The sequence below is a fragment of the Anaerobacillus sp. 63XJN7_4_ISO-PGPR-S23-413 genome (genome assembly GCF_056173725.1).
The window spans coordinates 3,566,640-3,797,325 of the sequence record NZ_CM149688.1; the positions used below are offsets into that span (position 1 = coordinate 3,566,640).

The following is a 230,686-nucleotide window of genomic DNA, read 5'->3' on the forward strand; positions in this document are numbered from 1 at the left end:
AATCGTCATTTCTGTTCCACCATAAGCGTGAGCGTGAGTAATTTTATCCTCAATCCCTTTACCAACAATCTCTACTCTCGAATCTCTAGGGATACTTAGTAATTTGACTTTTTTTGAATCTGGATCAATAGTCGCTACCATTAGCGTATCGGTCCGACCATTTTCGCCGCCTGTAGAATAATCCTCTATTCCCATGATTAATATCGAAATTGGATCCTTCGTTACTGCAACCTCCGCATCACGAAGGGCTGATTTTTCTCCTCGAGATAATCCCTGATAGGAGCCAGATGCTGCATCATAGGCATTATAGGCAAGATAAGCACCATAACCAATAAGGACAAGAACGATCAACAGTACAAACGTTAACAGTCTGCGAAATAAGCTTTTCTTCCGCCTTCTTTTTATTCTTGATTGCTTTTTCATTAAAATTCCCCGCTTCTTTCAAGCTTCTCCAATTTCACCGCTACCTTGTTAATAAAGCATGGTAAAATTCAAGCAGTTTTTTTTCCTCGCAAGACCAATTGTACGTGTTTTCAAAGGCTCTTCTGGCATTTTCACCGAGCTCTTTTGTTTTACTCGGGGAACTAAGAAGTTGAGTTAGTTTCATGGCTATATCTTTAGGATCTTCGGGATTAATAACTAAGCCACCCTGACTATTCTCGATTACTTTCGCATAGTGCGAGAAATTTGATGCGATAATAGCATTACTAGCAGCCATATATTCAAATAACTTGTTAGGAAGGGCAACAAGATGGTTGGGGTAAGGTAGATACGGAAGAACCCCAATGGCAGAACGTTCGACATATGCCGATATCTGTTCGTATGGTACCCTGCTGATGAACGTTACATTCAGATCAATACCCAACTTGTTTATAAGTTGATCTACTTCCTCTTTAAATGCAGTCGATTCAAAACTACCAAGAAAGAGCAATTTCGCATAAGGAGCTTTTTTCACAACTTCTCCAAAACCTTCAAGCAGCTGCAATACCCCCCTAATTTTCGTAATTCCCCCCAAATAGATAATTTGGTTTTTATCTTTTTCTTTAGCTGCTTCTGGAAACATTTGTTTGAGAGGGTAATTTTCAATCTTACACCCATTATAGTGGCGATAACGACGACCAATTTCTTCTGTGGTATAAATCACACCGCTCATTTTCATTAACGCCAATTTTTCAATGCCAACATAGGCATATTTCATAGGGACTTTCACTAAAGAAGGAATATATTCCCTCCCCATGATTGTATTCGGGTAATGCTCATGCACATCATAAATAACTGGCTTTTTAAGAAACACCTCGATCATAACCCCTACAATCATAAGCTCAGGGTCGTGAAAATGATAAAGATCCGCCTTTGTTTTTTTCGCAAGTTTATACAAATGAAAAGTTGACTTAAGACGCTCCTTTACACCTGAAGGACGTTTAAAGGTAATGAGAGGAATTTCTTCAGATTCAGCCACCTCAGGCTCTGGAGCAATTAACACAACGTCATAGCCTGCTCTTTTTAAGCTTTTGCATTGCTTATGATAAATACGTCCATCATATGGAGAATGAATAGACGTGATGACACACACTTTTTTCATTGCGACCAACCTTTTACATTGTCCTGAGTAGATTCTAATAAGTGAGCCAGGTTCTTGGATAGCTCCTGACGATTATATTTTAACAACATTTTACTTCGTACATCTTTCTCTAATAACTCCATAATTTTAGGATTAGAAGTCGCTTCTAACACAACGTTCGCAAGCGACTCAGCATTTTCTGGTTCAAAAAATAGTCCAGCATTTAAACTTTTGACAATTTCTTTTGACTCTCCACCAATTCCTAATAGAATCGGTTTATTCATAGCCAAACAATCAAATAGTTTTGAAGGAATCGTAATTTCAAACAGAGGATGATTCTTTAAAATAACAAGACATAAATCAGCAGCCGCATAAAAGCCGTTCAATTCCTGTTTGGCACGGCTGTCGAGGATCAGAACATTCTGAAGAGCTTTATCCTTTTGATACTGTTGCAAACGTTCTTTCTCAGCCCCTTCACCAATAAGAACAAAGGTAATCGAAGAGACATCTTTCAGAAAATTTGCCGCTTCAAGTACAGTTTTCAAGCCTTGAGCAATTCCCATGTTACCCGCATATAAAATAATGAACTGATTCTCCAGACCGTGCTCAGCACGAATCCTCATTCCCTCTTCAGGTACTAGAACTCCTGTCTCAGTTGGATTAACACCGTTAGTAATCACATCGATTTTATTTTCAGGGATCCCCTTTTCAATAAGGTATTGTTTGTACCCATGCGTAACTACAACAATATGATCAGCTTGCTTAAAAAGAAACCATTCTAATTTCCGAGCCAGCGTTAATAATTTTTTATTATTAATTTGATTTAAAACTTCTGCAAAATCCACCCATAAATCTCGAACTTCAATCACGAATTTGGCACGTTTCAGTTTACTTAATACATAACCGGAAAGCCCAACAAAAAGTTGAGGGGTAGTAGCAAAGACGACGTCAGGTTTTTTAGCAAATAATCCGGCTATGATAGAGGTTGTCATAAATGAAAAGTAATTCAGCATTCTTCTGAGCTTGCTCTTTTTTGTATCTTGTACGACAAAAGTACGAATAACATTTAAACCAAGATGCTTGCTCGATTGAAATATTTTTTTGGAAGAAACATGATTAGGAAATGATGTAACTACTGTTACATCGCAGCCTTCTTCTACCAAGTTCATTGACATATCATAGGCGCGCGCCTGAGCTGCACCTATCTCGGGCGGGAAATGTTGAGATATATATAAAATCTTCATAATGAATCCTTTCCCTCTTAACCAGAATACGACATAAAAACACTTCTTTCATTATACTTCGTTATGATTCGAAAGAAAAGTTGATTGAGGAATGGATCAGAAGTGTAAACAAAAATTTACACTCAGTTCATAATTCCTATTGTTAAATTTGTTCCATCCACTATTGTCGCTAACAACAATAGCTATTTACGAGTAGAAGTGGACGACATACAAAAAGCCCGGTATTTTACCAGACTTTTTGAACAGTAGATAATGTTTGAAGTAGCTCAAAGTATTGGGTGACGACTTGATTAATTGAATAGTGTTTTTGTACCTTTTGAATTCCCTTTTGAATTTGCTCATTTCGTTCCTTTTCATTATCAAGGAGACTATCCACAATAGACTCACACGCTACCAAATCGTGTAATTCATATGTTAGGCGCCCTAAATCCCCCAGATATATTTCAGGAATAGCTCCAACCCTCGGTGCTACTGCAGGGCATCCACAAGCCATCGCTTCAATCAAACTCATCCCAAACGATTCTCCTTTGGAAGTGCTCACTGTACAACCACCGCTTTTGGACACCATTGCATACAGCTTTGGCATTTCACTATACTCCATCCGGTCTATCCAGTGAATACTGAGCTCTCGCTTGTTTGCTTCCTGAAAAAGGTGCTTAGTTGCTTTTGACGAAGCAGTCTCTCCACCGACAATCCAAAAAACGCAGTCATCTCTCTTCTGAGAAATTCGTGCTGCGAGGTCCAAAAAACCTTGCCAATTTTTATGATCATTGAGTTTTCCAACCCAACAAATGATCTTTTTATTTGTAATCGGTTCTACTTCTTTGGGGGAAAACAATGTCGTATCTAGACAGTTTGGAATGACATATGTTCGCTCTTCGGGTGCAGAATAATCTTCTATAATTCTGTTTTTACTATAATTCGAAGGCACAATATACCCCTGGAAATGGCGTTGATCCTCTTCTACTAAATAATTTAGCTTATAAGATATACCATGTACTTCTTGAATAATGGGGGTCTTGCAATGAACTTCTATTAAGTAGTCCGTTATTTCCTTCGTGTCAATTGCAATAATTAAATCGAAATCATGTTCTTTTATATACTGATAGATGGTCAATGGTTCTGTCATAACATGGATTTTCTCGTAATCTCCAAAGGCAGTCTGTCCCCCATGATCGGATAGAAAGATAAAGTGGGGATCACTAATCGATTTTAGAAACCCAAGTCTATTCGCAAGTTGTGTCGTCACTCCACCTAGTAATAAATAGCGATAAATATAGAGGATTTTCAACGAGCGTTCCTCCCCTCTAAGTGTAAGACAGCTTCCTCTAACAAGACACTGACTTTCTCTCCACTACCATAAGAAATAACTTCCTGATCTTCTAGTGGAGCACTCCATTCTTTAATATGAAATATAGGAATGCCTAAGCTTTCCATCTTTACAAGCGCGGAGGTTGACGCCGAATATCGAAATGGAAGGATGCCACCTGTCCATCTTCCGACTCTTTTCATTAAATCAACATCGTTTGCATACTCTCTGATCGTAAGTCTTTTCGAGTTGATAGGCTTTGAATCTGGTAGATTGTACCCTATTAACTCTATACCTAGACCTTTGTTTTCCACGAGCAAATCTTTCATTGCTTGATAATCAATGCAGTCTTTTCCAAGATCACCAACAAAACCGATTACAATACGAGAAGATTCATTAGTTAATGTGTTCACTACAGGATTTTCTTCCCTTAATTTAATGGGATGCATGCGTCCCATTGACACTAGAAAGTGACTTGGATCAAGACTATTCATCAGAAATAAGTGAGCTTCACGATCTACTATCTTTTCTGGTAAATAGAAGATACTCCATTTCTTCCACTGCAATCGCCCCATTCTTTTGGCTATTTGGAGATCAGAATGAGTAATATACATTTCTGGCTCTTCAAATAAATGGAGGCTTCTCCAGAATTCAGAAGTTGAAATTTGTAAGAACCTCGATCCATCAAGGTGAATGGGATTTATCAATTCGTTTTCCTCTTCATAGACGTAAACGACATTTTTACCCCTATTCCTCAGTGTTTCCACTAACTGATGTGCAAGCTTAAGACTATTTTTTCTAAATACTTCGGAATCCCAATAGACAATTGTCATTTTTCCTAACGTTGAAAAATGAGCTAATTGCTCTTCAGGTCTCATTTTGTTAAGTTTCACTATCGTTTCTTCCGGCTCTTGAAGAATGCGCTTTTTCTCATCACTCGTTAACTGGATTTGATCAATTCGCGCTTCGTGCTTTTTCTTGATAATAGGGAGCAGCATAAGAAGTTTATTCTTTTCTTCAAGCCTAACTACTTCCTCATTTCTTTTCGTTTCTAGCTCTTTTTGTAACAAGGCAGCACGCTTAGCTTTCTTTTTCACTATGACTTTTCTTATTTCTTCAAGAAAAGCTTTCCCTGCCTCCCCATAATCTGTAGGGGGATTTACAACATTTCGTCCAACCCAACTCACGTAGTGTTCATCAATGCGCATATCAATTTCTTCAAAGTTATGAAATAGTGTTTCCCACTCATCTCTTAATTCTCCTGCATGTTCTAATGCTTCAGTTACAATTATTTTCCCATTCGGTTTAAGTAATCTCTGGACTTCTTTATTCTGCGAAGACATAACTTCGATTAACGTGTCTTCCGTAATAATGGCATCGAAGTAATTCATAGGAAAAGGAATCTCGCTCTTCAAATCCCCCGACCAAAAGGTACTTACACAATCTTTACTTAGTGGATGAGTAAGAACTACCGAGTCTTCACTAGCGAAAATATTTACAACATCTAGCTGAGGATCTTGATTAATGATCGAGAGAATACCTGGTTTTTGACTAATGTGAAGTATATGTTGCCCTGAAGCTCTAGACCCACACCACCTTAGTCTGGAGCGTTGAGATTCAGGAATGGTAAATGACTCATTTTGTAAATGTGTTAATTGATTTTTCAACATACCATTCTCCTGATTCTACTGCCAAAGCAGCTGATTAATTGAATACCATTTATTTGAATTATATATGATTCCACATGATCAAAAAAGGATTAAATGGTAAATTTCGAATGTTTTACATCTTTCCTTAAAGCTACTGTTAAAAAATGAGGTGGCATTCTTTATTATGAAATCAATCGCATGAAGGGTTCTTGCTTCTATTTACAAATAAGCTTCCACTTATTTTATCGCTATTTTCTAAGTCGCTTTCATTTAGCGCATAAACACCAAGAACTATTAGTAAAAAAAGCCGTCGGCACAACCCGACAGCTTTTCATACAAACGTTTATCCCCAGAAATTACGGAGAATTTGATTTTTTTCATTCTCATCTTCAACTAATCCATCGATGTAGCGATTTTCAAATGATGTAGACATATTATTCGAGTGAATAACTTGCACATAGTTTCTTGGCTTTAACAATTCATGTTTCAGGCTGTGCACCGATAAATGCCCTTTTACAGGGTGGCGCTTTCCTTCTAAATATTCAGCAACGTTATAAATAAGTGTATAAAAAGGTGGTGATTTGATTTTGGCAGTTGCTACTTTATCTGAATACTCGTCATAAAAATAGCCATACTGGTTGATAAGTGCCTCAGTACCTTCAACTGGCTGATGATCTTTTAGAAAATCAAAATAACCTTTGTGGTACATATCATCAGAATCAATGCGGGCGAAGTACACTTCATCATAGTCCTGAATTTCACGTTCTAATGTTTTGTTATAGGCATTCTTAGGCACGAATCTAATATTATCTGGAAGTGGATCGTGCTGTTTAAGAGCGTTCATCACATGCTCTTCTGAACGCTGATCATACTGAAGAATTGTAGTGAAATCCTGGTTCGTTTGGGCTTTAAGACTTTTGCATGTGTATTTCATGAAAATCTCCATACGATGGTCAATCCATTCTTTCGTTAAACGACTCTCATTCACATCTGTTAAAGCCCAGTTATTAAATGCGATTGGCACTAGAATTTTTCGTTTCATCATCTTCACTCTCCCAAATCCAATTCTATTTATTAGCTGCTACATTCTGAACAATCATTTCAGCCATTTGCTGTGCTCCATTCTCCTTCATAAGTGAAAGAGCACTTTTCCTCATATTTCGATTGTTCTCTTCATCAAGAGCTTCTTGAATCGCTTTTTCAAAATCAGTAGCGCCTGGATCTCTTAAGACGATTGCAGCCCCAGCGTCTCCAGCGATCATGGCTCTTGCCACCTGATCATCTGTTTTTGTATTCTCATTGGGAATTAAGATCGATGGCACTCCAAAATACATCACTTCGTGGAATGTATTATAGCCAGTAGCTGTAACGATGAGATCAAAAGCATTGAAGTAAATCGAATTCGGATAGTCTCTTAGTGTCAGAACACGATCCATTTTTAAATCCATTCGATTACCAATAATGGATTCCCCAATTACCACGAAAACATCATCTCTCTTTAGCAGTTCATTAAGAAGAATAGAAATCGTTGAATGAATGTCATTGATTTTACCTGCTCCAAGCTGAACATACACCATCTTCATACCTTCTGGGATATTCCATTGTCGACGAACACTCTCACGATCCTTTAGCTCTTCTCGATCAAGATATAACACTGGCTCACAGTACGTTTTCATTCCTTCTTTTCGCATACTGTTTTCCCCACCAGCTTCACCTGGAACATAAACCTCGTCGAATTCTGCTTCTTTCGATTCCACTAACTCTGCTTTACCTTCTTTATGCTGTCCTCGCTTCACCCAGATCTTTCTCAATCCGTCTTTTTTACGCATTGAGGCAACAAGACCCGCATAAGGAAACGCACCATCAAAAACAATCGTTTCTGGCTGGTGAATACTAATAACCGTTTCAAGATGATCACGTAGCATCGCATTCCACTGCTTTGCGCTCATTTCTTTAGGAAAGAGCATTTTGGAAGGTAAGTGGTAACCTAGAAACCCTTCTTGCAATATCAAGTGCATGGCTGAACTCGTCGTATGAAAAATAATTTTCTTAGATGGGTCAATACGCTTTACTCGTCTTGCAATAGCCAGTAATCTCGTGAGATGTCCAAGACCCGCCCCGTTAGTTGGTACAAAGAGAATGGCATTTCCATCATCGATCGGTTCAATCTCAAATGATCCAGAACCATTCTTAATTCGACCTAATTTACCATTTTTAGCGTCCCTGTAAATTTGAACAAGTCGCTTCGGAAGTCGAATGGCTCGACCGAATGATTTTGTTGATCCCATGACAGCATCACCAATTAAATATCTAGCCGACGCATTTGAATCCAAGTGGTTTACGATGTGCTGAGCACGGTTGTATTTCTTTGTGATCTGAGTAATCTGTTTTTCTTTCTTTTTTGAATCATTTTTAAGAACCTTAAGCTGTTCACTAAGCTCTCGAATTTGAAACTGTTGCTGAATCATTTGATCAAGATTCTGATTTGCCACCGCTTTTGCAATCTCATCATTTTCTTGATTGTCACTCTTTTCTTGGACCACAGGATGACTTTGATTCAACTTTTGGAGTGCTTTCTCAAGTTTCAAAATCGCAGCTAGTAGGCCACTTGTAACCTCTTGCTTGATCCGTTCTTCAGGAAGTGCAGTCCGGGGTTCTCCCAGGAAAAAGAAATAACCCTCTTCAAACCCCATAGAAGTTGCTATGAAAAATTGGTTTAAGCAAAGAACAACTTCTGAAATGTCCTCTGTAATTTCTTCATTCATTGGTAATTTGACTGCAATCGTACCATTGATGTCTTCGGAAACTAAACCATGTAACGTTCCAAGAAAAGTTTCTTCAAAGAACCTTTTTGTAAAGCTTCCTTCTAAAAGCACCATGTCTGTTTGGTATGAGCTTAACTCTTCTGAATGATAAAAATTCGCTTTTTGAATTATGATATTTTCCTGAAGCTCTCGTGGCAGTGATTGATATGACTCACTCTTTCGTTGCAGTTCCTCATCAAAACGAACAAGTTCCTTCACACGTTGATCAAGTCTCGCTAGTTCTAATGAAGCTTGTGTTTCCCCATTACCAGAAAGAATAAGAAGGGAATTTGCTTTTCTTCCGCTTGCGATCATTTTGTTGTTTAAGCAACCCTCATTAATAGAAACCTCGATATTTTCTGTATAAAATGGGCTAACATCAAATTTCATGTAGAATTCTCCTTTTACTTCAATTACTTAGGATTCACACTTGAGTTTTCTTCAACATTCGTCGGTAGATCAAAGTTCTGCTGTCCACCTAGTAGCGTCACTTTACCTTTCGAATCTTTGTAGTTCTTTGTTACATTCCGTGTGTCATAAATGAGCTTAGAACGATCAATGACATAATCATAATCTACTGTTGTGTGATCAGTCGCGATGACAACTAGATCAGCGTCATCAAGGTTCTGGTCGTTGAGCTCAACGGAATAAACAACTTCTTCTCCATTCTTAAAGCTTGAAACAAACGGATCATGATAGTACACGTGTGCTCCCTTATCTTCAAGAAGGCGATAAATTTCAAGTGCTGGAGATTCACGTAGGTCATCGATGTTTTTCTTATATGCCATACCTAAAATAAAGATTTTAGATCCTTTAATGGACTTCTCATTATCATTTAAAATATCTGCAGCTTGATTAAGCGCATAGCGTGGCATGTTTCCATTCACATCACTTGCAAGTTCAATGAAACGGTTATAGAAATTAAACATCTTTGCTTTCCACGAAAGATAAGCTGGATCAAGCGGAATACAGTGTCCACCAATTCCTGGACCAGGATAGAAAGGCATATAGCCAAATGGCTTCGTAGCTGCTGCATCAATAACTTCCCAAGCATTGATTCCCATTCGATCACACATCATCGTTAGCTCGTTCACAAGACCGATATTAACGCTACGGAAAGTGTTTTCAAGAAGCTTAACCATTTCAGCAACGCTTGTTGAGCTAACAGGAACGATGTTTTCAAGGAACGAGCTATAAAGAGAGACTCCGAGTTCAAGACATGGCTTTGTTGCACCACCGAGCACTTTAGGTGTGTTTTTTGTATTAAACTGCTGGTTACCTGGATCGACACGCTCAGGTGAGAAACAAAGGAAGAAATCTTCACCCGCACGGAAAGAAGTCTTTTCTTCAATGACAGCTTTAATCAATTCATCTGTTGTTCCTGGATAAGTTGTACTTTCAAGAACAACTAGCGTTCCTTCTGTCATAAACTCAACCAATTTTTCTACAACGGCATTGATGTAAGAAACGTCTGGCTCTTTTGTTTTAGCAAGAGGTGTTGGGACACAAATACTAACAGCATCCAATTTAGAGATAACTGAAAAATCATCTCCAGGGAAGAAGTTCTTACCAATAATGGCCTCTACTTGGTTATCAGAAATGTCCATTACATAACTCTTCCCGTTATTTAGAATGTCCATTTTTTCTTTAGATACATCGATTCCATATACTTCAAAACCCTTTTGTGCCATTTCAACCGCAAGGGGAAGTCCTACATAGCCAAGTCCAATAACTCCTACACGTGCATTACCTGTTTCAAACTTCGTTAACAATGCTTCCTTCATCTCATTCATCCTTTATAAATGTAATAAATTCGTGTTGATTTGGGATTCCCCTACTTTTTCATAACGGAAGCCAGCACTCTCTGCCTGCTCCTTATTTATTAAATTCTTCGTATCATAAAGCAACGTATGACGCATCAAAGGAGCTAGAGATTTAAGGTCTAACGCCTTATATTCATTATGATCTGTTAAAATAATGAGACAATCTGAATGGTGTACAGTTTCTTCTACTGTATCAAATTGGTTTTTGATCCGCTTATCGACTACGTATGGATCATGAACTGCACACTCAACTTCCATATCTTCAAGTTCCTGCAATATAGTCAGTGATGGACTTTCACGCGCATCACCAATATTTCCTTTATAAGCAAGTCCAAGTAAAGATACTTTTGGGTTTGCAACTCCTTCAGTTCGCTCCTTAATTTGATTAGCAATCCTTTTCGGAACATCATCATTGATTGCTCGCGCTGTTTGAATCAATTTAGCATCTCCTGGACTTGCTTCAACTAGAAACCAAGGATCAACCGCGATGCAGTGCCCCCCAACTCCAGGGCCAGGTGAGTGTACGTTAACCCGCGGATGGCAGTTAGCCAGCTCGACAGCTTTCCAAATATCGCACCCTACCTGTTCTGCAATACGCGCCAATTCGTTAGCTAACGCAATATTCACATCCCGATACGTATTCTCCATTAATTTTACCATTTCTGCCGTAGTTGCATCAGTCTGGTGAATCATTCCTTTTACAAAGATTTTGTAAATTCTCTCTGTCATGATACTCGAATCAGCATTCACGCCGCCTACTATTCGATTATTATGAACAAGTTCATCCAGTAATTTACCCGGCAATACCCGCTCTGGAGAATAAGCAACATACAAATCTTTTCCGACCTTTAAGCCCGATGACTCTAGAATAGGTGACAGCACCTTCAGCGTCGTGCCAGGAGGGCTTGTTGATTCAAGAATGACCAGGTTCCCTTCCTTTAGTAAAGGCTGAATCATTTTAGCCGCCGATCGCACATAATTTAAGTTCGCCGTTTTATCAGGATTAACTGGCGTTGGTACAGCAATAATAAAACCATCTGCTGACACCGGTTCTGTTCCAAAAGTTAAATGGCCTGAATCAATTGCTTCAACCAGCATCTCACCTAGACCAGGCTCTTCAATGTGAAGCGTCTTATTTTTTAACGTTTCGATCACGTGCTCATTAATATCCACGCCATGCACTTGAACGCCGTGCCTTGCAAACATGACAGCAGTCGGTAACCCGATGTATCCAAGGCCCATTACGACAAGATTCATAATTACAACTCCTCACTCACAGTAACTTCAGAAATTAAGATCTACGAATTCTCCTTACTTACTTCGAAAATAATTCACCATACATTTGAATTAACTTTCGGGATTCATTCGGCCAATTCAATACTTTACTCGCTTCATTACATTTTTGTACGTAATAATCGCTTCTTTGCTGAATAGCTTCAATACCTTTTACAATGGCTAGTTCATCTTCTGCAACAGGTAAACCAAAGTCATATTCTTCTAATAAATAGGCTTTCCCTGGATGGTTAGAAGATACTACTGGAAGCCCCATTAACATATATTCGAATATTTTATTCGGTGTAGAATAATAGTTATTTTCGCTTACATTTTCGTACATCACGAGTCCAATGTCTGCTTCCTTTGTTAGTGAAAGTATTTCTGAAGGCGGTACTTTAGGATGAAAATGCACTCTTGAGGTGAGCTTCTGTTCGTCCACTAAACGCTCAAGTGCTCCCTTTATATCGCCATCGCCAAGCAAAACAAGGTGATACGGATCAGGCAAATGATTCATGGCTCTGACACAAAGATCAATTCCGCGATTTTTCGAGAACCCTCCTTGATATAGAAGAATGATCTTATCAGTAGGTATCCCAAAAAGATGATGAAAATAATGATCATTTTTACGCTCTTGTTCCAAACGAAGGAGCGGTATATTCTGCAAATAAATTGAGGGTGGTAGTTCGCCATAGCGTTTATTGAATTTATCGATCAAAAACGGATTTACGGTAATAAAACGATCAACATGTTTCATTAACTTGCCTTCCAAATAATAACCAAAACGTCGATCAAGCGGATTGCGACCGGTCATTTCATTAAAAAGTTCATGGGAGTCGTAAATCAACTTGCTATGAAAATGTTCTGCTAAACGCTTACCGGTATCGAGCGTATTTAAATCGTGACAGTGAATCGCATGAATGGTTTCAGAAGCCATCGTTCCCTTTACTTTTTTGTAAAACTCGTAGCTGGCATATTGATCCTTCGCCAGCTTCACGGCTGGATTTCTAACCATTTTCGCTACAACAGATGGTTTTCGCGACGGTCCAGTAGCCATTCCCTTCTTTGCCTGTTTTGTTGAAATGGCTAGCTTATTAATCTTGATCAATTCATGCAAAAAAGGCGGATCAGTATCAAATTCATTTAAACAGCAAATGGTTACCTGATAGCCACTTTCGGCAAGCGCAATGGCTTCACGTTGAACCCGTGCATCGTAATCAATGTCTTTAAAAAGAACCATTAAGATGTGCTTCATTTTTTCTTAGCCTTCATAAATTCATCATACTGCTCGACAATTTCTTTCGTATCTCCAACCGCTTTTTGCTCACCGCGGTGAATCCAGACAACCCGATCACAGATCTGCTTCACAAGACCTGATGAATGCGTAACGAGAATAACGGTCCGATCCTGTTGGATTTTCTCTAATATGGCATCTTTACATTTTTTCTGGAACGCAGAGTCCCCTACCCCGAGAACTTCATCAATCAATAGAATTTCTGGGTCAAGCATAATAGCAGTAGAGAACGCAAGTCTTGCTCTCATACCGGATGAATACGTTCTTACCGGTTTATAAATAAAGTCGTCTAGCTCGGAAAATTCAATAATCGCTTCAAGGTTATCATCGATTTTCTTTTTGCGATTTCCTAACAGAAGGGCATTTAGGTAAATATTCTCGATTCCGGATAACTCAGGTTGAAACCCTGCACCAAGAGAGAGTAGCATCGGCCGCTTCCCTTCAACATGATAAGCTCCCTGATCTGGTTCAATTAAGCCACTCATTAGCTTTAAAAGGGTACTCTTTCCTGAGCCATTTCGACCAATAATACCAAGAACTTCACCTTTCTTTACAGTGAAATCTAGACCCTTTAATGCCCAAAACTGCTTTTTTTCTTTGCTAAGCAATTGTTTCAATGGATTATCTGAATGCTCAGGATAAGAAACCCAAATATCTTTAAGTTCAATAATGTCCTTTTTCAATTAAATCACCTTGGCATATTGTTTGTCGTATTTGTTCAAAATGCGTAGTCCAATAAACAATAGGACTAGTGAAATCGCTAATATGATGAAGAGATTATCCCACAGTGGCTGGCCTTTATAAAGTAAGATACTTCTATAGGAAACTAGAAAATCTGTAAAAGGATTTAAGTAAAGAAGACCTCTTATATTTTCAGGCACCGATTCCATTCGAAAGAGTACTGGAGATAGATAAAGCAATGTGCGCGAAATGTATTGCATCATGTTCTTAATATCTTTTAAGTACACGCCAATATGAGCCATAATAATCATGATTGGTAGCAATAAAAGAAGGTTCAATACGATTAATATAAAGAAATTCAATGCGTTAACTGTCAACTCCACTCCACTAAAGTAGAGGAACAAAATCATAATGACAGAGCTCACAAGAAACTTAAATGTGTTAACACCAAGTCTCACTAGAATAAAGGTTAGCTTCGGCACATAGACCTGCTGCAAAATTCGCGCTTTTGAAGAAATCGCCGTAGTCGCATCTACCATACAAGCGGTTGCCCATTTAAGCGGGATTAAACCTGTAAAAAGATAAACAGCGTAATCGTCTCCACCTCGATCTAACACAATCCCTACGAGAAAATAATAAATCGCCATATACAGAATCGGATCGACAATCCACCATAATGTTCCAAGATATGTTCTAGCTGTATTCGATTTCAGCTCGGATACGGTTAGGTGATAAAGCAAATCTTTGTTGTTTCGCCAATCATTAAGTAATTTTTTAATCATTCGCTTGTTAACTCCTAATCTAACTGCATTTATATTTCCAAACGTCATATTATATTTTATATAATTCCGCTCCTGTCGTCTACCAATATCAGAAGCGTGGCATCCTAGGTAATAACCCTTGCTATATCGACTTTTCTCTACACTTTTTCGCTCATCTCCCCCTTTATTCAACCGTAATTTACAAAATCTTAACGTTTCTCAAAAAGTAGAAACGATTAACTTATTCTTTCATAATTCAACCTGAATTGCCATCTTTTGTCGAATAACTTTTGGAGTTCTCCCACAATAAAAAAGCAGCCCAGTCGGCTGCTTTTTATTGTCTTATTCGATTTTGGTTAATTCCGCTATTTCTCTTTCAGCGTTTTCTTCTGTTGTTTCATATACTTGCTTAATCATTCCCACACTTTTTGCATAGAAAATCGTCATGATCATTTGATCTTGCCTTTTAGTAACTTGAATTACGTCATGAAAGCTGCCATAAGGAACTTCAACTTTATCCACCGTTGTTATTTCTATTCCATCTTGTTTTTCGGAACGATCGAACAGCGTCTCTACTTCCTCTAATGACTCGTATCCATTTAGTACACTTTCCTTACTACTTGATTGACTTTCTTCTACGATGGAAGCTCGATCTTTCGTCCATTGAACTACCTGAGTCGTTTCCATGTCACCAAGGGTAATAACTCTTTGAATATATTCTTCATTTTGATCAACAATGTATTCTGTAAAGAGCTGTTTCCCTTGTGACTTGAACGTTTTTGTTACACCTGTTTCAGGTCGATACATCATAAAATTCATTTCGCTACTTTCGCTCGTTTCTCCGCTGACCTTACTCGTTTCACTTGAGCCATTTTTCAATGACGCTGTCCCACACCCAGTCGTAAGAAGTATCACTAGAAGTAAACTTATTCCTATTTTTTTCATATCGGCCTCCATACTTAAAATAACTATAAAAGTCCTTAATTAGTACAATCGATTAGCCACCTGGTTTTTAGGCTTATCCTGAACTTTTCCACCTACAGTGAACAGTGATGTTACCCGATTCTTCATTCCAAATTCAAATAGAGCATCTTGAACAGATGAATTCAATTCATCGTGTACAAGTATTAGCGGCGAACCTTTTTGTGAAGCAATCGCGGAAGAAACCAGGGCATCCGGGAAGTCCTGACCTATTGAAAGGAGCACGGTGTCTGATGCCATTTCATCACTGAATTCATTTAAAATAGCAGAAAGCGTTTCATATCTTGTTTCGCCAGCCAAACGCTTCACAGTAGTGCCATTCAAGTTTCTCAACTGTTCTTCTAGATTTGAAGAAATTGCAGCTTCGCCACCAAGGATAGCTGTTCTCTTTCCTTTTACATACGAGAGAGCTTCCGCTGTTATTTTTTTCTTATCAGTTAGAATAATCGCCCAATCGGTTGATGAAGCGATTGGTGCGCTTGCCAGCGCATCTGCATAGCTCAAGCCATTCGCTACAAACACACCTTCAACATGATCAAGTTTCTCATTAATCATAGAGTTTGTTTCATACCGATCGATTCCACCAATTCGTTCTACTGATACCCCTAATTGTTTCACTTGCGTTTCAACCTTATCTGAAATCGCATTTTCTCCACCAACCAAAAGGGCTTTATTAGCACCCAATCGATTGATTTCTTTTTCGGAAAAGGGGTCAAGTGAAGAGCCTCTAGTTAACAGGATAGGCGCGTTTCCTAGTTGGGCAGCAAGAGGGCCAACAGAAAGGGCATCTGCATAACCTAATCCATTCGTAAGGACAACTGTCTTTTCTTCTTTACTACTTTTAAATCCATTAGGATAAATTTCTTTTGATATTTTTACAGCTGTTTCAAATCGGTCGCTTCCAAAGAGGGCTTTACTATTAAGAGTCTTTGTAACATTTTCTCCGGAAATGTTCGTCCAAAGAATATCAGAAGACGATCGATTGATCACTTTTACATTTTTCATTACTTTAGCCGCTGCAATGGCCTGACCCTTTTCATAATAATTACCGTGACTTGAGCCATCGTTGCTCTGGATTTGATAAGGGCGCGTTAAATAATTCGACCACTCGACCGTGCCTTGCTTCTTATCAATCACTTTCGTATTTTTTCGCTCTTTTGCATAAATAATGGCATCCGAAAGCTCAGTAAAAGACTCAGCTTCGGCTTTTCCTTTACTAAACACCTCATAGTTTACTTTAGTAGAATCATAGATCGTTTCCTGCTTATCTTTATCAAATACCGTGACATTCTTAAGCGTCTTAGCGAAGGTTATCGCATCATCTCGTGAAGTGAATTGCTTAATTTCATTTCCGCTACTGTCTTTCACTTCAAACACTTTAAAGAATTTAATTGCAGCCTGAGCAAGCGCATCAGCTGCATCATTTTGGAAACGGGTTGTTTTGATCAGATTTTCTTCTGAAGGATTCGACATATAGCCAAGTTCTACGAGCACAGACGGCATCTGTGCATTTCGAATAACAAAGAAAGCCTGATCATTTTGGATACCCTTATCGAGCAACCCGGTTTTACTCAGCACTTGCGGGTGAACGATACTCGCTAACCTGCGACTTTCGGATTCAAAGTTAACTTGAATGGGATCTGGTGGGTATTCCTCATCCCATGCTGCCGCTTTACTATAATAGTAGGTTTCATATCCTTTTACGAGCGTGCTAAAAGGGTAGGCATTGTGATGAATGGAGATAAAAAGTGAATTGTCATTATTCCCCTTTACGTAATTGTTTGCGATTTTCGTTCTTTCAATCAAATCTTCCTTTGAATCTTGCGCAAAATCTCGATCCGTTTGTCTTGTCATAAATACCTTGATATCGGTTCCTTGCAATTTTTCTTTTAGTTTTAAACCGATTTCAAGTGTCCCAACTTTTTCATAAAAGCCTGTTTGGTCCCCAGAATAACCAGACGTACCTGTAAAACGTCCCCCATGTCCAGGATCAATAACTATGTATTTTTCTGCTGCAGCAAATGACGGACTGAACAAAAACACGATCAACAAAAGAAAAAAATGAACAATTAACCTTTTCTTCATATCCCACTCTCCTATCATGGTAATCTATTACATTTTATTATAGTATGACTGGAACTTCTATGCTCCTTGACAAATTATTCTAAAATGTGTGATTTGGACGATATAACATTAGCATCAAAAAAGCCTTTCTGCACTCTAAGCAGAAAGGCTTTTCATCATTTATTCAACAAATGGGGCGGGCTTCGTTTCAGATACTCCATAATAATATAAAATCGCTTCAACGATTCGCTTAGATGCTTCACCGTCTCCATAAGGATTAGATGCTTGAGACATTTTGTAATACTCTTCCTTACTTGTGAGAAGAGTTGATGCCGTGGAATAGATCGTCTCTTCATCCGTTCCAACAAGTTTTAGTGTACCCGCTGATACGCCTTCAGGTCTTTCCGTATTTTCTCTTAATACAAGAACAGGTGAACCAAGAGATGGAGCTTCTTCTTGCACACCACCCGAATCCGTTAAGATCAACGTAGCTCTTGATGCAAAATTATGAAAATCAATCACATCAAGAGGTTCAGTTAAATGAACACGTGACTGTCCACCTAGCACTTCATCCGCTAACTGTCTAATAGCTGGATTTAAATGAACAGGAAATACCACATGCACATCATCATATTCATTTATAATGCGGCGAACTGCTTGAAAAATATTCCTCATTGGTTCTCCATGATTTTCACGTCGGTGTGAAGTAAGCAGGATCATTCTCTTGCCATCAATTTGTTCTAAAAGTGGATGAGAATAATCCTCTTTCACAGTATGCTTCAAAGCGTCAATTGCTGTATTTCCAGTAATATAAATACGTTCTGTTACTTTTCCTTCATTATATAAATTATCAAATGCTCGCATCGTCGGTGCAAAATGCAAATCAGCAAGTACACCGGTCATCATACGATTCATTTCTTCTGGATATGGCGACATCTTATTAAAAGACCTTAGACCAGCTTCCACGTGACCGACAGCTACTTGATTGTAAAAAGCAGCTAGGCTTGCAGCAAACGTCGTCGTGGTATCACCATGAACAAGTACGAGATCGGGCTTTTCTTCCTTCATGATTGAATCTAGACCATTTAAGGCTCTCGTTGTAATATCAGCAAGCGTCTGTTTGCTTTTCATGATATTGAGATCATAATCTGGCTCTATCTCAAAGATAGATAAAACTTGATCAAGCATTTCTCGATGTTGCGCTGTTACAGCAACAAGTGGCGTAATAAATTGTGGATGCTTTTTTAATTCGTTCACTAGCGGCGCCATTTTTATCGCTTCAGGTCTTGTCCCAAATACACTCATTACTTTAACAGGTGCCATGTTGACTCTCCTTTTGGTCGAATGATGGTGCATGTTCAGTACCATCTTATTAAAACACACATAAAAAAGCAAAAGCCTTCCTATTCATAAGGAAGGCTACCTATTTAGTGACCACTGAAATAATCCACGATAAATTCTCCCCAAACTTCAAAGCCTTTATCATTTGGCCTTGAGTCTACTAAATAGTCTTCTATTTCTGTACTATCAACAGCTGGCCAGACTGACCAGTGATCTAAATAAATGAGGTCATTCGCTTCAGCATAATTTCCTAACGCATTGATTTGAATATTATAATAGCCGGGGTCCGCAATTGGGTTAGAGGGCATTAGCATAATGCTCACACCAGGTAACGACTCGTTTAACTCTGACATAACAGTCGAAAGATTCTGGTGCCCTTCATCAATAATAACCTTCCCATTGTCATTTAACGTAAAGGCTTCTAATACAACAATATCTGGATTTTCGTCGATAACATCATCATATAACTCATCCTGAACAATCGTCTTTGTTGTGGCTTCTTCAAAGGTGAACGCCTTCACAGTAAAAGCCCCTTTCCAAAACGACTCTTCCAAACCTTTTTCAACGCTTTGCTTGAGTCCATTTTTCTTTGTTCCAATCGATTCAGACCCAACAATAGCGACTGAAATCGGATCAATAGAAGACATTATTTTTTCCTGTACCTGCTCTGGAAAATTGGAAACAAGTTTTTCTAAATCCTTATCACTTACCGGCTTTTCATTAAGTTCACTATTTCGAGTATCTAAATTCGAGTTTGAATCGACTTCTGCACTAACACTCTCACCTGTTTGAGCAATCTTATCGTCCCAATGAAATTTTCCTGATATTACAAGTGCTAGACACCCAATGATCGCAATCAATAATACTACATTCTTCATACATTCCCCCCCCTGAAATCTGTCGAATAATGGTATCTATTAATATTATTGTAATAAAGGGAAAATGATTGCAAGTATAAATTAAAAAAGCCGCTCTTTTTTAGGAGAGCGGCTTTTTGGGATAATTACTTATTTAACCATTTGTTTAGTTGATTCTTCACATCTTTGTTCACGGCATTTTCTCCACCAAGAACTTTAGCTCCAGATACATCCGTTGTTGTAAAGTACTTAACAAGATAAGATTCAATCTCTTTCGGGATTTCATCACTCTTCACAAGGAACATACTACCTTGATCTTTCACAACAAGTGGTGCAGCTGCAAGTGCATCCGGGAAGTTCATTCCATTAGCAACAAACAGTTGATCTGTATTTGTACCTAGTTCTTTATGAATTTCAACAAGCGTACCAAAACGGTTTGCTCCGGCAAGGCGTTTTGTCGTAAGCGATAGTTCATCAGTCATATCAACTACCTCATCTGAGATTACCGCGTCTCCACCAAGAACATATACTTGCTTACCTTTCATTAGCTTTTTCGCATCTTCAGTAAGCGTTTTTCCATCAGTCAGTACAATTGGCATATCGTTAGCACCAGCAATGGAAGCTGCACTTAGGGCGTCTGCGAAGTTTTTACCAGTAGCAAGGAAGACCGCTTTACTAGTTGAACCTTTTTCAGCAAGCTTATTAATAATTTGAACGTTCGTATCATAACGAGTGTCTCCGCTAAGGCGCTCGATATCAGCTGTACTTACGCCTATGTTTGCAAGCTGCGTGTTTACTTTCTTCGAGATTGCATTTTCGCCACCAAGAATCATCACATTTTTAGCTTTTAGGCGAGAAATTTCGTTTAGAACTTCATCTGAAAGCATACCATCTTTATTAGCAAGTAAAATTGGTGCATCGTAAGCACTTGCTAATGGTCCAGCAGATAGTGCATCCGGGAAATTAAATCCAGTTGCGATGAATACTGTATCAGCAGTAGTTCCTTCTGGGTACATTTGCTTTGATACTTCAATAGCCGTTTCAAAGCGATTGTCCCCTGCTACCACTTCTACCATATCGCCATCTGTTTCAACAGGCACGATTGAAAGAACTTCACCAGTCGCTTTATCTTTCAAGAATACTCCAGCTGTATATTTACCACTATTTTCTGGTGTCGTAATTTTCACATCCGTCGTTGCTTTCTTACCTACCCCTAAATCAAAGCTAGACTTACCAGTAACTTCAATCTTACCGGCACCTTTTTCACCAGCTTCAAGCACCTTCGCTTCTGTAACAGAGAGGTCGAAATCTGTAGTATCTCCAACCGTTGAATAACCTTCTACACGGATTGTATATTCACCATCTGGAAGATTTTTAACAGAGAACGATTCTTCAGAATCTCCGTCTGCATCAATGGCAATATAATCCCCAATCGTTTTACCATCTTTTGAACGATAAAGGTAAAGATCAAGATCATCGCCCGCATCACTCGTATTGCCGATTGCTACATCGAGAGAAATATTATTCTTCAAGGTCATTGTCTTATCATAGACGCCGCCCTCACCTTTGACTGTTTCACGGCTTTTCATTGTTTCAGGCTTACTAAATGCGCCGCCTACTACTTCTACTGAGCGTTTCGTAGATAAGTAGTTTTCAAATGTGACAGATTTAGATACTTCACTTCCCGGCATAGCGCTACCAAGCGCAATTCTTCCTGGGCTAGATACAATATCCTGAACGAATGCTTCTAGTTTAAATTTGTTCATATCAAGGTCGTCTTTTGGAGCTGCAGTACCATAGACCGCTACTTCCCAAACACCAGACTTAGGACTTTTCGCAACATAGTCTTCTACGCCAATACCATCATAACCAGCATACCCCTGGAATGCGTTAACCTGATCGCCATCAGGATTCATAACAAGCATGCGAACACGTCCCTGGAATTCATCGTTTTCTTTAAGAGCTTCCAAGGCAAATCGCACTTCTTGTGCGCCTTCTTCAACGTTAAAGAAATAACTCTTCGTCTTCGAAGACTGCACTTCATCTTCATGTGTTAAACGGAAACGATCTTCAGAAGTAAAGTCTTCTCCAAGTATGATGGTTTGGAAAGAACGTGCTTCTGCATAAGCGGTATCTGGATCATCGATCAAAAGTGTGCCTGCATTAACACCAATATTCATCTTGCTCTTATCATACTTCACAGTCATTTCCTTAAATTCACCTGGTGCAAGTTTGATGCTTTTCACAGAAGGAGTAAACCAATCAGAGTTTGATGAAATATTAAGGTTTTTCGTCTCATCTGTTGGGTTTTCTACCGTTACTTTAACTTCTTCAGGTACTTCTTTGTTTCGAACATAAAGTCCTGGTCCACCAGAAACTTTCTCACCGTGGTAAACCGTTACATTGACTTCTTTTACTTCATTAATAAAATGCTTGCGAATGTATTCATAGGCTGCGGGTACATCAATTAGACCAGCACCTTCTTGAACACGCGTGTAGCCGTCCACATGAACAGCTGTTTGAATAAGTGCTTCACGAGCAAGCTCGTAATCGAACGGAATGCGATCTTTAAGGGCAGCTTGCTTTAGTGTTGCTACCGCTCCAGCTACATATGGAGAAGACATACTTGTTCCTTGAAGAACTTCGTAATTACCTAAATGCTCTGGGAAAGAAGCATAAGCAGATCCTGGTGCTACGAAGTCTGGTTTTTGTTGACCGTCTTCAGTTGGACCGTTTGCTGAGAAGTACCATAGACCTTCACCTTGTACTGGAGATCCATCTGCATTTTTCCCATATGGGTAGTATCCATACTCAGTTGCCCACATCTTACTGTTAATGTATGCTCCAATCGAAAGAGCTTTCACTCCATCACCAGGAGCACCTACAGAATCCACGCCGGGTCCATCATTACCAGCAGAAGTGACATAAATCGTATCGAATAGCTCGCCCATATCTTCAATGATTTTCGCATAAGCACCGGATCCATCATTAAGGTCTGGTGAGGAGCCAAGACTCATGTTTACGACATCTGTACCAAATCCACCTAACTCTTCAGGTACAGCAGCAAGATACATTGCATTCGCAATACTCCAGCCGTAAGTTCTGCCGGCGGAGTCAAATACTTTTAGACCGTATAGATCTGCCCCAGGTGCTACACCTTCAGCTGCTACAGCGCCAGTTTCATTTTCTCGGTCTGGCCCATTTGCAGCCGTAATACCAGATACGTGTGTACCATGACCGTCACCATCAAAGAAAATTGTCGCAACTGGGAATGGATACAATGTTGAATCCGGGAATTGATGACCTTGATAAGTAGGACTAGGACTTGCAATTCTAAAGTTAGCACCAGCTACTTTGTCTTCGGGGTTAAGGTCCATGTTATCAACATCGCCCTCGCCATATGCTTTTTCGTCAGTGAAATCTTTGTCCTGATCGATATCGATATAGACTTTGTCATCTACGAGAAGAACATCGAAATTAGCATCTCCTGTTCCATCTCCATTTAAGTCTCTATACAACGGCTTGCCTTTTCCATCTACATCATAAGATGCTGGATTCAACGTACCGAAATAATATGTATCGTCTTCCGCATCAATACCTTCTGTTTTATATGTGTCTTCTTCTACAGTAATAGAGTCGCCTTCAGCTGCTTCCTGCTGAAACCACACGTCTCCTTCTCCTACTGTATCTACGACGCCTTTAATTTTAGAAGAAATAATTTCGCCTTTTTCATTATATTGAGTAAAGGCTTCGTGGCCTGGATCGACACCAGTGTCAATAATCCCTACTTTCACTCCTGATCCATCGTACTTGTCGTGGAATTCATCAACACCGGTTGCTGAGTGAGTTTCTTCGGTTGCAGGTTTAACAACATCTTCAGGGTTTTTCACTTTCGGTTTAAGATCAGTATCTTCTTTCGGACCTTCATCCAGCACGATTTCATTGTTCGCCCCGAGCATACCAACAGAGTCTAAACGATATACCTGTAGAACTTTATTTGTTGGAACTTCAGCAAGATACAAATAGTTGTTTGTATTCTTCTTTACTTTCACTCCAAGTTTTTCAAGCTCTTTTGTAAGATCAGCCCCACCGTGTTCTTTTGCAACAATAATTAATTCCTGTTTTGATTGTTCACTTGCAGCAAGTGAGGCAATCTCCTGTGTGACAGGAAGCTTAAATTTCTTCGTTTCTGTTAAAGCAGCCTCAGCTTTTTCTGGATTATACGTCATTCCCGCGAATGAAGAAGCAACAAGAGAAGCGCCCGCAACAATAGTCAGGACTTTTTTCTTAAACGTCATTTAATTAAATCCCCCTTAGTAATTTGTGAAGTTCCTGCAATCGACCCTCCTTATGAGTGGAATTATTATAATAATTCACTATTTTCAGTTTAATTATAAAGAGATTAAGAGTCAATCTTTAACTGTTAAAATTGTGAAATTTTTTGATAATTTGTAGATATTTTAGGACTTTTGTCCATAAAAGCTTAATAATGACGTAGTGAATAAATCCTCTCAAACGCTCAGTTAACTAGATAACATAAAAAGAAGCGTCAGTATTTTCACTGACGCTTCTTTTTTATTGAACAAGCATTTGATCAATATCCCAAGCTTTTGTTTGATTTATGGCTGCTGGACCACCTAGAATCCGATATTGATTTATTCCTTGATTATTCAAATAGAGAATGGACTTCTCTAAAGCATTATTCTCTCTAGTAGGGTGAACCAAAATAATAGAATGACCTGATAACGATGCAGCCGCCCCGCCAGTTAAAGCATCTGGAAACTTAAGACCAGTAGCAAAGTAAACTCCCTCACTATTTTCTGCTACTCCAAACCTTAGCAATACTTTGAAGTTTGTATCAAAGCGGTCTTCTCCCCCAATTCTCTCCGTATTGGAAGATGGGATTTGAGAGTAGACTCTCTTACCTATGATCGATTCTCCACCAATAACATAAGCTTTGTCTGGATCAAAATCGTTCAAAAAACCCTTCGTTTCAGCTGGTAAAAAATCACTTTTCGTAAAAAGAACAGGGGCTCCGAACCTTGATGCAAAAGATGAAATAGACAAAGCATCTGGGAACTTTTCACCAGAAACGATGAATGCTTCTTTTGTCTTTTCACTACCGACGATATTCGCAATTTTAGTCGCTGTTTCATAGCGGTTATCTCCTGCAATGCGTGTACTCGATATCCCTTCCGCTTTAAGCTGTTCTGTAATTGCTTCAGGAATTGCATTATTCCCACCTATAACTAAAACATGATTAGCAGATAACCTACTAAGTTCCCTCATTACATTGATAGATAGACTATTTTTTTTCGTGAGTAGAATCGGACTACCAAGCATAGAAGCAAGCGGAGAAGCGGCTAAGCTATCAGGAAATTCATCTGAGCGAGCAAGTACTACGAAGCGACCTTTCTTGTTATCGCCTCCAATGGATAGCGTTTGTTCCTCCAACGTAGTCCAATTATTTTTGGAAATTTCGATTGCTGTATCAATTGCAGTGTCACCATAGATACGGTTAAACTCTGTTACTCCGTTAATAGCTCCTTCCATATTTAACACGCCACTTCCAAGGTCGTATGAACTAGTCAGAGCACTAGCCGTTTGCTTTAATAATTTAAACGTTTGCTTATTCGTTAAATATGGAGCATATTCCTTTAGTAAAACACCTGATGAAGCGACAATTGGCGCAGACATACTTGTACCTTTGTCAAAAGCATATTCTCCATTCAATGAAGTACTATAAATGTCCGTGCCAGGAGCAGCAATATCAACTAATGATCCATAATTTGAAAAGGAAGCTTTTTCTTCAGTTCCTGTTTTAACAGAGGCTACGGCTAAAACGTCAGGATAAGCCGCTGGAAAAACCACTCCTGAATCATTATCATTACCGGCTGCACCTACGATAAGAATATTTTTTGAAATCGCTTCTTCAATTACAGTTCTTAGAGCAAACGAGTTATTATAGTTTCCTAAACTTAAATTAATTACATCTGCATCGTGATCAATTGCATAACGAATACCTTGAACAACGGTTGATAAATTGCCAGTACCATTTTCTGTAACTTTAATTGGCATAATCGAAGTTCCACGCGAAGGAGAAACTACCCCTAGTTGATTGTTCGTTACAGCTCCAATAAGTCCAGAAACTTTTGTACCATGACCATCAATATCCTGAACCGATTTAGACGGTTCCACTAGGTTAATCCCATCTACAAGATTTGGTTTTAAATCTGGATGAGTCAGATCAACTCCTGAATCAATTACCGCAACCTTTAATGAACTTGATTCAACATTAGCAAGCTCCCACCCTTTTATGAGATGAATCTGGTCGATCCATGGCTTTTGATATGATAAAAAAGTGTCATTGGGTTGTACTGAATCCATTAAATAAACTGGTTGGTCCATTTCGACATGCTGAACATCTTTATTTGCTTCAAACTGTTCAATCATTTTATCTACTTCATTGACAGGTACATTAATGACTTCTACTTTGGTAGAAAGTTTCGAATCTCTTGATGGACTTTTAGTCTGTTCATATGTAACAAGAATACGCTCTGTCTCATTATCAGATTCCGCTTCTGATAATTCAGGATTTACTGAAAAGAAGAAACTGCATAATAACAATAGAAAAATAGTTTTTGACTTCAGTTGTGACACCTCTCCCATGATTGAATAACTTCATTTCTGCTATCTCTAGTCTATAACGAATTTTTCGACAAATCACTAGAATAGTATCACAATAAGAGTTAGAAAAAAATGGTTTAGGGGGAGTAAAGTCGCATATATTTGGGAGTTTTATCGCTGAAAAAGGGGTTAAACACGTTCATGTAGAAGGTTTTGGTGTTGTTGCTGGATTGCCTGGAGTTTTTCTTCGAGGTTATGTTGTTCTTTCCGCATACTTCCAATAATTTGAATCAAACTCGTGATCATTGTTTCTACGCGTTCTAACCGATCTTCTTGCATTTTCGACACCTCCTTTTCATTTTCATCATTTTACCATATAATGGTCAGTATCGTTCGAAAATTCTTTCGACAAACTCATGTTGGGAAAACTACGTCGAAAATAGGCATTTAAACCCTATAAATTCGTTTATATTTCCCAACCTCAAAACTATTCTCTTTTCTGAGAATTTTTAGTAAACTGTAATCAAATAGTTCTAGGAGAAAGGGAGCAAAGAATGATTGGAGCAAAAATCCGATACTTCAGACAAATGAAAGGCATCACTCAAGAACAACTTGCTTCCGGTATCTGTTCTATTCCTTATCTAAGTAAAATTGAACACGGACTTGCCCAGCCAAGTGAAGAACTTGTCGAACATCTATGTAATGAGCTAGGTGTCTCTTTAGAACAGGTTGATGATGAAGATAAAATGAAAAAACTTCATCTTGATCTTGATGCCTGGTACAAAGAAATGCGTCTTCGTAATTTTGAAGAAGTGATAAATTTTAAAAACCGTATTGATGAAGAGATTGATGGTGTAGAAGATCCAGATATGCTCACAAAATATCTTCTTTTAACATTTAGATATTATATTTTGTTCAGAGAAACTGACAAAGCAAATGATATTCTTGAACGACTTTACCATGTTCAAGAACGACTATCTGAAAATCTCGAGTACTTTTACTTCTATTTTCTTGGACTATATTATTATCAAAATCGTAAGTTTCGTGAAGCTGGAGAAAAGTACAAAAAAGCTAATAAACTATTAATGTCTATGAAATCGAACAATGCTGAATGGGCAGAATTCTATTATCAACAAGCCCTCGTGCACAATCGACTTAGCCAAATTACCTTATCAAATAACCTATCAATTAAGTGTCTCGATTTATTTAATAAAGAATATAATTTCAAACGTGCTGCTGATACCGAAATTTTATTAGGAGTCAATAACCGAGTCATATTGAATTATGGGGAAGCGGAACATCACTTTCAAAATGCTTTAAAGTACGCCGAATCCTTTAACGATAAACGTCTCAAAAGCATTATATACCATGACCTTGGTTATGTATATTCCTGTCAGAATGAATCTGAAAAGGCACTGGAATATTATCATTCTGGTCTTCAGAATAATGAAGATCACGAAATAGAAGATCGAGCAAAAACAGTCTATCTTATAGCAACTGAGTATCTTAAAATAAATGATACTAAACTGGCAAAACACTGGATTGACGAAGGTATGAGAATTGTTAAAAAAACCGAATTTCTTGAGTATATATACCACTACAACGTTCTTGAGTTAAAACTCAATAATATTGAAGATGAATATACAGAATTAGCATTAAAAGATGCTGTAAACTATTTCGAGGACAAGAATTATTGGAATTATGTTTCTGAATATGGGGAAATGCTGGCAGATTACTATTTTAATAGTGGTCAATATAAAAATTCCAGCTTTTACTTTAAACTAGCCAATGATGCTAGAAAAAAAATTATGAATTAGAAAGGAAGAAGCTCCTATGAAGAAATTTCTTATTAATGTACTATTAGTTACTGGTTTAGTAGGGATGATCATCGTTCCAAATCATGACAAAGTACCTGATTCACACGACAAAGTACCTGACTCAAGCCCAGCAAAAGCTGAAGTACACATCTAATAACCAAAACCCGGCTCAGTTTGAGTCGGGTTTTTTATTTGCCCTTCCATCCTCCCCAACGCTATACTAGTCATAATTTAATTCGAATAGGAGAGTGCTAATATGGCTTTTTATATGTTTGATGTTGATGGCGTTCTAACAGATGAGAATGCTAGACCAGATAAAGAAGTTGTTAAGATGATTGAAAAGCTAGCTACAGAGGGACATATTCTTTCTTTCGTCACAGGGCGTTCTAGAGGCTGGCTTTCCGATCACCTCTTCCCTCTATTTGATGATGAAATTGATTGGTCTTCCCTATATTGTGTTTCTGAGCACGGGGCGATAAAAGGGCGCGGAACCGATATTTCTTCCTGGGAGCTAGATGAGGAATATGTGATCGCGGATGAGGTAAAAGATAAACTATATAAAGTTAGTCAAAAAGAACAATATGATGGTCTTATTCAATGGGATCAGACAAAAGAATCTATGGGTACGGTTGAAGCTGTTCATGGTGATCCTGGTAATAAAGAGCACTTAAAGAAAACACGAGAAGCTCTACAGGAATACGCAGATGATGTAGGTTCGATTTCTTCTAAATCTGGTAATAAAACAGTCGTTTCCACTTATGGGGTCGATGTGATTCATCCAGATTTGTCTAAAAAAATTGGAGCGACGTGGATTATTGATGAAATCCAATCTGCCGATAAAGTGTTTGTTTTTGGAGATAGCGGCGGCGATATGGTTATGGCTGTAACTGCTAGAGAGCATGAATTAGATAACATTACGTTTCATTGGGTTGGAGAAGGTGAAACACCAGAAGAAAAGAATATCACTTCTATTTCAAGCAAGAAGTCCTATTCAGAAGGAACGAAGGAACTTCTAGAAAAGCACATTGGCTAATCCAATGTGCTTTTTTTATTATACTAGCTCAACTGGTTGATTTTTATCAATAGATTCATAGCAAGCTTCTATCGTTTTCAAATTATTTACTGTCGCTTCGCCGGAATATGATGGTGTATGCTGGTTTTCAACACAACGCGTGAAATGTTCAACCATAAGTGTATACTGCTCACCTTCAGCCATTTCTTCTCTCACGTTGCCTTCGCTATTTTTAATTCGAATTAAACCACCAGCTCCAGGCGCGTCTGGACGGTATGCAAATGGAACATGAATACTTCCTTTTGTACCAAGAATTTCATAGGAATTGCTCATTTGTCGTTCAAAGCTACAATCAAATGAAGCTGTTACTCCATTTGCAAACGTAAAGATTCCTGCAGCCGAAAGATCTACGCCAACTTCCTTAGGAATGGAAGCCTGAGCGTAAACTTTTAATGGTTCGCTTCCAATAATGAACCTAGAGGAGTGAATACAGTAACATCCCACATCCCAGATGCTGCCACCACCTAGTTCACTGTTGAGACGGATGTTATTTGGTTTGTCACCGATATAAAATGAAAAATTAGTACGCATATGCTTGACGTCACCAATTTCACCTGAAGCAATCACTTCTCTTACAATTTCATGTTGGGGATGGAATTGATACATAAATGCTTCCATAAAAATAACACCGTTGTCTTCACAGGCTTGCACCATTTGCATGGCATCACGGGCTGTAATGGCAGCAGGCTTTTCGCATAGTACGTGCTTTCCTTTTTGAGCCGCTGCAATTGTCCATTTTTTGTGTAATGTATTGGGAAGTGGAATGTAAACCGCATCGATTGATTGATCATCTAGCATCGCTTCATAACTGTCATGATAATGCTCAATACCCATTTCTGCTGCAAATTCTCTTGCTCGACCACTACCGCTAGCAACACTTACCACTTCAGCACCTTGAGCATTTTGAATAGCTGGAATAACAGCTTTTCTAGCAATATTGGCTGTTCCCATAATACCAAATCTAATTCCCATATTTAGCACTCCCTTTCTAAGTATACTCGTATGATTTTACCATATTATCCCACGAAGAGAACTGTATCAAATTCTTTCATTCTTCCTACCATTCTACCCCCAGCGTAATAGCGTATAAACCGAAACATTAAGTAATCCCTTTAATCCCCCCTTTTGATTATAAGGAAAACAAGAGCCGTACTCGTTATGACGAGTACGGCTCTTTTAATTAGTGATTCTTACATAGTAAGTTTTCATTTATATTAGCAACTAATCTACGAGCTTCTCTAGCAGTAACAAAGCAATTGACTCAATCTACAAATCGCTTGATCACTTCCATAAGCTCAGGACGAATATGATGCTCTAAATCTTTAATTTGAGATTGGTTACGGTATTTTTTTTCAATAAGATCTCGCTGCTTACTATTTTCTAGCAACCAGTGCAACCAGTGCTTATCATCCGTTTCCGTAAACGCTTCTGTTTTTTCGTACTTGTTATGTAGATCTTTCAACAAATGACCGAGACTTTTCTCTGGATGTTCATTCCAATATGTTCGTAAAGCATCGCACAGTATTTCAATTTCTTTTTCCTGGTGCAAGACATCACATCCTTATCTGAGTTTATTTTGCTATATGTCTCTCGTTATGTCCACGTTCTTATAAAAATGAAATTACCCATTTTAATTATAATAACATAAAACACCTCTCTATTTTTAAGAGAGGTGTCCATTGCTAATTTGATAGTTTATCAACTGTTTCTTCAACAGGTTTACTAATAGCAGCTTCCCCGCCCAAGAAGTAGTATTCTCTACTCATTGATTTCTTAACATACTGTTCAGCTTCATTCGATAGTTTATTTTGCTTCGTTAAAATGACTGGTGCGCTCATAGCAGCAGCAAAGGGCGATCCAGGAAGTGCATCAATAAATACATCTCCATTTGCAAAGAAAACACTCTTATTTTCAAAATCAAATGTTTCTGCAATCTTCACGCTTGTTTCGTAACGATTATCGCCAGCAACTCGTTTGACCGTTGAAGTTGTAGCAAGTTTGTCCTCAACAACACTTGAAACCGCATTTTGCCCACCGATAATCGTAGCCGCAACAGGTTTCGTTGTATTCATATACGAACCAGTAGCTTCACTTAACTTTTCACTATTAGTCAATAAGATTGGAATTTGCTTTGAAGCTGCATAAGGAGCGATTGATAGAGCATCAGGGGAAGTGTCATCTCCTGTTGTCACGATCACTTGATTACTATTCCCTACTTCATTAGCAACTGCGATTGACGTTTCATATCGATTTTGACCGCTTATTCTTTCTACATCAGAAATATATCCTTTAGTAGAAAGTTGATCAATTACCTTCTCTGAAATGGCTGCTGGTCCACCTAGAATATAAATCTTTTCAGGTTGTAAACGATCTAATTCTTCCTCAACGACAGAAGGCAGTCCCTCACTTTTTGTTAAAAGTAATGGAGCATTGTACTTCTTAGCAAGAACGCTTCCCGTAAGAGCATCTACTGAAAGATCTCCTCTTCCAAGTACAACAACATCTGAGGAATGCTTCCACCCATCTTTTGATATAGCTACGCTAGTTTCATATCTATTATTTCCTGCAAGTCGTGTAATCAAGTTTGTTTCAAATGATTCTTTGACTAATTCTGTCCCAGGATAATAGAATGATAGAATTTGTTCGTAATTACGTCCATCTTTGGACTGTTGATAAGCTCCGTATTGGCTCATTCCAATACCATGCCCAAACCCACTACCTGAGACGACAAATGAATTACTCGTTTGTTTAATTTCTTTCACATAAGGACTTTTCATAATCGTTGTACCAATCATAAATCGGATATTATAAGAAGTATCCTCGATTTTCATCGTATGCTTTTTCAATTCCCCATTTGTATCCATAACAAATCCATCTTTGCTTTTTAAAAAATACTGAATCTCGACACTACCTCTTAATACTTCATCAGATTTAAATGGTGGAACTGTGAAATTAATATTCGAAATATCGGTGATTTTTATTTCATCTGTAGATTTAATTTTCCCTTTAGATAATAGCCATGACTTCATATTCTTTATTTCTGTTACGTTTGAACTTAGCTCAGTCACGTTAGACCACCAGGACTCAGGCTTTTTCAAATCTAGTTTTTTAGTGTCAATTTGTTGCTTTCCTAATGTATAGTCCCAATAATCAAAGCTTGTTATCATCTTCTCATCATATGGATCTACTTTCGTCTGCAAATATGGAATCCAACTACTTCCCCACGAGTTCGTATTGGACATAACCATTCCACCATTTGTGGAAGAATAAAAGGCACCTATGTACTTCCCGTTATACTTTAGTGCTTTTCCAGCAGTTGCATCTACCGCTTCGTTTGTCGTTTGATACCAGTCATAACCTTTATAAACTTGACTGGATTGACTATCCATTAGAGAATCTTTCTGTGGTAAAGCGAAAGTCCTAGCAGCGATTGCCTGGGCTTTTAATGCTTCCATTCCACCATTATTTCCCCAGTAGGCCGGCATTTCGCTTGGCACTACCCCTTTTAAATATTCCTCAATAGAGAGCGTATTTATCGGACGGATGTACTTTCCATCAATTGCAAATTTCATTTCTCCGAGATATTTTTTGTCACCTATTCCCACATAGCTGTCCATCGCTTTGGATATTGTTGGAACAATCGTCATAGAGTCCCCGAAATCTTCAAGCTGGGTATTGCCTCGATAAAGGACCACTTTACCCGCTTCAGCTTTTACACTGTATTCATCAGCCTGGGAACTGTCTATTTTAATGCTACTACTTTCAATCTGATAACTGCCTGTCACATTAAATTTGATTACGGTCGTATCCTTAATATAGTTTACTAGTTTAACCGTAACTGACTCTCCTGCAGCCTGAACACCATTCATGGATAAAGAAAATGCTAAAATGCCAATCAAAAATGACGTAAAAAGTTTCAAATCTTTTCCCCCTAAGATTTTTTAAGAAAATATTAGTTCTATTCTCCCTTTTTAACACTTTAGCATAAATTTTACATTAAAATATCATCCAAATGACGAATATTACAAAAATAACATAGAATACCCAGGTACATTGTCGAATCTATAGGTTATTTTTACTATAAAAATAATAGTAGTGATTTTTGAAAGAGTATATGTTAATGAGAAATGTTGCATTTTGCTTCTACGCTCTGTTCCAAAACTCAACAGTATAAGCTGAGCTTTCACATTAAAAAAGCTCCCGCTATGCGAGAGCTTTTAAGATGGAGTAATGCCATATTTTATAAAGGATAACGCTATGTAGGCATCCAGCAAGATCCACAATCACATCAGTGATTAACGCTGTCCTTTCTGGTAAAAAAGCTTGAATAAATTCATCCGTCACAGCAAAAATAGCTACAACAATAATGACAATGAATGTACGAAAAACAGATGATTCCCCTTTAAATAGCTGTAGTAAAACTAATGCTATGAAACTGTAAACAAAGAAGTGACCTAGCTTACGAACGACAAAATGTGCCAATCCTAGTTCTCCGTTTTTTTCTAAACTTAACGTCAAAGGTCCGTATTGGAACTCCCTAGACTGGATAATGGAGGATACACTATCCACAATGAAGGGAGATGGTTCATGCCCTATTAGTGTAAGCATTGCCATACATGAAATCAAAAAACCGATTCCTAACCAGCACTGAATACAAACCGAAACGATAGTCCGAGACACCGACATGATTGTCTCCTCCCTAAATAAGCTCTCTTAAGTATCGCCTAATGGGGAAAAGGTTATTCCGTTCGTTCAGCCATTTTCTTTAATTCAAGGGCTCTCTTTTCTAGCAGATTTTTCATATACTTTTTTAAAAACAAAAGGTTTGCGATGCTACCAATTAAACCAAACGGAGCTTCATAACTAAATTCATCGATCATTAACGTTACATCATCGATTTCCTCAAAACGATGAGAATGAACAAAAGATTTAAATGCTCCCTTTGTCATTTCATCAATAAACCAATCTGGTTCCTGCATCCCAGTGATTTTGGCAGTTAATTTTTGCTTAATGCCAAAGTGAGTCGCTTCCCATGTAACGGCATCACCATTGCCTAGCAATCCTTCCGTAACCCCGCTTACTGCTTTCTCATTTGTTTGCTCTGTGCTTTTCATATGTGCTTCAACACTTCTTGCGTAATTGAAGCAGATTTCAATAGGAGCTTCAATCAAAGTTTCCAGGTAAATAACAGGCATCTATCAACACCTCCATAATTCCTTAGACCTTATTATCTTCCATTATATTGAATAAAAACGGGCCATAAAGATTATTTCTTAAAATTCGACATTTAAGGCTAAATTATTTAAACAAATGAACCGATAATAAAAATAAACGAGATTTCACTTTCACACGCATTATACATTATTGGAAAGTGACGTTACTGGGCGGATTCATATGAGACGAAACTGGAAAACTCCTGAAGAAATTCAATTTCAAAAAAAACGCAGGGAAAAGATCCTTTTCCTTGCCATACCTATCCTATCCATCCTGTTAGGTGTTGTTATTGCGATAGCCGCTAATAGCGGATTTTAATTGTGTTATTCTGTTTTCTTTTTTCTGCTTCGTTTTCTGTTTTCAAAGGGTGGAAGGCTCTCTATAGGAGTTCGATTATTTGTTATTTTAGCGTTTGCTTTACGCTTTCTCAATAAAACCTGGCTTTACGAAATCTTCGAAAGAAAGCATTCACGCTTTAAATATGACATTGGGAAACCTGCTCTACAGAATCTTTATTTGATAAAACAAATTAAATGCACTTTCCCAATATACATCGTTTCCAGAATAAGCTATACTTGAAACTGTAGTCATTTTTCGACAATTTTTAATTTTTTATGACTTCGTTTTCTTATTTTTATATGCTACTAATCGTACGAGAATGGCAAAATCATTGAAAAATGATGACGCAAAGCTATAGGGACTTCGCGGACTGATTTCCGACAGTCAGCCAGCTGCCGAATACGGCCTCCACTGCGATTGTTGCAAGAACCAAGGGGGATATGAATGATGAGAGAATCATGGCTAACGCCAGAGGAAATCCAGTACAGACGACAACGTAAAGAGAAGATGGTTTATCTTCTTCTACCCGTTTCAGCTATTGTGATTGGAGCAGCTATTGCTTTCCTTACACAAATGACATATTAAAACCGGGGAAGGGGAGCGAATCGTAGCTCTCCTATTTTATTGATCTTTTTTGAACAAAATAAAAAAGACAACCCTCACTTCAGGTCATCTACTTCGCATCGCTCTTATTTGCTACTGATTTACGTAGCTTTTTTATACCAATTAAAATGAGGCGTATGACCACATATATTATGAATAACACAATAAAGCCCTGCAATCCAACAACAGCGTCTGCAAACTCCATATTTCCTCTTCCGGTGATTTTCTGTTGAATTTCAATGGCAAAAACGACTACAAGCAATACAGTTACCGTATAAATAAACGAAATCGCTGTGATACTCCAATTTGCAAGTATACGGAACAAGAATTGCACAACAATAAATCCTGCCATCCCTAGTAAGCCAATCACCCAAAAGTGTAGTTCTTTATCTGTGACCGAAAAGCCAAGGCTATACATTAATGTAATGACAATATCATGAAGCTCATTAACAATGGCAACGATTAACTTGATAAACTCTCCCATATCACACTATCCTTTTAAGTCGAATATTCATTATTCTAGGCGTCTTTCATTCAGGTGACAAGTACCACTAACCATCACCCAGAGCTTTTCACGCAAAGCTCGTCCTAAAGAAAATAAGTAGGTCCATTATAGGTTATTTCTTCTCTACTACTGCCTTATAAAGGTAGTCCTCATTGTTCACTTGAATTTCCGTTAAATCTTTTCCACAATATGGACAAATCCATTCTCCTTGATAATTACTGCTATAAGAAGGTTTTTGACATTTATCACACGTTTTCTCTACCATTTCACCACTCCATTCAATCTTTTTTATTTCATTCAGAAATCCTAGTTGTCTCCATAAAGTGTACTGACAAACATATTTTACCAAAGTGGATGGTTTTTTCAAGTAAAAATATTCTGAACTCGAGATATTTTTGATCTGTTATTAAAATTTCAAGCTATGTTATCTTACAAATTTAGATCTCGATTTTTGCTCATTTGAGTAAAATTTTTGTATAAAGAAGCTTCCTGGAGCGAGCCCCCCCCTCAGTAAGAATGTTTACGTAAATAGCTCAATATAAAAAGTTCAAAAAAAATTCGACGAACAGCTAAGGCTGCTTTGTCGAATTATTAAACCGTTGAAGAGACTTGTAATTGATTAATGGTGGGCCGACCTATAGAGATATAGTGTAGTGGATATTTCGCCGTATCTTCTAATGAATAACAATTCCTTCCGTCTATCACAATGGGAGAAGTCATTCGTTTCACATATACATCTAAATCTAGCTCTTTAATTTCTTTCCATTCTGTTATGATGAGTGCCGCATCTGCTCCAGTTAAAACCTCTATTAAGGATTCTTTAAAGATCACTTCTTTAGGCAAGTGGCCTTTAGCATTCGATATCGCAATGGGATCATAAGCAAGAACTTCTGCTCCTTCTTCTACTAAAGAGCGAGCAATTGGGATAGAGGCCGCCTCACGCATATCGTCTGTATTAGGTTTGAAAGCTAAACCGAGTAACGCTACTCTTTTCCCTTGAAGTGGTCCAACTACCTCTTTCGCTTTTTGAATAAGCTTATTTTGCTGAGTATTGTTGACCTCGATAACAGATTTCAACAACTGAAAGTTATGTTGGTTATTACCTGCAATTTGTACTAGAGCGTTTGTATCTTTTGGAAAACACGAGCCCCCATAGCCAATCCCAGCTTGTAGGAATTGATCCCCAATTCTCTTATCCTTTCCCATTCCAAGAGCCACATCATCTACATTTGCCCCAACTTTTTCACAAATAGCTGATATTTCATTTATAAAGCTTATCTTCGTTGCTAGAAATGCGTTAGACGCATATTTAATTAGTTCAGCGCTTTTCCGATCCGTATGATAAATTGGAATGCCAAAAGGCTGATTAATGTCTTCTAATACTGCGGCGGCTGTTTTATTCTCTGATCCAATAACAATTCGATCTCCATGAAACGTGTCATATACAGCTGAACCTTCTCGTAAGAATTCTGGATTTGAAACAACTTCTACTTTAATGTTCGACCTTAACGTTTGCTCAATCCACTTTTGTATCAGTTCATTTGTTCCTACGGGGACCGTACTTTTCGTTACAACGATACTATCCTGCTGAAGTGATGTCCCAATATGTCGGGCAGCTTGCTGGATGTATTGAAGGTCGGACGTTCCATCAGATCGTTGTGGTGTACCGACCGCAATATAGATCACCTCCACCGTTGCCAATGCTTCCTGATGAGCTGTTGTAAAGTGAAGCCGACCATCCAATAAATTTCTTTTCATTAACTTCTCTAAATCAGGTTCGAAAATAGGCGAATAGCCGTCAGTCATCATCGCAATTTTCTTGTGGTCGACGTCAACGCACGTTACTTGATGGCCGATTTCAGCTAGGCATACTCCTGTTACTAGACCGACATAACCGGTACCGATGACAGCAATCTTCATCTTATATCTCCTTTCTCTTTCATCTATTTTCTATTATAAGTGAGCAGAAATAATTTCAGATCCCCTTCACTCGATCAACACAAAATCTTAATATTTCTTTGGAAAACCACTCCCTATTATGCACGAAATTCGGTATGATAGGGACTAAACTGCTTAAGAAAGAAAGTGAAAAATGCATGAAATGGTTCGATAAGCGAAAATGGTTTAGCCTCGCACTCTTAATGATGATCATACTTTTCATCTCCTCTAATACCCCTTATCAAAAACAGGATATGAAACCGTTCTTTAAAGGAATGATTTCGATCCAAGAAGAGGATTTACCCCCAATTGAATTCACCTATGATGGTGCACTTGTTACACCTTCAGCGCCATATCAATATGTTGAATTTTTTCTTAGGAAAGGAGCCCATGTTGCCTCGTTCGGTTTACTAGCTTTTTTATGTATCATGGCATGGAAAGAAAGCAATCGAAAAGCATCCCTTATCCTAGGCTCATTAACAGCTTTTCTCTATGCATTATTTGATGAATACCATCAAAGTCACGTTGAGGGTAGAACGGGACATTTAATTGATGTGCTTGTACCAGATTCATTAGGTATAGTGCTTACGTTTATGGCCTTTGTCATCATCTCACAAAGAAAAAGTAAAGCTGCACGCTGAAAAGCCCCGCTCAATTTGCGGGGCTTTTCAGCGAAATTATAGAAAGTTAAAGATCCTGTCTCGCCTCAGAGGACTGTGATTTATCGGTCATTTGCTCTTCGTTCTCAATATCTTTCCCCATCCCTTTCAAAAAAGTGATTAGAATGGTTAAAGATCGATTAATCTCCGGATCTTTTAGTGCGCGAAGAAGACTCAGATAACTAGTCTTCTCGTTGTCTTCAGAATGCTCAGCAACATTCTCAATACCTGAGTTTACCTTTAAAAGCAATGGCTCAAGATCCTGAACATTAATCTTTCCTGCTGCTCCAAAGAGAAGCATCAGATTTTTTAACGCCGTTGTATTTTCCGGAACATTTAATAGATCGACGATGACCTTCAGAACGCGGTCGCCTTCTCCAAAAAGACCGTTTAAAAGCGTTAAGATGCCTCGATCTTTCATCCCACCTACAACGCTTAATGTTTCAAGAAGGGCATCTTTATTTTCAATCAAAGCATCTTCAATCTCTCTAAGATCACTCGCGCGTTTCTCTTCTTCAGAAACTTCAATACGTTTGATTTGCTTAATGGCTTTTGCCATAGTTAATGCCCTCCTTTTTCACCATATCTCCAGGGAAGAGATAATCTTTTCTAGCCCATTTCCGCTCAACCATGACCCCTTTTTGAGGCTGTGGATTTCCATAGCGATGATTGATCTTTGGAAGTGGTGAAGTCCCTTTGTCTTTCAAAATTTCCATCTTCGCTTTCACTTCTTTATAAACAGGTGTGTCAGTATCTTTATCCGCCTTGCTACTTGTAAGTAAGTTAATCGCCGCATCATCTTGATCATTTAGCGGAATGTATACTTCTTTTCCTTGCACACGGTCTGTTACAAGACATTTAATCTTAACAGCTCCATATGGTGACACAAGTCTAACTAACGTTCCGTCAGATAACCCTCTTTCTTCTGCTAATTCAGGAGAAACTTCAACGAACGTACTTGGTGTTTTCGATTTAATGCCTTCATTTCGATACGTCATATTTCCTTCATGAAAATGCTCTAGCAAACGCCCATTATTAACATGAAGATCGTACTGCTCATCGTACTCGAGTGGTTTTGTCCATTCGACTGGGAATAGTCTTGCTTTTCCATCCGGAAACGGAAATTCTTCTGTAAAGAGTAGTGGTGAATCCGTGCCATCTGCCGCAACTGGCCACTGCTGACTCTTATATCCTTCAAGACGTTCATAAGAAACCCCAGCAAACATGTCAGCAAGCTGAACAGCCTCAGCCATAATGTCACTCGGACTGTCATAATCCCAACCTGCTCCCATTTCGTTTGCGATTTCCATGATGATTTTCCAGTCGGGTTTCGAATCACCAAGTGGTTCTAATGCCTGATAGAGACGTTGAAAACGGCGTTCCGTGTTTGTAAACGTTCCTTCTTTTTCAAGGCTTGGACTCGCTGGAAGTACGACATCTGCAAACTGCGCTGTCTTCGTAAGGAAAAGATCTTGCACGACGAAGAAGTCTAGCTTCTCAAATGCAGCGTGAACATGGTTAATGTTAGAATCGACAATTCCCATGTCTTCTCCTTTTAAATACATCGCTTTTAATTTTCCTTCATGAATATGTTCGACCATTTCATGATTATTTAAGCCGACTTCTTCAGGAAGTGGCGTTCCCCATGCTTTTTCATACTTATCACGCACTTTTTGATCGGTCACATTTTCGTAACCAGGCATTTTATCAGGCATGCTTCCAAAGTCACTCGCACCCTGGACATTATTATGACCTCGAAGTGGATAGGCACCTGCTCCTGGTTTGCCATAATTTCCAGTAACAAGAAGTAAATTTGAGATGGCAGTACTCGTATCTGACCCGCCACTATGTTGTGTGACGCCCATTGCCCATAGCGCTACAGTTGTCTTTGCTTCATGGATCATTTCAGCGATTTGGATTAATTCCGCCTCTTTAATCCCTGTTACTTCAGATGCATAGCTCATAGTGTACTTCTCAAGACTGGCGATATAGTCATCAAGACCATTCACGCGATCCTTCAAGAAAGCCTCATCAGCCCACCCCTGATCAATAATATACTTCGTTACGGCAGAGAGCCAAACAAGATCAGAACCTGAAGAAGGACGAATAAATAAATCAGAGCGTTCAGCCATTTCATGTTTTCTCAAATCGGATACGATGAGTTTTTGACCGTTCAATTTATTCGAACGCTTTACCCTTGTTGATAAAACAGGATGAGATTCCGAAGTGTTCGATCCAATAACAATGACAAGCTCAGACATTTCGATATCTTTTATCGATCCAGCATCACCACCGTGGCCTACTGTACGGAATAACCCTACTGTTGCTGGAGTTTGGCAATAGCGAGAGCAGTTATCAATGTTATTTGTTCCAATGACACTTCTTCCTAGCTTCTGCATTAAATACGATTCTTCATTTGTACACTTGGAAGAACTAATAAAGGAAAGAGCATTTGCACCATAATCTTTTTTCACCTCAAAAAACTTTCGGCTAATGAGTTTAAGTGCCTCTTCCCATTCTGCTTCTCTAAATGAATCACCTTCTCGAATAAGTGGTTTTGTTAAACGTTCTTCACTATTTACGTAATCCCAGCCAAATTTCCCTTTTACACAAGTAGAAATCCCGTTCGCTGGAGCTTCTACTTGTGGCTCTACTTTTAAGATATCTCTCCCTTTTGTCCAAATGTCAAAACTACATCCTACACCGCAATACGTACATACGGTTTTTGTTTTTTTAATTTCATTTTCACGCATGGACGATTCCATATCAGATATCGCAAGAATAGAATTATACCCAGTTTCCACGTTTTTTGTTAATTCGATCATAGGGCGAAGCGTATCCTGTTGAATACCAGTTAAAAAGCCAGCCTCACCTTCCATGCCTTTCTCCATCATGGCATTACAAGGACACACGGTTGAGCAATGTCCACAAGAAACACAAGAAGATTCATTAATATCAACGTCATTATCCCAGATGACGCGCGGACGTTCTCTCTCCCAATCAATTGTTAACGTCTCTGTTACCTGCACATCCTGGCAAGCTTCGACGCAGCGTCCGCAAAGAATACACTGATCTGGATCGTATCGATAGAAAGGATTTGAATTATCAACAGGGTCTGGTTTTTGTTCAAAAGGAATCGCCTGATGATTCATCTTCATTTGTTTCACCGTATTATGTACTTCACACGTGCCGTTATTGTAATCACAGACAGTACAATAAAGCTCGTGATTATGAAGAATACGATCCATTGCAATATTCTGAGCTTCCTTTACGTGAGAAGCTGTTGTGTTAATGCTATCTCCATTTGAGAGAGTCGTTGAACAACCTCTTACAACTTCTCCGTTTACTTCCACCATACATGTGTCACAAGTTTCGATAGCTCCAAGACTTGGATGATAACATATGCTCGGCAAGTCTAGATTATGATCATTAAGTGCTTGAAGCACACTTTTCTCACTTGAAATCTGTTCACTTTTACCATTAATCGTTACATGGATGGAATCCGACAAATGACATCACCCTTTATCATAATTTTCAGTATTACTAATTATTTCTTTCCCTACTTATTATTGGTTTAGACAATATTTTCTAAAAAATATTTATTAACCTATTAAAATATTTAAATGCTCTTGCTTTTCGTAAGATATTAAGGCTTCTAGTGTTGATTATCACATTTAAGTAAAATCAAAAAAACACAGCTCATATCGAGCTGTGCTTCAGTTGATTTTTTAAATGATGGAGAAAAGAATCTTTCATTGGTAAATCAACTTTTCCAGTTACGCCATCCACCATATAAACTTCTCTTCTATTTCCTTTGATATAGCCTACCCAATAAGGCAAATACAGTTTGGATGGTTCCTCTAAAGAAATGTTGATCTGTTTTTTCTTTTTTTCTTTTCCAAACGCTTCCCAATATAACGCATGTTTTGCTTTATCTGGATCTGGAGAACAATGGGTAAACATTTCCCCAGGAACCTTCCCTTCTTTAAGAGGGTAGTCCACTGGTAGAATAGCTGCTTGTTCAGAGATTGACTCGATTGCAATTCTTCCGGTAATTCCTTCTTTTAATGAGGTTGTTTTTAGATGATACTCATACATCCAAAAAGGGAGATAAACGAGTTCACTCGATTCAATCCTTTTTTTATTTTCAACGATGCGCAGCAGCAGACTAGAGGTATATTGTTTCATCGCTTTCAAAGCTTTCTGCCGATCAATTGTTGGTTCAATATAATAAGTCATCTTCTATAACCTCCTTTAGATCAGGCCTATGAGATAGAGCACAATCATAACGACAACGAAATACCCAACTAAATAAATCGGCCATCTTGACGTACGGCGTTCTTCTTCAATTTCTTCATCACTTAGAGACGACGCTGCTTCAGAACGTGCTTTTAACACTTCTTGTATATCGTCATCTAAATCAAACAGCGTAAGCCCTGCTAGTTTCTCAGCTTTAGGTTTTGCTCCAATAAAGCTAACAACATATCCAACCCCTACTGAAACAATCGCCCCTACGAAATTATTGTATAACCATGATACTTCAGCAAACTGAGTAACGCCCCAAACAGAAAGCATCCCCGCTATAATACCAGTCACTGCACCTACGCCGTTTGTTCGCTTTGTAAAAATGGCGAGGATAAACACACCCAGAAGTGCACCATAGAAATAGGAGCCTATCTTATTTACAGCTTCAATAACCGGACCAAGATTAGCTGCAAAGAAAGCGAAAATTGTTGCGTAAATTCCCCAAAAAATTGTAGCCCATCGCGATGCTTTTAAATAATGCTGATCCGATGCATTCTTTTTAACGAATTGACCATAGAAATCTCGAATCGACACGGCTGACAATGAATTAAGAGCAGAGTCCAGGCTAGACATAGCGGCTGCAAACACCCCTGCAATAATAAGACCCGAAATTCCTGCTGGTAATTGGTTTACAACGAATAGTGGAAATAGTTCATTCAAGTTATCAACATTTGGGTCACCAAATGTTTGATAGAATGCAAACAAAAGTATACCGATAAAAAGGAAAAGCAGCATTTGCGGGATTAATAGAACTCCACTTAGAACGAGTGAAAGTTTACTTTCGCGTATTGACTTACTTGTTAAAACACGCTGAATTTGACTTTGGTCTGTTCCAAAGTAAGCAGCATGAAGGAAGAAGCCGCCAATCACACCAGCCCATACGCTATATTCAATGGAAAGGTCAAAGGAGAAATTGAGCGATTGGAGCATACCTGCGTCTGAAGCGCTGGCAAGAATACTAGTCATTCCGCCCGGAACTTTCACTAAAATAACTACGATACTAATAGCCGCACCTAACCATAATACGAACATTTGGATTACGTCAGTCCAGATAACGGCACTGATCCCACCAAGCACGGTATATGATACCGCTATCACAGCCATTAAAATAATCGTTATCTTAATATCCCATCCAGTTACAACGGATAGTACTAATGCTGGGGCATAAAGAACGACACCTGTCGCAAGTCCTCGAGCCACTAAGAAGAGGGCGGCGGATAATGTTCGTGTTCCCGTTCCGAAGCGTCTCTCTAAATACTCATAAGCCGTATAAACTTCTGCTCGATAGAAAAAAGGGACAATTGTAGCGATAAGAAAAGCCATTGCAAGCGGCACATTAATAAACGTGTTAATGCGCTCTAGTCCACCTTCATATCCCCAACCAGGTGCACCTATAAATGTGATCGCACTCGCTTGTGTTGCCATAACTGAAAGCCCGATTGCCCACCACGGAATGCTTCTTCCGCCAAGAAAGTAATCCTTTGTCGTGTTTTGATTCTTTCCAAAACGCGCTCCAAACCAAGCAATCCCAAGAATATAAACAACAAGAACCACGTAATCTAGCATTGTGAATTGGCTCATTTTCTATTCTCCCTTCCCCTCATTAATCCATTGATAAAGCGTCATAAAGCGCTTGCTTGCACGGTACAATAACTCTGGTCCTCGAGTCATGGCTTCTTTCAATTCCATTGGCTCATCAATAATAGGTAGAACGGTCATAATGCCCATCTCCCTATCTTCTAGAATCGTAGAAGTACCAGCGAAAGCGATCGCAGGAACATTAACAGATTTAGCTAGCCGAGAAATACCCGAAGGCACTTTACCATATAACGTTTGGGCATCTAGCTTTCCTTCTCCCGTAATCACTAAGTGACTCGACTTCATTTGTTCTTTTAAACAGCTATGCTCAGCAAGTAAAGAGAAGCCGCTCATAAAAATTGGATCTAAGTAGGCTAGTAGGCTAAAACCAAACCCGCCAGCTGCTCCGCTTCCATCGCTGTTCTCCAGATTCATGCCAAATTTTTCACTCACTCTATTCGCATAGTTTTTCATTCCAGCTTCAAATCTACTAATATCGTTTACACCCTTTTGTGGACCGAACACAGAAATAGCGCCTTCCTTCCCAAGTAAAGGATTCGTTACATCAGACGCTACTACAACTTCTACGTCATTCAGACGAGAATCTAATGCTGTAAGGTCGATAGAAGAAATACGAGCAAGAGATGCTCCATCTGCCTTTATTCTTTCACCTTTCTGATCGAGAAACCGAACCCCGAGCGCTTCAAAACAACCAGTTCCTGCATCAACAGTTGCGCTACCACCTAAACCGAGTATGATTTTTCGTGCCTTCTTATTCAGAGCATGCTCAATTAACTGTCCTGTCCCATAAGTAGAGGCTTGATGCGGATCGAGTTCACTTTCTTTAAGAAGAGGGAGACCTGAAGCAGATGCTGTTTCAATAATCGCAGTAGATGTTGATTCTAACCAACTATATGTCGCCCTAATTGGCCGGCCAAGAGGATCACTGATGCCTTCAACGGCGATCTCTTGCCCATTAAGAATAGTAGCTAATGCATCTACTGTTCCTTCTCCACCATCTGCCATTGGTATGAGAATCGTTTCTGCATCAGGAATAACTTCCTTTATCCCACGATTAATGGCGTGGGCGGCATTAAGACTACTCATAGATCCTTTAAAAGAATCAGGAGCTATAACGATTCTCATTCACTCACCTCCGATGTTGCACACACCCAAAGAACTTCATAAGGAGATAACGTTATATTCGAAGAAATTTCACACTCGGAAATGAGATCGAAAGCAGTACCATCAAAATAAAGATCAAGTATTTCTCGTTTGAGCGTAACGGTGTCATCCGAAACATTTGTAATCGCTACAACTCTGTCTCCCGTCTGTTCATTCGTACGAACAACAGAGAAAATGCGCTGATCCATTTCCAACACTTCTTGAGAAGCATTGGGATGAAAAGCTTTAGTTGATTTGCGCGTTCTGATAAGCTTCTTAAGATCATTGAAAACTAGATTCCGTAAGCTTCCTTCCTTTTGAAGTTCATCTTCAAGCGTTGATCGTGTTAGCTTCTCTCGATTAATCGAGCGGTATCGTCCTGTTTCATCGACGCCACTTTGATCATTTTGAGAGCCTAGCAAACTATGAACGTAGATACCAGGTACGCCCATCAATGAAAGCAGGACTGATTGAGCTGCAATAAACCGCTTTGCCTTTTTCTCATTCGATTCTCCATTATTTGAAATCGCATCTAAATAATTAATGTTCAATTCATATGGACTCTTTGTTCCATCACCATTATTTTTATAAGATACGTAACCACCATTCTCTTGAACTTTATCCGCCATTCTCTGCACTTCAGATGCTGATAGGATACCTTCTACAGGTCGAACACCTACTCCATCATGGGAAGCTAAAAAGTTAAAATAAGTGGTTGTTTCCGTAGTAGCTTCAAGGGATTTGGCCCATTTCGTTAACTCCGATGCATCGCCAGTTTGAAAGGAATGGAGCGTCAATGGAGGTAAAGGGAATTGATAAACAAGATGGGCTTCGTTTGAACCGTCCCCAAAATAACTAATGTTATCTTTATGGGGAACGTTGGTTTCTGTAATTACGATCGTTCCCGGTGCTGCTTCTTCAAGTACTTCTCTCATAACCTGCACTAGCAAATGAGTTTCCTCCAGGTGAATCGATGTCGTACCTAGTTTTTTCCACATAAAGCCAATCGCATCTAATCTTAAAAAGCGTGCTCCTTTCTCAACATAAGTGAGAAGAATATCAAGGACTTCAAAGAGCACACGATCACTTTCGTAATTTAAATCAATTTGATCTTCACTAAACGTCGTCCAAATGTGCTTCTCTCCATTGTTCGTTTCAACTTTTGTTAAAAGAGGAAGTGCGCGAGGACGCGTCACTTTGCTATAATCCGCTTCAGGATCAGCTTCAATAAAGTAATCCTGATAAGCCTCGTTTCCTTTCAAATATTCTTTAAACCAATTACTTTCACTTGAAATATGATTTATAACAGCGTCAAACATTAGATCCGTTTGATTAGAAAGCGCTTGAATATCGTCCCAATTACCAAGCTCTTCATTTATTGTTTTATAATCCATTACTGAAAATCCGTCATCGCTCGTATAAGGATAGAAAGGAAGAATATGCACCGCATTGATTTCATTAGTAAGGTGATCAGATAAAAATTCTCGAAGCGTTCTAAGAGGAACTTCCCCCTCTTCTTTTATAGAATCACCATAAGTAATCATCATAATATCTTTTTCATCTACCCATTTTTTCTCAGGCTCTATTTGCTTTCGCTTATATGATTTAATTAGTTCCATTACTTCAGATGTCACAGAAAGCGCTCTTTGTTCTCCGTATAGTCGCTCTAACTTGTTGTATATGCTCCCTTGAATTGATGTTCTCATCTGTTATGCCTCCCGAATTATGTTCTACTATTAGTTTATTAAATCTCACGAAAGCTTTCTATGTTACAGAGAACTAAAAAAATGCGTATTACACATATGTTTTTAGTACACATAATAAAAGACACTTTTTTCAAAGTGTCTTTTACGTAGGGTTGGATTTATAAAAAGCAAGAGCTACTTGCAGAAGAACAGCATCCTCATAATTTCTAGGGTCATATCCAGTAAATTCACTAATTTTCTTTAAGCGGTACTGAAGAGTGTTCTTATGGATATATAAATCACTCGATGCTTTTTGAATGGAGCCATTTGCTTTATAGAAAGCTTCAAGCGTTTCAATCATTTGATCTTTTTTCTCTAATTGTTCTAAAGGGAGAACCCGTTCAACAAAATCTAATCTCACTTCTGGGGCGAGATCATACACAAAAGATTCAATGCCAAGTTGATCATAGAAAAACAAATTACTCTGCTTTCTGGAATGAAGCAAGGCTTTCTCTGCTTCTTGTACAGACCTTGATATTTCTCGTGGCGTTGTATACATCCTTCCAATACCCGCAGCCATTGTGAAGGGGTAAGAAGATTCGATAGCTTGCTGGATTTGTTCCAGTCGAAATTGAATCTTTCCTTTACGATTCACCTCGGCCACTTGATCATTAACGGATAATAAAAGAATATAACGTGTACTTCCTGTTGGTATGATCACATGCTGACTATTGGGTGGAAACCTCGATTGAATCTCTTGAAGAATATCTCGACGAAAACGCTGAATTTCAAGTTCTCCTTTAACATCAGCTTGGTAGCTTGATAATTTATTATAAATAAGATCATTCATCCCGATCATATCAAGAATGACAGCGACTCTCGGAATATGGACATTGATGCCAAGAATCCATCCTCTTGATGCAAATAATTTATCATTTTCCCACTTTCCATCGATCCATTCATCAATAAACGCTTCTTTCGCTCGATCTTCTAGTTCGAGCTGTTCATCAAAGTAAGCTTCCTTTACAAGAATTTCAGTCATTTTTTGGATTACCTCGCCCATCTGTTTGATTTCTTCAGGGGCTCCGGTAATACCGATCACACCAATAATCTGGTCATGCAAAAAAACGGGGAGGTTTATGCCTTTTCTCGTTCCTTCTAACTCATCATCCTCTTCGATCACTAAACTTTGTTGCCGTTGCAGAACATTATAGGCTCCTTCATGGAAGTGCCCGATACGATTTGGATCAGTACTAGCAATAATTTTTCCTTCACTATCCATAAAATTAATATTGCGACTAATGATCCTCTCTGTTTCTTCTACGATTGATTGAGCTAGCGGAGGTGAAATAATCAACCATTGTCGCCTCTTTTCTGTTTGATTAGCGGTAAAGGTATCGCTTAAGAAAAAAATATCTAATAAACAAAACCTTACATGAATGCTACTACTATTTCCATGCTTTCAAGCTGTTTTAGTGATGGAAGAATTTCTAATATAAAAAACGGGCAGCTTCTTACCCGCTGACCCGTTCTTCTAGATTCTTTACACCTACACTAACGTTAAGCGTGTGAGCTCCGCCGATATATACCCCTTTTAGAGGAGAAATATCACGATAGTCTCGGCCTACTGCAATCCGAATGTGCTGTTCGCGAGCTACGGCATTATTCGTTGGATCAAGGCCAATCCAGGCTAGGCCCGGCACTTTTACTTCAAGCCACGCATGAGTTGCCGCGTCCCCACGGTAAGCGGAATTCTCCCCAATATAAATATATCCACTAACATAGCGAGCTGGAATTCCTCGATGCCTACAGAGCGCAAGCATTAGATGAGTATAATCCTGACAAACGCCTGTACGATGAGTGAGAATTTTTTCAGCGGTCGTTTCAACATTTGTGGCTCCTGACACGTACTCCATCGTGTTATAAATATGTTCATTAAGCTTCACTGCGAAGTCAAGTTCATCTCTAGCATTTGCCCAAAGCTCTCGCGTTTCTTCTTCCATCACGTGCTTGGAGATTGTCGTATAATCCGTTTCGATCATATATTCGGCATGTGCTTGCTTAAAAGATTCTGAATGAAGTTCAGCTAGCTGGTTATCCGTAAGTGGTAAAGTAACATCCAGCGCAAGTGGATGAATTTCAATCGTTGAAATCGTTTCAATTTCAAGATCTTGATGTTCACCCCATAGATAGAACGTTTCAACATAGTTGCCCCAATAGTCGGTATGTCCGTAAGTCTTACTTTCAGGTTGGATGCGAACGCGATAGTCATGAAGCGTTTGTTGCACATCATGAAGTGGTCGCAATCTGAACTGATTAATACTCTGCCTTACTGGCAGCTCATAGTGATAAGTGTTCGTTTGGGTAACTTCATATTTCATGGTATCACAACTTCCCCCAGGTAGTAGGTTTTCGTAATGTGCATGCCGATCGTCATACATCTGTGTTGAAAACTCTGAAGAAACGCATGAGCTCCTTGATTCAAAATTTCTTCGATTGAAAAATCATAAAGATCATTGGCAAGGTGCTCGAGCTCTTGTGCAAGTGATTCTGAATAATGTTCGACATGACCATCTTCAAGCGCGACAAATGCATTTCGCACTTTTTGAATACAGTACATCATTGACCTCGGAAACTCAGCATTTAAAATGAAAAACTCAGCGACATTGCGACTTTTAATCAACGGTCGATACGTTTTAATGTAAGCTTCATGTCCACTCACAGATTGAAGAACTGACCACCAGTGATGATACTCCACAATTTCTGTATTCTGGTAGCTCTCTAAATTTTTGTGATAATAAACATCTAATATGCGAGCTGCCTTCTCAGCTCTTTCCAGGTGTTTACCCATCTCCATGAAAAGATAAGCATCTCCTCGCGGCATTGTTGCTTCAACAATCCCCTGAAATAGAAGAGATTCCTTCTTAACAAATTCACAAATATCGCTAACTTCTTCCATCGTCCATGGCGTGTGGCTTTGTTGCTTTAATTTTAAATAAAAAGAATTAATACTTTCCCATAGTTCATTGGGAATAATTTCTCGAACGGCGCGTGCATTTTCCCTAGCAATAGTTATTGTATTGAGTACTGAATTAGGATTTTTTCCTGAAAACAGTAGAAACTCCATCACATTTCGATCCATCGATCGATCATGTTCTTCATCAAAAACTTCTTGAAATCCGCTTATTTCAATCAGTTCATACCAGTTCTGATTCGTCTCTTCGATTGGATTGGCATTCTCAAGACGACTCGTTAACTTAACCGCGATCAATCGCGCATTATTCTCTGCTCGTTCGACATTTCGGGTTAACCAATAAAGCGAATCAGCTACTCTGCTTAGCATGGTTGTCACTCCCCCCCGTTACAATTGGATTCTCTTCTAGTACCCACGTATCTTTCGCTCCGCCTCCTTGTGAAGAATTGACAACAAGAGACCCTTCCTTGAGAGCGACACGTGTTAACCCACCAGGAAATACGTGAGTCTTCTCTCCACCAAATATAAACACGCGAAGATCAACGTGACATGCAGCAAAGCGGTCTTCTTTAAATGCTGGGAGGCGAGATAATTTAATTGTCGGTTGAGCAATAAATTCAGATGGATTTTTTAAAATTTGCGCTCGATAGGCTTCAATCTCCTCTTCCGTAGCATGAGGACCGATGAGCATGTTATAACCGCCTGAAGCGTTCGTGTGTTTGACGACTAACTCTGACAAATGATCAAGAACATATTCCAACTGATCGTCATATCTCAGAAGATATGTATCGACATTTTTCACTAGTGGCTCTTCCTTTAAATAATAGCGAATCATATCAGGAACAAAATGATAGATCGCTTTATCATCGGCAACTCCATTACCAATACCATTTAATATCGAAACATTTCCCGCACGATACACATCAATGAGCCCTGGAACCCCAAGAAGCGAATCTTCACGAAATTCCAGTGGGTCAAGAAACTCGTCGTCTATTCTACGATAGATCACATCTACCTTCTTCAATCCACGAGCAGTTTTCATAAACACCTGTCGCTCCCTCACAACAAGGTCTCTGCCTTCTACGAGTTCAATTCCTGTTCGCTGAGCAATAAAAGAGTGGTCGTAGTATGCTGAATTATGAACACCAGGTGTTAATAATACAATCGTCGGTGATGTGCTATCATCAGGAGCAAGCGAGGCCATTGCTGAGTGAAGATATGAAAATTGCTGTTCAAGAGATTGAACAGAATATTGATTGAAAAATTCAGGGTAAACTTTTCTCATTACATAACGGTTTTGAAAAACATAAGAGAGGCCAGAGGGATTACGAAGATTATCTTCTAGAACGCGATACTCCCCATTATCATCCCGAATTAAATCAATTCCTGCCATAAAAATATGCTGCCTTCTCGGAAGATCAATCCCTGCCACTTGTTCGAAAAAATGCTGGCAATTGACGATCAGATCCCGTGGAATAATGCCGTCTTTAAGAATGTTTTGTTCGTGATAGACGTCATCAAGAAAAGCATTGAGCGCATCAAATCGCTGCATGAGTCCTCGCTCAAGATGTTGCCATTCGTCTGGTGGAATTATTTTGGGAACAAAATCAAATGGCATTGTCCGTTCTGTACCCTCATTGTCACTATAAACGGTAAACGTAATGCCCTGGCGAAGAAAATCGCTTTGCGCTAGTTCATACCTCGACTGTAATTCTTCCGGAGCTACCTCGTTTAATTTCTCATGGAACGGTTTGCAATGTCCCCTTGGTTTCTTGCCTTCTTCAAGCATTTCATCAAAGTAACCATCTACTTTATACGAATGAAACATCAGCACTCCCCCTCCACTATTATAAGATCACTTATTAATTTTACCATTTTTCTAACTATTCTAACAAATTTCAAGATAAAGCATCGAAATCCCTCTATTTAAGACACTCATTCAAATAAAAATAGCAATGTTATCTCATGATGTTGTTTTCTCGATTTTTGAATCATCCATGTGAAAGGTCATCACAGAACGTAAATGAGTAAAAAAAAGAACAGCATGAGCTGCTCTTATCAAAAGTGGATTTCACCCTTTTACTGATCCCGCAAGTAATCCTTTTACAAAAAACTTACCTAAGAAAATATAAACGAGTAGAGTTGGCAGTGCAGCAAGGAGTGCACCTGCCATTTGTACATTCCATTGAACGATTTGACTGCCGGATAAATTCTGAAGAGCAACCATAACAGGTTGTTGATCAGATGTTGTGATCGTGACAGCAAATAAAAATTCATTCCAGATGTTCGTAAACTGCCAGATTGCGACTACAACAAACCCTGTAATTGATAAAGGCATCATGATGAAACGGTAAATTCCGATAAACCCTGCCCCATCTATTTTGGCAGATTCAATCATCGAATCAGGAATGCTAGCATAGAAATTGCGAAACATAAGTGTCGTAATCGGAATCCCATACACAACGTGAACAAAGATAAGCCCTGCAATAGAATTATATAATCCGATTTCTCTAAGAAACTGAATGAGCGGGATAAGGATACTTTGATAGGGTATAAACATTCCGAACAAAATAACCGTAAATAGCGTATTTGCGCCTTTAAACTTCCACTTTGAAAGTACGTAGCCGTTAAGTGATCCTAATAACGCTGATAGCAATGTAGCTGGGATAACAAGATAGAAACTATTTAATAAGTTTGGAGCAAGCTTCGTAAACGCTACTGAATAACTACTAAAATCAAGTGTTGAAGGTAACTGCCACATTTGACTTAAGGTCACTTCTTCAAGAGGCTTCAGGCTCGTTATGATCATGACGTAAACTGGCATTAAATAAAAGCATGATAAAGCAATAAGGAGAGCATAAAGAAGCGGACGGGTGATCGTTCTAATCGCCATCAAGTTTCCCCCTTTCGACTCGACCACAGATATGGAACGATAAAGATAGCAACAGCGAGAAGCATGACCACAGCAATGGCTGCTCCGTTTGCGTAATAATTACCACGGAACGTCGTTTCGTACATATATACACCTGGAACATCGGTTACAAAGTTCGCTCCAGGACCTGTCATTGCGTAAATCAAATCGAAAATTTTAAGTGAAATATGAGCCATAATAATAATGACACTAACCGTAATCGGGCGAAGGATCGGCATGATGATTTTCCAATATACTTGGAATTCATTCGCTCCATCCATTCTCGCTGCTTCTCGCACTTCTTCAGGCACCCCACGTAAACCGGCAAGATACATGGCAACAGAGAAGCCCGTCATTTGCCATACTGCAGCAATCACAACGGCAATCATCGCTACCGGAATCCCGAATTCAATCTTTCCCCATCCAATTGCAGGGAAAATGGTTGTATCCGTGTACCATTTTGAATCAAGACCAATCTTTTCAAGAAATAGGTTAACACCTGTCGAAGGGTTTAATAGCCATTGCCAAACTACACCCGTTACAACAAACGAAAGCGCCATCGGAAAGAAAAAGATATTTCGAAAGAGTGACTCCTGCTGGATTTTTTGATCAAGAAGAATGGCAAGAAACTGCCCCACCACAATCACGACTAGAATGAAGAGAATCGTAAAAAATAGTGTATTTCGTAAGTCAGCTTGAAAACGAAAATCACTAAACAAGTAGATGTAATTTTTCAATCCAACAAATGAAAAGTCTGGTACAAGTGAATTCCAATTACTCAAAGAGACATAGCCAGTCCATCCGATAAAACCATAAACAAAAACACCTACTAATAGGATGGATGGAATAAGGAATGCAATGGCGATTATGTGATCTTTCGTAAGTGAACGTCTTTTTCGAGTTGTTACAGCTTTAACAGATTGGTTTATCATTGTTTCAGTCTTCATCCTCATCCCCCTTACGATAGAAAAAGGGAGAAGAGCAATCCCTCTCCCCCCATCCTCTTTTACTTAAGATCGCCTGAAGCATCTTCTAGCGAACTAATAAATTGATCCACATCCTGCTGTGTAACAAAGATATTAATCGCCTGGTTCACTTTTGTGACAAAGCCTTCAGGTGCAGCCGATCCGTGGGCAAGACTTGGAGCAAGACTAGCATTTTTAAAGTCTTCAATTGTTTCTTTCCCATACTCATCATAGTTCGAGAGATCGGCATCAACACGAGCTGGAATAGAGCCTTTTAATGGGTTGAACGCATCCTGTCCTTCAACAGAACCAAGAACAGATAAGAATTTCTTAACGTCTTCAGGATTTGAAACTCCCTTTGGTAGACCAAATGTATCTGTAATGACCATAAACATACCGTCTGTTCCAGGTGTTGCCACCCAACCAAAGTCTTCTTTCACCTTTAAGTTAAGGTCGTTCACAAAATAACCCTTTGCCCAGTCTCCCATAACGTTCATCGCCGCTTCTCCATCTGCAACAAGCTGGGAAGCATCCTGCCAATTTCGTGAGCTATGGTCTTCATTCACATAGCTGAGCATCTTCTTAAAGTTCTCAGCGGCTTCCTTTACTTTCGGATCACTAAACGACATTTCTCCAGTGAAAAGCTTTTTGTAATCATCTGCTCCAAGCGTTCCTAAGAGCGCAGTCTCAAACAAATGAGTTGCTGTCCAGGGCTCTTTGTCTCCAAGAGCAAGCGGCGTAACACCAGCTTCTTGTAATTGGTCAGCAGCAGCGAAGAATTCATCAAACGTCGCTGGCGGCTCGACACCGTTCTCTTCAAAAATGCTCGTGTTATACCAAAGAACATTTCCGCGATGAATATTCACAGGAACCGAATAGATATCTCCATCTTTACTAACAAGATCAATTAAATCTTCAGGAAACTTATCTCCCCAACCTTCGGATTCATACAGGTCGTTAAGCGTTTCCATTTTGTCAGCCGCAACCCATCCATCGTTCAATTCAGAACCACCATGAACCTGGAACGTTGCTGGTGGATCATCACCCTGCATGCGACTTGCAAGCACGGCTTTCGCGTTCGTTCCTGCTCCGCCCGCAACTGCTGCGTTTTCTACTTCAATATCAGGGTATTCTTCTTTAAATAAGTCAATTAGCGCATTCAATCCATCCTCTTCACCAGCACCTGTCCACCAGCTAAAAATATCAAGCGTTTCTTCTTTACTAGCACTTCCTTCACTACTGCTATTCGTTTCCCCAGAGTTTGAACAAGCAGAAAGTGGTACAAGAGCGAGGACAAGAACGAGAATCCATCCCGTAAGTTTTTTCAACGTTCCCTTCATACAATCAATCCCCCCGTTTCTTTTATTATATTTACTTTATCAAATTGAATGGCTCCCAACCCATGTAAGCGCCTTCATATTTTTGTTGTTATCTTCACTTTTTTGTGGTCTTGCTCATAAGCTAGTACAGAACTACGAAAGAAAGGATCTCTTGATTAAAAGGAGAAGAGAGTTACTAAGAAATGTCCTAACGAGGTGAAAGAGAAATGATGTTTTCTGAAGTTAATCTGGACAATCTCTCAAGGCAACAAATTACTTCTTTCATGTTCGATAGCATTGTAGATGATGGAAAAGAGGGAGAGTGCATTCTCGTTTTTGGTGCAAAAACGATCCATCGCGTTCAAAAAGCAGCCAGACTATATCATAACGAGCGCGCTCCAAAAATTTTAGTTTCCGGATCTGCAGCAAGATGGGGTAAAGAAGAAGAGTCAGAAGCCATTTGGATGAAAAACCACTTACTTAACTTTGGCGTACCCGAGGAAGATATTCTTCTCGAACTCGAAGCAGCGAATACGACAGAAAACGTCATTGCTTCACTTATGGTACTTCAACGCTCATTTGGGCTGAATCACATCAATAGACTTCTAATTGTGAGCTCCCCCTATCACATGAAAAGGTGTCACTTAACTCTCACCACCTATATGCCGGACTGGATCTCCTATACTCTCTGCCCCGATGACAGAGAATCTGGACAGGGAGACAACTGGTGGAAGAATGATAGAGAAAACGCTAGAGTCATGAAAGAACTTCACTCCATGCAGAAGTATATACAGAAAGGCATTTTGAAGGATCTACCATTCCAATAACAAAAAACCGCTAGTCGGTTTCTTTTTTTGTCATACGTGCAATTGTTCACGGTACTGAGATGGTGAAAAACCTGCTTTTCGTTTAAACACTCGACTAAAATAATTTGGGTCCTTATAACCAACATTGAAACAAATTTCTTTCAAGCTCTTTGAAGGATCAAGCATTTCTCGTTTCGCTGCTGTAATTCTAACTTCTGTAACATAATCTATAAACGTCATACCACTTTTGTCTTTAAATAATTTACTTACATAATAAGGACTAAGATCAACATGCTCAGCTGCTTCTTCGAGTGTTAGCTGCTCATGATAATGTGTGTGAATGTATTGCTTCACCTGTTCAAGACGATCTCCTCCATGAAGCGAACGCCATGTTTGCACACTCTCATTCAATTTCCGAAGCTTTGCTCTGGCTAGATTTCTTGCCTCATTTTCGCTTTCCGCTTGAATGTACTTGTAGGAAGTTAAGAAAATTCCGTTATTTTGTAAAATTCGTTCTGCAACAAGAAAGAGCTCGTTCACCTTTTGAACAAATATAGCAGGCTGTTCACCTGAGATCATACCAAGATACACTTCAAGTTCTTGCATCGCTTTGGTGAAATCACCATTATTAATGGCGTTGATCACGATAGACTCCTGCTCCTGAGTTCCGCTCTGGCGCGGTACGTTAGGAATCTTGCTTTCTTGATAAAAGGCATATGTGACCTCTCGTTGAAAGTCTAGTGTGTTTACAGCATGAAGCGCTTCGCGATAAGATTCAACAAATTGATCAGCTTTCTGATAAGGTCTGCCAACGCCGATACATACGACCTCTCGGAAATCCTGATAAAATTCATGAAGAAGTTGTCTTAACGTAGGCTGTAACTTCGCTTTTAATCGTTTATCCTTCTCCAGAAGATCTTCACTAAAAAGAAAGCAGGGTAAATACGTATCATCCCTCACTCCAATCATCGCCTCACCAGGCACGTTGGATTTCATTTTTTCTTTTACCCACTGAACCATTTCATTGACGATCGCTTTTCTTTCCTCAGGAAATTTAAAGATAACCGCATACCCAACTGTCGTCTGAAAGCCTAACAGCTCACTCCACTCTGAAGGACTAAACTCTGTGACGTGATCCATTAGGATCGCGTTCATCCACTCTCCTTCTAGAAGATGAACAGCTTTTGTCAGCTGTGCTTGTACATGATCTTGCTTCTCAGCTTCTACTCGTTCATTTTCAATTTCGGCTGAGAGACGGGTAATGGCGGAAAAGATCTCTTGCTTTCCCCCTGGCTTTAGTAAATACTCTTTCACTCCCTGCTTCATCACTTCGCGGGCATAGTCAAACGTATCGAACGCGGATAGCATGATAAATTTTATTTCGGGTTGATTTCTCTTTATCGTTTTCACTGCTTCTACCCCATCGATACCTGGCATTTTAATATCCATAAAGACAATCTCGGGCTGAAACTTTTCGGCAAATTCAATGGCTTCTCGTCCATTTTTCGCTTTCTGAATGGTGACTTGATCTCCATATTCTCTTTTAATCATCAATTCGACCGCTTCACGCTCTAACTGCTCGTCATCTACAACCATAATCCTAAGCAAGCTGTTCATCTCCTCTCATCTTCGTATAAGGTAAATTCAGACGAACGGTCGTACCTGAACCTTTTGTGGATTCCACCGTCATCGTGCCTGTTTCCTGATAGTATAATTCAATTCTTTTTTTTACATTTTGCATGCCAAGCCCCGTCGAATGTCCTTGTCTCTTCTCAGAAACCGATCGGCCGTCATTGAAGAGAAGCTGTGTTAGTCTTGCTTTATCAATTCCAACACCATTGTCTGCCACCTCCACAACAACATCATTTTGATCAGAATAGACCCGAATGACGATTTCTCCCCCTTCTTCATACGACTCCACTCCATGTATAAACGCATTTTCCACGATCGGCTGAAGCGTTAAGACAGGGATCATGCAATCAAGAACCTCTTCATCTGCCACTACGTTAAACGTAACCCTTTCACCAAATCGTGACTGCTGGATAAAGAAATATTCTCGAACAATATTCAGTTCTTCTTTTAATGTGACATCCTTCGCTAAATTTCCTAGATTGTAACGAAGAAGTGCGGCAACAGATTCAATGAGCTCACTCGTTTGATCCGCGCCTTCGATATAGGCACGTCTCGAAATCGTATTTAGCGTATTAAAAAGAAAATGTGGGTTGATCTGACTTTGAAGACTTTTGAGCTCCATTTCTTTCAACAGCTGATCTAACTCTGATTTCTGTTTTATCTCTTTAATTAATCCTCGGATGTTCTCTTGCATGCGATAAAAAGTATCCGCTAGTAGCTGTAGCTCATTTCTAGATCTCACAACTACTCTATTCGCCGTAAAGTCCCCTTTCGATAGCTTCTTAGCTGCTGCTGCAAGCTCGTGTATGGGCCTTGTGATACCTCTTGAGAACCAAAATGCCATCAACAAACTAAATAAAATCATCGAAACGAATAATGATATGCCCATCCACTGCAAATACGTACTCTTTTCCTCCATCTGGTTGTAAAACATGCGATAATCCGTTAGCTCAGAATTAATTAATGTTAGCGTCGTTTCTTGGATAAATGCTGAGATTTGGGCTGCTTCATTTAAATGACCTGAATATTGATTAATATCCTGTCGTTGAAAAGCTTGCACTGTAATATCACATTCAAGCAGGAAGCTTTCGATCATCTTTTCATAATTCGTGACGGTTTGATCGTTCGCTTCATTTTTTACCGAGCTAAGAAGCTCGTCTTTTTCTTCAGAGAGAATCTTTCTCTCCATGGCGTATGCTTCTAATTCTTTCTGTGTCCGTTCTGTTAGAAAGGTATTCATCGCCTCATACACTTTATTTGTTTGCTGTGATATTTCGTTCAGCACGATAAAGCGTTCAAAGCTCGTATGGTAATCATCAATAGTTCGTTGACTGCTATGAAACAAATAGAAAGCGACACCATTCATTAAAATGACGAGCATGGTAAAAAAGAGAATAAATTTGCCCTGGATTTTCATGGTAGTTTAATCCCTCCCGGCGTCGTTCTTTCTAGTTGCTTTAAGTCTTTTTTTCTCAATACTTCTGTCATCGTATGATGATACGTTGAAACATCCTTTCCTTCGATAATTTGTATCATTAATTCCACCGCGTTATATCCCATCTCATATGGCTTTTGTTCAACTGTTGCTTCTAATTTTCCATCTTTAAGTAGCTGCATCGTCTCAGGAAGCACATCAAAACCAATAACATAAACCTGGTCGGTCATCCCGATGCTTTCAAGAACCTGCACGATACCGATCGCATCAAGAGCGCTCGTCCCATAAAAAGCATTGATTTCAGGATGTGCTTTTATCATTTCGTACGTTTTCTCCGCTGCTTGTATTCGCGTAATTTGTGAGGCATCGATGGCAACAACATCGACGCGATCGCTATTTTTAATAGCATCTTTAAACCCTTCTACACGAAGCTTTTGATTCGCTGAATCAAACCTTCCCGTAATAATCCCAACCTTTACTTCGTCATTTGTATCTTTAAGAAGCGCCTGACCTGCGAGAAATCCAGCGTAATAATTATCTGTGCCTACATATGCCACACGCTTACTATCAGGAGCATCTGTGTCCACTGTGAGAAAAGGAATTCCTTTCTCTGTGACACGATTGATAATTGTCGCGGATACGTCTTGATTTAATCCCTGTGCCATAATGCCATCAGGTTTAGATGCCGCTGCCATCTCAATCGTTTTGATATGTTCTTCAAGGTTCGCTTGTTTTGGCCCTGTGTATTCAAGTGAAACATTGTAGTTTGTAGCCGCTTCCCGCGCTCCTTCCTCCACAAGTCGCCAGTAATCGTTATCGATCTCCTCCGTTACAAGAACGAAACGATAATCCGGTGCTTTATAGGAGGCAGAAGGGCGATCAGGCGTAATATTGAAAGCCCTTACAGAATAGAAGATAAAAAAAGAAAATGACAAAATCACTAAAAAACCCCCAACAACGTAAATCCAGCGTGCCATCGCTCAACCTCCTTTTTTTGATGGGGGTCAGGTACGTACCTGACCCCCTCAAAAGACACCTGTCCTCGCTCACAAGACTCTCTTACCTTTACGTCATTATATATCGTAGTAGCTTCATAGAATCAACTTGTTTTTCATATAAGATTAGCAGCAAAACAAAAAACTGCCTCTATAAACGGTTCTAAAACACGTTGATAGAAACAGCTTTTGTTCTTTAACGCCATTGCTTCCACTTTTCCATAAACTGTTGTTTTTTTAACTGAAGTAGTGTATTTCCTTCTTTATCTTTATTTTGCTTCTGCCATTCGTAGAAACTTGCAACAGTAATGAGTGTAGCTCCTGCGATTAATAGGTAGGCCCACCATGGCATATTCCCCCAATAAGGTCGCGTTTGCAGAAGAAGGTTCAAAAGAAGAACGCTACATCCGATGACAAAGTATGATTTAATGCGATAGTAAAAACCTGCAAGCATGGAACCAAGGGATAGCCCACCAGCTATGATCGCATCATATATTGTATTACTCATCAAAGCATCACCTACAAGAACTGCTGCTACGATTGAAAGAATGCTCCATTCTATGAAACTCATGATTTGCTTGCTTTGATTCCACGTACGCTTTGATAAATAAATCGTTAACGCAATCCATGGCAATACATAAACTTCTGTCACAATATACTTATTGATTTCAATGTGATGAAGGAGCGTGTAATAAGGGACTAATAATGACAGGGCAGTAATGCTTTTCATTACTTTTGCAGCCAAACCAGTCGGCACTCTCCTTACTTGAAGTGCGAAAAAAACAAAGATAAACAGTGCTCGTAACTCATCAGCCCAGAAAGAGTCGAATGTAAGCTCTTGATAAAGATTAAGTACTGTTAAAAGAGCTGTTACGGAGTACCAATCAATATGCTTTTCCTTCAGTTGCTTTACTCTAAAGGAATAGAGCCTTTTATGAATAAGGAAGCCCGCAGTTAACATCCCTACTGCCACTCCTACAAAAAGAAGCGTTCGCATCTCCATTGTCTCAACGGGGAGAAGAAATACCAGCGTTTGAACGAATAGGAGAGGGATAATCGTGATGATCTGCCAATCAGATTGGTGAATCAAGTAAAGCAGCAGAATCGCATAGAGTAGACCAACACTAAAAGGCACAGAACTGATTTCACTGTATTCGGTTATAAAAGGAAGAAATCCTAAGATAGCAAATGGAACCGCATACCACTTAATCCTCTCTTTCCACCTTCCACCAAGGAAAAACCAAAGCGCAAACATAATGATACTTGATGCAAATCCTGTATACGTGTATGCCTCACCGTCTAAATCAAAAGTATCAACTAACGCCATGTAGAGAAAAGGAAGAACGGTAAAACCTGCATAAAGAAACGTTCGAACCTCCCATTCGATTTTCCTTGTTAGAACGGAATAAGCATAAACGAAAAGGCCAACGATATATAAGACTGGCTCATTCCCCTGCTCTAAAATGGTATAAATGAGAGCGATCGGCAAATAGACATGTCCTAAATAAAAATAACTACGCTGTATAACAACGTCTTTTTTTCCAAGCGTGTCAGCAATCAGGATCAGCAGAACCGCCCCGATGATCCACTGAAACATTCCTTGAATAGGAAATGCTTCCGCAACAGAAAGATAAGCACCCAAAGTAAATACACTGATCACTGGCCATAACGTCTCTTCCTCTGTGCGCTTAAAGATCAGATAGAGTACGCCAATAGCTCCTACCAACAGTCCCGAGCGAACAAATAATTCCTCTACCGTCGCGCCGAACAAGAGAAGCAATGCCAATCCATAGAAGCTGACACCGGTCCAAAAAGCCATTTCCTCCAGGTCTTTTACATTCCTTTTTTGCCAAATAAAATGAGTACCGATAATGAGTAGCGCTGCAATCGCCGTATGGAATGGCGCACCCAAGCTATCTTCATAGAAATCATTTTTCGCCAATAAAGGATAAAGCGCCAACAGCGCAGTTCCCCATGAAATAGAATGCAGTAACGCTCCCGTTTGACGAAGCCATTTCCACTTCCCTTTTCGATAGATCGATAGATGAACAATTCCTAACATGAATAATAGTATACTTTCTAGCCACCATAGCTCGCTAAGAAGACCAAGCAATAGGGAGAGCATCATAGGACCTAAAGAAACGAAGAGCGATCCAGTTTGAATTCTTTTTGTCGCGCTCCATGTATTCAAATAATAGCCACCCACATATATCGTTACGCCAGTAAAAAACAAATGAAGCATCACTGTTTCAACCGATGGATTCGTATAAAGTAAACTTATCGCATACAGTCCTGCAGCAGCTAGAAATAGTGGAGCCAAAAAACCAAAAATTCGATAGCGTGATAGATTAGCAAGGTATATATAATTAAGACTAATGAGCAAGTAACCAATCACAAGCAACCAGGACGGATCATCAAAGTGCAAAACCAAGCCTTTGTATGTGATAAAAAAGAATGCACATAGTGATACAGCACCACTTGTCAGTTGGAATGCTTTTCTCATATATGGATTTTGAAGACGATCCACCGACTGTAAGCCAATAAAAATAAAGCCGACAAGTGCGTATAACATAACGTCCGCAGCTTCAAGGAACGAGTGCTCAATAAGCTGATAAATGCCATACACAAGTAAGAACGTAAAGACAAAATGATATTCCTTTTGTTTTCCAATAAAAATCATAGAAAGATAAAGAAAAGCCGTCACGATCACATTAAAACTATAAAAAACGTCACTTTCATAAAAGAATAGTAGGAGCAGCGTTGAGAGAATAAGATTCCCCTGCGCATAGATAGGAAGTTCTTTCGTAAAAAGAGCGAAACTCTTTATATTTTTTGTTTGAGCATAGATTAGGAGCAACAGTCCATTAAAGATCACGATTCCAAGATAAAAGAGATCTACTTGCGGGTTGAATACCTGGATAAAAAAGGCCGCACCGATGCTTAACGTCACAAAAGAAAACCAAACAAATAAACGTGATTGTTGCCGATTTGCTTGCAGGAAATAGAGAGGCAAACAAACCAAAACACCAATAAGACCAAGCACTTCATTCCCATCGCCTCTCACAGATAACCAATCTCCAAAAAGTTGAAAATAACCTGCTGAAAATACGACGATAGGCAGAAATAGGCTTCCGAGAACTAAAAAGGAGAAGGCAGTCTTCTCAATGCGAAGCTTATGTCCACTGAGCCAGCTAATCCCAAAGAACACAGCCGCAATTCCGCCAATGAGCGCGGTCTTCATGATCGATGTCATCACATCCCACGTACTAGTGGCAAGTACCAGCGCACCAAGTAACAAGAACACCACACCAATAACCAAAATCCATGTTAAATTTCGATCTCTAAGCTCCTGTGTTGATTTCACTTTCTTTTCTTTTACAGGATTTGGCGCCTCTGACTTAGTTGGAACTATTTCTCGTGGGACAATTACTTCCTCATGCTTTTCCTCCGCTTCTATAGCCTCATCCATCATTTTTTGATACGCGTTCGAAACAGTACCGTATGTCTGCTCTGATATGTAATCTTTCACCCTGAGCTTTTGCAGCTCAGATTGAAATGCTTTTTCCCTCTCTTCCTCATTCATTTTTCACACCTCCAATGATTAACAACATTTTCCTAATTTGTTTCTTGCTCTTAGTTTACTCATACTCATTTCTTCCTTGCAATATGATTCCTTCCATTTTTCTGTTTATTCACAAAACAAAGCGATTATCCATGTATGGTGGACAATCGCTTTGTTTTGTCTTTGAGGGGGGTCAGGTACCGACCTGACCCCACAAATAACCTTTCTGCTCTAACAATTCTTCATGTGTGCCCTTTTCAATGATTTCACCATGATCGAGGGCGATAATTTGATCTGCTCGTTGAATGGTATTTAGGCGATGCGCGATAATAAAGCTCGTTCTACCTTCCATTAACGCCCAGAGCGCTTTTTGGATTTGAATTTCAGTTCGTGTGTCAATGCTACTCGTGGCTTCATCGAGAATTAAAATCGCTGGATCGGCAAGCACCGCTCTTGCGATGGAGAGAAGCTGTCTTTGACCATGACTAATTCCCCCTCCATCCTGGTTCAATACAGTATCATATCCTTCTGATAACCTGGAAATAAACGTATGAGCATTAGCGACCTGCGCTGCTTTTTCTACTTCTTCATCGCTTGCATCCAGTCTCCCGTAGCGGATGTTTTCCCGAACCGTTCCGTTGAAAAGAAACGTGTCCTGAAGAACGAATCCCATGTTTTGTCGCAAGCTTTCTCTTGTCACTTTCGTAACATCATGATTATCCACTTCAATCGTGCCACCATTCAGTTCATAGAAGCGCATCAACAAGTTTACGATGGTAGTTTTTCCTGCACCAGTTGGCCCAATAATCGCAATCGATTCACCTGGCTTCGCTTCAAAAGAAATATCCGTAAGCGTCGAACCTTCATTATCATAGCCAAATGAAACATTTCGAAACGCCACTTTTCCTTTCGCCTGCTTCAGTGCTACTGCATTTTCCTCATCCGGACGCTCTTCTTTCTCATCCAAAATAGTAAAAACACGCTCAGCACCTGCAACCGCGGATAGTATCGTATTAAACTGATTCGCAAGATCGTTTAGAGGTCTGGTGAAAAGTCGAGAGTATTGGATAAAGGCTACAATCACACCGATCGAAACCATTCCTTTAAGTGACAGCCACCCCCCTGCCGCTGCTATGAGTAAAAAGCTTAAGTTATTTAACACGTTCATCAATTTCGGTATAAAACCAGAATAGGTCATCGCCCAGAATCCCGACGTGCGTAGCGCTTCATTTTTTTGATCTAACTGCTTTAGCACGCGCTGTTCTTGAGAAAATGATTTGATAATTTGCTGCCCCGAGAGTGTCTCTTCAATAACACTGTTCATCTCACCAAGATTACGCTGCTGTTCTTTAAAATAATGACCAGTCCGGTTCGTGATCCACTTCATTCCGAGAAACATAAGAGGAATGATGGTGAACGTAATCAGCGTTAAAAGCGGACTTAACCACAACATCAGCCCTACCGTACCGACAAGAGTGAGCACACTTGAAAAGATCTGGATCACTGAACTATTTAACGTTCGACTGACATTTTCTATGTCATTTGTTAATCGGCTCATTAACTCTCCGTGCGTCTTCTTATCGAAGAATGGAATCGGTAAACGATGCAGGTGATGAAATAGATCTTTCCGCATTCGATAGACCGTTTCTTGTGCAATCCCAATCATCCAGTAGTTTTGGAGAAAAGTAGCGGCAGATTGTAATACGTACACACCGACTAATAGTCCGAGAATAAGCAGTAATCCATTTAAATCGGCTGGTACAAGATATTCATCAATTGCAATGCTCGTTAGATAAGGCCCAAGAAGACTAAATCCTGAACTAAAAAGAACCATCACAATGACGAGGAAAAGCAATCCTTTTTGCATCGATAAATAGCGCCAGATGCGCGCAACAGTTCCCTTCAAATCATCTGGTCGCTTTCTCGCTTTTTTCTTAGAGGGTTTGTTGTTTGAACTCATTGGACGCCTCCTCTCCGTACTGAGACACATAAATCTCACGATAAACGTCATTGTTCCGAAGAAGTTGCTCGTGAGTCCCTTCTCCAATAATTGCGCCATCTTCAAGCAAAATAATTTTATCCGCCTCTTTAATTGAACTGATTTTCTGAGCAATTAATAAAATCATGCTTTCACGATGCCTTAACGCTTTTTGTAACTCAGCTTCTGTTTTTAGATCAAGTGCACTTGTACTGTCGTCAAGAATAAGGATTTCCGGATTACGGATAAGGGCACGCGCAATCGATAAACGCTGTTTCTGCCCTCCAGAAAGGTTAATTCCTTTTTGTCCAAGTACCGTTTCATATTGATTAGGAAGCGTCTTAATAAACGAATGGATTTGGGCTGCTTTAGCCGCTTCTTCAACCTCTTTTGCGGTAGCATCTTCCTTTCCCCAGCGAATATTCTCAGCAATGGTGCCGCTGAATAACACAACTTCTTGAGGAACCACTCCCATACGGCTCCTTAATTCATCAATACCGATATCCGTCTCATCCTGTCCGTTGAACGTAATGTGACCTTCTACAGGTTCATACAATCTTGGAATAAGCTGAACCATGGATGACTTACCTGAACCTGTCGCACCCATGACACCAATGAATTGTCCTTTCTCTGCAGTGAAATTTATATCTCGCAGCACATCGTCCTCTGAATCGGGATAACGAAAGCTCACATGGTGAAACTGAAGTTTCTCTAACGCTAATGGCTGAACACCTGATGCTTCTTTGGAAGACGTATTTGTATCCAACACTTCCTCCATCCGATAGGCAGAAGCTCTTGCTCGTGAAAGAAGCATCAAAATAAACGAAAACATGGTTAGCGCTACTGTAATCCGTGTGCCATATGTAATGATGGCTGAAATTTCACCAACCTGAGCTGTTCCACCGACCACTTTCACTCCGCCAAACCAGATTACGGCAACAATTGCCACGTTCATAAGAATCAACAGTACCGGCGTAGCAAGTTCAATCAAACGAAGAGATGTTACCGTTTGATTCATTAAATTCTCGTTCACTTTTTTAAACCTTTGTTGCTCATGCTTACTTCGAAGATAAGCTTTAATGAGTCTAACGCCAACTAGATTTTCTCTCATCACTCCATTAACTCGATCAAGTTTTTCCTGTACTGAGCTGAAAAGCGGAACTCCCTTTTTCATCACAAAATAAAGAAAGACAATGACTAAAGGAATCGCTGCTGTTAAAAGAAGGGCGAGCTGTACATCGACAACAAAGGCCATGATTACCCCACCAACCACAAGCAGCGGGGCTCGAACCATAATACGGAGTCCCATAAATACTACGAGCTGCACCTGATTCACATCATTCGTTAGTCTTGTTAAAAGAGATGAAGTGGGGAAGCGGTTAAAGTCAGCAAAAGCGAAAGACTGTACCTTTTCAAAGAGAGCTTTTCTGAGGTCAAAGCCGAAATGTTGACTAACGTATGAAGCAAGGTAAGTATTAACGATCGAAGCAATAAATGAGACAACCGTTAAAACAAGCATCCAGATCCCCAGTTCAGTAATGACACTAAGGTTTTCCTTCGCAATACCGTTATCAATAATATCCGCCATAAATAGCGGTAGCCAAAGTTCAACGGCTAATTCAACAAGCATTAAAAGGGCCGCTACAATCGCCGCCACCTTGTATGGTTTAATAAAGGATAGTACTTTTTGCATGGCATCCTCCCTCATCCTACATCCTTTTTCTTAATTTTATATTATACAGGATATTTAGGGCCTCGAACAAAAATGAGCTTTTTCATAATCCCTACGAATATTCATCGGAAATAATAAAGGCCAGCTCACTTTCGAGCTGGCTTAGAACTATGCTTTATTACTTTTAGAAATAATCATTTCAAGATCGCCTTCTAGCTTACAATCTTTCATTGTGGCAGGGATGATTAGATGGTCTCCCTGCTTAACAGAGTGAGAGGTTTCTGAAGATATAATCATGCCTTCTCCACTCAGCACACTAACAAGTAAATAAGGATGATCTTGCGAAAGAGAATATTCTCCATCAAGTTCCCATTTATAAACCGTGAAATATTCCGATGATACAAGCTCAACCTGGTTTAATCCTTCTTCTTCCGTTACGACAGGTGAGAACGGCGGATCTTCATGCGGAATCGTGGATACATCAACCGAGCGTTCAATATGAAGCTCACGTGTGTTTCCATTTACGTCTGTACGATCATAGTCGTACACGCGATAAGTTGTGTCAGAGCTTTGCTGAGTCTCAAGAATCATCGTTCCGGCACCGATTGCGTGAATGGTTCCGCTTGGTACAAAATAAAATTCACCTGGCTCAATCGGAACACGACGTAGTAAACTGTCCCATTCACCCTTTGCAATCATTTCTTCAAAAGACTCTTTTGACTGTGCATGATGGCCAAAGATCAGTTCTGAACCTGGATCACAATCAATAATATACCAGCACTCGGTTTTCCCATAGGCTTCACCTTCTACTTCTCTTGCATATGTATCACCAGGGTGAACCTGAACAGAAAGATCACGATCGGCATCCAGAATTTTAATCAAAAGTGGAAAATGCTCTCCGTCTTCATTCCCGAACAATTCACGATGACTATCCCAAACTTCATTTAACTTCTTTCCTGCAAGCGGACCATTTCTTACCTCACTTGGCCCATTCTGATGAGCTGAAATTCCCCAGCATTCTCCAGTCGTTTCTGTTGGAATCGTATAGCCGAATACATCTCTCAGTTTTGTGCCGCCCCAAAGACGATCCTTAAATTCTGGCGTTAGAAAAAGTGGTTCATGTTGGTACATACTATGTGCCCCCTAATTTTCTTTATATTTTTCATTTTCAAAATTCTGCCGGCCATGCATAGCGGCACCAATTATCCCAGCCTTATCATGCAGATGTACTGGTTCAATCTCTATTTTCCCACGTAGTCCTTCGTATACATAAGAATCTACTTTTTCTTTAAGAAGTGGTAGAATCATATCCTTTGCCTGCATCACGCCACCGCCCAGTATAATAACAGATGGATCAATAGAATGAACGATGTTCGCAATGCCTATCGCTAGTGCATCCATAGCTTCGTCAATAATAGCAACAGCTTCCTCATTTTCTTGTTCCGCAAGCTCAAAAACTTCTTCAGCACCACCCGAAATTTCAAGTCGTGCCTTACCTTCTCTTGCAATCGACGTCCCAGAAGCAAGTGCTTCAAGAGATCCTGCGTTCATGTTGGCATGCTTTTGACCTCCAGGCTTAATGATCATATTACCGACCTCAGCACTGTAGCCATGCTCGCCTTGAATAAGGCGATTATTTTGAACGTAACCCCCACCGATCCCCGTACTTACAGTTATGTAAAATGAGCTTTCGCGACCCTTTCCTCCTCCATACAATGCTTCACCAAGAGCAGCAGCGTCAGCATCATTCACAAGATACGTAGGGATACCAATCGCTTCCTCTACCATTTCTGTAATCGGAACATCTTGCCAACCTGGAAGATTAGGCGGTGATACAACAACTCCATCAAAAGGATTAAGCGGCCCGGGTGAACCAATCCCAATAGATACAGCTGAATACGCTTTTTTTACTTCTTTTATTAGTTCAACCATTCTAGTTATAATCGATTCGTAACCTAAGCTTGCCTCTGTAGGTATTTGTTTTACTTGTAGTATTCGTCCGCTCTCGTCTACGAGACCGACGCGGAGATTTGTACCGCCAAGGTCAACTCCTATATATACATTTTCCAACATCCTACCTCCCAAACTTTCTTTTCTATATATTATCACGAATTTTCACTTTATAAGAAACGAAACAGCGATTACGATAGAATCTCCAATTTTAGATATGAAAGAACTAGAATGAAGACAAAGTTATAAGATGGCTATATCAATGATCCAAGCATTAAGAAATCAACAATATTAACGCACCTAGTCTAACAGATTGGAAATTAATATATTATTTCAGAAAATTCTTCCTAATCATCCAAACCTCTGCTAAACTATTAATAAAACTACACAAATCGGGTGACTCAATGGTTTTTGACGGCATTTTATTATCTATTCTTGTCGGGTACCTACGCAAAGGTAGCTTAAAAGGCTTTGCTTTTCTTTCCTTTAAAGCAGGTTGGATCTTCCCCCTGTTGCTTCTTATTGAAATTGGCATTTTCACATTCCAATCTTCCTATTCCTGGCTCGGCACGCTGAGCGCACCACTCTTTATGGTTATTTATATTGTAGGACTCATTTTTCTTTGGTTAAATCGTAAAATGAACATCGGCATTATGCTTCTTTTCATAGGAGTGCTCCTTAACTTTATCGTAATGGCGATCAATGGAGGGCGAATGCCGGTATCACTTGAAGCGGCAAATATACTTGATCCCGCATATGCAGAAGCCATCAAAAATGGTCTCTATGGAAAACATGCAGTCCTAACCGACAGTACTGCCTTTGGGTTTCTCGGTGACATCATTCCTATTACTGATCCTTATCCAAAAGATCAAGTCATTAGTATTGGCGACATCATTATGAACATTGGTATTTTTATTTTCATCCAGCGCGTTATGGTTAAGTCCAAACATCCAGAAGACCTCATCAAATCACCTGCGCCTCAAAAAGGAATATGAAGGGAGGTGACGTTCATGGAACGTAAAGAGGGCATTAAGCTAACAGGCATCCTTGTGAATATCGCTATCATTACTACTGCTGTTATCGCACTAACTTCTGGATTTAAATTGGTTTAATCAAGATGGAGAGGCATTGCTTCTCCTAAAAAACTAAATTTAAATGAGAGTGATCGAGACATGAAGGGCATATTTCAGAAATTCACTAATGTTGTAAGCGTGTATATTACACTGGCATCTATCACAGGGATTTCTTTATTTCTCACTCAGTACTTCTTGACATATACACCTCTTAACTGGAGTCTGGCCTTCACGTTTGTAGCGGCAATTTTACTATTGAATCACTATACAATTCTATTGCCACCAAGCGGCAATTCCCTATCAATGGATTCAGCGATCTATTTGGCAGTCCTATTTGTATTTGGTATTCATATGGCGCTAACCATCTTGTTACTAACCTCGATCATCTATGCTCTTTATAAAAAAAGCGTTGTTTGGTGGAAGCATTTATTTAATTTCTCTATTTATAGCATCATGATTATTGGAACGTATGAAGCTTTCTTTCTATTTGGTGGAACTATCGGAACACTATCATTTTTTAATGTAACTTCGTATATGCTTTCGCTTAGCGTTTATTTTCTGCTGAACGTGTTATTCATTGGGTTTTTCTTTGTTTTAACCGCCACCGAGAATCTTCTTCAAATTGTTAAAGGAATGTTAAAGGAAACCATCTCAAGTTATTTAATCACGTTAATTCTTTCCTTGAATCTTGTCCTACTCATGAAGCAGCAAATTATACTTGGCGTTCTATTATTTCTAACTGTAGCCGTGCTACTCTCCATTTCCTTCAAACAATATTTTGAGCTCTATCAAGAAGTATCCCAAAAAGCGGACATTGATCATCTAACAGAACTATACAATCATGGCTATTTCAAATCTCTTTTGGAAGAAGAAATCAAAACAGCAAAACTAGCAAATCAGCCTCTATCAATCGGTTTGATCGACCTTGATGACTTCAAGAAATACAATGATCAGCACGGGCACCTTCAAGGAGATAAGCTTCTTAAACACTTCGGAGCAGAATTGAAAAAGAGTGCGAGCGACGCGTTTACAGCTGCTCGCTATGGAGGAGAAGAGTTTGCACTGCTAATGCCTGGTAAGACGGAACTCGAAGCCTATCAATTCATCAATCATTTTCGAAAAGACATCAATGATCAATATTTCGAAGGAGTCGAAGTGCTTCCACACGGCTGTCTCTCGTTTTCTGCAGGAATCATCCAATACAACCAGGACATGTACGATTCCTCAGAAGTCCTTGAAAAAGCCGATCAAGCGATGTACTATGCCAAGACTAAAGGAAAGAACAACGTTTGTATTTTTGACGCTGATAATGTACCTGCTAAAACCTTTTATAATAACAAAGAAATGGAATTATTGGAGCAGCAGCTAAAAATCTTTCTTTATAAAGATGTGTACACGTACAAACATAGCAGAAGAGTTTATGAATATGCGATTGAGTTCAGCAACAAGCTTAACTTGAATAGCAATGATCAGAAAATACTTGTCATGGGAGCACTCATTCATGACATCGGAAAGCTTGAGATTCCTCGTGACGTTATCAACAAAAAAGGAAAGCTTACGAAGGATGAGTGGGAGATGGTTCAGAAACATGTCATTTGGGGGAGGGAAATTGTATCAACAAACCGCGAGCTAGCTGATCTTCTTCCACTCGTTGAACTTCATCACGAACGTTATGACGGGAAAGGCTATCCGTACGGATTAAGCGGAAAAGAAATCCCTCGACTTGTTCGCATGTTAACAATTATCGATTCCTTTGATGCCATGACGACTGAGCGCCCCTATCAAAAAACAAAGTCAATTAGTGAAGCGATAGACGAATTACAAAAATGTGCTGAAACGCAGTTTGATCCCGAACTTGTTCATGCGTTTATTGAGGTGATTCATTCAAGTCCACTGCACAAGCATTCAATTGAACAACCAAACAAAATCAGCATTTAAAAAAGCGAATGTGGCCGCATTCGCTTTTTTGTTTCCGTTAGAAACGCTTCACATTTTATTTTCGCTACCATAACGGCTCATTATGATCAGTTACTTCAAAAAAATATGGAAGAATGAAGACCGTACCAACCGCCATCACGACTTCGATTGGGATAATGACTGAAATGGGAACTTGGAATGCGATCATTGGTAACCATAGAAGCGCAACAATACTTGGAATAACAGATAAGTTATTCCTTGCCCGACGTGTTAAATACTGTTCCCTATCACAATAGGGACAGACAACAGCTTTTTTAAACGAAAACAACATAAGGAACGATTCTTTCCACGTCCACTCCGAATGACATTGCTGACAAGTTGTCATTTTTATGACCCCCATACTACTTATACGAACTCAACGTCATGAGAGTTTCAAAATTCTGTTAATCTCCTTCTAAATCCGATAAAGCATGAATCATAATCTTAATGGCGTCTCGTATGCTAGTGAACGGAAAACCAGTATGTGCTGAATGATGGAGCGTCATCTCGAATGTAGGTGGAACATGAACGAATCCTGCTGGGATATCGATGTCTTTTTGTTCAAGTGCATACAAAACGCTATACATCACGTTGTTACATAAATAAGTTCCAGCTGTATTGGATATTTCTGCAGGTATACCATTTTGTACAAGTGCCTCAGTCATCTTTTTAATAGGAAGAGTTGAGAAATAAGCTGCCGGTCCACCTTCCACGATTGGCTGATCTTCCGGCGCACGCCCCACATTATCTTCTACACTATCATTCACATTAATTGCAATTCGCTCAGGCGTTACTTTTGTTCGGTCAGCGGCAAGTCCAAGCATGATCACAGCAATCGGTTCACATTGTTCAACATACTCAATCAGCATTTCTGATGCTCGCTCATAATCAACAGGAAGAACACGTGAGATAATTTCATAGCCTCCTATCACTTCCTCATCCAATTCCTTGACGATTTGCTCAGTTGGATTATGACGATGTTCAAGAAAAGGCTCAAAACCAGTCAACAATAGCGGTCTCATTCTCTTCTCCCCTTTCGCTTAATAACAAATTACTCCAAATAATCTGAACACTTATCTTTCTATTACCTCTTTCAAACCGGTTTAACCTTCAAATTATAGTCATTTTTTACCACCTTTTCATTTTCTTCACAAGCGTTGAATGATCAATCCTTAATTCCTTAGCTGCAGAACGAAGAGATGGATGTTGTTGAATCGTATCTAATATGATTCTCTTTTCAAAACTTCCTACTCGCTCTTTCAATGAAAGTGGTTCGCTCCCTTTTATACGATAATCCGTAATATGGACTGGTAAATGATGCGGTTCAATAGAGATGGTAGGAACAGATACGACAAGGCTTTCAATCATATTTTTCAGTTCTCGAACGTTTCCAGGCCAGCGATAAGTAAGCAAGGCGCTACGTGTTTCCTTAGTCATCCGTTTTTCAATATGATATTTCGAACAGAAATAAGAAAAGAAATGATCTACCAATACTTCAATATCATGGACACGATCAGCTAACGGAGGAATAGAAATCTCAATAACTTGAAGCCTGTAATAAAAATCTTCGCGAAATGAACCTTTCTCGATTTCTTCTAACAACTGTTTATTTGTAGCAGAGATGATCCGAATATCAAGTTTAATCGGTTTATTTCCACCAATCCGATAAAACTCGCTCTCTTGTAAAACTCTGAGAAGTTTCACTTGGAGAGAAACAGGCATCTCCCCTACTTCATCAAGCATAACCGTCCCACCCTGGGCCAATTCGAGCAAACCGATTTTTCCTTCCTTACGCGCTCCAGTGAACGCGCCTGACTCATAACCAAATAACTCTGATTCTAATAAATGTTCAGGGATAGCTCCACAGTTCACTTTAATAAAAGGCTTGTCCTTCCGATCACTTTCATAGTGAATTAAATTAGCCACAACTTCTTTACCTACGCCTGATTCTCCAGTTAATAATATGCTTGTAGGGTATGGAGCTACCTGTTGTACTTTCTCGTAAATGAGGCCCATTTCTTTACTTCGAAAAACAACCTTGTCAGCTACCCCTTTCAATTGAAGGGAATACCTATTTTGATTCAACTCGGAGAAAGTTTTGGCACGATCAAGCTCAGAGCGCAAACCGTTTAATTGTGTGATATCTCTTACGCTTGTTACCACCAATTCGATCTCGTGATTCTCATCAAAAACCGGACTTCCCGTCACGATAACGTCCTTCTTACCCCCGATTTTTTGTAGAATGGACACCCGCTCTTTTTCTTTTAGTACAAGCAAAGAAACGGACTGATCGATATACCCTTCTTGCATTAAATCTTTCATATGTCGCCCAATTAATTCAGAGCGCGGAAAGCCGGTCATTTCTTCATATGCTGAGTTAACGTAAATCGTCGTTCCCTCTTTATCCACAACATATAATCCGTCTGTCGAAAACTCAATAATTGATTCAAACTGTCGCAGCAAATCGCGGTAGTGTTTCACTTCCGTAATATCCTGAATGATACTAATGACGCCAATAAGCTCTTCGTCCTGATATAGAGGCGTTCGATTGACAACACATTCACGATCAAACAGATGCAGACGTTCACCTATTAAACTATGCTCGTTTTCAAGTACTTCGCTGATTCTTGAATTTGGAACGAAAGCACGAATAGTTGCCCCTTTCCAATGCTGTACACGAAGAAGGTCTTCAGCTGATCCATTCATGTAAATAATTCGTTCTTCTCGATCTATCATAACAACCCCATTGTGTAAGGAAGAAAAGACCTCTTCCCAACCAGTTGTTTTGGCTACATTCAGCATAAAACCCACCTTTCAAATGGTGAAATTTATCAACTTATGGTGAACTACGTCACCACTTTATATTCAATCTATTCAGACAAATACCTGCCTACTGGTGAAAAAAATCACCTAACAATTGATGATTTGTCTAAAAAGGCTATGTTGTCAGCTTTTAAAAGTTGGCACCAAACTTGCATCACTAAAAGTCGTAAGGAAAGAGCTAACTGTGCTATCTGAACGCACCCACACCAGACCATTACTTAAGAAAGAAGTATTCCAAAGATCATCTGTATGGTCTCAATACCCTTAGCGTTAAAAAGCTAGCGTCTCAGCCCTTGAATGAAATTTTTCACAATTTATACCAACATAATAGGAGGAATATGAATGAACATTATTAACAAACACCCGAAATTGTACGTAATGGATAATGGGCGTATGAGTATGGATAAAAACTGGATGATTGCGATGCACAATCCCGCTACGATTACGAATCCCAATGCCCAAACTGAATTTGTTGAATTCCCTATTTACACAGTTCTAATCGATCACCCGGCCGGCAAGATCCTTTTTGATACAGCTTGTAATCCAAATTCGATGGGACCAGAAGGCCGTTGGACAGAAGCGACACAGCAAACTTTCCCCTATAAAGCTAGTGAGGAATGCTACCTTCATAACCGCCTGGAGCAGCTGAATGTACGTCCTGAAGACATTAAATTCGTTGTCGCTTCTCATCTCCACCTTGACCATGCAGGATGTCTTGAGATGTTTACGAACGCTACCATTATTGTTCATGAAGATGAATTGAACGGAACCCTTCAGTCCTATGCGCGTAATCAGAAAGAAGGCGCCTATATTTGGGGGGATATTGATGCATGGATTAAAAACAATCTTCAGTGGCAAACCATTAAGCGAAATGAAGACAATGTGCAACTTGCAGAAGGTATTAAAGTATTAAACTTTGGCAGTGGACACGCCTGGGGAATGATTGGTCTGCATATTCAGATGCCGGAAACCGGTGGAATCATTCTCGCCTCAGATGCCGTCTATACAGCCGAAAGTTTTGGGCCACCTATCAAACCACCTGGCATTATCTATGATTCTCTCGGCTACGCAGCATCAGTAGAAAAAATCCGACGACTCGCAAAGGAAACGAATAGTCAGGTATGGTTCGGTCATGACTCAAACCAGTTTAATAATTTCCGTAAATCAACAGAAGGCTACTACGAATAAAAGGAGGATTTGAATGACTTTTTCCAAACTCGTCTTCACCCCACTAAGCTACACTGGCTGGGGATCACTTGCACAGCTCTTACCTGAAGTTGAAAAGTATGCTGTAAAGCGAATTTTGGTCGTAACTGACCCTGTATTAAATGATATCGGTATCGTAGATCGCGTCAGCATTCCTTTAAAAGAGGCCGGATATTCAGTCGATATATATACTGATATACAGCCAGAGCCACCGCTTGCCATCGGCGAAAGACTCGTCAACTATACGAAAGAAAATGCATTTGACCTCGTTATAGGACTCGGAGGAGGAAGTGCGCTAGATCTCGCGAAATTAACAGCTGTTCTGTCAGTACATGAAGGTTCTGTTTCTGACTACCTCAACTTATCAGGAAGCAGACAGATAACCGATAAAGGTTTGCCAAAAATATTAATTCCAACAACTGCCGGTACCGGGTCAGAGGTTACAAATATATCTGTTCTTTCACTCGAAAGCACAAAAGATGTCGTCACACACGACTATCTTCTAGCTGATGCAGCCATCGTTGATCCCGAGTTAACCGTTTCCGTTCCAGCAAAAGTGACCGCAGCAACCGGTGTCGATGCGCTTACCCATGCGATTGAGGCTTATGTCTCGATTAACGCTAGCCCGACAACGGATGGCCTCGCTCTCCAAGCAATTAGGTTAATTAGTCGCTCGATCAGACGTGCTGTTTCGGATGGAGAAGACCGCGAAGCACGAATCGATATGAGTAACGGAAGTTATATCGCTGGCCTTGCCTTTTTTAATGCTGGCGTAGCAGGAGTTCATGCTCTTGCCTATCCTCTTGGCGGGCAATTTCATATCGCTCATGGTGATTCCAATGCCGTTCTTCTTCCTTACGTGATGGGATATATTCGAAAAAGTTGTACGAAACGAATGGGAGATATTCTGAATGCACTTGGCGGTAACTCACAATTCCTTTCAGAAGAAGAAGCCTCGTATGAGTGCGTACGAATGCTAGAAAGACTCGTTCAAGACGTTGGCATCCCCATTACTCTTGGTGGATTCGAAATTCCAGCTAACGCCCTGGAGTCCTTAACAGAAGATGGCCTGAAACAAAAAAGACTGCTTGCAAGAAGCCCTCTTCCTCTTCATAAGGATGATATTCGCGCAATCTATCAATCAGCATTTAAGGGAGAAATTGTTGAAGCATCCCCTACTACTATTCAACATCCATAAAGTCATTCAATTATAAAGCCCGCTTACGCAGCGGGCTTTATGATTGATTTCACCTTTCATAGGGAACAACAATTAAAAACGAATTAGGTGGTGTCACTCTTGGGTTACTTCTTACTTCTTATACTTTCGGTTACCATCATGATTTTTCTTATACGAGTACCGCTAACCGATCGCTTCCCTCCTGCTATTCGCAAAATGGGCGTGATCTTTCTTGGATTAATCTCGCTTATCTTTCTCGCATTATTGATTGCTTCATTTATTTGATGATCAAAAAGGCGAAAGTGTCCGCTGTGAGTGGACACTTTCGCCTTTTTTGTTTGTAGTGGGGGTCAGGCTCGCGCCTGACCCCCACTTTATACAAACGTCGTCGCTAAATAAATGACCACCGGCATCGTCGCTAAGCTCGACACGGTGGAAACAAGCGTTGCGCTTGAAACGTTTTGAGGTTCAGTATGAAACTGAATCGCGTACATTGTCGTGTTCGCGGCAGTTGGGGTAGCAGCCATTATTATCATAATTTGCTTTGTTAATGGATCAACAGGCATAAGAAGCACAATGCCAGCGGCAATCAGCGGAGCAACCATAAGCTTAAGTGATAATGCCGTTGATAGCTTGCGCCAGTCAATCGCCCGAATACGAATGTTCGCAAGCTGCATACCAAGCGTCACCATAATAACGGGAATAGCCGCATCCGCAATTAAATCCACGCCATCACTTATTGTACCCAAAGGAAGATGTAACCATTGAAACAACAGCCCGACAATGGCGCCGTAAACCATCGGCATTTTCCTAACAGCTTTTAAAGCTGCCTTTATCCCATCGTGGTCCGGACTTCCCTTTGCGGCATAATATACGCCAAGTGTGCTCATTAACAGTTGCTGCAACACCATTAAAACAATCGCTGTTTCCATCCCGACTGCCCCAAACAGAAAGAGAACAAGCGGAGTTCCGTAATTTCCGTTATTCATAAACGCGCTCGATAAAACCAATCCGCATCGTTCTGATTCGGTATAGCCATATAGTTTAGAGAGAATGCTCACGATCCCAATAAGCGCAAAGCAAAGTCCAAGCATGTAGATCGACAAATAACCATAGGAGGAATCAATTTCTTGCTCATAAAATGTTCGAAAAACGAGAAGCGGAACGAGGACATATAAAGCGAGGTTTGAAAGCACCTTTGTCTCCAAGTTAAGAAAACGTTGCGCAATATATCCGACTCCAAATACGAAGAAGATCGGCAGCAATATGGTTATGATCGACATCTTCATTCTCCTTCAGCTTCTTAAAAGGATAGCGTGCCCTGGAATACGAATAAAACAGGATGAAAGGGAACTGATAAAATCACCCCCCTTTCTTCACTTATCCGTTAAAAACGATAATTTTTTCTTCTGTCATTTCTTCAATCGCATAGCGTGGACCTTCTTTTCCCGTTCCGCTTTTCTTCACACCACCATATGGCATATGGTCAACGCGATAACCTGACGTATCGTTAATAATCAGTCCACCCACATGTACCTCATTGATCGCTTTTAACGTAAACGCTAGGTCGTTCGTGAATAGGCCAGCTTGAAGGCCATATTCTGAATCATTCACTCTCGCAATCACTTCATCTGTGGAACGGTACGTGCTTACTGCAACGACTGGGCCAAAAACTTCCTGACGACATACTTTCATATTATCATTTACATTTGAAAGAATAGTAGGTTGGTAGAAGACGCCATTTCTTTCTCCGCCTGTTTCAACAGTAGCTCCCTGCTCAACCGCTTCGTTCACCCAACTTTCTACACGAATGGCTTCACGCTCAGCAATCATCGGCCCAACATCGGTTGCCTGATCCATTGGATCTCCTAAAACAAGGCCTTCTGTTACTTCCTTCATTTTTGCAAGGAACGGCTCATAAACATCTTCATGAACATAAACGCGTTGAACAGAAATACAAACCTGGCCAGCGTTATTAAAACTTTTCTGTGCGGACTGAGTAGCAGCTGTTTCAACATCTGCATCGTGATGCACAATTGTTGCGGAGTTATTTCCTAACTCAAGCGCTACTTTACGTAAACCAGCTTTTTCGCGAATATGCTGACCAACGCGAGGGCTTCCCGTAAATGTAAACATGTTCACGTCCTGGTTAGATAGAAGCCATTCACCTACTGTAGCCCCGTCCCCAGTGAGAAGGTTCAGGCGGCCTGCCGGAAGACCTGCTTCTTCCATAATCTCTGTTAACAGAATCGCACAAACCGGCGTAACTTCAGCTGGTTTTAGTACAACGCTATTCCCGGCGGCTAGCGCTGGGCCAATTTTGTGGCAAACAAGATTTAGCGGCACGTTAAACGGCGTAATCGCTGCGACAACACCAATCGGAAACCGTCTCGTATAAGCTTGACGCTGTTCCGACCCTGGCGCTGACTCCACTGGGATTCCTTCGCCGTGGATCCGTTTGGCTTCCTCTGCTGAAACTTCCAAAGTTAAAGCAGCTCTTCCTACTTCACCCTTACACTCGGCTAATGGCTTACCAACTTCTTTCGCCAGCACTTCACCTAGTTCATCTTGACGAGCTCTGAGCACTGCAGCTGCTTTAATAAGTACCGTATATCGTTCATAAGGAGAAAAAGTGGTTTTCAAAGCTTCTTTGGCAGCTTGGACCGCATCTTTTACATCTTGTTCTTCAGCGGCAGCCGTTTTGGCCGTTATTTCTTGGGTATATTTATTTAGCACATCATCCGTTGTCGTTTTATCTCGCCATTCTCCGTTAATGTATAATCCGTACGTTCGTACTGAAGTTTGCGTTGTCACTTTAACATCATCCTCCCTTTTTATAACGTTACTACCTTTTTCTCTGACAAAAGTTCTTCTGCTTTTCCTTGACTTCCAAATACGCGAATTTTTTCTTGTACTTTTTCCTTCATTCGTAAACGGCCAAGACCAAGTGAGCTCGCGAGCACAATGTCATTTTGATTTTCGCCAAAAGCTTCTTGCACGCCTCTAGTGAAAGCTTGACGTAGCTCAGTATCAACATTGATTTTCGCAATACCTAGAGAGATCGCGCGCTGTACTTGCTCATCTGGCACATCTGAACCGCCGTGAAGAACGACAGGGCGCTCGACTGCCGCCACAATTTCTTTCAGTCGTTCGAACCGAAGATTTGGCGTTTCTTTATAAATACCGTGTGCTGTTCCAATTGATACAGCGAGATAATCAACATCTGTCGCTTCTACAAAAGCAACAGCTTCTTCAGTAGTTGTAATAAGGGCGTCCTTTTCATCAACGGTAATATCATCTTCCGTTCCACCGATTTTACCAATCTCACCTTCAGAACCAATGCCTAGTGCTCTTGCAATGTCGACCACTTTCCTCGTTGTCGCCGTATTTTCTTCAAACGATAAACCTGAACCATCGAACATAACGGATTGGAAGCCCATTTGAACAGCTTGCATCGTTTGTTCGAACTGACGACTATGATCAAGGTGAATCGCAACAGGAACATCAAATTCTTTTTCGTACGTATCAATTAGACCTTTTAATGCTTCCATACCTAGCGTTTGAATCACCTTTTGTCCAACTTGAATCATAATTGGTGCTTTTTCCTCAGCAGCTGCTTCAAAAATTGCTAGCACTGTTTCCGCATTATGGGCGCTAAAAGCACCTACCCCATATCCGTTTTGAAAAGCATGATCCAGCATTGTTTTTCCGTTAATAAATGGCATAACCATTTCTCCCTTCTATCGCTTCAATTCAATATTGTAGTGGTACTGATCACTTCGGTATTTCGTTTTGGTGTATTCTATTAGATGGTCATTCAGTCCATAGCTGAGACGTGTCATTTCCAGTAGCGCTTCACCCGGCCGTATCGCCAAAGAATCCGCTTCATCCAACGTCGCATTAATCGCTGCAATTCGCTCCTGTGCTTTGTTTAAATAAATTTGATAGTTTTCGAGTATTTCATAGTATTTCGCTTCATTTAAATCATGTTGAATTAGTAGCTTGCCAATCGATTCTGGCCAGCATGTGCGTTCAAGCGCAACTGGCGTCTCATCAGCAAATCGTATTCGTTCTACAAGTAGAATCGGTGACCCCTCTGCCACTTGAAGCATTTCACTTTCATGGAAAAGGTTATACTTGAATTCAGCTCGGATAACTTTTGACGAAGGAACTTGACCTTTTTCCATTACTTCTTCCGCAAAACCTTTCAGCTGCCCAAGATTCCCAACCAATTGATGAGGCTTGACTATGGTCCCATGGCCCTGCTTTTTCTCAAGCAGTCCATTCTGAACGAGAATCGTAATCGCCTGACGAATTGTTGTTCGACTCACACCGAATTCCTTAATGAGCGCTTGCTCTGTTGGAATGAGCGTATTCGATTTCCACGCACCAGTCTGAATGCGCTCAATAAGGACATCTTTGATTTGGAGGTAAAGAGCATCCCCATTTGGATCTATCTGATTAATCGACATAGATCTCATTCCCCTTTATAGGTGGTGGATACGTCGCAAGATCTTCTCCAATGAGCGGCTTCAACCATTCATAGTAAGCCTTCTTATTTTGAATGAACGCATCAGGCAACACCCGTTCACCAGCTGCGACAACTTTTTCAAGTTCAATCGGAAGCATTCTCACCGAATAACGATGATGAGCATTCCTTTGAATTGAAACCATAACGTTTGATAATCCTTCACGAATCCATTCAGCGCCAACTCTTCCAACCGTATAAGCTTCTTCTCGATCAACATCTGATATGACTGCGGAGAAGCTTCGCTGATTCATTCCTAGGAGTTCAGCCCTTGTCATAACGCTTAGCTCATTTTTTAAAAAGTGAGCCACTTGACTTGAAATGCCACCCAGTATTGTTCTGCCATCCACATTTCCTCTCTCAACCTGACCACTATTCCCAAATAAAACACCTTCACTTACAACGACTGTTGCGTAACCAAACCGGTTCAAAGCCGTATTTACATTCTCAAGAAGGACTTCTTTTTTTATAGGGCGCTCAGGTATAGCGATAAAATGAGGGCCTTCTTCTTCATATTCTTGTAATAACCCTGACGCTGCGGAAAGCCAGCCGGCATTTCTTCCCATCGTTTCAAGAACCCTGACCTTTTCAAAGTTCTGCATCGACGCGAGATCCCGGCTCATATCTCTTGTGGCCTGGGCGACATATCGTGCTGAGCTTCCAAAACCTGGCGCATGATCCGTCCCTCCAAGGTCATTATCAACCGTTTTAGGGAGTCCAAGAACCTGAAGCGAAACGTTTTGCCTTCTCGCTTCGGCTTCTACTTTGGCTAGCGCCTCCATCGTTCCATTACCACCGATAAAAACAAGCACATCGACACCCTGCGCCTGAAGCAAGCGCACACCATTTTCAATATGCTCATCTGTTAACGGAAAGCGTCCAGAACCAAGGCACGCACCCGGGACATCCTGATGTAGATGAACGCGACTAAGCATCGCACTATCTCCGTCAAGATACATTCCGTGCGCCAGTCCTTCATAACCATTTTGAATAAAAAGCAGGGCATGATCTCGTTCGATTTCCTTCACAAACCCTGCGAGGGTAGCATTAATGACGGCCGTAGGTCCCCCGGCCTGGCCAATGGCGACCTTTTTCATGCAACTGTCTCCCTTCAGTTCTTCGTATAGATCGTCGTCTCAAGCCCAAGCTGCTTACCAAGTTCAACAAGCTCATCCGCAACATCATCATAAATAATGGCGTAATGTGGTTCGAAGCCCTCTTCCATTAAGCCGTATAGCGTATCATTTATTTCCGTTTCCAGTTCCACTTCGACAGACGTACCATTGAAGCGCTGCGGCGTATCCAATGCGTTCCCCCTCATAACCAACAAGCGATAACCTTCTGGCGTATAACCAACTCGGAACATCGTTACGCGACCTGGCTTTAAACCGAATTCCATCGTAAAGCCGAGCTTACGGTTTGGATGAACGCCAGGTCGAGCGCCTTGATCAGGATGTGCAAGCGAATACGCGCCTGCGCCGCAATGCCAGAACACAACTGAATTACTCGCCTCGTTCACGTGAACCATATCACCAAGGTATGGGGCGCTTCCTGTTAGCTGCTGAAGAATAAACATCGAAACGGAACCATGAATATCCGATTCACACGATGAAACCACACCGTCTTCTGTAAATTGAGAAAGAGTTGAGCATGCTGCAGCGCCAAGTTCATTGAAAAAGTCAGGCCAACAACGTATCGCAAGCGCCGAAACATCTTCCGCATCAATTTGCTCCTGCACGTACGTTGTAAACTGAGCAAATCGCTGAACGGTTTCTTCGTTACGATTTAGGCCAATCACCTGCTGCTCCGCTCGTTCAATCGCGCCTTCCCATCTTTCCCGAGGGAGCTTCACACATTCCTCAAACGCTTTGTTTAAATCAAAGTTTTTCACTGTCACACCAAGCTGTTTTTGCAAGGCTTCTTCATCCGTTCCTGAAAAGAAAAAGCCTGGAGGATGCTCCCCGATCACACCAATGGTGAGACCTTTGAGATCTTCAATCACCTTTTGAACCTTTAGCTGAATCTTGATTCTCTTTTGCACCTGCGCTTCATCGCCATTCCCAAATACAAAGCTAAATGGATGATTCGCACATCGAAGCACATGACTTGTGCTATTGCCGCCGGTTAAGGAGTTTAAGCGAAGTCTCCCGCCAACACTTGGTTCACGAACGGACCAGACGATCACTGGCGCTTCTACTTTTTTAATGAGGGCCTCAATGAATTCACCGTCCGCAAACGTGACGCTTTGATAAATACTAGCAACAATGTCTTCGCTGTTAACGTTTTCAAGAAAAGCTTCTAGATCTTCAGGTGATGTGATGATCTCTTCAGGCTCAATCACATTTGCCGTCACACTATGAAGAAATTCTGAACTTTTCTTTCTTTGTAGTTCCCCCGCTTCAAGATCAAACGTTTTTCTACCAATTGGTACATATAGAATGCTTGTTTTAGCCACGATTGGTCACAACCTTTCTCCTCTGTTTGTTACAAATACTATATCATACATTATTATGTTTTAAAATAGGTAGTAACCTTTATATTTACTTTCTTATTTTAACTCAAGGGCTGCTTTTTGGAATACGTCTGCATAAGAAGAACCCTTTCGATAGAAAACAGGAGTTTCTCCGATTGGAGCCTTTACTTCAACTTGTCCTCCACCCATCTCTTTGCCACTCCATAAATGAACCCATTCATCTTCAGGTAAGTACACGGACCAGTTTTCTTTTCCTTCTTCATAAACCGGGGCGACAACCATATCTGATCCAAGCATATATTGATATTGAATGTCATAAGAGGCTAGATCATTCTCATATTCCATAAACAATGGACGTTGCATCGGTATTCCTTTTTCAGCATTTTCTTTGCTCAGCTCTTTAAGATAAGGCTTAAGTGCTGTATAAACGTTCGTCATTTTGACAAAATGCTCAAGCGTCTCTTCGTCTTGATCAAACTGGAAGCAATCGTCAGGACGGTTGCCTTCGTGCGTTCGCATGACGGGAGTGAATGCCGCCATATCAACCCAGCGAAGCAACAGTTCTTTGTTCCGCTTGTTCCCATGAAGACTTGTATATCCGCCGATATCACTATGGTGAACGCCATTCCCGCTCATTCCAGCAGATAAAGCGGCTGGAATAACAGATGCAAGACCATCGTCAAGGCTCCAATCGACACTTTGATCACCAGCCCATAGAAGTGGACAATACCCCTGACTTCCTGAGTATCCTGCGCGCATAAAGTAAACAACATCGCCCCATCGTCCAGCTTTCTTTACAGCATTGTGATTCACTTTTGCCCACATCACTGGCCACGCATTGTGCATTTTTGTAGCAGATTCACCATTGTGAAGTTTCAGATCAGTCGGCAAGTACTCACCAAAATCGGCCATCCATCCGTCCATACCAAAATCAATCATGTTCTTTTGAATGACATCTTCGTACCATTCACATGCTGCTTCGTTTGTAAAGTCGACCACGCCGCAATAAAACTCACCAAAGTCAACGATATAATCACCGCCATCTAACGCTGTAGCAAGATAGCCGTTGTCATAAGCTTCACGGTAAAGATCACCTTCCACAGCGACATAGGGGTTAATATAGCCCATAAAACGAATCCCTTTTTGCTTCCATTCTTTTACTTTTTGGTCAAGCTCCGGGTATTCCTCCGGATTCCATTTCCAATTCCACATCAACCGCTTACCGAATGACGTCACACGCTTTCCCTGCCAGTCCTGACACCAAACAGCACCGATTTTCAATCCTTTTTCAATAGCACGATCAAGCTTATTTTGTACTCGTTCTGTTCCTCCTTGCATTCCGAGCCAGATGCCATTATACGTCCACTCGGGAAGCTCGGGCTGTCTACCGAGACGAGAAGTTAGTTTTTCAACGAGATCCTTATATGTTTGTCCCGTTTCAAAAAGAATCGAGGCTGGCGCTTCCCAGATATGCAGCTCATGAAAATCGTCTCTTTGAAAATCAAAGTCTGCAAATGCTGTTGTCTCTACATGGCAATAATATTTATTCGTAGATACATAGGTTGGTTGCGGATAATTCGTATTGTAATAGTCACCACCAGCTTGATCTTTCACGTCGGCCTGCCAAGTTGTATACGTAGATTTATTCCGCCCCACACCAGGTTCAGATGTCCATAAAGGGAAATTCTTTCCCCTTAAATTAAAGTAGGAAAGCTGTTCCCCACAACCATAAATCTTCTCATCTGCATCGGCTACAACGCGAACCCAGAAGCGATTAAAGAGTGGATCGACGAGCTCGAAAGAAACGCGAAGTCCATCTTTGTCCTGCTTTAATACCATTGTTAGTAATTCATGATCATGAGAGAAGTGACGAAAGCCAATTCGACACGTCTCTCCTTCATACCGCACTGTGGCATAACGAAGAGCTACTCGTTCCACTACATAATCCTTTATTTTAAAATTCCCTCTATACATATCAATCGTTTCTTCACCGCTACCAATGAAAATAAACGGGCGGGCAGGTGAATGCCGAAACAATAAGCGACGGTCAAAATAAACTTCGAATTCTTCTCCATTTTGCTTCGCTTCAAAACCAGGTTTAGTCTTTAGTGTATTCAATGTAATTCCCCCTACGTACTTTTTGTTTAAGCACTTCTAAATTTTTTCTCAGCGTTTACCGCTTCTTCATGTTTTCTTGTTACAAAACCTGAGTATTTTTTATTCCAGGATTTTAATGCGAAAAGATAACAAAGCGTTCCGACTACAGCCGCACCTAGTATTGATGGCCAGAACCATGCTGAAACCATTCCACCCGCATAAGCAAGTCCAATAGGTGAGAATAGGATATAAACCATAACAACTAGACTAATCAGAACAACAGAGACTGGAATCGTAAACTTCCATGGAACCATATCAACCTTAGGGTTTGCTCTAAATTCATACGCTTCAGGAAGAGGACTAATGCGACCGACGACCATCATGATAGCGACTTCAATAAGGAAAAGAATCGCCGAGATATGAATAAAGTTCATCGTAATCTCAATGCTAAATAGCTGGTTTAATCCCCATACAAGCATGTAGTACGTAATCACATGGAAGATAATCGCGATTTTTGCACCAAGCGCAGGAATGCGTTTGGAAACTATCCCCACAAGAACAATCGCAATGATCGGTATGTTAAAGAATCCTGTAAAACGGCGAATCAAATCCCATAATCCATCAGGTGCGTTCATCAGCATTGGCGCAATGAAAAAAGAGACAAGTGCGAGAACGCTTCCAAAATACTTACTGACATTGATTAGTTGTCGATCTGTTGCATTTTTATTAATACCTGCTTTGTATACATCAAGCGCAAACATCGTAGCCGCACTATTTAATAGAGAGTTAAAACTTGAGAACACGGCACCAAGAAGCACAGCTAGAAAGAGTCCAGACATAAATGTAGGTAGCAAATTTGATACAACCGTTGGATAAGCTAGATCAACAGGATCCATTGAACTGCCATAAAGGTGAAAGGCAATAACACCTGGAATCATCATCATAAACGGAACAGTTAATTTATAGAATCCTGATAAAAGAACTCCTTTTTGTCCTTCAGCAAGGTTTTTCGCCCCAAGCGTTCGTTGAATCACGTACTGGTTTGTTCCCCAGTAGAACATATTCATAAAAATCATACCGGTAAAAATCGTTGAAAACGGAACAGAATCCGTACTTGAGCCAATTGCATTTAATTTCTCAGGGTTTTCTGTCGTAATGGTTTTTATCCCATCTAACATGTCGCCATTTCCAAGTGCTATAAAACCTAGTACTGGAACAATTAATCCAATAAAGAGAAGACCAATTCCGTTCAGGGTATCGGAGACTGCCACCGCTTTTAATCCTCCGAAGATCGCATAGATGGCACCGATAATACCAATAACCCAAATCACGAGCCAGACAGAGGATTGAAAGGAGATACCGAGTAGCTCTGGTACATCAAAAAGTCGAAGAATAGCAAGCGCTCCTGAATACAGTACTGATGGAATGGTTACAAACATATAACCAAGCATAAACAGAATAACTGTATACCTGCGAACGCTTTCATCGTATCGTTTACTTAAAAACTCAGGTAATGTTGAGAAGGCTCCGCCAAGATAGCGCGGCAGCAAAATTAATGCCATAATGACAATTGCAAAAGCCGCCGTTACTTCCCAGGCCATGTTGGAAAGATTTGTTCTATAGGCCTGTCCATTCAAACCAATTAACTGTTCTGCTGATAAGTTTGTGAGCAAAAGAGATCCTGCAATAAATCCTCCTGTTAACCCACGACCTGCGAGAAAGTAACCATCCGAGTCATTAACTGAATTTCTTGTTTTTAAGTATGAAACCCAAGCAACAAGTGCCATGAAAAAGACGCACGATACTAATGTGAATGTAATACCAGACATGAGCTTGTCCTCCTTTATAGCTTGCTGTAAGCAACTGTTATATTTTCACCGACTATTCCTTCGTGTGCGCCCTGTGCCATAAAACGTTCATGTTCACGATGAGCAAGAAGCCATTTATTTTTCATGAATAGAAGCGGATCGTGCCCTCTTTGCGATTGCGCTAATGGTAAATTTGTGCCTTCAGGTAAGATCACCGTACATTTAAATCCTTCATCACTTACTTTACAAGGAGCAAGGTGAAGCGTCGTTTGGTACATTTCAATCGCGGTGCCCTCTGGAACATAAAATACCTGGATGTTCTTCACATCGTATGTATGATCCACAACGTCATTCATATGTCCTAGTAGGAGCACAAAATCCGTCACTGCCACGTTTATCTCGCTGCCCTTATGAAACTCAAGTCCTCCAAGAGAAGAATTATTCCCGTTGCAGTACCCAATTTGGACCGGCATCCCTCCATAGTAGCTGTTCTCGATGAACTTTTTGATACGATCATCCTCAAGTTCTTCTTTTGAAGGAACGTACTGATTTCCTTGTTCAGGAATAACCGTTTCCCTCATTAACTCCGACATCTGTTCATATGGGAAATCATGAAGAATTCTGCCATACGTCTTAAAAGCTGCCGAGTCAACCGACTGCACATCCAGATTTGGATTCCGTTCCTTTACTATTTCAATCATAGCCGAACCTCCGATATAAGTAGTAATGTTTATTTAAACATCATAACCTTTTATAACATTATATTGTAAACGTATTCATGATTGCAATGGTTTTTTTGAAATTATCAGTAATTTATATCACAGAGGTGGTCAGGTACGCGCCTGACCCCCTCTGCGATACCACTTTAATATACCACAGCATTTGTTAAATCGATGTTATTCACTTCTTCTCGACTATCAATCAACCATTCCCCTCCGCTTTTTACAAGTTTATAATGAAACGCACTTGAGGTTACCTCTGTCTTCACATTGCTCTCGCCTCGGTCATGGTTCGCTGAATCCATCGTAATGAGAACGTCGATTTCTGCTTTCTTTCCGGAAGAATCGATGTAGAGGCTGTCGAGGTCAAAAGCTGCTTCTAACACTTCTCCCGTAAAGGCCGCATTATTTTCTTTCACAGAAATAAAGCGATCTTCAAAATACGAATTTAGCTCAGGTGTTAGATTTGAAAAGTAGCCCGTATCTAAATTCTCATAAGCCATTATCCAGTCATATAAATACGTGTTTACTGCCGCTATTACTGCATTCGACTCATCATGATCAGTCTCTGGAACATCGATTGCCACTTCCTTCTCGATCACTACAGGCTCTTGTTCACTATAATCAATAACGAAATAAACATCATCACCTTCAAATTGAACGGAAGGACTTTTAACTACGCCAGCTTCGAAGTTTTTTTCTGCATGCATCACAACCGAACCGTCTGTTGGATAGGGACCTATTTGACCGGTTTTGCTAATCGTTTCCCCGGTATCTTTCCCATTAATAAACAAGCGAGCATCCTCATAATTGGAATCAGGTGTTAGAAACGCACCGTTTACAGGAAGGTCCACTTCTAAATGTTTGCCCGGTTTAATCAATTCTACTTCCGCTTCTCCCCGCATCTTATAACCTTCATTTTCTAACTTTGTTTCAAAATGATAGTTCCCTGGAAGGAACGGACCCATTTTCTTCCCCTTTTCTCCAATTGTGCCGCTATCTTCTTCGTTAATAAATAGAGCTGTTTTAGAGAATTGTGTATGAAGCTGTACGTAAATAGGTACAGGTGAAATGACATAATCATTGAAAAGATAAAAAGTTTTCCCTTCCTCTACTAATTCCAATTGGATAAGCAAGTCTTCGTTCCGACTCAGGAGTGTATGGTCCTCTATCGCTCTTGCTTGTCGTTCTAAATCTTGAAGCAATAGCGTCCGTTGATCTGGATGATTCTTTAATAACGATACAAAACTCGCAATCTCAGCTTCATGCGAAAGGACAGGATTAACCTTTGGAATAGCTTCCCCGATCGCTTCATAATCCTCTTGCAACAGAGCCTCTCGAAATTGATCAACTGCACGTTCAGGAGAAGATATCCAACTTAATGTAAAAAAACTGCCTATTAGTACGATCATAATTCCTACAACGATTGCTCCCCATAACAGCCACCCATTTTTCTTTACCTGTGCAGGAGCTGTTCTTGTTACCTTTTGTCCACATTTTACACAAAATGCACCGGCCTCTTCCCTGTTGCAGTGATGACACCAATTCATCTTCCCACCTCCACCCATTATTCCAAATCATATGGGAGAGATTTCTAATTATGACCACTTTTCCCTACTATTTTCCTATGCATTTTTTAACATGATTAAGGACTTTGTACATAACTATGAAAAAGTACGTGAAAAGCACAAGCTCCCTGAAAATCCTGACAAGAAACTTTTATTTCACTTAATAAGGAGGAATGATAATGTCAGATTTGCAAACTAAAATAGGCGGAGGACTATCAAAACTTCAAGATGGTCTTCAGCAAGGAAAAAGCAAGCTTCAAACAGCTCAGGAAGTTTCACAACTTAAGAAAAACGCGAGCGATGCTGCCACAAACCGAACAAGAATCATTAGTCAGCTTGGCGAACTCACCTATCGTTTGATCCGTAAAGGGGAGATCCAACAACCCGAATTAAATGAACAAGCTGAGCGCCTTCTTCAATATGATCTAGAACTCTATCAAGCGAACAGAGCTTTAGAGAGTCAATTGCGAAAGGAACCGGGTGGTGACGTATGTGAGTGCGGAGCAGCCGTTAATGAAGAGGATACGTTTTGCGGCAGCTGTGGCAATCGAGTTCAATTATCAGAAGCACCAATACCAGTACCGACAGTTCAATGTACCACCTGCAAGGAAGAAATCCCTGAGACGGCTTTATTTTGTGGGTGTTGTGGTTCGAAAAACGGCTAGGAGGTGATCAAAGTCATGTACTGTACAACGTGTGGTAACGAAGTTCCGTTTGGTGATAATTATTGCCCCTTTGATGGGACATTTCAGCTTCACACAGAACATCACACCGTCACGACTGCATCACCAAAGTTTTGTTCAGATTGTGGTACATCGAATACTTGTGATCATCCCTACTGTATTCAGTGCGGTTCTTTTCAACTCACTCTCATTCCATTTAAAGTAGAACGCGTAAAAGAAAAAGTAGCAGCTCCCTCGCACGCGATACCAGATCTTAGCGCCATTAATAAAAAGCTTGCGATACTATGCGGTTTTCTCGCATTTCTAGTTGTTGGTATTATGTCGTTTATTGTATCGGAGGGATTTCAGCAACAAGCCGCTACTTTTCAGCAAACCCTTGAAGAATTCACTGAGTTAGGTCCAACGGAAGTAATCAATGATTTTTATTATTACTTTGGCAACGAAAATTCCCAGTTAACTGTAGAACCTTTTTATGGAATGACAGACTACTGGATGTCAGCTCACCTTCTCAATTCAACCCTTTCTTTCAACACGCAAGGGGCGGGAAATTTATTGAGCGGAGAGATCGAACTCCATTCAGGAATGCTCATTCTTTTATTACTACCTCTCGTTGCACTACTGCTTGCTGGATATATGTATGGACGAAAAACAACGTGTACCCTCCAGCAATACTGGCTTTCTTCACTTCTTATCGGAATGATTTACGGATTACTGACAGCGATGATCGCTCTTTTCGCTGGATTCAACTTTGAAGCTTCTGCACAAGAGGGTGGAATCGTTTCGAGTTTATCAATTGAAAATAACTATCCGCTTTTGAAAGCTTTATTTGGTGGTTTATTCCTTGGAACAATCTTTTCGTTTATTGGTAGTTTGTACGGCAGTCGTTCAATGAAAGAATTAACTTCTTCTCCCCTTAAAGAAGGAGTGCGCACACTCACACTAGGGGTCTCCATCTCAATCGTCTTGATGATTCTCTTCCTTTATCGCTTTATGTTCGAAGATAACTCACTTATTAGCTTTCAAGATATTCCGGCGAGTTATTTTCTTATCATCGTTTTTCAAGGAGGGTTTCTTCTATGGAACACACTGAACCTTTCTTCCCTTACCTTCGATATAAATATTCCAGGCGAGAAATTTCAAATGATCTATTCAGTACTTGGTGGGATGAAGATCGAAACAAATGAATCTATTTCTATTTTCACCTACTTATTTAGCGACCCAGGTAACACGAAGATCTACATGATGATTGGTTTGCTGATTCCACTATGTTTATTCATTTCGGCAGGTTATCGGATGCACCAGGAAGGAGCGATTCAGTTCCACCGCATGATTATCTTCGGCTTGCTATACGCCTTTATGATGTCGCTATTAGCAGCAGGCTTGAATACAGGATTCACCTTTAATTTGGAGAGCTTCGCCGGAGAAATTAGCGACATAACAGAAGTCCCGTTTCTATTCATTGGTTTCTCGGCAATTGCTACATTTTTTAAGTGCTTTATCTACTCAACTCTCCTAGCCATTTGTGGCGCCTATTGGAAGAGATACCGAACACAATAAAAAGGGACTTTCTTTCGTTCCTATTCAGTCCTCTGAGGGTGGACATTTCCTTCTTTTTGTCTTTTTAGGGGGTCAGGCTCGCGCCTGACCCCCTTACATTTTCCCCTCACTCATATCCATTCGGATTATTTTGATGCCAGCTCCAGGCATGAGATACAATCTGCGCGAGCTCTGGGTATACTGGCTTCCAGCCAAGTGCGCTCATTGCTTTCGACGAAGAGGCTATCAGTGTCGCTGGATCTCCGGCACGGCGTGGCGCTACTTCTGCTTCGATCGTTTTTTCTGTCACGATTCGACACGTATCAATCACTTCTTTAACCGTAAACCCTTTTCCATTTCCAAGATTGTATACGCCGCTCTCATTCGTTTCTTTCATCTTTTTCAAAGCAAGGTAGTGAGCCTGCGCAAGGTCAAGCACATGAATATAATCGCGCACACACGTGCCATCCTTCGTATCATAATCATTACCGAAAATAGATACCTTTTCTCTTTGACCAAGTGCAGCTTGTAGAACAATTGGTATAAGATGAGACTCGGGTTGATGATCTTCCCCAATTCTTCCTTCCGGATCAGCACCAGCAGCATTAAAGTAGCGAAGAGAGGTTGATTTAAGCCCATAAGCATCATCACACCAGCGAAGCATCTTCTCAATCGCTAGCTTTGTTTCGCCATATGGATTTGTTGGATTGGTAGCGTCACTCTCTTGAATCGGCGTACGTTCTGGATTCCCATAGGTGGCCGCTGTCGAAGAGAACACAATGTACTTTACATCGTGTTCAACTAACTTTGAAACAAGCGCCTGAGAACCCGCTACGTTATTTCGATAATATTCAAGCGGATTCGAAACACTTTCTCCAACTAGCGAGCTCGCAGCAAAGTGAATGACAGAATCGATCGAATGATCGGCGAAAATTTGATCAATCACTTTCCCATCTGTTAAGTCCCCTTTATACAAAGGAACGTCAAGCACAGCTTGCTCGTGACCTTTTGTTAGATTATCCAGCACGACTACGTCTTCTTTTTGCTCACGCAAGTACATAACCGTATGGCTACCAATATAACCGGCTCCACCAGTAACTAAAATCGCCATGTTATTCCCTCCATTTAGTAAAACTTCGTCGATATCCATCGTTATTTCCCGGAAAATACTAATTAAGCTTTAGTACAGACGATCCAAGCGGTTTAATAGACATTTCTCCACTAAATTCATCATGAGAAACGGCATCTACCCAGGTTCCTTTCGGCAATGTTAGCGAACCTTTTTCGTCCGTCGAATGATTCACAACACATAAGAATACCGCCCCGTCTTGTCCTGTACGTGTGACAGCTTCTACGTTTTCACTTGAACCGATCGTTGTTACGTCTGTTTCTTGGAAAACTTCTGCATAAAGAGCATCCATTATTTCCTCTTGGAGTGCAGAGCCAATGTAATAGACCGTGCCTTTTCCATATGTGTTTTTTGTAATCGCCGCCGTTTTTTCGTAGAAGCAAGAGCGATATTCAGCAAGTACTTCCGCAGTTGTCGGCTCAACAAGATCACACCAGATGGAAGCAACGGAGCTCATACCTTTCATTGCACCTTGAACGCCTTCAACCTCGTTGTTTTGTCCGAGCTGAAGTGATTCATATTCATTAATTTCTACTCCTGCAAGCTCACGTAATGCGCCTGGCAACGTATCTTCTACAACAAAGTTATTCTGTTCCTTCACACCGGCGCGATAGGATAAGATCACCGTTCCACCTTGCTCAGCAAAACGTGAAATTTTGTCGTTTACAACTGGGTCTGTAAGGAAATAAACCGGTACAACGAGCACTTTGTACCCATCCAGCTTGCTTTCTTTCGTCACAATGTCCGTCATGGCATTCATACGGTGCGCAGGGCTATAGAAGCGGAGGAATTCTCGCTTGTATTCAAATGCATTGCTTTGTGGCTGAATACCCCATGCCCAGGCGTTCTCTACATCATAATACACAGCGACATCCGCCTGGTACTTAGACGCAATCCAATCATCTCCAAACACGCTAAGAGAATCGATTACTTCTTTTACTTCATTATATTTACGCTTTGGCTTACCATCATGATCGAGCACACCATGGCAAAACTCTTCCGTCCCAAAGCGTGCCGCACGCCAGCGGAAATAAACAATTGCTTCCGCTCCACGAGCAATCGCCTGATACGTCCAAAGTTTAATATGACCTGGACGAGGTAAGTAACCGATGCGACTCCACCCTTGCGCTCCTGAAAGTTCTTCCATTACCCAGAAGCCTTTTCCACCCTTTGAAGAGCGACAAAGGTCGTGTTGATGTGCGATCGCAGCAGGCGCAATCGGTTCTGGTAAACCGCCCCATACCGGATAGTTATCAAATGAAATGAAGTCAAGATCCTTTGCCATATCCCATTGATTAATCGCTAAGTCTGTAAATACGAAGTTATGCGTAATCCACTGATCCGAGCGAATATGTTTACGAAGAATGTCAGTTTGAATCTTATTATAAGACGTATACGCATCCGCACAGAAACGATCAAAATCAAGAAGCAAGCTTGGATTATGTTCCTGTAATACTTTACGAGGCACAGGAATTTGTGACCACGCTGTATACGTTTGACTCCAGAAAACCGTACCCCAAGCTTCATTTAAAGCATCAAGCGTTTCGTATTTTTGCTGTAGCCAAATTTGGAATGCTTTTTGATCCACTTCTCCATAGCTTCGATCAGATTTTTCATGACCGTATTCATTGTCTACTTGCCAGCCAATAATTCCTTCGTGCTGACCATAGCGTTTCGCCATTTTCTCAACAATCTTTGCTGTCAATTCTTGATATACTTCACTGTTCACGGTATAGTGACGTCTCGCTCCGAATGAAATGACTGTCCCGTTAGGATCCACAGGTAAAATTTCTGGATACTTTTCAACCATCCACGCAGGCGGCGTGGCCGTTGGTGTCCCAAGAACTACCTCGATGCCGTTACTTGTCATTAGGTCGATCGCTTCATCATAAAGCGAGAAATCAAACGTTCCCTCCTCAGGCTCCATCAGCTGCCAGCCGAATTCAGCAATTCGAACGACATTCACACCGAGTTCTTTCATCAATCGTACATCTTCTGTCCAACGCTCTTTCGGCCATTGTTCCGGGTAATAATCAACACCTACATACATCATGTTAGCTCCTTTTACCGATCTATTTTTTGAGTATTACATCAATGAGAAAAGAAGCCCGCCAGAATCGGCAAGCTCTTATTGGTTTAAATGGTTGTTAAACTCATGTGTAAAGCGGTCAAATGCTTCCTGACCTGAAGCCGTTCGTTTAAAAACGCCTGCATGGCTTAAAATATTGGAGAAGATCAACCCAACCTCATGACGCAATCGTCCCTGTACATTCGATGAATTCAGGTCTGAATACTTCTTAAGAAGAGAATCAGCCCATGTAACATGTTTCTGAATGCGATCATCTTGCTTAATACTTTCTAGCGGATTTTCACTTATAAGAGATTCACCAAGCAAGTGAAGCTCTTCTTGTAATCTACCAGGAAGCACAGCTAGCCCCATTACTTCAATTAAACCGATATTCTCTTTTTTTATATGATGCACTTCTCCATGGGGGTGAAAAAGTCCCATTGGATGCTGTTTCGTTGTTCGATTGTTCCGGAGTACAAGATCAAGCTCATAGCGCTCGCCATTTCGACGAGCTATAGGTGTAATCGTGTTATGAGACTCATTACCTGTAACCGCGCGAACATCAACACTCTCATCACTATATCCCTTCCAGAATTGAAGAATCGCATCAGCCAGTTCACCAAGTTCATCTCGATCGTTGCTTTGAAGTCGTAGCACAGACATCGGCCACTTCACAATGCCTGCCTTCACGTTCGGATAAGCTGATAGAACGACGTTTCGCTCCATCTCTGCTTTCGCCATCGGGAACTCATGCTTCCCTCCCTGGAAATGATCATGACTTAATATCGAACCGCCTACAATTGGTAGATCAGCATTCGAGCCGATAAAATAATGAGGAAACTTGCCAACAAACTCTAGTAGTCTGTCAAACGTACCTCGTGAAATTTTCATCGGCTCGTGTTCACCGTATAACACAATCGCATGTTCGTTATAGTAAACGTAGGGAGAGTACTGCAAATACCACTGTTTCTCTTCAAGGGTTATAGGGATCATCCTAAGATTTTGTCGCGCAGGATGAGTTAATCGTCCCGCATACCCTTCGTTCTCTTTACAAAGCAGACACTCAGGATAGCCGCTTGACTTCATCGTTTTGGCTGCCGCAATCGCTTTCGGATCTTTCTCTGGTTTAGAAAGGTTGATCGTGATTTCCATCTCACCATACTCTGTTTCCGTAAGCCAGTCTTCATTTTTTGCTATGCGATCGGTACGAATGTAATGAACGTCTTTTGAATATTGATAAAAGTTAGCCGTTGCTGCTTCAGGGCCGGCATGTTCATAAGTCGCTTCAAACTTCTCAATCACTTCTGAAGGTCGCTCGGTTAAACACCCCATAATTTTTGTATCGAGCAAGTCACGATAAGTTACCGTATTTTCTATTAGTCGATCATGATCATATGCCCAATTCAGGATGCGATCTAAAATAGAAACAGGGCTATCTGGAATATCCGCAGGAACATCACTTGTATCGATCTCCTCAAGCTGAAGAACTTCTAGAATTTGATTGCGAACATATGATAAATCCCACTCACGAAAAAGATGTTTATTCAATCCGTATTGGAGGAGACGGTTAATCTCTTGATCGATGTTCGTCATGGTTTCTCTCCACTCCTCTCCAGAATTACAGTGCTTCCGAAAGCTGATTTATTTCTCTTGCTCCTGCACCTATTTCCACAACGTAAAATTCAGGTGTTAAGCCCGTTTTCTCTTTATATGTTTTCGCTACATTAGTTTGGAATGATGTTAAAAATTGATCCTCCACAATGCTGATCGTACAGCCACCAAATCCTGCCCCAGTCATCCGAGAGCCAATCACACCTTCTTCTGACCATGCAGCTTCTACTAAAGCATCAAGCTCAAGACCAGTTACTTCATAGTCATCGCGCAAGGAAACATGTGACTCATTCATTAACTGACCAAATGCTCCAATTTCTCCAGCCTTTAAACGTTTAGCCGCTTCAATCGTACGAACGTTTTCATAAACTGCATGTTTCGCACGTTTCTGATCAATCAGATTTGTGATGTGGTGTTTATGCGCTTCAAACGAGTCAATTGTTAAATCACCAAGTGATTGAATCGAAACATGTTCTTGAAGCTCGGCGAGTGCCCGCTCACATTCAGAACGTCGCTCATTATATTTTGAATCAGCAAGCCCTCTTCGTTTATTCGTATTTGCAATAACGAGTGAAGCTTTTTCTAGAACTACCGGGCTGTATCTATAAGCAAGCGTGTTGCAATCAAGAAGAACCGCTGCTTTTTCTTTCCCCATCCCAATGGCAAACTGATCCATGATGCCACAGTTTACGCCTACAAATTCATTTTCAGCACGCTGACTCATCTTCACCATTTCTACCATCTCAAGATGAAGGTGATTTAGTTCATTTAATAGAACAGCCGTCGCAAGTTCGATTGACGCTGAAGACGAAAGTCCCGCTCCATTCGGAATGTTTCCAAAGTAAAGGACATCAAATCCGCTAACGTCATAACCTGACTCCTTAAAGATCGAAACAACGCCTTTCGGGTAATTCGCCCAATCATGTTCAGCATCATACGCAAGACTTGTTGAATCAACTGTCATCACACCTTGCGTTTTGAAGTTCAGCGAATAAAACCGAATAAGATTATCTTTTCTTTTCCTAGCAACGGCATAGGTACCAATACTAAGCGAGCATGGAAAAACATGTCCCCCATTATAATCCGTATGTTCGCCAATTAAATTGACGCGCCCTGGCGAGAAGAAGCTTCTTATCTCGCCACCTTCTCCATACACCTCTCGAAATGTTTCGTATAGGGTTTTCATTAATTTCACCCGGCCTCGTTTATTTACTGCTCTTCCGCAGCTTCAGTTTTGTCGACATCGTCACTTTTTTGGCTACTTTCCTTCTCAATAGACGCTCCATCAAAAGGCCAACAGCCGTTTCACCCATCAGTTCTGTGTACACTTTGACCGTACTCAAAGCAGGATAAACATACTTCGAAACGCTAATGTCATTCACTCCAATTAAGCTAACGCGATCAGGAACAGCTACGCCGTTCTCATGAAGAGCGCGGAGACACCCAATCGCCATTGTGTCATTTCCTACAAAGAACGCAGTCGGTAGCTTCTCTCCAAGCTCTTCGATCGCACGATTCATAAGGGAATAACCATCATCTACCGTAAACGATCCTGTGTACACGTAAGATTCATGATCCTGATCACGTTCCGTCATATAGCGCTTGAACGTGATTTCGCGTTCATCAACAATTTCAGCACTAGCATCTCGAAATGTTTCTCTGCCACCAATGTAGCCAATTCTCTCATGACCTTTACTCGCAAAATAATCGAGCACTTTTTTGGTCGCCTTTTCAAAATCAACGACAACCGCGTCGTACTTTTCATTGTCTGGATCATAGTCAACGAATACGATATTAGGGGTGACTTTATTTAATGAAGCTATTTCTTGACTACTAAATTTACCTACGGCTATCATGCCCTGAATGTTTTCTTTTTCTAATTCATCATAGTTATCTTTAAAAATTTTCACGAGTTCAAGCCGCTCTTCCTGACAGCGCTGCTCGACTCCTAGTCGAATCGACATGTAATACAGGTCATTCAACTCTTCCTTTTCGGTATACCAATGGATAATTGCAATTTTCGGTGTTAGTGATTTTTTTCCGCGTTTTTTACTATAGGAAAGCTCTTCTGCCACTTCGAAAATCCGCTTTTTCGTATCATCTGAAACAGATAACGTTTCATCGTAGTTAAGGACGCGTGAAACAGTCGATGGTGAACATTTCACTTTTTGTGCGATGTCCTTAATCGTTGCCATGGTCATCATCCTTTTTTATTCTGCTTTTAAATAAAACACTTTCGATTGAAAGTCACCACCGCGCTCAGCTTGCTCGCCATTCGCTCCATTGAACTCAACCGGAAGCGGAATGCCGTGCTGCATCAGTTCATCTCCGAAGTATGTCTCCTCATCGACGTTATAATGACGATCAGGAGCTAAACCTTTTAATTTCACAAACTGATTGGTGCGTGGATTCGGAGTGCTTGATGATTTATACCAGCCAACAAGCGCTTCATTTCGATTCGACGAAACGACCATCCAGGCCGTTTCATTGCTTTCAAATGGACTTTGTAAGCGAATGAAATCACCATCACGGACAAGCTGTCGAAATGACTGGTATCGTTTAATTTGTTCTTTTACAATTTCTTTTTCTTCATCAGACAGGGTTGAAGGATCCAATTCATAACCAAAGGTTCCAAAATACGCAACATCTGCCCGCATTGACAGCGGAGTTGAACGAAGCGTTTGGTGGTTTGGTACGGCTGATACGTGAGAACCCATGCTATAGATAGGATAAGCGATAGAGGTACCATATTGGATTTTCAGACGCTCCACCGCGTCTGTATCATCACTCGCCCATGCTTGTGGGGCGTAGTAAAGGAGAGCCGGATCAAAACGACCACCGCCGCCCGCACACGATTCAAACAGTACATTTGGAAACTCTGATGTTAACCGTTCATAAAGATCATAGACACCGAGAATGTAACGATGGAAAAACTCTCCCTGGTGCTCTAAACCTGCAGAGTAGGCCTCCGTAATGTTCCGATTCATATCCCATTTAATATAATCCAGATTCGTCGACTCAATGATCGTTTTCATTCGTCCGAAAATATAGTCCACTACTTCTGTACGCGTATAATCAAGTACGCGCTGATTCCGGCCAAGCGTAAAGTGCTCACCTGGAATACCTACAGCCCATTCAGGATGCTCTCTGTAGAGCTCACTATCAGGACTAATCATTTCAGGCTCAAACCATAAACCAAATTGCAATCCCGTTTCCTTCACTTTTTCAGCTAGAGAGGCAATGCCATCTGGGAGTTTGTTAAGATCAACCGTCCAATCTCCTAGTGAAGATCGGTCATTGTTTCTCTTCCCAAACCAACCATCATCAAGGACGAAAAGTTCAACACCAAGTTCTTTTGCCTCTTTCGCAAAATGAATAAGCTTCTCTTCATTAAAATCAAAGTAAGTAGCTTCCCAGTTATTAATTAAGACAGGACGCTCTTTCTTTTTCCACTGTTCACTAATCAACTGATTGCGGTAAAGATGATGGAACGTTTGGCTCATCCCGTTCAATCCTTGATCAGAGTAAACCATAATCGCTTCTGGTGATTGGAACGATTCACCGGGACTAAGATTCCACTTAAAACCAAGCGGATGAATACCAAGCTGCGCACGTGCCACGCCATAATGATCAACTTCCGTTTGCGCTAGAAAATTCCCGCTATACACGAACTGGAATCCAAACACTTCACCCGTATGTTCTGTTGCATCCATTGTTTTTAGTGCAAGAAATGGATTGTGATGATGAGAGCTTGCTCCACGTATACTCGAAACGGACTGAATGCCCTGCTCTAATTTCCTCGTTTTCACATGACGCTCACGGGCCCATGTTCCTGAGAGGTGCACCATTTCCATATCAGCATAAGGAAGATCAACAGACAGTGACATCATTCGATCAATGGATAGCTCGCTATCTGTGTTGTTAATAAGACGCGCGTTCCTCGCAATCACAGATTCATTTTCAAAAATCGTGTAGCTGAGATGAAGCTCAACCTTCTGATACTTATCCTCCAACACAATAAGTAACGTCTCCGCTTCTTGCGCATTCGCATAAGTGGCCGGCAAACCTTTCAAGCGAGGCTTCCCTTTCACTTGCTCATGTGATCTATAAACAAAGTTCGCTATAGGCTTTTGACCTGCTAACACCATAAAGGCAGGCTCTCGAAAATCTCCTTTTCCATAGGCCGGGTACTCCTGCCTAATCGTTTCAAGCGAAAAAGCCGCGTCGTTCTCATATGAATGACAGCTAGCCGGCGTTGGATTGTTCGTGTTCTGAAAATGACCATAATCACGATCAGGACGAAGCGCTTTTCCGAAATACAAATGACCGAGCTGACCATTTTTTAAAATATGAAAGATGTAGCTGATCTTTCCATTTGTTAGATGAAACTGCTGTTGGTTAATCAGAATGCTCATTGCCATCGATCCTTTATCCGAGTTTAGGTTCGTTCACTAGTTTTACGCTGCTTGCAGTATGTCCTTCTAATTCCAGAACGACAATTTCATTTGTACCTTCATTTAACAGTGGACCTGGCAAGTAAAGGCGCTGCTGTGGTCCCATCGTTTGCCAGTAGCGACCAAGACTAAAGCCATTAATATAAACATTCCCTTTTGTAAACCCTTCCAAATCAACAAATGTATCATAGCATTGATCAGCATGAAATTCGCCTTTGAAATATTTCGGATAACGTTCTCCTGATGAATACGTCTTCGGTAAACGATCTCCTTCAATTTTAATCATTTCCCAGTCAAACCAATACTGGTTGTTTAGCCAGAGATTCTGCACAATCCCCTTCTGGTCAGATAGATGTTTTCCATAATTCACTCTTCCAAGGTTTTCAACAAGTATTTCAAGAGCATTTACTTCATTCGGAAACGGGATCATAACCGATTTTGACTCATCATTTACTGAAATCGTCGCCTCATGTTTCCCATTGACGTAAAGAAAAGCTCGATCATGAATTGGCGTTGTATCAAGCTCAAACGTTCCAGTGTCGTTAATCGACGTTCGATAAAGCGTGTAGCCGAAACTCTGATCAATCTTCTCCATGCTCCGTGGTGCAACGTGCTCTACCCTGGTTCCTACTTCTTGGAGAACATCGAACAGGCTTGCGCTCTCCACTAGCTTCACTTCTCCATAGCTTTTCGTCTCAACTTTAGAAACGTCTTCAATCGAAACGTCTGCTACGCTTTTCAACACCTCCGCCATTGCGAGATACTTGTCTGTCACGTCGCCCCATTCTGTTAAAAGCGAATCGTAGTCATAGCTAGTAATCGTCGGAGCATATTTTTCGTAATGATTCGCACCGTTATAGAAACCAAAATTTGTTCCACCGTGGAACATGTAGAAATTCACAGATGCGCCCATATCCATTAACTTCTGGAACACTTCCGCTGCTTCCTTTGCGTCACGTGTATGATGCTCGCCGCTCCAGTGATCAAACCAGCCGATCCAAAATTCCGCGACCATTTTAGGTGAATCAGGTTTTATCGCTTCAAGTGCCGCAAAGGCTTCTTCTGGCCTTGAGCCAAAATTCAGCGTCGTTATGACATTATCCATTGAACCTTGTTTAATGAAATCCGGTCCGTCTGATGTGAAGTAAAACGTATCAATGCCATGTTTCTCGTACTGTTCTTTATGAAACTCAAGATAGTTCTGATCGTTGCCATATGCGCCATATTCATTTTCAATTTGAAAGGCAATCACCGGACCGCCGTTCTTTTGTAAGAAAGGCTTCAACCGTGGAAGAAGGTCATTAAAGTATTCCTCTACATGTTTTAGAAAAGCAGGATGACTACAGCGAAGTGCCATGTCATCTTCTTTTAGTAGCCAAGAAGGAAGTCCCCCCATTTCCCACTCTGCACAAATATAAGGAGAAGGACGAACAATAACATAAAGCCCAACGTCCTGTGCTTCAGCTATGAACCGCTCCACATCAGCCATTCCTTCAAAATGAAACTGACCCTTCTTCGGTTCATGAAAATTCCATGGTATATACGTTTCTACTGTATTCAGTCCAAGTGCCTTCAGCTTCTGAAGGCGATCTCTCCAATACTCAGGGACAACTCTGAAGTAATGAAGACCTCCTGAAAGAATTTGGAAGGGTTCGTCATTTAAGTAAAAGTGGTTCTTTCTCGCTTCCAGCATAACAGCCTCCTACTATTTCAAGGCGCTTCCGAGCATACCTGAAATAAATTGTTTTTGCAGTGTTAAGAAGAATGCAATGATCGGAACAGTCGCTAACGTAACGCCCATCATCACTTGACCGTAGTCGATATAAGAGAGTCCCATTAAGCTAGATAGCGCAACAGGGAATGTGTACATATCGTTCGTATTCAATACAACGAGCGGCCACATAAAGTTGTTCCACTGCGTCATGAAAAGGAAGATCGAAGCAGCTGCTAAAGCTGGTCGCATCGATGGAATGACGATCGAGATAAAGATACGCGTTTCGCTTGCGCCATCAAGACGTGCTGACTCCATCAACTCTGTAGGGAATGCCAGGAAGTTCTGTCTTAATAAGAAAATCGCAAATGGGAAGCACAATTGCGGTGCGATAACTGCAAAGTACGTGTTTAATAGATTAAAATCAGACATCATTTGGAACAACGGTATCAGTGTTGCCTGGTAAGGAATCATCATGGAAAGCAAGAATGCAGTAAAGATGAACTTTTTCCCTTTGAAGTTGTACTTCGCTAGAACGTAGGCTGCGCTCGCACAAACTGCAAGGGAAATCACTACATAAAGTCCTGAGACGAAGAGAGAATTAAACAGTACTCTGAAAATACCAATTGACTCATTTAGATTGGTTAAGTTCGTCATAAACTGATCGCCAGGTAAAAGCGTTGGCGGGTTCGTAAACATTTTACTAGAGTCGTTCGTCGCCCCGATAAACATCCAGTAGAACGGGAAGATCGAAACAACAAGGAAGATGCTTAGTAGCGTATACATCCAAACGGCTTTTAGCTTATTTTTCTTTTTCTTAGGTTTCTTTTGTTGCCTTTGAGCAAGGGTGAGTTTATTCGTCGACTGTTCAATTACCTCAAGGTTCTTAGCCATTAATCATCACCTGCTATCTTAAATTGGATAATGGAGAGAATACCAACCATCACAACAACCGCGTATGCAATTGCGGAAGCGTAGCCGAAATCAAAGTATTCAAATCCACTCTGGTAAATATAAAGTCCAAGGGTCATCGTTGAATCCGCCGGTCCACCGCCTGTTAAGTTGAATGGCTCGTCGAAAAGCTGAAGCGTTCCGATGGTTGACAGAATACCTGCAAAAAGAATAACGGGTTTTAGTTGTGGAACAGTAATGTAGAAAAATTGCTTAAACTTATTCGCTCCATCAAGAGAAGCGGCTTCGTATAAATCTTCTGGAATGTTTTGAAGAGCTGCTAAGAAAATAACCATGTTATATCCTGTCCATCTCCACGTCATGGCGATAATGATCGAAGCCTTTGCCCAAAACGGATCAGATAACCACGGAATTGCGGTAATCCCAATGTAGCTTAATGCCGTGTTAATAATTCCTTCTTCTTGAAGCATGATCGAAAATAAAATCGAGTAAGCTACAAGCGATGTGACAGCCGGAAGAAAGAATGAGACGCGGAAAAATCCTTTTAGCTTTAACAACTGGTTGTTCAACACGTTGGCTAGTACCATTGCAAGAATGATCATAACTGGGACTTGAACAACAAAGATAATGAATGTGTTCTGCATCGCCGTCCAGAAAATATCATCATTCCAGAGACGCGTATAGTTTTTCAATCCTGCAAAAACGTATTCTCCACCAACTCGTTCCTGAAAACTGAGAACGAAGGAAGCGATAATCGGATAGACGGTAAATGCTAGGAAAAGCAGAATGGCCGGAGCTGCGAATAAATATGGAAAACGTTTCGCTCGATTCATGAATATCCCACCTTAACATGACAGGGGTCGAAATGAATCAACCCCTGATGATTTCTGTAGCTTATTGAATACGGTTTTTCAAACGATCTTCTGAAGCTTTTAATGCTTCTTCAATGCCTTTACCGTTCGCAATTTCAGATTGCGCTTTAACAGCTTCATCCTTCGCTACGGCATAGTCTCCTGTGTAGTTAACAGCAGGAATGCTATCCATTTCGTCAGCAAGTAGACTCCAGATCGGCTGATTGTTAAAGAACTCAACTTCTTTTGTAAATGCCTCGTTACCATAAATCGTGTTTAGTGAAGGGAACAAACCACCTTCCATTGCAGTTAATTGAACATCTTCATCTGTTGAGAAGAATTCCATAAAATCATACGCTAGATCAGCATTGTCGCTTGCACTAGGAATCATGTAGTTACTTCCGCCCAAGTTAGATGCGCGATTGCCACCTTCTTCAAACGCCGGTAGCTCAATTAATCCCCATTTTCCTGAAGTATCCTTGCCCTGCTGAGTGATCGAACCGTACAACCATGCACCCGATGGAGCTGTCGCAACATCTCCACTAGTCATAGCGCTAATCCATGCGTCCCAACCTACTGTTTCTTTAACTAGTCCTTCTTCATTTAGATTCTTTTGTACTTCCATTGCTTTTTTTGACTCTTCTGAAGTGAGGGCTACATTTTTCTCATCGTCAAAGTAGAATGTGCCTTGCTGATTGAGCATCATACGATAAAGACCGTCATCACCGTTCAGATCAAGACCAATCATTGCTTTATCCGTTTTTTCTTTAATTGTTTTACCAGCTTCGATATAGTCATCCCACGTTTTAATATCTTCCGCATTTACGCCAGCTTCTTCAAAAATATCGGTGCGATAGAAAACTCCTGTTGGTCCACCGTCAAACGGGAATCCGTACATGGCGCCGTCTTTTGAAACAAGCTCTGTCTTATAAGACGGGAAGCTCTCTTTCATTTCGTCAAATCCTTTATCGGAAACGTTTACAAATGCGTCCGGAAAAGCACTCATATAACCTTGAACGCGGTCATCTTCCACAAGAACGATATCTGGTAAACCTTTACCTCCTGCTTGAAGACCAGTTGTTAACTTCGAGTAAACATCGTCAGTACCCATTTCAACAACTTCTAGTTCAAAATCCGGATTTTCTTCTTTAAATTTCTCGGCTGCTTCTTCAAGCACCGGTACATTAATATTCCAAGCCCAAGCTGTTACTTTATTGCTATCGCCTGATCCTTCACTATCATCTCCACCATTCCCACACGCCGCAAGAAACAGACTTAAGACAAGCATCATACTTATACTAACTAGACCCGTTACCTTCTTCATCGACTACCCCTCCAATTAATTACTGAAAACTTTCAAAATTCGTAATGAAAGCGTCTACACTTATTAGAATAGTCGAAGAGGTAAACATAGTCAAGTAAACTTTTACTAAAAGTTTACTACTTTATTTACTTAACAATTAATGGAAGTTGTTACACAAGAAGAAAGTGTCCATCTATGACGGACACTTTCTTCTTTTTGTCTTTATAGGGGGTCAGGTGCGTACCTGACCCCCGCACTATTATTGAATCCGATTCCTCAACCGATCTTCAGCCGCTTTATAAGCCTCTTCAATCGATTTCTGACCATTCATCACTTCGGATTGTGCTTTGATTGACTCATCACTTGCAAGCGCATAATTACCTGTATAGTTCACAGAAGGAATATCATTCATCTCGCTTGCAAACAGCTCCCAGATTGACTGATTGCTAAAGAATTCCACATCCTTTGTGAATGCATCATTTTCATAAATCGTGTTCAGCGTTGGAAATAAACCATTGTCCATCGCCGTTAGCTGTACGTCATCACTAGTAGTAAAGAATTCCATGAAATCGTAAGCCATATCCTGATTCTTGCTCGCGCTTGTAATCACATAGTTACTTCCACCAAGGTTCGCTGCACGGTTTCCATCTTCTTCAAACGCCGGAAGCTTAAACACTCCCCAGTTACCTTCTGTGTCTTTAGCTTGCTGTGTAATAGAACCGCTCAACCACGCGCCAGAAGGAGCCGTCGCAACATCACCTTGTGCCATTGCACTAATCCACGCGTCCCAACCCACTGTATCTTTAACTAGTCCAGCTTCTTTCATCATTTGTACTTTTTCTGCCGCCATTTTAGATTCTTCAGAAGTGAAGTTCACATTCTTTTCATCATCAAAATAGAATGTTCCTTGCTGCGTCATCATCATACGATAAAGACCGTCATCACCATTCAAATCAAGGCCAAGCATTGCTTTTCCTGTAGCTTCTTTGATCTTTTTCCCCGCTTCAATAAAGTCATCCCATGTCTTAATATCATCGGGATTTACACCAGCTTCTTCAAAGTAATCTGTTCGATAAAAAACGCCCGTTGGACCACCATCAAATGGGAAACCATACATTGCATCTTCTTTTGAAAGAAGGTCTGTTTTATAAGTAGGAAAGCTATCCTTGCTTTCATCAAACCCCTTATCAGATACATCTACGAACGCATCGGGGAATGTTTCCATATAACCCTGAATACGATCATCCTCGACAAGTACGATATCTGGCAACCCTTTCCCTCCAGCTTGAAGGCCAGTCGTTAATTTCGAATAAACATCTTCACGACCGAGTTCCACAACCTCTAGTTCAAAATCCGGATTTTCTTTTTTAAACTTCTCTGCCGCTTCTTCAAGAACTGGAACATTAATGTTCCATGCCCATGCTGTCACCTTTTTACCATTACTATCTCCGTCTCCCGCCGACCCTTCACTTGAGCTATTATCACTAGAACAAGCACCGAGAACTAACATCAGAATAAGCAAGAAACTAACTCGACCGATTACCTTTCTCAAAATAACCCCTCCTGTTTGTTTACTAAAAAACACCGAACAACATAAATGAAAGCGCATTCATATTTATAGATTAAGGTACAAAAGGACTATAGTCAAGTAAATATTTACTGATTAATTTACTTTTTGACGGCTATATTCTTTTCATTCTGCCTCATGTATTTTAAGTTTTTGTAAAATATTGAAGAAAAGCAAATTTCAAAGGTATAAATGCTATAGTATTAGGTGGATTATATTTAATTATTGGAGGAGCTATATGGTATTTAGTAATCTCGTTTTCTTATTTGCTTTTATGCCGATCGTCTTATTTTCTTATTTTTTTGCTAGAAAAAGTTTTCGAAACATCGTGCTTCTTATTGCTAGTCTTGTTTTCTACGCATGGGGAGAACCACAGTATGTCTTTCTGATGCTCTTCTCTATTATAATGAACTATGGTTTTGGGAGAGGAATTGGCTATTTTCATAATCAGCTCGCAATAAAAAAATTCCTCCTAACGTTATCGATCGTCGGTAACATTGCAATTCTTGGTTACTTTAAGTACGCAGGCTTCGTATTAGCTAATGTTAATGGCTCCTTTGGGACAAGTTTTGAACTTGGAGAGCTGCCTCTTCCAATTGGAATCTCGTTTTTTACATTCCAAGCGATGAGCTATGTCATTGATATTTATCGAAAAGACGCACCCGTTCAGAAAAATGTTTTCTCACTAGCTCTTTATATCTCTCTTTTCCCACAGCTCGTTGCAGGGCCAATTGTTCGATACAACACCGTTGATCAACAAATTCATTCTCGCTCTATAACTGCTGATAAGGTACACGAAGGAATCAAACGATTTATTATTGGTTTATCAAAAAAAGTACTGTTAGCTAATAGTTTCGCAGTTGTTGCGGATCAGGCATTTAACACTCCCGCAGGTGAAATGAGCGTGATGATGGCGTGGATTGGTGTTATTGCTTACACACTACAAATTTACTTTGATTTCTCAGGGTATAGTGACATGGCCATTGGTCTAGGAAAAATGTTTGGCTTTGATTTTCTAGAGAACTTTCGATACCCCTACATATCTAAAAGCATTTCAGAATTCTGGAGAAGATGGCACATTTCTCTTGGGACATGGTTCAAAGATTACGTTTATATCCCACTAGGTGGGAATCGCCATGGAAAGCTTGTGCAGGTACGTAATCTTCTAATCGTGTGGACGATTACTGGGTTCTGGCATGGCGCTAGCTGGACGTTTATGGCCTGGGGATTCTACTACGGGGCAATTATCGTAATTGAAAGCCTCGGATTTGGTAAATGGTTAAGTCGCCTATGGTCGCCTCTTCAACATATCTATGTCCTACTGCTCGTCATGATCGGCTGGGTCTTTTTCCGCGCTGATAACTTTACGTATTCATTTGAATACTTACAAACGATGTTCGGCTTTAATCAGGCTGCTTTCGCAGATTCAATGTTCCTATTGCAGTGGAATGATAACTGGGTGTTATTCCTAGCTGGCGTTATTTTCAGCACACCTTTCATAGCGAATATCGGCAACATTTACAATCGAATGGCGACGAAAGCAAAGGGACTACAGGTCGTCACGCTTTTCTCAGAACCAGCGATTTATATGACGCTAATGATTTTCGCTATGGTTCGATTAGTCAATTCTAGTTACAACCCATTTATTTATTTCAGGTTTTAATGCCAATAAAGGAGCTTTGCTATGATTCAGCGACTTGAAAAGGCAAGGAAGTGGATGCTCATTATCTTATTCTTTGCGTTTATCTTTACCGTTTTCTTCTATCTTACAGTTTCAGCAGATATTGAAGTATCTGACGTAGAAAAAAGAGAACTAGCTCAAAACCCTGATCTTTCAATTGAGAATGTTTCGAACGGAGAATACATGAACGATTTTGAATCGTATTTTCTTGATCAGTTTCCCGGTCGAAATATCTGGTTGAAATCATATCTTCAATATCAGCAAATGACGAACAAAACCTATATTTTTGATTACTATGTATCTGACTCGAATTGGATCATCCCAAAACCGAGTTATAGTAAGCCTTCTACCCATATTGATGAGGCAGTTGATAACTTAAATGAATTTGCGACAACGATAAAGGATGAGGGTAAGGAAGTTTATTTTGCTTCTCTTCCTCATAAAGTGAATACCATCGACATCCTGCCGTCTTATATTGAAGAGGGAACAGGAATAGAAAAGAAAGATTACTTTTTCTCAAAATTTAACCAAAAGAGCATCCCAACAGTTGATGTTGGGAAAGAATTTAAAGAAGAATATACTGATGATGAATTGAAAGAGCGCTACTTCAAGACAGACCATCACTGGAACATGTTTGGGGCGTTTGAAGGCTATCAAAAAGTAGCAGACCTTCTCTCTGAGAATTCAACTTACTACACAAACATGAACGAAGACGACAGTGACTATGAATTAAAGTGTTATAACGACAAACAATTTATTGGAAGCTATAATAATCAGCTTTATTTAACGGTTGATGCAACAGGTGAAAAGATCTGTCACATGTTACCTAAAGATAATCTATTTGATAACTATCAAATTACCTGGAACGGCAAAGAGCGTACATTTAAACAGGTCTATGGTACAGACATATTTAGAGATAACGATCCTATCGATTTTGGTGGGCTGTACATGAACAATACAGCTGAAATTACAATCGAGAACCCTGCCGTTCAAGAAGAAAGTCGACTATTGATTTTAAAAGATTCCTACGCAAACCCAATTGCGTTCCACATTGCCCAGCATTTCTCCAATACGACTGTTTATGATATCCGTTATAACGATGATCAGATATTAACAGAGTATATGGCGGATAAGGATTTTGATGTAGTCCTGTTCTTGTATAATGACGCCATGCTTCAAGGCGAATCCTTCCGCTTCTCAACACCAATGGAAGACTAAATCGAACGAAGTTTTAGTTGAGCAAAATAAATGAAACCAGCTCTCAATGAAGAGAGTTGGTTTTTTTGTCTTTGTTTTGAGAACAGCTGTCTTTTGTTGGGGACAGGTACGCACCTGACCCTCCCCTCATACTTCCGCAGTTACCCCATATACAGACTCATGAAAATGGTGTATTTGAGGTTCAGTTCCATTCTCTTTAAAAATCTGCATCATCTTCTCAGAAGAAATTCGCTCATGAAGTGGTGGGCCCATATCCATTTCAATGGCTTCCCATTCAAGTACAAGCAATTTCTGTCCCGCCTTAATAATTCGCTTAAATTCTTGGAATGCTCTCGTAAGATCGGGCACTTCATGAATCACAAACGCCGCAATCGCTTTGTCAGCGACGTGATCTGCCAAATTCATCTGCTCTAGGCTACTGACAACGTACTCGATATGTCCAGCTAGATCTTCTTCTGAAACACGCTTCTGAAGAAGATCTAGCATCTGCTTTTCAATATCAACCGCATAAACCTTTTCAGCTGCTTCCGATAACGGCAATGTAAAATACCCATTACCCGCTCCTAAATCAGCTACATGATCGGTTGCCTTTACACCAAGATGAGCGATAACTTGTTCAGGTGAAATAATTTCCTTTCGTTTCGGATCAAGTAGTCGATCCGCATTACCTGGTTTGAATCGTTTACCAGCCACAACGAGAACCTCCTTAGAATTTCTTTCTAATTCTTCACAACCCTACTGGCAGATATACAATATTTAAACACTAAAGCCCACTCATTAATGAGCGGGCTTTAGTGTCCTCTATAGAAAGACAGCTGTCCTCCGTGGGGGTCAGGTACGCACCTGACCCCTCTTATACCCATCAGGATTTTCCGACTGCCAGCGCCACGTGTCGCGGCACATTTCTTCAATGCCTTTTTCCGCTTTCCAGCCAAGCTCAGCTTCAGCTTTCGCCGGATCTGCATAGCATTCTCCAATATCGCCAGGACGGCGCGGAGCAATGGAGTACTTCACTTCTTTCCCAGTCGCTTCTTCAAAAGCCTTCACCATCTGAAGCACGCTATACCCATTTCCCGTGCCAAGGTTATACGCTTCTACTCCCGTTGTACCTAGGATATGCTCTAACGCTTTCAAATGCCCGTTAGCCAGATCCTCCACATGGATATAATCACGAACGCCTGTACCATCTGCTGTATCGTAGTCATCTCCAAACACGCTAAGCTTTTCGAGTTTTCCAACCGCAACCTGACTAATATACGGCATGAGGTTATTTGGAATCCCGTTAGGATCTTCCCCAATTCTTCCGCTCACATGAGCTCCGATTGGATTGAAATAGCGAAGAAGGGCAATGCTCCAGTTTGAATCAGAAACATGAAGATCACGAAGAATCTGTTCAATCATGAGCTTCGTTTGTCCATACGGATTCGTTGCGCTTAAAGGGGCTTCTTCAGTGATTGGCATAAGATCAGGCATACCATAAACGGTTGCAGATGAGCTAAACACAATGTTTCGAACGTTAAATTTCTCCATCACTTCACAAAGAATGAACGTCCCTGTTAAGTTATTATGGTAATAATGAAGTGGCATGGAAACCGATTCGCCAACAGCTTTCAAGCCTGCAAAATGAATGACTGCTTCAATTTCATTTTCTTCAAACACCATTTCTAAAGAAGATCGATCAAGTAGATCCACTTCATAAATCGGAAAATCTCGCTCAGTTAACTCTTTCACACGATCAAGCGATTCCATTTTACTATTCGAAAAGTTATCCACGACAACAATATCGGAACCTTGATTAAGTAACTGAACACACGTATGACTTCCAATATATCCAGCACCGCCTGTTACTAATATAGCCATTCTTACTCCCCCACTTCTTGTTATGTCACCAAAAAATTCCTTCTCATCATATCACATTCATTCCCATAAATTCAGCGCAAATAATGAAAAAATCGCTCTCTATGAGAGCGATTCTGCTATAGAAGGAAGCAAATCATCTAGACAAGAGTCTGGATTTCTTTCGTTTTCCTTTCTCTTCTGAATCAGCAGCTAAAAGACCTTCCTGCTTCTTCATTCCTTCTTCTTTGAAGCGACGCTTTTCTTCTTTCGACCACGATTTATACTCTTTAATAAAAGCTTCATACTTCGGCATGATATCTTTCATTGCGCCATACTCACGGATCGTGCCATGTTCAAGCCAGATTGCTTTATTACAAAACTTCTTCATCTGGCCGTTTGAATGACTAACAAAGAAAATTGTTTTTCCTCGTTCCTTAAACTCCTCCATTTTGACAAGGCACTTATCGGCAAACGTCTTGTCACCTACAGAAAGGGCCTCATCGACGATCAGAACATCTGGGTCAACGCTAATGGATATTGAAAAACCTAGACGTGATTTCATACCACTGGAATATTTTTTAACAGGCATATCGATAAATTTACCGATATCTGCAAAATCAATAATGTCAGGCTTCATCTTTTCAATAACGTCTTTCTTATATCCCATCATAAGCAGCTTCAATTCGATATTCTCGCGCCCTGTTAGCTCTTTATTTAAGCCAGCAGAAACAGCGATAAGGGAAACATCACCTTTTACGTCAATTTCCCCACTAGTTGGTGGCGTGATATTAGCGACAAGGTTTGAGAACGTTGATTTCCCGGACCCGTTCACTCCGATGATACCAACGACATCACCTTCACCTGCTTCAAATGTTAAATCACGAATGGCATAGAAATCCTCCCCGTAGCCACCAGGGAGAAGAATATCCTTGAGCTTATCAGAGTTCTGCCTGTGCATTTTATATTTTTTCGTAATCCCGTTTAATTTAACTGAATAACTCATAAACGACAGTCCTTATTAAATATAGTCTACGAAATGACTCTTGAACTTCATATGCAGGTAGGAACCAATCATCAGTAAGAGCACAACGACTACCCAGTAGTAAAGGGTATATTGCAGTGTCTGATGAACCCAGCCCATGCCGAGAAGTGCATCTCTGTAGCCTTCCACTATATAGTATAGCGGATTAAGTTTCATCCCAATCTGAATAAATCCAGGAAGATCATCAATTGTCCATAAAATTGGTGTTAAATAAAGAAACATCCGAATAAACGACTGAAGCATTTTGTGCACATCTCGAACGATTGTCGATAGCGTCGACGTAATGAGAGAGATGGCAAAAATGAGAATAATTAAAGCAAACATATAATACGGTAGTTGAAGCAAATGCCAGGATACCCCCTGGCCAGTTAATAACACTGCTGCAAAGTATATACCAAGTAAAATCAAATGTTGATAAAAGACTGACATAATCACATAGCTCGGAATCGTACTCATTGGAAAGTTCATTTTGGATACCATTGATATCCTAGTATAAATCGACTTTGATCCTTGAATAACAGCAGGATTAAAGAAGAACCATACAACAAGACCAGCGGACATCCATAGAACAAATGGGACGCCATCAACCGGGTTCCCGTTTCGTATTCCAAAGCCAAATACAAACCAGTAAATACTCATTTGGAAAAGGGGATTTAGAATCTCCCAAACCATACCAAGATAATTATTGCTATTCGTGCTCTTTACCTGATAAACCGAAAGCCGATTAATTAGGTAGAAGTTGCTAACTTGTTCTTTTAAAACTGCAATCATAGAATTCATGCTTATTTTGCCTCACTAACAAAAATTTGGTCAACAACCTTTTTGGTAGCAGACCCTCCTTCAAGGTAACAATAAGTGTTATAGAAATCGTTATACTTTTCTTCAAATACGCCAAATCCTTCATTTTCAAACGTTTGAATGGCGTGTAAAACTTCTTCAGATGTTGTCACGACAGGACCTGGCGCCTCTTCTTCAAGATCAAAGTAAAAGCCACGCAATTTATCACGATATGAAGCAAGATCATAAGCGAAGAAAATAATTGGTCTCCTCAAATTAGCATAATCGAAAAAGACAGATGAATAATCTGTAATCAACACATCAGAAATTAAATAGAGATCATTGACATCGACACCAAGTGATAAATCAAAAACAAATCCTTCATATGGAGAAAGATCAAACTGCTCTGCAATTAAATAGTGCATCCTTAATACAATAACATATTCCTCGCCGATTTCACGTCTCAATAAATCAAGATCTAATTTCAGCTCATGTTTATATTTCCCCGGTTGATAAAATTCATCATCTCTCCAGGTTGGGGCATAAAGAACCACTTTTTTTTCTGTAGGAATGCTATACTCCACTTTCAATGCATCAATTTTTTCTTGATGATTTTCAAGATGAAGACGATCATTACGTGGATAGCCCGATTCTACCATTTTTTTCTTAAAACCAAATGCTCTCTCAAAAATCTCAGATGAGTACCGATTCGGCGAGATTAAGTAATCCCACTTCGCTGCTTCCTTATAGAAATTATCTTTATAGGAAAGCGTGTTTGTTCCAGGCATGTACACTTCTTCCATATCACCTGCAAGCTTCTTAAGCGGCGTTCCATGCCAAGTTTGTACATAGACAGTGTGAGAAGGCTTAGGAATCCAAAGCGACATCCGACTATTAGTCACCCAATAACGAGCACGAGCCATGAGATAAAACCATCTTAGCGAAAAACGCTTTACAGTAGGTATACCCCTTTTACGGAAAGACTCAGCATGAGATTCTTCAACACTCCAAATCATGTCTAAATCATAGTCGTGCTCTAACAGATATTCGTAGATCGCCCTTGGATTACAGCTGTACTGCTTTCCAGAAAAGCTCTCAAAAATAACAAGGCGCTTGTTTGCTGGAAAACGGCCCAACGCCACAAAAAGAAGTCGACTAAACGCCTTCATTAACGGATATATTTTCAACATTCTCAATAGCTTTTTCATGAAATGGACACCATACTCCCGACTAGTAGTAGATTACCTCTATTCGAAATGCGCTGTCGCTTTGAAAAAACAGGATAGTGCCATATCGCCTTCACCAGCGGCAGTACCCTGTTTCTCTAAAGTCTATCTACATTTCAGCTTTCTCGGGCTCAAATACCCTATTAATTACTTTTCTAGAAGCGTGCCCATCATCAAGATGACAATATTTATCATAGAATGCATCAAAATTGCTTTGATAGGTAGCTTCTATTTTATCGATATGCTCAATCGCATCTATGACACCGTCCGACGTTTTAAGAAGCGGACCTGGTGCTTCATTCTCAAAATCCATATAGAATCCGCGAAGAGAATCGCGATATTTTTCAATGTCATAAGTGAAAAATAAAATGGGACGACGTAAATTTGCGAAATCAAAGAATACGGATGAATAATCAGTAATCAGAATATCTGATAATAAATAAAGCTCCGCAATATCTCCGTAGTCAGATAAATTGTATACAAAATCGCTCATTCCAGTCGTATCAATATGCTCTGCAATTAAATAATGCATGCGTAGACCAATCACATATTCGTCACCAAGACGTTCCTGCATTTCGCTAAGGTTCAGCTTTAAATCAAACTTATACTTCCCCTTACCGTGAAACTCGTCATCCCGCCACGTTGGGGCATAAAGAATGACTTTTTTATCAGCAGGAATACCAAGTTTAGCCTTTATTTCCTGCTGACGTCTAGCTTTTTCTTCATCCTCAAGATAGAGGATATCGTTTCTCGGATAGCCCACATCAAGAACTTCTTTCCCGAACTTAAAGGCTCTTCTGAAAATAGAAGTCGAATAATCATTTGGCGAAACGAGATAGTCCCATTTTTGTGCTTCATTGTAAAAGTTCCGCTTATATTTTTCTGTTGTCGTGCCAGGCATACGTACTTCTTTCATATCAGCTGCCAGTTTTTTGAGCGGTGTACCATGCCATGTTTGTAAATAAACTGTCTCAGGACGTTTAATCGCAAAGTTTGGCATTCTGGCATTCGATACCCAGTACTTGGCAGTCGCAAGATGGTAATAGTAAGCGGGGCTTAAGCGTCTCACCTGCTTAGGATTCCCCGGTATATCCTTTTTCTTTTTATCATAAACCCATAAATAATCATACTTATGATCGCTTTTTAACAGTTCTTCATAAATGTAGCGAGGGCTATCTGAATACCCCTTACCACCGAAGCTCTCAAGAAGTACTTTTTTCGGTTTCATTGGCATTTTCACAAGAACCGTTCGGTAAAGCTGACGCATGAGTAAGTGTTTCTTCCTCAATGATCTACGCCACTGCCTTAAGCGTACTCGAAACATCATTGACTTCAGAACGGCTTCTTTTTTCCCCTTTTGTAGAAGACGATGCTCTCTTCGTTCGATGATATTCCGTCTCTTAATCCTTCCAGGTGCTACTAAAGAGAGACTGTTCTTTAAAGCAGTGAAATGATCAAACAAAACGTTAGAGTTCTTCACGGCTTTATTAGTTATGCTCTTTGAATAATAATTTAACAAGAGAAGGTCCAAATAGCGACTAATGCTTTTCGTATCAGCGTACGACATCTTCATTTTATGATAGACATAAAATAAATCAGGCAACTTCTCCTCTACAGAATGGAGCATGAGAGTTGGGTGGTCGATCGGATCATAGCATTCTCCTTTTAAATAAGTGGGAACGCCTGTAATCATCGGAATCTCCTCTGTATTTACTATTGCTGGAATGGAGAAGGTAAGGTCCGTGTAAAAGGTAGCTTGTTCATCAAAACGAAGCTCATGAACATCCACAAAGTCTTTGCGTAGCAACAAGTTAGTAGCACTCCTACGACGAAGTGCTTTGATTTTTCTTCCACCACTTAATCTACGCAAATAGTAGGAATCTTCCCCGATTTCCATTGGAATAGCAATTTTTCCAGCTTTGAAAATAGAACCACCAATGAAGTGATCTTCTCCTATGTTGTTTAGGAGAAGGTCTAGTGTGTATGGCGCCAGGTAATCGTCACCGTCAACAAAATAGATAAACTCGCTTGAAGCGTACTCGATCCCCATGTTGCGCGCTTTTGAGACACCAACATTTTTATCTAGATGATAGCAAGTCATTCTCGAATCGCTGTAACGCTCAATAATCCCCTTACTATTATCAGTTGATGCATCGTTAATCAGAATGATTTCTATATCCTGAAAAGTCTGCTGTAATAGGGAATCAAGGCATTTTTCGATATAGTCTTCTTTATTATAAACGGTTACTATTACACTAATTTGTCCCATAACAATTCCTAGCACCTCAACTATTTATTCTTTCTTTCTACAATTGCTTATCCGTTAGATACAAGTAGCTCTTTCTTGATTTTCGATGTCGAAATTCCCGCTGTGCGAGGAAGATAAATGACTTCACAATGATCTTTCAAGAAATCAAATTTCCCTTCCCAATCATCACCCATCACAAAGATGTCTACATCGTGATTTTTTACGTCATCTACTTTTTGCTCCCAGTGTTCTTCTGGAATCACTTCATCAACATAGCGAATTGCTTCTAATATCATTTTGCGATTTTCATAGCTATGATATGCTTTTTTATTTTTAATTTCATTAAATTCATCTGTTGAAATAGCTACAATAAGATAATCACCAAGATCTTTCGCTCTCTTCAATATATTAATGTGGCCCCAATGCAATAAATCAAATGTACCGTAAGTCAAAACCTTCTTCATTTCGACCCCTCCAGTTAGTAGTGTTTAATAATTTTTACGAGACGTGAATTAACATACAATTTACAATCTTTAATAACACTTAACATCACGCGAGTTCATTATGATTTATAATGGATTTATATTGAATATTAGCTTTTATCAAATGAACGTGATGTAATGAAGACCCGTAGGCCTGTCTTTAATACAAGCATGGCAAGGAAAAAGGATATATAGTAAAGTAGCAGATCTACTCCTGTTAGTTGTTCAACAATGATGATAACAACGACAGCTACAAAGAAACCAGGTAGACCGAGCAGAACAGCTACAATATCAAAGAATAATGATCCATCTCGAATCGAATTAACAGGATCTTGAGTGGTTGATTGTGACATCGTCAGCTTCGTTAATTGATAAGCAATCGGAACGAGTAATGCCATAATAATCGCAACAAACGTCGCATAAACAAGAACCATTTCGAGAATACTAACATCTAGCATTCCAGCTTGTCTTAATACCGTTAAAACCATCGATAAAAAGACAGGTAGAGCAGCTGCTTGGATAATAATATCAATATAATAACCTTTCGACGACGTTTGCTTCGTAATGCGAGCAACTTCACCATCTACACAATCAAGTAGATAACCGAGATTGTAGAAGAGCGCCGCAAGTATAATGGATAGTGGTGTAGCGATCACAAGTGATAAGCCTGAAATGAGAATGAAGAATACACTCATCCAGCTTATCGTATTTGGTTTTATACGCATCTTACAAAAAAGAATTGTAAGGTAAATCGAAATTCGACGCAGTACGTACCATGACCACAGGTCTTCTTTGTAACTTAATGTTTGAGACTGCTTACGATATGCAAGGATCGTCTCATTATCAAGAAATGTGGTCGGTAGTAATTCTTGCCCATTTTTCATGACCGGTCTTCACCTTCCAGTATTGTTTGCTAAAGTATCCGCCTACTAGTCCAAGTCCTCTCGTAAAGTGAAGCAAAAAGAACTGCATCACAGTTGGGAAATAAGCGCGGAAACCATGTTTTTTAATAACTCCTAGCGAAGAAATGCCGATCATCATCATATAAATAGTAACGAGCGTGATTAAGCTGATTAGAAACCCATTGTTAAATAGCGCTCCAATTCCAAGACCTGTTCCAGTTAGAAATGCTATTAACGGAGCAAGCTGTCGGAATCTCATCACACCTCGAGTACTTCTCGATGCAATAATACCCCATTTTCCATCTGCATAGGATTTCTGAACAAATGCTTTCAGACTATCTCTTGCGTAGTAAGTGGAAGCAATTTCGCTTGATAAATAAAACTTGCCACCCTGATTCCGTACTCTCGCATGAAATTCAATATCTTCACTTCTTCTTAAGTTTTCGTTGAATAATCCGGCTTTCTGGAACACTTCACGTTTGTAAGCGCCATAGGGCACGGTATCTACTCGCCCTTCCCATTTGCTAGAGCTCTTTGTGATGCGGAACATAGAGTTCCCAACGCCCATAGGATGTGAGTAAACATAAGCATTAATCGTTCCCCAGAACCCTTTTCCTTCTGTTCGAATGACTCCACCAACGCAGTCCATATCTGGCTGACGCTGAGTTAAGTCGTAATAACTCGTAAGGAAATTAGTTGGAATCATAGTATGACCATCTACTCGAAGAATGTATTGCCCCTTCGCGTTTTGAATGGCAAGATTCCATCCTGTCGGCAACGTCTCTTTCGGATTTTCAAACAACCGTATTCTTCCCGGGTTCTTACTACTAACATCTTCTATAATATCCTTCGTTCGATCGGACGACATTCCATCTACTACTAGAATTTCATATGAATCTTGAGGAAACTCCTGTTGCAAGACACCTTCCAGCAACTTTCGTATATACCTCTCTTCATTCTTCACGACGAGAAGCACGGAAAAGAACAATTCTTTCATTTCTTTTCATCCCTTCACAACTTCGCCTTATCTCTCTTTTAATCTAAGAGACTTACATAAACCTTTTCAATCTAATATTTAAGTATACATGATACAGGTTAAAGAATCATTGTAAAAATAAGGGAAAAGTAATTTATTTTCTTTCAATTGTGTGAACAATCATTGGCCATTGCTGTCGTTTTCTAAGAATAAACAAAGACTTATCGCAGAAAAGCGAGTTTGAAATGAGCAGTATTTTAATATTTCATAATGCATTTACGTCTTAATTAACATACTGACATCCTTCGTCACTCTCATTAAGATTGTGGCCCTACAATCACTTGCAATAAATGGATGCTTAGTTAGAATCACGTACTTTAGTGACCTATGCAATCTAAATCCGGCACATACTTTTTGATTGCTATGGGAATAGGAGATTCTATCGTTGAAAAAAATGATCCATTTTATGCTTAAACAGACTTATACATAGTTAACCTACATTACCCTTTTAGATGTAATTAAAAACAATGAAGAAATGAGAAGTAAAGGTCAATAAAAGCAAACAAGACCCAATAAATACAAAGGAAAGCGTTATTTCGTTATGCTTTATCATAACATTACCCAAATGAGAAGGATACCGACTATCGCTGTCGAAAAATCTGTTATGGAGGCTAACGATAATGAAGAATGGCTTCTTATTTGGAAAGCTACGTTAGCTTAAATTGTTGATTCTTGATTTTAGGCTAATTCGAGTGAAGTCTTCCTATCGTCATGTCTTTTCATTATGAAAATGCAGGAAAATAGTCATGATATATGTTAATATTAGTAAGCACTTATTGGGATTTTGAAAACAATTAGTTACTGGGAGGATTCAACATGAGAGTTAGAAAGGCGATTATACCTGCCGCTGGTCTTGGAACAAGGTTCTTACCAGCAACTAAGGCACAGCCAAAAGAAATGCTACCAATCGTGGACAAGCCAACGATTCAATATATTGTAGAAGAGGCTGTCGCTGCTGGAATTGAAGACATTATCATCGTTAGCGGTCGCGGAAAGCGTGCTATTGAAGATCATTTCGATAAATCATATGAGCTCGAAGAAACGCTTATCAAGAAGCAAAAAGACAAGATGTTAAAAGAAGTACAACAAATTTCTAATCTCGCTAACATTCACTACATTCGTCAAAAAGAACCTAAAGGACTTGGGCATGCCATTAATTGTGCTAGCCGCTTTATCGGCAATGAACCTTTCGCTGTTCTCCTTGGTGATGACATTGTAAAATCAGACCAACCATGTATCGGCCAGCTAATGGATAGCTACAATCGTTACCGCACTTCAATCGTAGGTGTTCAACAAGTGGCTGACGATGCTGTTTCTAAATACGGAATCATCTCTCCTAAGGGAGAACAAATTGACAACGGCATTATTCCAATTAAGTCACTCGTTGAGAAACCATCCCTTGAAGAGGCACCTTCTAATTATGCCATTCTTGGACGTTATATCTTAACTCCTGAAATCTTCTCCATTCTTGAGAACCTACCTAAAGGTGCAGGCGGAGAAATTCAGCTTACAGATGCGATTAAGGTGCTAAATGAGCAGCAAGCAGTCTTTGCTCATGAGTTCGAAGGTCAGCGTTATGACGTTGGTGATAAATTTGGATTCATAAAAGCAACAGTTGATTTTGCCCTTAATCGTCCAGATCTCCAAAAAGATGTGATGAACTATTTAAAACAAGTTGTGGATCAAGAACTCACAACAAAGAAATAAATAAGTAAGTAAGACAAAAACCGCACTCCTCCCATAATAGAGGAATGCGGTTTTTATTATTTGATTTTCTCTAGCTGTTTCTCTGCAAATTCACCACCAATCGGTAGCTTATACATCTGTCCCTGATAAGCTTTTACCATTAAGACAATCCAAACAATTAAGCTTAGCGGTGGCAATATAAGAAGAGAGACAAGCGATCCTATAATTGGAATCACATTCATAACAAGACTTGCGACAAATAATGTTCCGAACACAACGATCGACTGCATGGCATGAAAACGCACAAACTTGTTTTCCTTTTCAATCAACAAGAAAATAATACCTGTCACGAACCCCAGCACATAGGTCAACAGTCCTGCGACATTTTCCTCCATACCACTCGATGTTTTGCGAGGGGTTTGGCCCATTTTTTCAGGGTTATTCCCTGTTTCCACTGCGATACCTCCCTTATTTTGTAAATTCTGAATATTGTTTAAATTAATTTTATCAAAAGAAGGAATTGGAGGGTAGTATACGAAAGTATACTACTTAGACAAAAATCGAGTACTTTTTCAGTGGAGTGTGATAAGGATGAACCTTCCAGATAACCCCAATCAAGAACAAATTCAGTCGAAGGCTTTTCCGTTTAATATTACGAGAGAAAAAGAGTTAGCCGTATTTTCTCGTTTGCTAGATCAAAACGGTAGCAGCATTCTATCCGTATATGGACAGCCCGGGACAGGAAAAAGTGAGCTAATGACGCATTATCAAAAGGAAGCGTCAGACAGAGATATTGTTTTCTACCTTGTAAACGCACAGTATTCAAAGGCTGAACCATCCGCTTTTCTCCAATTACTATTGGAGCAAATGGGAGCATCTAACCTATACATTTCGCCTCTTGAGGCAATTAATATGCATATTCAACATCTTGAACAACAAGGAATTCGTTTCGTCATAGCCATTGACTCCTATGAACGCTTTGAGAAATTAGATGAATGGTTTAGACAATCTTTCCTTCCATCTCTTCCCTCTTCAAGCATTCTTATTTTTTGCGGACGTAAAAAGCTCAGGGAATCCTGGAGGGCATCGATCTGGTATCCGTTCATTACTTCCATTGAATTAAAAGGTTTCAGCATCGGACAGTATGATTCTGCCTTTCGCACTCTTAAACCAGAGCTCACTAAGTTAGCCTGGCAATTTTCAATTGGTAATCCCTATGCATTATCGCTTTGCGTTCAGAAACTAAACGAGACGCAGGAATGGAATGAAAAGGATGAGCAGAAAATTTATAGAACCGTCGTCCAAGAATGGCTAAGTGAACTTGAAGATGATCGCCTCCTTCCCTACATAGAAGTGGCGTCGATTGGTCACTACATTCAACAGGAAAAGCTTGAAGTAATGCTGGATCAAACGATCTCGCGAAAAGATTTTGAAGCACTCGTATCCCTTTCATTTTTTGAGGAAACAGAGTCAGGGTGGCAGCTTAACACTCTTTTTCAACGGGCAATGAGAGACGACCTGCGTAGAAGAAAACCCACGTATTATCATCAATTATGGAAACGCGCCCTGCTCTATTGTCGATCCTTTTTTAAGCATGACCGTGTCATGGATTCCACCGAAATTAGCGAATTCTTCTACTTGCTTGGTGAACCAATGATGCGTGCTTCTTTATTTGATCATGACACGCTCTCTACTTATAGCATGACATCTGCTAGCTCAGACGATTGGGACGTGGTCCTACCTTATTTGAAGAGTCCTCCCACGATGAATGAAGCGTTGTTTGATGATGATCAAAGTACCAAGGGTTTTCAGCAACATGTTCCAAAGAGCCGTGATAAGCAATCAGCCTATATAACGAAGGAAATGATTGAGTCTGTAGGGATTCAGCATGTGAAACTGCTACGTCACCGTGGTGGAAAAGTCATTGGAATCGCGTTTCTTATTCCAATCCAGTCCAGCACGCTTAAGAAGCTACAGCAAAGCCCTGTTACAAGAAGTTATTTTAAGAGGCTGTCTTCTGCAGAAGAAAAAAGTATTTTGTCTCAGGATAAGCCGGCAGGGTGGGTCATTCGATACCTCGGTGTTAAAAATGTGAGTCAAATGGAAGATCGCCAGGCACTTTTGTATCATCTTCTGCCTCTTGTTCTAACAGAAGGAATTCTCGTTGCATCGACACCGCTTCCTTTTTATCAAGATTTATTAGAGCAGTTCCGTTTCAGCGAAGTACACGAGGCAATGCATTTTGACTATGGTCCAGACCGACCTTCCAGGACTTATGAACTTGATTTAAGAAACGCTCGTCTTTCCCAGTACCTTGAAACATTCGCCCAGGCGCTCGGCGTAAATCTAACCGAAACACCACACCATCCATTTCAGTTTACTCCGCGTGAAGAAGAAGTTGTTACACTCGTCATCCAAGGATACTCAAATGCTAATCTTGCTGCTGAACTCTCCTTAAGCGAAGTGACTATCAAAAAGCATTTAAGTCGAATTTATGAGAAAACTGGTGTAAAGAACCGCACGCAGCTAACGCGTATTATGCTTGAGAGGAAATAATGGAAGAGCGGGGGTCAGGTGCGGACCTGACCCCCGCTCCTTTAAAGAGGTGAAGCGCTAAATGAATGAAACGAAAATTTATCTTGTACGTCATGCTCATTCTTCTTATACACCTGATGAATACGGACGAGGATTATCACCGAAGGGCAACAGGGATGAAAAGAGCCTTACACATCTAATGAAAGAAAAACAAATTGATGTTGTGCTTTCTAGCCCTTATAATCGAGCGATTCATACAGTTGAAGCCATCGCAAAACATCACTCGATAGACATTCAAGTTATAGAAGCATTTAAAGAGCGAACACTTGCTGGACAACCTGTTGATGATTTTCAATCCGCGATCGACGCTGTTTGGCAAGATGAAACGTTTAGCTACCCTGGTGGTGAATCCAACGAACTCGCTCGTAGCCGAGGAGTGAGCGCCCTACAAAACGTACTAAAAACATACAAAGGAAAAAGCGTAGTGATTGGTACTCATGGGAATTTAATGGTTCTCATGATGAGTCATTTCGATGATCAGTACGATAGACACTTTTGGGAAAATCTCGATATGCCTGATGTCTATTGCCTCACCTTTCAAGGAGAAGAGTTAATGAAGGTGGAGCGTATTTGGGAAAGAACAGCATAAAAAATGACGGCCCTTATGCGCCGTCATTTTTTATGCTGTTCAAGTGTGTGGTTTACTTTCTTGTGAAAAGCTTGAATCCTCGATATGTCTCAATTTAAAGAACCTTACTCTAAAATCCCCTCTTTCTTTAACTTCTCCTCTACGCTAGCGAGAATGTTTCGATTCCCTTCATTTTCAGGACCTTTACCATGAAAATCTTCACTACAGTGTGACTCTGTTAAATAAAAAGCATTATAAAGGAGGCGGCGATCTTCTATAGTGATTCCGCTATTTGGGAACAAATACGTACAGCTTGTATCAATTTCAGTACGTTTGTCTTTTTGATCCACGTAATAAAATTCATCCGTTACTGCCCCGTATTTCATATCTTCCGTTGAAGTTAAATACGTACCGTCTTCGCTATAGGGAATAACTGTAAATCCTTTTTCTTGTTTTAATTTCGGAGCGCCTTCCACGTTGTAAATCACGATCAATTTCCCCTCAAACCCCTCAGGAACTAAATGAACGGTATCTGTTTTTTCATGATGAACGGTTGTAGCCTTAGACGAACATGAAGCGGCCATCAACATTATCAAAACCACGATGAGTAATCTGATCCCATACATACGCTTCTCCCCCTGACCGTTTGTACCTTTATCTTTTTCGACGGTGGTGGTTGCACTTCCTTCACATGGAAAAATTCCTAACAACAAACTGACCGGGTTATGACGATGCACTATGTCAATCGAGTTATTCTTCTCATAAAAAAAAGCCCGCCTTCTATGGAAAGCGGGCTTCATCCGTTAGTTAAACGGCAATATCTTTTTCAACAGCATTTGAATCATTGAACTTATCGTGGTTCAACTTGCCAAGAATTCGTGATGTGAGTGTACCTGAGGTCATCGCACCATTCACATTTAACGCCGTCCGCCCCATATCAATGAGTGGCTCAACAGAAATGAGAAGACCGGCTAAGTAAACGGGTAGGTTCATAGAAGAAAGAACGATTAACGCAGCAAATGTCGCTCCGCCTCCCACTCCAGCCACACCAAACGAACTAATGCCAACGATTAAGACAAGTTGGATTAAAAAGCCAGGACTGAGCGGATCAATACCTACCGTTGGCGCAATCATAACTGCGAGCATCGCTGGATAAATTCCCGCGCAACCATTTTGGCCAATCGTTGCACCAAAGGATGCAGACATGTTCGCTGTTCCTTCATCAACACCAAGGCTATTTTTCTGAGTGGAAATATTCAAAGGAATTGTCCCTGCACTTGAACGAGAAGTGAAGGCAAACGTAAGAACAGGTAATACCTTCTTCAAATATGTTAGTGGATTTAATCCACCTGTCGCAACCAAAATCAAATGAATGATAAACATCACAAGCAGTGCTAAATAGGATGCAAGAACGAATTTCCCGAGTTCGAGAATACCGCCTACGTTCGTTTGAGCGACGGTAGTTGCCATCAAGCCCATAATCCCGAATGGAGTTAACCGAAGAACTAGTGTGACGATTCTCATAACGATCGCATAGACAGCATTCACACCTTTCGTAAAGATGGCTGCTTGCTCTGGATTTTTACGACGTACACCTAGTGCCGCGATTCCAACAATAGCTGAGAATATAACAACGGCAATCGTTGAGGTCGGGCGAGCTCCTGTCATATCTTCAAACGGATTTGCAGGGATAAACGCAAGAATTTTATCTGGCGTACTCATATCTTTCACACTACCAAGCGTTTCTTCTAGATAGCTTCCACGATCCTGTTCCGCTTGCCCTGCTTCAATTTGCTCTGCATTTAAATCAAAGACGAGCGAGCTACCTACACCAACAATCGCTGCAACCATTGCGGTTGATACAAGAATTCCAATAATCCAGCCTGACATTTTGCCAAGCTCTGAAGTCTTCTCAAGGTTCGTAATCGATTGAATGATCGAAACCATGACAAGGGGTATAACAATCATCATTAGAAGGCGTACATATCCGCTCCCTACAATGCTATACCAATCTGATGTTTGACTCACAATCTCTGAGCTAGCTCCGAAGACAGCTTGCAAGTAAACACCTAACACAACCCCAAATCCTAAACCAGCAAACACACGCTTACTAAAAGACACATGTTTCTGTTGCATCTTAATTAAAACACCAATAAGAACAAGTAAAATGGCAATATTCACAATGACTAAAAATGTATCCACGCTATTTCCCCCTTTTATTTTCTCTATAAAACCAAAACTTTATAATCCATATAAGTTTAGTCGGCATTAATCTAAAATACTACCAATTTGTGGCACTGTCAAGCGCTGGTGCCTGTCACTCCCCGCTATTTGTCGAATGGAGGAAAAGGCTTAGGAAATCTCCATCTTAAGTATGAGTTGAAAACCGAACTGGTGACTGGTTTATTTGATAAGCATACGGCGTAGACTGTAATTAACAAGGAAAGAGAGAAACAAGGAGGTGCTGGACATGGAGAACATTTACGTTCTTGAACAGGAAATTATTAATAGGCGCTAACCAACACATTCGTTGAATCGGAGGGGAACATTTCAATGATCTTATTACTCATCAAGAACTATTTTCAACCAGGTGCTGATCAACAATGTCAATGGAAGGAACATCGCAATCGCCATCTTGATCTACTCGCAAAATCCATCTATCATATTTAGCCCCCTAGAAGTTGAACAGTAACTTCCAGGGGACTTTTTTTCTCACTAGATATGCCTAATCAACTTAACGTAACTTGTAATGCTTCTAATCCAAGAATTGCTTCCACTACATCATTTTTCGTCACATGACCTGAAGGGAAATGAATGGACTCCCCATCTCTCGTAGCGTATTCTGCGATAACTTGACCTATGCTCTCCACATTTGTTGGTTCAATGCCAATTGACTCTAACGAGAGGGGCAAACCTATTTCTTTATAATAGGCAAATAAACCTCTCACCTCTTCCCACTCACCTTCTAGTACAAGTTGCACAAGTATGCCATAAGCTACTTTCTCACCGTGAAGAAACGAATGAGCTTCAGATAAGTGTGTTAAACCGTTATGAATGGAGTGTGCCGCTGCAATCCGACCATAGCGATCGCCAAGACCTCCTACCATTCCTCCTGATAAAAGATTTGTTTCAATCACCCGGATAAACGCATCACTCAAACGACCATTCTGTTGATCCCTAACCGCTTTTTCTCCGTCTGCTACAAGGACATCACGGCAGCTTCTTGCTACTTCATACGCTAGTTTTATGGGAATTGGCGTTGAAGGCAGTTCCTCAATGAGTGCTCTCGCTTCATACCATTTGGCCAGCGTATCACCAATACCTGCTTTCAAATAAGCGATTGGTGACTGCACAAGAATTTCAGGCTCTACAAGAACAAGATATGTACTTCTTGGAAAAATAGTATACTCAATAAACTCTCCCTCGTCTGAATACTTCACACTAAGTGGCGTCGTTGCGGCACAAGTAGACGCGAGCGTTGGCACAAGAGCCACATCTTTGTTTACTTCATTACCAACCGCTTTCGCTACATCCAGAACCTTTCCACCACCTACACCGAGTATCAAATCGGCACCGTGAATATTGGCTAATTCAGACTGTCTTTTAATTTCCGTTTCTGAACATTCACCACTGTACGTAGAATAAGCTACATGAAAGGCAGATAGATCTGGAAAATAACCCTGAGCTGCTCCCCAAGATTGATGTCCAGAAATCACAAACACTTTTTGAAACTGCCCATCCTTAAGCAATCGTGGTAATTCTTGAAGGATACCTGATCGACATTCATAATGTCCTGGCGTTGCTCTTACCTGAATTGATTCCATCTTTTCTTCCTCCTAAATCTGATGAACAAACTGATCATGAAGTTCATTTATTGAAGACACACCTGCTAATGACAATGAAATAAAAAGATTTTCTTTTAACTTAATCCTTCTTCAAACGAGCGGAGAGAACATTCCCAAACGATTGGAGTCCCTGAACAAGGACAATAAGGAGAAATACCGTAACGTACATCACATCGACTTCATATCGCAAATGACCGTATCGATAAGCGAGATCACCAAGCCCACCTGCTCCAACGAGCCCAGCCATTGCCGTTGCCCCAATCAGTCCAATTGTCGCAATCGTTAATCCAAGAACGATCGATGAACGAGACTCCCTTACAAGAACATGCCAGATAATGTGTCTGGTTTTTACCCCCATTGCTTCATAGGCTTCTACTACTCCACGATCGACCTCAAGAAGAGCGGACTCCATCAACCTTGCGATATACGGCGCCGTAAAGACAACGAGCGGCACAATCACACCTTTTACTCCAATTGTTGTACCTGCAATCATTTTTGTAAAAGGTAAAATGAAAAACAGTAAAATGATAAATGGAATCGACCTGATCACGTTTATAGCCGCATTTAATATGCGGAAAAGAACTTTATTTTCTAATGCTTTTTCAGGTCTAGTTAAAACAAGTAGCACACCAAGCGGGAGCCCAATCAACACTGAAATCAGTAGTGAGATCCCAACCATTTGAAATGTTTCAATAATCGCGTTCCAAATGTCTGCACCCCAAAGATCAATAAACTCCGATACCTTAGCTGACATGAGCTTCCACCTCCTGAACATAGCCTTCTACTACGACGCCACTTTCCTCTAAAAACGCAACGGCCCGAGCCGTCTCTTCCGCTTCCCCATCTAAATGAACGACTAGCCTACCAAAAGGCTGATCCTTCAGTTGTGTAATGTTCCCTGCTAAAATGGACGGATACACGTCGAACTTCTTACTAACAAGCGCAAGAGCGGGACTACCTGATTTCTCCCCAATAAATGAAAGATTCACGATCTGACCACGCTCTTTCAATCGAGACACAAGCGACTCTGGAAGCTCATCCTGGAATAACGACTGAACAAATCGTTTGGCCGTCGTTGTAGCAGGCTTACTAAAGATATCGATCACTCGCCCCTGTTCAATCACCTTCCCGTTCTCCATCACAGCCACTTCATGACATATTTTCTGGACAACGTGCATTTCATGCGTAATGAGTAAAATCGTGATTCCAAAATCACGATTGATTTGTTCCAATAAAGATAGGATTGATTCTGTCGTATCTGGGTCAAGGGCACTCGTTGCCTCATCGCACAGTAGCACTTCAGGTTCATGAGCAAGCGCACGGGCAATCGCCACACGCTGCTTCTGACCACCTGATAGCTGGGAAGGATAAGCATCCCGCTTATCCGATAACCCAACGATACCTAAATATTTATCAACTCGCGCTTCAATCTCTTTTTTACGAAGACCCGTAAGCTTCAGCGGAATGGCAATGTTTTGATACACAGTGCCTGTTTTCAATAAATTAAAAGACTGAAAAATCATCCCGATGCGCTGTCTTGTTTTTTGAAGCTTTCCAGTAGACAAAGAAGTGAGCTCAATGTCATTGATAAATACCTTTCCATCTGTCGGTCGCTCCAGAAGATTCACCATTCGGACAAGCGTGCTCTTTCCAGCACCACTATAACCGATGACGCCATAGATGCTTCCTTTCTCAACTTCTATGGAAACATCATCAACCGCCTTCGTAATCGTCTCACCGCTTTTATACGTTTTCGTTATATTTTCTAATCGAATCATCGTGCTCACTCCTCTTTCGAATTACCAGGATGCAACAACAGAACCGTTAAATTCGTCCTGGATAAATTGCTTCACTTCATCTGATTGATAGTAGTTCACTAGCTTTTGAATACGTTCATCATCTTTGTTCTCTGTTTGTGTTGCAATCACGTTCACCCACGGGGAATCTTCGGGTTCCATTTCAAGAGAATCTTCTTTCGGTACGCGTCCACTTTCCATTGCAAAGTTCGTATTAATTGCTGCAATCGCAAGCTCACCAAGCTGTCTTGGAATTTGTGAAGCTTCTAATGGAACAAATTCGAGATTATAAGGGTTCTTCTCAATATCTTTGATCGTTGCTTTAACACCAACGCCATCTTTCAACTCAATAATGCCAGCTTGCTCAAACAACATTAGCGCTCTAGGTTCACCTGTTGAATGGTTAGGCAAGCCAACTTTGTCGCCTTCTTGCAATTCATCAAGACTCTTATATTTGTCAGAATAAATTCCCATTGGGAAAGTAATCGTAGTTGCTACCTTGGAAAGCTCGAGTCCTCTTTCTTTTACATAATCATTCAAATAAGGTTCATGCTGAAATACGTTCGCATCCAATTCCCCTTCATCAAGGGCTGTATTTGGCATCACATAATCATTAAACGCAATCACTTCAATTTCAAACCCGTCTTCCGCTGCGATTTCCTTCACCTTGTTCATCACATCTTCATGCGGACCAGCCGTTACCCCTACCTTCAGTGGGCCATCTTCTGAATCTCCAGAAGCCTCATTTCCAGAACAACCTGCCAAAAAGACTAAAATAAGTGCACCTAATAAATACAATGATTTCTTCATTTCTCAATCTCCTTTAAAGTTCATATAGTAATGTAAAGCGTTTTAGCGCTAAAATATAAAAGCGCAAAAGTGCTTCGATCTGCTAAAATCCCCTCCCAATAAAAAAACTCCCTCTGTAAAGTACAGAGAGAGTTGTATCATTTCATCATTATCAGCAGCGCTGAACTCTCTCTCATCTTTCAAACGATTGCTCGTCTGCTGGAATTAGCACCTTTCTCACGAACTGAGATGGTTGCTGGGCGTCACAGGGCCAGTCCCTCTGCCACTCTTGATAAGAGTTTTCAATATTATTTAACTATTTTCAATAGTATAGTATCTTTCTCGAAGGGCGTCAAGGGAAGATCTCAAAAAGTGCCTGTCACCGCCCGCTATTTGTCGAAAGATTTCTTATTGTCTTCCTTCTAGGTAATTGTCGAACCAGTTTCCTAGATGCTTAAGTCGTTCCACTCGTAGTTCTGGATGACCGCTTCTTGATAAATTATGATCAGAATCTGGGAATCTTACAAACATCGTTTCCTTCCCACGATGCTTTAAAGCCACATATAACTGTTCTCCTTGCTCTATAGGGCACCTGTAATCATTTTCGCTATGAAGAATTAAAAGTGGGGTTTCGATTTGGTCCACATACTTAAGCGGTGAATGATGCCATAGCTTAGCAGGGTTTTCATCTAAATCACTTCCAACTTCCCACTTTGTGAAAAAGTATCCGATGTCACTAACGCCATAGAAACTCTGCCAATTCGAAATGGAGCGCTGGGTAACCGCTGCTTTGAATCGATCGGTTTTCCCAACAATCCAGTTCGTCATAAAGCCACCGTAGCTTCCTCCCGTCACGAAAAGTTGAGCTTCATCAATAAAGGAATACTTGTTCAAAGCGGCATCAACACCCGCCATCAAATCCTCATAATCACCCCCACCATAATCTCCTCGGCAACCATTCACAAACTCTTGTCCATATCCCTGACTACCACGTGGATTCGTATAAAGGACAACATATCCTTTTGCTGCAAGAAGCTGAAATTCGTGCATAAATGAATTACCATACATCATATGTGGTCCACCGTGAATTTCAAGAATAAGGGGATGTTCCTGATCTTCCTTAAAATCCTTTGGCTTCATGAGCCAGCCCTGAATCTCCAAACCGTCTTTCCCAGCGTATGTAAACATTTCTGGTGTCGAGAGATCCAGGCATTCGAGAACGTCAGCATTTGATTGAGACAAACACAGTTCATTTACCCGATCTCCATGAAACGAAAGCGTATAAATATCGCCAATGTTAAGTGGATCGCTAATTGCAACAGCCGCTTCATTCGCGCCTGGCAAGTAGTGAAATGCATAATGGTGCCTGTCACCACCCGCTATTTGTCGAACCGTGCAATCTTCTCCGACGAAATAAACACCAGTGTTTCCTTCTTTACTAGCAAGGAAATAGAGTCCATCTCCATTTTGGCTCCACATCGCACCAGGAGAAGCGCCTCCCCAGTGCATATCTGAAATCAATACATCCGAACACTCTAAATCAACCTCCTCTGTTAAACAAGTAAACTCTTTCTTCGCTATGTCAACAGTCCAGATTTTATTCAACGTAGCTCCTTCATGCTCAAAGTTATGCCCAATGAATGAGAGCTTCTTCCCATCTGGTGACCAGTTCGGTGTGCTAAAGCTCCCACCCTCACGATTTAACTGATCAGGCTCTGATCCTTCATTCAGACCCTGAATAAAGATGTCGGCTCGCATGTAGGACCCCTGTTCTTCATATCGATCTCTCACATATACAATGGATTGTCCATCCGGTGACCAGTTAGGGCTAGAATGATTAAATGGTGCATCTGTTAGCCATTCTATTCTCTTTTCACCTGAGGTTACCTCGATCAAGACAACTTGCATATGGTGATTGTCAAGCAAACCACTGCTGTCTGCTTTATAGCGTAAGTCAGTCACAACGAGAGGCTTACGTCCTTCTTCTTTCTCTTTTGTATCCTTACTTAAAACAAGTAGCGAAGAACCATCGGGTTTCCAAACAGGAGCGGAAACACCACTTTTAAAATCAGATAGTTGTCGCGCTTCGCCACCATCAGTTGAGATAAGCCATATTTGATTTTCTCCTGATCGATTCGAAACGAAAGCAATCGTCTTCCCATCAGGCGACCAGCGCGGAGAGTGATCTTTTTTCTCCCCAGAAGCATATGTCCAATCATGCTCAATTTCAGTATCGCGATTTACTATGACTAAATTTGAAGTATATTCTTTGTTCTCATTTATTACTTTCTTTACATAAACAACGTAGCTCCCATCCGGTGAAAGTTGGGGATCACCAACAAAAGTAAAATCATAAAGGCTTTCTTCCAATTTCTTTTGTTTCTTGGCACTTCCAATTTCTATTTCCATCATCCACACTCCCTTTCTACATCTTCTCTACTTCCATTGAATAGGAAAAAACTCCTGCAGAGGGAACAAATCTCCTTCTAAATCCATCTCTAATTTTGATTCTAACCATCTCTTCTAGAATAAAGATCACTTCATCCAGTTTGTTTAAAAGGAGGAAACAACCAAAATACACATTTTTTTCAAGCCAAATCCAAAAAACAAGAACATACATTCTCTTTATTACTCTTATTCCCCGAACTTCCGCTCACTTTCATAGCAATTTCACATCGGTTCCCTGCAATATATCTCATTTTGGTATTTGAATCATCTCATTGTGAGATGTATAATAAAATTAACAAATTGAAAGCGGTTACCAAACAGGAATTGCCGCTTAAAATACAGGGAGGATTTACAATGAGCCAGCAAGCACGAAACCAATTTATTGATCTTTTGTGCGACAAAACGACAATGAACAGAGAAGAAGTTCTGAGAATGTCTGATGCGGAAGTAGAATATTTTCACTGGCTCTACTTTGATGACTCACCAGCGGACTTAATGATGTAATAAATATTTACAGCCCCTGCGGTAACTCCGCAGGGGCTGTTTTAATAGAAAGAATGCGATGTGTCTTTGTTGAGAAAACAGATGTATTTAATAGGGGTCAGGTACGTCACCGGTAACGCACCTGACCCCTTACCTATCTTCACCCCTCCATCGCAGCCACAAAATCCCCATCCTTCTCCTCAAGCAGTTGCCTCGCTCGATCCGCATCAACTCTCCGCAAAATCATCAGCACCGCTACCCGCGCATCACCTCCTGCCTGTTCACTGTAGCGTTCAGCTTCTGCTTCACTCACTCTCGTTAACTCCTGAATAATCGAAACTGTTCGCTTCCGTAGCTTTTCATTCGATGCTTGAACGTTCACCATTAAATTACGATAGACCTTCCCAAGCTTGATCATCGATGCTGTCGTAATCATATTTAATACCATCTTCTGTGCTGTTCCTGCTTTTAGTCGAGTTGAACCTGTCACCACTTCGGGACCTACTGGTAATTCAATCGGATATGTAACCATTTTTGAAAGCGATGCGCCTGTATTACACGAAATCCCTGCTGTCACTACACCCATTTTATTCGCTTCTTCGATAGCGCCAAGCACATAAGGGGTTCTTCCGCTTGAAGCAATACCGATAACCAAATCGTGTGCACTTACATGCTTCCTTATATCCTCTCCCCCCGTTTCCCGACTATCTTCGGCCCCCTCGATTGGATACCTGAGCGCTCGGTCTCCTCCAGCAATTACCCCATTCACTAGGTCAGCCGCAACACCAAATGTCGGCGGGCACTCAGAAGCATCTAACACGCCGAGACGCCCGCTCGTACCAGCTCCAAAATAAAAGAGCTTTCCGCCTTTTTTCATCACAGCAATAGCTTGACCAACCACTTTCTCAATCTCGGGAAGGGCGGTTTTTACAATTCCGGCTACGCTCCCATCCTCTTCGTTCATCAGTTCGATTATTTGAAGCGTTGAAAATTGGTGCAGATTTTCCGATTTAGCATTTCGCATTTCTGTCTTCATCTCATTCACATCTGTCAACGTCATCTCTCCCCTAGTTTAGCCGTCCATTACGTGATGAGACGACATCAGATTTACTTTTCGTTCGTCTACGATCGGTACGCCACAACAAAGCAGTGCACAAATGCATGCCCCTACAGCTGGAGATAAGTTAGGGTAATACACATCGCTTACCCCTCTTGTTTTCAATTCTTCAAGAAACCCATTTCGAAAGAAGGAGGATTGCATTAGCCCTCCGCAAATCACAAGTTGATTGCCCCTAATCTCGATAGCACGAACTAATTCACTCAAACTTTCACAAGCTCTCTGAACGATCTTCAACGCCGTTTGATTTTGTCGCTCAGCAAGCTCGATGACGTTCTCAGCAACAGAAGCGATTTTCATACGCGCATAGGAATCCTCATAAATCGCCGTAATTATTTCAGGCGCACCGTTTACCTGTAAGAAGGAAAGGATGTTACTACAAAAAGCTTCGTCCAACATCATTCTTCCATCATGCATCATCGCAACTGTCCGGAGCGCCTTCCGCCCAATATCGTAGCCGCTTCCTTCATCACCAAACAAATAGCCCCAGCCTCCCACACGACGGGAACCATTTGCATCAATCGAATAGGAAATCGAACCAGTACCCGCAATGAGAACGGTCCCTTCCATCGAAAATGTACCGCTTGCAAGCGCACCGTAAGCATCGTTCTTAACCTTGAGAATCCCTTCAAAACTCGGAAGCCTTTCCCTCAGCCATCTTTCCCAGCGCTTCTGATCCTCTTCTCGGTCACCACCCGCCGTTGAAACAAAGATTCCTGCAAGCTTTCCATCTTTTAATCCCGACGTTAATTCTGTAATCACGTGATGAATGGCAGATCGCACCTCTTGTTCTGCGCGAGATTTTAGATTTGTCGAACCTGCCGTACTTTTAGCTAAAATCACTCCATTTTGATTGCACAATAACCCAAGAGTTTTCGTTCCTCCGCCGTCTATGCCAATGTAGAATCGCTTATTTAATTGCACCTTGAGTAAGTCCTTCCATAAATTGTTTTGATGCGATGAAGAACAGGACAATCATCGGAAGTGACGCAAGGGTCAGACCTGCAAAAAGGGATCCCCAATCTGCAGAGTATTCGCCAAATAAGGAAAGCATGCCAACTGGGATTGTCTTTTTCATGTCATCGGTAATAAAAATAAGTGGGAAGAAAAAATCGTTCCAGGCTTGGATAAATTGGATGATCATCACGGTTCCAAGCGCCGGTCTCATCAGTGGTAGCACAACACTCCATAAAATACGAAGGTTTCCAGCTCCATCAATACGTGCAGCTTCTTCTAGTTCACGAGGCATCGTTCGAAAGAATCCAGTCAAAATCAAAATCGACAGTGGTATTCCCGTGGCAACATACATAAAGATCAGTGACCAGAGCGAGTTTAGTAGATTAAGATCTTTCATTAAAATAAACAGCGGCACAATGCCTAGTTTGATCGGAAGCATCATTCCCATTAAGAAGAAAAAGAAGATGATGTTATTCCATACAAACGTGAAGCGTGCGATATAGAAGGCTGCAAGTGACGAGGTAATCAAAATTAATAGAACAGAAACGACGCTCACAAACACGCTATTCATGAAATACGTTGTAAACGGTATAATCTCTAGTAAATTCCGATACGTATCAAGCGTGAACGTCTTCGGGAATGAGAGTGGACTTGTGAAAATCTCTGCGCTTGTTTTAAAGGAAGAGAGGATCATTAATAGAATTGGATAGATGCTAATGGATGCGATGAGAAAAGCAAATACATAGTAAAACGGTCTCGTCCAAATCGTATGGTTCATAGTATCGCCTCCTTACATGTCCACTTGTTTTTTCTGCATATAGCGTAAATAGAGTGCGGTAAAGAATGAGATAAAGAGAAAGAGCACCACCGCAAGTGCTGATCCTAATCCGACTGCCGTTGTCGATCCTCCTGCAGAACCTCCGAATGCGAGACGATAAAAGTAAATCGCAAGCGTATCAGTAGAATGGTAAGGTTCTCCCTGCGATCCCTGCATCGCGTAGACGAGTTCAAACGCTTCAAATGACTGAATAAATGTGAGGACTGTCATAATCATGAACGAAGGAACCATTAACGGAAGCACGATTTTACGTATCATCGACAAACCATCTGCGCCATCAAGCTTGCCTGCTTCGAACAGTTCTTTCGGGATCGACTGAAGACCGGCAAGAAAAATAAGGACACCGAACCCAATACCATACCAGCAGTTAACGAGAATAATAGAAATCAAAGCTGTATCTGGATCACCAAGCCACGCTTTTTGAAGCTGTTCCAAACCGAGCTTTTCAAGAATCACATTCAGTGCACCGTAGTTAGGATTTAGAATCAGCTTCCAGAGAAAACCGACAACGATGACGGATAGAAGTCGCGGCAGGAAATAAGCAATTTTAAGAAATTCCGATCCCTTCACTTTTTTATAAATAATATAGGCAAGTACAAAAGCAAGGCCGTTCTGGAAAATCATCTGTAGTACAAAATAAAGAATGTTATGGCCAAATGCGCCCCAAAACAGTCCCGAAAAAGGCTCCAGCGTAAACAGATCTTTAAAATTTTTCAGCCCCACGAACTCCCCACGTACAATTCCTTTCCAATCAAAAAAGCTGTAGGTTAAGGCTGCAAACAAAGGATAAACAATGAAAAGTCCATATATAATCAGGGCAGGAATCGGGAAAAGGTGAATGGTCCACCTTTTCCAGTTCCTTTCTTTTTTGATTTTCACGATTGAATTTGTAGCTAGTTTCATATTGTCCGCCCCTTATTACTGTAGTGGCTCATACCAGGACTGTGCGCTTTCTTGAATAGTCTTTGCTACTTCCTCTGGTGTACGTTCGCCAAGATACATCCCCTGAAGCTCTGTTTCGATCGTCGCTTTTGTGGAAGGATTTCCACCAGCGAAATGAACGAGCATCATGTACGGTGTTGACTGTTCTTCTGCTGCTTTTCCAAGCGCATTGACAAGTTCATCTTCCGACTCAATACCAGGGATTGCGCTGATCATTTTAAATTCTTCTGTGAACATCGTGCCAAACTCTTCTGTTGTCATAAACTGAAGAAATTTCTTCGCGGCATCTTTATGCTCCGAGCTTGCATTGATTGCATAAGATCCATCTACCCAAGTTGTAATCGTAGGTTCTTTTCCTACAGCAGACGGCATTGGGAAGAAGCCAAGTTCAAGATCAGGATTCATTTCACGTAGCACTTCAATTTCCCAGCTTCCAAGTGGGAACATCGCTGCATCACCTGTAAAGAACATCGTACGAATATCTTCCATTCCAAGACCTTCGTAATTTTCTGGGAAGTATTCTTTCAGTTCATCCATCGCGTCAATCGAACTCTGAAATTCATCACTTGTAAAATCCGTCTCACCAGCTGTAATTTGATCAACAAATTCATTACCACCATAGTGAGCTGGACCAATAATTCCGTGCGATAATGATAAGAGCCACCCTTCCTTTGTTCCAAGAGCGATCGGTGTAGTACCTTCCTTCTTTATTTTTTCATTTAGCGTCATGAACTCTTCCCACGTTTGCGGTTCTTCAAGACCCATTTCTTCAAACATTTTCTTGTTGTAGAACATTTGCGTCGTGCTCATATTTAGCGGCACACCGTACTGCTTATCATCCGATCCTTTCGAAGCAGCAAGGGTTTCCTCTGGATATTGATCTAGTCCTTCCAGATCATCTAGCGGCTCAAGGTATCCAGCATCCGCAAGCTCGATGCCCGGTGTATAAGGGCGAAGGTGAATGATATCAGGACCTTCCCCACTTTGAAGGGCCGTATTTAAGATCGTGTTATACTCCGTATTCTTTGAAGGTTTGAATTCCACGTTAATATCCGGATTTTCTTCATTAAAAGCATCAATCATTTTTTGATAGCTTGCTTTGTCTTCTGTTCTCCAGCTTCCGATCGTTATCGTAACGCTATCTTCACTTGCTTCAGAGTCTCCCGAATTCCCACCACTTTCTGAGCTACACGCAGATAGAACAAGAATCAACGCTAGAAAACCAGAAAAAGTAAACACTTTCATTTTATCCATAATATTTCCCCCTCATTTAATTAGTAAAAGAGTCATGAATCAAAGAATGAAGATGAGGTCTAATCTGTCTCATGTTGTGGTTTCTTCCGTAATGCACGATATTCGTTAAAAAAGTGACGATCAGCTCTTCTTTAGGATCAATCCATAAACTAGTACCAGTAAACCCCGTGTGGCCGAAGCTTCCTTCTGACCACCCCCTTCCACATGATAATGCCTTTCCTTCTCCGTTCCAAACCTCAAAGCCAAGCCCACGATTTTGTATCACATGCTTTCTAGCATTCCTAATCGTCTCTGGTGACAGCACCTGCTGCGTTTCTGGATACAGAAAATATCGACCGAATTTTCCGACATTTTTAGCTGTAGAAAATACACCTGCACTTCCGCTTGCTCCGCCTAGGTGGAGCGCTTTCTCGTCATGCACCTCCCCCTGAACGTAATGATCGTAATGCCATTCTGTTGCAGCAATTCCCTGGTGTTGCGGAGGATTGAACATCGTTTTCGTTAACCCCCATGGCTTGAAGAGTTTAGTATTCGTGAAGGTAGGTAAATCCACGCCGCTCACACGCTCTATTACTTCTCCAAGTAAAATCATGCCTAGATCACTATACTGCACAACGCTCCCTGGTTGATGGATAAGATCTGCGTTGACAACTTCTTGCAAAATCAACCGCTTTTCGTCTCTTTTGATAGGCGGATCAATGTCTGCAGGTAAGCCTGTTGTATGTGTAAGTGCTTGGTGAATCGTGATATCTGAATGGTTCAATTCTGGGATGTAGGTTTGAATGGTGTGATTTAATTCAACTGACGTGTTGTCGATCAGCCATAAGATAGAAGGAAGGGTTGCCACCACTTTTGTTAGGGAGGCTATATCAAAAAGCGTTGTGATATTCATGGTGTGAGATTGTTGTATCCTGTCTTGAAAACGACCGTAAGCTTGATGAAAAACAGTGCTCCCTTTATGTTGAACATGAAGAACAGCGCCAGGGAGCTCCTTTTCGTCAATTAATTTTTTTAAGTAAGCATCAAAATCATACATGCTTCTTCACAACCTCAACTGCTTTTCGCGTTCGCTCAAGTGCAGCAACGCTCTCATCGTAGTTTCGACTGGTCATGCCAACATATAGAATATCAATGACGTTCAGTTGGGAAATACGTGAGCTCATCGCACCACTTCGAATGCTCTTTTCAAGAGAGCTTGTGAAAAGCTTAATATCAGCGAGGTCAGAAACTGGATTTGTACCGTATTTGGTTAAGGTAATCACAGTGGCACCATTGTCTTTTGCGATTTTCAGAGATTCAATAATGTCTCTTGTTTGGCCAGAATAAGAAATGCCGAAAACGACGTCAGCTTCTCCGAGGTTTGCGCTAATCGTCCCTTGTGTATCATAATCGACTGCAGCTTCACACCAGCGATTAATACGAGAAAGTTTTTGTTTGAAATCCTGGGCAATTAATCCTGATGCTCCAATACCATACAGCGCAATTTTCCTCGCACGACTTAAAACAGTGATTGCTTTCTCTACTTCCTCTTTTGATAGAACAGAAATTGTATCATTAATCGATTGAATATTATTGTTTGATACATTTTCAATAAACGAATCCACCGTCCCATCAATCGATATTTCTTGATAAGATTTGCTCGTCTGCTTCGTTGCAAGATCACCTGCGATTCGAAGCTTCAATTCTTGAAACCCTTTGTAGTTCAGCGTTCGAGCAAGGCGGATAATTGTCGCTTCACTCACTTCTGTTCGTTTCGAGAGTTTCTGAATGGAAAGGTTGATTACTTCTTCCGGATAATGAATGATATATTCCGCTACTTTTCGTTCTGAAGGTTTTAATGAAGTGATTGATTCCTGAATACTGATCAGGCCTCCGTTCATTCCTAGCCCACCTTTACCTGAATAGATTTTCAATCATTTCATTTTAGCATATCTTATTTAGCGATTCTTACCTTAGCTTGTCACAAAAGCAGATTCAATCGCTTTTCGCAAATGCCCATCATACCTTTCTAATGTCGAATGAACGATTTCTCCTTTTAATCCTGTTAGTAACGAAAGAATCGCTCCTTTCGTTGATCCGTATTCTTCAAGAGCTTTCTCCGCCTCCTCAGCAGATACACCTGAAATTTCTGCAACAATGTTCTTACCACGCTGAACAAGTTTACTATTTGTTGGTACAACATCAACCATCAAATTGCTATAAACTTTTCCAATTTTAATCATCGAAGCAGTCGTTAACATATTTAATACAAGCTTCTGGGCTGTCCCCGCTTTCATCCGCGTCGATCCAGTGACAACTTCTGGTCCAACATTCGCAACGATGCTGTGGTGAGCCACTTCTTCCATCTTTGTATTTTCACTACACGTAACCGCTCCAACCGTTGCACCAATTTCTTTGGCATAAGCCATTGCAGCTACCGTATAAGGTGTGCGTCCACTAGCTGCAATCCCTACGATCACGTCTTCCTTCGTAAGCGACAGCTCTTTCATGTCTAAGACAGCCTGCTCTTCATCATCCTCAGCACCTTCAAGCGCATATTGAAGAGCTTTATCGCCACCCGCGATCACACCAATCACCTGATCTGACGGCGTTCCGAACGTTGGAGGGCATTCAGAGGCATCAAGAACGCCAAGTCTCCCACTCGTCCCTGCCCCAACATAAATTAAGCGACCATTATGTTGAAAGCCATCTACAATTCGATCAACAAGACGTTCAATAACTGGTAGGGTTTCTTTAATAGCGTCTGGTATAACATGATCTTCCTCGTTTATGATGTTAAGAACTTCATATGTTGTCATTTGATCAATGTTCAGTGTGTTTTGATTTCTACGCTCGGTCTGGATGTTATTTAAATTCATTGTCTTAATTCCTTTCATGAGTAGCATCAGTTTTCAAAAGTAATTCAAATGGTTGAGATGCCCCAATGTAATTTAATAGAGGCAAATCTTCTCTAATCACATTTCCAATAACATTCACACGATCGTCCTCCGGAAGATCGTGCTTTACAAGTTGAATTTCACCAGCATAGCGGCCATAGTTCATATTATCAATCGTGATGGCGCCGCGTTTTCTTTTTAATGAAGGTATTGGTTCAGGACGATGTTGTAACTGTCTCGACTCTACTGAACGGATCACATCCCGCGCTGGATCGGGACGGTTCTTATGTTTTCCCTTCACCTGAAAACTTTCAAACTGATCATCCACTTTCGAAACCTCAAGCGGAATCACTCCTTTTGCAAGGAGTGAAAGCTTTTCTAATTGGTTATCACTTACTGAAATATCTCCTATCAGAACTTTATCAACTTGATAATGATAAAGTAGCTCAGCACAGGCCATATGAGGAGACATAGAACGATGTTTCTCAAGTGTTGGAAGGCCAGAGTAAATCGGTCCTCGAAGGTTTTGATCGCCTGGAATAAATGCCATTGTTTGAATGCCATATTCTCTAAATAAACGATTTCGTTCTGAAAAAAAATCAACGTCTAATCCAGTTTCTGGTCTTGGGTAGTAGTTATGCCACGCCTCTAGGTTCGAAACGTTTGCACCCATTTCAAGCCACGTCTCAATTTCCTCTCTCGAAACAGTACTTGCATTCAAGCCCACTTTCATCAACTGAGATAAAGAAACAATTAAATCATCGGTATAACCATAGTCCGGACGAACGCCATTCACTCCCCAGTCCAATAACTCTTCATAATGTTGAATATTTAAATGGATAATGGATTCTGGCGAAATATCTGCGACAAGCTCCATCTCAAATTTCCTTGCTAATTGACCAAGCTCTTTCAAACGAGTTTGATAGAGCGAATGATCATCTTCAGGGATATGGAGGGATGTAAAGATAGCATCGAATCCAATTGATTTAGCTCTTTCTAAGCGTTGCTCAACATCTCCTCCATCACTTCCAAGATAAACAGATATTCCAAGCATGACATCTGACCCTCCATTTTCTTATGCAGCTGTGTTCGTTGAAGCCCCTTTATCAATCGCAACGGTCATTTCTTCTTTAAACCCGAAGAGATACGTGAAGACAAAACCAAAGAAATAAGCAACAACGAGAGAAATAATATAATATAAAATTTGATTTGAATTCACGAGGAAGATCAGCGGTAAGCCAGATACTCCGATCGCAATTGTCGCCACTTTAAAGAATGCGGCAAACGCGCCTCCAATGGCTGCGCCAAGACATGCCGTAATAAATGGACGACCAAGTGGTAGCGTCACACCGAAAATCAGTGGTTCTCCGATCCCTAAAATGCCGACTGGCAAGCCAGCTTTGATCACTTTTCTTAGTTTCTTATTTTTCGTTTTGAAATATATCGCGAAGGCTGCCCCTACTTGACCAGCGCCTCCCATGGCAAGGATCGGAAGCAATGGATCATCACCAATCGTGTTGATTAATTCCATGTGAACAGGCGTAAGCCCTTGATGAAGCCCTGTAACAACTAGAGGAAGGAACGTTCCTGCTAGAATCAATCCGGAGAAAATACCTCCTGCGTCAATCAATCCTAGTAGCCCTTTTGTGATAAGGTCTGATACAAATCCACCAATTGGCTGTAGGACAATTAATGTCGCAAATCCCGTAATCAAAACAGAGATCGTTGGCGTCACGATAATATCAAGAGACGATGGAACAAAACGACGCACGCGGCGCTCGGTCCATGCCATGAAAAACGCTGCAAGCATGACGCCTACTAAGCCGCCTCGACCAGGTACAAGCTGTTCACCAAAAAGCGTAATATCAGCAAGTGCTGGGTTAATGATTAAAATACCAGCGATACCGCCGAGTGCAGGGGTTCCACCAAATTCCTTGGCTGCGTTTATACCAACGAAAATGCCAAGGTAGCTAAACAAGCCCCAACCAATAAAGTTTAGAATAGAAACAAGTGACGTTTCCGGATCAACACCTGATCGAATCACAATATTCGTTATTCCAGCAATTAATCCTGACGCAACAATAGCTGGAATAAGTGGAATGAATATACTAGCTATTTTTCGTAAAAATAACTTAAATGGCGTTGCATTCTTTTGCTTAAGATCTGATTTTGTTTGATCTGCGAGTCCTTCAAAAATGTTCTCATCATCTTCCAAATCCTCCGCATCAACACCACTCAGCTTTGAAACTTCTTCTGCTACCTTTGTCACAATGCCAGGACCTAAAATAATTTGGATTGTTTCAGCTTCCACAACGCCAAGCACGCCGTCAATTTCTTTCAATCGATCAAGATCTACTTTTGTATCATCAATCGGTGTTACCCTGAGCCTTGTCATACAACTTGTTAATGAGTTAATGTTCGATGGTCCACCTAAATGCGGTAGAATCTCCCCTGCTAAGCGTTCTTCTTTTCTCACAAGCCTTCCCCATTTCTTCTTATGATTTCGTGATGTATTCCGTTTCCTCATATTGATGGAGCCTCTGGCTATGTAGTAACTGCCTACAAATGTGCCCTAATCAATCCTGTTTATTTCGTTCGTGATCCGCCCTCCTTTATATCTGTTCATCGAATTGAATTTTCTAATAATTTCAGTTTAACAAGTTTTATTTAATAATGTAAGTGTTTTTGTGAAGTTTTATTACATAAAATAAAAAAAGCACTCGACGCTATGCGAGTGCTTATCAATCTATCTAGTATAGTAAATAGTCTTCTCTTACTTCTTTAAAATCTTTTAAATCATCTTCCCACTGCTTCTCCATCTTTTTCACGCTGTCTCCATTTTCAATGCCTTCTCGAATCCATCCGTTTCCAACGAGAAGGTCAAAGAATGAGACGCCTGCGCTATTTTCTGCGCGAAACTCAAAGTCTTCAGGATAGAGATCGTGAATGTTTTTCACTAGGCTTAATCCTGTTTTGACTGGCTTGAACGCTTCTTTATCAGTCACATGAATTTGAACGCCATGTGTTAACTCTCCCGCATGCTTCGAAAACGAAGGAGTAAAGGAAGCTGCCCTAAAATCAACGCCTGGAAGTTTCAATTCGTTCAGTTCACTGGCAAGTTCTGTTGCGTTAATAAATGGTGCACCAATTAATTCAAATGGCTTTGTGGTGCCTCGACCTTCAGATACGTTTGTTCCTTCGATCAAGGCAGCTCCAGGATAAGCGAGTGCTGTATCGAGCGTTGGCATATTAGGCGAGGGCAATACCCATTCAAGTGGCGTATCATCGTAATACATATCCCTCTTCCACTTATCCATTTCGACGACTGTTAAATCAGCACCGATTTCAAATTCTTCATTGAAAAGTGAAGCAAGCTCACCTACTGTCATGCCATGACGAAGTGGAATTTCATATTTTCCGACGAACGAAGAGTATTCATCATCAAGAACGGGACCTTCCACCGCTTCCCCACCTAGAGGGTTAGGACGATCAAGCACGATAAATTCAATGTCATTCTCGCTGGCAGCTTCCATAGCATAGGCCATCGTATAAATGTACGTATAGAAACGCGTGCCTACATCCTGAATATCGAAAAGAAGAACATCAATGCCTTCTAGCATTTCTGGCGTCGGCTTTTTAGTAGATCCATAGAGACTGTAAACGGGTAACCCTGTTTCCTCATCCGTATAATACTCGACATATTCTCCTGCCTGTGCGCTTCCACGAACGCCATGTTCCGGTCCATAAAGTGCCTTTAAATCAACATCGGAATCATTGTGAAGCAAGTCAACAATGCTATTAAGCTCCTGATCTACCCCTGTAGGATTTGTAATCAGGCCAACGCTTTTTCCTTCGATAAGCTCTTTTTGATCTTCGAGTAGAACTTCCACACCAAGCTTAAACTTCTTACGCTTATCATGACCGTGTCCTTTCCCATTGTTATCAGCGAATGCCACAGATAATGATGATAAGACAAGCATCGTAGTTAACACCATCACAAGCCACTTTTTCATGTTTAAAACGCCTCCCCATTTTTTAAGAATCGGGAAGAACAAGTCTTCCCGACCACAATTTTAGTACGTTAACCCATGACCAAAGTTATAAAGCACGCCGCCCGTTTCCCCCGGGATCGTTATTGGTAGCTTACCTGACGGGGCATTTTCACCAAAAATGGTAGCTGCTGTTGCTTCAAAGCTAGCTGTTCTAAAACCATACTGAGCAATATAACTGTCAACGTTCGGATAAGCCATAATGTCATATGGATTTCTGATTCCAATCGCAATCACATCCGCATCCGTTTCACTCATAATCGTATCGACCATCATCATCTGTGGATGCTCAGGCGAACGCGTACTCACACTGTACGTATACGTGCCAATGATAATTTGATCAGCGGACGCAAGAGTTTCACGCTGTTCATCTGTTAGTGTGTAGCTTGCATTTACTTCAATAACCGTCGTATTGTCATGCGCTGCTTTTACTGAGTTACCGAGTGATTCAACAAAACTTCGTCCAATAACGACAACGTGACCATCACTGTTCCCGTCAAGAGGAAGGACATTGTCATTCTTTACAAGCGTAATGGATTTATCCGCCGCTTCTTTCTCAACGGCTTTATGCTCGTCTGACCCTACTGTCTCGAGCGCATCTTGAATTTGTTTATTTACGTCACTCGGGTTCTCCGACTTGATGATTCCGCGATTTACTTTTAATGTTAGGATTCGTTTCACTGATGCTTCGATCCGTTCTTCAGATATGTCACCTGATTCAACTGCTCCATATAATCCTTCTGCCACTTCTTGAAGTCCAACTGGCATCAGGACGATATCGGTTCCTGCTTTCACTGCGCGAATCGCTGCGTCAACAGATCCGAAGTGATCCTGGATAGCACCCATGTTCATCGCATCCGTTGTAATGACGCCTTCATACCCCATCTCATCACGCATTAATTCTGTTAAAACTTTGTGCGAGAGTGTGGCCGGAAGAGAAATTTCTGTACCATCTTTTTTGGAAATCACTTTCGTATCATCGATTTTAGGGAACGTCACGTGCGCTGTCATAATCGCGTCAATCCCAGCTTCCATTGCCTTCTGAAATGGATAGAGTTCGACTTCCATGAGACGTTCTTTATCATAAGGCACTTCTGGAAGTCCTAGATGTGAATCAACTGCTGTGTCTCCATGTCCTGGAAAGTGCTTAGCTGTTGCTGCAACGCCAGTTTCCTGAAGACCTTTTGTATACGCAATACCAAGGTCCGCAACAAGCTCTGGATCTTCTCCAAATGAGCGAACACCAATAACAGGATTATCGGGATTGTTGTTCACGTCCATATCAGGTGCGAAGTTCATGTTAATACCGAGGGAGGCAAGCTCTTCCCCAATCGCATTTCCAACTTCCTTCGTCAGATCTTTGGAACGCGTAGCACCGAGCGCCATGTTCCCTGGCATATCTGTGCCCGACTGAAGACGCGTTACAATGCCTCCCTCCTGATCAATTGTCATAAGCAGACCGTACTTCTCGGATGCTTCCTGATAATCAGCAACAAGCTTTGTCGTTTGCTCGGTTGTAACCACGTTTTCTCTGAATAAAATCACGCCTCCAAGATGATATTCTTCAATTTGCGCTTCAATTTCCGGAAGCATCTCTGTTACATTTTCACCGTTCCAATTTCGATAGTCCGGCATCAGCATTTGACCGACTTTTTCTTCCATCGTCATACCGTCAATCGCATTTTCGATAATGTCGTATTGGTGCCCTTTCTGTTTAATCAAAGACGGAGCGGATGATTTTTCATTTGATTTATCCACTTTATAATCAAGGGCAATCCGATCTTTGTTCTTACCATCTGAAACCGTAATGAACGTCCGGCCACGCTTACCTGTCAGCGTTACGTTCCCTTCACGATCTACTTTTGCCACCTTTTTATTGGATGACTTCCACTTTAGATTTTGATCTGTTTTCATAAAGTGACCATCATCGTAAATGTGAAGCGCATGCAATGCAATGCTTTTCCCATCAAATTCTGAACTCACTTCAGGAACATTTTCCATTAAAATCAACTCGGGTGAACCTGCTTTTTTTGCGGAAGCTTTCCCCGGTAACATAACTGCCTGGGAAAAGATCATTAACAATGCAAGAAAAGTGACAATCATCCGTTTCTGTCTCGTTCGCATGCTATCCCTCCTGGTTTTTAATATGATCGCTTCATCCATTCATCACTCGTCAGCGTGACTGTTGAGCCATTCACCTTCAAATCATCAACATACCAACCACGTTTGTTTGTAGAGCCATCTGTCTTATATGTGAAGCGAACGTACTTTGTGTTTGCAGGAAGAGCGACTTCTCTCGCCTCCCATTTCTTACTGCTTCCTGTTAGCTGAAGCGCTTCGGTCCATTCATTCCCATTCTCTGAAACCTCTACTGTTCCCATGTCGTAGCCTTCCTCAATTTGGTACCACGTATCAAAAGTAATAGTAGATTCTTTATGCACGTTAACTTTAGCAGTCAGATACTTCGATTCGTTATCTCCATAGCCGGCAAACCAGGGATCAGCTTTCTTGTTCATCGCAACTGGAATCGCATCGGCTACCTTTCTTGCAAACTTCCGTCTCGTTGGAGAAGTAGATACGGTTTCACGCGTCGGATGAACCCGATTCGTTAATAAGATCGCAATTGTCTGATTCGTTGGACTGACAACGATTGACGTCCCTGTATAACCTGTATGACCGAGCGTTGTGCTTTCAGATAGAGCATCCATGAACCAACCTTGTTGAAGCTCCCAACCGAGGCCATGATCGTCACCTGGAAACTCTGGAATCCGATTTTCTGTTAAAAGTTTCACCGTCTCCGGTTGAAGAATGCGTGTCCCACCATAGCGTCCTTCCATCAGAAACATATGAGCAAATTTAGCGAGATCGGATGCTGTCGAGAAAACACCTGCATGACCAGCGACTCCGTCCAATGACCAGGCACTCTCATCATGAACTTCCCCCCAGACAAGCCCTCTGTTCGTCCATGCCTGGTATTCCGTAGCCGCAATTCGTTCCTTTAATTCAGCAGGAGGATTGTACATCGTATCCTTCATATCAAGCGGATTGGTGATTTCTTTTTTTACATATTCATCTAGACGTATCCCAGACAATCGTTCAATGAGAGCACCGAGTGTAATCATGTTAAGATCGCTGTATGTATACTCACTCCCCGGCTCTGATTGAAGTGGATAGTTAAAAACATACTCCAGGCGATCTTCTCGATCGCCTTCGATCGTATAGAGTGGAATCCATGGTTTGAATCCCGATGTATGTGTCATCAGTTGTTCGATGGTAACGCTTTCCTTTCCGTTCGCTGCAAATTCCGGAATATACTTCGCTACCGGATCATCCAACTTAAATTCCCCATCTTCATAGAGCGTCATTGCCGCCGTTGTTGTGAAAAGTTTGCTAATTGAGGCAAGATCAAAAATGGTTTCCTTACTCATCGGAATTGGGTTGTTCATTTCAGTAAACTCATCATCTGTGTATTGCGCAGCATAACCGTAAGCTTCTTCCTTTACGATATGTCCTCTTCTCGCTACAAACGCAACCGCGCCAGGCATAACCTGTTCATCGATGGCGCCTTCAATCAAATCATCAATCTCATTAAGTGGTTCTACTCGCATTCCGGCCCCTTTGACTGAACCAGGATGCAGCACAGGCGATGTCGGTCCAGGATTGTCCCACGAAAAAGTTGGATGACTTTTACTTTGACTCATGTTGATCTTACCCGCTTTCTCAATCGTTGGACCAGGTGCAGCCAAACCAGATCCTGGAGCTAAAAGTGACGTACCAAGCGCGGTGGTCAAAAGCAGTGACAGCGTTTTTCTTTTCATAGTGCCCTCCCCATTGTTATTGAATACAAGTAATAACGAGCTACCTCCTCAATGAAACAAAATAACATTCAGAATATTCTATTCAAATCGTAACCTCTTCCTTTATAGTCGTCTATACCACTTAAGTCATAGATAAGAGAAAAACACCCTGATTTATCTATCTTTATACCCGGGTCATTGGAATGATTTTGGAGTTTTATACCGTTTTATTTATTTCGTTTCCGTAGCTTTATTTCAGAATATGAGTGTATACGTTAAATAAACGTTTGTTTAGTAGCGGTATATTAGGTGGTGCCTGTCACTCGCGAATTCGCGAGTGACAGGCACCACGAATTCCGCCCTTCTCACTTCAACGCATTAATCAACAATCCCCAAAACTTCTCTTGATTAATGCCATGCGCAAACTTCACATTCGGCTTTCTTCTCGTCACATGCAGACGATCAACGCACGTTGTACCGTATGTAAATTCTCCTTTTGTCTCAATATCCACTCGAACCGTCTCGAATTCAAAAATCGATTCATCAATTAAATACGCTATCGTGCATGCATCGTGAATAGGAGCTCCTTCAAAACCAAAAACCTCTTTATACGTTTTCGTGAAGAATACAAGAAGATCCCCCACAAATTTCGAAACGTTCGTGCCAATCGAAGAAATCTCCTGAAGAATCGTCGGCGTTGTAATCGCCTGATGCGTAACGTCTAGACCAAACATTGTCACAGGCACTCCACTGTTAAAAACAACATCCGCCGCTTCGGCATCGACATAAATATTAAATTCCGCCGTAGGTGTCCAATTTCCAAACGTCCCTCCACCCATCAGTACGATTTCACGAATCTTTCCAACGATCGCAGGTTCCTTTTCAATCGCTAAAGCGATATTCGTGAGGGGACCTGTCGGAACTAGCGTAATCTCTCCATCAGAATCTAACAATCTCTCAATGATAAAATCGACAGCATGCTGATCGATCATCATTTTCTTTGGAACTTCCGGAAGCTCTGGTCCATCAAGACCAGAATCTCCATGAATGTCTGGTGCGAATTCACGCGTTTTAACTAGTGGCTGCTCAGCTCCACGAGCAACTGGCACGTCGAGCCCTATGAAATCACATACTTTTAACGCATTAAGCGTTGTCTTCCCAACATCTACGTTCCCCGCTACCGTCGTAATGCCTTCAATCTGAATCTGATCACTAGAAGCTGCAAGAATAATCGAAATCGCATCATCATGGCCTGGATCACAATCTAAAATCACTTTTCTCTTTTCCCTCATTCAGCATCTCTCCTCGTTGTTAAAATAGAAGAACCCTGAGCACCTCCAAGAAAGGAAGCTAATCAGGGTTGAGTTATTATTGAATAGACTCGTATACGATATTCGCGATATGTTTCGAAAGTCCTCCAGTGCTTGGATAGGATCCAGATTCGAGAGGGCCGTTATTTTGTTTATTAGTTAACACAATAATTTGGAGATCATTAGATGGGTCAAAGATCACTTGGGTCCCTGTAAAACCTGTATGCCCAAAAGTCGCTTCTGAATGTTTGTCACCCATGTACCAGCTCTTGTCGAGTTCCCATCCATAGCCCTGTCCAAAACGCTGAGGGGTTGTAAAGTCTTCAATAACCTCCTGATCATATAGCTTCACTTTACCGTAACTCCCACCATTCAACATCGCCTGTCCAAGTACGGCAAGATCTCGTGCCGTGGAGAACAAGCCAGCGTGTCCAGCTATACCTTCGTTTGCATAAAAACTATTACCGTCATTAACTTCTCCAACAAGTGTTTCAGTTCGCCACCTTCCAAAGTCCTCAGCTCGCTCAGGAACGTTGTAGCCGAAATCAGGATCATCAACCATTTTATATTCAAAAGGATTCCCCCATGAGGTGGCTGCGATTTTATCATCAAGGTGATCTGAAGGAGTAAACATCGTATCTTTCATTTTCAATGGCTCATAAATATTTTTCTGAAGATAATCATCAAGCTTCTCTCCGCTTATTTCCTCAATGATGAACCCTAGCGTCATAAAACTAAAATCACTATAGCGACGATCTGTGCCGGTTTCGTATTCGAGTGGAAGTGCATTAATATAGTTTAGAACTTCTTCCGAATTCTTAGCATGAAAATAAGTCGGCTGCCAAGGAGTTAAGCCAGAGGTATGTGTTAAAAGGTCTGCGATTGTAATATCTTCCTTACCATTAGAAGCAAAATTAGGAATATATTTTGCTACTCGATCATTTACTGATAATTCCCCATCACTGACAAGCTTCATAATTCCTTGCGTTGTTCCCATTACTTTAGTTAAAGAGGCAAGGTCAAACATTGTTTTCTTTTTCATTTTCCTTGGTTTTTCTAATAGATTTCCCATATCATATTTTTGTGCATCTCCATAGGCAGACTCTTTTACGACTTTACCACTTTTAACCACAAGTACCACTGCTCCAGGAGTTATATCATTACTTATAGCTTCTTGCACTACGTCACCAATTTCCTCAAGTGTAGTAGCATTCATTCCAGCACTCTTCGGACTACCATGACTCAGCTTCTCTCCGTTGGCAGTAGCTGAAGCTGTGGAAAAGACAGAGATATTCAACAGCAGAACCACGATCGGTATTATAAAAATTCGTTTCTTCATATATACTCCTCCTTAGTTTTTGAGGATTTGATTAAGAAAGCTAGTACCTGCTTCAGTGGATTCAATACGAAAATAATCACTCAAGGTTGCCCCTATATCTGCCATAGTATTTCTTATCCCAATCGATACTGGCTTCACTTTAGGACCAGTAACCATAAGAGGAGTATACTCTCTTGTATGTTTTGAGTGCCCGATCGTAGGGTCATTCCCATGATCTGCCGTTACTATTAAAATATCATCTTCTTTAAGTAGAGGAATAAATTTCTCCAGCCAATTATCTACTTCTTCAAGAAGTGATGCGTACCAATTCGTATCCTCTGCATGACCAGCAAGGTCCGTTTCTTGTACATTTACTAGAAAAGCCCCATGCTTTTCTTTACTAAATGTTTCTTTTAGTTGTTGAAGCACCTCCGCTGTATTCACAATAGAATAAGCCCAATGCTTTCCTTCGAGTACATCTGCCGTTTTCCCAATTCGATAAACTGGAATTTTAGATTCAGCTAGGGTCTGGAATTGTCTTTGTACGTTAACACCATATCCCAGGTGACGAACTTGATAGTCTGGCCCATACAAGCCTGCTTTAGGGCTATCAATTCCCCACTGCCCCGCTTCCCCTTTTTTTACTACTGATAGAAGTCGCTCGACCGAAGTGTGAGGACCGCCTAATGTAATAACTCGACTTGTATCAACAACTCTCCTTACAACGCTTCCTACTTTAAGCGCATACTCAAACGAAACCTTTGTCAGGTCTGCCGTAACATTAATAATATTTCCAGGGGTTGATTCAATGTTATCTGCAATAATGATTGCATCGTCAATTAACAATATTGGCAAATCTTCAAAAGGATAGGTTACTTTGAAATTTTCCCTTAGTAGACTCGTAGCTATATTCTCATGAACGTCTTTCATCAATCGTTTGGCGGGACGTTTCGGAAGACTTCCTACAATCTCTTGGTGTCCCATATAAGTATCAGCTCCGTAGTGTGCGAGTCGTGCTTTTCCGTAAGCTCCTTTTGGTGTTCCGGTTTCATCTACAAGTTGATTAAGTCCAAGCGAATACATGGTGGGAATGGCCATCGGTACTTTTTTTCGAATATGCTCGTACGTATTTGCTATGCAGTCCCCTGGTTCAAAATCTGCACAGTCATCCATTGCTCCAATCCCAAAACTATCGAGAACGAGCACTACGATACGTCCCATCGTTAACCTCTCCTTTCAAAATGTACAATTTCTGGAACACCATCATGTAACCCACGAACAAGGGCAACATTTGCCCTTGTTACAAACACTTGCGTCCGAAAAGCATATATTGCCGTATCACCGATAGATACTCTTGATTCACGTTCAAGTCTTCCATAGTAATCAATGTACTCAGAATTTAGAGGCTTGCCTTTTAAAAATGTATCAAAAATACGTTCAGGGGAGCTTCCGACGTAAGCGCCTGTCATATTTCCCCTTTCGTAAAACCCTCCTCCAATCACATAAAAATTCTCCTCATCTTCATGAGAGACTTCAGATACATAGATAATAGCAGGATCCTCAGGAAGAGTTCGCACCGCATGAAGTGGGGTAGTCCCTGTTAGAGCATGTCCAGGTTCCCCATGTGTAACCCCGGCTTTTTTTAGCATTGGAATCGTTTCTGTACTTGTTGCACTTGGACCATTTACCTGACGAATATGAAATCCCGATGCTTCAAGGATTGCTTTTGCCGAAAGAATTGTTTTCAGGTTCTCCGTAAACAATAGCTCCTTACGTTCTTTGTCCATTAGCAATAACGGAAATGAAGTAACGCCCATTACTTCGATTCCTTTCAGCTGCTTTAGCTCTGGAATAAAACCTTGAAGCTCCTCTACCTGAAATCCTCCCCACTGTCCAGGATAAATCGTGTCTGATGAATTGATTACTCGCAGAATGACCTCCTGTTTTTTTCCCAGTTTCATAGCTGCATCTGATACTTGTCTTGCTCGCTCAATCGAAAAAACCGTCACAACTTCTGGATCGAAACTAAGAACCTCATCCCACTGATGTTTCCCAGGTTGGACAAGATGACCCACGTTACCAATACTGACACCGGAATGATATAGTCGGTAAGCTTCTTCAAATTCAACGGCAACAGCTTTTTCAATTCCATGTTCCGCAATCCAATTCCCGAGATCGCCTATACGACCAAGCTGCTTACTCATAAAATACAATGTAAAATCATTCTCTTTAGCAGCTTGCGCCATTCTTCTGACATTGTGGGCTATTGTGTCAAGGTCGAGAACATACGTATTGGGAGGAATAAGCCCAGATTGGTGAAGTTTTACTCCCGCTTTAATGAGTTCTGGATTTCTCTTCTTTGTAAGTGAAAGAAACAATGTAGTAGCCTCCTAAACAACAGCGTATAGATTATGTCTTGATGTATACTTACTCTCCTCGCAATGATTCTCGAAGAATACGAATAACAGTCTCTGCTCCAGCCTTCATAGGGTTAATCCGTAAACCATATTCAAGTAATGCGGGTGTACTTTCGAGGAAACTACCAGAAACTCGATAAATCATTGGAACAAGTTCAAAACGTGATTCTGCTCCAATTGGATATGTTGCTGCTCCAAAGGCCTTACTTCGCTCGATTACTTCACGGGCAACTGGCTCTTTCAGTTCAACAATGACATTCTTTGATTGAGAGTTTGTAATATATGCCTCTTTTACTCCATACACTTCACCTTTATTTAACAAGTCACATAGAACTTCAACTTGCTGACTCTGAATAGCTAATGAGACAGGTGCAAAAGGTAGGGATCGAAGTAACTCCATCGCTTCTGGTCCCTGAACTTGACTGCCTCCAGAATAATTTCGCTGTTGAATTGTTTTAATGGCGCTCTTCCCTATCACTACTCCAATTCCTTCAGGTCCAAGTAGCTTAAATCCGGAAAAAGTGGAATAATCAGCGCCAGCCTCTACACCAATTCCATGCATTTTCAATGCACAATAATTATCATCAACAACTACAATCATTTCAGGGTTGATCGTCTTAACTAACTTAATCACTTCTTTAAGACGATAAGTGTCGATTGGTTGCTGCCTTGCATGTTGGATATAGAAAACCTTTGCTTCTGAATGAGGAAGACTTTGTTTAATAGCATCTAAATCATTGAAATTCACTTCTTCCGTTCGTAACCCAAGCATTCGGATCGTTTCTTTAGTCGTCATATAAATAGGTGCAGTGTGAATCATCATGGATTCTCCCGGTTCAAGGAGGGCACTTAAGAGAGATCGAATTGCACCGGTACCCGATCCTCGCACAAGTACTGCCTGATCACCTCCAAAAATACTAGCAAGAACGTTCTCAACTTTCGCAGTTGTTCTAGGTCGTTTATAGATCGGATGCACACCGCGATCGCCATCATGGAACATTTCATTGTCTTTAAATTCCTTTGTGATATAATCCACAATTTCAAATTGTTTATTTGTTGCTTCTGCAAGTGACATCTGAGGTATAACAGATTCCTGGTATTTCAATGTTATGCAATCCCCTTTCGACTGAAAGCATGAGCTGGATTATCGATTAGCATCATTCTGATATTCTCATCAGACAAGCCTGCTTCTTTTAAACGAGGAACAAATTCATTGAGAACATAGTCATATCCAATACCTCCGTGCTTATGCCAATGTGACTTTCTAGTTAAATCAGCTGATAATAAAATCTGCGCACCATATCCTCTTTCAAATAGACGACAAATTGTATGAATTCGCTCTTCATCAGGTCGATAATTAATTTTTCCAATCGTATCAAATCCTACAAATGCCCCTGCTTCCACAACAGAAAGTACTCGTTCATCATCTTGATTAAGGTCTTGATGCCCCACAATCAATTGGTTCATTGGCAATCCAAGGGCAGAATAAAGTTCAACTTGCTCGACTCCCATCGTTCCGAGCGTTGTATGTGTGGTGAGCGGAAGCCCCGTTTCCATTGCTGCGATTCCCGCACCAGTTAAGAGCTCTTCTTCAATAGGCTTGATTTCATAGTGACTGCTCCCTATTTCTCCAATAACGCCAGGATAAACGTCTGTTCCTTCAATTCCGTTCTTTATTTCATCAATCATGTATTGTGCAAACTGATCGCGATTCCACTCAGTCGCTTGGTTTGGAAGGAATGGGTCTTTGTAAAAACCGGTACTTGCGATCAAATGCACTCCTGTCGTTTCGCTTAACTTTCTAAGGAGACTTGCATTACGACCCATTCCGTCATTCGTAACTTCTATCATCGCCTGCCCACCTGAAGCTTTAAAATAGCGAAGTTCTTCTTCCATTCCGCCTATATCGTCAAGAATAGTGTCAGGATCATTTTTAATTCGTGATAAATCAATACAAAGATGTTCATGAGCGGAACAAATCCCGAGCTCAGTAGGATCAATTGGTCCTCTAACCGTTTGAATCATCTTATCTCCTCCTTCTACTGTGGTATTTGCATGAGGCCAAGTACGACAAGAACATTCGCCAAGATACCAACTGCTATTGCGCCAATCGGTCCTACTGCCATTCGCACAATTGGACGGCCTGCAATCTCATTTAACAAATAGAACCCTGCAATGATAAAAAATCCAAGCCCTGGAGCAATAGCATTAGCTGCGTTTGCACCACCAATTAAAAGAGCCACTTCTAAAATTCGACTCATCGCTGTACGAATATTTTCTCCTGATTGTCGTACTCCGGGATATTTGTCAAGGAAACGTGCAATCTGACTCAATAACATAACCTCAAGAAAAACAGTAATAATACCAAGGATAGCCGCAACCCATACATTAGGAACAAGCAACCCTACAACGAAAATGATTGTAAACCCAACTGGACTATACACCCCTGTTGCAATCGCCGTACTAGCAACAAGTGGGATGAATCCCAGCGCTCGGGCTCCTGCAGCGATAGCAGCATCTGTTATTTTTCCGTCTGCTATTAAATTTAAAGATATTGGATCTCCAGCCATAATCAGAAGGTTCGTAGCCGCAGCAATAAGCCCACCCATAATCATGAAATAAACCACATGCTTTTTAATGCGATCGACTCTCTCACTGAAAACCGAAGCAAGATCAATCCCGCTTCCGTCCCCTTCAGGTTTTTGACGCACAGCATATGTAATTAAGAAAATCATTCCAGTAATGAGAGCCATTCCTTCTTGATTTAACGTAACCGTCGTATCACCAAAAGTCATGGCACCGCTTTCATTTAACCATACAGCTAATTGCCGAATAATGGCTGATGTAATAAACGTCAAAACACCTTTTTTAACACTGAATTGCAACGCCACTGCTAGAGCTGGAAATGCCATGAAGGTTACCACGACCGGCGATCCCACTTGCCCCATCGCATCTAGAAAATTCAATGGTAGTTTTTCAAATAAGGTGACAAATCCTTCTAGTCCAACTAACAAACCTGCACCATATGCGCCACCAACAATTGCTGCAACAGGCGTACCCCATTTATTTCGCGGGGTGATTAATCCAATAATATCTGTTCCAAGCAGAATGCTATGGATAAGAATAATACTCGCTGTAATGGTAAACGGAATCCCAAAACCAACTACAAGTCCAAAACTCATAGCAAAAGCCGTTAAACCAAGCTCTTTACGTCCCATTCGCCCTTCAGTATTTTCAGGTACAATTGGTCGTAAGCCGTCATTAAACACAGCTAAATTTAAATTTGCAAGAACAGCTGCCATAGCCCCGATCAAAATGACGAGAACCATTTCCATGTGCCGAACCCCCTTCTAAATTAAAGTGCTTTAATTGCTCTCATAATCATTGGAACGACCGTTTCCATATGATCAGCAGTAAAACCGAATGCTTTCTTTCCGTCCTTAACAGCCTGTTGAATTTTCTCTTCACTCGGTTTTCTTCCTGGCATTGAAACAGTTTCACAGCTTGGTTTTCCAATAATAGCAATCGCCATTGCTAACGCACCTCCACCACCAGTGTGACACGCTCCAACATAGTATTCTGCTTGACCTGTTTTTACTGCCATTGCCGCTTCTACATCTGATTTAATGGAAGTTTCCACTCCATTTGGTCCATGTTCCTTCACTAGGGCTTCGACTTCCTTTTTATCTACCTGTCCACCAATAACAATTTTCATAAAAAATCTCCTCCTATTTCATTTCTTTAAAAATAGATACATAGTGCATTTTTAAAAAAGCGATCTCAGATTTTGGAATTTCCTCACCCCAATTGGATTTAAGCCAATTAATCTCTCTATTCGCTAGATCAATTTGCTCAGATTTCTCTATTTCTGAAAAAAGCTCATCAGGTGGGCCGTCGACCGATTCACCGCGGGACATACGCGTTAAGGCTGATGCAAGATGAGTAACGAGCATTTCTATTTTATTTTGAGGAAGCGGCCTTTGCGTATGGTCACTTAATCTTTGCACCGCTTCCTCAGCGATAGTTGATGCTTCCTCACTAATCACATCGCCAGCTTTCAGAATATCTAGTCGTTCCTTAATCGTTGACATAAAAACCAACCTCCAATATACAGGATTTAGTATATTAAAATCATAGGGATTCAAAATGAAATCCCGCCTAATATCGAGGATAAATTTCCCCCTTTTCTACTCGAACTTGTAGCTCCTTGACGTTAAATACTGACAGGTCGAGTAGTGCATCTCTAAGTTCTATCCTCTCCCTATTTAAGAGCATAGTTGCTTCATTCACCTTTCGACTTAATTCCTGAGCTTTTATCGAACGAAACGATCCTTTACCCATTCCTTCAGAATGAATAATCTCATCCTTATTCCAAACTGCTGCATCAATTTCATTGTTCTTAAGCATCTCCATCATCTGCATGTAGTTCACTTCAATTAGCTGAACATCAATACCTTCTATTTCATACTCCGTTAGAAGATGCTGATCAGCTGAAGAATAATCAATACCTACCCGCATGCCGTTTTGAATACGCTCTGTTTTAGAGTCTGAAAAAAAGATTTCATGTCCGGAAACATATGAGTTATTTCCAAATGTTTTTGCCATTTCGATACGAGCGTCATTCCGAACAGCAAGCTCAGCCGCATGCCTTGAAACAATCACAAAATCATATCTTCCAGCTTTCAATGCCTCTATTCTATTCGATGAGCCTCTCATGAAAGCCAAATTAAAAGGTATTTTCATCATTTCAAGCACCTGAACTAAACCAGTAGCAAGGCCTTCATATTTTCGCGAATATGGTAAAGGCATTGCCCCCATAACAGAACCAAGTCCTGCAATATCCCAAAGTAGCTCTCGATCCGTTCTAACAAGAAACGTACCAAGGTGTCCTCTTGCTTCAAGAACAATAGCTCCTATTTCTTCGAGTAGACGTAACGCTCCCTGAATTGTCCCCCTTCCAAGTGATGTTTCTGTAACAAAATCACTTACGCGAGGAATACGGCTTCCTGGCTCGATCGCTATTAGATTAGCTGCAATTCTCCTAGCTGCCAGTCCATTCTTGCTGTATAATTTCTCCCATTTGCCTTCCATATCCTCACCTCAATATACAATTTTTCGTATTTTCACTTTAAAGAATAAATCAAAAATCTGAAAATTTCAACTGATTTCCTAAAAAAGAATGCGCGGTGTAATTAGTCACCTCGCATTCTTACTGTCTTTTTAACTATTCTATGCTAATAAAACTTGTTGATTTCTATAGGTTTGACACCTTCAAATAAAATATTGATTCACTCGACTTTTAGCGTGATATAAGGGTTATAAATAAAATAATAAAGTGAAAGCTAACAAAGCAAAACCGTTCTATATAAATTCTATAATTAAAACAAATTAGAATTAATCACCTTTGGTAAGTAAAAAGCAACATCCGGTACAAACGCAACTACTAGCAGTACTACGAGTACTATAGCTATATATGGCATAACGGCACCTAGTGAACGTTCAACTGGTAATTTTCCAATTTTCGCAGCTAAGAGTAAACATAAACCATATGGGGGCGTCACTAGACCTACAGCTAAAGTCATGATTGTAACGATACCTAATAGAATGGGATCAATCTCAAAACCGATCGCAACTGGCAAGATCACTGGGATAAATAAAATCATTGCTGGTATAGCATCCATGAATGTTCCTACAAAGAGGAAGAATGCAATGATAATTAATAGAAAAACCCATTTACTATCGATATTATTTGCGAAAAATTGTTCCGCCCATGATGATAATTGGTAGTAACTCATCAATTCTCCTAAAGCATTTGCTGCGGCTAAGGCGAATAAGGATAATGAACTAAGTGTTAACGTATCCACTAAAATTTTAGGGAAATCTTTTATTTTTAGTGTCTTGTAATAAAAAAGGCCAATGATGACTGTATAAAGTGAAGCAAATGCCGCTGCTTCAGTCGCTGTGAAAATTCCGGTGATAATCCCACCAATCAGAATTACGGGTGTCATTAGTGCAGGAATTGTGCCAACAAACTGTTTCATGAAATTTTTCATTGAAGCTTTCTGATATGTGGGATATCCTCTCTTCCTAGCAAGAATATAAACAAGGATCATCATACCGAGTCCAACGAGGATACCAGGGATAATTCCTACTAAGAACAAAGCGCCAACTGATACATTTGTTAGCCCCGCAAAAATGATCATCGGGATACTTGGGGGAATGATAACACCGATTGTAGAAGAGGCCGCTGTAATACCAACAGCTGTTTCAGTGTCATATCCTTGTTTTTTCATATTAGGAATTAGGATTTTACCAACCCCGGCCGTGTCAGCTTGAGCGGCGCCTGAAACCCCTGCAAAGAGCATAGATACGAGAATATTGGCGTGCGCTAATCCACCACGGATGTGCCCGACAATTGCTAGTGCTAAGTCTATTAACTTTTGGGAGATTTGGCCGCTATTCATCAAGTTAGCTGCTAGTATGAAAAGAGGAACGGCTAATAAAACAAACGAATCGAGACCGTTCAGCATTTTAACTGGTACTGTTACTTCAGGAATATAAGGTACGTTCATAATTCCTAGCAGGGCTACAATTCCGATTACGAAAGCAATAGGAATACCAAGAAACATCAGGATAATAAAGAGACCAACTAACAGAATACCAATCATTCGGTTACCTCCTTCTTAGAGAAGCTTCTTACGTTACGTAAAATGTGAGCAAACGTATATATCATCATCGTTCCACCCATAATCGGAATTGAAATCCATACATACCCCATTTTTAATTCCGGGATAGAAACCCAGGTATAGTTCCAGAAGTTTTGAACAGCTTCTATTCCTAAATAAAATAAACCTGTACTAAATACTAGAAGAATAAGATCATTAATGAGATATAGGCTGTTCTTACTTTTGCCAGTTAACTTATTCAACAGAAGATCGAATTTAAAATGCTCTCTTCGATTGAGCATGACGGATGCCCCCATAAACACGGCCCAAATAAAGGAATAAGTCGCAACTTCTTCCGTCCAAATAGCTGAAACCCCCATATACCGCGTAATAACCTGGATAATGATCGTGATAAAAAAGACAACTAGAAACAAGACACCAACAGTTAATTGAATTTTCTCAAGCAGCTTAACGAGCACGGCTAACTTCCCCTTTCTACAAGCGCAAGGCTAATGATTAGAATAAGAGCGAAGGTACCGACTATACCCTCGCTTCACTCTTTACTTATTTCAAATCACGAATTTTTTTCAAAAGATCCGTCGCACCAATTTCTTCTGCTGTTTTGTCTTGAATAGGCTTCGCTAATTCAATGAACGGTTTACGATCAATGTCATTTACTTCTGCCCCTTCATCAATAGCTTTTTGTTTGTACTCTTCTTCTTGCTTGTGAAGGACCTCAATCTCTTTCTTTACTGAAGCTTCAGCTGCTTTTAATACGGCATCTTTTTGCTCATCTGTATAAGAATCAAATTTCTTTCCATTAATGAGTAATAAACGAGTCGTGTAGTCATGCGCTGTTTCTGTGATGTACTTTCCATTTTCAGTTTTATGGTGATTTTGTTGAACGAAGTATGGATAAGCGTTCTCAGAGGCATCAACGACACCTTGTTGTAAAGCTTGATATAACTCTCCCCATGCTACCGATGTTGGTACAGCTCCAGTTTCTTCCCAGTACTCTGCAATAGCACCAGAAGTTTGCGTCCGGAATTTCATCCCTTCAATATCCTTCATGGAATTCAATGGCTTTTTCCCATAGTAATGACGAACTCCAGCTGTCCAATAGCCCAAAACTTTGAATGTATTATCAGACTTCTCATTAATCGTTTCAGCAATTTGATCGCCAACTTCTCCCTCAACTGCTTTCTCCCAATGTTCATAACTATTAAATACGTAAGGCATAGCGAATAGATCGATTTCTTTAATACCCGTTTTCGACATAAAACCAGGAGACACGAGAACAACATCAGCACCGCCAAGCTTAAGCTTTTCCACAAGTTCTGATTCACTTGTGCCCAGAGTTCCTGCATGGACTTCTACTTCAATATTACCGTCTCCATTTTCTTCAGCTACTTTTTTAAATTCCTTCATCCCATATTGGTAAGGATTTTCAGGTGAAGTTTGGTTATGTGCCGCAATAATTTTAATCTTGCCATTTTCGTTTGCTCCAGCATTTTCACTGTTACCGCACCCCGTCAAAAAACCTAGAGATAAAATCATAACTAACAATAATGTAAATACATATTTCATAAAAGCTCCCCCTTTATTTTCTGAATCCGCTTTCAAATAATGAAGTATGATTTGCTCCTCTTAGCTTTTCAACATATTGACTTGCCAATTCTTTTAAACTATTGAAATCGTCTTCTGACGTTAGATGATCACATTGAACAAGTTGGCCTCCAATCCCAACAACCTTAGCTCCCGCTTGGAAATAATCAAGCATATTTTCCTTATCGATTCCACCAGTTGCCATTATTTCAATTTGAGGTAGAGGACCGAGAATATTTTTTATATAACGAGCGCCCATTGTGTCCGCCGGAAAAACTTTCACCATATCAGCGCCTGATTCATAAGCTGTCACCATTTCCGTTGGGGTCAAGGCACCTATAATGCATGGGACTCCATATCTTTTCGCCACTTTAACTGTATTTAGATTCACCGTAGGAGAAACAATAAAATCGGCACCCGCCATAATAACTGCTCTGGCTGTTTCACCATCGAGCACAGTTCCTGCACCTATTAATAACCCATCAAAACTATCTCTAACTTTCCTAATCAACGTTTCAACCTCTGGTGTTTCAGCTGTTATCTCGATTGCTTTAATACCACCCTCATATAAAGCTTGAGCAATTGGTAATATATTGTTTTGATTTGCTTTACGGATGACAGGAATAATTTTTGCCTCCTGTACTTTTAGCAGGTTAGCCATTTAGTACACCTCTATTCCATATTTGCGTGTTTGGAAGTCATTCTTTCGTTATCCGTTTGCTTTGATTGATTAATTGTGTAGATGATAATAGCGTCTAGGAGCAAGTGCAGCGATTGATCAAATTGGTTTCCAAGCGGCTGAATCGTACTAGGCTCTTCTGGTAATCTCTTTTTAGTTGCTGCAGGAACGACTAACACATGATCACTTATTCCAGCAAGCCTAGAGCTGCCATTCGTTGTAACCGCTGAAATACATGCTCCTATTTCTTTTGCTTTTTCTGCATAAAAACAGATAGACTGAGTTGAACCTGATCCAGAGATAGCGATTAACAAATCACCAGTTTCGATATTCGGAGTAACGGTTTCCCCTGTAACATATACCTCATATCCACCATGCATTAATCGCATAGCAAATGCTTTTCCCACTAGTCCAGAACGTCCCTCACCAGTCACAAAAATTCTTTTAGCTTCTTCTATATGAGTTGAAAGCTGCTTCGCTTGATCTTCGTTCACTTCTGATAACACCTGATTAACTTCATTAACTACAGTGTGAATGACTTTTTTCATATTCCTTGATCGCCTCCTTAATTTGTGCAGCCGCTTGTTTACGGTTATCCTGCTTCGTAATGCCTCCCCCAACGATTAAAGTATCGGGAGCGTAAGAAAGAATTGATGACAGAGAATCAAGGTTGATTCCACCTGCTACAGCAATTTCTATACCTGAGGATTCGCTTACAAGTTCAAAGAGATCACCGGTGATATTTCCTTTTTTCTGCATATCTTTACCAAAATGTAGACTAATGAGATCGACTCCAAGGTTTTGGAGCTGATTGATGCGCAATTTATTAGTAACGCCCAGTAAATCAACCATTACTCTGCCTTTATGCTCTAAGGCTACGTCTAACATATCGGAAATCGTTTGATCTGCTGCGAAAGCCATGACTGTCGTAATATCAGCCCCAGCTTCAAAAGCCTGAGCAGCTTCATGTTTGCCCGCATCACATGTTTTCATATCTGTTACAATGATTAATTCAGGAAAGGACTCTCTGATTTCCGTTACAATTGACATTCCGTATTCTTTGATAACACCAGTTCCAATCTCAATCCAGTCGATGGAATCATATGTCTCTCCCAAAATGTCTAAACACTCTTCACGGGATAGCCTGTCCAATGCTAATTGAAGTTTCATCTATCTCACCTCTCAATAAATTCTCTTTCTCCAAGCTGTGTAAGAACTTCACTTAGTTCTGGCAACCCTTCATTATCTCCACAAACGCTCACTACCATAGAACCAATTGCATTTGAGAACTTAAGAGTTCTTTCAAGAGTCCAGCCATTTAGTAATCCATAAACAAACCCTGCATCAAACCCGTCTCCTGCTCCTACCGTATCGACCACTTTTTTTGGAGGTATTGCTGGCGCATGAACAAGTTGACCATTCTTATAAGCACTAGCTCCATGCTCACCTTTTTTGATCGCTATTGTTGAAATACCGTATCTTTGACAATCCTGCGCAATTTGTTCAGGTTCATGAACTCCAAAAAGTAATTCAGCTTCATCTTCACCAGTAAGCAGTACGTCTACATATGGAAGCAGTTCTGTTAAGCCGTACTTAGCTTCTTCGGGAGACCACAATTTCAATCGTATATTAGGGTCGAAAGTGATTATCGCTCCATTATCTTTTGCTATCGTGGCAGCTTTTTGGAGAAGTGAAATATTCTTATCCGGATTAATTGCAGCAAAAACGCCAGTTATATGTAACACCTTGCAACGTCTCAGCATAGCTTCATCAAGGGTAGCCTCTGTCAGTGCCTCCGTAGGTGATTGATGACGATAATAGAACGTTCGACCATTACCGTCTTCTCTAATCTCCTTGAAATTCAACGAGGTTGAATATCGATCGAGCAACTGCACTTCTGAAACATCGATTCCCTCACCTCTAGCAAAATTACGAATATATTTTCCAAACTCGTCATTCCCTAACCTACTAATCCATCCTGTTTGTAACCCGAGCCTTGCACATCCAACAGCGAAATTAAATTCAGCTCCACCTGCTTTTCTTTCAAAATTGGAAGCATACCGCATTGGGCCATGATGTGAAGGATCAAATGTGATCATCGCATCTCCAATCGTAACAACATCTTTTTTCATGCCCGATCTCCCTTCTATTTAGTTAACTGATTCTCTTATCATCAATTTTGGTTCAAAACGATACTCTGGCTGATCATTTATCCTTGTCGTTTTGTTAATTTTATCCAACAAAATCTCGGCTGCCATTTTACCCATTTTAAAAGTAGGCTGCGCAACTGCCGTGATGGGAGGAGTAAAGAAACTCGCATACGGTACATCATCAATTCCGATAACAGATAAGTCCTCAGGAATGCGCAAAGATTGCTGCTTGGCAAAACGAAGCACTTCTTTTAGTACAAAATCATTTCCTGCAATAATACAATCTGGAGGTGAAGGAAGTGCTAACATCTTTTCAAGTGATGAAGCAATCAAATCTGGATCAACACATTGGATATAATCTTCTTTTAATTGAATGTTTCGTTCAATCAGAGCTTTTTTATAACCTTCTACTCTCTCATACCGTGAAGAGATGTTATCTATAAAAGATGTAGTCATAATGGCAATACGCTTATGCCCTTTACGAACAAAATGTTCAACAGCTAATTCGGAAGCTTTTTCATTGTTGAGCATTATAGAGGATGCTGGAATATCTGGAACTAGACGATCTAGAAAAACGAGCGGATATTCTTCATCCAACATTTGTTTGTAGAGTTCACGGTTGTTACCCGTTGGAAAGATAATCAATCCGTCCACCTGTTTGGCACGAAGCATTTCAATGTAACGCTTTTCTTTAACTGGATCATCATCAGCATTACAAATGATTGTATGAAAACCTTTTTCATGACACAAATCTTCTACTGCTCTACTCACTTCTGTTGAAAAAGTATGGAGAATATTAGCAACAATGACTCCAATTGTTTTCGTAGATTTTTGTTTCAAGCTCCTGGCTACAATGTTTGGTTGATAACCAAGCTCTTTAATCGCTTCTTCAATTCTTACTTTCGTTTTTTCACTCATATAGTCATATCGTTTGTTTAAATATTGCGAAACGGTGCTCTTCGATACTTGTGCTTTTTTTGCAACGTCTGCCATAGTTACAGTTCTCATAAATCATTCTCCACATCTAAAGTGATTTTACTAAACCGATTTAGTAAATCGATTTAGTTGTATTATAAAGGGTATGTAAGCGTTTTACAACCCTTGATTTTAAAATCGACAGATTATTTAGTCAATACTACGGTTACGGTACAAAAGAGAAGGAAAAAATAAAAGAGTGGGAAAGACATTTGTCTTCCCCACTCCTCTACGCCCTCACATCCCAACAAACTCCTTCTTCCTCTCTCGAAACACCGTCCAATTCTTAAATCCAATCTCCTTCAGCTTTGTTCGAACTTCTTCAAATTCTTCTCCAACGCGTAAAGGCCAATGAGCGTCAGATCCGAAAGTAACTCCAACACCATAATGGCAGGCCATTTCGAGCATGTCATTCGCGGGATACCAGCCGCCGCAGTCTTTATGCTTACCAGATGTGTTGATTTCAATCGTTGACTCAAGCTCTCCGAGTCGCTTCAATGCTTTTTCGACTTCAGGTGTTTGAACGTTTGCGAAGTCTGGATAAAATCCCTTCATGGCATCAATATGGGCTAGAATATCGAAGACGCCGCTTTCAGCTGATTCTACGATTAGCTTGTAATAATGCTCTTTTTCTTTGCGTATGTCTTCTTCAATTAAATTTTCCCATCGACTTTTATCAAAGATGTTAGTTCCATTACTAAAATGAACAGAGCCAATTATATAGTCAAACGGGTACTGATCATAAATGCTTTTATATAACGGGTAATGGTCTCGAAAAAAGTCAGATTCAACACCAAGCAAAACGTCAATCTTGCCACGGTACTTTTCCTTCAGCGAGAGCACTTCTTCTACATAAGAAGCGAACTCACTCTTGGCCATAGCAATGCGAGGCAACGCTCGATCCTTCTCACTTGCAAAAAACGGTGAATGATCAGAAATTCCGATCATCTGCAAATCATTTTGGATTGCTGCTTTTATGTAATCTTCAATTCCTGCTTCTGCATGACCACATCGTTCATGGTGCGTATGGTAATCAAATTTCATCGTACCGCTCCTTCCCAATACTTGTAAGTCGTAATATCGTTATCCTACCATATTTGTCTTATAAGAGTTGACTTTCACGCAATGTATTTACAGAAAATTGATACTCACGATCTATATTTTTGAAAATTCTAACATAATTAAATTGACATCGTTTTCATAATTCAGTAAAGTTAAATCATAATAAAGAACACCGTTCCTTATTAAGGAACAAGGAGGAGGCAGTTTATGCAATCACAATTGGATGTCGTCACACTCGGTGAAACCATGGTGCTTTTTGATGCCGCTTCTACCGGCCCTCTTCGATATACGAATCAGTTTAACAAGCGAATCGGCGGGGCTGAATCAAACGTAGCGATCGGTCTTTCAAAGCTTGGTCACTCTGTAGGCTGGATCAGTAAGCTGGGCGATGAAGAATTAGGTCATTTTACATTAAATGCCATTCGTGGCGAAGGGGTCGATACAACGAATGTCCTTATGGACCCTGAAGAACAAACGGGCTTATATGTTAAAGAAAAGCGAACAGATCGCAATCAAGTTTACTATTACCGCAGTGGTTCCGCTGCAAGCACTATGACTACAGCAGACATCAACTGGGACTACATAAAAAGGGCGAGAATCGTTCACTTAACTGGCATTACTCCTCTGTTGAGTGAATCTTGTTATGAGCTAGTGAATGAGGTTTTCCACTTTGCTAAAAAACATGAAATTAAGGTTTCATTTGATCCTAATATTCGAATAAAACTGCTGAAGAATATTCCAAATGGACAAGAAAAATTGCTAGACCTCGCAAGACAAGCGGATATTCTTCTTCCAGGACTAGACGAAGCTGAACAATTGATAGGTACAAGTGATCCTGATGAAATCATTTCATTTTTTCTAGCCTCTGGCGTTCAGAAAATCGCGATAAAAAACGGAGCAATTGGGACCACCTTTGCCACAGCAAATGGTGAGAATGGATTTGTGAAAAGCTATCCTGTCTCTAAAGTGAATGATCCCATAGGAGCAGGAGATGGTTTTGCTGCAGGAGTTCTCTCTGGCCTTCTGAAGGGGAAAACATTTCAAGAATCTGTTGATCTTGGCTCATTAATTGGTTCCATCGTTGTTTCTGTATTTGGCGATATTGAAGGGCTTCCAACGATTCAAGAAATTGAATCTTTAAATGCAACGAAACAGGATGTATTAAGATAAAAGGAGTGGGAGAATGAAACAGGCGATCTTAACAAAAATGATTGACGGTGGTGTTGTAGCCGTCGTTCGAAAAGTTGACCGAGATAAAGTGATGCAAGTGATTGAAGCGATCGTAGATGGCGGGGTTAGTGGGATTGAAATCACACTTGATTCTGATGGGGCACTTGATGTGATTCGTGAAGCAAATCTTGCTTTTAAAGGTCAGGCAGTTGTTGGGGCAGGTACCGTTCTTGATGCGCAATCAGCAAACATGGCGATTCACGCTGGTGCCGAATTCATTTTCTCTCCAACAATGAATACAGAAACCATTTTGACCGCTAATCGATATGGTAAAATTGTGATACCTGGTGTATTCACGCCGACAGAAATACTGCAAGCCCAACAAGCTGGGGCAGATCTAGTGAAAATTTTCCCTGCAAGCGTACTTGGACCAACTTTCATTAAAGATGTAAAAGGCCCTCTCTTTCACGTGCACATGATGCCAACCGGCGGAGTAAACCTTTCAAATACAGCGGAATATATACGAGCTGGGGCAGCTGCCGTTGGTGTTGGTGGCTCCCTATTACAAAAAGATTTAATTGCAGAAAAGCGATACAGCGAACTACAATCCCTCGCAAAGCAATATTGTGTTGAAGTACAAAAAGGCCGACATGTCCTTGTCAATTCGAATTAAATCGTTCTGATTGTCGTGATCGGTCTAGGAAAGGAAGATGTTATGATTCAGTCTGTCGATCGATCACTTCAAATTTTAGAGCTATTGAAAGAAAAACCAGAAGGAATGGGCATTACAGAGCTCGCTAACAAGCTTAATGTGGCAAAAAGCACGATACATCGACTAGTTTCTACCCTTGAGTCACACCAATATATCCAGCGCTCGGCTGATCAAACATCTTATCGACTTGGGTTGAAATTCATTGAGATGTACCATGTGGTTGTCGATGAATTAAATATTTTAGAAGTCGCCCGGAATGTTCTTGAGGAATTAAGTGAACGAACTTCAAAAATCGCTCACCTTGTTATGATCGAAGAAGATCATCAAGTCATTTATCTTGATAAAGTAGAGACACAATCCACAATTCGAATATACTCCCGTACTGGGCGAAAAGCTCCGCTTCATTGCACAGGTGTAGGGAAAGCGATCTTAGCATATTCGAGTGATAAGCAACTAAACGATTTCCTTTCAACTAAAGAGTTATTTAAGCTAACAGATCGGACCATCACGGACGCTACAGAATTTCAAAACGAATTAGAAAAAGTTCGTCAAAATGGCTTCGCTATTGACGACGAAGAACACGAAGAAGGCATTCGCTGCATCGCTGTTCCGATCTTTGACCATCTCGGAAGTGCAACGTACGCGATCAGCATTACAGGCACCGTTCCTCAAATGTCAGAAGAGCGTTTAGCTGAATATTTACCCATTCTGAAACAAGCCGGGAAAGAAATATCGAGAAGACTCGGGTATAAAGGAAGCCGATAGGAGTGATCCTATCGGCTTATGATGGTGCCTGTCACTCGCGGTTTATGTCGAATCTCTCTCCCCCTTACTATCCAACCTTTCTCCCATGTCTATCGGTCTGTTTTTAGTAAATTCTGATATTTTACATTCAATCCGTTTACTATCCTCCGTTCCTTATATATACTAAAATCGAAACGTTTCACTAATTTTGAAAGGAAGTGGATTCATGAGAAAATTTCTTTTGTTTTTTCTTGTAGCAGCCATTGTTTTAACCGGATCCTTGCCAGTCACTAATGCTGAAAGTTCTACCAAAGGAAAGAATCATGCCTTTTCCAAACAATTGAAAGCGATTTCAAAGACGACGTATCGGTACTTTGAAGATTTCACGGATGAAAAGACTGGATTAACGTATGATGCCGTTCGAATGAAGAATGGTGAAAAGACAGTACAAGACTTTACATCACCAACAAACATCGGCATGTATTTCATGAGTACAATATCTGCTCAAGAAATTGGGATAATTTCAAGAGATGAAGCAGTCCACAGGATTCAAACTACACTTCAAACATTAGAAGAACTCGAGACGTGGAATGGTTTATATTATAACTGGTACTTCACTAAGGATGGTTCACTTATGACCGACTGGGGTGAGTTCATCTCAACCGTTGATAACGGCTGGCTATCCGCTGGTTTAATCGTAGCCGGACAAGCTTATCCTGAGTTAAATGATCAAACAAGTGAATTAGTGGAAGCGATGGACTATTCTAAGCTCTACGATTCAGAGGTTGGCCAAATGCGCGGAGGGTACGATGTAGCAACTGAAAGTGTTACAGAGCATCACTACGGAGCGTTTTATACAGAACCACGCCTTGCGAGCTATATCTCGATTGGTAAAGGAGACGTTCCTGTAGAACATTGGTGGAAAATGTACCGGACAATGCCTGCAAGCTGGGATTGGCAATCTCAAGTACCAGAAGGCTATACCAAAACATATGATGGGATTGATGTATTTGAAGGTCACTATACATACAATGACCAAAAGTATGTACCAAGCTGGGGAGGTAGTATGTTTGAAGCCTTGATGCCGGGTCTTGTCTTGAAAGAAAAGGAACTTGGCCGAAATGCCCTCGGCTTAAATAATCAAAAGCATGTGGATATCCAAATCGAGTATGCAAAAGAAGAGCTTGGCTATCCTGCATGGGGATTATCTCCTGCCGCAACTCCTGAAGACTATACCGAATTTGGCGCAACTCCTCTTGGTATGGAAGGTTATAGTGCAGAAGGAGCAATTGTAACACCACACGCGTCTTTCCTTGCATTAGAGTACGCACCTAAAGAAGTGTACAAGAACTTAAAAACACTTAAAGACTTTGGTACTTACGGGAAATACGGCTTTTATGATTCGGTAAATGTCCTAACTGGAGAAGTAACAGAAGCGTACCTCGCGCTTGATCAAGGAATGTCTATGGTTGCGATCGCAAACTACCTGGAAGATGGCATTATTAAGGAATACTTCCATGAAGATGGCATTGGCGAAAAACCAGAAGATTTATTAATAAAAGAGAATTTCTCAATTAAATAAGGTAAAAATAAACCGGGATATCGAAACGTATCGATATCCCGGTTTCATTATTTTATTCCACAATTACCTCAAATGTTACATCATAACCAAATTTCAATAGTGTTCATGCCGCTATTCAAATACTTTTCAGCAACTGCCTTTCGAACAACCATTCCGCCCTCACGATAACGATTAGAGTTAAGAGCTGTTTCAACTCGCTGACCGTTAATATGAACTTTTCTTTCTTCATTTGTTAGATGATACTGAAAAGTAACGTCCAGCCCCCAGAACTGATAGTGCAATTGAAGGCCATCTAGTCTATTAGGAAGGATAGGGTCAAGCACCATGTTTCCTTCTTCCTGGCGGATGCCAAGTGCATTTGTTACAAGCTGATTCATATAAATTCCTGGTCCACTTGAATAAATCCGCCAACCGCCTTTCACCGGAACTGATCCGCTTTTAAGATCATCAAACCGATTCTGCGCCTCGTAACGCGTATTGAATTTCCCATCTGAACTACTGAAGTAGGCATTACTTTGTCGTTTCTCTGCGTTTGACACCACATCCGTAATACCAACCGGATTAATAACTTGTAGCCCCTTCCAAACTTCTTCCCTTTGGCCAAGTTTCGCCATTGCCTCAATAAAACGAATATGTGCATGAACATATTGAAGTCCAATTTCTCTTCCAAAGTTCGCTGCTTGCTCCGCTCTTTTGAAATGAGTACTCACTCCACCTTTATAATTCGCAGGCTTATCCATTAATCGAACACCATCCGGACATGCGAGCTTTTCTTTAATAATTTGGTAATGATCTCCTGCTTCCTCTGCAGATAAAAGCTCACTGATCATCCCTCGAATCATCGGTAATAAACGATAATGGATACCTGTCTTCTTATCCTCTGGATGAAGCATCTTTTCAGGACGCTTTTGATCTTCCATATATAAAAACCCTGGAAGAACTCCTGTATCGAGGAGAAATTTCTGATAGTCGCGTTCAATTCCAAGTGCAAGCTCCTGAAGATCCTTTTTCCATTCAGGCTCTACTAGTGCATCCGCAAACTTACGCACAGCCTGGTAAGTCAGCGCAACCGTCCAGCTACTCACCATGTATTTTTTTAATTGAGCGTTCGCAGGCTGAAGGGTATCATCCCAATCCCCATCACCATAAGAAGAAAGGAAGGTATCGTTGAGAAAATGTCGTTTCACATACTCAATCTGTTTTTTAATATGTTCCTTCAATGAATGTTTCTTTTCGCTAAATGTAAAATCTTCTCGCAGGGTATATGGTAATTCCATAGCTAAAATTGTATGATCACCTGTTACAGCAAGGTAGTCAGCGACGACTTTTAGCGGCCAAATCACAACATCCCCATGACTTTCCTCCTGCTGAACACCCCCATACTCATCAAACATAAACCACTGTGGCCAGTTACCTTCATCTTCATATTGATGAGCATATACTGTTTGAATGATTTCTTTCACAGAGTCATAATTCTGCGTCGCCATGAAATATTCAGTTGGCCCCTGGCAAACATCTCGTGTTCCCCAAGCTGCCCCAATCGATTGCTCAAGACCTCTTGGAACAGAATAATGCACAAGCATATTGTGCGTGTACCACCAAGCAAGTGCGTTCATTCTGTCTAACTCGGCATTCTTTTCTTTATGACTGAGATGAAACTGATTCATAACCTTTCCTAAATAGTCCCGGTAGCGTTTAATTTCAGCACTTGCATCTCGTTCAGAAGGAGCATACTCTCCATCACGTGTCCCCTGTATATGTAATGAGAACTGTTGTGTAGATTGAATTTGAAGCACAACAAGCGAAGCATCCCCTTCTTCAATAGGATGAACGAGTAGACGCTCATCTCCCACTTCCATATCAGTACCGGAGACGGACAACTGATAAGTGAGGTTAGGATTGACCTTTGTACTTTCGGAACTATGTGGTCGGAACGTTAAAACACGACCTTTCTGCTCCACATCATAGACTTCTTCATATTCATGGTTAGCCATTGAGATTTGATTCGTAACCAAATAGCGATATTCTTTACCACTTTTCGAACTCACATCTAACTGCACTTGCTGAGAATCAACGGTTGTAAAATTTGTGATGATAATAGTGTCGTTCTCAAATTTGTAATACCAGCGCGCGTAATTAAATCCCATTTCAAATAATGAAGGCATTGTTAAAAGTCGATAGGTTCCTTCGTATTCCACATACAATCTCTGGCCCGACGTTTTTAGAACATTAAGGGGATTACGCTGATTGCTCATCATCTTATGAAACGATGTATTTCCTAAAGAAATTTGGGAATTGAAGACACCATACATATAGGACGTTGTCGAAATAACATTCCGATTCAATCGATCATTTTCCCCAGACATCAAAATATGCCCATGTGGCCGTTCGACTAGAAGTTCTTTTTGCTTTAATACGACGTGCTCATACGTATCGGTGAAAAAAGATAGTAGCGCCCCATTCTCACGCTCTTCTTGTTGACGATTAGGAAATAGCTCGATGATATCTTCCTCTGTCATATCAAGAGATTGAATAGGCTGTCCGACATGATGCTGCACTCGTTCTTGTGCTTTTTCTAGGTGTGGGTCCAATTTAATCGAATCCCAAGAAGCGATAATGTTATCTCGACTAACAGGCTTTGAAGTCGAATGAGGATGATCATTTTGAAATAGTCCATAAAAAGTGAATTCTTTTTCTCCATTTAACTTCACGCGATCTGTTTGAAGAGCTGTATAGGCGAATTCATATTGATAGATTTCATTTGCTAGCGACTCTTCCTTCAACCTTTCTGGTTCATTTGTTTCCTTATAAGATAACCCGAAGAACTGAAAACCATCTGTAGAATAGCCTTTTGTATTCCCGAGTGAACCTTGTTGAAGGTAAGGAAATCCCCCCTGTTGTGGTTGATTTTGACGTGTACAAACGATGTAACCATCCTCTTCAAAAACGGTATGATCCATATACTGAGACGTGTATGCTTCATTTGTTCGAACACCGCCTTTTTCAGCAAGTCCAAGATCCTGTCCGTATACAACGTCTACTTCAACATCATTTCCTTCAAGCGTGACGTTCCAGAACCAAAGATTCTGTTCCGTAAGATGAAAAGCAACGGTATAGTGCACATCCGCAACTTTCCCTCTCCAAATTGCCTCAGACGTTCCAAATTGAAAAGTACTATTGGATTTAGTTCCGATTAAAGGGTATGTGCTAATTTCTTCATTCGTAAACACTCGTAAATATAAATTATTTAATGCACCATCAATAGCATTCGATAGCACTTGATTGATCATAATATTTCCCGTCGTTAATTCATAAAGATCTCCACTTTTTAGAAAAATGGCTTCCATGTCTCCAGCTCGTAAACATGCTTTTCCTCGATCAATCATTATCACTCGAGCCCCACTCCTTTACTTCACTAATTTAAATGGCAATTCTTGAACGTCATGACTGTTAGAACCAACAAAAGCAATATAGTTTCCTGGATCGCTTTCAAAAGATAAATCACTATGATGATAACGAAGTTGCGTCTCTGTTATTGTAAAGACAACTTCCTTTGTCTCACCGGGTTGTAACGTAATTTTCTTAAAATCTTTCAGCTCTTTCATTGGTCGTACAACCTCTCCAGCGATATCTCTTACATATAGCTGAACGACTTCCTCACCTTCATATGACCCAACATTTTCAACAGTCACGTGAACGACTAAATCTTCTTCACTCATAATAGAATCGGATAGTGTCGCATTACGGTAAGTAAAGTCTGTATAGCTTAATCCAAAACCAAACGGAAATACCGGTTCATTCGGAATATCAAGATATTGCGACACATAGCGAACTTGCGCATCCGGCGCATCTTTCGGACGTCCCGTGTTAAAGTGATTGTAGTAAACAGGTACCTGTCCAACTGAATGTGGAAACGACATCGCTAACCGTCCAGAAGGATTCGCATCTCCGTAAAGAAGATCAGCAACTGCCGCCCCTCCTTCCGTTCCTGGATACCACGCCTCAAGTAACGCATCAGCTTCCTCAACCACACCGTGAAGATCAAGCGGCCGTCCATTAAAGAGCACAGCAACGATAGGTTTATTCAGCTTCTTCATTTCAGCAATGAGCTCAAGCTGAACCTTCGGAAGACGAATGTCGCTTCGACAACCTGCTTCACCACTCATATCTGAATCCTCTCCAAGAGCGAGCACAATCACATCTGCATCCTTTGCAACCTCAACCGCTTCTTTTAACGCTTCTTTTGAGCCATTTTCGATATCGCACCCTTTAGCAACTTGCAAAAGAGAAGAGTCTATTTTTGATAACAATCCTTCCTTTAAAAGAACGGCTTCATCTCCTGACCCTAACCAAGACCACGGGCCAAGAATGTCATTACTCTCTCCAAATGGTCCGATAAGCGCTACTTTCTGCTCTTTCTTTAGAGGAAGCACAGAATCATTTTTTAACAGCACGCTTGATTTCTGAGCAAGCTTTCTTGCCACTTGCCGATGTTCTTCGCATAAAACAACTTCCCTTTCCCGTTCAACATCAGCCCCTCTGAATGGATTTTCAAACAATCCGAGCTTCTCCTTCAGATCTAGAATTCGAAGTACAGCTTCATCAATGACCTCTTCATCTATAGCGCCTTCTTCGACAAGCTGTGGTAGGTGGTGAACATAAGTCGAGGTCATCATCTCAATATCCACTCCTGCAGCAATCGATTTTAATGCAGCTTCTCGCTCATCTTCCGCAACACCATGAGGAATGAGCTCCTTCACGGCCCCCCAGTCAGAGATCACGACACCATCAAAACCCCATTCTTTACGTAGTAAATCGCGCATTAACCGCTTATTCCCACTTGCCGGGATGCCATCGACCGTATTAAATGCCGTCATCACCATTTCACAACCCTCATCAAGGGCAGCTTTGTACGCAGGTAAATAGGTTTCGCGAAGCTCTCGTTCTGATAAATCAACATAGTTATAATCACGACCGCCTTCAACGGCACCATATGCAGCGAAATGCTTCACACAAGCGGCAACTCGTTCAGCATCGTTTCTCAAATCTTCTCCCTGAAAACCTCTCACAAATGCCCGTGCATATTCACTATTTAAATGTGGATCTTCTCCAGTCGATTCCATCACTCGTCCCCACCTAGGGTCTCGAACAAGATCAACCATCGGAGCAAAGGTTACGTGAATGCCCGAAACGCCCGCTTCCCGAGCTGCCACTTTTGCGCTTTCTTCTGCAAGGTTCAGATCCCATGAGCATCCAATGGCAAGTGGAACCGGAAAAATCGTTTTATAGCCATGAACGATATCAGACATAAAAAGAAGAGGAATCCCTAATCTACTTTCTTCAAGATAAGTCTTCTGGATATTGCGGATATTTTCCGCTCCGGATGCTCCGAGAACAGAACCACTATGACGAACCTGTTCTTCATCAAGGTTTAGCTGTTCTAATGGACCCGTTATCTCCCCAGCTTCTTTCGCCCCTTTAAAGAAAGGCGTTGCGAGCTGCATCAACTGAGCTGTTTTTTCATGTATCGTCATTTGACTAAGTAAGTTCTTCAATTCATTAGGTTTCATTTCTTTCCTCCTCACCTTTTATCGAAACGTTTCAATTTTATCTTAGTTGAATTATAAGCATGTCTAAAATAATTAGTCAAAGAGTGATTTCATTAAATTTCTTCATAAAACCATATTAGTAAAGCTTCTAATCACCGTTTTCAAATAATTTTAACAAAAGTGTTGAAAGCGGATACACATTTGATTATAATCGAAATATCGAAACGTTTCAATAAAGTTTGTATGTCAGTCGCAAGTTAGTAGGCATGGAAAATAGAGTGAAAAAGGAGATGGATTGCATGAAGAAGAAAACCGCAGCACTATTGGCTACGTTCTTACTTACAATTTCAATGGTTCTTGGAGCTTGTTCAAACGATGACAGTAGTTCAAGTGATGGCAAAAAGGAAATTACGGTATGGGCAATGGGTGAAGAAGGAAAAAAACTTAGTGAGCTCAGTGATAAATTCGAGGAAGAAAATCCCGACATAAAAGTAAAGGTTCAGGCCATCCCCTGGGAAAACGCCCATGATAAGCTGCTAACAGCTGTCGCTTCCCAAAAAGGACCAGACATTGTTCAATTAGGAACAACCTGGGTACCTGAATTCGCAGATGCCGGTGCTTTACTTGATCTTTCTCCTTATCTTGAAGACTACCCTGAATTTAAGCCAGAGAATTATTTCGAGGGTGCTGCTGATTCCATGACATTCGATGATCAAGTCATTGGCGTTCCTTGGTACGTTGAAACACGCGTCCTCTATTATCGTACAGATTTATTGAAGGAAGCTGGTTTTGAAGAACCTCCTGCAACGTGGGATGAACTGAAAGACGCAGCAACAAAGCTTTCCGATCGTGGAGACGACTACTATGGACTTGATATTGATATGAACGATCAAATCACCCCATTTATTTTCGCATGGCAAAATGGATACGAGATGGACGTTGAGAACAAAGATCTAAACTTCGACAGTCCAGAATTCCGCGAAGCAATGAAGTACTATAACAGCTACTTTAAAGAAGGACTCAGTCAAACAGCTGAAGGCGTTGATATTGTCCAGGCTTTCAAAGACGACAAGAAACCAATGTTTTTCAGCGGGCCATGGATGATTAACATTTTGAACGACCAGGCTCCAGATCTTGAAGGCAAGTGGGATGTAGCCGTTATGCCTGAGAAGGAAACAAATACATCAAGTATCGGAGGATCGAACTTCTCTATCTTCCATAACTCTGAAAATGTGGACGAAGCGCTAAAGTATCTTTCCTATATGAACGATGTGGATACACAATTGGAATGGCTTGATGTATCGAACACTCTTCCATCTCGAGTGGAAGCTTGGGAAGACCCTGCTTTAAGCGATAATGAAATGTACGCCACGCTAGGTGAGCAGCTTGAGAATACAGAAGGTGCTCCACAAATGAAGGAATTTGAAGCAATGGCTCAGGAACTACTAGCCTCAATTGAACGAATTAATGTTGGCGGTGCTGATGTAGATAAAGAGCTTGATGAATTTAGCAAAAAAGCAAATGAAATGCTAGAAGACTAATCACTGACGGAGTTACAGGCGTATATCGTCTGAACTCCGTTTTATCGAAAGAAAAGCGCTCTTCAGATAGGTGGGATAACATGCGCAGTATACTAAGAAATGCCTTTCAAGCAAGACATGGACTAATGTTCATCGCCCCTGCAGTTCTCATATTAATTGTCTTCAGTATTGTTCCGATTCTCATCGCATTTTTTATCAGCTTCACGGATCTGAACCTTAAAGGGCTTGCTGACTGGTCAAATATTAGCTTTATTGGATTCGAAAACTACGTGGATCTTTTCTCAGACGATCTGTTTCATAAATCTGTTTTTAACACGATTTTCTATGTGTTAATTGGGGTACCACTCGTCATTTTCTTCTCTCTCGGTATCGCCCTTCTATTAAACTACGGAACATCAAAACTGTTTACGTTCTTTCGGGCAGTCTATTACATGCCATCCATTACTAATATTATTGCGATCGCAGTCGTATGGGGCTACCTCTACAATACCGAGTACGGGCTCTTTAACTATATCCTTTCGTTGCTCTCTGTCGATTCGATTCCATGGTTAACAGAACCTACGATTGCAAAACTATCACTTATTATTCTTGCCGTCTGGAAAGGAATCGGGATTAACATGATCATCTTTCTTGCCGCTCTTCAAGGCATACCAAAATCTTATTATGAAGCGGCACAAATTGACGGCGCCAATCGGATTCAGGTGTTATTCAATGTCACCATTCCTTTACTGCGATACGCCACATTCTTTGTGACCGTAACAACATTGATTGGTTGGATGCAATTTTTCGAAGAGCCGTTCGTCATGACCGATGGTGGCCCGCTAGATGGAACCATATCAATGGCGCTCTTTATTTACAAAAACGGCTTCCAGTTCAGCGAATTTGGCTATGCAGCTGCAGGCTCATTTGTTCTTTTTATTTTCATTATCATTGTCACGCTTGTTCAATTTAAGGTGCGAAAATCGGATACAGAATATTAATAGACAGGATCGGAGTGAAAAGAATGGAATCAAGATCCTTTTTACAAAAAATCGAAAAGCCTTTTGTGACGTTACTGCTCATCGTAGGTGGCGTGGTTGTCTCCATCCCTTTTCTTTGGATGCTTTCAAGCTCGTTCAAGCAAGAAAGTGACGTCTTAAACATACCGCCACAACTCATTCCAAGTAATCCAACGTTAGACAACTATATAAACCTTTTTCAAAGCTTAAACTTTGGGCTTTATTTGAAAAATACGCTGATTATCGTACTCTTCTCTTTCCTTGGTCTTCTATTAAACGCAATGGCAGGATATGGATTTGCGAAATTTAATTTTAAAGGAAAAGAAAAGATCTTTTACATCGTTCTTGCTACAATGATGATCCCAGCCCAAGTGACGATGATCCCTGTTTACCTTCTATTAAATGAAATGGGGCTAACGAACACAATGACCGGAATCATTCTCCCCGGCCTCGCCGTCGCCTTTAGTATTTTTCTCTTCAGGCAATTCATGACGACGATTCCGACGGATTTAATTGAAGCGGCCCGCCTTGATGGCGCTGGTGAGTTCTATATTTTCTTTAAACTTATCATTCCTATCGCAAAACCAATCTTTGCTGTGCAGGGAATCTTAACATTCATTGGCGCTTGGAACAGCTTCTTATGGCCGTTAATTATCGCAAATGATGAAAGACTATATACGCTTTCTGTTGGGCTGTCACTACTGAAGGGACAATATGCAAATAACTACGCCCTCCAAATGGCAGGAGCTGCTATTATGGTCGTTCCGATCGTCATCATCTTCTCTTTCTTTCAGAAATACATTGTGGAAGGATTTACAATGTCAGGTCTTAAATAAAAGTGAGCTGGAAGAAGTCGGGCAAATGATTCACCTGACAATTGCTAACAATTAGTTGTACACTTAAAGTAAACATATTATAAAGTTGTCTAGATAGAGGATGTGAAAAGATGGCAACGATAAAGGACGTAGCAAAACGCGCAGGTGTAGCCGTCTCAACGGCTTCCTACGCATTGAATAACATAAAAAAAGTTAGTCCTGCAACGGTGAAGAAAGTGCAAGACGCCGCCAGAGAACTAAACTATCAAAAAAATGGCTTTGCTTCTGACCTAAAGCGAACAAAAACAAATACGATTGCATTGATTCTAAAGGATCTTTCAGGACCCTATTACTCTGAGCTGATTAAGGGCGTTCAAGAAGTAACCATGACAAATGGTTTTGACTTGATCGCCTGTAGCTCAATAGGTGGCGCTCAATCCACTGCGGTAAAATTTCTCACGGAAAAGCGCGTTGATGGGGCAATTATTTTAGCTCACAACATAACTGATGAAATCATCAGTGAAGCAGCTCGTGAAGGCTTTCCTCTGGTCGTACTTGATCGAACATTAAACAATGATCACGTTATTCAAGTAGAGGTCGATAACATTCAGGGTGGTTATCTCGCAACGGAACAGTTAATTCAGAATGGTCACAAGGATATCGCTTATATTAGCGGCCCATATAATTCTCATGACAATAAAATGCGCTTCAAAGGATATGAACAAGCATTAAAGGAACACGAGCTTCGTTTTCAAACGAGATGGAAAATCTCAGGTGACTTCACTAGAGAAGGTGGCTATCGTGCAACAAAAATGCTAATTGCTCAAGGCAACCTCCCCACAGCTGTTTTCTACGGAAATGATGAAATGGCGATCGGAGGCATTCAGGCATTTAATGAAAAGAAAATCTCTGTCCCAGATGATATTTCCATCATTGGCTTTGATGACATCCAGCTATCCGAATATGTCTCACCACCGCTAACAACGATTAAACAACCCAAATATGAGGCCGGCGCTCTTGCCGTTCACCTTATCTTCCAGCAGCTTTCACTCGAGAAAGTGGATCGCTATTATAAACTTCCTACAGAACTAGTTGAAAGAAAGTCTGTTGCTAGGAAGGATTAAAATCAAACCACCGCGGGGCGTGCCTGCGGTGGTTAAATGGTGCCTGTCACCCGCGGTTTATGTCGAAATTATTAATATTCTCATGCTAAAAGTCCTGATACCACGAGTGCTATTTTCCCCTCACTTTTGAACCACGTTACAGGTTTATTAGCCTCTTTCAAGAGACCTTCCCCTCATTTTTTCCTGTCCATCCCTCCTAACCTCCACTTCAACGCTTCTAACAAAACAATTGAATTCGCCCTTTTCTATTTAAAAATCCGCCTTATGTAAATCACCATTTACATTCATTGAATATACTATCAGTTGAATCGATTTTGAAAGGATGATAGTGATGAAGATGAAGCGGAGATTTAAAATTGCAGCATTATCAATGAGCATTTTCTTATTTGCAAGTATGCTCCCGACTGGAGCTGCCTCAGCAGTTGAAAAGGACAAGTCTCCAGGCATGAACTCTAACAAACTATTAAACGTAGCTCACAGAGGTGCTTCTGGACATGCTCCTGAACACACGCTTGCATCCTATAAACTTGGGGATGAAATGAAAGGCGACTACATTGAAATCGACCTTCAGATGACGAAGGATGGTAAACTCATTGCCATGCATGATGAATCAGTTGATCGGACCACAAACGGGACAGGCCTTGTAAAAGACTATACACTTGAGCAGCTAAAAGAGTTAGATGCAGGTAGCTGGTTTAATGAAAAATATCCTGAGAAAGCTAATCCTGCTTACGAAGGGCTTCAAGTGCCTACTCTTGAACAAGTACTCCAAACATTCGGGAAGGATGCTCGCTATTATATTGAGACGAAATCTCCCGAGGTATATCCTGGTATGGAAGAAGAGCTCCTTCGCATTCTTAACAAGTACAATTTAACAGGTGTTAATGAACGATCTAGTAAAGTGCTTATTCAATCTTTTAGTCAGGAAAGTCTATTGAAAATGCATAACCTCAATCCTAATTTACCGCTTATTCAGCTCATCTCATATAAAGAGCCAGCAACAATTTCTGAGGGAGAACTTCAAGAACTAGCTGAGTATGCAGTCGGCGTCGGAATGTCTGCTTCAAAAATTGACGAAACGTACGTACAAAAAGTAAAAAGCGCTGGTTTACTCATTCATCCTTATACAGTGAATGAGAAAGACCAAATGACGCGCTTATTAGACTGGGGCGTAACGGGGATGTTTACGAACTACCCTGATCGTTTGAGTGATGTACTTCATGGTAAATAATCACAAAAAAGGTATCAGTTGGTAACTACCAACGAATACCTTTTTGACGTTTACCAGCCATATTGCTGAAGCAGCTCTGCAATCGCAGAATGATCGCTCTCTTCCGCTAACGCAAATGCCTCTTCACTTTCCTCAATAGAAGAAGGAAGGGCTCCCGCTACGAGGAAAGCTTCAACAAGTGAAGGATTGTCTTGTTTGATTGCTTCAAATAGCAATGGATCTCCTTCGTAACGAGCATTCGCATCCCCACCTCTACCTAGTAGCAAAGAAACAAGTTCGGTAGACTTTTCTTTGGTGACTGCCGTAACTAGTGCACTTTCATCGTTTTTTTCTACCGTAAAGTTTGGATTTGCTCCAGAATCAAGGAGTAATGCACTTGTTTCTTCATTTCCTTGTGCGATGGAATAAGTTAATAAAGTATCATGCTCGCCTTCCACTTCTATTTCTAGGTTCGGATTATAACCATTGTGTAATAAAATTTTGATGAGCTCGATGTTTTCTTCCTTTACAGCTTTGACTAACATTTTCTCATTTCCGATTTCAAAATGAGCACCCATTTTTAATAGCAAGTCAACAATTTCGTTATTTCCTTGTTCGACTGCTACTTCTAGAAGGTTCTCATTTTTCTCATGATTTACTTCAGCATCCCCATCGTGATCCGATTCTTCATGATCATGTACCTCTACCCCATTCAGAAGTAGGAACTCAACAAGCTTGCTATCTCCTTCCATGACCGCATAAGTGATTGGTGATACGCCATCATTGTTTACTGTATCTGGCGAAACGCCCTCATGAAAAAGATCCTCCATCTCCTTTAATGTCGTTTCATCTGAACGATTCTGATAGAGGAGTTCCCACAATTGGTCTTCTTCTGTAAGAACGTCGGTGTCTGTTCCTTGATTTTCTGCACTAGCTTCTTTATGTGATTCAGACGTCGTTTTATCTTGATTTAATTCAGAACATGCCGCTACCACGATCAACATAGGCATGATCATCCAAAGTAACTTTCGCTTCATTGTTTCCCTCCAACTTTATAAAAAGTCAATTCCTAAACCATTATATCGTGAAACTCTCTGAGGAAAGATTAAAATTTAGTGAAATATGTCTTCGAATGGGACAACTTCCGCCCGTCATACACTTTAATAGTCAAGCTTCAGGGAGGACGAGACGTTGTCATACTTTAAAACGAGGAGGAAGCGCGGAGGTTCAGGAAAGGTTATTTTTAGCTTAATCGTCTTGCTGCTTCTCGGTGGCAGCATCGCTATTTGGATCTGGCAACAGCCTAAATCACAAGCTGTAGCAACTGTAAAGGAATTCTATTTATATGAGCAAAGTGGTGATTTCAAAAAAGCCTGGAACCTTTTTCATCCAGAAATGCAGAATCGGTTTTCAGATGAACAGTACAGTCAATTACGCTCCCAGTTGATTACACAAGATATTGGCGCTACCTCGTTTACGTTCGATATTGGCAAAGTAAAAACAAAGAAAAATTGGCGTTCTGGAGTAAATGGAGTGATCATGAAAAAAGTTTACACAATGAAAGTCACGCTTCAGTTTCACGATCAGTTTGGAAATTTTGATCTCGTTCAGGAAGTGTTTGTAATAAAAGAAGAGGGAGAATACAAGGTCTTGTGGGATTACAAGTAGAAATAGAAGATTAAACAAACGTTTGATTAAGGGGAGGTGCCGGATAAAGTCGGCATCTTTTTTATTTTGAATTTAGCTTAAACCTTCCTTCTGTGATAAAAGGGATTGCACAATAACATCTCTTCGTGCCATCACGAACTTACAGTACTGCTTTTTCTTTTGATGGATAGTCCCAGGATAGCCTTCAATTAACGGAAGTAAATAAAGGTAGGGTTTATTAGGTTTATTACGTAAACGGTAGTAGTGATAGCTCGACCATGGATAATCTTCTGGGTCTGAGACAAGGTTTGCTTTTACGGGATTCAAATGAATATAACGGCTAACTTCAAGCATGTTTGATGAGCTATTTAACGGTTCATCAAAATAGCGTTTTTCAAAAACGTGGCCAGTTAACTCATATCTTCCATTGAAATAAGTCGCGTATCGTTTGTTAATGAGTGACATGATCTTTGAAATGGAATGTTCTTTGGAGCGAAGTTGAAGATGATAGTGGTTGTTCATTAAACAATAAGAAGCTAACTCAAACGGGTGTGTTTCGAAGACTTGATCGAGGATAGACAAAAACGTTCGATAATCTCTGTTATCGTAAAACAAAAGTTCTTTACGATTTCCTCGACTCACGATGTGATAGAAATGATTCGGAAGCCAAACTCTTGGTTTTCTCACCATACCATTAGTGTTGTTGCATGTGGATTTAATAGATTCCTGTAACAAAGTAGCTTCGTCATTTTTCTTCCTCCCTTGTCAGTAATCTTCTCTTTCTCCAAGAATAATCTTCCCTCTCTTACTCGTCAATCAAATTTTATCGACAGGATTCGGGGAGTGACAGGCACTCGCAATTTTAATACCAAATTAATGGTAGTATAGGGAAGTATTGGGCAAAAAGGGGGATATAAATGAAAAAAATTCACTTATTTAGCTTTGTTTTACTAGCTATAATCGGGAGTTTAGTAGGGTTTGGATGGGGCGACATGGGCACTATTGATCTAGATCAAGTTACATTATCTACTAATGAAAGCAGTTCTACAGCTGAAGCTTCTCATCAAGAAGATCATGAAGAAGAAAAAATTAATGAGCAAGAACTTAGAATTCGAAAACTAGAAGAAGCTGCTGAAAGAGGAGCTGCTCCTCATATACCTGTGTTAACCTATCATAATATAATCTCAAAAGAAAATTTGAAAGAGAGACACTATGGCGATGATGGTAATCTATCAAGCACCATTGTTTTACTTGAAGACTTTAAGCAACAAATGAATGTTTTGCATGAAAATGGTTTTTTTACGTTAACGCTTGAGGAATTCGAAAAATATATAACTAGCGAAATACCTGTCCCTGAAAAAAGTGTTTTACTTACGTTTGACGATGGTCATAAGAATAATTACATAGAAGCTTATCCGGTATTGAAGAAATATGATTTTCACGCTGTTGAATTTTTGATTACGAATCGAAATAAAGACAAAACCGTTCCATATAATACTGATACAAATCAATATCTCAGTCATCAAGAAATTGAAGCAGCAAGCGACGTCTTCGAATATGCAAGCCACACCAACAGTTTTCACAATTTGGATAACGGCCCACCTTATCTAATCTCAAAATCTCTTCCTGAAATTCAAGAAGATGTAGAAACAAGCATTGAATTAATTGGTGATACAAACGCACTTGCTTATCCTTATGGGGCTTACGATGAACAGACGATGGAAGCAATGGATGTTGCTGGAATCGACTTTGCTTTTACTGTACAAGCTGGCTACGTTCAGCCCGGAGATGACATGCTACAGATTCGCCGAAATTCCGTGAGACCTTATAATACAATTGAAGACTTTAAGAATGTGATGGAAATCAACTAACTTTATGCCATATAAAAGAACAGGCCATTGTGCCTGTTCTTTTATATAGCATTCGGCACCAATCCGGTGGTATCGGGTGGTGACAGGCACTATTGCCTCTACACCTTATTTGGCGCCTCTTCTCCTTCAAGTACTTTCAATAAGTTCATAGCAGCGACTTCTGCCATTCTCAACCTCGTTTTTACACTTGCACTCCCTATATGAGGAAGGGTAACGACGTTTGAAAGACGAAGCAAGGGATGATCAAGCGGTACTGGCTCTTCTTTAAAAACATCTAAACCCGCAGCCCATATAACACCATTCGTTAGGGCTTCATAAAGAGCATCTTCATTTACAATTCCTCCTCTTGCTGTGTTGATTAAAACAGCGCTCCTCTTCATCGTTTCAAGCTGCTTTACCCCAATTAAATTCTCAGTTTCAGGCGTTAATGGTGTCAAAACACATACAAAATCAGACTCCTTTAAAAGATCTTCAAACTCTTTAAACTGAAGATCTAATCTACTTTCTGCTTCCTGATTCCGACGACGGTTGTGATAAACCACATTCATATCAAATCCTCTAGCTCTTTTCGCCACAGCTTCCCCAATTCTCCCCATGCCTATAATCCCTAATGTCGCCCCATAGATATCCTGCCCTGTTAGCTGCATAGGTGACCAGGCTTCCCAGTTTCCTTCACGCAAATAATTGGATGCTTCAGGAATTCGGCGTGCGGTAGCCATTAGTAAAGCAAAGGTTAAGTCGGCTGTTGTTTCCGTCAGAACCCCCGGAGTATTCGTCACAACAATCCCGCATTCTTTAGCTGCTTCAATATCAATGTTGTTATAACCTACAGCCATATTGGCTACTACTTTCAGGTTGTTGGCTTTTTTTAGAAGTGAGTGATCTACTTGTTCAGTTAACATACAAAAAAGCCCGTCCACACGCTTAATTTCTTCTTCTAAGACAGCGTGCGGCACTGGTTCTTTATCCTTGTCCCACATCCTTACTTCACATGTTTCACGAATAGGCTTCACAATTTCATCTGGCAACTTCCGCGTAATATACACTTTGGGTTTCATCCACATTCCACTCCTTAACTCAAATTGTCTCTATCCTACATGTTTCACGAATAAAAACGAAATTCCTCTTCCACATAGAGACATTACCCGGGAAATTTCGAAGCGATACGCAAAATAATAACGGAATATTGTGATAAAATAAAGAAAATCGAAAGTTGAGGTAAACCATGTTACATAACTATCACTTTTCTTTTCCCATCCGCGTTCGTTACTCCGAAATCGACGGTCAAAAAATTGTATTCAATGCCCACTATTCTACTTATATTGACATTGCTACCACTGAGTATTTCCGACACGTCTTAGGTGATCGATTACAGAAACTTGCTGAAGATCGGTTGTTTGATCCGGTATTAAGGAAAATAACGATTGAATTCATCAAACCAGCAAAATTGGATGATCTCCTTGATGTGTACTGCCGAATTACTAAAATAGGTCAGAGTAGTTTTCAACTTGAGCACACTATAACAAGAAATGAGGAAACTCTTGTAAAAGCAGAGGTCATACAGGTGAATTTTGACTCAACTACCGGCCATGCAAAAGCGATCCCTCAAGAAATTAAACAAGCGATTACTATTTTTGATAAGATAAGTGATCATTAACCTTCTCATCATTTTGTGGATTTACAGAAAAAGTCGGCATGCCAATGTAATATGTACCCTATAGAGTAGACACTTAAAAAAAGTCTGCCCTATAGGGTACTTTTATGTATAATGAGGACAAATTCTACGATGGGAAATGATTATTAATGAGTAAGAAAGTATTCTCAGAGGAAGATGTCAAAACACTTGCCTCTAATAAATTTGTGAAATCAGTTAGTGAAAAAGGAATCACATACAGTGATGAATTTAAGCGAATATTCATTACGGAGTATGAAAAAGGAAAACTACCGAGTCAGATTTTTAAAGAAAATGGATTTGATGTCGATACTCTCGGACACGAAAGAGTACATTCTGCCGCGAGAAGGTGGAGACAGGGTTATAAAAACAAAGGGATTAATGGACTTACTGACACTCGTAAAGAAAGCTCCGGAAGATCCAAAGATAAGGAACTGTCTTTAGAGGAAAAATACAAACGTTTAGAAGCTCAAAATAACCTATTAAAAGCAGAGAATGATCTCCTAAAAAAGCTCGAAATGATGGAAAAGGGGATGGGAAAAAAGAGATAAAATTAGCTGCTTCTCTCAAGTTTGAATTAATCCGCCATATCATCCATGAGTATCAACTTAAAAATATGGTCCGATACTTATGTTCCGTAGTGGGTGTCTCACGATCTGGTTATTATCGTTATTTCACTGAAGGTGCTCGAAAGCGTCGAACAGAAAACGAGGCGCGAGACCAAGTTTTAAAAGACTGGATCCTAAAAGCCTATGCCTTTAAAAAGCGAAAAAAAGGGGCACGTCAAATCAAGATGACGCTAGCTAACCAGTATCAAATAACCTATAACTTAAAACGCATACGCAGAATCATGAAAAAATACGGAATCGTATGTCCGATCAGAAGAGCGAATCCCTATCGTCGTATGGCGAAAGCAACGAAAGAGCACAGCGTTGTACCAAACAAACTTGAGCGAAACTTCAAACAAGGCATCCCAGGGAAAGTACTTCTAACTGACATTACCTATTTGTTTTATGGAAATAAGAAGAAAGCGTATCTATCTACCATAAAGGACGGCTCTACGAATGAGATCCTAGCTTATCATGTGTCTGACCGAATTACGCTCGATCTAGCGACAGATACGTTAGTAAAACTTAAAAACAACCGTAAAGCAAAACTAGATGCGAATGCCTTTATTCATTCTGATCAAGGCTTTCACTATACTCACCCTACCTACCAAAAACAGCTAAAGAAATACGGTTTAGATCAGTCTATGTCTAGAAGAGGAAACTGTTGGGATAATGCCCCACAGGAATCTTTCTTTGGTCACTTTAAAGACGAAGCCTCAATAAAACCTTGTCAAACACTAATCGAATTAAAACGTGAAGTTAAGAGTTATATGATGTATTACAACCTGGATAGATGTCAGTGGAACTTAAAAAAGATGACCCCTGTTCAATACAGGAATCATCTTCTTAATGTTGCCTAGTCTTTTTTAAACTGTCCTTTACACAGGGTACATATTAATGAAAGCATACCGACTTTTCTATTTACTACGGTGACCAAAAAAGTTGAAAATGTGAAACTCCTTCATGAAACAACTTCATTATCTGCGAATTTTACTCCTTCTGAGCAATCCGCACTGCTGTTTGATAAAGCAATTGCACTCCTTTCTCAATATCATCCATTTCCGCAAACTCAAGCGGGTTATGGCTAATCCCCTTTTCACATCGAACAAAAATCATCCCATAATCACTGATATACGACATAAACAGAGCATCATGGAATGGTCCGCTCATTAAAACAGGGGATTCGAAACCGAGCGCTTTATCCTCTTCACTCATGATTTCTTTAATCCAGTCAGCACAATAGCGCGGCTCACTTCTTGTATCTTCGGTGATCGTATAGGTAAGTTTGTAAGTCGTGGCGGCTTCTTCAATGATCGTGTAAAGCTTTTTCTCAAGCATCGTACGGTGCTCCAGGTCGATGTCACGCAAATCCATTGTAAATTCAACTTTTTCAGGAATGATGTTACGTGAATTCGGAAATACCTGCACACTTCCCACAGTCCCAACCGTTGTTTCTTTCCCCTCTTCTTTTATTAACTGATCAAATTTCGTAATGATCTCACTGGCTCCAACCATCGCATCTTTTCGTAACGGCATCGGAACAGAGCCTGCATGTCCAGCGAATCCTTCAAGTGTAACGGTTAACCAGATAGGACCTGATATTCCCGAAACAATTCCTACAGGTTTGTCTTTAGATTCCAGAACCGGTCCCTGTTCAATATGAAGCTCGAGAAACGCTTCAATATCGCCTTTCTTGTATACCGGGCTTTGTGAAAGATCAGGCTCGACACCGAATTCTTTCAGTGCTTCTTTTCGTGTCATCCCTTTCTTATCTTTTCGCTCGAGTTCACCATCTTCTAAAAGGCCAGCAAGAGCCCGAACTCCGAAAACACCTTTATTAAAACGTGAACCCTCTTCATCAGAGAAACAAACCACTTCGATCGTTCGCTTTGGTAATACGCCGTTGTCCTTCATCGTATGTACAACTTCAATCGCTCCAAGAGCTCCAGCCGTGCCGTCAAAGCGACCTCCATAAGGTTGAGAATCGATGTGAGAGCCAAGCATGAGGATTGCCTTATCTTTTTCTGAGCCTTCTATTCTGCCAATTAAATTCCCAAAACCATCAATTCGAGCAGTTAGTCCAGCCTCTTCCATCCATCCCTTTACAACTTCCACAGCTTCCCGATCTTCTTTCGAGTGAGCAAGACGACAGACTCCTGTTTCCCCAATCTTTCCAATCTTAGCGAGTTCTTCAAGATGACTCTGTAAACGACTTCGGTTAATCCCCATTCACACTCATCCTTTTCGGCTTTTTATTCACTATAGCAAAGCAAATGCCATCGCACATTATACAAAACGTAAGGTATTAGCTGGTTATTATATATACTTCGTCTATTCAGGCAAGATATTGCCCCAAATGACATGGTATGCATTCGACATTATCCACCATAAAACGGGTGGTGACAGGCACCATCATACCATCACCCTCTTGCCACAGCACCCTTCATTGCATATAATAGAGCTAGATAACATAAAGTATAAAAAAAGAACGCCGGTGCTTTCGCACCAGCGTCCATACAGCTGCTCCGCATGACGAGCGGCGGCTCAAAAGGCAAAAAGTAACTCACCTTAATCCTTGGCCGGGGCAGGGTGGGTTACTTCTTTTTATTACTGGAAACAGTAATAATCGTGACCACGAGAGAAGCAAAACTGATCATCAATACAAGCGCCTCGTATGTGCTCATCATTATAGGCAGCACCCCCTTTCATAAACGGGGTACCGCCGCCCACCCTGCTTTGCAGCTGATACTATTCATTTTATCATAGACATCTACCCTATTTGGATAGACCATTTACCTATGTTAGTGTCAAAACAAAATATGCCAAGATTCTAAATAAGGCTTAACGATGCGGGGCCACCCCACCTCGTTAAGCCTTTTCTCTTACAATGGACGATCATCAAAATCATAGTCTGCTGGATTCGGCGCAACTCGCGCCTTCTCAAGTGCAGGAGTATCTGGTCGTGCAATCTGATAGACGGCTGCTCCTACAATTTCCGCAACATTTTGGAGTTTCTCTTTACTTATTTTATCAATCGTATCATCTGGAGAATGGTACCACGGCTCAAGCGGCGCATGAATAAAGAGAGCAGCCGGTATCCCTTTTAGAAAGAAAGGCACGTGATCGCTTCTTCCGAGTTCTCCATAATCAACTGCGCCTGAAATCCTCGCTCCAGCTGAAGCACCAAGATCGGTTACAAGATTCTTGTTCCCATCAGGCGTGAACATAATAAGTTCCCCAGCATCACGACTTCCCACCATATCCATTTGGAAATGAGCAACCGTGCTTTCTATTTCATCATCAGTCAAAGAGTCTGCATAGTGGTAAGAACCGACTAATCCTTTTTCTTCAGCACCAAATGTAACAAATCGAAGCTCTGTATCTGTAGGGGTTTTCGCCATGATTCTGGCTAATTCTAGCGTTGCCGCTACTCCAGATGCATCATCGTTAGCTCCGGGACCATTAGGGACGGAATCGTGATGCGCACCAATGCTGACAATTTGTCCATTATCCTTATTCGGGTGCGGTTCTTTTTTCGCAATGACGTTATAAGAGGTTTTATCAATTGTCCCAGCATTTTCTACGCTTACAGTAGCTTTCACGTCTTCATTATTCAGCTGCTCCACAAGTTGAAGGCCAGCTTCTCTTGTTATCGCTACCGCCGGGATATCCTGTCCTTCATAAGCGTAGCCAAATGAATTGCCAGAGCGTCCTTCTCCGTTAAACATAATGACGCCAATTGCTTCCTTATCATAGACGTTCTGAATCTTTTCATAAAAACTATAAGTCCCACGCTCAATTAATGCGATCTTCCCAGCAACTTCAACACCTACTTCATCCTGAGAACCAAGTCCTACATAAACAAGAGATCCTGTGGCGTGATCGTTAATGGATCCTTCAAACGTATAAACATCGCCAGAAAAGACTTGCTCATTAAGAGAAAGCGATGAAGCTCCACCATCCCACTCCTGAATGGTAAAAGGCTGTAATTCCGTCTCATAGCCATAGCGTTCAAACTCACTTTTTATGTACTGTACCGCTTTGTATTCCCCTTCTGTACCTGATGCACGAGGTTGCTTTGATAATAAGGCAATGTTGTTATACATGTTTTCGCTGCTAATTTTCTTTATCACTTTGTTGTCAAATGCGTGGTCAGATTGTTCATTTGGAACAGGCTTAGCTGCATCAACCGAGAAAGACATTGGACTTAGAACCAGACCTGTTGCCAAAGTAATTGTTAGCGCTTTCTTATTCAAATAGTATTCCTCCTTAAGATGAAGTAATCAGCATAATTATTCCATTAATTGAATGTTTAGTAAATTACTCATTTAATCCTAATAAGAGCTTAACAATCCAAAATATGGACTTTTCACCTACAAAAAATTGAGCAATCTCAACCTTTTTCAGTCGAAATTTGTATATAAGTGTAGAGAAAATGAGCATTCTCGGTCATTTTTTAATTGTTTTTATTTTTTTCGTAAAACACTTTTAATTACTGTCCCATTGCAGTTATTTGTCCGCTTACTATAGAATGCTATCCAAATATAAATAAAGAGCCCTCCAATGAAGAAGAGCTCCTAATTAATATTTCCTTATTTATCATTCGACAAATTCTCTCAAAAAGCGGGTAGTGACAGGCACCATTTCACACCTTCCATAACCTCAATACTACATCTTCCTGAACCACAGCATGTTTCTTCTCCGTCATCAAACTCACGCTCACATAACTAAGAAACGAAAGCAGTACCGGCAACACAACCGTATGCATCCCAAATGCATTTGGCATAAATGTATTAAATCCAATATAGCTTCCAACTCCAACAAGAATGGAAGCCATCGCACCGCTCGCATTTCCCTTCTTCCAATAAAGTCCCATCACAACCGGCCAGATGAACGCAGCTTCAAGGCCTCCAAAAGAGAATAAGTTTAACCAAATGAGAAGTTCCGGAGGGTTAACAGCCATTGCAAACACCAACATTCCCAATACCATTGTCACACCTACGCTAATTCGCTTGATCGTTTGATCGCTCGCTTCAGGCTTCACGTAATTCAGGTAGACGTCTTTCACGATGGCAGAACTAACAAGTAACAACAGCGAATCCACTGTCGACATGATAGCAGCCATAGGAGCAGCTAAAACAATGCCCGCGAGCCAGGAGGGTAGCACTTCTAGAGCAATTCTCGGCATAACTGTATCTCCTACCTCAATTCCAGGAAGCACCGCGCGTGCAAACACCCCAGTGAGATGCATTCCGAGCATAATGACGCCAACTACGATCGTTCCAATTATTAAAGCACGATGCATGCCTTTTGAGCTTTTATAAGACATCGCTCGAACGGCCACCTGTGGCAAACCAACGACCCCAACACCCACGAGAATCCAGAAAGACGATACATAAAGTGGTGTTAAAGATCGATCAGCACCAAAAGGAGAAATTAAGTCAGGATTCTCAGACGCAAGCGTGGTAACAATGCTCTCAACGCCACCACCCGCTATAACCGTTCCAACTAGGATAACAAGCGTTCCACCTAACATCACGATGCCCTGAACCGTATCCGTGATCGCAACCGCGCGAAATCCTCCGATAATAACATACACAAGAACAGACACCGCAAAAATAAACAGTGCCCCCGTATAAGGCAACCCTGTCAGCGATTCAATGAGTCTTGCACCCCCGACCCACTGGGCAGCCATCGCAGAAAATAAGAAAATAATGATACTAAGCGCAGATAAAATAACAACCGCTTTGCTTTGGTAACGTTCCTTCAGGAAATCAATCAACGTTACTGCCCGAATTTTCCGAGACATAATCGCGAATTTTTTCCCAAGAACAGATAATACGAAATAACCAGTGGCAAGCTGAGACATCGATAAAAGCACCCATCCCAGCCCCATCGTGTAAGCTACACCAGGGCCTCCGATAAAACTACTGGCACTTCCATATGTAGCAATCATCGTCATCGCAAGTATAAATCCACCAAGTTGCCGACTACCTAGAAAGTACTCTTGCAAAAAGTTCGAAGTCGATTTCAAATGTGTTGAGGCATAAAAACCAATAAGAAAAATGATAACAAGAAAAATAAGGAGAGGAATCACAACTTGCCAATTCATTCGTCCTCCTCCTCATCAAACGGAACTTCTTTAAACAAGAAGACAACCGCAAAAATCACAAGGACAATCACAATCCCAGTTCCAAGCAGACAGCTGTAGAAAAACCACGCTGGTAATCCCCATATATAGCTATACTCCTCTACTGGTTTTGAACCAAAACCGTAGGCAAATCCATACCAGAGTATAAAATTTATTAAAACAAGCCCAACGCCAATAAGCGCTTCACGATTGGCCACGAGGTATCGCGGATCATCTTTAGGCGTTTCTTCGTGTTGCTTCATGCTTTTCCTCCTTCAAAACAAACCTCGTTCTATTATAACCAGAAGGTCTTCTTCAACCATAATGAAATGTTTATCACAGCGGACTCCTTAATGAGTATAGCAGTGAAACATTATAAGGATAAAAGAAATAATAACATGCTGCCATGTTTTTCTTTATATATCTCAGTAAACTAGTTTAAATAAGTACAGGCAAGCTTAGCCTACGTTAAAAGAGTGAAGCGCCCTATTCATAGGACGCTTCACTCTTTTATTTTGATATTAAACAAACGTTTATTTAACACCCATTACGCCTTCCGATAAGCCCTTCTCTCCGCATAGGACACACATTTAAAACAAACCGGCTTCCGATTTCCCTCATCATCTAAATAATATTGAGGACGTGTAGGTTTCCTATGACAAATCATACATTTCTCTAATCCAATTAACCTTCGAAAAAACCCCTTCATATTTGTCACACTCCTAATCTTTAGTAAACTAATATACAGTACGAACCAAAATCACAACTGTTCCTTCAATCAAACTTTATCAGAAGGAAGTTGAGAATACATGATATGACAAATATCGGGGAGTGCCTGTCACCACCCACACAACCCAAACGAACAAAGGATGAGCATGCATGAAAGTAATCCTCGCTACCCCTTTCTTTCACCAGCTTCGTGGAAATACGATCACCGTTCAGCGTATCGCTGATGGATTGAATCATTCTGGTGTCGAAACGGAAGTGATCTCCATAACAGAGCAAGACGATCAGCATCATTCCCTTAAAGATGCTGATTTGATTCACGGCTTTAATGCTTATCGTTTTTATCAATTTATAAAAGCAATAAGCCTTCCAATCACAAATTATACCGTTACACTAACGGGAACGGATTTGAACCATGATCTAAAGAACCCAACTAGAAAAAACGATGTTATTGCCTGTTTAACAAATGCATTAGCAGTCCATGTTTTTGATGAAAAGGCTAGGCGCATTGTTCTCGATATTTTACCGAAGTTAGAAAATAAGCTTTATGTGATTGCTCAAGGAACGGTTACCTCAAGAAAAAGAAACGTACCAGAGAACACCACACCGGACACGTTCCATTTTCTTCTTCCCGCAGGTATACGAAAAGTAAAAAACATTCCGTTCGCAATTAACAGTCTACTGGAATTACGCAAAACTCACCCAAACATTAACTTAACAATTGTCGGCCCAATAATAGAGCCTAATGAGGGAGAGGTCGTTCAGCAGTTAGTTTTAGAAAACAGTGACTGGGTGACTTATAAAGGAGTAATTCCTCATAAAGAGATGGAAGCATTATACAGAAATGCAGATGGTGTGATTAATACATCTCATAGCGAAGGACAATCCTCTGCTATCCTCGAGGCGATGAGTTTCGGTTTACCTGTACTCGTCTCAAAAAACAAAGGAAACATGAGCCTCGTTTCGAACGAAGAGACTGGTTTCGTTTATGATGGCATCAATCAATTCTTAACATATGCTATTCGTTTAATCGAGAAAGCGTCTCTCCGAGAAGTACTAGGTGAAAATGCAGCTACGTATGTTGAAGAGCACCATTCTGCGACACAAGAAATCTCAGCAATGGTTAACATGTACGAAAAAAGTCTGGCAGAGCTAAAGAAAGGAGAAAACGATGATGATTAAAAGTCCATGAGTCGTTGACAGCTCAAGGGTCGTGTACGACTCTATTGATCAAAACGTCATTACATCAGGAGAAAAAGGAGCAAATAAGACAGTCATCTTAACCTTTGATGATGGTCCAGGACGTGTGCTTCCTAAACTTCTCGATATTTTAAAAAAGGAAGAGGTACAAGGCATGTTTTTCTGGCAGTCACGCCTCCTCTATAAAGAAAGACCTTGGAAAAGAGTACTAGATGAAGGTCACCTAATTGGCACCCACTCTTGCAAACATCCTAATTTAACAAAACTTAGTTATGCCGAGCAGTTTGAGGAGCTTGAATACAGCAAGCTAAAAATCCACGAAATCACCGGCTCACCTGTGACTTATTTTAGGCCGCCGTTTGGTCAATATAACCTTGATACAATTAAAGCAGCTAAGGATCTTGGCTTAACAACGGTGATGTGGCGAATTAGCTCAATGGATTGGGAACTTGCACGCCATCCGGAAGAAATCTTACAAAATGTGATTCAGAACCTTGAAAATGGTGCCATTATTCTCCTTCATGAACTACAACAAACTATCCAGGTGCTCCCAGATCTAATCAAAAAAATCCGCGCCGAGGGCTATGAATTTTCCTTACTACCACCGTTGAAAAAATAAAAAAGAGGAGGTGGCTCATAAATGGCTACCTCCTTCCCTTTTTAGATCACGCAACGACTCATTTACCCTTCAACCTCTACTTCATTTACGCCTTCCACTTTTCGAAGAAGCTGATAAATATCCGTCGTATGATTTTTTTCAAACGTCATAAGTTTCAACTCAACTTGCGGGTTTCTATCTTTTGTATCTCGCACACGAACGTGTCGAATCTCAAAATCATTTGCCACAATGGCTTTCATAAAATGAGTCACATCTACACTTTTCTTTAACGTGATTTTGGCACGCATTTCCCGCTGTCTAAGTGCCTTTGGTCCAATCCGTTTGATGATCCATGGAAGAATATTCACACTGAACAGAATCAATCCAGCACCAACAAAAGCTTCATAATAAAAACCGGCACCCGCTGCTATTCCTAATCCAGATGCTCCCCAAATAATCGCTGCAGTTGTTAAGCCAGAAATCGCATCATTATTACGCCGCAAGATTACACCAGCACCGATAAAACCAATCCCAGAAACAATTTGAGCGGCCAATCGCATTGGATCCGTTCGAATATTCGGGGAAAGCTCCGCGAACGTTTCCGCTGATTCAATCGACACGATCGTTAACAAACAGCTGCTTACTGCAATGACAATACAAGTCTTTAAACCGAGTGGCTTATGCTTTAACTCGCGTTCAATTCCAATCAGTAATCCAAGCAAAGCTGAAATACTTAGTTTAATAAGCACAACTACCATCGTTCGTCATCTCCAACGTCGTAAAATAGAAGTAGCGCACCTCTGTATTACTCTATTCAGGAGAAGGAAACATTAGAATACGACGAATGGCCACTCCGAAGCACTTAGTTTAGAGTTCGACAAAATGTGAGCTAAATCGGGCGGTGACAGGCACCTTCGTGCCCCGCTACGCGCTACCCCTCAACCTCCACAAACGTTGCGCCGTCAATGTCTCTTAACTGCTGATAAATACTAGTCGTATGATTCGCTTCAAAGGTAAGCAGACGCAAATCTATTTGATGGTTTTTTTCCTTCGTATCGCGAACGCGAACGTGCTTGATTTCAAAATCGGCCGCCTGGATTGTTTTCATAAATGCGGTAATGTTCGTTCCTTTTCGAAGCGTAATTTTTGCTCTCATCTCACGCTGTCTTAGCTGGCTAGGGCCAATTTTTTTGATAATCCAGGGAAGGATATTTACGCTAAACAGGATCAAGCTCGCCCCTACAAACGCTTCAAAATAAAATCCCGCTCCTGCTGCGATACCTAGTCCAGAAGCTCCCCATATAATCGCCGCAGTTGTTAATCCTGAGATGGCATCGTTATTTCGTCTTAAAATAACGCCCGCCCCTATAAAACCGATTCCAGAAACAACTTGAGCAGCAAGTCGCATTGGATCTGTTCGGATGTTGTCAGATATCTGAGAGTACGTTTCAGCGGATTCAATGGAAACAATCGTTAATAAACAGCTGCTCACTGCAATGACCATACACGTTTTTAAACCTAGAGGCTTATGCTTTAACTCGCGTTCAATTCCAATCATGAGTCCTAGACAAGCTGATATACAAAGTTTAACGACGATAACTACCACGCGACACACCTGCCTTCAATAGATATTTCTATTATTTTACCAATAAAAGGAGCAAAGGATCAAAAGGAATTAACACTCACCCACGAAATAAACCAAATGCGTGAATTACACCACAAAAAAAAGAGTCGCTAGAGGATCATCCCCCGCAACTCTCAAACGACTTTTATATCATCACTAATGTATATCTTTTTTCTTAAAGCGACCGCCTCTTACTTCTGCAATATCGGCCATCGCAAGGAAAGCCGAATCATCATGGTCAGCGACAATGTCTTTTAATTTCGCTTCTTCTAGTCGAGTGATCACACAGAAAATCACTTTCTTATCATCACCAGAAAAAGCACCCTCGCCGTGCAAATAGGTTACCCCTCTGCCTAAGCGGCTTAAAATAGCATCGCCGAGTTCTTTATGGTTATCACTAATAATCCAAACGGACTTTGATTCATCAAGACCTTTGATCGTAATATCGATCATTTTATAAGCAACATAGTAGGCGAGCAATGAATACATCGCGCGATCAAAGCTGAATACGAATCCTGCGCTACCAAGAATGAACAGGTTCGCGAACATGATAATTTCTCCAACAGAGAACGGAAGCTTTTTACTCGCAAGAATCGCAAGAATTTCTGTTCCATCAAGTGATCCACCAAAACGAATGACCATTCCGACCCCAATTCCAAGGACCACTCCGCCAAACAATGTGGCTAAGAGAATGTCATCAGTAAAAGCCGGGACAGGATGCAATAGCGCAGTCGATATGGATAAAATCACGATACCGTACAGCGTTGAGAAAGCGAACGTCTTGCCAATTTGTTTGTAGCCAATATAAATAAACGGAAGGTTAAGAACGAATAAGAAAATTCCTAAGCTAATGCCACTTAAATGGGAGAGCATAATGGAAATACCAACAATCCCTCCGTCAATAACCTGATTGGGTACTAGAAAAACTTCTAGACCAACAGCCATAATAACGGCACCTAATGTAATCATAAACGTTCTTCTCGCTTTTTCTTGAAGCGGTGTTTTTTTATGAATTTTCGTTTCATTAATTAACTCTTCTAACGGTTTACTTTCACTCAAAATATTGCCTCCTCTTTATCTATCAAAACATTGTACTTATTTAAAATAAGATAACACTAACTGCAGTACACGATGACTAGACAGTTCCCTGAGAGCTTAATCCTCCCCATAATTGGGAGGGTTAAAAGAACAGCCCATCCGAAACGTTCAAGCTTGCTTTGCCATCATTATTTCGCTCAACTATGGGCATTCACCATTTTAAAATTTTCAAGAAAATGACATAGTAGTTCGGCATCATTGCTATTAGTGAATGATTGTTTATAGAAGGTTGATGAGGTAATTAGAGTGAACAGCATATACATTCAGGAAGCCTCTCGCATCAGGAAAAGCTTCTATTTGCATCATGTTTTTTTGAGGATATGTAAGATGATCCTGAAAGTTCTGCTCACTCGTAAACGGAACAAAAGGGCCAATGAGCTTTTGTTTCTGAAGTGAAACTGACGTCGGGGGAGGAATCAACTTTGCATCTGGGAGATAAGCAAATTCACTGATCGTCGGTTTATCGGCAGAATGATAATCATATTGATTTAATTGCTGTGCTGGATATATAAACACGAGAAAACCAAATAACATCAGCAGTAGCACCTGTCTCATCTCAAACCCTCCTCTCCCTGTCATACTTATCCACATCTTATTAATTTTATCACTGCTTGAAATTAATTGTCCACAAGTAGGCAACGCACGGGAGAAGTGATCGACAAAACTTGAGTTTTTTCGGGCGGTGACAGGCACCATTATTACCATTATTTCCCACCTCTTCCTAAAGAGCAAGACTATTACACTACTGTTTTTCCAACAAAGGAAAATAAATCCATTTTTACAGGCTCTTTCACATGTTGACCCTCCCCGAATAAGAGGAATACGATTGGAAAGTACTTTAGAAATTTAAGCAATCTATTAAGAAAGAAGGAATTGTTATGTGTGGCATTACAGGTTGGATTAATTGGTCTGGTGACCTCTCAACGGAGCAAGATACGCTAAAGAAAATGGCAGATTCTATTGCTCACCGTGGACCTGATGAAGAAGGATTCTGGCTATCAGAACAGGCGGCACTCGCTCATCGTCGTTTGATCGTTATTGATCCTCGCGGCGGTAAACAGCCGATGACGTCATCAGATCAACAACTTGTTCTTACGTATAACGGGGAACTCTACAATTATCGGGAATTAACACAGGAACTAAAGCAGAAAGGGCATACGTTCACTTCTAATTCAGATACAGAAGTTGTCCTACACGCTTACATGGAATGGAAAGAAGAATGCGTGAAACATTTTAACGGCATCTTCGCATTTGCGATCTGGGATAAAAAAGAACAGCAGCTTTTCCTTGGCCGTGACCACCTCGGTGTCAAGCCGCTTTTCTATTCAAAACAGGGCGATTCACTCGTCTATGGCTCTGAAATGAAAGCGATTCTCGCGCACCCATCCGTGCAGCCACAAGTCGACCGTAAAGGCCTTGCTGAAGTTTTCGGAATGGGACCTATGCGAACACCTGGACAGGCTATTTTCAAAGGGATTGATGAAGTTCGTCCAGGGCATTACGTGATCGCAACAGCCGATTCCATCGAAGAGCACCGCTATTGGAAGTTAGAATCAAAGCCTCATACAGATGATGTGGATACAACTACCGAAACAATTCGGGAGCTTTTAACAGATACTGTTCAACGTCAGCTCATCTCTGATATGCCTGTTGTTTCGATGCTTTCAGGAGGACTTGATTCTAGTGGCCTAACAAGTCTTGCCGCTCAAGAATTCAAACAATCAGACAAAAAGCTAGGAACTTACTCGATCGATTTCGACCAAAACGAAGATCACTTCCAAAAGGATTTCCTCAGACATGATATGGACGAGCCGTGGGTCAAACGAGTGTCTGACCATGTTGGAACAGACCATCATTCTGTCACGTTCGGAGCGGACCAGCTGCTTTCAAATCTCCTTGAACCAATGAGAGGACGAGATCTGCCCGGCGTCGGTGAAATCGAAACATCGCTCTATCTCCTTTTCACAGAAATGAAAAAGGATGCTACCGTGGCGCTTTCTGGTGAGTCTGCCGATGAGGTATTCTCAGGTTATCCATGGTTCCATCAGGAAAAATATCTGGATGCTGAAGTATATCCATGGCTCGTGAACCTAAAAGGCATTTCTTCCGTGCTTTCTGAAGAAACGAAAAAACAAATTCAGCCTGAGCAATACCAGAAAGAGCGTTTTGCAGAAGCTTATGAAGAAATTCCATTCCTTGAAGGGGAAAGTGAGTTTGAAGCGAAACAGCGTCAAATGTCTTACTTTTTCATCACACGTTTCCTACCGTTTATGCTTGATCGCAAAGACCGCGCAAGTATGAAAACAGGCTTTGAAGTACGCGTACCTTTCTGTGATTATCGTATCGTTGAATACCTGTGGAACGTTCCAATTGATTACAAAAACGTCGATGACATTGAGAAAGGAATCCTACGTCGCGCTCTAAAAGGAACGCTTCCAGATGATGTCCTTTATCGTAAGAAAAGTGCGTATCCAAGTGATAAAGACCCAGTTTATCTTGAGGGCGTACAAAATTGGATGATCGACATTCTCGACAATCCAGATTCCCCTATTCTTTCATTAATTGATACGAAAAAAGTTCGTGCGATTGCTTCGAATGAGGCAGAAGGATTGAATACCGATCAAATGAAAGGTCTACTCGACTACTTGATTCAAATCAACGCATGGCTTGATGAATACGATATTGAGCTTGTCAGCTAGACAAATATCACCGGAGAACGACTAGGTCGTTCTCCTTATTTTTTTAATTCAATTGTAATCGTTAGAATGCTTCGTCTAATTTTCATAAGTCTTTACATTCCTTCTTAAATGCAACCAAACTAACGGTTTAAAGGCATTATTGAATCAAAAACCTCCAATTTTCGACAGTGAATCCGTGATACCTCCTTATAATTTTTACAAATTTAAAAACATTTTAAAAAGGTGCACTTTTTCATTAACGCTTTAAATTGACAAATAATTTGCTAAAATGGGGAAGTTATAAAAAATTGGAGGTTTGATTATGGACACCACCATAGACGAGAAGCCAACGAAAAAAGGGAAGCTAAAACACCCTCCTGGCTTGTATCTTTTGTTTATCACAGAAATGTGGGAACGCTATAGCTTTTATGGAATGCGTTCAATACTCATTCTTTATTTAACCGCTGAGTTAATTAGCGGAGGACTGGGGATGGATCAAGATAAAGCACTATTGCTTTACGGTATGTACACTGGTCTTGTTTACTTCACACCATTAATTGGTGGTTATTTAACCGATAAATTCATCGGATTAAGAACGGCCATTACCATTGGTGGTATTACAATGGCCATCGGTGATTTTACACTGTTTGCTGTCCAAGAACAATGGGGCCTTTATACCGGGTTATTGTTACTGATTATCGGTAATGGGTTTTTCAAACCTAATATTTCCACTCTTGTTGGAGAGCTATACAGTAAGAACGATAAGCGAAAAGATTCAGCGTTCACCATTTTCTATATGGGAATTAACCTTGGTGGCCTGATTTCACCATTAATTGCCGGTCTTTTATACGCTAATGTTTTCTATACAAATACAGGCGGCGTTGAAACGTTTGGATTTAAATATGCATTTCTAGCATCATCAATTGGGATGATTATCGGACAAATCACCTTTAATCTACTTTCTAAAAAATATCTTGGTAATATTGGAAGAACTCCATCCAGTAACCGTGTAACACCAACGATTGAAGGAAAAGCTAAGCCGCTTACAAAAATTGAAAAGCAGCGTACTTCAGTCATTCTAATCCTAGCCATTTTCACCGTTACATTCTGGGCAGGATTCGAACAAGCAGGTGCTTCCTTTACGCTTTATACAAGGGATTTCATAGATAGAACGGTCTTTGGCTACGAAGTACCAGTATCCTTCTTCCAATCACTGAACCCAATGTTTGTATTATTGCTAGCACCAATCATTTCAGCCATTTGGCTAAAACTAGCAAAATCAAAACGCGGTGATTTTGCCATTCCTACAAAAATGGCTTTCGGTTTAATCCTACTTGGTGTCGGATTCATGGTAATGGTTCCGGCGGTTATGATGACCGGTAGTGATGAAGGTAACATTGCAGTAAAAGCTAGCATGCTATTTATGGTTGTGACGTACTTCTTCCATACACTTGGCGAACTATCGCTTTCACCAATCGGACTTTCTCTAGTTAGTAAAATGTCTCCAGTGAAAATCGCTTCACTATTGATGGGTGTTTGGTTCCTAAGTAACGCTGCTGCTAACTACCTTGCAGGTTACATCGCTTCCCTCACAACATCAGCGGGCTATCTTGAAATCTTCATTTATTTAGGTGTCGCTGCTCTAAGTTTAGGTGTGATCCTGCTCTTGCTTTCTAAGAAGCTACAAAAACTCATGCATCTTGAAGAATTTAATGAGGATCATGTTGCTAAGCAGATGAACTAAACCAATAAAATAGGCTAGTCAAAAAAGGGTTTGCTCTCCAAATGGAGAGCAAACCCTTTTCCGTTAATTCCTCACTGTTCTTACTATCGATAAACAATTTATTTCTGTTCAGACCTCACTCTATCTCTCAAGCTCAATATTATAGTGATATTGATCGCTCCGGTACTTCGTTCTCGTATATTCGATCGGATGATCATTTATACCAAGACTTAGACGCGTCATTTCCAGGAGCGCTTCACCAGGGCGAATACCAAGTGCGTCTGCTTCGTTGATCGTGGCGTTAATTGCCGTGATTCGCTCACTCGCTTTTTTGAGATAATATTGATGTTGTTCAAGTACTTCATAATACATCGCCTGATTAAGATCAAATTTAATTAAAATCTCGCCAATTTCCTTTGGCCAGCACGTTCGTTCAAGAGCTATCGGCACCTCATCAGCAAAGCGAATCCGCTCCACAAGAAGGATTGGCTCACCTTCCGTTACCTTCAGCATATCGTTCTCATGGTAAAGGTCATCACGAAATTCTGCTCTCAGTACCTTTGAATGGGGAGTTTGTCCACGTTCCAGCACTTCTTCAGCGAAGCCCCTAAGCTTCCCAAGATTTCCGATCAAATTCTGTGGTTTGACTACCGTTCCGCGCCCCTGCTTTTTCTCTAACAAGCCATTCTGCACAAGAATCGAAATCGCCTGCCTGATTGTCGTTCGACTTACATCAAATTCTTTGATGAGTTCCTGTTCAGTAGGAATCAATGTATTCGGCTTCCAGGCACCGGTTTGAATTCGTTTGATCAGAACATCTTTTATTTGAAGGTATAGTGCTTCACCTTTATTATGATTGAGTTTATCTGATGACATATAAGCCTCTCCTCTTGAGCCGCCAACTGTTTGGCTCGGTTCATACATTCATTATAGCTAAAAAGGAGCTCGCTTTAAAAGAGTAGTACCATTCTTGAGGCTAGGATCCCTTTTTGATATACCACTCGTTCGACAAATAAGGACAAACATCGGGCGGTGCCTGTCACCGCTCAAACCGCTCAACTCTTTCTCTCACTTCTTCCACATTAAGTAGACGATTAACACGCACTAATCTAATACAGAGTTTGGTTGTCAGAGCTGAGATCTTGAGTGCAATTCGTTCTGAATCCACACAGATTTCAGCTGGCAAGAAACCGAGTTTATTAAGCATTTCTACTAGTGCAGCCTGTAGCTGTTTTCCATAATCAACTCTCTCAAACACCTGATAATAAACGATCATAGCCCCTTCATCTTCAACCCCAAGAACAACATTCGGAAAAAACGGACGTTCTCCATCTCTTTCCTGAATCGCTTCTTCTTCAAAGTATGATGCAAACTCAAGACGCATTTTCACCTGTCTATATTTCTGAATCCGCCTCATTTCAATCTCGGAAATCAGCACCGCCTCTTCCTCTTCAGGTTCTATAACAGCATTCATCACGCCATCTACCCACTGACCTGACTCCAGCAACCGTGCACGCCACCGCCCATCATAACCTTTTAACAAGTAGGCGTCATTCTTCTCCGTCTCTTCTACCACGTGAATCGCCTGCTTTAAGATCTCACAAAACGTCCGTACTTCCTTTCGAGAGAAATGCCACGGATAATATCCGGACGACATACTTCTAAAAACCGGCCATTCCTGCCGACCACGAAAACGAAGCCCCAGCTTTTTAATCCACCGAAGATCCTCTGTCTTTAACTCATCGCGAGCCTGAAAGGCCAGCAATAAGCTACGCTCATATTCAATTACAGTCTGAATATCATCACGGCCATCCCTTACCGCCATTTTATAAGCAAGACCGTCATTACCAAGGTGAACGCCAAGCCCAAAGTGCTGCCCATTCATTCCGAGCACCGAACAATAAGCAACTTCACCTGTTCCCGGAATTTCTACAATGAACATCTCGTTGCTATGAATCCACTTCCAAGGTTGAAGCTTTCTATAGACCATCGTAAGTTCAAAAAGTTCTTTCCACAGATCATGCTCACCTACCTCACTCTCTCTAAAAACAGCAAGTTGCTCATTAATACGCTTCATCTCACCTGCAGAAGGCATTTTTCCTTGCTCATACTGATGTCGCTTCCCTTCTTCAGGTGCGCCTTTATAGACCATTAAACATGTTGGAAAAGTTGCATCCTCCCGACCGCTAAACGCTTTTTCCAGAAAAATCTCATGCCGCCAGTTCTCCTCCGAACCATAAACGTATGTTAATGAAACCTGCTCCTCATTTAAAACATCCGAAAGCCGAACTTTACGTTCATCACGCATTTCCATTCCAGCATTTTGAGAATCTACTTGTGTGGGACCAATGAATAATTCACTTTCTTCATCACCTAATGTAAATAAATCGCGATGATCCATAATAAAATAATGATGATGTGCGTTCGACCAATTAAAAGCAATTTGTATGTATTCATGTAGCTCACTAAGAAAGATCGAATCATCTACCTCAAATCGTCTCCAAATCTTTGATTTCATCTCAATTAGGCTCACTTTTATTTGGAAAATCACAATTTCTCATCCTTTCCTTATACTCTTGTAAAACGACTTTTTTCACAGTATAGCATGTCCCTCCGAAACACAGACTCGCCATTTTATGTGATAAATGACCTATCCCAGCAATATATATAGGATAGTAGCTTACTAAGACATGTTCGGAGGAATGTGTGTTGAAAAAAGGCCTAATCCTTACCCTCTCCATTGGAGGCGCAATCGCAACCATCCTTGTCAGCGTTTTAATCGGAGTGTTAATTGGGAACGCGGATCTTGAAGAAAACTACACCGAGGATTTGAAGAAAATCAAAGCTGAGATTACTGAATCTGAGAAGGCAGCGAAAGAAGAAGGTGAAAAGCTTCTATCGATTCAAAATGAAATGAGCAGTACAGAAGAGAAGCTTGCGACTGAAACTCAGAATCTAGAAGAAGCTAAAGTAAAAGCTGAGGAAGTAAAAAAGTTACTCGATGAGAAGAAAAATGTCTCTGCAGATATTGAAAAGTTAAAAAAAGAAAAGGAAAGCACGAAAAAAGAAATGAGCAAGCTTGAAGATGACATTAAAGCGAAAAAGGATAAAGTGAGCACACTAGATGACACAATCAAAGCAAAGAAAAAGGAGATTGATCAACTCGAAGAAACTATCGTAAAGAAAAACGAAGAACCTATTAAACTCAGCGCCGGACAATATATTGTTGGCAGCGATATCCCAGAAGGTCGGTATCAAGTAACGAACGTTGGAGAAGGCACAAACTTCTTCGTTTATAACCCAAGTGGATTACCGACAGTAAACACCATACTAGGAGATAGCATCGTCGGAACGGGGGATTTCGTCTTCTTCACCAGTGATGGGGATATGATCGAAACGCTAGGGCCGGTGAAATTAATTCCAGTCGAATAAACAACACACCTAAAGCCCACGCTCACATGAGCGCGGGCTTTAGTTTCGACAATATGTGTGCTAATTCGGGCGGTGACAGGCACTCGCGACTACTCGCGACTTGCGAACTCACGCAAACTCACTTCGGCAGCCGCACCGTACTAAAGTTCACTAACTTCCTCACTCCCGGCCATACCGATACCCTCGTCAATACATCTCTAACAAAAATCCCCCACCAAGAAGAAGGCAAGAAGAAGCTCGCAAACCTTCTAGCCGACTTCTGAAGCTTATCGATATCTGGATGGAGAGACCGTTCATAATCCGTAAGCGCAGCTTCCAAATCATTTGGATGTTGATCAAGCGATTTTGCAAGCGTATATGCTCCCGCCATCGCCATGGAAGCACCCTGCCCGGCTAGTAACGAAATGCACTGACAGGAATCACCCACAAAAGTAATCCTGCCGTTTCGCCACTGGGATAATCCTACTTGCGACACCTCATCGAAGTAAAAATCCTTCGCCTCTTTGCCTGCTTCGAGCAAATCTGGAACAATCCAATTCATATGACCACAATATTCATTCAGTTGCTCCAGTGCTTTTTCCTTTTGCACATGCCCCTGTTGTTCTGGATAGCGATATAAGAAAAACGTCGCCACTTTATTGCCTCGAATCGGATACACAGAAACCTGGCGATTCGGTTCCGAATACGTATAAAAATTCTTATCAATTTTTTCAAGAAAAGCAGGGTCTTCAACAATATAAGCCGCTGTATAATAACCCATGTAGCGAATTGGCTCCTTCTCTTCCTTAAACGAAAGAGAGCGCACTTTCGATCGCATACCGTCCGCACCTACAACTAAATCACATGTAAGTTTCGTACCATCTGAGAGACTCACATGCGCCTTTTCCGCATCCTGTTCAATTCGCTCTGGAGATACCCCAAACCGAAACGTAACCTGTTCTCGAACCTTCTCATAAAGCACTGTCTCAAGATCTCCGCGCATAAAATTGAAGTGCTTTTGATTTAATAACTCACGCAGAGACTGATAGGAAACCCTGTATTTCTCCGAGCCATTTCCCTTCAAAAAAGAAAGAGAATCGATCGGATAATGAATACGACTTAAATCATCGAGCATGCCCAGCTTTTCAGCCACGTCATAACCTGCTCCAAAGAAATCAATCATATAGCCTTCCGTTCGTATCGAAGGAGATTTCTCAACAATCGTGACTTGATCTCCTCTTTCACTCAAACAATAAGCAAGGGTTAATCCTGCAATACCGCCACCCACAATACATACGTCCATCACGATTCACCTCACTTTAAAATAAATGTAAGCTTACGACCCGTTTGCTCTAACACTTCTTCAAGACTGCGCTCCTCCTGGTAAAGGTAAATAAGCGTTTCAAACATCACTGAGCTATAAATAAGCTCAGCGGCAATTTCTACTTCGAAATGATCCCGAAGCTTACCTAGTCGCCTTATTTCCTTAAGAAGTTCAACCAGCTCTTCAATAAACATAAAATCGAGCTGCATCAAGCTTTGCAGGAATTCTGGTTTACTTTGATAAGCATTCAATGACGCCACAATCAATTCTCGAAAAAGCTTCTTCTCTAGCAAACTGAAGCCTTCCAAACGCTTCGTTAAATAATTTCGAACGGTAGCTTCAGCTGTCTCCTGAACTTCAAAACTTAGATCCATCCTCTCTTCCATACCTGTAAATTCCGCTCGCATCACTTCAACGAGAAGCTCTGCTTTAGAAGGAAAGTAATTAAATAACGTTCCTGAACCGATCCCGGCCCTCCTTGCTACAAGCTCTGTTGATGTCGCTTCATATCCTTTTTCAAGAAAAAGACCTTTCGCTACCTCCATGATCGTCTTTCTCGTTGCCTGCTTCTTTTGTTCACGTAGTCCGCTCATCATAACCTCCTAACAGCTCAGTTAATTTATGACTGCGCTCATTTATGAGTATACTCATATTTTAAACCTACTCGTATGAAACTGCAACCTTGCGTGGCAAGACTTCCTTATTCTTATATCCAAATCCAAAAATGCGGAAGAACAATTCCTTTTTAGAAGGAATTGTTCTTCCGCAAAACTCGACTTTATTCGCGCTAATTCGGGCGGTGACAGGCACTCGCTAACTCGCGATCCAGCGAACCCGCTCCTACCCCAGAAACACTGCCCCATACGCCAGTGCCCCGACAATCACAAACGCTGGATGCACTTTCATCTTCTCCATCAGTACAAAACTAGCCACAATCAGAAAGATCGTTTGAACCAGCCCCGCACCTTCATATGAACTAGCAAAGAACTGAAACGCCATCACGCCAAGCAAGATCGCAATCGTCGGGCGAATGAGGGCCGTCATTTTCTTCACTTTTGGTGAGTTCTTAAACCGATTTAATAAACTCAGTAGGACAATCATCAGAACGAGCGAAGGTGCCACTGTCGCAAACACACCAACAAATGCGCCAAGAACCCCTCCCTGCTGAAACCCTATGTAACCTGCCATTTTCGTCGCAATTGGTCCAGGTAGCGCATTGGCCATCGCTAGCATTTCACTAAATTCATTCACACTCATCCAGCCGAACCGACCAACAACTTCATTTTCTACAAGCGGGATAGACGCAGGTCCGCCTCCGTAACCAACAATTCCAGGTATGAAAAACGCCACAAAGATATCCCAGTAAATCATGAGGACGGCCCCTTTCTCACCTGATCATCATCGGACTTCCCAGCATTACGAGTCGGCTTAAGCAACGCATAAAGCAGCAAACATCCTATTACAATCCCCGGATGTATCCCCGCAATTTCAATAAATAAAAAGGAAGCAACCGTCAACGCAATTGTTAAAACCCACCCTAAGTTGCCCTGTGCTTTTCTGAAAAAATCATACGTTAACACGGCTAGCATAACACCAACCACTGGAACAACGGCCTGCGTCATCCCCTGTACCCATGCTTTTTCTCGAAACGTGGATAGAAACGTTAGTAAGAAAATCATAATTGCGATCGTCGGCACAATCGTTGCCAGCACAGCATTCAGCATCCCCGTAATTCCTGCCACTCGATGCCCAATATACCCCGCCATTTTTGTCGCAATTGGACCAGGGAGTGAATTTCCTAAAGCGAGAATGTCCGCAAATTCATCGTCATCCATCCATTTGTATTTCTCAACTACCTCTTTATGTACCAGTGGAATAGAAGAAGGTCCTCCTCCGTACCCAAGCATTCCCACTCTAAAAAAAGCGAGAAAAAGATGCCACTGTTGCATGACTCACCACCTTCCGAAACCTCACGCCCCTTTTAATAAGCGGCGATCGTTCCGTCTGTTCTTGATTCTGTGCCTCCAAATAAAGTACCTGACTGCTGATCACGCCAGATAATTTGTCCGCGGCCGAACGCACCCTTTTCCAACTGAACTTCGATTTGATGACCTTTTCGGCTAAGCGCCTCGGCAAGATGAGGAGGGAAAGTCGACTCAACCCACACGCGCTTCCCGTCAACCCACTGCCACCTCGGCGCATCAAGGGCAGACTGCGGATTTAAATGAAAATCAATCAGATTCGTAATCACTTGTAAATGACCCTGCGGCTGCATAAAGCCTCCCATCACACCAAACGGTCCAACCGCATTACCATCTTTACTGAGAAATCCAGGAATGATCGTGTGATACGTCCGCTTTCCACCTTTTAGCGCATTGTCATGCTCAGGATCCATCGAAAAATTATGCCCGCGATTTTGGAGTGCAATCCCGGTGCCTGGCACCACAAGTCCTGAACCAAAGCCCATATAATTACTCTGAATAAACGAGACCATGTTTCCTTCATCATCAGCCGTCGCTAAATAGACAGTACCACCTTTTGGAGGATGGCCAGGAGATGGCAAAAGCGCTTCATTACCAATTAACTGACGGCGACTTTCACCGTAAGCAGGCGAGAGCAAATCCTGAACCGCGACTGACATCTCCTGCTCGTCAGTAATGTACTTCTGTCCATCCGCAAAAGCAAGCTTCATCGCTTCAATTTGCTTATGATAGGTATCGACGGAATCTTTATGATCAAAATCAAACCCTTTTACGATATTCAGCGCAGATAACGCAATCAGTCCTTGCCCATTCGGCGGGATCTCCCAAACGTCATATCCGCGATACTGAACCGAAATCGGATCGACCCACTCAGGTGCAAACCCCGAAAGATCTTCCTTCGTCAAATACCCATTATACGCTTTCGAAAAAGCATCAATCTTATCTGCAATTTCTCCCTTATAAAAAGAAGCGGCATCGGTTTCTGCGATTTGCCTTAACGTCTCCGCGTGACCCATCGACTTCCAAACCTCGCCTACTTCAGGCGGACGACCGTCCGGTGCAAACGTTTCAAACCAGTGCTGAAACTCTTCTTTCTTTAACTCTTTTTCAAAATGCGCATAAGCATTCTTCCAAAACTTACTTAAAATCGGAGAAACCGGAAAACCTTCCTCAGCATAGTGAATCGCCGGCGCAAGCGCCTCTTTTAAGGAAAGTTTCCCAAATCGTTTCGACAAAGCAGCCCACGATGCCGGAACGCCTGGCACAGTAACAGGAATCCAACCGTATTTCGGAATTTCATTATACCCACGTTCTTTGACTGAATCAATGGAGATCGATTGTGGCGAAGGTCCACTTCCATTCAAACCGTGCAATTCACCCTTCGTCCAAACAAGAGCAAACGCATCTCCGCCGATCCCGTTCGACGTCGGCTCCACTACCGTCAATACTGCCGCAGTCGCAATCGCCGCATCAATCGCATTCCCTCCCTTTTTCAACAGATCTAGTCCTGCCTGTGCCGCTAGCGGCTGGGAGGTGGCCACCATTCCTTTGTTCGCTACTGTTGTCATGCGCTGAGAAGCATAGGGATAATGTAAGTAGTCAGTTGTCATTGTTATAAAAGCTCCTTTCGATTTATGTAGAGATGAATAAGCTAAGCACTATTTCCGAATCTCAAAAAATCCATAAAAAAAGAAACCTCTTCATACCTCAGAGATTTTCCCATTATATAGGAAGCTCCCTTGGATGAAAAGGTTTTCTTTAGAATATTTTTATTTTTCGGTCATTTATCAAATTCTTCTCCACAAACGAGACAGCTCACCCAAACGCACTCCCAGGATGATACTCTCCTAGATCCAACTCATTCCTCTCCCCAAGCACCAACCGCGCAAGCTCAGCGCCAAGAAACGGTCCACTCGTTAATCCCGAAGCTCCAAGACCATTCGCCACCAGCAGTCCTCTCACGCTAGGAACCGCTCCTGCAATCGGAACATTCCCTGGCGTAAACGGCCTGAAGCCTACCTTCGTCTCCACATACGTACTATCCGATAGACCCGGAGCCACTTTCAACGCACGATCAATAATATGCTGAACCCCCCCCATTGTAACGCGCAGATCAAAGCCAGCCTGGTCTTCCTGTGTGGACCCGACGACAATTCGCCCATTTTCAAATGGTAGGAAATACTGAATAAAAGGTGGCATGACGATTGGCCATTTTCCTGTATCCGTTTCAGGCAGATCGAGATGCACAATCTGGGCTTTTTGAGGTGAAACGAGGAACTTCATCCCAAGTGGCTGAAGCAGTTCACGCGCCCAAGCACCTCCAGTGACAATCACATTGTTCGCAAAATAGTTCTCGCCATTCACCTCGACTCCGTTGACCTTCGCATCAACCCATAAAAGTGAGGCATCCCCATGAATCACCTTCGCACCGTGATTTTTTGCTCCTCGAATGAGTGCATTTCGTAAAGCTCCGCCATTTACACGTGCTGCCCCACTCACATGAACAGCGGCGTAATGATCTGAAAGCGGAGGAAACAGCGCATTTGTTTCAGCAGCTGAAAGCCGTGACACCTCTCCCATTTCAGGCGTATCCTTCCGTCGCTCCATCGCAAGCGCAAGCTTTCTCTCAAGCTTCGCCTCACCTGAATAAATGTTAATCGCGCCAACGCGAGCGTAGCCCGTATCTATTTCGCCATCTTTTCTCAACTCTTCAATTAATTCCGGATAATAACGCGCCCCAGCTTCAACGAGACGATAGAAAGCCCCTCCACGTCGATTCGTTAGCCATGGACATACAATCCCAGCCGCCGCTTCTGTCGCCTGTCCTGCATCTTTCCGATCAACGAGCATCACATCCGCTCCCTGCTTAGCCAGATGATAAGCCGTTGACGCTCCTAAAATACCAGATCCAATTACAATCATTGATTTCATATCTTACACCTTTTCGTCGTTTGTCTGATTAGGTATTTTACAGGAATGTCGGAGGAGACTCAAACATGGCATAACTTGTGATCAAACAAACTTCATGACAAACTGAAGAAAAGGAAAGACTGTAGACGTATCCTGCTATTCTCACCTTTAATCAAACGTTTGTTTAAGAAGGAGGAGTCCCAAATGAATTTCAAAAAAATCATTGATCTCTCGATTCCAGTTCATAACGATACGCCTGTTTTCCCAGGTGATCCGAAACCGAACATCTATCCTGTAGCGGAGCATGACAAAGACGGATATCAGGTGACCCAAATGAATATCGGCACACATACCGGCACACACCTTGATGCCCCTTTCCACTTCCAGAAAGATGGCGATCCCATCGATCAATCAAGTTTAACGAAGGTGATGGGACCCGGCCACGTCATTGATGTAACAGGCAAAGAGCCAGGCGAACAAATCACATTAAACGATGTAGCACACCAAATCGATAGCATCGCTCCAGGAACGATCGCTCTTTTCCATACAGGTTGGTCTAAACATATAGGAACACAGACTTATTTTAACTACCCTTACCTATCTGTCGACATTATTAATACACTATTAGAAAAAGGCGTCACCACTTTCTTTGTTGATGCGCTTAATGTTGATCAACCAGGTGGTTCAACATTTCCAGTTCATGAAGCTATTACCTCCAACAACGGTATTATCGGAGAGAATTTATGTAACCTCGACCAGATCGATTTTGAAAATCCTCTCATCATTGCGCTGCCGTTAAAACTTGAAGGATTGGATGGATCACCTGTGAGGGCAGTTGCGGTGGAAGTGGAATAGAAATCTTCCTTTACTTCGATTTCAACATCCACTTATCAACATTTTAGGTACCAACACAAACCAACTCGGTCAATAAAGCATCTACTAGTAGTAATTCATTTTATAGGAGGTGCTTTATTGAATTTAGACGAGGTTAAAAAACCGTACGATCTTATCGTGAGTTTGGGTAGTTCATGCAGTCCTGCAGGTCATCTAAGAAGAAATCACTTAAGGAAATTTTCAATGCCTTTTGACTGGATAGTTACTCCGAAACTATCTGACATTAATCGAGTGATTCAAAATCAGTTTAAAGATTTCATGTTACTAGAAAATTTACAACGCATAGATGGACAAGCAAACTTCCTCGACGATAACGAAGTTGCTCAAAATTCAAAAGCTTATTTTGTTCAAGATACGCATAATAATATGCTGTCTGTTCATGATTTCCCCATTCTTCCTAATAAAGAATGGAGCGATACCTACCCGGCCTATCGACAGAAGCTAGAGCGACGGATTGAACGATTTCTTCTGCAATTACAACAGGCTTCCTCCATTCTATTTATCAGATGGTCTGGTAACTATGCAGAAGCGATCGAAATGCAACAAACGTTAAAGAAGTGCGTAAACGGATCAGTTCATATTCTCTTGCTCACCCCTGATCCAAACCTCGAAATCGTTCAGGATACACACCTTCCGATGGAGGATATTTGTATTCTGAAAGTGCCTAACCAACCAGATAACACGTTGATGTGGGACAAGATATTAGGTGGCATCTTATTAAAGCCATAACTTATTCTCGCAATAGGTCGATCATACACAAACAGAGCCCTTCTCTCCCCGAGAGCGGGCTCTGTTTCATTCGACAAATAATTGCACAGTTCGGGCGGTGACAGGCACCTCTTAATTTAAATCGAACTCCTCAGCAATCTCCGCCATATGATAAGGCATCACTTCATCGTTCATAACGTTTTTAGCGTTCTTGAAGCGAGTGGGGTTTACTTTACGAACCTTCTCCGCACCCTTTCTATCGTTTAATTCTCGATTCGCTTCATAACCTACATACGAAGGATATCGTGGCACTTCGATATCATCTTCACTTCTCATAGTCGTTTTAGAAGCCTTCCCTCTCCATTGATCCGTTAAGTCAATTGCTGCATCCGCTCCTTTAAGAATGGCTTTTCTAGTTCCTCTTCTTGCTCTCGTAGAAAAAGTAAGCAATAGGAGAGCAGCAGTCACTAAACTCCAAAAACCGTTTCTTTTCTTCCACATCACTAAGAACCTCCCAACAAATGGTATACCTACCTAATTATTTTGCTACAAATACCATTACATTATTCCCCTATCTTCCGATCACATCCTAATCGTTTCTACCCCCAAATAAAAAGAGAGCCTCGATCAAACCGAGGCTCTCAAAATCATTCTATGAAATAAAATTCTTCCAAACATTAGATGGAGAATTCTCTCCATTAAGTATAAATATTTAAGTTCCCTGACGAACCTTCAATCTTACAAGATGCTTCTCCAACACTTTATTCACTTCCGGAGACTTCTCAAGCGCTACCGAATGACCCGCTCTACCTATAACCTCGCATCGTCCATTCTCAACTGCTTTCGCAATGTTCTCGGACAGTTTAATCGTATACGCATGATCTTGCTCGCCTGCAACAGCAAGAACCGGCACGGTTACGCCTTCCAGCTCCTCAAGCACACTCTTTCGATGAATAACCTGGTGAGCCGCATCCCCTATGGATGGCTCAAGTTTTTTCATATAATCTCTCCAGTAGGTACGCTCTCTTTCGAATTCCATCGACCCAAGCGATGCATCACCAAACATGATGTACATCAGCGTATCCACAACTTCCTCCGCCCCATTCTTCTGAAGCTGTGTAACAAGCGGCTGGAACTCCTCTTTCTTGTACTCTGCTTCACCAGAGCTTCCAAGAACAACGCACGAATGAAGAAGATCCGGCCTTCTAGCCGCAAGTCTTAGAGCTATGAAACCACCCATCGAATTACCGATAAAATGACACTTCTCAATCCCAAGACTTTCAATCAACGCAGCAGCATCATTTGTAAGCGTATCCATATCGAGGTTTGCTAAAGAAGACCTCCCGCTATTCCCTTGACCGCGGTGGTCATAGCAAATGACTCTATAGTCTTTTGAAAAATGCTCCACCTGATGTTGAAACATATCTGAGTTAAAAAATAACGAATGACTAAAAACCAAAACCGGTGCATCCTTTGGACCATAATCTTCATAATAGAGCGGTGTTTCGTTCACTTCGTTAAACGACACGGTAAACCATCTCCTTTAATATGAATTTTGTTATGGTATAACTCCTACAAAGTTCGCTACTAAACAGCATATCCCTCTTTTATAACTGCCTAATATCAAAACAATAGTGAAGAGAGAAACATTCGACAAATTCTTTCATATATCGGGCAGTGACAGGCACCGTCCTCCACACCACGACCAAAGACACAATTCCACTAAATCTCATTGACCACGCTTCCATAAAAAGGTACCTTTAATATGACACTTATCCTCGCTGTCGTTTATTTTGTATCATACAAGGAGGCTACCGTATGGCAATTTATTCTGAACGAGAAACTTGGAGCACCGCTCAAATGCACGCCCATCAATTAGAAGGATTAAAACGAACAATCAGACACGCCTACCAGAACATCCCTTTCTACCACGAGACTTTCAAGAACATACATATAACCCCAGATGATATCCAGTCACTCGACGACCTGCAACGACTTCCATTTACAAAGAAACATCACCTAAGAGAAAATTACCCTTTCAAGATGCTCGCCTGTCCTATGGACGAAGTTGTCCGCATCCATGCTTCATCTGGGACGAGCGGTAAACCAACCGTAATCGCCTATACAAAGAATGATATTCAAAATTGGGCCGATATTGTTGCAAGATCAATCACACTCGCAGGCGGACAAAAGGGAGACATCCTTCATAACGCCTACGGATATGGACTGTTCACAGGTGGTCTCGGTCTCCATGCAGGCTCAGAGCGACTTGGCTGCGCAACAGTCCCGATATCAGGCGGAAATACAGCTAATCAAATTACCCTAATTCAAGATTTTAAGCCCAGAATCATTTGCTCCACTCCATCCTATCTCCTTAACATTGGAGAAGCGATGATGATGCAAGGCATTGATCCAGCTTCAACTTCATTACAATACGCCATTCTTGGCGCAGAGCCATGGTCGGAAGAAATGAGATTTCAGATCGAAAAATTATTCCATCTGAAAGCAACGGACATTTATGGTTTAAGTGAAGTAATGGGACCGGGCATTGCAATGGAATGTGCAGAATGTCAGAATGGACTCCACATCGCAGACGATCATTTTATCGCTGAAATCATTAACCCTGATACTCTCGATCAAGTCGACGAGGGACAATACGGCGAACTGGTTTTCACAAGCCTTACAAAAGAAGCTCTTCCAATAATCAGATACCGAACAGGTGACATCGCATCCATTACGAGAGAAAAGTGTCTTTGCGGCAGAACAACCACAAGAATGAGCCGTGTAAAAGGACGTATTGATGATATGCTCATTATCAGAGGAGTTAACGTTTTTCCTTCTGAAATCGAACGGTATATATGTAATCTAGAAGAACTCGTCCCGCACTATCAAATCCACTTGCAGAAAAAAGGCCACTTAGATCACGTAACCTTGCATGTCGAAGTAGAGCAGGAGTTTTATAAGAAGCTAGAGATGAATTTTAACCATCCTATGGCGGTGAATCTTGTTGAGAGTCTTGGAAAAACTCTTAAAATGAAAACGCTTATATCAGTGGATATCCAATTGAAAGAACCACACTCAATACCTCGCTCCGAAGGAAAAGCAAAGCGAGTGCTAGATGCCCGTACAAAAATTATTCCTAAAACTTCTATTCATTAATTCAAAACAGGCTGACGATTCATCTCGTCAGCCTGTTCGACATTTAGTGACATAGTTCGGGTGGTGACAGGCACCGCGCACCAACATACCACTCACCCCCTAAATAACCGCCCGCTCACCCTCTACCTCAACCACTCGCTTCGTTTCATTCGCTTCCAGTGCAGCTAGAATCACCTGCAACGATTTCATTCCTTCTTCACCACTGACGGCTGGTACAGTATCGTTCGCAATGCAATCCACGAAATTCTCAACCACGTGCGTCGTTTGCTGTCCCCCCGCTTCATTCGTTTGGATTTTCTGAAGCTCATAATTCACGACATCACCGTTTTTGTACTGAACAACCAGTGAATGCTCCGGATCATCCTCTAGGCGAAGCACCGCATTTTCCCCATAGATTATGGTTGAATTATCACCGCCAGAAACGTAAGACCAGCTTGCTGTGAGTGTGCCAATCACTCCCGTCTCCATTTTAAGAATGCACACCGCGTTATCATCCACATCCGTGTTATCCTTCGCCTTCGTTTCTACAAACGCGCCTACCTCCACAATTTCTCCAAGCAAATAGCGCATCAGATCTGATTTATGTACGCCAAGGTCTCCCATCGCTCCGATAAACGCTCGCTCTTTATCGAAGAACCAGCTACCCGCTCCATCAATACTCCACCGTTCAGGTCCAGGATGACCAAACGTGGTGCGGAAGCTGTAGATCTTTCCAATCTCGCCGCCTTCGATCAATTCCTTAGCTTTTACGTGTGACGCGACGAATCGCTGATTATGAGCAATCATTAGCTTTTTGCCATTTATCTCCGCAGCTTCATTCATTGCTTTCGCTTCCTCAATTGAAGTCGCCATCGGCTTCTCACAGAGAACGTGCTTCCCTGCTTTCAAGGCCGCAATCGATACAGGTGCGTGCAACGCGTTTGGTAAACAAACGCTCACCGCATCAATTTCATCATCTTCAAGTAACGTGAGATAATCAGTATATGCCGTGCCGCCATACAAACTAACCATCTCCTCTGCGCGCTCTTTCACCACATCACAAACCGCTACAATTTCCACATTTTCCTCTGCATTGTACTCCGGCAAATGACGCCGTCTCGCAATACTTCCACAACCGATAACCGCTACTTTCAATTTTTTCATTCCCTATCCCTCCATCGTCTCAGATAAACTGTCACTTGGCATTGCATCAGGTTGCTTGCACTTACTCGTCATCTCATAATGCTTACCTTTCACTGAGGATTCATGTATACCATGCATCATTTCTAGTACATGATAAGCAAGTTCACCATTTGCCCGTGGTTTCCGCTCTTCTCGTAAAGCGTTCACCATGTCCACCACACCAAGCCCACGGCTATTTTCAATCGATCCATGCGTAAGGGAAACTTCCTTCCATTCAACTTCTCCCGCATTTCTTACTAGTACCGGACCGCCGAACGTATTCGGATCAGGTACACTTAACGACCCATTCGTACCGTAGATTTCTAGAAAAGGAGTTTTCGCTCCCCATACATCAAAGCTCGTGATGATCGTACCGATCGCACCATTTTCAAAATCCAAAATGCCTGCAACGTGCGTCGGCGTTTCAACCTTAATCGTCTGTCCAGACTTCGGTTCGCTTGTAATCATCCGTTCAGGCGAGGTGATCCTTGTCGATCCAGTAAGTCGACGAATCGGGCCAATTAAATGAATGAGAGCAGTTAAGTAATAAGGACCCATATCAAACATCGGCCCCGCTCCCTCTCGATAGAAAAAGACTGGATCAGGGTGCCAGCTTTCCGGTCCGTGACCCATCATGAAGGCGGTCGCAGCAACTGGTTCCCCGATTGCGCCATCCTCGATTAGTTTCTTGCACGTCTGAAGTCCACCACCGAGAAATGTATCAGGTGCAACACTTACTAAAAGACCTTTTTCCTTCGCCTTCGCTAGCACCTTTTGCCCGTCTTCAAGCTTTATCGCTAGCGGTTTCTCAGAATACACATGCTTTCCTGCTTCTAATATGCGTAAACTAACTTCCGCATGTGCCGCAGGAATCGTTAAATTAAGAACGAGTTCTATGGTCGGATCTCCCAAAAGGACATCCACATCCAGAACACGAGCAATCTCATATTTCTCTGCTTTCTCAACTGCTTTTTCGTGATTCAAATCAGCTACTGCAACCACTTCAAGATTCGCATACTCGCGAAGATTCGTTAAATAAATGTCGCTAATGTTGCCACAGCCGATGACACCAATTTTCATTTTCTCCATAATCCCCCACTCCTTTCCAGGTTCCCTAACCTTTCACTGCACCACCCGTTAGTCCTTTTACTACTTTTTCTTGTGAGAACAGGTACACAACGAGCATTGGAAGACTCGCAAGTGTTAATGCCGCCATCAAACCAGGGACATTTACTGAAAACTCTCCATAGAAATCTTGCAATCCTAATGGTAGAGTCATGTTCTCAGGGCTAGACACGAGAACGAGCGCAAAGATAAATTCATTCCACAGATGAATAAAATTATAGATAAAAACCGTCATAAGAGCCGGCGTTAACATCGGCAGAATTATGCGCCAAAAAATACCGAAATGAGAACAACCATCAATCTTAGCAGCTTCTTCTAATGACTTCGGAATTTCTTGCATAAATTGCGTTAAAATAAAGATCGAAATCGGTAAACTGAAAGCAATATAAGGTCCAAGTAAAGCTAGCAATGAATCATACAACCCCATATTTTGAGACAGCTTAAAGATCGGGATAAGCGTGGCATGAATTGGTAGCATCATTCCTGATATGAAAAGAAGAAATAAACCACGGTTAAACTTGAAATTCATTCTACTTAATGGATAACTTGCTAGAGCAGCAATTAACATAACCGCCACAACTGCCACAACCGAAACTAGGATACTGTTTAAAAAATAACGAGTTAGCCCCATCTGGAATACATCCGCGTAGTTACCCCACTCGATCGAGGTAAAAATAGCAAATGGTCTTTCAAAGAAAGTGCTTTGATCTTTTAATGAGGTCGAAATCATATAAACAAATGGATAACCTGTGAAAACCAAAAGCAATAATCCGATTAGATACAAAGGCATCTTCCTGAGTGATTGCACCATTAGAAAGCTCCTTTCTTCTTGCGGTTATAATCAACGATTTGGATCAGTACAGTAACAACGAGCGCAATGAGAAACATTAGAAACGCAATCGCACTTGCATAGCCCATATTGAAGTTAATAAAAGCCTGCTTGAACATATAAGTGCCCATCAGCTCTGTTGCGTGATTCGGTCCACCACCAGTCATAATATAGAAAATATCAAAAGCCTTTAAGGATCCAACAATGGCTAGAATGGATGAACTCACAATGGTTGGCATAAGCAAAGGTAACGTGATGTGGAAGAACTTCTGCCAGGAATTCGCTCCATCGATTTGGGCAGATTCATAGAGTTCCTCTCCTATCCCGACCATAGCTGCCTTAAATAGGATCATATAAAAAGGTGAGAACTGCCAAACGACTACTAATAAGATCGCAATCAACGATGTGTTTTCATCACTAAGCCATGCTACATTTTCAAAGCCAAGTAAATTCACAATCTGATTAATAATCCCGTTGATTGGGTCAAACATATACACCCATAAGAGGCCGATCGCAACCGTAGACATTAAGAATGGAAGAAAATAAACGCTACTAAACAAGCGAATGCCTCGTATAGGCGCAAACAGCATCAGCGCCATGATCATGCCGAGTGGAATTTGCACAAAGACAGACGTCAGAACAACCCATGCATTGTTCGTAAGCGAAGTCCAAAAGACGGCATCGTTAAATAATTGAATGTAATTATCGAGCCCAATAAACGTTTTGTCATTCGTTCCATCCCAGCTGTAGAAGCTATAACCTAATGTAGATAAAATGGGGTAAATCACATAGACAAGATAAACAATAAGGGCTGGCGCTGTGAATAAACCAATCGTGACCGCTTTTCTCATATTGCGCTTCTTCGTTCCGTGAGCCACTCTCGTCGTCTCGCTTCTTCTCGCCACTTCAGCTGTTTCCATATGTAAAGCTCTCCCTTCTGTAGATAAGAAAGAGGGGACTCATCCCCTCCTTCACTTATTCAAGAAGCTCTTCTGCCTTGGCTTCCATTTTGTTAGCTGCTTCTTCTGGCGTCATTGATAGACCGAATAGTGCCTGCGTCGTATCTTTATGAAGTTCAGCAAGCTCTGGAGGAAGTGTCTGGTCATAAGGCATTTGAATATGAGAAGCATTCTGAGCTACATCATAGAACTGCTTTACAAATTCATCCTCAGGAACAACATCTTTTACAGCTGACAGCGTTCCCGTGCGATCCGTGAATTTCTGTGCTGTTTCTTTACTCGTTAACGCTTGAATAAACTCAGCTGCTAAATCAGGATTTTTAGATTCTTTCGCAACTGACCAAACCGGTCCAGTGGCACCACCGACTTGCGTTTCATTTCCTTCCCCACCTGAAATCGTCGGGAATACGAAGAAACCAAGTTTCTCCTCGAACTGTGGAGCTTCTTCTCTCACGTTATTTAAGAAAGAGATCGTCATATCCATCATCGCAGCTTGCCCGGAGTACATGAGCTGTCGACCGCGGCCTTCATCGTAAGGAATACCGTTAAATCCAGCATTAAATGCATCCATCTTGACGAGATCTTGAATATACTCACCCGCTTCAACATAAGCAGGGTCATCAAAACCGCGTCCTTCGCGATTAAATGCGCTCTCGAATAAATCTGGTCCACCAATGCGACTTGCAAAATTCATTAAATAGTACGCTCCTGGCCATTTCGTTTTATTCGTTAACGCAAGTGGCGTCACATCATTCTTTTTCAGCGTCTTAATCACTTCAGTAAATTCCTCATACGTCTTTGGTTCTTCAAGATCATACTTTTCAAAGATTTCTTTGTTGTAAAAAATCACATCGAGCGATAAACCCAATGGTACACCGTACACCTTTTCATCGAATGTCCCGTTATTTAATGCCATTTCTAAGTAATGATCTTGATCGATATTTTCAGTAATATTTTGCACATTTCCCTGATCAACGAAATGCTTCAACCAGCCGCCACCCCAGCTCTGAAAGATATCTGGTGGATTTCCACCCGACATCGAGACAGCTAATTTCTGCTTGTAAGCATCGTTTGGTGTTTGGAGTAACTTCACCTTCACACCATCATGTTCTTCTTCAAACTGCTTCGCTACTTCCTGAAAAAGCTTTTCCCGTTCACCCGTTTCAATGTGCCAAACTTCAATTACCTTCTCATCCCCGTTGCCAGAATCAGAACTTCCAGATGCTCCCTGGTTCCCCCCACATGCCGCTAACAGCAACAACACCAAAACTGATAATAAAGCCGTTACTTTCTTCATGCTTTACCCCCTAATTTGTAGTAATGACTATATAGCAACTGATCAAGAATGCTTACTAAGGAAATAGTTCATACTCATTTCAATACTTTCGATAGGAGAGCGCTTACATTTATCTTGTTCAACAATCCACCAGTCAACGTTAGACACATCGCCTTGATTGAGGACTCCATTAAGGTCAACCCCTCCTGTGCCGAGCTCAGCGAAGAATTGCTCCCCATCCGTGGTCATGTCTTTCAAATGAACAAGAGGCGTGCGATCTTGATATCGCTTCATCCACTCTACCGGATTTTCCCCAGCCCGAGTGAGCCAATAAATATCAAACTCCGCCTTCACCCACTCTGGATTCGTTTCATCTAAAATGGTCTCAAGCGCCGTTTTACCATTCGACAGCCTCTCTAATTCAAAATCATGATTGTGATAACATAACGTGATCCCTTCTTTCGAGCACTCTTGTCCAATGTCATTCAAGCTTCGAATGACCTCCGAATATCCTTCCTCTGTTCGCATTTCAGGTGCAAGAAACGGACAAACAAGCTTGGTACTTCCAATTTCATGCTGATACGCTATCACACTACTTAAATCTTCCAATAGTTTATCGAGAGGAATGTGGCTAGAAGCTGCCATTAATCCAAGGTCATCCATTACTTTCTTCAAATCCTTTGCAGACATATCGTAATACCCTGCGAACTCCACACCTTGATAACCGATGTCCGAAACCTTTTTCAAAGTACCAATAAAGTCCTTTTCACTTTCCTCTCGTAACGTATACATCTGTACTGCAACAGGTATATTTGCCATTTACTATCTCTCCTTTAATAGTTGATTAGTTTAAATCAGCCGATAGTCCGTTCTTCACCTCCTGGAAATAGTAGACTTCATAAATGTAATGGATTACATTTATGCATATGATAAAGTGTTAAAGTGTTTATAAATAAAGGTTTCTTCACCTCTCATAAAGTAAACGGTTACATTTTAGTGAAACAGAATAGTCATCAAGACTAAACCTGCTTTTTATAACCGCATGACTCTCTGATAATAAGTTTCGTATCAAGCACGTGCTGCTTTTTCGTTAAGGTTTCACCATTAATTTGCTTCAAAAGGAGTTCCATAGATCTTTGTCCCATTTCCATAAAAGGTTGCGCTACTGTCGTAAGCGACGGCTCAAAGGTATCTGAGAACTGAATGTTATCAAAACCAACAACTGCAATGTCTTCCGGTACTCGAAGTCCGTGAGCTTTTACCGCTTTAACGGCCCCCATCGCCATGCTATCATTTGCAGCAAATATAGCTGTAGGAGGGTTTTCCAATGCAAGAAACTTATTCATCTGATTGTAACCAGATTCATAATGATGATCTCCCTCTTGAATAAGAACCCCATCGATTCCTATGCCGTGCTCAAGAAGCGCCTGTCGATAACCTTTTAACCGATCCCGACTCAACGGAATATCTAACGGACCTGTAATCATTCCAACTCGTTGATGTCCAAGCTGCAGTAAATGCTCCACCGCATTACGTGCACTGCTAATATTATCAATGGCTACAGTAGGAACGTTGAGACCTGCAATAAAGTCAGATGTAAGCACAACAGGATATTTGTCAGCAATGTCGGTAATAACGTTATTATCCAACCTCGTTGTTAATAATATCACCCCATCTACCTGTTTCTGCTTCAACTCTTCAAGATAGCTGTAAGCTTTATCCGGATCTTGATAAGTATTTCCAAGAAGCACTTTGTAACCCGATTGATGGGCGACCAAGTCAATTCCGGCAATCATTTGCGGAAAAACATTATTCTCAATAGAAGGAACCATAACGAGGATCGTCTTCGTTTCAGTTCTTCTAAAATAACGAGCTAGAACATTGGGCTGATAGTTTAATTCTTCAATTGCCTGAAGCACCTTCATTCGCGTCTTTTCTTTTACAGCATCAGGATTTTGAATTACCCTGGACACAGTAGCTGTTGATACATTCGCAAGCTTTGCTACATCTGTCATATTCGCCATTTCAATTATCTCCCTAGTGTTTAAAATAGTATCTTTATTTTAAACTATAAATGGCTGATAGTGAGAATTCAAGCAAAATGTAATGGATTACATTTAGTGAACGGATTATCCATTACCTGCAACTGATGTTTATTATAGAGAATAAATAGGCAAACTTCAATAGATTTCAGAAAATTTATTTAATTAAATTAATTAGAATGCACTTACGATACTTAGATCCCCCTCTCCTCGGATCTAAAATTCATTCTAAACAAATCCACAAAAAAGAGCCCAACGTAACCTAACCATTGGACTCTCAAAATTAATGTGACCTTAACGTTGCGAGAAGTTTGCCACCTACTTGATTAACAATAGGGTATTTTTTATACCTTCTCCACATTGTGGAGACAGCATCGCTGCTCTTCAACACTTCTTTGAGCGTTTTTCTTCTTGTTACTTCTTTCTCTTTTTTCTTAATTTCAGAAAAGATCCTTGAGCTGTTACCATCATCAATATAGTTAAAGTACTCAAATCGCTTGCTGCTAATTTCAGGTTTTTCAGCGAAATTCGTGCTCGCATACTCTTCGAATTTTGAAACTAACGCTGCGGAAGAGTATGCGACATCTCCAAATAATTCTTTGTTAAGATCCATATAACTTCCCTGCAATTCATTATACTTACTCAAATCAAAATGGAAAAATAGCACTGGCTTCTTTTGATAATACATTTCCCAGGCGACACTGGAATAATCCGTAATTAACATACTGGAGCGCATCAGGAGATCATTAATCTTTTCCTCACCGAATTGAATGACTCTTACATGCTCATTTTCACTAGTAAAATGGGCGACATAGGGCATGAATTTAGGATGAACATAGAAATTGAGAAGCAAATTATTTTTCCTTAGCGTGTCATGTAGCTCATTAGAGTTTAGCAGAGCATTATAAGCTTTATAGTAATCGGATAGCACAAATTCGCCTTCTTCTACTTCATCAAGCCAATTCCGCCAGGTCGGCATAAGAAAGACCTCTTTTTTCCCGCTATCGGTTGGCTCTTGGGAACGGTCTTCTACTACATCCCATCTTGATAAGCCCGTCACAATAATGTTCTTCGCTTTATATCCAAAGTGGTCCATGACGATTTGCTTTTCAAAATCGGAGGACACAACGAATAAATCAGCTGAATTCGCTGAACCAACCTTAAACGTATTTTCTACCTTCTTCAGTCCCAACACACCGTGCTGTAGAAAGACGTAGCGCTTACTATTCACATAATCACGAATCGGTCCACGAGCCACCCTCCAGGCATAACCGTGTCCCTTCGCTTCAGATGAAACAATCACTTTGGAAGATAGGATTAAAAAAAGGTGTTTAATGCTCATGAAATAAACGACTCGTTCCTTATAAGGAATTAAATTGCGTTCATCTTCAGACCCTTTTTTAATAACATAGTAAACCTTCTTACCTTTATGTTCTTCAAAGCAATGTTTAAAGAAGTAATAGGCATTATCTTGCGCTGTTTCTGAATATTTCTCATGAATTAACCAGGTAGGTTTCCAAAACGCATTCCAGTAGAAAAGGATATACAAATAGTACGCAATGTACTCATTCATTTTGTACTTTATGCTCTCATATTCGCCTTTATAGCGATAAGTGATACTAACCCCACCATTAATCGTGATATAGGGATAGATCATGTAGCCATTGGATTGATTTAAAGTGTATTTCCCCATCCGATGTTTCAATTGCTTATGAATAAGTAAATTATCACTAACTACTCTAATTAATCTCGTCTCGTGATTATTTACTTTTACTGAAATAAAAAAGTCCCAATAAAACTGTTCAAATTCAACTTCATTTAATTGAATGCGGAAACTTACTTTTTGTTTATTAGCGGACGTTTCCACCACTTTATGATAAGGTACACTTACTCGTTTACTCTTATCACTACGTAGCCTTAGGACGAGCTCCTCCACTTCGAAGCTTTTTATTCTCTTCATTGAAACCGTAGCCGTCAACTGCAGTTCACCATTTTGTTTAAGATTCAAACGATGAAGAGAAACGTTACCAGGATACTTACTTTTTAAATATTGCTCCTCAGTACTAACGTAAAATGAAAATTCATGATCATTTGTTAAATAAGGTGAAAGATAAAGATCATCCGTTATAGGAAGATGACCGACATGCCGTTCGAGGTGGTTGAGAGGGTTATTATACTCACCGACTCTTCTTACCTCAACTAGGTTAGCGTGCCGAATTTCAACAAAAAGATCCCAGCGGCTTGTGTTAGTAAATAATTCATTGAATTGGCTTATAGACACGCCGATTTCTTCCACCGAACCATGTAAATGACGGGACACCTCCAAATTCACGATCTCATCTCTTTTACGTTTCTTCAAATAAAATTGAATTTCATTCGCATATTCGATGAAATTCGTAGAAACATCAAATAAGATGCGATCGTGCGTAACACGTAAGTTCTGAGCATGAAGCTGCCCCTTCACTATTTTTGTAGATGAAGGTTGCACGATTGGGGTCACTTGACTATTCTCAAAAATTAACGAATAAACTTCAAGAGTGTTTCCACGCTTAAAATGAAGTTGAAGCTCACCTTCTCCATTCACATAGTCATTCTTGTTTTCATTATGAATTGTT

General features: G+C 40.9%; 193 protein-coding genes, 1 pseudogene and 2 riboswitches (2 of these 196 only partly in view). Of the genes and pseudogenes, 41 read left to right on the forward strand and 153 right to left on the reverse strand.

What is annotated here, in order from left to right; translation table 11 throughout:
• The 19 genes from AC0VYO_RS18710 to AC0VYO_RS18800 form a co-directional block, all read right to left on the reverse strand.
• A protein-coding gene (locus AC0VYO_RS18710) for an LCP family protein (protein WP_475367974.1) crosses the window boundary here: on the reverse strand, positions 1-423 show its 5' portion. The gene continues 546 nt to the left of window position 1, outside the view; 423 of the gene's 969 nt are visible here — the first part of the coding sequence; it begins with the start codon at positions 421-423; the stop codon falls past the left edge of the window.
• A gap of 40 nt (positions 424-463) precedes the next feature.
• Positions 464-1,582 carry a glycosyltransferase family 4 protein gene (locus AC0VYO_RS18715; RefSeq protein ID WP_430245848.1) on the reverse strand — a complete coding sequence of 373 codons (1,119 nt, stop codon included), beginning with the start codon at positions 1,580-1,582 and terminating at the stop codon, positions 464-466.
• Complete coding sequence (locus AC0VYO_RS18720; RefSeq protein WP_475365860.1) at positions 1,579-2,805, reverse strand: glycosyltransferase family 4 protein; 1,227 nt, start codon at positions 2,803-2,805, stop codon at positions 1,579-1,581. Before AC0VYO_RS18720 ends, AC0VYO_RS18715 begins: the two co-directional genes overlap by 4 nt.
• A gap of 226 nt (positions 2,806-3,031) precedes the next feature.
• On the reverse strand, positions 3,032-4,096 hold the full coding sequence (locus AC0VYO_RS18725) for a glycosyltransferase family 4 protein (protein WP_475365861.1): 1,065 nt from the start codon (positions 4,094-4,096) through the stop codon (positions 3,032-3,034).
• Positions 4,093-5,781 (reverse strand): class I SAM-dependent methyltransferase, encoded by a 1,689-nt coding sequence (locus tag AC0VYO_RS18730; RefSeq protein ID WP_475367975.1) that lies wholly within the window; start codon positions 5,779-5,781, stop codon positions 4,093-4,095. The genes AC0VYO_RS18725 and AC0VYO_RS18730 overlap by 4 nt, the downstream gene beginning before the upstream one ends.
• A gap of 325 nt (positions 5,782-6,106) precedes the next feature.
• Positions 6,107-6,808 carry a glycosyltransferase gene (locus AC0VYO_RS18735; RefSeq protein WP_475365863.1) on the reverse strand — a complete coding sequence of 234 codons (702 nt, stop codon included), beginning with the start codon at positions 6,806-6,808 and terminating at the stop codon, positions 6,107-6,109.
• 22 nt (positions 6,809-6,830) lie between these two features.
• Entirely contained in the window at positions 6,831-8,957 is a 2,127-nt protein-coding gene (locus AC0VYO_RS18740) for a glycosyltransferase (protein WP_475367976.1), read from the reverse strand.
• Positions 8,958-8,980: 23 nt separating this feature from the next.
• On the reverse strand, positions 8,981-10,351 hold the full coding sequence (locus AC0VYO_RS18745; protein ID WP_194218733.1) for a nucleotide sugar dehydrogenase: 1,371 nt from the start codon (positions 10,349-10,351) through the stop codon (positions 8,981-8,983).
• 12 nt (positions 10,352-10,363) lie between these two features.
• A complete protein-coding gene (locus AC0VYO_RS18750) occupies positions 10,364-11,647 on the reverse strand; it encodes a nucleotide sugar dehydrogenase (RefSeq protein ID WP_475367977.1) in 1,284 nt (427 codons plus the stop codon).
• Positions 11,648-11,705: 58 nt separating this feature from the next.
• Complete coding sequence (locus AC0VYO_RS18755) at positions 11,706-12,917, reverse strand: glycosyltransferase (protein WP_475367978.1); 1,212 nt, start codon at positions 12,915-12,917, stop codon at positions 11,706-11,708.
• Positions 12,914-13,639, reverse strand: coding sequence for an ABC transporter ATP-binding protein (locus AC0VYO_RS18760; RefSeq protein WP_194218730.1), 726 nt, complete (start codon positions 13,637-13,639; stop codon positions 12,914-12,916). Before AC0VYO_RS18760 ends, AC0VYO_RS18755 begins: the two co-directional genes overlap by 4 nt.
• On the reverse strand, positions 13,640-14,419 hold the full coding sequence (locus tag AC0VYO_RS18765; protein WP_475367979.1) for an ABC transporter permease: 780 nt from the start codon (positions 14,417-14,419) through the stop codon (positions 13,640-13,642). It lies immediately after the preceding gene.
• A 321-nt stretch (positions 14,420-14,740) separates the two neighbouring features.
• The gene (locus tag AC0VYO_RS18770) at positions 14,741-15,343 is read right to left on the reverse strand and encodes a hypothetical protein (RefSeq protein WP_430245828.1); all 603 of its coding nucleotides are present in this window, start codon (positions 15,341-15,343) and stop codon (positions 14,741-14,743) included.
• Positions 15,344-15,382: 39 nt separating this feature from the next.
• Positions 15,383-17,464, reverse strand: coding sequence for a cell wall-binding repeat-containing protein (locus tag AC0VYO_RS18775; protein ID WP_475367980.1), 2,082 nt, complete (start codon positions 17,462-17,464; stop codon positions 15,383-15,385).
• Between the two features lie 159 nt (positions 17,465-17,623).
• Positions 17,624-18,766, reverse strand: a complete 1,143-nt coding sequence (gene wecB / locus AC0VYO_RS18780; protein WP_475365868.1) for a non-hydrolyzing UDP-N-acetylglucosamine 2-epimerase — start codon at positions 18,764-18,766, stop codon at positions 17,624-17,626.
• Between the two features lie 104 nt (positions 18,767-18,870).
• Positions 18,871-19,662, reverse strand: a complete 792-nt coding sequence (locus tag AC0VYO_RS18785; RefSeq protein ID WP_475367981.1) for an SGNH/GDSL hydrolase family protein — start codon at positions 19,660-19,662, stop codon at positions 18,871-18,873.
• A 125-nt stretch (positions 19,663-19,787) separates the two neighbouring features.
• Complete coding sequence (locus AC0VYO_RS18790) at positions 19,788-23,939, reverse strand: cell wall-binding repeat-containing protein (RefSeq protein WP_475367982.1); 4,152 nt, start codon at positions 23,937-23,939, stop codon at positions 19,788-19,790.
• Between the two features lie 277 nt (positions 23,940-24,216).
• Positions 24,217-26,268 (reverse strand): cell wall-binding repeat-containing protein, encoded by a 2,052-nt coding sequence (locus tag AC0VYO_RS18795; protein WP_475367983.1) that lies wholly within the window; start codon positions 26,266-26,268, stop codon positions 24,217-24,219.
• A gap of 189 nt (positions 26,269-26,457) precedes the next feature.
• Positions 26,458-26,607, reverse strand: coding sequence for a hypothetical protein (locus AC0VYO_RS18800; RefSeq protein ID WP_226615326.1), 150 nt, complete (start codon positions 26,605-26,607; stop codon positions 26,458-26,460).
• A gap of 215 nt (positions 26,608-26,822) precedes the next feature.
• On the opposite strand from AC0VYO_RS18800, the gene AC0VYO_RS18805 reads away from it, so the two are divergent.
• From AC0VYO_RS18805 to AC0VYO_RS18815, 3 genes are all read left to right on the forward strand, one after another.
• Positions 26,823-28,085: a helix-turn-helix domain-containing protein gene (locus tag AC0VYO_RS18805; RefSeq protein WP_475367984.1), complete on the forward strand. Its 1,263-nt coding sequence runs from the start codon at positions 26,823-26,825 to the stop codon at positions 28,083-28,085.
• Between the two features lie 16 nt (positions 28,086-28,101).
• Complete coding sequence (locus tag AC0VYO_RS18810; RefSeq protein ID WP_475367985.1) at positions 28,102-28,239, forward strand: hypothetical protein; 138 nt, start codon at positions 28,102-28,104, stop codon at positions 28,237-28,239.
• Positions 28,240-28,341: 102 nt separating this feature from the next.
• On the forward strand, positions 28,342-29,118 hold the full coding sequence (locus AC0VYO_RS18815) for an HAD-IIB family hydrolase (protein ID WP_475367986.1): 777 nt from the start codon (positions 28,342-28,344) through the stop codon (positions 29,116-29,118).
• 18 nt (positions 29,119-29,136) lie between these two features.
• Here the strand turns inward: AC0VYO_RS18815 and AC0VYO_RS18820 are convergent, their stop codons facing one another.
• The 5 genes from AC0VYO_RS18820 to AC0VYO_RS18840 all read right to left on the reverse strand — a co-directional run bounded on the left by AC0VYO_RS18820 (position 29,137) and on the right by AC0VYO_RS18840 (position 34,352).
• Positions 29,137-30,129: a Gfo/Idh/MocA family protein gene (locus tag AC0VYO_RS18820; RefSeq protein WP_430245811.1), complete on the reverse strand. Its 993-nt coding sequence runs from the start codon at positions 30,127-30,129 to the stop codon at positions 29,137-29,139.
• Positions 30,130-30,418: 289 nt separating this feature from the next.
• Positions 30,419-30,706, reverse strand: a complete 288-nt coding sequence (locus tag AC0VYO_RS18825; protein WP_226615331.1) for a hypothetical protein — start codon at positions 30,704-30,706, stop codon at positions 30,419-30,421.
• Between the two features lie 133 nt (positions 30,707-30,839).
• Complete coding sequence (locus AC0VYO_RS18830) at positions 30,840-33,077, reverse strand: SpoIID/LytB domain-containing protein (protein ID WP_475367987.1); 2,238 nt, start codon at positions 33,075-33,077, stop codon at positions 30,840-30,842.
• Between the two features lie 283 nt (positions 33,078-33,360).
• Positions 33,361-33,843 carry a VanZ family protein gene (locus tag AC0VYO_RS18835; RefSeq protein WP_475367988.1) on the reverse strand — a complete coding sequence of 161 codons (483 nt, stop codon included), beginning with the start codon at positions 33,841-33,843 and terminating at the stop codon, positions 33,361-33,363.
• Positions 33,844-33,896: 53 nt separating this feature from the next.
• The gene (locus tag AC0VYO_RS18840; RefSeq protein ID WP_194218715.1) at positions 33,897-34,352 is read right to left on the reverse strand and encodes an SRPBCC family protein; all 456 of its coding nucleotides are present in this window, start codon (positions 34,350-34,352) and stop codon (positions 33,897-33,899) included.
• 199 nt (positions 34,353-34,551) lie between these two features.
• Between AC0VYO_RS18840 and AC0VYO_RS18845 the strand changes: the two genes are divergently transcribed.
• Both AC0VYO_RS18845 and AC0VYO_RS18850 read left to right on the forward strand, forming a co-directional pair.
• Positions 34,552-34,689: a hypothetical protein gene (locus AC0VYO_RS18845; protein WP_194218714.1), complete on the forward strand. Its 138-nt coding sequence runs from the start codon at positions 34,552-34,554 to the stop codon at positions 34,687-34,689.
• Between the two features lie 332 nt (positions 34,690-35,021).
• Positions 35,022-35,110: riboswitch (cyclic di-GMP riboswitch) on the forward strand.
• Positions 35,111-35,157: 47 nt separating this feature from the next.
• Positions 35,158-35,295: a hypothetical protein gene (locus AC0VYO_RS18850; protein ID WP_194218713.1), complete on the forward strand. Its 138-nt coding sequence runs from the start codon at positions 35,158-35,160 to the stop codon at positions 35,293-35,295.
• Positions 35,296-35,383: 88 nt separating this feature from the next.
• On the opposite strand, the gene AC0VYO_RS18855 is transcribed toward AC0VYO_RS18850, so the two are convergent.
• The 3 genes from AC0VYO_RS18855 to AC0VYO_RS18865 all read right to left on the reverse strand — a co-directional run bounded on the left by AC0VYO_RS18855 (position 35,384) and on the right by AC0VYO_RS18865 (position 37,738).
• On the reverse strand, positions 35,384-35,797 hold the full coding sequence (locus tag AC0VYO_RS18855; protein WP_475367989.1) for a hypothetical protein: 414 nt from the start codon (positions 35,795-35,797) through the stop codon (positions 35,384-35,386).
• A 133-nt stretch (positions 35,798-35,930) separates the two neighbouring features.
• On the reverse strand, positions 35,931-36,083 hold the full coding sequence (locus AC0VYO_RS18860) for a hypothetical protein (protein ID WP_303534131.1): 153 nt from the start codon (positions 36,081-36,083) through the stop codon (positions 35,931-35,933).
• A gap of 326 nt (positions 36,084-36,409) precedes the next feature.
• Complete coding sequence (locus tag AC0VYO_RS18865) at positions 36,410-37,738, reverse strand: UDP-glucose dehydrogenase family protein (RefSeq protein ID WP_475367990.1); 1,329 nt, start codon at positions 37,736-37,738, stop codon at positions 36,410-36,412.
• Between the two features lie 176 nt (positions 37,739-37,914).
• Between AC0VYO_RS18865 and AC0VYO_RS18870 the strand changes: the two genes are divergently transcribed.
• A complete protein-coding gene (locus AC0VYO_RS18870) occupies positions 37,915-38,397 on the forward strand; it encodes a VanZ family protein (protein ID WP_475367991.1) in 483 nt (160 codons plus the stop codon).
• Positions 38,398-38,443: 46 nt separating this feature from the next.
• Here the strand turns inward: AC0VYO_RS18870 and AC0VYO_RS18875 are convergent, their stop codons facing one another.
• The 13 genes from AC0VYO_RS18875 to AC0VYO_RS18935 all read right to left on the reverse strand — a co-directional run bounded on the left by AC0VYO_RS18875 (position 38,444) and on the right by AC0VYO_RS18935 (position 55,337).
• Complete coding sequence (locus AC0VYO_RS18875) at positions 38,444-38,974, reverse strand: helical membrane plugin domain-containing protein (protein ID WP_430245797.1); 531 nt, start codon at positions 38,972-38,974, stop codon at positions 38,444-38,446.
• Positions 38,958-41,924, reverse strand: a complete 2,967-nt coding sequence (gene fdhF / locus AC0VYO_RS18880; RefSeq protein WP_430245796.1) for a formate dehydrogenase subunit alpha — start codon at positions 41,922-41,924, stop codon at positions 38,958-38,960. The genes AC0VYO_RS18875 and fdhF overlap by 17 nt, the downstream gene beginning before the upstream one ends.
• A 190-nt stretch (positions 41,925-42,114) precedes the next feature.
• Positions 42,115-42,654, reverse strand: coding sequence for a hypothetical protein (locus AC0VYO_RS18885; protein WP_430245794.1), 540 nt, complete (start codon positions 42,652-42,654; stop codon positions 42,115-42,117).
• Between the two features lie 15 nt (positions 42,655-42,669).
• On the reverse strand, positions 42,670-44,301 hold the full coding sequence (locus AC0VYO_RS18890) for a sodium:solute symporter family protein (RefSeq protein WP_430245793.1): 1,632 nt from the start codon (positions 44,299-44,301) through the stop codon (positions 42,670-42,672).
• 3 nt (positions 44,302-44,304) lie between these two features.
• On the reverse strand, positions 44,305-45,444 hold the full coding sequence (locus tag AC0VYO_RS18895; protein WP_475367992.1) for a glycerate kinase family protein: 1,140 nt from the start codon (positions 45,442-45,444) through the stop codon (positions 44,305-44,307).
• Complete coding sequence (locus AC0VYO_RS18900) at positions 45,441-47,168, reverse strand: sugar phosphorylase (protein WP_475365884.1); 1,728 nt, start codon at positions 47,166-47,168, stop codon at positions 45,441-45,443. Before AC0VYO_RS18900 ends, AC0VYO_RS18895 begins: the two co-directional genes overlap by 4 nt.
• A gap of 142 nt (positions 47,169-47,310) precedes the next feature.
• A complete protein-coding gene (locus AC0VYO_RS18905; RefSeq protein WP_430245788.1) occupies positions 47,311-48,504 on the reverse strand; it encodes a CdaR family transcriptional regulator in 1,194 nt (397 codons plus the stop codon).
• A gap of 157 nt (positions 48,505-48,661) precedes the next feature.
• Positions 48,662-49,528: a transglutaminase family protein gene (locus AC0VYO_RS18910; protein WP_303534152.1), complete on the reverse strand. Its 867-nt coding sequence runs from the start codon at positions 49,526-49,528 to the stop codon at positions 48,662-48,664.
• Complete coding sequence (locus tag AC0VYO_RS18915; protein ID WP_475365885.1) at positions 49,525-50,490, reverse strand: alpha-E domain-containing protein; 966 nt, start codon at positions 50,488-50,490, stop codon at positions 49,525-49,527. Before AC0VYO_RS18915 ends, AC0VYO_RS18910 begins: the two co-directional genes overlap by 4 nt.
• Positions 50,471-51,949, reverse strand: a complete 1,479-nt coding sequence (locus tag AC0VYO_RS18920) for a circularly permuted type 2 ATP-grasp protein (RefSeq protein ID WP_475365886.1) — start codon at positions 51,947-51,949, stop codon at positions 50,471-50,473. Before AC0VYO_RS18920 ends, AC0VYO_RS18915 begins: the two co-directional genes overlap by 20 nt.
• Positions 51,950-52,192: 243 nt before the next feature.
• Positions 52,193-53,014, reverse strand: coding sequence for a carbohydrate ABC transporter permease (locus AC0VYO_RS18925; RefSeq protein WP_475365887.1), 822 nt, complete (start codon positions 53,012-53,014; stop codon positions 52,193-52,195).
• Positions 53,014-53,979: a carbohydrate ABC transporter permease gene (locus AC0VYO_RS18930; RefSeq protein WP_475365888.1), complete on the reverse strand. Its 966-nt coding sequence runs from the start codon at positions 53,977-53,979 to the stop codon at positions 53,014-53,016. Before AC0VYO_RS18930 ends, AC0VYO_RS18925 begins: the two co-directional genes overlap by 1 nt.
• Positions 53,980-54,038: 59 nt before the next feature.
• Entirely contained in the window at positions 54,039-55,337 is a 1,299-nt protein-coding gene (locus AC0VYO_RS18935) for an ABC transporter substrate-binding protein (RefSeq protein ID WP_475365889.1), read from the reverse strand.
• A 206-nt stretch (positions 55,338-55,543) separates the two neighbouring features.
• Between AC0VYO_RS18935 and AC0VYO_RS18940 the strand changes: the two genes are divergently transcribed.
• Positions 55,544-56,143, forward strand: a complete 600-nt coding sequence (locus tag AC0VYO_RS18940; protein ID WP_475365890.1) for a YdcF family protein — start codon at positions 55,544-55,546, stop codon at positions 56,141-56,143.
• A gap of 30 nt (positions 56,144-56,173) precedes the next feature.
• On the opposite strand, the gene AC0VYO_RS18945 is transcribed toward AC0VYO_RS18940, so the two are convergent.
• The 8 genes from AC0VYO_RS18945 to AC0VYO_RS18980 all read right to left on the reverse strand — a co-directional run bounded on the left by AC0VYO_RS18945 (position 56,174) and on the right by AC0VYO_RS18980 (position 69,466).
• Positions 56,174-57,730, reverse strand: a complete 1,557-nt coding sequence (locus tag AC0VYO_RS18945) for a response regulator (RefSeq protein WP_475365891.1) — start codon at positions 57,728-57,730, stop codon at positions 56,174-56,176.
• Positions 57,723-59,171, reverse strand: a complete 1,449-nt coding sequence (locus tag AC0VYO_RS18950) for a sensor histidine kinase (RefSeq protein ID WP_430245774.1) — start codon at positions 59,169-59,171, stop codon at positions 57,723-57,725. Before AC0VYO_RS18950 ends, AC0VYO_RS18945 begins: the two co-directional genes overlap by 8 nt.
• The gene (locus tag AC0VYO_RS18955) at positions 59,168-60,166 is read right to left on the reverse strand and encodes a sugar-binding protein (protein ID WP_475367993.1); all 999 of its coding nucleotides are present in this window, start codon (positions 60,164-60,166) and stop codon (positions 59,168-59,170) included. Before AC0VYO_RS18955 ends, AC0VYO_RS18950 begins: the two co-directional genes overlap by 4 nt.
• A 214-nt stretch (positions 60,167-60,380) precedes the next feature.
• A complete protein-coding gene (locus tag AC0VYO_RS18960; protein ID WP_475367994.1) occupies positions 60,381-63,767 on the reverse strand; it encodes a hypothetical protein in 3,387 nt (1,128 codons plus the stop codon).
• Positions 63,768-63,939: 172 nt separating this feature from the next.
• On the reverse strand, positions 63,940-65,706 hold the full coding sequence (locus AC0VYO_RS18965; RefSeq protein WP_475367995.1) for an ABC transporter ATP-binding protein: 1,767 nt from the start codon (positions 65,704-65,706) through the stop codon (positions 63,940-63,942).
• Positions 65,681-67,417, reverse strand: a complete 1,737-nt coding sequence (locus tag AC0VYO_RS18970) for an ABC transporter ATP-binding protein (protein ID WP_475365895.1) — start codon at positions 67,415-67,417, stop codon at positions 65,681-65,683. Before AC0VYO_RS18970 ends, AC0VYO_RS18965 begins: the two co-directional genes overlap by 26 nt.
• A 147-nt stretch (positions 67,418-67,564) precedes the next feature.
• The gene (gene manA / locus AC0VYO_RS18975) at positions 67,565-68,527 is read right to left on the reverse strand and encodes a mannose-6-phosphate isomerase, class I (protein ID WP_475367996.1); all 963 of its coding nucleotides are present in this window, start codon (positions 68,525-68,527) and stop codon (positions 67,565-67,567) included.
• A gap of 12 nt (positions 68,528-68,539) precedes the next feature.
• Entirely contained in the window at positions 68,540-69,466 is a 927-nt protein-coding gene (locus AC0VYO_RS18980) for an ROK family protein (RefSeq protein ID WP_475367997.1), read from the reverse strand.
• A 284-nt stretch (positions 69,467-69,750) separates the two neighbouring features.
• Here AC0VYO_RS18980 and AC0VYO_RS18985 point away from each other — a divergent pair, with 284 nt between their 5' ends.
• Complete coding sequence (locus tag AC0VYO_RS18985) at positions 69,751-70,341, forward strand: DUF5317 domain-containing protein (protein ID WP_430243444.1); 591 nt, start codon at positions 69,751-69,753, stop codon at positions 70,339-70,341.
• 177 nt (positions 70,342-70,518) lie between these two features.
• Positions 70,519-72,357, forward strand: a complete 1,839-nt coding sequence (locus AC0VYO_RS18990; protein WP_475365897.1) for a diguanylate cyclase — start codon at positions 70,519-70,521, stop codon at positions 72,355-72,357.
• A gap of 64 nt (positions 72,358-72,421) precedes the next feature.
• Here the strand turns inward: AC0VYO_RS18990 and AC0VYO_RS18995 are convergent, their stop codons facing one another.
• From AC0VYO_RS18995 to AC0VYO_RS19005, 3 genes are all read right to left on the reverse strand, one after another.
• Positions 72,422-72,721 (reverse strand): TIGR04104 family putative zinc finger protein, encoded by a 300-nt coding sequence (locus tag AC0VYO_RS18995; RefSeq protein WP_475367998.1) that lies wholly within the window; start codon positions 72,719-72,721, stop codon positions 72,422-72,424.
• Positions 72,722-72,779: 58 nt separating this feature from the next.
• Positions 72,780-73,397 carry a pyroglutamyl-peptidase I gene (pcp, locus tag AC0VYO_RS19000; RefSeq protein ID WP_194218684.1) on the reverse strand — a complete coding sequence of 206 codons (618 nt, stop codon included), beginning with the start codon at positions 73,395-73,397 and terminating at the stop codon, positions 72,780-72,782.
• A 106-nt stretch (positions 73,398-73,503) separates the two neighbouring features.
• On the reverse strand, positions 73,504-75,177 hold the full coding sequence (locus AC0VYO_RS19005) for a sigma-54 interaction domain-containing protein (RefSeq protein ID WP_430243437.1): 1,674 nt from the start codon (positions 75,175-75,177) through the stop codon (positions 73,504-73,506).
• 363 nt (positions 75,178-75,540) lie between these two features.
• Between AC0VYO_RS19005 and ahlS the strand changes: the two genes are divergently transcribed.
• The 3 genes from ahlS (at position 75,541) to AC0VYO_RS19020 (ending at position 77,866) form a co-directional block, all read left to right on the forward strand.
• The gene (gene ahlS / locus AC0VYO_RS19010) at positions 75,541-76,386 is read left to right on the forward strand and encodes an AhlS family quorum-quenching N-acyl homoserine lactonase (RefSeq protein ID WP_194218682.1); all 846 of its coding nucleotides are present in this window, start codon (positions 75,541-75,543) and stop codon (positions 76,384-76,386) included.
• Between the two features lie 13 nt (positions 76,387-76,399).
• A complete protein-coding gene (locus AC0VYO_RS19015; RefSeq protein WP_475367999.1) occupies positions 76,400-77,602 on the forward strand; it encodes an iron-containing alcohol dehydrogenase in 1,203 nt (400 codons plus the stop codon).
• Between the two features lie 99 nt (positions 77,603-77,701).
• The gene (locus AC0VYO_RS19020; protein ID WP_194218680.1) at positions 77,702-77,866 is read left to right on the forward strand and encodes a hypothetical protein; all 165 of its coding nucleotides are present in this window, start codon (positions 77,702-77,704) and stop codon (positions 77,864-77,866) included.
• Positions 77,867-77,955: 89 nt separating this feature from the next.
• On the opposite strand, the gene AC0VYO_RS19025 is transcribed toward AC0VYO_RS19020, so the two are convergent.
• The 10 genes from AC0VYO_RS19025 to AC0VYO_RS19070 all read right to left on the reverse strand — a co-directional run bounded on the left by AC0VYO_RS19025 (position 77,956) and on the right by AC0VYO_RS19070 (position 90,756).
• The gene (locus AC0VYO_RS19025; RefSeq protein WP_475368000.1) at positions 77,956-78,864 is read right to left on the reverse strand and encodes an AEC family transporter; all 909 of its coding nucleotides are present in this window, start codon (positions 78,862-78,864) and stop codon (positions 77,956-77,958) included.
• Between the two features lie 97 nt (positions 78,865-78,961).
• On the reverse strand, positions 78,962-80,395 hold the full coding sequence (locus tag AC0VYO_RS19030; protein ID WP_475368001.1) for an aldehyde dehydrogenase family protein: 1,434 nt from the start codon (positions 80,393-80,395) through the stop codon (positions 78,962-78,964).
• A 20-nt stretch (positions 80,396-80,415) separates the two neighbouring features.
• Positions 80,416-81,306 (reverse strand): class II fructose-bisphosphate aldolase, encoded by an 891-nt coding sequence (locus AC0VYO_RS19035; RefSeq protein WP_475365902.1) that lies wholly within the window; start codon positions 81,304-81,306, stop codon positions 80,416-80,418.
• 15 nt (positions 81,307-81,321) lie between these two features.
• A complete protein-coding gene (locus AC0VYO_RS19040; protein ID WP_283153553.1) occupies positions 81,322-82,053 on the reverse strand; it encodes a GntR family transcriptional regulator in 732 nt (243 codons plus the stop codon).
• A complete protein-coding gene (locus AC0VYO_RS19045; RefSeq protein ID WP_475368002.1) occupies positions 82,043-83,206 on the reverse strand; it encodes a diphosphate--fructose-6-phosphate 1-phosphotransferase in 1,164 nt (387 codons plus the stop codon). Before AC0VYO_RS19045 ends, AC0VYO_RS19040 begins: the two co-directional genes overlap by 11 nt.
• A 14-nt stretch (positions 83,207-83,220) precedes the next feature.
• On the reverse strand, positions 83,221-84,564 hold the full coding sequence (gene sftI / locus AC0VYO_RS19050; protein ID WP_475368003.1) for a sulfoquinovose isomerase: 1,344 nt from the start codon (positions 84,562-84,564) through the stop codon (positions 83,221-83,223).
• 93 nt (positions 84,565-84,657) lie between these two features.
• Positions 84,658-86,700: an alpha-glucosidase gene (locus AC0VYO_RS19055; RefSeq protein ID WP_475368004.1), complete on the reverse strand. Its 2,043-nt coding sequence runs from the start codon at positions 86,698-86,700 to the stop codon at positions 84,658-84,660.
• 26 nt (positions 86,701-86,726) lie between these two features.
• Positions 86,727-88,508: a solute:sodium symporter family transporter gene (locus AC0VYO_RS19060; protein ID WP_475365906.1), complete on the reverse strand. Its 1,782-nt coding sequence runs from the start codon at positions 88,506-88,508 to the stop codon at positions 86,727-86,729.
• 14 nt (positions 88,509-88,522) lie between these two features.
• Complete coding sequence (locus tag AC0VYO_RS19065; RefSeq protein ID WP_475368005.1) at positions 88,523-89,188, reverse strand: DUF4867 family protein; 666 nt, start codon at positions 89,186-89,188, stop codon at positions 88,523-88,525.
• Positions 89,189-89,352: 164 nt separating this feature from the next.
• On the reverse strand, positions 89,353-90,756 hold the full coding sequence (locus AC0VYO_RS19070; protein ID WP_475368006.1) for a zinc ribbon domain-containing protein: 1,404 nt from the start codon (positions 90,754-90,756) through the stop codon (positions 89,353-89,355).
• 197 nt (positions 90,757-90,953) lie between these two features.
• Between AC0VYO_RS19070 and AC0VYO_RS19075 the strand changes: the two genes are divergently transcribed.
• Both AC0VYO_RS19075 and AC0VYO_RS19080 read left to right on the forward strand, forming a co-directional pair.
• On the forward strand, positions 90,954-91,439 hold the full coding sequence (locus tag AC0VYO_RS19075) for a zinc ribbon domain-containing protein (RefSeq protein ID WP_430243409.1): 486 nt from the start codon (positions 90,954-90,956) through the stop codon (positions 91,437-91,439).
• 15 nt (positions 91,440-91,454) lie between these two features.
• Positions 91,455-93,014, forward strand: coding sequence for a zinc ribbon domain-containing protein (locus AC0VYO_RS19080; RefSeq protein ID WP_475368007.1), 1,560 nt, complete (start codon positions 91,455-91,457; stop codon positions 93,012-93,014).
• 106 nt (positions 93,015-93,120) lie between these two features.
• Here the strand turns inward: AC0VYO_RS19080 and galE (AC0VYO_RS19085) are convergent, their stop codons facing one another.
• From galE (AC0VYO_RS19085) to AC0VYO_RS19135, 11 genes are all read right to left on the reverse strand, one after another.
• Positions 93,121-94,104, reverse strand: coding sequence for a UDP-glucose 4-epimerase GalE (gene galE / locus AC0VYO_RS19085; protein WP_475365910.1), 984 nt, complete (start codon positions 94,102-94,104; stop codon positions 93,121-93,123).
• Between the two features lie 58 nt (positions 94,105-94,162).
• Positions 94,163-96,175, reverse strand: a complete 2,013-nt coding sequence (locus tag AC0VYO_RS19090; RefSeq protein WP_475368008.1) for a beta-galactosidase — start codon at positions 96,173-96,175, stop codon at positions 94,163-94,165.
• A gap of 75 nt (positions 96,176-96,250) precedes the next feature.
• Positions 96,251-97,783, reverse strand: a complete 1,533-nt coding sequence (gene galT / locus AC0VYO_RS19095) for a UDP-glucose--hexose-1-phosphate uridylyltransferase (protein ID WP_475368009.1) — start codon at positions 97,781-97,783, stop codon at positions 96,251-96,253.
• A gap of 25 nt (positions 97,784-97,808) precedes the next feature.
• On the reverse strand, positions 97,809-98,987 hold the full coding sequence (locus tag AC0VYO_RS19100) for a galactokinase (protein ID WP_475368010.1): 1,179 nt from the start codon (positions 98,985-98,987) through the stop codon (positions 97,809-97,811).
• A gap of 19 nt (positions 98,988-99,006) precedes the next feature.
• Positions 99,007-99,996, reverse strand: a complete 990-nt coding sequence (locus tag AC0VYO_RS19105) for a LacI family DNA-binding transcriptional regulator (protein ID WP_283153541.1) — start codon at positions 99,994-99,996, stop codon at positions 99,007-99,009.
• 15 nt (positions 99,997-100,011) lie between these two features.
• Positions 100,012-102,216 (reverse strand): alpha-galactosidase, encoded by a 2,205-nt coding sequence (locus AC0VYO_RS19110; RefSeq protein ID WP_475368011.1) that lies wholly within the window; start codon positions 102,214-102,216, stop codon positions 100,012-100,014.
• A gap of 13 nt (positions 102,217-102,229) precedes the next feature.
• A complete protein-coding gene (locus tag AC0VYO_RS19115; RefSeq protein WP_475365915.1) occupies positions 102,230-103,948 on the reverse strand; it encodes a glycoside hydrolase family 35 protein in 1,719 nt (572 codons plus the stop codon).
• Positions 103,949-103,960: 12 nt separating this feature from the next.
• A complete protein-coding gene (locus AC0VYO_RS19120) occupies positions 103,961-104,752 on the reverse strand; it encodes a carbohydrate ABC transporter permease (protein WP_475367522.1) in 792 nt (263 codons plus the stop codon).
• Between the two features lie 107 nt (positions 104,753-104,859).
• Positions 104,860-105,711: a carbohydrate ABC transporter permease gene (locus AC0VYO_RS19125; protein ID WP_159785293.1), complete on the reverse strand. Its 852-nt coding sequence runs from the start codon at positions 105,709-105,711 to the stop codon at positions 104,860-104,862.
• Positions 105,712-105,772: 61 nt separating this feature from the next.
• Positions 105,773-107,053, reverse strand: coding sequence for an ABC transporter substrate-binding protein (locus AC0VYO_RS19130; RefSeq protein WP_430243389.1), 1,281 nt, complete (start codon positions 107,051-107,053; stop codon positions 105,773-105,775).
• A gap of 238 nt (positions 107,054-107,291) precedes the next feature.
• Positions 107,292-108,584, reverse strand: coding sequence for an ABC transporter substrate-binding protein (locus tag AC0VYO_RS19135; RefSeq protein WP_475368012.1), 1,293 nt, complete (start codon positions 108,582-108,584; stop codon positions 107,292-107,294).
• Between the two features lie 253 nt (positions 108,585-108,837).
• Between AC0VYO_RS19135 and AC0VYO_RS19140 the strand changes: the two genes are divergently transcribed.
• Both AC0VYO_RS19140 and AC0VYO_RS19145 read left to right on the forward strand, forming a co-directional pair.
• A complete protein-coding gene (locus tag AC0VYO_RS19140; RefSeq protein WP_475365917.1) occupies positions 108,838-110,262 on the forward strand; it encodes an MBOAT family O-acyltransferase in 1,425 nt (474 codons plus the stop codon).
• Between the two features lie 21 nt (positions 110,263-110,283).
• Positions 110,284-111,498, forward strand: coding sequence for a DHHW family protein (locus AC0VYO_RS19145; protein ID WP_475365918.1), 1,215 nt, complete (start codon positions 110,284-110,286; stop codon positions 111,496-111,498).
• Positions 111,499-111,624: 126 nt separating this feature from the next.
• On the opposite strand, the gene AC0VYO_RS19150 is transcribed toward AC0VYO_RS19145, so the two are convergent.
• From AC0VYO_RS19150 to AC0VYO_RS19190, 9 genes and pseudogenes are all read right to left on the reverse strand, one after another.
• Positions 111,625-112,191: a class I SAM-dependent methyltransferase gene (locus tag AC0VYO_RS19150; protein WP_475368013.1), complete on the reverse strand. Its 567-nt coding sequence runs from the start codon at positions 112,189-112,191 to the stop codon at positions 111,625-111,627.
• A gap of 138 nt (positions 112,192-112,329) precedes the next feature.
• Positions 112,330-113,358: a UDP-glucose 4-epimerase GalE gene (gene galE / locus AC0VYO_RS19155; RefSeq protein ID WP_430243381.1), complete on the reverse strand. Its 1,029-nt coding sequence runs from the start codon at positions 113,356-113,358 to the stop codon at positions 112,330-112,332.
• 196 nt (positions 113,359-113,554) lie between these two features.
• Positions 113,555-114,340, reverse strand: a pseudogene (gene tagH / locus AC0VYO_RS19160) (teichoic acids export ABC transporter ATP-binding subunit TagH); the annotation flags it as partial.
• A gap of 15 nt (positions 114,341-114,355) precedes the next feature.
• Entirely contained in the window at positions 114,356-115,159 is an 804-nt protein-coding gene (locus tag AC0VYO_RS19165) for an ABC transporter permease (RefSeq protein ID WP_226615391.1), read from the reverse strand.
• 2 nt (positions 115,160-115,161) lie between these two features.
• Positions 115,162-116,346, reverse strand: a complete 1,185-nt coding sequence (locus AC0VYO_RS19170; protein ID WP_475368014.1) for a CDP-glycerol glycerophosphotransferase family protein — start codon at positions 116,344-116,346, stop codon at positions 115,162-115,164.
• A gap of 145 nt (positions 116,347-116,491) precedes the next feature.
• A complete protein-coding gene (locus tag AC0VYO_RS19175; RefSeq protein WP_475365921.1) occupies positions 116,492-118,651 on the reverse strand; it encodes a bifunctional glycosyltransferase/CDP-glycerol:glycerophosphate glycerophosphotransferase in 2,160 nt (719 codons plus the stop codon).
• A 47-nt stretch (positions 118,652-118,698) separates the two neighbouring features.
• Positions 118,699-119,094, reverse strand: coding sequence for a glycerol-3-phosphate cytidylyltransferase (gene tagD, locus AC0VYO_RS19180; protein WP_194218652.1), 396 nt, complete (start codon positions 119,092-119,094; stop codon positions 118,699-118,701).
• A gap of 128 nt (positions 119,095-119,222) precedes the next feature.
• Positions 119,223-119,996 (reverse strand): CDP-alcohol phosphatidyltransferase family protein, encoded by a 774-nt coding sequence (locus AC0VYO_RS19185; protein WP_475365922.1) that lies wholly within the window; start codon positions 119,994-119,996, stop codon positions 119,223-119,225.
• A complete protein-coding gene (locus tag AC0VYO_RS19190; protein ID WP_430243374.1) occupies positions 119,956-121,011 on the reverse strand; it encodes a glycosyltransferase family 2 protein in 1,056 nt (351 codons plus the stop codon). The genes AC0VYO_RS19185 and AC0VYO_RS19190 overlap by 41 nt, the downstream gene beginning before the upstream one ends.
• A gap of 855 nt (positions 121,012-121,866) precedes the next feature.
• Between AC0VYO_RS19190 and galU the strand changes: the two genes are divergently transcribed.
• Positions 121,867-122,757 carry a UTP--glucose-1-phosphate uridylyltransferase GalU gene (gene galU / locus AC0VYO_RS19195; RefSeq protein WP_303534280.1) on the forward strand — a complete coding sequence of 297 codons (891 nt, stop codon included), beginning with the start codon at positions 121,867-121,869 and terminating at the stop codon, positions 122,755-122,757.
• A gap of 56 nt (positions 122,758-122,813) precedes the next feature.
• Here the strand turns inward: galU and AC0VYO_RS19200 are convergent, their stop codons facing one another.
• On the reverse strand, positions 122,814-123,191 hold the full coding sequence (locus AC0VYO_RS19200; protein ID WP_430243373.1) for a DUF4870 domain-containing protein: 378 nt from the start codon (positions 123,189-123,191) through the stop codon (positions 122,814-122,816).
• 136 nt (positions 123,192-123,327) lie between these two features.
• On the opposite strand from AC0VYO_RS19200, the gene AC0VYO_RS19205 reads away from it, so the two are divergent.
• Both AC0VYO_RS19205 and AC0VYO_RS19210 read left to right on the forward strand, forming a co-directional pair.
• Positions 123,328-125,292 carry a LuxR C-terminal-related transcriptional regulator gene (locus tag AC0VYO_RS19205; RefSeq protein WP_475368015.1) on the forward strand — a complete coding sequence of 655 codons (1,965 nt, stop codon included), beginning with the start codon at positions 123,328-123,330 and terminating at the stop codon, positions 125,290-125,292.
• Between the two features lie 61 nt (positions 125,293-125,353).
• A complete protein-coding gene (locus AC0VYO_RS19210; protein WP_475368016.1) occupies positions 125,354-125,920 on the forward strand; it encodes a histidine phosphatase family protein in 567 nt (188 codons plus the stop codon).
• A 104-nt stretch (positions 125,921-126,024) separates the two neighbouring features.
• On the opposite strand, the gene AC0VYO_RS19215 is transcribed toward AC0VYO_RS19210, so the two are convergent.
• From AC0VYO_RS19215 to AC0VYO_RS19245, 7 genes are all read right to left on the reverse strand, one after another.
• Entirely contained in the window at positions 126,025-126,525 is a 501-nt protein-coding gene (locus tag AC0VYO_RS19215) for a DUF6843 domain-containing protein (RefSeq protein WP_475368017.1), read from the reverse strand.
• Positions 126,526-126,706: 181 nt separating this feature from the next.
• A complete protein-coding gene (locus AC0VYO_RS19220; RefSeq protein WP_475368018.1) occupies positions 126,707-128,101 on the reverse strand; it encodes an L-cystine transporter in 1,395 nt (464 codons plus the stop codon).
• 527 nt (positions 128,102-128,628) lie between these two features.
• Entirely contained in the window at positions 128,629-129,723 is a 1,095-nt protein-coding gene (locus tag AC0VYO_RS19225) for an iron-containing alcohol dehydrogenase family protein (protein ID WP_475368019.1), read from the reverse strand.
• A 100-nt stretch (positions 129,724-129,823) separates the two neighbouring features.
• Positions 129,824-130,498 (reverse strand): methionine ABC transporter permease, encoded by a 675-nt coding sequence (locus AC0VYO_RS19230; protein WP_194218643.1) that lies wholly within the window; start codon positions 130,496-130,498, stop codon positions 129,824-129,826.
• The gene (locus AC0VYO_RS19235) at positions 130,488-131,522 is read right to left on the reverse strand and encodes a methionine ABC transporter ATP-binding protein (protein WP_194218642.1); all 1,035 of its coding nucleotides are present in this window, start codon (positions 131,520-131,522) and stop codon (positions 130,488-130,490) included. Before AC0VYO_RS19235 ends, AC0VYO_RS19230 begins: the two co-directional genes overlap by 11 nt.
• Before the next feature lie 21 nt (positions 131,523-131,543).
• Positions 131,544-132,350, reverse strand: coding sequence for a MetQ/NlpA family ABC transporter substrate-binding protein (locus AC0VYO_RS19240; RefSeq protein WP_475365927.1), 807 nt, complete (start codon positions 132,348-132,350; stop codon positions 131,544-131,546).
• A gap of 169 nt (positions 132,351-132,519) precedes the next feature.
• A riboswitch (SAM riboswitch) is annotated at positions 132,520-132,628 on the reverse strand.
• Between the two features lie 109 nt (positions 132,629-132,737).
• Positions 132,738-134,738 (reverse strand): alpha/beta hydrolase family protein, encoded by a 2,001-nt coding sequence (locus AC0VYO_RS19245; protein WP_475365928.1) that lies wholly within the window; start codon positions 134,736-134,738, stop codon positions 132,738-132,740.
• Between the two features lie 393 nt (positions 134,739-135,131).
• On the opposite strand from AC0VYO_RS19245, the gene AC0VYO_RS19250 reads away from it, so the two are divergent.
• Positions 135,132-135,281, forward strand: coding sequence for a BH0509 family protein (locus tag AC0VYO_RS19250; RefSeq protein WP_159785356.1), 150 nt, complete (start codon positions 135,132-135,134; stop codon positions 135,279-135,281).
• A gap of 139 nt (positions 135,282-135,420) precedes the next feature.
• On the opposite strand, the gene murQ (AC0VYO_RS19255) is transcribed toward AC0VYO_RS19250, so the two are convergent.
• The 32 genes from murQ (AC0VYO_RS19255) to AC0VYO_RS19410 form a co-directional block, all read right to left on the reverse strand.
• Positions 135,421-136,320 (reverse strand): N-acetylmuramic acid 6-phosphate etherase, encoded by a 900-nt coding sequence (gene murQ / locus AC0VYO_RS19255; protein ID WP_475368020.1) that lies wholly within the window; start codon positions 136,318-136,320, stop codon positions 135,421-135,423.
• 12 nt (positions 136,321-136,332) lie between these two features.
• Positions 136,333-137,301 carry an N-acetylglucosamine kinase gene (locus AC0VYO_RS19260; protein WP_475365930.1) on the reverse strand — a complete coding sequence of 323 codons (969 nt, stop codon included), beginning with the start codon at positions 137,299-137,301 and terminating at the stop codon, positions 136,333-136,335.
• Positions 137,288-138,112: a carbohydrate ABC transporter permease gene (locus AC0VYO_RS19265; protein ID WP_475365931.1), complete on the reverse strand. Its 825-nt coding sequence runs from the start codon at positions 138,110-138,112 to the stop codon at positions 137,288-137,290. The genes AC0VYO_RS19260 and AC0VYO_RS19265 overlap by 14 nt, the downstream gene beginning before the upstream one ends.
• 12 nt (positions 138,113-138,124) lie before the next feature.
• On the reverse strand, positions 138,125-139,075 hold the full coding sequence (locus AC0VYO_RS19270; RefSeq protein ID WP_475365932.1) for a carbohydrate ABC transporter permease: 951 nt from the start codon (positions 139,073-139,075) through the stop codon (positions 138,125-138,127).
• Between the two features lie 15 nt (positions 139,076-139,090).
• Positions 139,091-140,359: an ABC transporter substrate-binding protein gene (locus AC0VYO_RS19275; RefSeq protein WP_475369076.1), complete on the reverse strand. Its 1,269-nt coding sequence runs from the start codon at positions 140,357-140,359 to the stop codon at positions 139,091-139,093.
• Positions 140,360-140,384: 25 nt separating this feature from the next.
• Positions 140,385-141,404: a serine hydrolase domain-containing protein gene (locus AC0VYO_RS19280; protein ID WP_475368021.1), complete on the reverse strand. Its 1,020-nt coding sequence runs from the start codon at positions 141,402-141,404 to the stop codon at positions 140,385-140,387.
• The gene (locus AC0VYO_RS19285; RefSeq protein ID WP_283153521.1) at positions 141,397-142,248 is read right to left on the reverse strand and encodes a MurR/RpiR family transcriptional regulator; all 852 of its coding nucleotides are present in this window, start codon (positions 142,246-142,248) and stop codon (positions 141,397-141,399) included. The genes AC0VYO_RS19280 and AC0VYO_RS19285 overlap by 8 nt, the downstream gene beginning before the upstream one ends.
• Positions 142,249-142,320: 72 nt before the next feature.
• Positions 142,321-143,226, reverse strand: a complete 906-nt coding sequence (gene murQ / locus AC0VYO_RS19290) for an N-acetylmuramic acid 6-phosphate etherase (protein ID WP_430243347.1) — start codon at positions 143,224-143,226, stop codon at positions 142,321-142,323.
• A 4-nt stretch (positions 143,227-143,230) separates the two neighbouring features.
• Positions 143,231-144,298 (reverse strand): DUF871 domain-containing protein, encoded by a 1,068-nt coding sequence (locus AC0VYO_RS19295; protein ID WP_475368022.1) that lies wholly within the window; start codon positions 144,296-144,298, stop codon positions 143,231-143,233.
• A 21-nt stretch (positions 144,299-144,319) separates the two neighbouring features.
• A complete protein-coding gene (locus AC0VYO_RS19300; protein ID WP_430243343.1) occupies positions 144,320-145,720 on the reverse strand; it encodes a PTS transporter subunit EIIC in 1,401 nt (466 codons plus the stop codon).
• 274 nt (positions 145,721-145,994) lie between these two features.
• Complete coding sequence (locus AC0VYO_RS19305; RefSeq protein WP_475368023.1) at positions 145,995-147,257, reverse strand: exo-beta-N-acetylmuramidase NamZ family protein; 1,263 nt, start codon at positions 147,255-147,257, stop codon at positions 145,995-145,997.
• Positions 147,258-147,317: 60 nt separating this feature from the next.
• A complete protein-coding gene (locus AC0VYO_RS19310) occupies positions 147,318-149,417 on the reverse strand; it encodes a glycoside hydrolase family 3 protein (RefSeq protein ID WP_475368024.1) in 2,100 nt (699 codons plus the stop codon).
• Positions 149,418-149,434: 17 nt separating this feature from the next.
• Positions 149,435-151,111 (reverse strand): serine hydrolase domain-containing protein, encoded by a 1,677-nt coding sequence (locus tag AC0VYO_RS19315; RefSeq protein ID WP_475368025.1) that lies wholly within the window; start codon positions 151,109-151,111, stop codon positions 149,435-149,437.
• A gap of 344 nt (positions 151,112-151,455) precedes the next feature.
• On the reverse strand, positions 151,456-152,382 hold the full coding sequence (locus AC0VYO_RS19320) for a nucleoside hydrolase (protein ID WP_475368026.1): 927 nt from the start codon (positions 152,380-152,382) through the stop codon (positions 151,456-151,458).
• A gap of 76 nt (positions 152,383-152,458) precedes the next feature.
• Positions 152,459-153,739 (reverse strand): serine hydrolase, encoded by a 1,281-nt coding sequence (locus AC0VYO_RS19325; RefSeq protein WP_475368027.1) that lies wholly within the window; start codon positions 153,737-153,739, stop codon positions 152,459-152,461.
• A gap of 12 nt (positions 153,740-153,751) precedes the next feature.
• Positions 153,752-154,939: a phosphopentomutase gene (locus tag AC0VYO_RS19330; protein ID WP_475368028.1), complete on the reverse strand. Its 1,188-nt coding sequence runs from the start codon at positions 154,937-154,939 to the stop codon at positions 153,752-153,754.
• A gap of 2 nt (positions 154,940-154,941) precedes the next feature.
• Positions 154,942-156,096: a YhfX family PLP-dependent enzyme gene (locus AC0VYO_RS19335; protein WP_475368029.1), complete on the reverse strand. Its 1,155-nt coding sequence runs from the start codon at positions 156,094-156,096 to the stop codon at positions 154,942-154,944.
• Between the two features lie 49 nt (positions 156,097-156,145).
• Complete coding sequence (locus AC0VYO_RS19340; RefSeq protein WP_475368030.1) at positions 156,146-157,240, reverse strand: aminotransferase class V-fold PLP-dependent enzyme; 1,095 nt, start codon at positions 157,238-157,240, stop codon at positions 156,146-156,148.
• 2 nt (positions 157,241-157,242) lie between these two features.
• On the reverse strand, positions 157,243-158,160 hold the full coding sequence (locus AC0VYO_RS19345; protein ID WP_430243329.1) for a phosphotriesterase family protein: 918 nt from the start codon (positions 158,158-158,160) through the stop codon (positions 157,243-157,245).
• A 14-nt stretch (positions 158,161-158,174) separates the two neighbouring features.
• Entirely contained in the window at positions 158,175-159,470 is a 1,296-nt protein-coding gene (locus AC0VYO_RS19350; protein WP_430243327.1) for a YhfT family protein, read from the reverse strand.
• A 20-nt stretch (positions 159,471-159,490) separates the two neighbouring features.
• On the reverse strand, positions 159,491-159,850 hold the full coding sequence (locus AC0VYO_RS19355) for a DUF2620 domain-containing protein (RefSeq protein ID WP_226615500.1): 360 nt from the start codon (positions 159,848-159,850) through the stop codon (positions 159,491-159,493).
• Positions 159,851-159,863: 13 nt separating this feature from the next.
• A complete protein-coding gene (locus AC0VYO_RS19360) occupies positions 159,864-160,226 on the reverse strand; it encodes a PRD domain-containing protein (RefSeq protein WP_475368031.1) in 363 nt (120 codons plus the stop codon).
• Between the two features lie 67 nt (positions 160,227-160,293).
• Positions 160,294-161,226 (reverse strand): GntR family transcriptional regulator YhfZ, encoded by a 933-nt coding sequence (yhfZ, locus tag AC0VYO_RS19365; protein ID WP_475368032.1) that lies wholly within the window; start codon positions 161,224-161,226, stop codon positions 160,294-160,296.
• 287 nt (positions 161,227-161,513) lie between these two features.
• Entirely contained in the window at positions 161,514-162,803 is a 1,290-nt protein-coding gene (locus AC0VYO_RS19370) for a TRAP transporter large permease (RefSeq protein ID WP_430243320.1), read from the reverse strand.
• Positions 162,800-163,279, reverse strand: a complete 480-nt coding sequence (locus AC0VYO_RS19375; RefSeq protein WP_194218612.1) for a TRAP transporter small permease — start codon at positions 163,277-163,279, stop codon at positions 162,800-162,802. Before AC0VYO_RS19375 ends, AC0VYO_RS19370 begins: the two co-directional genes overlap by 4 nt.
• An 85-nt stretch (positions 163,280-163,364) precedes the next feature.
• Positions 163,365-164,387: a TRAP transporter substrate-binding protein gene (locus AC0VYO_RS19380; RefSeq protein ID WP_475365949.1), complete on the reverse strand. Its 1,023-nt coding sequence runs from the start codon at positions 164,385-164,387 to the stop codon at positions 163,365-163,367.
• A gap of 13 nt (positions 164,388-164,400) precedes the next feature.
• Complete coding sequence (locus AC0VYO_RS19385) at positions 164,401-165,066, reverse strand: bifunctional 4-hydroxy-2-oxoglutarate aldolase/2-dehydro-3-deoxy-phosphogluconate aldolase (RefSeq protein ID WP_430243314.1); 666 nt, start codon at positions 165,064-165,066, stop codon at positions 164,401-164,403.
• Positions 165,067-165,077: 11 nt separating this feature from the next.
• A complete protein-coding gene (gene hxlB / locus AC0VYO_RS19390) occupies positions 165,078-165,632 on the reverse strand; it encodes a 6-phospho-3-hexuloisomerase (protein ID WP_475365950.1) in 555 nt (184 codons plus the stop codon).
• The gene (gene hxlA / locus AC0VYO_RS19395; RefSeq protein ID WP_475365951.1) at positions 165,604-166,254 is read right to left on the reverse strand and encodes a 3-hexulose-6-phosphate synthase; all 651 of its coding nucleotides are present in this window, start codon (positions 166,252-166,254) and stop codon (positions 165,604-165,606) included. Before hxlA ends, hxlB begins: the two co-directional genes overlap by 29 nt.
• Positions 166,255-166,259: 5 nt before the next feature.
• A complete protein-coding gene (locus tag AC0VYO_RS19400; RefSeq protein WP_475368033.1) occupies positions 166,260-167,216 on the reverse strand; it encodes a sugar kinase in 957 nt (318 codons plus the stop codon).
• Between the two features lie 18 nt (positions 167,217-167,234).
• The gene (locus AC0VYO_RS19405; RefSeq protein WP_475368034.1) at positions 167,235-168,242 is read right to left on the reverse strand and encodes a LacI family DNA-binding transcriptional regulator; all 1,008 of its coding nucleotides are present in this window, start codon (positions 168,240-168,242) and stop codon (positions 167,235-167,237) included.
• 204 nt (positions 168,243-168,446) lie between these two features.
• A complete protein-coding gene (locus AC0VYO_RS19410) occupies positions 168,447-169,253 on the reverse strand; it encodes a histidinol-phosphatase (protein WP_475365954.1) in 807 nt (268 codons plus the stop codon).
• A gap of 225 nt (positions 169,254-169,478) precedes the next feature.
• On the opposite strand from AC0VYO_RS19410, the gene AC0VYO_RS19415 reads away from it, so the two are divergent.
• From AC0VYO_RS19415 to AC0VYO_RS19430, 4 genes are all read left to right on the forward strand, one after another.
• Positions 169,479-170,441: a sugar kinase gene (locus AC0VYO_RS19415; protein WP_475365955.1), complete on the forward strand. Its 963-nt coding sequence runs from the start codon at positions 169,479-169,481 to the stop codon at positions 170,439-170,441.
• A gap of 13 nt (positions 170,442-170,454) precedes the next feature.
• The gene (locus tag AC0VYO_RS19420) at positions 170,455-171,114 is read left to right on the forward strand and encodes a bifunctional 4-hydroxy-2-oxoglutarate aldolase/2-dehydro-3-deoxy-phosphogluconate aldolase (RefSeq protein ID WP_475365956.1); all 660 of its coding nucleotides are present in this window, start codon (positions 170,455-170,457) and stop codon (positions 171,112-171,114) included.
• 42 nt (positions 171,115-171,156) lie between these two features.
• Positions 171,157-171,918 carry an IclR family transcriptional regulator gene (locus AC0VYO_RS19425; RefSeq protein ID WP_475365957.1) on the forward strand — a complete coding sequence of 254 codons (762 nt, stop codon included), beginning with the start codon at positions 171,157-171,159 and terminating at the stop codon, positions 171,916-171,918.
• A gap of 205 nt (positions 171,919-172,123) precedes the next feature.
• On the forward strand, positions 172,124-173,479 hold the full coding sequence (locus AC0VYO_RS19430) for a glucoamylase family protein (RefSeq protein ID WP_475368035.1): 1,356 nt from the start codon (positions 172,124-172,126) through the stop codon (positions 173,477-173,479).
• An 80-nt stretch (positions 173,480-173,559) separates the two neighbouring features.
• Here AC0VYO_RS19430 and AC0VYO_RS19435 read toward each other — a convergent pair whose 3' ends face one another.
• Positions 173,560-176,865 (reverse strand): GH36-type glycosyl hydrolase domain-containing protein, encoded by a 3,306-nt coding sequence (locus AC0VYO_RS19435; protein ID WP_475367524.1) that lies wholly within the window; start codon positions 176,863-176,865, stop codon positions 173,560-173,562.
• 21 nt (positions 176,866-176,886) lie between these two features.
• Complete coding sequence (gene bglX, locus AC0VYO_RS19440) at positions 176,887-179,049, reverse strand: beta-glucosidase BglX (protein WP_475368036.1); 2,163 nt, start codon at positions 179,047-179,049, stop codon at positions 176,887-176,889.
• Between the two features lie 278 nt (positions 179,050-179,327).
• On the opposite strand from bglX, the gene AC0VYO_RS19445 reads away from it, so the two are divergent.
• From AC0VYO_RS19445 to AC0VYO_RS19465, 5 genes are all read left to right on the forward strand, one after another.
• Complete coding sequence (locus AC0VYO_RS19445; protein WP_475368037.1) at positions 179,328-180,569, forward strand: sugar ABC transporter substrate-binding protein; 1,242 nt, start codon at positions 179,328-179,330, stop codon at positions 180,567-180,569.
• Positions 180,570-180,649: 80 nt separating this feature from the next.
• A complete protein-coding gene (locus AC0VYO_RS19450; protein ID WP_242057221.1) occupies positions 180,650-181,549 on the forward strand; it encodes a carbohydrate ABC transporter permease in 900 nt (299 codons plus the stop codon).
• 23 nt (positions 181,550-181,572) lie between these two features.
• On the forward strand, positions 181,573-182,403 hold the full coding sequence (locus tag AC0VYO_RS19455; RefSeq protein WP_303534977.1) for a carbohydrate ABC transporter permease: 831 nt from the start codon (positions 181,573-181,575) through the stop codon (positions 182,401-182,403).
• Between the two features lie 110 nt (positions 182,404-182,513).
• Positions 182,514-183,506, forward strand: a complete 993-nt coding sequence (locus AC0VYO_RS19460) for a LacI family DNA-binding transcriptional regulator (protein WP_475368038.1) — start codon at positions 182,514-182,516, stop codon at positions 183,504-183,506.
• Positions 183,507-183,843: 337 nt separating this feature from the next.
• Positions 183,844-184,737 carry a glycerophosphodiester phosphodiesterase gene (locus tag AC0VYO_RS19465; protein WP_475369077.1) on the forward strand — a complete coding sequence of 298 codons (894 nt, stop codon included), beginning with the start codon at positions 183,844-183,846 and terminating at the stop codon, positions 184,735-184,737.
• A 50-nt stretch (positions 184,738-184,787) separates the two neighbouring features.
• Here AC0VYO_RS19465 and AC0VYO_RS19470 read toward each other — a convergent pair whose 3' ends face one another.
• A complete protein-coding gene (locus AC0VYO_RS19470) occupies positions 184,788-185,753 on the reverse strand; it encodes an ankyrin repeat domain-containing protein (RefSeq protein ID WP_475368039.1) in 966 nt (321 codons plus the stop codon).
• A 154-nt stretch (positions 185,754-185,907) separates the two neighbouring features.
• Between AC0VYO_RS19470 and AC0VYO_RS19475 the strand changes: the two genes are divergently transcribed.
• Positions 185,908-186,384 (forward strand): hypothetical protein, encoded by a 477-nt coding sequence (locus AC0VYO_RS19475; protein WP_303534981.1) that lies wholly within the window; start codon positions 185,908-185,910, stop codon positions 186,382-186,384.
• A gap of 72 nt (positions 186,385-186,456) precedes the next feature.
• On the opposite strand, the gene AC0VYO_RS19480 is transcribed toward AC0VYO_RS19475, so the two are convergent.
• A complete protein-coding gene (locus AC0VYO_RS19480; RefSeq protein ID WP_194219570.1) occupies positions 186,457-187,053 on the reverse strand; it encodes an REP-associated tyrosine transposase in 597 nt (198 codons plus the stop codon).
• 227 nt (positions 187,054-187,280) lie between these two features.
• On the opposite strand from AC0VYO_RS19480, the gene AC0VYO_RS19485 reads away from it, so the two are divergent.
• Positions 187,281-188,234, forward strand: coding sequence for a polysaccharide deacetylase family protein (locus tag AC0VYO_RS19485; RefSeq protein WP_475368040.1), 954 nt, complete (start codon positions 187,281-187,283; stop codon positions 188,232-188,234).
• A gap of 98 nt (positions 188,235-188,332) precedes the next feature.
• On the opposite strand, the gene AC0VYO_RS19490 is transcribed toward AC0VYO_RS19485, so the two are convergent.
• Positions 188,333-189,292, reverse strand: a complete 960-nt coding sequence (locus AC0VYO_RS19490) for a 2-hydroxyacid dehydrogenase (protein ID WP_475365963.1) — start codon at positions 189,290-189,292, stop codon at positions 188,333-188,335.
• Between the two features lie 167 nt (positions 189,293-189,459).
• On the opposite strand from AC0VYO_RS19490, the gene AC0VYO_RS19495 reads away from it, so the two are divergent.
• Both AC0VYO_RS19495 and AC0VYO_RS19500 read left to right on the forward strand, forming a co-directional pair.
• The gene (locus tag AC0VYO_RS19495; RefSeq protein WP_303534985.1) at positions 189,460-189,891 is read left to right on the forward strand and encodes an acyl-CoA thioesterase; all 432 of its coding nucleotides are present in this window, start codon (positions 189,460-189,462) and stop codon (positions 189,889-189,891) included.
• A 146-nt stretch (positions 189,892-190,037) separates the two neighbouring features.
• A protein-coding gene (locus AC0VYO_RS19500; RefSeq protein ID WP_430241928.1) for an IS3 family transposase occupies positions 190,038-191,374 on the forward strand; the annotation gives its coding sequence in 2 pieces (ribosomal slippage) (positions 190,038-190,422 and positions 190,422-191,374; 1,338 coding nt in all).
• Between the two features lie 130 nt (positions 191,375-191,504).
• Here AC0VYO_RS19500 and AC0VYO_RS19505 read toward each other — a convergent pair.
• The 5 genes from AC0VYO_RS19505 to AC0VYO_RS19525 all read right to left on the reverse strand — a co-directional run bounded on the left by AC0VYO_RS19505 (position 191,505) and on the right by AC0VYO_RS19525 (position 196,907).
• Positions 191,505-192,743, reverse strand: coding sequence for a Zn-dependent hydrolase (locus tag AC0VYO_RS19505; RefSeq protein ID WP_430243286.1), 1,239 nt, complete (start codon positions 192,741-192,743; stop codon positions 191,505-191,507).
• 365 nt (positions 192,744-193,108) lie between these two features.
• Complete coding sequence (locus AC0VYO_RS19510; RefSeq protein WP_242057220.1) at positions 193,109-193,201, reverse strand: putative holin-like toxin; 93 nt, start codon at positions 193,199-193,201, stop codon at positions 193,109-193,111.
• A gap of 195 nt (positions 193,202-193,396) precedes the next feature.
• Positions 193,397-194,770, reverse strand: a complete 1,374-nt coding sequence (locus AC0VYO_RS19515) for a M28 family peptidase (protein WP_475368041.1) — start codon at positions 194,768-194,770, stop codon at positions 193,397-193,399.
• Between the two features lie 389 nt (positions 194,771-195,159).
• On the reverse strand, positions 195,160-196,626 hold the full coding sequence (panF, locus tag AC0VYO_RS19520; protein ID WP_475368042.1) for a sodium/pantothenate symporter: 1,467 nt from the start codon (positions 196,624-196,626) through the stop codon (positions 195,160-195,162).
• Positions 196,623-196,907 (reverse strand): YhdT family protein, encoded by a 285-nt coding sequence (locus tag AC0VYO_RS19525; protein WP_283153483.1) that lies wholly within the window; start codon positions 196,905-196,907, stop codon positions 196,623-196,625. Before AC0VYO_RS19525 ends, panF begins: the two co-directional genes overlap by 4 nt.
• A 616-nt stretch (positions 196,908-197,523) precedes the next feature.
• On the opposite strand from AC0VYO_RS19525, the gene AC0VYO_RS19530 reads away from it, so the two are divergent.
• Both AC0VYO_RS19530 and AC0VYO_RS19535 read left to right on the forward strand, forming a co-directional pair.
• Positions 197,524-198,552: a glycosyltransferase gene (locus tag AC0VYO_RS19530; protein ID WP_475368043.1), complete on the forward strand. Its 1,029-nt coding sequence runs from the start codon at positions 197,524-197,526 to the stop codon at positions 198,550-198,552.
• A 31-nt stretch (positions 198,553-198,583) separates the two neighbouring features.
• Positions 198,584-199,189: a polysaccharide deacetylase family protein gene (locus tag AC0VYO_RS19535; protein ID WP_475368044.1), complete on the forward strand. Its 606-nt coding sequence runs from the start codon at positions 198,584-198,586 to the stop codon at positions 199,187-199,189.
• Positions 199,190-199,251: 62 nt separating this feature from the next.
• Here AC0VYO_RS19535 and AC0VYO_RS19540 read toward each other — a convergent pair whose 3' ends face one another.
• The 4 genes from AC0VYO_RS19540 to AC0VYO_RS19555 all read right to left on the reverse strand — a co-directional run bounded on the left by AC0VYO_RS19540 (position 199,252) and on the right by AC0VYO_RS19555 (position 202,445).
• On the reverse strand, positions 199,252-199,926 hold the full coding sequence (locus AC0VYO_RS19540; protein WP_283153480.1) for an MgtC/SapB family protein: 675 nt from the start codon (positions 199,924-199,926) through the stop codon (positions 199,252-199,254).
• Positions 199,927-200,099: 173 nt separating this feature from the next.
• Positions 200,100-200,774, reverse strand: coding sequence for an MgtC/SapB family protein (locus AC0VYO_RS19545; protein ID WP_194218586.1), 675 nt, complete (start codon positions 200,772-200,774; stop codon positions 200,100-200,102).
• A gap of 174 nt (positions 200,775-200,948) precedes the next feature.
• Positions 200,949-201,761, reverse strand: a complete 813-nt coding sequence (locus tag AC0VYO_RS19550) for a YitT family protein (protein WP_194219568.1) — start codon at positions 201,759-201,761, stop codon at positions 200,949-200,951.
• A 348-nt stretch (positions 201,762-202,109) separates the two neighbouring features.
• Positions 202,110-202,445 carry a hypothetical protein gene (locus AC0VYO_RS19555; protein WP_475368045.1) on the reverse strand — a complete coding sequence of 112 codons (336 nt, stop codon included), beginning with the start codon at positions 202,443-202,445 and terminating at the stop codon, positions 202,110-202,112.
• 323 nt (positions 202,446-202,768) lie between these two features.
• On the opposite strand from AC0VYO_RS19555, the gene asnB reads away from it, so the two are divergent.
• Together asnB and AC0VYO_RS19565 are read left to right on the forward strand one after the other, a co-directional pair.
• Positions 202,769-204,589: an asparagine synthase (glutamine-hydrolyzing) gene (asnB, locus tag AC0VYO_RS19560; RefSeq protein ID WP_475368046.1), complete on the forward strand. Its 1,821-nt coding sequence runs from the start codon at positions 202,769-202,771 to the stop codon at positions 204,587-204,589.
• A gap of 301 nt (positions 204,590-204,890) precedes the next feature.
• Positions 204,891-206,312, forward strand: coding sequence for a peptide MFS transporter (locus AC0VYO_RS19565; RefSeq protein ID WP_194218583.1), 1,422 nt, complete (start codon positions 204,891-204,893; stop codon positions 206,310-206,312).
• Positions 206,313-206,432: 120 nt separating this feature from the next.
• Here the strand turns inward: AC0VYO_RS19565 and AC0VYO_RS19570 are convergent, their stop codons facing one another.
• Positions 206,433-207,167 carry a GntR family transcriptional regulator gene (locus tag AC0VYO_RS19570; RefSeq protein ID WP_475368047.1) on the reverse strand — a complete coding sequence of 245 codons (735 nt, stop codon included), beginning with the start codon at positions 207,165-207,167 and terminating at the stop codon, positions 206,433-206,435.
• A gap of 163 nt (positions 207,168-207,330) precedes the next feature.
• Positions 207,331-208,842, reverse strand: a complete 1,512-nt coding sequence (locus AC0VYO_RS19575; protein WP_475368048.1) for a plasmid pRiA4b ORF-3 family protein — start codon at positions 208,840-208,842, stop codon at positions 207,331-207,333.
• Positions 208,843-209,000: 158 nt separating this feature from the next.
• Between AC0VYO_RS19575 and AC0VYO_RS19580 the strand changes: the two genes are divergently transcribed.
• Positions 209,001-209,723, forward strand: coding sequence for a hypothetical protein (locus AC0VYO_RS19580; RefSeq protein ID WP_475368049.1), 723 nt, complete (start codon positions 209,001-209,003; stop codon positions 209,721-209,723).
• A gap of 118 nt (positions 209,724-209,841) precedes the next feature.
• Here the strand turns inward: AC0VYO_RS19580 and AC0VYO_RS19585 are convergent, their stop codons facing one another.
• From AC0VYO_RS19585 to AC0VYO_RS19610, 6 genes are all read right to left on the reverse strand, one after another.
• Positions 209,842-211,005, reverse strand: a complete 1,164-nt coding sequence (locus AC0VYO_RS19585; RefSeq protein ID WP_475368050.1) for an FAD-dependent oxidoreductase — start codon at positions 211,003-211,005, stop codon at positions 209,842-209,844.
• Positions 211,006-211,016: 11 nt separating this feature from the next.
• On the reverse strand, positions 211,017-211,619 hold the full coding sequence (locus AC0VYO_RS19590) for a TetR/AcrR family transcriptional regulator (RefSeq protein ID WP_475368051.1): 603 nt from the start codon (positions 211,617-211,619) through the stop codon (positions 211,017-211,019).
• A gap of 247 nt (positions 211,620-211,866) precedes the next feature.
• Complete coding sequence (locus AC0VYO_RS19595) at positions 211,867-212,397, reverse strand: chromate transporter (RefSeq protein ID WP_159785525.1); 531 nt, start codon at positions 212,395-212,397, stop codon at positions 211,867-211,869.
• Positions 212,394-212,975: a chromate transporter gene (locus AC0VYO_RS19600; RefSeq protein ID WP_475368052.1), complete on the reverse strand. Its 582-nt coding sequence runs from the start codon at positions 212,973-212,975 to the stop codon at positions 212,394-212,396. Before AC0VYO_RS19600 ends, AC0VYO_RS19595 begins: the two co-directional genes overlap by 4 nt.
• Before the next feature lie 32 nt (positions 212,976-213,007).
• Positions 213,008-214,618 carry a gamma-glutamyltransferase family protein gene (locus tag AC0VYO_RS19605; protein ID WP_475368053.1) on the reverse strand — a complete coding sequence of 537 codons (1,611 nt, stop codon included), beginning with the start codon at positions 214,616-214,618 and terminating at the stop codon, positions 213,008-213,010.
• A gap of 205 nt (positions 214,619-214,823) precedes the next feature.
• Complete coding sequence (locus AC0VYO_RS19610) at positions 214,824-215,939, reverse strand: NAD(P)/FAD-dependent oxidoreductase (protein ID WP_475368054.1); 1,116 nt, start codon at positions 215,937-215,939, stop codon at positions 214,824-214,826.
• Between the two features lie 183 nt (positions 215,940-216,122).
• Here AC0VYO_RS19610 and AC0VYO_RS19615 point away from each other — a divergent pair, with 183 nt between their 5' ends.
• Together AC0VYO_RS19615 and AC0VYO_RS19620 are read left to right on the forward strand one after the other, a co-directional pair.
• On the forward strand, positions 216,123-216,773 hold the full coding sequence (locus tag AC0VYO_RS19615) for a cyclase family protein (protein ID WP_475368055.1): 651 nt from the start codon (positions 216,123-216,125) through the stop codon (positions 216,771-216,773).
• Between the two features lie 117 nt (positions 216,774-216,890).
• Entirely contained in the window at positions 216,891-217,541 is a 651-nt protein-coding gene (locus tag AC0VYO_RS19620; protein ID WP_475368056.1) for a DUF1796 family putative cysteine peptidase, read from the forward strand.
• A 111-nt stretch (positions 217,542-217,652) separates the two neighbouring features.
• Here AC0VYO_RS19620 and AC0VYO_RS19625 read toward each other — a convergent pair whose 3' ends face one another.
• Positions 217,653-218,021 (reverse strand): hypothetical protein, encoded by a 369-nt coding sequence (locus tag AC0VYO_RS19625; RefSeq protein WP_475368057.1) that lies wholly within the window; start codon positions 218,019-218,021, stop codon positions 217,653-217,655.
• Positions 218,022-218,232: 211 nt separating this feature from the next.
• Positions 218,233-219,048 (reverse strand): alpha/beta fold hydrolase, encoded by an 816-nt coding sequence (locus AC0VYO_RS19630; RefSeq protein ID WP_475368058.1) that lies wholly within the window; start codon positions 219,046-219,048, stop codon positions 218,233-218,235.
• Positions 219,049-219,338: 290 nt separating this feature from the next.
• On the opposite strand from AC0VYO_RS19630, the gene paaK reads away from it, so the two are divergent.
• On the forward strand, positions 219,339-220,679 hold the full coding sequence (gene paaK / locus AC0VYO_RS19635) for a phenylacetate--CoA ligase PaaK (RefSeq protein ID WP_475368059.1): 1,341 nt from the start codon (positions 219,339-219,341) through the stop codon (positions 220,677-220,679).
• Between the two features lie 99 nt (positions 220,680-220,778).
• Here the strand turns inward: paaK and AC0VYO_RS19640 are convergent, their stop codons facing one another.
• From AC0VYO_RS19640 to AC0VYO_RS19675, 8 genes are all read right to left on the reverse strand, one after another.
• A complete protein-coding gene (locus AC0VYO_RS19640; protein WP_475368060.1) occupies positions 220,779-221,822 on the reverse strand; it encodes a Gfo/Idh/MocA family protein in 1,044 nt (347 codons plus the stop codon).
• Between the two features lie 3 nt (positions 221,823-221,825).
• Positions 221,826-222,929 carry a Gfo/Idh/MocA family protein gene (locus AC0VYO_RS19645; protein ID WP_475368061.1) on the reverse strand — a complete coding sequence of 368 codons (1,104 nt, stop codon included), beginning with the start codon at positions 222,927-222,929 and terminating at the stop codon, positions 221,826-221,828.
• Between the two features lie 25 nt (positions 222,930-222,954).
• A complete protein-coding gene (locus AC0VYO_RS19650; RefSeq protein ID WP_283153465.1) occupies positions 222,955-223,776 on the reverse strand; it encodes a carbohydrate ABC transporter permease in 822 nt (273 codons plus the stop codon).
• A complete protein-coding gene (locus tag AC0VYO_RS19655; RefSeq protein WP_475368062.1) occupies positions 223,776-224,714 on the reverse strand; it encodes a carbohydrate ABC transporter permease in 939 nt (312 codons plus the stop codon). Before AC0VYO_RS19655 ends, AC0VYO_RS19650 begins: the two co-directional genes overlap by 1 nt.
• Positions 224,715-224,769: 55 nt before the next feature.
• Positions 224,770-226,050: an extracellular solute-binding protein gene (locus tag AC0VYO_RS19660; RefSeq protein WP_475368063.1), complete on the reverse strand. Its 1,281-nt coding sequence runs from the start codon at positions 226,048-226,050 to the stop codon at positions 224,770-224,772.
• 42 nt (positions 226,051-226,092) lie between these two features.
• Positions 226,093-226,848, reverse strand: coding sequence for a sugar phosphate isomerase/epimerase family protein (locus tag AC0VYO_RS19665; protein WP_475368064.1), 756 nt, complete (start codon positions 226,846-226,848; stop codon positions 226,093-226,095).
• A gap of 200 nt (positions 226,849-227,048) precedes the next feature.
• Positions 227,049-228,053: a LacI family DNA-binding transcriptional regulator gene (locus AC0VYO_RS19670; protein ID WP_475368065.1), complete on the reverse strand. Its 1,005-nt coding sequence runs from the start codon at positions 228,051-228,053 to the stop codon at positions 227,049-227,051.
• 301 nt (positions 228,054-228,354) lie between these two features.
• Positions 228,355-230,686, reverse strand: the 3' portion of a protein-coding gene (locus tag AC0VYO_RS19675; protein ID WP_475368066.1) for a CDP-glycerol glycerophosphotransferase family protein. It continues 617 nt past the right edge of the window; the window shows 2,332 of its 2,949 coding nt (coding positions 618-2,949); the start codon falls outside the window, past its right edge; its stop codon occupies positions 228,355-228,357.

Coding starts and splice junctions, on each gene's coding strand:
- AC0VYO_RS18715 (WP_430245848.1), bottom strand. CDS start 1,582: ATGAAAAAAGTGTGTGTCATCACGTCTATTCATTCTCCATATGATGGA.
- AC0VYO_RS18720 (WP_475365860.1), bottom strand. CDS start 2,805: ATGAAGATTTTATATATATCTCAACATTTCCCGCCCGAGATAGGTGCA.
- AC0VYO_RS18735 (WP_475365863.1), bottom strand. CDS start 6,808: ATGATGAAACGAAAAATTCTAGTGCCAATCGCATTTAATAACTGGGCT.
- AC0VYO_RS18740 (WP_475367976.1), bottom strand. CDS start 8,957: ATGAAATTTGATGTTAGCCCATTTTATACAGAAAATATCGAGGTTTCT.
- AC0VYO_RS18745 (WP_194218733.1), bottom strand. CDS start 10,351: ATGAAGGAAGCATTGTTAACGAAGTTTGAAACAGGTAATGCACGTGTA.
- AC0VYO_RS18750 (WP_475367977.1), bottom strand. CDS start 11,647: ATGAATCTTGTCGTAATGGGCCTTGGATACATCGGGTTACCGACTGCT.
- AC0VYO_RS18755 (WP_475367978.1), bottom strand. CDS start 12,917: ATGAAGCACATCTTAATGGTTCTTTTTAAAGACATTGATTACGATGCA.
- AC0VYO_RS18765 (WP_475367979.1), bottom strand. CDS start 14,419: ATGATTAAAAAATTACTTAATGATTGGCGAAACAACAAAGATTTGCTT.
- AC0VYO_RS18770 (WP_430245828.1), bottom strand. CDS start 15,343: ATGAAAAAAATAGGAATAAGTTTACTTCTAGTGATACTTCTTACGACT.
- AC0VYO_RS18775 (WP_475367980.1), bottom strand. CDS start 17,464: ATGAAGAAAAGGTTAATTGTTCATTTTTTTCTTTTGTTGATCGTGTTT.
- wecB (WP_475365868.1), bottom strand. CDS start 18,766: ATGGCACCTGTTAAAGTAATGAGTGTATTTGGGACAAGACCTGAAGCG.
- AC0VYO_RS18785 (WP_475367981.1), bottom strand. CDS start 19,662: ATGAAGAATGTAGTATTATTGATTGCGATCATTGGGTGTCTAGCACTT.
- AC0VYO_RS18790 (WP_475367982.1), bottom strand. CDS start 23,939: ATGACGTTTAAGAAAAAAGTCCTGACTATTGTTGCGGGCGCTTCTCTT.
- AC0VYO_RS18800 (WP_226615326.1), bottom strand. CDS start 26,607: ATGCAAGAAGATCGGTTAGAACGCGTAGAAACAATGATCACGAGTTTG.
- AC0VYO_RS18805 (WP_475367984.1), top strand. CDS start 26,823: ATGATTGGAGCAAAAATCCGATACTTCAGACAAATGAAAGGCATCACT.
- AC0VYO_RS18810 (WP_475367985.1), top strand. CDS start 28,102: ATGAAGAAATTTCTTATTAATGTACTATTAGTTACTGGTTTAGTAGGG.
- AC0VYO_RS18815 (WP_475367986.1), top strand. CDS start 28,342: ATGGCTTTTTATATGTTTGATGTTGATGGCGTTCTAACAGATGAGAAT.
- AC0VYO_RS18820 (WP_430245811.1), bottom strand. CDS start 30,129: ATGGGAATTAGATTTGGTATTATGGGAACAGCCAATATTGCTAGAAAA.
- AC0VYO_RS18835 (WP_475367988.1), bottom strand. CDS start 33,843: ATGTCGGTGTCTCGGACTATCGTTTCGGTTTGTATTCAGTGCTGGTTA.
- AC0VYO_RS18840 (WP_194218715.1), bottom strand. CDS start 34,352: ATGCCTGTTATTTACCTGGAAACTTTGATTGAAGCTCCTATTGAAATC.
- AC0VYO_RS18845 (WP_194218714.1), top strand. CDS start 34,552: ATGAGACGAAACTGGAAAACTCCTGAAGAAATTCAATTTCAAAAAAAA.
- AC0VYO_RS18850 (WP_194218713.1), top strand. CDS start 35,158: ATGAGAGAATCATGGCTAACGCCAGAGGAAATCCAGTACAGACGACAA.
- AC0VYO_RS18855 (WP_475367989.1), bottom strand. CDS start 35,797: ATGGGAGAGTTTATCAAGTTAATCGTTGCCATTGTTAATGAGCTTCAT.
- AC0VYO_RS18860 (WP_303534131.1), bottom strand. CDS start 36,083: ATGGTAGAGAAAACGTGTGATAAATGTCAAAAACCTTCTTATAGCAGT.
- AC0VYO_RS18865 (WP_475367990.1), bottom strand. CDS start 37,738: ATGAAGATTGCTGTCATCGGTACCGGTTATGTCGGTCTAGTAACAGGA.
- AC0VYO_RS18870 (WP_475367991.1), top strand. CDS start 37,915: ATGAAATGGTTCGATAAGCGAAAATGGTTTAGCCTCGCACTCTTAATG.
- AC0VYO_RS18875 (WP_430245797.1), bottom strand. CDS start 38,974: ATGGCAAAAGCCATTAAGCAAATCAAACGTATTGAAGTTTCTGAAGAA.
- AC0VYO_RS18885 (WP_430245794.1), bottom strand. CDS start 42,654: ATGACTTATTATATTGAACCAACAATTGATCGGCAGAAAGCTTTGAAA.
- AC0VYO_RS18890 (WP_430245793.1), bottom strand. CDS start 44,301: ATGAGCCAATTCACAATGCTAGATTACGTGGTTCTTGTTGTTTATATT.
- AC0VYO_RS18895 (WP_475367992.1), bottom strand. CDS start 45,444: ATGAGAATCGTTATAGCTCCTGATTCTTTTAAAGGATCTATGAGTAGT.
- AC0VYO_RS18900 (WP_475365884.1), bottom strand. CDS start 47,168: ATGAGAACATCAATTCAAGGGAGCATATACAACAAGTTAGAGCGACTA.
- AC0VYO_RS18910 (WP_303534152.1), bottom strand. CDS start 49,528: ATGAAATATGAAGTTACCCAAACGAACACTTATCACTATGAGCTGCCA.
- AC0VYO_RS18915 (WP_475365885.1), bottom strand. CDS start 50,490: ATGCTAAGCAGAGTAGCTGATTCGCTTTATTGGTTAACCCGAAATGTC.
- AC0VYO_RS18920 (WP_475365886.1), bottom strand. CDS start 51,949: ATGTTTCATTCGTATAAAGTAGATGGTTACTTTGATGAAATGCTTGAA.
- AC0VYO_RS18925 (WP_475365887.1), bottom strand. CDS start 53,014: ATGGCGATTAGAACGATCACCCGTCCGCTTCTTTATGCTCTCCTTATT.
- AC0VYO_RS18930 (WP_475365888.1), bottom strand. CDS start 53,979: ATGAAGACTGAAACAATGATAAACCAATCTGTTAAAGCTGTAACAACT.
- AC0VYO_RS18935 (WP_475365889.1), bottom strand. CDS start 55,337: ATGAAGGGAACGTTGAAAAAACTTACGGGATGGATTCTCGTTCTTGTC.
- AC0VYO_RS18940 (WP_475365890.1), top strand. CDS start 55,544: ATGATGTTTTCTGAAGTTAATCTGGACAATCTCTCAAGGCAACAAATT.
- AC0VYO_RS18950 (WP_430245774.1), bottom strand. CDS start 59,171: ATGAAAATCCAGGGCAAATTTATTCTCTTTTTTACCATGCTCGTCATT.
- AC0VYO_RS18955 (WP_475367993.1), bottom strand. CDS start 60,166: ATGGCACGCTGGATTTACGTTGTTGGGGGTTTTTTAGTGATTTTGTCA.
- AC0VYO_RS18960 (WP_475367994.1), bottom strand. CDS start 63,767: ATGAATGAGGAAGAGAGGGAAAAAGCATTTCAATCTGAGCTGCAAAAG.
- AC0VYO_RS18965 (WP_475367995.1), bottom strand. CDS start 65,706: ATGAGTTCAAACAACAAACCCTCTAAGAAAAAAGCGAGAAAGCGACCA.
- AC0VYO_RS18970 (WP_475365895.1), bottom strand. CDS start 67,417: ATGCAAAAAGTACTATCCTTTATTAAACCATACAAGGTGGCGGCGATT.
- manA (WP_475367996.1), bottom strand. CDS start 68,527: ATGTACCAACATGAACCACTTTTTCTAACGCCAGAATTTAAGGATCGT.
- AC0VYO_RS18985 (WP_430243444.1), top strand. CDS start 69,751: ATGGTTTTTGACGGCATTTTATTATCTATTCTTGTCGGGTACCTACGC.
- AC0VYO_RS18990 (WP_475365897.1), top strand. CDS start 70,519: ATGAAGGGCATATTTCAGAAATTCACTAATGTTGTAAGCGTGTATATT.
- AC0VYO_RS18995 (WP_475367998.1), bottom strand. CDS start 72,721: ATGACAACTTGTCAGCAATGTCATTCGGAGTGGACGTGGAAAGAATCG.
- pcp (WP_194218684.1), bottom strand. CDS start 73,397: ATGAGACCGCTATTGTTGACTGGTTTTGAGCCTTTTCTTGAACATCGT.
- AC0VYO_RS19005 (WP_430243437.1), bottom strand. CDS start 75,177: ATGCTGAATGTAGCCAAAACAACTGGTTGGGAAGAGGTCTTTTCTTCC.
- ahlS (WP_194218682.1), top strand. CDS start 75,541: ATGAACATTATTAACAAACACCCGAAATTGTACGTAATGGATAATGGG.
- AC0VYO_RS19015 (WP_475367999.1), top strand. CDS start 76,400: ATGACTTTTTCCAAACTCGTCTTCACCCCACTAAGCTACACTGGCTGG.
- AC0VYO_RS19025 (WP_475368000.1), bottom strand. CDS start 78,864: ATGTCGATCATAACCATATTGCTGCCGATCTTCTTCGTATTTGGAGTC.
- AC0VYO_RS19035 (WP_475365902.1), bottom strand. CDS start 81,306: ATGCCATTTATTAACGGAAAAACAATGCTGGATCATGCTTTTCAAAAC.
- AC0VYO_RS19040 (WP_283153553.1), bottom strand. CDS start 82,053: ATGTCGATTAATCAGATAGATCCAAATGGGGATGCTCTTTACCTCCAA.
- AC0VYO_RS19045 (WP_475368002.1), bottom strand. CDS start 83,206: ATGAAAAAGGTCGCCATTGGCCAGGCCGGGGGACCTACGGCCGTCATT.
- AC0VYO_RS19060 (WP_475365906.1), bottom strand. CDS start 88,508: ATGTCTGGTATTACATTCACATTAGTATCGTGCGTCTTTTTCATGGCA.
- AC0VYO_RS19065 (WP_475368005.1), bottom strand. CDS start 89,188: ATGATTGAAATAGTAAAGGAACGGAATCCAAATCTGGATGTGCAGTCG.
- AC0VYO_RS19070 (WP_475368006.1), bottom strand. CDS start 90,756: ATGAATTGGTGTCATCACTGCAACAGGGAAGAGGCCGGTGCATTTTGT.
- AC0VYO_RS19075 (WP_430243409.1), top strand. CDS start 90,954: ATGTCAGATTTGCAAACTAAAATAGGCGGAGGACTATCAAAACTTCAA.
- AC0VYO_RS19080 (WP_475368007.1), top strand. CDS start 91,455: ATGTACTGTACAACGTGTGGTAACGAAGTTCCGTTTGGTGATAATTAT.
- galE (WP_475365910.1), bottom strand. CDS start 94,104: ATGGCGATTTTAGTTACTGGTGGAGCCGGTTATATTGGTAGCCATACG.
- AC0VYO_RS19090 (WP_475368008.1), bottom strand. CDS start 96,175: ATGATGTATGTAGGTGTTGATTATTACCCGGAACAATGGCCGAAAGAG.
- galT (WP_475368009.1), bottom strand. CDS start 97,783: ATGACGAACATCGATCAAGAGATTAACCGTCTCCTCCAATACGGATTG.
- AC0VYO_RS19100 (WP_475368010.1), bottom strand. CDS start 98,987: ATGAAAACCCTATACGAAACATTTCGAGAGGTGTATGGAGAAGGTGGC.
- AC0VYO_RS19105 (WP_283153541.1), bottom strand. CDS start 99,996: ATGGCAACGATTAAGGACATCGCACAAAAAGTGAAATGTTCACCATCG.
- AC0VYO_RS19110 (WP_475368011.1), bottom strand. CDS start 102,216: ATGAGCATTCTGATTAACCAACAGCAGTTTCATCTAACAAATGGAAAG.
- AC0VYO_RS19115 (WP_475365915.1), bottom strand. CDS start 103,948: ATGCTGGAAGCGAGAAAGAACCACTTTTACTTAAATGACGAACCCTTC.
- AC0VYO_RS19120 (WP_475367522.1), bottom strand. CDS start 104,752: ATGTATACGCTACTAAGCATCTTCCTTGTTGTTTCGATCTTCCCGTTC.
- AC0VYO_RS19125 (WP_159785293.1), bottom strand. CDS start 105,711: ATGAATCGAGCGAAACGTTTTCCATATTTATTCGCAGCTCCGGCCATT.
- AC0VYO_RS19130 (WP_430243389.1), bottom strand. CDS start 107,053: ATGAAGAAGGTAACGGGTCTAGTTAGTATAAGTATGATGCTTGTCTTA.
- AC0VYO_RS19140 (WP_475365917.1), top strand. CDS start 108,838: ATGGTATTTAGTAATCTCGTTTTCTTATTTGCTTTTATGCCGATCGTC.
- AC0VYO_RS19145 (WP_475365918.1), top strand. CDS start 110,284: ATGATTCAGCGACTTGAAAAGGCAAGGAAGTGGATGCTCATTATCTTA.
- galE (WP_430243381.1), bottom strand. CDS start 113,358: ATGGCTATATTAGTAACAGGCGGTGCTGGATATATTGGAAGTCATACG.
- AC0VYO_RS19165 (WP_226615391.1), bottom strand. CDS start 115,159: ATGAATTCTATGATTGCAGTTTTAAAAGAACAAGTTAGCAACTTCTAC.
- AC0VYO_RS19170 (WP_475368014.1), bottom strand. CDS start 116,346: ATGTTGAAAATATATCCGTTAATGAAGGCGTTTAGTCGACTTCTTTTT.
- AC0VYO_RS19175 (WP_475365921.1), bottom strand. CDS start 118,651: ATGGGACAAATTAGTGTAATAGTAACCGTTTATAATAAAGAAGACTAT.
- tagD (WP_194218652.1), bottom strand. CDS start 119,094: ATGAAGAAGGTTTTGACTTACGGTACATTTGATTTATTGCATTGGGGC.
- AC0VYO_RS19185 (WP_475365922.1), bottom strand. CDS start 119,996: ATGAAAAATGGGCAAGAATTACTACCGACCACATTTCTTGATAATGAG.
- AC0VYO_RS19190 (WP_430243374.1), bottom strand. CDS start 121,011: ATGAAAGAATTGTTCTTTTCCGTGCTTCTCGTCGTGAAGAATGAAGAG.
- galU (WP_303534280.1), top strand. CDS start 121,867: ATGAGAGTTAGAAAGGCGATTATACCTGCCGCTGGTCTTGGAACAAGG.
- AC0VYO_RS19205 (WP_475368015.1), top strand. CDS start 123,328: ATGAACCTTCCAGATAACCCCAATCAAGAACAAATTCAGTCGAAGGCT.
- AC0VYO_RS19210 (WP_475368016.1), top strand. CDS start 125,354: ATGAATGAAACGAAAATTTATCTTGTACGTCATGCTCATTCTTCTTAT.
- AC0VYO_RS19215 (WP_475368017.1), bottom strand. CDS start 126,525: ATGTATGGGATCAGATTACTCATCGTGGTTTTGATAATGTTGATGGCC.
- AC0VYO_RS19225 (WP_475368019.1), bottom strand. CDS start 129,723: ATGGAATCAATTCAGGTAAGAGCAACGCCAGGACATTATGAATGTCGA.
- AC0VYO_RS19230 (WP_194218643.1), bottom strand. CDS start 130,498: ATGTCAGCTAAGGTATCGGAGTTTATTGATCTTTGGGGTGCAGACATT.
- AC0VYO_RS19235 (WP_194218642.1), bottom strand. CDS start 131,522: ATGATTCGATTAGAAAATATAACGAAAACGTATAAAAGCGGTGAGACG.
- AC0VYO_RS19240 (WP_475365927.1), bottom strand. CDS start 132,350: ATGAAGAAATCATTGTATTTATTAGGTGCACTTATTTTAGTCTTTTTG.
- AC0VYO_RS19245 (WP_475365928.1), bottom strand. CDS start 134,738: ATGGAAATAGAAATTGGAAGTGCCAAGAAACAAAAGAAATTGGAAGAA.
- AC0VYO_RS19250 (WP_159785356.1), top strand. CDS start 135,132: ATGAGCCAGCAAGCACGAAACCAATTTATTGATCTTTTGTGCGACAAA.
- murQ (WP_475368020.1), bottom strand. CDS start 136,320: ATGACGTTGACAGATGTGAATGAGATGAAGACAGAAATGCGAAATGCT.
- AC0VYO_RS19265 (WP_475365931.1), bottom strand. CDS start 138,112: ATGAACCATACGATTTGGACGAGACCGTTTTACTATGTATTTGCTTTT.
- AC0VYO_RS19270 (WP_475365932.1), bottom strand. CDS start 139,075: ATGAAACTAGCTACAAATTCAATCGTGAAAATCAAAAAAGAAAGGAAC.
- AC0VYO_RS19275 (WP_475369076.1), bottom strand. CDS start 140,359: ATGAAAGTGTTTACTTTTTCTGGTTTTCTAGCGTTGATTCTTGTTCTA.
- AC0VYO_RS19280 (WP_475368021.1), bottom strand. CDS start 141,404: ATGTATGATTTTGATGCTTACTTAAAAAAATTAATTGACGAAAAGGAG.
- AC0VYO_RS19285 (WP_283153521.1), bottom strand. CDS start 142,248: ATGAACGGAGGCCTGATCAGTATTCAGGAATCAATCACTTCATTAAAA.
- murQ (WP_430243347.1), bottom strand. CDS start 143,226: ATGAATTTAAATAACATCCAGACCGAGCGTAGAAATCAAAACACACTG.
- AC0VYO_RS19295 (WP_475368022.1), bottom strand. CDS start 144,298: ATGCTTGGAATATCTGTTTATCTTGGAAGTGATGGAGGAGATGTTGAG.
- AC0VYO_RS19305 (WP_475368023.1), bottom strand. CDS start 147,257: ATGAAAAAGTGGCTTGTGATGGTGTTAACTACGATGCTTGTCTTATCA.
- AC0VYO_RS19310 (WP_475368024.1), bottom strand. CDS start 149,417: ATGCGAACGAGACAGAAACGGATGATTGTCACTTTTCTTGCATTGTTA.
- AC0VYO_RS19315 (WP_475368025.1), bottom strand. CDS start 151,111: ATGAAAAGAAAAACGCTGTCACTGCTTTTGACCACCGCGCTTGGTACG.
- AC0VYO_RS19320 (WP_475368026.1), bottom strand. CDS start 152,382: ATGAGGGAAAAGAGAAAAGTGATTTTAGATTGTGATCCAGGCCATGAT.
- AC0VYO_RS19325 (WP_475368027.1), bottom strand. CDS start 153,739: ATGAAGAAACGAATTTTTATAATACCGATCGTGGTTCTGCTGTTGAAT.
- AC0VYO_RS19330 (WP_475368028.1), bottom strand. CDS start 154,939: ATGGGACGTATCGTAGTGCTCGTTCTCGATAGTTTTGGGATTGGAGCA.
- AC0VYO_RS19345 (WP_430243329.1), bottom strand. CDS start 158,160: ATGATTCAAACGGTTAGAGGACCAATTGATCCTACTGAGCTCGGGATT.
- AC0VYO_RS19350 (WP_430243327.1), bottom strand. CDS start 159,470: ATGGAAATGGTTCTCGTCATTTTGATCGGGGCTATGGCAGCTGTTCTT.
- AC0VYO_RS19355 (WP_226615500.1), bottom strand. CDS start 159,850: ATGAAAATTGTTATTGGTGGACAGGTAGATAAAAAGGAAGTCGAAGCC.
- AC0VYO_RS19360 (WP_475368031.1), bottom strand. CDS start 160,226: ATGTCAACGATTAAGGAACGACTAGATATTCTGAAAGCTGGCGATGTG.
- yhfZ (WP_475368032.1), bottom strand. CDS start 161,226: ATGGAAGGCAAATGGGAGAAATTATACAGCAAGAATGGACTGGCAGCT.
- AC0VYO_RS19370 (WP_430243320.1), bottom strand. CDS start 162,803: ATGATTGGTATTCTGTTAGTTGGTCTCTTTATTATCCTGATGTTTCTT.
- AC0VYO_RS19380 (WP_475365949.1), bottom strand. CDS start 164,387: ATGAAATATGTATTTACATTATTGTTAGTTATGATTTTATCTCTAGGT.
- AC0VYO_RS19385 (WP_430243314.1), bottom strand. CDS start 165,066: ATGGCTAACCTGCTAAAAGTACAGGAGGCAAAAATTATTCCTGTCATC.
- hxlB (WP_475365950.1), bottom strand. CDS start 165,632: ATGAAAAAAGTCATTCACACTGTAGTTAATGAAGTTAATCAGGTGTTA.
- hxlA (WP_475365951.1), bottom strand. CDS start 166,254: ATGAAACTTCAATTAGCATTGGACAGGCTATCCCGTGAAGAGTGTTTA.
- AC0VYO_RS19400 (WP_475368033.1), bottom strand. CDS start 167,216: ATGAAAAAAGATGTTGTTACGATTGGAGATGCGATGATCACATTTGAT.
- AC0VYO_RS19405 (WP_475368034.1), bottom strand. CDS start 168,242: ATGAGAACTGTAACTATGGCAGACGTTGCAAAAAAAGCACAAGTATCG.
- AC0VYO_RS19410 (WP_475365954.1), bottom strand. CDS start 169,253: ATGAAATTTGATTACCATACGCACCATGAACGATGTGGTCATGCAGAA.
- AC0VYO_RS19415 (WP_475365955.1), top strand. CDS start 169,479: ATGCAATCACAATTGGATGTCGTCACACTCGGTGAAACCATGGTGCTT.
- AC0VYO_RS19420 (WP_475365956.1), top strand. CDS start 170,455: ATGAAACAGGCGATCTTAACAAAAATGATTGACGGTGGTGTTGTAGCC.
- AC0VYO_RS19425 (WP_475365957.1), top strand. CDS start 171,157: ATGATTCAGTCTGTCGATCGATCACTTCAAATTTTAGAGCTATTGAAA.
- AC0VYO_RS19430 (WP_475368035.1), top strand. CDS start 172,124: ATGAGAAAATTTCTTTTGTTTTTTCTTGTAGCAGCCATTGTTTTAACC.
- AC0VYO_RS19435 (WP_475367524.1), bottom strand. CDS start 176,865: ATGATTGATCGAGGAAAAGCATGTTTACGAGCTGGAGACATGGAAGCC.
- bglX (WP_475368036.1), bottom strand. CDS start 179,049: ATGAAACCTAATGAATTGAAGAACTTACTTAGTCAAATGACGATACAT.
- AC0VYO_RS19445 (WP_475368037.1), top strand. CDS start 179,328: ATGAAGAAGAAAACCGCAGCACTATTGGCTACGTTCTTACTTACAATT.
- AC0VYO_RS19450 (WP_242057221.1), top strand. CDS start 180,650: ATGCGCAGTATACTAAGAAATGCCTTTCAAGCAAGACATGGACTAATG.
- AC0VYO_RS19455 (WP_303534977.1), top strand. CDS start 181,573: ATGGAATCAAGATCCTTTTTACAAAAAATCGAAAAGCCTTTTGTGACG.
- AC0VYO_RS19460 (WP_475368038.1), top strand. CDS start 182,514: ATGGCAACGATAAAGGACGTAGCAAAACGCGCAGGTGTAGCCGTCTCA.
- AC0VYO_RS19465 (WP_475369077.1), top strand. CDS start 183,844: ATGAAGCGGAGATTTAAAATTGCAGCATTATCAATGAGCATTTTCTTA.
- AC0VYO_RS19470 (WP_475368039.1), bottom strand. CDS start 185,753: ATGAAGCGAAAGTTACTTTGGATGATCATGCCTATGTTGATCGTGGTA.
- AC0VYO_RS19480 (WP_194219570.1), bottom strand. CDS start 187,053: ATGGTGAGAAAACCAAGAGTTTGGCTTCCGAATCATTTCTATCACATC.
- AC0VYO_RS19485 (WP_475368040.1), top strand. CDS start 187,281: ATGAAAAAAATTCACTTATTTAGCTTTGTTTTACTAGCTATAATCGGG.
- AC0VYO_RS19490 (WP_475365963.1), bottom strand. CDS start 189,292: ATGAAACCCAAAGTGTATATTACGCGGAAGTTGCCAGATGAAATTGTG.
- AC0VYO_RS19495 (WP_303534985.1), top strand. CDS start 189,460: ATGTTACATAACTATCACTTTTCTTTTCCCATCCGCGTTCGTTACTCC.
- AC0VYO_RS19505 (WP_430243286.1), bottom strand. CDS start 192,743: ATGGGGATTAACCGAAGTCGTTTACAGAGTCATCTTGAAGAACTCGCT.
- AC0VYO_RS19510 (WP_242057220.1), bottom strand. CDS start 193,201: ATGATGAGCACATACGAGGCGCTTGTATTGATGATCAGTTTTGCTTCT.
- panF (WP_475368042.1), bottom strand. CDS start 196,626: ATGAATTGGCAAGTTGTGATTCCTCTCCTTATTTTTCTTGTTATCATT.
- AC0VYO_RS19525 (WP_283153483.1), bottom strand. CDS start 196,907: ATGAAGCAACACGAAGAAACGCCTAAAGATGATCCGCGATACCTCGTG.
- AC0VYO_RS19530 (WP_475368043.1), top strand. CDS start 197,524: ATGAAAGTAATCCTCGCTACCCCTTTCTTTCACCAGCTTCGTGGAAAT.
- AC0VYO_RS19540 (WP_283153480.1), bottom strand. CDS start 199,926: ATGGTAGTTGTGCTTATTAAACTAAGTATTTCAGCTTTGCTTGGATTA.
- AC0VYO_RS19550 (WP_194219568.1), bottom strand. CDS start 201,761: ATGATTACATTAGGTGCCGTTATTATGGCTGTTGGTCTAGAAGTTTTT.
- AC0VYO_RS19555 (WP_475368045.1), bottom strand. CDS start 202,445: ATGAGACAGGTGCTACTGCTGATGTTATTTGGTTTTCTCGTGTTTATA.
- asnB (WP_475368046.1), top strand. CDS start 202,769: ATGTGTGGCATTACAGGTTGGATTAATTGGTCTGGTGACCTCTCAACG.
- AC0VYO_RS19565 (WP_194218583.1), top strand. CDS start 204,891: ATGGACACCACCATAGACGAGAAGCCAACGAAAAAAGGGAAGCTAAAA.
- AC0VYO_RS19570 (WP_475368047.1), bottom strand. CDS start 207,167: ATGTCATCAGATAAACTCAATCATAATAAAGGTGAAGCACTATACCTT.
- AC0VYO_RS19585 (WP_475368050.1), bottom strand. CDS start 211,005: ATGGACGTATGTATTGTGGGTGGCGGTATTGCAGGATTAACCCTTGCT.
- AC0VYO_RS19590 (WP_475368051.1), bottom strand. CDS start 211,619: ATGAGCGGACTACGTGAACAAAAGAAGCAGGCAACGAGAAAGACGATC.
- AC0VYO_RS19595 (WP_159785525.1), bottom strand. CDS start 212,397: ATGATTTACTGGGATATCTTTGTGGCGTTTTTCATACCTGGAATTGTT.
- AC0VYO_RS19600 (WP_475368052.1), bottom strand. CDS start 212,975: ATGCAACAGTGGCATCTTTTTCTCGCTTTTTTTAGAGTGGGAATGCTT.
- AC0VYO_RS19605 (WP_475368053.1), bottom strand. CDS start 214,618: ATGACAACTGACTACTTACATTATCCCTATGCTTCTCAGCGCATGACA.
- AC0VYO_RS19610 (WP_475368054.1), bottom strand. CDS start 215,939: ATGAAATCAATGATTGTAATTGGATCTGGTATTTTAGGAGCGTCAACG.
- AC0VYO_RS19615 (WP_475368055.1), top strand. CDS start 216,123: ATGAATTTCAAAAAAATCATTGATCTCTCGATTCCAGTTCATAACGAT.
- AC0VYO_RS19625 (WP_475368057.1), bottom strand. CDS start 218,021: ATGTGGAAGAAAAGAAACGGTTTTTGGAGTTTAGTGACTGCTGCTCTC.
- paaK (WP_475368059.1), top strand. CDS start 219,339: ATGGCAATTTATTCTGAACGAGAAACTTGGAGCACCGCTCAAATGCAC.
- AC0VYO_RS19640 (WP_475368060.1), bottom strand. CDS start 221,822: ATGAAAAAATTGAAAGTAGCGGTTATCGGTTGTGGAAGTATTGCGAGA.
- AC0VYO_RS19645 (WP_475368061.1), bottom strand. CDS start 222,929: ATGGAGAAAATGAAAATTGGTGTCATCGGCTGTGGCAACATTAGCGAC.
- AC0VYO_RS19650 (WP_283153465.1), bottom strand. CDS start 223,776: ATGGTGCAATCACTCAGGAAGATGCCTTTGTATCTAATCGGATTATTG.
- AC0VYO_RS19655 (WP_475368062.1), bottom strand. CDS start 224,714: ATGGAAACAGCTGAAGTGGCGAGAAGAAGCGAGACGACGAGAGTGGCT.
- AC0VYO_RS19660 (WP_475368063.1), bottom strand. CDS start 226,050: ATGAAGAAAGTAACGGCTTTATTATCAGTTTTGGTGTTGTTGCTGTTA.
- AC0VYO_RS19665 (WP_475368064.1), bottom strand. CDS start 226,848: ATGGCAAATATACCTGTTGCAGTACAGATGTATACGTTACGAGAGGAA.
- AC0VYO_RS19670 (WP_475368065.1), bottom strand. CDS start 228,053: ATGGCGAATATGACAGATGTAGCAAAGCTTGCGAATGTATCAACAGCT.